This is a genomic window from Amycolatopsis thermoflava N1165 (assembly GCF_000473265.1).
GTDB classification, from domain to species: Bacteria; Actinomycetota; Actinomycetes; order Mycobacteriales; family Pseudonocardiaceae; genus Amycolatopsis_E; species Amycolatopsis_E thermoflava.
The window spans coordinates 1,292,264-1,512,589 of the sequence record NZ_KI421511.1 but is presented as its reverse complement, the minus strand read 5'-3'; the positions used below and the strand labels follow the sequence as shown (position 1 = coordinate 1,512,589).

The window sequence follows — 220,326 nt, the reverse complement described above, 5'->3', positions numbered from 1 at the left end:
GAGGTGGCGCAGCGTCTGGGTCAGCATCTTCTGGCTCACCCCGGCGATCCGCGCGGACAGCTCGGAGTACCGCATCCGGCCGGTCAGCCCGAGCGCCACGATCACCAGACTCGCCCACTTGTCGCCGATCGTGTCCAGCAGCCGCCGGCTGGGGCAGTTCGCGGCGAACGCGTCGAACCGCGCGGGCCGCTCGGTGACCTCCATGGCCCACCTCCGGGTGCCTACCCGACTTCACAGTGCCTACTTCCCAACGGAGAGTAGGTCCCCGATGGTGGTGCTGTCCACACCAGGGAAGGAACACCATGACTCTCGCACTCGTGTCCCGGCCCGGCACCACCGCGCCGGCCGCCGAAGAGGTCACGCTGCCCGCGCTCGCGCCCGGCGAGCTGCGGGTCCGGGTCACCGCCGCCTCGGTCGACCCCGTCGACGTCCTCCTCGCCGCCGGGCCGGCCCGCGCGATCTTCGGGTTGACCGGCACCGTCGGGCTCGGTATGTCGCTGACCGGCGTGGTCACCGAGACCACGGACACGGCCTTCGCGGCTGGAGACCCGGTCGCCGCGCTGCATCCCGACTTCGCCGCGCCGGTCCGCGCGCACGCCGCGGAGACTGTCCTGCCCGCGTCCGCCGCCGCGCGGCTGCCCGACGGCCTCGATCCGGTCGCCGCCGCCTCCCTGCCGGTCAACGCCCTGACGGCCGCGGAGCTGGTGGACAGCCTGGGGCCCGCCGACGGGCGGAGCCTGCTGGTGACCGGCGCCGCCGGGGGCGTCGGCGGGTATGCCGTCGCGCTGGCCGCCCACGCCGGCTGGACCGTGACCGGCCTCGCCCGCGAAACCGACCGGGCCTTCGTGCTGCGGGCCGGGGCGCGCGAGCTGGTCACGCAGGTGCCGGGCCCGTCGTTCGACGCCGTGGTCGACGCCGCCGTGCTGCACCGGGCGGCGTTGCCCGCGCTCCGCGACGGCGGGGCGTTCGCCGGCGTGCCCTCGGCGTCTCCGGCGAGCCCCGAACGGGACATCTCGATATCGATCTCGAGCGTCCAGCCCGACGGCGCCCGGCTCGCTCGTGTGCTCGACCTGGCGGCGTCCGGGGTGCTGGAGTTGCGGGTCGCCGGCCGCGTGCCGCTGACCGACGCCGCCGTCGCCTACGACAAGGTGGCCGGCGGCGGCCGGCGCGGCCGATGGCTGCTCGTGCCGTGACGGGTCAGGCCATGTCCCACTTCGCGCCGAACGCCAACAGCTCGTCGCGGTGCTCCAGCCGCGCGACCCACTCCGGCGGCCAGGCTCCGGCGCCGTGGTGGGCGCCCGCGAACGCGCCGGCCAGCGCGGCGATCGAGTCCGAGTCGCCGGACGTGCAGGCGGCGCGGCGCAGCGCGAGCACCGGGTCGCCGGGGAACAGCAGGAAGCACAGCAGGCCGGTGGCCAGCGCCTCCTCGGCGACCCAGCCCTCGCCGGTAGCCAGGCACGGGTCGGTGTCCCGGTCGGCGTCGCGCACCGCCGCATCCAGGCGGTCCAGGGCGGCCAGGCACTCGTCCCAGCCGCGGGCGATGAACTGCTCCGGCGAGGAGTCACCGGCGCGCGTCCACAGGTCGCCCAGCCACCGCTCGTGGTAGGTGTCGCGGTGCCGGGCGGCGTAGTCGCGCAACGCCCCGGGCAGCCCGGCCGGTTCGGCGCCCTCGGCCAGCAGGTGGACGGTGTGCGCGGTGAGATCGGCGGCGGCGAGCCCGGTGGGGTGCCCGTGCGTGAGGCCCGCCTGCAACTGGGCGGCGCCCGCGCGCTGTTCGCCGTCGATCCCGGGCAGCAGGCCCAGCGGCGTGACCCGCATGTTCGCCCCGCAGCCCTTCGAGGTGATCTGGCTGGCCGCCGGCCACGGATGACCGGCCTCCAGCAGGCGGCAGGCCCGCAGGCAGGTGGCGCCGGGGGCGCGGTTGTTCTCGGGCGAGCGCAGCCAGGCGACGAACTCCGCCCGCAACGGCGGCTCGAACCGCTCCGGCTCCAGCTCGCCCAGGATGGCCGCGCGGGCGACGGCCAGCGCCATCTGCGTGTCGTCGGTGATCAACGCGACCGGGCCGGGCAGGTCCATCTCCCGCCACGGCCCGTGCGCGGCGAGGATCGCCGGCACACCCTGGAACTCGGTCGGCGCGCCGAGCGCGTCGCCCAGCGCGAGGCCCAGCAGCGAGCCGGTGGCCGGTTGCCTGGTCATGAACGTCGTCCTTCCGTCGGTCGGAGCAGCGGCGGGTGCAGCGTGGCGGCGCCACCGGCCCGGTACAGCGCGGCGGGTTTGCCGCGCCCGCCGGTCAGCCGGGACGCGCCTGCCACGGGTGTGACGAACCCCGGGGTGGCAAGCACCTTGCGCCGGAAGTTCGCCGGGTCCAGACCGGTCCCCCACACCGCCTCGTAGACCCGCCGCAGCTCGCCGAGCGTGAACTCGGGCTCGCAGAACTCCGTCGCCAGGCCGGTGCGTTCGAGTTCCCCGCCGATCCGGTCGTGGGCGTCGGTGAGGATGCGGTCGTGGTCGAAGGCCAGCGGACCCTGCTCACCGAACGGCACCCAGACAGCGCGCGCCGCGTCCCCGCCGCCCGTGGGCTCCGGCGCACCCGGCACGAGCGCGGCGAAAGCCACCGACACGACGCGCATCCGCGGGTCCCGGTCCGGCTCGCTGTAGGTGCGCAGCTGTTCCAGATGGAGCCCCGCGACCTCGGCGAACCCGGTCTCCTCGGCGAGCTCCCGCCGGGCCGCGGCCTCCGCCGACTCGTCCGGCCTGAGAAACCCGCCCGGCAGCGCCCACCACCCCGCGAACGGCTCCGCACCCCGCTCCACGAGCAGGATCCACAGCCGCCCCGCGCGCACCGTGAACACCGCGAGATCGACAGTCACCGCGAAGGGCTCGTACGCGTGCTTGTCGTACATCCACCCCCCTTATTGGTCTCAGTGACTATAAACCATCCGCCGCCGCGGTGTGAGGCCGAGCGCGGTGACGGCACCGAGACCGGCCGCACCGGCGATGAACCACCACGCGCCCGCGAAACCCGTCGTCGCTCTGGGGTGCGGGGTGTCGAGCGTGCCCGAGCACCGCGACCAGGACCGCCACGCCGAGGACGTACCCCAGCTGGCGGCCGGTGTTGACCACGGCGCTGCCGGTCGCGGCCTGGGCGGGCGGCAGGCTCGCCGTCGCCGCGGCCATCAGGGTCGGCAGCGCCAGGCCGATGCCGACGCCGGTCACGATCCAACCGGGCAGGACGTCGGTGGCGAACCGGGCCTGCGCCGAGGCGTTCCAGGCCAGCATCACCGCGCCCAGGCAGAACACCAGGTTGCCCACGGCGACCAGCGCGCCGGCCGGCATCCGGCGCGCCAGCCGTTGGCCCACCATCGCGAAGAGCGGGACCATCAGCGGCACCGGCAGGATCGCGACACCGGTGGCGATCGCGCTGTAGCCGGCGACGTTCTCCAGCCACAGGACGACACTGGGGAACAACGCCCCGAACGCCGTGCAGAACACCAAGGCCGTGACGTTCGCCCACACAAAGGCCGGCACGCGGAACAGGGCCGGCTCCACGACGGGCGCCGGGTGCCGCAGCACCCGCACCACCAGCAGCGCGATGCCGGCGACCGCGACGCCGGCGACCGCGACGCCGAACGCACCCAGGGCCGCCGCGCCGGTCCAGCCCCGTTCGCCACCCTTCACCAGCCCGAGCGCGAGCGCGCCGATCGCGACCGCGAGCACGACGGCGCCGGGCACGTCGGGCAGCCGGGTGACCAACTCGTCCCGGGACTCCGGCACCAGGCGCATCGCCGCGGCGAACGCCACGACACCGACCGGCACGTTGATCAGGAACACCCAGTTCCAGGACAGCTCCACCAGCGCCCCGCCGACGACCGGGCCGAGTGCGGCGGCGAACGAGCTGGTGGTGGCCCACACCTTCACCGCGCCCGCGCGCCGCTCGGGCGGCAGGGCGGTCAGCAGCAGTCCCAGGCCGGCCGGGGTCAGCGCGGCGGCGCCGGCGGCCTGCAGCACCCGGAACGCGACCAGCCACCACAGCCCGGGCGCCACCGCGCAGCCCACACTGGCGAGGGTGATGACGGTCAGCCCGACGAGGAAGCCCGCCTTGCGGCCGTGCCGGTCCGCCAGCCGCCCGGCCGGGATCAGCAGCGCCGCGTAGACGATCGTGTAGGCGTTGAGCACCCAGCTCAAGTCCGCCAGCGACGACCCGGCGAAGCTCGCGCCGATGCCGGTGAACGCGACGTTGACCACGAAGACGTCGAGCGTGGCCATGAACGCGGCCAGGCACAGCACGACCACGATCGCGTTCTCCCGGCGCCGTGACCCATGCCCGCCGTGATGGAAGGTCCGCTCGCGGACCTCAGCTCGTGGAAGACCGATCACTGCTCCCTGGTCAAGGCCCTGGAGATCGTCGGCACGAAGTCGGCGCTGCTCATCCTGCGCGAGGCCTTCTACGGCACCACCCGGTTCAGCGCCTTCGCGGAGCGGATCGGCATCACCGAGACGGCCGCGGCCCGGCAGCTGCGGCACCTCACCGAGGCCGGCCTGCTCGAAAAGCCGCCCTACCGTGACGCGGGCGGCCGCACCCGCGACGAATACGTGCTCACCGAGATGGGCCGCGACCTGCTGCCGGTGGTCATCGGCCTGATGCAGTGGGCGGACAAGCACCTCCAGGACGGCGGACCGACCCTGCTGTACGTCGACCACGAAACCGGAGCCCCGGTCCGGGCCGGCCTCCGCACCGACGACGGGCATCCGGTCGAGCTGGAGGAACTGGGCGTCCGCCTCAACCCGGCGTGGCGCCGGCCGTGCTCCAGTAGCTGATCAACGGTGCTGCAGGGCACGCACTGTCGACTGAAGGCTCCCCGTTCGAACAGACCCTGAGCTGGTACCGCTAGCTGGTGGCAGCCGGGGCGGTGTCGGCCAGCAGGGTGCGCAACCGGGCGGGCAAGTCGGCTCCCGTATCAGCCAATGCGGCCAGCACGCCCTCCCGCAGGGCCGACAGCCGGGCCGCGGCGGCGTCGGCCGTGCGGGTGGCCGTCGTGGCGGCGGTGCGGGCTTCGGTGGCTGCTGTTTCGGCTCGGGCGGCCGCTGTGGCCAGCTCGGCGGCGCGTTCGCGGGCGGCGTTCAACGCTGCTTCGTGTTGTTCGCGTAGCGCCGCTACTCGCTGGTCGTGCTCGGTCTGCCAGCGCTCGCGGTCCTCGCGGTGCTTCGCGCGTTCCTCGGTCAGCGCTCGGTCGTGGCGGGCGCGGAGCTGTTCGAGGTCCTCGTGGTGCTGCGTCGCCAGGTCACGCAGGTCAGTCTCGAGTTGCCGGGCGCGCGCGTGGGCAGCTTCGGCTTCGCTGGCGCGGGCGGCCGCCGCGGCGGTGAGCTCCTCGATGCGGGCGGCCGCCGTTTCCGCGGCTTGGCGGTGCTCGGTTTCGAGCTGGTCCAGCCGTTCCCGCAACTGACGGATCTCGCCCTCGGCGGTCAGCCGGTCGGCGATCGCGCGCTGGGCCTGGCTCCGGTCGGCCGCGGCGCGCTGCTCGGCTTCCGCCGCGCGCTTGTCGGCGGCCTCCGCCCGGTCGGCTGCGGCCGCGGCCGCGGCCGCAGCCTCGGCGGACTGTTGCTCCGCGGCGTCCGCCCTGGCCTCGGCGTCCGTGCGGGCGGCTTCGGCTTCCGCGACCCGCTCACGGGCCTCGGCGATCTCGGCGTCGAGCCGCCCGTCCAGCGCGGCGAGGGTCTGCTGCAGCGGCGCGATCTCCGCCAGGGCCCGGCTCACGTCCCGGCCGACCGCGGCCACGTCCAGCCCCGGCATCGCCGGCCCATAGGCGGCGAACGCGATCTGGTCGGCCTCGTCCAGCCGCGCGCACGTCACCTCGCGGCCGCGCTCGTCGACCGCCCACACCGTCGTGCAGTACTCGCCCGGCCGCCCGCCGCGCGGCCCCGGCTGCTTGCGCGGATGCCGTCGGCAGTACCGGCACAGCGCCGGATCGGACACGGTCTCCCGGCTTCCCGTGGCGTCCCTGCGAGGCGGTGGCGGGGGTGTCTCCTGCATAACCGCAGGCTACCAGTTCAAGTTTGGTAACCAATACCTAGGGTTTAGCTAAGTAAACTATAACTGAAGGGTGCCCATGATAATCACGGTTATCGCGGAGGAAGGACAGGCGGAGGAAGGACATCGAAAAGCCGCGATCGTCACTGTGACGAAACGACCCCGGCTCGGGAGTAGGCCGCCTACCGCGACCCCGAAGCTTCCGGCCGGCGGTCCGATACCCCGCGAGCATCAGGAGAACCTGAGGCAGAATCCAGGACGTGACCGGCGACGACACCATCGAGCTGGCGCCGTTCGCGCCGCGCCCGCTGCCGGCCCGCGCGCCGGCTCCCGACGCGCTGCGCGCCTGGCTCGACGAGGCGGTCGCCGAACTGCCCGCGCTGCCCGGGAAACTGTCGGACCGGCACGGGCCGCGCGCGATCACCCACGCCTGGCTGCTGGCGATGAAGAGCCACCAGACCCGCCGTTCCTACTGGCGCGGCCTCGGGTTGTGGCTGTCCTACTGCGACTGGCACCGCGTCGACCCGCTGGCCGCCCGGCTCGCCGACGTGCGGGACTGGATAGCCCTGCTCGACCCCGGCAGCCCGGTCACCCACAATGCCCGCCTGGCCGCCGTCAGCTCGTGGTACACCGAGCTGATCGACAACCGCGTCCACGACGACAACCCGGCGCGGCTGGTCCCCCGCCACAAGCGCGACCAGGAGTCCCAGACTCGCGCCCTCACCTACGAGGAACTCCTCGCCCTCCTCGGCCACGCCCGGGACCGCGCCGCCCAGCTCGGCACCGAAGCCGCGCTGCGCAACCTCGCCATCCTGGAGATCATGGCCACCACCGCGGTGCGGTCCGGCGCGATCCTGCACGCCCGCTGCGGCCCGGACGGCGACCTCGGCGTCGACCACGGCCACCGGATCCTGCGCTACGTCAACAAGGGCGGGCACCGCAAGACCGCCGACATCCTCGGCCGCGCCGACGCCGCCCTCGGCGACTACCTGGCCGCCCGCGCCGCACGTGAAGGCAAGCCGGTCGCCGAGCTGTCCGGCTGGCTGTTCGCCACCCGCACCGGCACGCCCCTGACCTCACGCGACCTCGGCAACCTCCTGCGGGAGACCGCACGCGGCGCAGGTCTGGACCAGCCCGACGACGTCGTCCCGCACTCGCTGCGGCACACCGTGCTGACCCTCGGCTACGAGAAGGGTGTCTCGGTCGAGGACCTGGCCGACCTCGCCGGGCATGAAAGCGTTGCCACCACGCTGATCTACGTGCGCCGCAGCCGGCGCCGGCAAACCACGCAGATGCTCGCCGACCTCACCGGCGGAACCACGGCCGAGCCGTCGGAACCCGCCGAACAGCGCCACCTCCGGCTGGTGCGCGACGCCTGACTTGACACCGTGCCCGCGTCGTGACTGACTACCCCCCGTGCACACCTCAGTTCTGACCGGGTTCTCCTACCTCGAATGCCCGCGCTGGCACGAGGACCGCATCTGGTTCGCCGACTTCTACACCCACCTCGTGCAGTCCAGCCTCGAGGACGGCAGCGATCTGCGGGTCGAGGCCGAGGTGCCCGGTCAGCCCTCCGGGCTCGGCTGGCTGCCCGACGGCCGCCTGCTCGTCGTCTCGATGCGCGACGCCCGCCTGCTCCGCCGCGAGCCGGACGGCACCCTGGTCACGCACGCCGACCTGTCGGCCCACGTGACCGGGCACCCCAACGACATGGTCGTCGACGCCCAGGGACGCGCCTATGTCGGCAACTTCGGGTTCGACCTGATGAACGGCGCACCGGTGGCGCCGGCGAACCTGCTGCGCGTCGACCCCGACGGCAGCGTCACCGTCGTCGCCGAGGACCTGTGGTTCCCCAACGGCAGCGTCATCACCGACGACGGGGTGCTGCTGGTCGACGAGACCTTCGGCAACCGGGTGACCGCCTTCGACATCGCCGCCGACGGGTCCCTGACCAACCGCCGGGTGTGGGCGAAGTTCGGCGAGCCGCTCACCGAGCGCGAGTTGGAGAAAGCGCTTCCGCAGATCGCCGTCGCGCCGGACGGCTGCTGCCTGGACGCGGAAGGCGCCCTGTGGGTGGCCGACGGCATCGGCGGCAGGCTGCTGCGCGTCCGCGAGGGCGGCGAGATCGCCGACGAGATCCAGCCGGGCACCGGGGTGTTCGCCTGCATGCTCGGCGGCGCCGACGGCCGCACCCTGTTCGCGTGCGCGGCACCGGACTTCAACGAGCACGCCCGCAAGGACGCGCGGGAAGCGAGCCTGCTCGCCTTCCGCGTCGACGTCCCGCACGCCGGGCGCCCCTGAGGGCGTCGTGGTCCGGCGTCCGCACGGGGATCGCGGGCGCCGGACCGACCCGGCCACCCGCCGCCCCCACCGCGCGGCCAGCCTCATTCACGACGTCATCACCTGGACAAAGACCTCGCCAGACGCGCCCTAGCCCCAGACGGCCGTGACCTCGGCGACCGCCCGCGCGGCCTGGTCGAACCCGGCGCGCGCGGCCGCTTCGCGGACCGACGGATCCAGCAGGTTCGGCCCGATCGCCTCGGCCGCCGCCGCGTCCGGGGCGACCACCAGCACCGCAGCGCCGTCCCGCCGCAGCGCCGCCACCTGGTCGTCCAGGTCGGTGTTGCCGGGCACCTCGGTCACCCGCAGCACGAGCACCCGGTCGCAGCCGGCGGCGAGGTCGGCGTTCTCCATCGACCGCACCCCGCCGTCTATGTAGCGGCGGCCGTCGATCGTGACCGGCGGCCAGGTGCCCGGCACCGCGCAGCTGGCCGCGACCGCGTCCACCAGCGACACCCGGGACTCCGCGGTGAACACCCGGTCGTCGCCGGTCGCGGCGTCCACCGCCACGATGTGCAGGGCCGCCGCGGGCCAGTCGTGGACCGGCAGGCGCGCCTCGATCACCTTCAGCCGGTCGGCCTCCGCCACCGTGCGCGCAGCCAGGGCCAGCTCGCCGATCCGCCGCCGCGCGTCCTTCGCGTCGGTCGCGCCGCTCACGGCCGCGCCGAACATCTCCGCGATCGTCTCGGCGTCGACGTCGGCCGGGATCTCCGGTGACTGCAGCGCCGGATCCACCTGCCGCCGGAACAACTCCGCCAGCGCCGTGCCGCTGGTGATCTGCGCCGCCACCGTCGATCCGGCGGAGGTGCCGATGAACCGGTCCGCGCCGAGAACGTCCACTCCGGACTCCGACAAACCGTGCAAGAAACCGGTTTGCCACGCGATTCCGGCCACACCGCCACCACCGAGCACGAGCGCACGCGTCATGCGCCGATCCTAGGCCCCCGCGTGGCCCCGGCGAGAGCGCCGTTGACGAGGAGCAGCCAGCTCCCGCACACGCAACGGCGGTAGTCGAGGCGGCCGGCGGACACCGGGTGGCTCGACCCGGCGCGGAGGAGTTCGGACAGCGGCCACTGGCAGCGGGGGCAACGTTCGTCGGTCATGACCCCAGCGTGCTGTAATGGGTCAGTGCACTTCAACCCTTACGGCGGGCCGGCCGCGCAGGTCGCGGCGGGGCTGGTCAACATGCCCGACGCCACCGCGCCCGAGCTCCTGCGGATGATGCGCGAGGCGGGCATGTCGCTGACCCGGCTCACCGAAGCCGAAGCGGCCCAGGCTCGGGCGTGGGGACGCCGGATCCGCGCGGTGTTCGCCGAACCCGACCCGGACCGGCGGATCGACCTGGTCAACGAGCTGCTCGCGGAAACCGCGTGCCGTCCGTTCATCTCCCGCCACGACGGCCTGCCCGCGCATCTGCACTACGCGGGCGAGGACGACACCCTGGCCCGCCGGATTCGGGCCTTCACCGCGGGCGGCCTGGCCCACCTGCTGTGCGAGGACGCCGGGCGGATCGGCGCCTGCGCCCGCGAGGGCTGCGACTTCGTCTTCGTCGACACCTCCCGCAACGGCCGCCGCCGGTTCTGCTCCACTCGCTGCGCGACCCGGGTCCACGTCGCCGAACACCGGGCCCGCGCCACATAGGTGTCGCGCGTCATACCCCGCCATGTCACGAACGGGTCGGCACCTCCCATCTCGTGGTCGTCAACAGCCGATGAGGAGGCGACAACGATGACCACCCACAAGGTTCTGGTGCTGGGCGCGGGGTACGCGGGCACGGCCGCGGCAATCCAGCTCGCGGCACGCACGAAGGGCCGCGACGACGTCGAGGTGACCCTGGTGAACGCGCACGAGACGTTCACCGAGCGGCTGCGGCTGCACCTGACCGCCACCGGGCAGCAGGTCGCCGAGCTGAGCATCCCGGAACTCCTGGACGGCACGGGCGCGCGGTTCGTGCGGGGCTGGGTCACCGCGCTCGACCCGGGCACCAGGACCGTGCGCGTCGACGACGACCGGGTGCTGCACTACGACACGCTGGTGTACGCCCTCGGCGGCGTGGCCGACACCGTCACCGTGCCGGGCGTCGAGGAGCACGCGCACACCCTGAACAGCCCGGAGGACGCCGAAGTGCTGGCCGGCCGGCTGGCGCGCCTGGAGCAGGGCACGGTCGTGGTCGTGGTCGCGGGCAACGGGCTCACCGGTGTCGAGTCGGCCGCGGAGATCGCCGAGCAGCACCCGCGGCTGCGGGTCGTCCTGCTGGGCCGGGGCGAGCCGGGTGCGGCGATGAACCGCAAGGCCCGGGCCCACCTCCAGGCCGCGCTCGGGCGGCTGGGCGTCGAGGTGCGCACTGGCGCGGAGGTGACCAAGGTGCTCCCGGACGCTGTCGAACTGGCCGGCGGCGAGACGATCCCCGCCGACGTCGTCCTGTGGACCAGCGGCACCCGCGCCGCGCCGCTCGCGGCCGCCGCCGGGCTGGCCGTCGACGACCGCGGCCGCGTGATCACCGACGCGACCCTGCGGTCGGTCTCGCACCCGAACGTCCACGCGGTCGGTGACGCGGCCGCCATCAGCCAGGGCTACGGCGTCCTGCACGGCACCTGCCAGAGCGGGATGCCGACCGGCGTGCACGCCGCGGTGTCGATCCTGCGCGCCCTGGCGGGCAAGGAGCCCAAGCCGTTCCGCTTCGGCTACTACCACACCCCGGTCAGCCTGGGCCGCCACGACGCGGTCGTGCAGTTCACCCACCCCGACGACAGCCCGCGGCGGATCTGCCTGACCGGCGGGCCGGCCGCCCGGTACAAAGAAACGGTGACCGCCTCGCCCTGGCCGACGTACCTGCGCATGAAGAAGATGCCCGCCTCGGGTGCGTTCTGGCCCCGCGGCGGCCGCTTCACCCGGGGCGTGCGGTGACCGAGGCGTTCCACCAGCACCGCAACCTGCTGTTCGCGGTGGCCTACCGGGTCCTCGGCAGCGCCGCCGACGCCGAGGACGTCGTGCAGGACGCGTGGATCAAGTGGTCGGCCGCGGACCGCTCCCAGGTCGCCGACCCGAAGGCCTACCTGGCGCGCATCGTGGCCAACCTGGCGCTGGAACGGCTGCGTTCGGCCCGGCACCAGCGGGAGACCTACGTGGGCCCGTGGCTGCCGGAGCCGATCCTCACCACCGGTGACAGCGCGGACGCGGTCACCGGCGCGGACTCGGTGTCCACGGCGATGCTGGTGGTGCTGGAGACGCTGAGCCCGCTCGAACGCGCGGTGTTCGTGCTCAAGGACGTGTTCGGGTTCAGCCACGCCGAGATCGCCGAGGCGGTGGACCGGTCGGAAGGGGCGGTGCGGCAGGCCGCGCACCGGGCGCGCGAGCACGTGCGCGCCCGCCGCCCGCGGTTCCCGGCCGACCGCGCGAAGCAGCGCGCGGTCACCGAGCGGTTCCTCGCCGCCGCGACCGGCGGTGACGTCAACACCCTGATGGAATTGCTGTCCCCGGACGTCACGCTGTGGACCGACGGCGGCGGCAAGGTCCGCCAGGCCCTGCGCCCGGTCGTCGGCGCGGAGACGGTGGCAGGCTGGTTCGCCGCCATCGGCACCGTCACCTACCAGGGCGTCGCGCCCGCGGACGTGGTCACGGAACTGACCGAGATCAACGGCGGCCCCGGGCTCGTCTTCCGCGGCCCGGACCGCGTGCTGGCCACGGTCACCTTCGACTTCGACGCCGAGGGCCGCATCACCACGCTGCACAACGTGGCCAACCCGGACAAACTCGGCGCGGTCGCGGGCGGCGCGGTGCACGGTCTCGGGCCGTCCGGGACGGTCGCCTAAAGTGCTGAGCATGTACAAGCGTTTCGTGGCCCTCGGCGACTCCTTCACCGAGGGCGTCGGCGACGAAGACCCCGCGCGCCCGAACGGTGTGCGAGGCTGGGCCGACCGGGTCGCCGAGCAGCTGGCGGCAGCCGACCCCGGGTTCCGCTACGCCAACCTCGCGATCCGCGGACGGCTGCTCGACCAGGTGCTCGCCGGACAGCTCGAACCGGCACTGGCGCTGCAGCCGGACCTGGTGTCGATCTACGCGGGCGGCAACGACCTGCTGCGCCCCAAGGCCGACATCGACGCGCTCGCCGCACGGTTCGAGAACGCCGTCGAGCGGCTCGCCAAGACCGGCGCCACCGTGCTGCTGTTCACCGGCGTGGATGGCGCCGAGGACCCGGTGTTCCGGAAGCTGCGCGGCCGCACCGCGATCTACAACGAGCACACTCGCGTGATCGCCGCCCGGCACGGCGCGCTCGTGGTGGACATGTGGGGCATGCGGCAGCTGCGCGATCGGCGCCTGTGGTCGGCCGACCGGCTGCACCTCAACGCGCTGGGCCACAACGAGGTCGCGATCGCCGTGCTCGACGTGCTCGGCCGCCCGCACGGCCTCTCCCCCGCCGCGCTCGGGCCGCGTGAGCTGGTCGACCGGCGGCGGCAGCGCGCGGAGAACCTGCAGTGGGGACGGGAACACGTGCTGCCCTGGATCGGCCGCCGCCTGCGTGGTGAGTCCTCCGGCGACACCCTGTCCGCGAAACGACCGGTGCTGCTGCCGCTGGACTGATCAGCGGGGGCGCAGCCCGTCGAAGACGATCCCCAGCGTGCGGGCGCGCAGCCCGGCGTCGTCGCCGGCGTACTCCGCGGCGCGCGAGGCGCCGACCATCAACGCGATCAGCTCGGCGACCCCGACGTCCTCGCGCACCGCGCCCGCCTGCTGCGCCCGCGACAGCAACGCGCCCAGCGCGTCCCGCACCTTCGCACCGACCTCGGCGGCGAGCCGGGGCACCTCGGCGCCGGCGGCGGCCAGCGCGTCGGTGTAGGCGTTCTTGGCGGCGGACACGTCCGCCCAGCGCGCGAGGAACACGAAGAAAGCGCTCTCTGGGTCGTGCGCGGCCGCGAACGACTGCGCCTCCTCGGCGAACCGGCGCATCCGGTCGGCCAGCACCGCCTCCAGCAGCGCCTCCTTGGTCGGGAAGTGCCGGAACACGGTCCCGATGCCCACGCCCGCCTCCCGCGCGACCTCTTCGGTCGGCGCGCCGGTGCCCTTGGCGGCGAACACCGTCTCGGCGGCGGCCAGCACCCGCGCCCGGTTGCGGCGGGCGTCGGCGCGCAGCGGCTTCGGTTCCGTCATGCGGCGCATCGTAGAGCCCCGTGGAGCGCGGCCGGAACGCGGCGAAAGGTGGTGATTCCCGGCCTGCCCCTGGACATCGTCACTCCGGTGAGGGATCGTCTTCGGGAAGTGAAGCCGATCACAGGAGGCTCGGCGGCATGGTTCTCGGACGCGACGAAGCGGACACCGTTCTCCAGGCACAGACCAGCCAGAAGACCACTCAGGTGCGGCGCGCGGCTTTCGCCAGCGCCATCGGCACGACCATCGAGTGGTACGACTTCTTCCTCTACAACACGGCCGCGGCACTGATCTTCCCGCAGCTGTTCTTCCCCGCCTCCTCCAGCTACGCGGGGGCGATGCAGTCCTTCGCCACCTACGCCGTCGGGTTCGCCGCGCGGCCCGTGGGCGCGGCGATCTTCGGCTACTGGGGCGACCGGATCGGCCGCAAGACCACGCTCGTCGTCACGCTGCTGATGATGGGCATCGCCTCCGGCGTCGTCGGGGTGCTGCCCGGCGCGGCGACCATCGGGATCGCGGCGCCGCTGATCCTGGTGACGCTGCGGCTGATCCAGGGCATCGCGATCGGCGGCGAGTGGAGCGGCTCGGTGCTGCTCGCGATGGAGTGGGGCGACCAGCGCAAGCGAGGTCTGCTGGGCAGTTTCGCGCAGATCGGCGTGCCGGTCGGGCTCGTGCTCGGCACCGGCGGCATGACCCTGCTGTCCGCGTTGCTGCCCGAGGAGGCGTTCGACTCGTGGGGCTGGCGGCTGCCGTTCCTGGCCAGCCTGCTGCTCGTCGCCGTCGGCCTGGTGATCCGGCTGCGCATCCTGGAGACCCCGATGTTCGCGAAGGTCGTGGCGCAGCAGCGGACGTCGCGCAGCCCGGTGGCCGACGCGGTCAAGCACCACTGGCGGGAGATCCTGCTCTCGGCCGGGCTGCGGTTCAGCGAGCAGATGCCGTTCTACCTCTACACCAGCTACGTGCTGGTGTACGTGGTCGCCGAGCACGGCTACTCGAAGACGTTCGTGCTCAACGCCGTCCTGCTCGGCGCGGCGGTGGAGCTGGCGCTGATCCTGTGGTTCTCGCAGCTGTCGGACCGGATCGGGCGGAAACGGGTGTACCTGACCGGGGCGGTGCTGACCGGGCTGCTGGCGTTCCCGTACTTCGCGGTGCTGAAGAACGGCGGCGAGGTGCTCATCTTCGTCGCCGTCGTGGTGTCGATGATCCCGCACGCCATGCAGTACGGGCCGCAGGCCGCGCTGATCGGCGAGAGCTTCCCGACGCACCTGCGCTACGGCGGCGCCGGGCTCGGCTACCAGCTGGCGTCGGTGTTCGCGGGCGGCCCGGCGCCGCTGCTGGCGACCTGGCTGCTGCACACCACCGGGACGCCGTACTCCATCTCGGCCTACGTGGTGCTCTCGGCGGTGGTCACGATCGTCTGCGTGGCGCTGCTGAAGGACCGCTCGCGAGCCGACATCACCGACGACGCGGTCTACCGGCGCTGACCCACTGGTACCAGCCGAGCGCGGCGAGCACGGCGAGGGCGATCCCGTAGGGCAGCCAGTTCGACCGGGCGCCCAGCGCGCCGGCCAGTCCGGGCACGAGGATCGCCAGTGCCACCACGGTGGCCAGCACCGACCCCCACAACAGGCGCCGCCGCTGCGCGACGGGCGCGGGCTCTTCGCTCATGGTTCCAGGGTGTCATCCGTCCGCTTGGGGCGGACCTCGGCCCGCCAAGCGCCGGAGCTTGAACTCGGCGGTCGGCGGCAAGAGAAAGGGGGCCGCACCGGCTTCCAGTGCGGCCCCCGAGCGGGACTACTGCTGCGGCGGCGCGGGTGGCGGCTGCTGCGGCGGGTACTGGGGCCGCGGCGGGTTGCCGTAGTGCTGGCCCGGGCTGCGGGTCGGCAGCTGGCCCTGCTGTCCGCCCGCCGTGGGGAACTGCGGTTGCGGCGTGGTGGGCGGCGAGATCGGCTCGGGGGCCGGGGGCTCCACGGCCGGCGCCTCCTGCGCCTCCTCGGTCACCGGGTTGCCGCGCAGCGCACTGGTCGCCGGCGGGGCCGGCGGCTGCGGCTGGTGCGACAGCGGGCCGGGCACCTCCTGCCGCGCCACCGCCTCGGCCTCGCGCACCGCCTCGGCGATCCGCGGGTCGGTGGAGGTGTCGAACCAGCTGGCGACCTCTTCGTCGTCCAGGGTGGGCGGCTCGGCGCCGTCGGTCTCGGCGGGCTCGTACCGGAACACGCCGTCGGCGTCCTGCTTGGCGAACGCGCGGGCGAACTGCTGCAGCGCGTTGCCGTAGTCGCTGGGCACCAGCCACACCTTGTTCGCGTCGCCCTGCGCCATCTGCGGCAGCGTCTGCAGGTACTGGTAGGCCAGCACCTCCGGCGTCGGCTTGCCGGCCTTCACCGCGGCGAACACCTTCTCGATCGCCTTGGCCTGGCCCTGCGCCTGCAGGTAGCGGGCCGCGCGCTCACCCTGCGCCCGCAGGATCCGCGACTGCCGCTCCGCCTCGGCCGCCATGATGGTGGCCTGCTTGGCGCCCTCCGCGGCGAGGATCTGCGACTGCTTCTGCCCCTCCGCCGTCTTGATCTGCGCTTCCCGCTGACCTTCGGCGTTGAGGATCATCGCGCGCTTCTCCCGGTCGGCGCGCATCTGCTTCTCCATCGAGTCCTGGATGGAGGGCGGCGGGTCGATCGCCTTGAGCTCGACCCGCGCCACGCGGATGCCCCACCGGCCGGTGGCGTCGTCGAGCACGCCGCGCAGCTGGTTGTTGATCTGGTCGCGGGAGGTCAGCGCCTGCTCCAGCGTCATGCCGCCGACCACGTTGCGCAGCGTCGTGGTGGTCAGTTGCTCGACACCGACGATGTAGTTGGAGATCTCGTACACCGCGGCGCGCGCGTCGGTCACCTGGAAGTAGACGACCGTGTCGATGGACACCGTCAGGTTGTCCTCGGTGATCACCGGCTGCGGCGGGAACGACACGACCTGCTCGCGCAGGTCGATGCGGGCCCGCACCTTGTCCAGGAACGGCACCAGGAAGTTCAGGCCGGGCGAGGCGACCGACTTGAATCTGCCCAGCCGCTCGATCACCGCGGCCTGGGCCTGCGGGACCACCATGATCGCCTTCGCGATCGTCACGATCACGAACAGGGCGATGACCGCGACAACAATGATCGCTGCGGTTCCCAAGATCGCTCTCCCGATATGTGGGTTGTGGTTACGGCTCGGGCGCCACCACGGCCGTGGCGCCCGCTATCTCTACCACGGTCACGGTCGTGCCGGGTTCGATTCGCTGACCGTCGGCGATGGACCGTGCGGACCACACGTCGCCGGCCAACTTGACACGCCCGGAGTGGCCGTCCACAACGGACACGACCACGGCCCTGGCGCCGATCAGGGCCTCGGTGTTGGTGCGGTGACCCGTCCCGGTCAGGAACCGGCGCTTGAGCGCGGGCCGGGCCAGGAAGATCAACGCGCCGGACGCGATCGCGAACACGACCGCGTCGACGACGATGTTGCCGGTGATCAGCGCCGCGCCGGCCCCGAACAACGCGCCGAGGCCGAGCATCAGCAGGAAGAAGTCGCCGGACAGCACTTCGGCGGCCATCAGGACGATGGCGACGATCAGCCAGACGAGCGCCGGTGTCATGCGCCCATCGTGGCAGAAAGTGACCGCTCGCGACCAGCGGACAACCCGAAGTGATCTCCGTGTGACCTGCCGGATTCAGCCTTCCGGGTCGGTCACGAAGTCGATCAGCCGCTCGACGGCGCCGATCAGCGGCGTCTCCAGGTCGCGGAAGCTGCTCACCGAGTCCAGCACCCGCTGCCAGCCCTCGTAGGTCTCGCCCCAGCCCAGCGCCGCGCACACGCCCTCCTTCCACGGCGTGCCGCGCGGCACCGCCGGCCACGCCCGGATGCCGACCGCGGACGGTTTCACCGCCTGCCACACGTCGACGTAGGGGTGGCCGGTGACCAGCACGTGCTCGTCGCGGATCGCGTCCACCAGGCGGGATTCCTTGCTGCCCGGCACCAGGTGGTCGACCAGGACGCCCAGCCGCCTGCCGGGGCCGGTGCCGAACTCCTCGATCGCTTCGGCGAGCACGTCCACGCCGTCGAGCGGTTCCACGACGACGCCCTCGACGCGCAGGTCGTGCCCCCACACGCGTTCCACCAGTTCGGCGTCGTGCTTGCCCTCGACCCAGATGCGCGAGTCGCGCGCGGTGCGGGCCCGCAGCCCCTGCACCTTCACCGACCCGGACGCCGAACGCGCCGAAGCCGGTGACGGCGGCGCGGCCTTCGGCCGTACCAGCGTCACCGGCTTGCCCTCGAGCAGGAACCCGGCGGGCTCCAGCGGGAACACGCGGTGCCGGCCGTGGCGGTCCTCCAGCACGACGTTGCCGTGCTCGAACCGGACCACCGCGCCGCAGAAACCGCTTCCCGGTTCCTCGACCACCAGCCCGCGCTCCGCCACGACCTCGGGGATCTTGCGTCTGCGCGGGCCGGCGAGGATGTCGTCATAGCTGTGGGAGCGCACGATCCGGGACGGTAGCGCCGGGTTCACCCGTTCGTCGCGCCGCCACGCCGGGGCGCAGCATCAGCGCGGCCACAGCCAGGGCGGCGGCCACGAGACCGGTGCCGACCCAGAAGGCGAGGTGGTAGCCGGAGGTGAGCGCCACCTCCGGTCGCACCCCGGTCAGCGACCCGGTGCGGGTCGCGGCGAGCACCGCCAGCACCGACAGCCCCAGCGCGCCCGCCACCTGCTGCGTGGTGTTGAACAGCCCGGAGGCGAGACCGGTGTCCTCGGCGGCGGCGTCCCGCATGCCCAGCCCCATCAGCGCGGGCATGGCCAGGCCGAACCCGATTCCCATCGCCACGGTCGGCCCGAGCACGTCGCTCGCGTAGCCGCCGTCCGGGCGCACCTGAGCCAGCCAGGCGAGCCCGCCGCCGATCAGCACCAGCCCGGCCAGCAGCACCTGGTAGTCGCCGAAGCGGGTGGACAGCCGCGGCGAGATGACCAGCGACACCAGCGCGATCGTCGCGGCGATCGGCACCATCGCCAGCCCGGTCGCCTGCGCGCTGAGCCCCAGCACCTGCCGCAGGTAGAGCACGACGAGGAACTGGAACCCGAACATCGCCGACACCAGCAGCGCCATCGTCAGGTTCGCCCCGGTCAGGCCGCGCGAGGCGAAGATCCGCGGCGGCAGCAGCGGGTCGCGGGCCCGGGACTGGCGCAACCCGAACGCGGCCAGCAGCACCAGCGACAGCGCGCCGAAACCGATCGTGTGCGCCGAGGCCCACCCGTGGGACTCGACCTCGACGATGGTGTAGACGCCGAGCATCAGCGCGGCGGTCACCAGCGCCGCGCCGAGCCAGTCGGCACCGGCGCGCAGCCCGACGCCGCGGTCGTTCTCCAGCACCCGCAACGCGACCGCGCCGGCGAGCAGGCCGATCGGCAGGTTGATCAGGAAGATCCAATGCCAGCTCAGCGCCTGGGTCAGCACGCCACCGGCGATGCTGCCGATCGAGCCGCCCGCGGCCTGCACGAAGCTGAACGTGCCCAGCGCCTTGGCGCGTTCGGCCGGCTCCGGGAACAGCCGGACGACCATGCCGAGCGCGACCGCGGTCGAGGCGGCGCCGCCCGCGCCCTGCAGGAACCGCGCGGCCATCAGGGTTTCCGGGTTCCAGGCGAGCCCGGCGAGCAGCGAGGCCAGCGTGAACACGGCCATCCCGGCGAGGAAGACGTGCCGGCGGCCTGCCAGGTCGCCGAGGCGGCCGGCGAGCAGCAGCAGCCCGCCGAACGGGATCAGGTAGGCGTTGACGACCCAGGACAGGTTCGACGGCGTGAAGCCGAGGTCGTCGCGGATCGCGGGCAGGGCGACGTTCACGATCGTCTGGTCGAGCACGATCATGAGCGTCTGCGCGGACAGCACGGCGAGCGCGAGCCACCGCGAGCGTGCTGCCGGCTGATCGAGGGACATGGCCTTGACCTCCAAGAGGGCACGATTTGTAACTGGGGCAATGATGTGAGCCCGTAACCGTGCCGGGAAGAAGGCAGTTCCCTGTGCCAGAGGCACATCGATGTACCACTCCTGGTCCCGCCGGTGGCGCTGTGAGGCAGCTCACGCGCGCCACGGGACACGGGTGGTAACTGAGGGGCCGGCATGGAACCATCGAGGTATGGCTGCTGACACCGCTTCCCCGGTCACCGAGGCTTGCCCCATCGTCGAGGTGCTCGACCACGTCGCCGGCAAGTGGGCGATCGGCATCCTGGTCACCGCCGCGCACGGCCCGGTCCGCTTCACCGAGCTGGAGCGCGAGGTGGAGGGCATCAGCCGCCGCATGCTGACGCTGACGCTGCGCAAACTGGAGCGCGACGGCCTGCTGGTGCGGACCGTGTACCCGACGGTGCCGCCGCGCGTGGAGTACACGCTCACCGACATGGCGCGCGAGCTGCACCAGACGCTGGTCGGGCTGACGTCCTGGGCGGAGAAACACCGGGGCGCGATCGCCGCGGCCCGCCGCGCCTACGACGAGCAGCGGACCGCGGCGACGGTATAGGACTCGTCGGGGAAGCGGCTCGCGCGGCGGTGCCAGTCGACGGCCCACCGCGGGCGGCTCAGCCGCTGGCGGAACCTAGATCACCCGGACGGCCGCCTCCGCGGCGATGCGGAACTCGATCATCGACGGCAGCTCCGCCAGGTCCAGCGCCTGCTTCAGCCGGGCCACGCCGTCGTCGACGATGTGCTCGCGCAGGGCGGGCAGGTCCGTGCCCGGTTCGGCGGTCACCGTCACCAGCAGAGTCGGCCGGTCCTGCGGGCCGGACAGCGTCGCGTCCGCCGAGCGCACCTGCGGGTAGGCCGCAATCTCCGACTCGAACGGCGCGACCGCCGCGTCCGCGGACAGCTTCGTGACGCCCTTAGCCGGATCGTCCTCCAGCCGCCAGGTCCGCGTCTTCGGCCGCCGCATCGCCTGCGCGGCAAGCCACCGCAGGAACAGCAGCCCCAGCGCGACGGCCACCACCACGGTCACGTACAACACCCGCGTCGGCGGCCGGTCGTCCCCGGGCGCCAGCGGCGCGGTCCGCTCCAGGACGGCCAGCCAGCCGAGTGACGTGGCCAGCGCGAACCCGCCCGCGGCGAGCAGGGCGAGCCCGATCAGCGCGAGCAGCGTGCGGTTGAGCCGGGCAGGACGGTTCAGGCTGGTCATGGCGTCCTCCGCACGTGCACCTTCACCCGCGGCCGCCGCGCCGGGCCGATGCGGTCCAGCTGGTCCTCGACCGCCTGCCGCACCTGGCTCGCCACGTCGTCGGCGGCCAGCCGGCTGCCCCGCACCTTCGCGGTGACGCTGCGCCGCCGCAGCCGCACCTTCGCCGACTCCACCCCGTCGGCGGACTCGGCCGCCGACCGCAGGCTGCCGGTGATGCTGCGGCGGCTCGCCCCGGCCTTGACCGGCGCACTGCTTCCCCCCGACAGGGGCAGTACGAGCGCGCGGCCGGGCAGCACCGCCGCCAGCAGCACCAGCAGGCCCAGCGCGGCGAGCACGCCGCCGCCGATCGCCACGGGAAGCGCTTCCCAGCGCGTGGCGTGCAGCCGCGCCGCGACGGCGTCGTAGTCCAGCACCGGCCGCTCGCCCAGCAGAAGCTGCACCGCGCTGGTCGCCACCAGCGCGCACGCGACCACCCCGGCCAGCGCCACCACCGAGGCCAGGAGGCTGCGCCGGGACCGGCGGATCATGCCAGGCTCCTCTCCCGCGACCGGTCGCTGTGCAGCGCGGTCACCGTGATGTCCACCCGCTCCACCACCAGCCCGGTCAGCTCGCCGACCTCCCGCACCAATCGTTCCCGCGCCGCTCGCGTGGTGCGGGCGACCGGCGCCGGGTAGCCGACCGACAGCTCGACGGCCAGGCTGACCCGGCCGTTCCGCACGCGGGCGGTGACGTTGGCGGGCTGCTCCGGATCACCGCTGCCCACCGCGAGGCCGAGCACCCGGCGGGCCGCGCCCCCGACCCCGTCCAGCCCTGTGATCACCTGTTCCGCGATGCGCTCCACCGCCCGGTCGGCCACGACCGTGGTGCCGCGCCGCTCCGGCGCTTCGACGGTCACCGGCTCACCTCCGCTCGCGGTCGGTGAACTGGGACAGGTCGAGCTTGCCGTCGAGCACCCGGCCGGCCAGCAGGCCCAGCCCGCCTAGCACGGCGACGACCAGAAACGCGCCGAACCCGCCGAACGCGGCGGCCAGGCCGAGGACGAGCCCGGTCAGCAGACCGGCGATCGTGGCGTTCACGTCACTGCACCCGCGCGGGCGCGCCGCCCTGGGGCTCGTCGTCGTCGGGCAGGTGCACGTCGTTGACGGTGATGTTGACCTCGACGACCTCCAGCCCGGTCATCTGCTCGATCGCGCCGATCGCGTTGGCCCGCACCGCCTGCGCCAGGTCGGCGATGGACACCCCGTACTCGACGACGATCTGCAGGTCCACCGCGGCCTGCTTCTCCCCGACCTCGACCGACACGCCCTGGCCGACGCTGCCGCTGGCGCCCGGGATGCGCTCGCGCAGCGCGTTGAACGCCCGCGCCGCGCCGCCGCCCAGGTCGTACACGCCCGGGATCTCCCGCGCCGCCAGCCCGGCGATCTTCTGCACCACCGTGCTCGCGATCGTCGTGGTGCCCTGGCTGGTCACCAGCGAACTCGTCGCCGGCTTGCTCACCGCGGTGGCCTTCTCCTCGGTTCCGGTGCTCATCTTCTCTCCCCTTTCCGGTTGGTGTTCCCACTTCTTCGACACCGCCGGCGCGCGAACCTCACGCGCCGAACGCGGATCCGTCCACATCGGTCACCACGAGCCGGATGACCGCGTCCGCGTAAGCGCTTCCCACCAGCGCCTTCGCGACCGCGTCGCCGGCCAGCCGCAGCCGTGGTGGCAGCGGCAGCGCCGTGGCGACCAGGCGCACGCGCACCACCTCGGGTGTCAGGTCGACCGCGAGTGCGGCCGGGTTCCACGACGCCACCGGCCGCACCGTGGGCGCGGCCGGGCGCAAGCCGTCCACTTCGGACAAGGCGGTCAGGATCGCCTCGACGTGCTCGGCGCGGGCGGTCATCGGACGACGTCCAGCACGGTCACCGACACCCGGCCGGGTTCGACGCCGGTGTCCCGGACCAGCCGGGCGCGCACCTCGCGCTGCACGGCCCTGGCGACCGCGGCGGCCTGCGCGCCGGCGCGGGTGGCGATGCCGACCCACACCTCCACGTCGTCCCCGGCGCGCCGCACGCCGACACCGTCCGCGGGCGCCGGGGTGAGTCCCTTGACCTGCTGCCACCGGGACCGGCCCCAGCCGCGCACCAGTCCGGCCATCCCCGGTTCGAGCCGGGCCACACCCGGCACCGCCCTGGCGGCGTGCGCGGCCACCGACGCCACCACGGCGTCCTCGACGTGCCACTCGACGTGCACCGGTTCCCCCCTCAGCGGTCGTAGAGGTCGTCGACCGTCAGGTCCAGCCGCACCAGCCGGACCCCGATCGCGGACGAGCAAGCCGCCGTGAGGCGATCCCGCAGGCGCGCCAGCACGTCGGCGAGGTCGTCGCGGTAGGCGGCGGCCACCGACAGTTCGGCCTCGATCAGGGTCTGCCCGTCGGTGATGCCGCTGGTGAGCACCCGGCAGCGGCGGGCGCGGATGCCGTCCGTCTCGTCGGCGGTGAACCGCAGCACGGCGGCGACCGCCTGCTCGCTCACCTCGAGCGTGCCGGGCTCCGGCGCGGACAGCGGCACCATGCCGCGGTGGCGGCGCACGTCGGCGCGCACGGCGGCCATGATCTTGCCGGTCAGGTCCAGCGGCGGCCGGGTCTCGTCGGCCGCCAGCTCACGGGTCGCGTCCCGCAGCGCGAGGAGGCTGCCGCGCGCGGTCGAGCAGTGCGGGCAGGTCAGGTCGTGCTCGGTGACCGCGTCGAGGCGGTCCCACACGTCCTCCAGCGCCCGGCCGCAGGGCAGGTCGTGGGTGGTCTGGTCTAGCGCCATGGCCGCATCACCTCCGCCAGTTGCGCGCGGGCCCGCGCGATGCGCCCGCGGACCGCGGTGGGCGAGGCCGACACGGCCTCCGCGATCTCCTCGTAGGACCGGCCGTGCACCTCGCGCAGCAGCCAGCATGCCCGCTGCTCCGGGGTCAGCCCGGCCAGTGCCGTGGTCAGGGCCGCCATCTGGGCGCTCACCTCGGCGGCGCGCTCGGGCCGGGCGTCGCCGCGCGGGGTTTCGGTGTCGTCCGGGTCGACGTCGGTGACCGGGCGGCGGGCGCGGATCACGTTGAGGCAGCGGTTCGTGGTCGAGCGGTACAGCCAGCCGACGAAGGCGCCGTCGTCCTGGAGCTGCTCCAGGCGGCGCCACACGGTCAGGAACACCTCCTGGACCACGTCTTCGGCGTCACCGGCGGCGGCGAGCATGCGCAGCGCGAGCCGGTACATCGGGCCCTGGTAGCGGCGCACCAGCTGCTCGTAGGCGCGCACGTCGCCGTCCCTGGCCCGCGCGACCAGCGTCGCGTCGTCCAGGACCTCGCCGAGGCCGGTCCCGGCCGTCACCGCATCCCGCCCATGCGCAGCCTCCCCGTGTTCGCACCCGATTCACTAGGCCAGACACCGGGCACGGCGAAAGCTCACGCCCCGGTCCGTCACGAGTTCGGGTGAGGGCGGCCACCGGATTGGTGGATCAGTGCGGGAGTGCCTTCTCGGATGCGGCACCAAGGTTTTCGACGCGGCGACACGCCCGGAGAGCCACCGCGGCGCGGGCACGGCCGGCGGCCTCCGGCCGGCGCACGTCGACCCACCTCATGGGTCAGAACAGCGGCCAGGGGATGGCGCGCCAGTCGTCGCCGGGTTCGGGGAACACGCCGGTGGCCACGAGCATCTCCGCGCGCTCGGCGATGGCGCTGATCTCCAGCTTCGTCAGGTGCGGCGCGAGCTGCTCGCCCAGGTCGCCGCGGATCTTCTCCGGCAGCGCGCGCAGCTTCTCCAGCGTCTCGGCGGGCAGCGGGTCGCCCACCCAGCCCCACAGCACCGTGCGCAGCTTCGGCTCGGCGTGCAGGCAGATGCCGTGGTCGACGCCGTACACCGTGCCGTCGGTGCCGACCAGCACGTGCCCGCCCTTGCGGTCGGTGTTGTTGGCGATGATGTCCAGGACCGCGAGGTCCCGCATGCCCGGGTGGTCGGCGTGCGCGAGCACCGCGGGCTCACCGGCCCGGTCGTGGGCGTGCAGCACGATGCGCCAGTCGTCCGGCACGTCCTTCGGCGACCGGACGTCGATCAGCTCCTCGTCGCCGGTCTCCACCCACAGCTGCACCATGCCCTCGCCGAACGGGCCGTCGCGCAGCACCGTCGGCGGCACCCGGCCCAGGCCGGCGGCCTCGGACAGCAGGGCGGTGGCGACCTCGCGCCCGGCGAGCGTGCCGTCCGGGAAGTCCCACAGCGGCCGCTCGCCGGACACCGGCTTGTACACCGCCTGTGCGGAGAGCCCGTCCAGCTCGACCGAGCAGAACAGCGTGACGTTCGAGGCGTCGACCAGGCGGCCTTCGACGGTCAGGCGGCCGCGCGTGAGCAACTCCCTGGCGTGCGGATCGGCTGGACCGACCGGTGGGGCCACGTCTAGCTCTCGTCGGCCAGGTCGGTGTTGCGCCGGTAGCCGTTCTGCCGCGGGCAGATGTGGCCCTCCGGGTCGAGCGGCTCGCCGCACAGCGGACACGGCTTGCGCCCGGCGCGCACGACCCGGTCGGCGCGCTCGGCGAACGCCCGCGCCGCGGCGGGGCTGAGGAACACGCGCACCGCGTCCGGGCCCTCCTCGGTGTCGTCGAGCACGACGGTCTCGTCGACCTCGCCCTCGGTCATCGCGAGCAGCTCGATCACGACCGCGCTGGTCTCGGCGTCCCAGCCGAGGCCCATCGTGCCGACCCGGAACTCCTCCTCGACCGGGACCTCGAGCGGGTCCACGTCGACGAGGTCGTCGGGCACGGTTTCGGGCACCTCGGCGCCGAACCGCGCGACGATCTCCTCCAGCAGCGAGGACAGGCGCTCGGCGAGCACCTGCACCTGCTGCTTCTCGATCGTCACGCTCACCGTTCGGACGTCCTCGGTGGCCTGCAGGTAGAAAGTGCGGTCGCCCGGTTCCCCGACGGTCCCTGCGACGAACCGGTCGGGCTGGCGGAAGACGTGGATTACACGAGCCATGGCACCCCCGACCCTATGCCACCGTTTCATGATCGGCATCCGCCGCCCCCGCTTGCATCTTAGTTAGAGTGCGGCGGTGGCTGAAACCGCGCCGTACGGCACCTGGACCTCCCCCATCTCCGCCGCCGACGTCGCCGCCGCGGGCGGTGGCGCGCAGTGGCTCGACGTCGTGGGCGACGCCGTCTGGTGGGCCGAGGCCCGGCCCGTCGAAGGCGGCAGGCTGACGCTGGTCCGCGCTGGTCAGGACGGTGCGGAGGAGATGCTGCCGCCGCCGTGGAACGCCCGGAACCGGGTGCACGAGTACGGCGGACGGCCGTGGCTGGTGATCGGCCGGACCCTCTACTTCACCCACTGGGACGACCAGCGGGTGTACGGGCGCGACCTGGACAGCGGCGAGGTGGTTCCGGTCACACCGGAGCCGCACGTGCCGCAGGGCGTCCGGTACGGCGACCTCCGGCCAGGTCCGGACGGCGTGGTGTGGGCGGTGCGCGAGACGAGCACCGGGCCGCGGCGCACCGACATCCGCCGCGACCTGGTGTCGATCACCGGTGGCGAAGTGGTGCCGCTGGCGGCGACCCACCACTTCCTGACCGCGCCGCAACTGTCGCCGGACGGCCGGCATGCGGCGTGGCTGGGCTGGGAGCACCCGGACATGCCGTGGGATGCCACCGAGCTGTGCGTGGCCGAGGTGCGGCCCGGCGGGTTCGGCCCACACCGGGTGCTCGCCGGCGGGCCCGGCGTGTCGGTCTGCCAGGTGGAGTGGGCCGGCGACGGCACGCTGCTGGCGCTGATGGACCCGGACGGCTGGTGGAACCTGCACCGGATCGGGCTGGACGGCGCGGTCGTCAACCTCGCGCCGGTGCGGCGGGAGCTGGGCGGGCCGCTGTGGAAGATCGGGTCGAACTGGTTCGTGCCGCTGGGCGGCGGCAGGCACGCCGTGCTCGACTCCGGTCGCCTGGCCGTGCTCGACGAGAACAGCGGAACGGTCACGCCCGTCGCCGAGCACCTGACGAGCTGGGCGGCGACCCTGGCGCGGCACGGGACCGGGGTCGCGGGCATCGCCGCCGGACCGCGCCACGAGAGCGCCGTCGTGCACGTGGACCTCGGCAGCGGCGCGGTGACCGAGCTGACCCCGCCCGCGCACCCGCTGCCGCCCGCGGAGTACCTGCCGGTGCCGCAGGAGCGGATGTTCCCCGACCCGGACGGCGTCGAGATCCCGGCCTACGTCTACCCGCCGGCCAACCCCGGATTCACCGGGCCCGACGGCGAGCGCCCGCCCTACCTGGTGCACGTGCACGGCGGCCCCACCGGCCGCGTGTCCGGTGACCTCGACCTGGACTTCGCCTACTTCACCAGCCGCGGCATCGGGATCGTCGCGGTCAACTACGGCGGCTCGGTCGGCTACGGACGCGCCTACCGGGAACGGCTGCGGGAACAGTGGGGCGTGGTCGACGTGCGGGACTGCGCCTCCGTCGCCGAAGCGCTCGCGGCCGAGGGCACCGCCGACCCGGCGCGGCTCGCGATCCGCGGCGGCAGCGCGGGCGGCTACACCTCGGCGGCGTCCATGACGAGCGTGACCACCTACCGCGCGGCGACGATCAAGTACCCGATCCTCGACCTGGCCGAGTGGACCGGCGACGGCGGCGAGACCCACGACTTCGAGTCGCAGTACGTGCTCGGACTCGTCGGGCCGCTGCCGCAGACGCGGGAGCGCTACGTGGAGCGGTCGCCGCTGCGGCACGCCGCCCGGCTGGCCGGGCCGGTGCTGCTCCTGCAGGGGCTCGACGACCAGATCTGCCCGCCCGAGCAGGCCGACCGGTTCGTCGCCGCGCTCTCCGGCAGCGGCATCCCGCACGCCTACCTGACCTTCGAGGGCGAGCAGCACGGGTTCCGGCGCGCCGAGACCATGATCGCCGCGCTGGAGGCCGAGCTGTCGTTCTACGGGCAGGTGTTCGGCTTCGCCACGCCCGGGGTGCCGAAGCTGGAGCTGCGCTCGTGAAGACCGTCGCCCTGGTCGCGCCCGCCGGGCCGGTCGCCCCGGAGCGGCTGGAGCGGGCGCTGGCCGTGCTCGGCTCGTGGGGGCTGCGGGTGCGCAACCTCGTCAAGCCCGGTTCGCGGCACGCCTCCTACCTGGCCGACACCGACGCGGCGCGGGCGGAACTGTTCACCGAGGCGTGGCTGGACCCGGAAGTGGACGCGGTGCTCGCGGCGCGCGGCGGCTACGGCACACAGCGGATGCTGGACCTGCTCGACTGGCCCGCACTGCGCCGCGCCGGGGCGAAGGTGTTCGCCGGGTCAAGCGACGTGACGGCGCTGCACGCGGCGATCCACCAGCACCTGGGCCAGCCGACGTTGTTCTCGCCGATGCCCGCAGGTGACTACTGGGACGACGCCGGCGGTACGGGCTTGCGCCAAGCCCTGTTCGAGCCGGGACCGGTGACGCTGCCCGGCACCGAGGCGCTGGTCGCGGGCACCGCGCGGGGCAGGCTGACCGGCGGGAACCTGAGCCTGCTCGCCTCCAGCGTCGGCACACCCGAGCAGGGCGGCGCGCGGGGCGCGATCGTGGTGCTCGAGGACGTGACGGAGCCCGTGTACCGGCTGGACCGGATGCTCACGCAGCTGCTGCGCTCCGGCTGGTTCGACGGCGTGGCCGGGATCGTGCTGGGCACGTGGACCCGGTGCGGCGACCCGGTGCAGGTGCGGGAGCTGATGCTGGACCGCCTGGCGCCGCTGGGGGTGCCGGTGCTCGCCGGGGTGCGGTTCGGGCACGTCGAGGGGTCGCTGACGGTGCCGCTCGGGGTCGAGGCCGTGCTGGAGACCGAAGCGCTGCGGGTGGTGACCGGTGCGGCTTGATCCGGCGGAGGCGCGGGCGCGGTTCGTGGCGGCCCGGGTGGCGCGGCTGGCGACCGTGTCGGCGGACGGGCAGCCGCACCTGGTGCCGGTGACGTTCGCGGTGTCCGGGGACGAGATCGTGTTCGCGGTCGACCACAAGCCGAAGTCGACGCACGCGCTGCGGCGGCTGGCGAACATCGCGGCGAACCCCGCGGTGACCTTCCTGGCCGACGCCTACGACGAGGACTGGACCCGGTTGTGGTGGGCGCGGGCCGACGGCACCGCGACCGTCGTGGAGTCCGCCGCCGGCGCGGTGGACCTGCTGCAGGCGAAGTACGAGCAGTACGCGCGGCGGCCGCCGGAGGGCCCGGTGGTGATCACCCAGGTGACGCGCTGGAGCGGCTGGACCGGAACCGCCGAGTGAGGCTCGGCGGCTAGTCCTTCGCGACGAAGTCCGGCACCTCGGGCTGGCGCCGCCACGCGCCGACCAGGCCGAGGGGGTCCGGGCGCAGCAGGGACGCCGCCGCGTAGACCGACAGCGCCAGGACCACCACGACGAACCACCAGTCGTACAGCGCCTGCTCGCCCGTCGGGTAGTAGGCGAGCACCAGGAACGACGCCACGGCGACCACGATGGCCAGGTGCCTGCGCCGCCACGGGAACGCCGACGCGATCACGAAGCCCCAGGTCAGGTACCACGGCAGGGTCGGCGGGGCGAGGATCGCGGTGGCCAGCAGCGTCATGGCCATCCGGAAGATCGCCTCGTTGCCGCCGTTGCGGGCCTTCCACCACTGCCGCACGCCGAACGCGGCCAGCGTCAGCATCGCCAGCGCGCGGGCCACCGTCACGAACGGCGACTCCGGCACGGTGATCACCAGGTTCACCAGCGTGTGCGCCAGCTGCCCGATCCCGGTCGGGAAGTTCAGCCAGTTCGTCACCAGCGTCGGCGCCTGCAGGCCGGTCACCCAGCCCAGGTTGAACGAGCCGAGCGACACCCAGGTGCCGACCACGAACACGATCCCGAACAGGCCGACCGAGATCACGCCCGCCTGGAGGAAGTTGCGGACCCGGCTGGGGTGCGGCAGGTGGTTGGCCCACACCCACACCAGGAACGGCAGGGCGACCGCCGCGGTCGGCTTGATCAGCATGCCGATCGTGACCAGCACGATCGCGACCGCGTGCCGGCGTTCCAGCGCGGCGAGCACGCCGATGGTCAGGAAGCCCAGCATCAGCAGGTCGTTGTGCGGGCCGCCGACGAGGTGGATGACGGTCATCGGGCTGGCGACCGCCAGCCACACGGTGATCGGCAGCTTGCCGCCGAGGTGGCGCACCAGCCGCGGCAGCGCCCACAGCATCATCGCCAGGCCGATCAGCAGCACCAGGCGCGTCACGATGACACCGGCGATCACGTTGTCGCCGGTCAAGGCGACCACACCCTTGGCGATCAGCAGGAACAGCGGGCCGTAGGGCGCCGGGGTGGTCTGCCAGACCGGGTGCACGTTCTGCACCACGTCGCGCAGCACCTCGAGCTCGGCCGGACCATGCGCGTACGGGTCGAGCCCGTGCAGCAGCTGAGCGCCCTGGCCGAGGTAGGAGAACACGTCGCGGGTGAACAAAGGCGGCGAGACCAGCAGCGGCGCCATCCAGCACGCCGCGGCGACGAGGATCGGCCTGCTGCCGATGCGCCCGGCGAGCATGTAGCGGCCCAGCCGGACCCACGCCCACACCACGAGCGCGAACCCGCCGTAGAGCACCGCGTTGGCGAGCATCTGCCCGTGCCCGTAGCGGACCCAGGACAGCGGGCCGTGCCCGAGGACCGGGTCGCGGATCAGGATGCCACCGGCCCCGAGCGCGCCGATGAGGAGCAGGAGACTGCCGAGGGTGCCCATCGCGATCGTGCGGTACGGGAACCGCGAGGGCACGCGCACGCGCGCGGCCGGGGGCGCCTGCGCGGGCGCCCCGGGAGCGGGGTCAGTGGTGGTCGCCATTTCGTCCACGGAGATTACACACCGTTCCCGTGCCGGTTCGCGCCGGGAACGTCATTTCCTTGACTTGCGGGCATTCAGGACGGTAGTGAAGCTCGCGTCGTCCCTCCCGGAAGCGCCGCGAGCAGGGACCGCGTGTACTCGTGCTCCGGGTCGAGCAGGACCTCCTCGACGGTGCCGACCTCGACGAGCTCGCCCCGGTACATCACGGCCACCCGGTCGGCGATGTTCCACGCCAGCCCGAGGTCGTGGGTGATGACCAGGCCGGCCAGCCCGAGCTCGCGGCGCAGCCGCAGCAGCAGCCCGAGGATCTCGCCGCGCACCGAGGCGTCCAGCGACGCGACGGGCTCGTCGGCGACGAGCACCCCCGGCCGCAGTGCGAGCGCGCCGGCGATGACCACGCGCTGACGTTGCCCGCCGGAGAGCTCGTGCGGCAGCCGGTGCAGGAAGTGCTCGGCCGGGCGCAGTTCCGCGGCTTCCAGCGCCTCGGTCACGATCTGCCGCTCGTCGCCGGGCATCCGGTGGATGCGCGGTCCCTCGGCGACGGCCTCGTAGACCGTGTGCCGCGGGTTGAGCGCGCTGGCCGGGTCCTGCAGCACGAGCTGGACGTGCCGCCGGTAGGCCTTGAGCGCCGCGCCCGAGGCGGGCACCGGCTCCCCGTGGTACCGGACCACGCCGGAGGTCGGCTTCTGCAGACCGAGCAGGGTGCGGGCCAGGGTGGTCTTGCCCGACCCGGACTGGCCGACGAGCGCGACGATCTCGTTGCGCCGCACCTGCAGGTCCACGCCGGCGACGGCGTCGATGCGGGCGCCGCGGCGGTCGCGGAAGCTCACCCGCAGGTTCTCCGCGGCCAGCAGCACGTCCGGCGCGGGCGGGGTGTCCGGTTCCGGCGGCAGCGGCGTCGTGGTGGCGGGCGCGAACCGGGCGGCCGGGTCGCCGACCGTCGGGAACGCGGCGGCCAGCGCGCGGGTGTGCTCGTGCCGCGGCGAGCGCATCACCTCGGCGGACGGGCCTTCTTCGACGATCTCGCCGTGGTACATCACCGCGATGCGGGCGCAGGTCGCGGCGAGCACGGACAGGTCGTGGCTGATCATGATCAGCCCGAGGCCGTGCTCGGCGACCAGGCGGGTCAGCAGGTCGAGCACCTGGGCCTGCACGATGACGTCGAGCGCGGTGGTCGGCTCGTCGGCGATGATCAGCCGCGGCCGGCAGGCCAGTGCCATCGCGATCATCACGCGCTGCTTCTGCCCGCCGGAGAGCTCGTGCGGGTAGGCCCCGGCGCGCGAGGCGGGCAGGTCCACCGATTCGAGCAGTTCCGCGACCCGGCCGTCGACGTCGGTGGCCGACGGGTCGTGCAGCCGGATCGGCTCGGCGATCTGGTCGCCGATGGTGCGGACCGGGTTGAGCGCGTGCATGGCGCCCTGGAACACCACCGACGCCTCGGCCCACCGCACCGCGCGCAGCCGCCCCCAGCGCATGGTGGTGACGTCCTCGCCGTCGAGCCGGATCTCCCCGGTGACCTTCGCGGACTTGGGCAGCAGCCGCAGCACGCTCATCGCGACGGTGGACTTGCCCGACCCGGACTCCCCCGCCACGCCGAGGGTCTCCCCCGGCGCGAGCGTCAGGTCCACGCCGCGCACCGCCTCCACGTCCCGGTAGGCCACGCGCAGGTCCTTGATCTCCAGCAGGCTCACGCGTGCTCCCCCTTCAGCCGCGGGTTCAGCACCGTCTCCAGCGCGCGGCCGGCGAGGGTGAACGACAGCACGATCACCACGATCGCCAGGCCGGGCGGGATCAGGTACCACCACGCCCCGCCGGTGACCGCGCCGGAGGACAGCGCGCGCTGCAGCATCTGGCCCCAGGACGGCGCGGTCGGGTCGCCGAGGCCCAGGAAGGACAGCGTGGACTCGGCGATGATCGAATTGCCCACCACGAGGGTGGTGTTGGCCAGCACCAGCGGCAGCACGCCGGGCAGCACGTGCTTGCCGATGACGTGCAGGTGCCCGCCGCCCAGCGCGCGGGCCCGCTCGATGTAGGGCCGCGACTCGATGGTCAGGGTCTGCGCGCGCACCAGCCGCGCCGTGGTGGGCCACGAGGTGACGCCGACCGCGACGATGATCGTCGGCACGCCGTGCGGCAGCACGGTGGACAGCGCGATCGCCAGCACCAGCGAGGGCAGCACCAGGAAGAAGTCGGTGAACCGCATCAGCAGGCCGGAGATCCAGCCGCCGAAGTGCGCGGCGGCGATGCCGACGAGCGTGCCGATCAGCACGGACAGGATGGTCGCGGCGAACCCGACCAGCAGTGACACCCGCGCGCCCCACAGGGTGAGCAGCAGGACCGAACGGCCGTCGATGTCGGTGCCGAGCGGGAACTCGCCACTGGGCGGCTGCAAGGGCTTTCCGGGCGCGTTGACCACGTCCAGGCCGGCCGGGTCGGTGATCACCGGCGCGAGCACCGCCAGCAGCACCACCAGCACGAGGACGCCGAGCCCGGCCAGGCCGCCGCGGTCGGCGGCGAACTCGCGCCACACGGCGGCGGCCGCGGCGCGGCGGCGCTGCCAGGCGATCGCGGCGGGCGCGGTCACTGCGCACGCACCCGGGGGTCGAGCACGCGGTAGAGCACCTCGGCGATCAGGTTCATCACGATGACCGAGCCGGCCATGACCACGAAGACTCCTTGCAGCAGCGGCAGGTCCGGCACCCGCAGCGCTTCGTAGGTGAGCAGTCCCAGCCCGGGCCAGGAGAAGACGGTCTCGACGGTGACGGTGCCGGACACCACCAGGCCGAACTGCAGGAACACCAGCGTCACGGTGGGCAGCAGCGCGTTGGGCACCGCGTGGCGGCGGCGCACCAGGTCCTCGCGCAGGCCCTTGGCGCGGGCGGTGGTGAGGTACTCGGCGTTCATCTCGCCGAGCAGCGACGACCGCATGACCAGCATGTACTGGGCGTAGATCACCGCGAGCAGCGTGACGCACGGCAGCACCAGGTGGTGGGCGACGTCGAGCAGCTGCGGGAAGAACTCCGGCGGCGTGTCCGGGGAACGCATGCCGCCGCTGGGGAACACGCCCTGGGTGGCGATGAGTAGCAGCAGGCCCAGCCAGAACTGGGGCATCGACCACAGCGTGAGCGCGATGCCGGTGTGGGTGCGGTCGAACAGGCTGCCCCGCCGCCACGCCGCGCGCACGCCGAGCCACAGCCCGAGCGCCACGGCCAGCACGGTGGCGGTGCCGACGAGCAGCAGTGTGGGGCCGAGCCGCTCGCCGATGAGCGCGCTCACCGGCCGGTTGTAGCCGTAGGAGGTGCCCAGGTCGCCGCGCAGCAGCCCGCCGAGGTAGTCCAGGAACTGCTGGAACAGCGGCTGGTCCACGCCCAGCCGGGCGCGCAGCTGGGCCAGCTGCTCGGGGCTGGTGGGCCGGTCGCGGGTGAGGGTGGTGACCGGGTCGCCGGGGATCATCCGGAACAGCAGGAAGCCCAGCGCGACCACGAGCAGCAGGCTGCCGATCGCGCCGCCGAGCTTGCCGAGCAGGAACCGGGCGGTGCCGGTGCCGCGGCGGGGCTCGTCGAGCTCCGCCGCGGCGGTGGAGAGCGCGTTCGTCACGCCTACTCCTGGTCGTCGGCGGACTTGCGGCGCCGCCCGGCCGCCGTGCCCGCGATGACCAGCACGACCAGGACACCGGCGCCGACGGCGATCCAGGCGCCGCCGGACAGGCCGCCGCTCGCGGTGGAGCCGCCCTCGGCGGGCGTCGCGCCGTAGAAGCCCCAGTAGCCGCTCTGCTCCATGATCTGGCCGGTGCCCGCGGGCTGCTTGGTGAAGCTCGCGAAGTTGTCCGAGCGGTAGGCCTCGAGCACGTTGTCGTAGTCCAGCACGATGCTGGGCACCTGGCTGTAGTAGCGGGCCTGGGCCTGCTTGACGAAGTCGGCGCGCTTGGCCGGGTCGAACTCGGTGCTCTCGGCGGCGTAGAGGCGGTCGAACTCGGGGTCGCAGAAGAAGGCGGTGCTACTGCTGCTGCCCGCCACGGCGGGCAGGGCGGCGCAGGTCTGCTTCGACAGGATGTAGTCCGGGTCCGGGCTGGTGCCCCAGCCGGAGAACGCGAGGTCGTAGGTGCCGTTGTTGGTGCGCTCGTCGACTTCGTTGTCGGAGACCAGCTGTTTGATCGCCTTGATGCCGATGGCGCCGAGCCAGCTGATCACGTAGTCGGAGGCGCGCTGGGCGAAGTCCTCGCTGGCGCGGCCGAGCAGCCGCAGCTCGATGGGCTTGCCGTCCGGGCCGATGCGGGTGCCGTCGGCGCCGCGCGGGTAGCCGGCCTGGTCGAGCTGCGCGTTGGCGGCCGCCGGGTCGAAGGTGTAGCGCTCGTTCGCCGTGGGTTCCCAGTGGTAGGCCGGGAAGGAGGCGGGCACGATGCCGCCGCCGGTCTGGCCGTAGCCGCCGAGCACCTTGTCCACCAGGGTCTGCGGGTCCAGGGCGCGGGCGATGGCCTGCCGCACGCGGACGTCCTTGAGCACCGGGTTGCCGTCGCCGATCGGCTGGCGGGACTGGGTCTGGGCGCCGTGGTTGACGATGATCTCGCGGTAGCGGCGGCCGATCGCCTGGTTGGTGGTGACGCCCTCGGCGTTCTTCAGCGTGTCGAACTGGGTCGAGGTGAGCCGGTTGACGAAGTCGACCTCGTTGTTCTTCAGCGCGTTGACCGCGGCCTCGGAGTTCTTGTAGCTGATGAACTGCAGCTCGTCGATCTTGGCGCGGCCGCGCCAGTAGTCCGGGTTGGCCTTGAGCCGGACCAGTTCGTTCGGCCGGTATTCGGTGATCAGGAACGGGCCGTCGCCGACGCCGACGACGGGCACCGAGTCGGTGGCCGGGTCGGTCATGTTCGGCTGGTTCGCCCAGATGTGCTCGGGCACGATCGGCACGTCCAGCGCGGTCATGCTGGCCTGCGGGGTCTTGGTCTTGATGACCAGGGTGCGGTCGTCGGTGGCGGTGACCGACTCGAAGTTCTCGACGTAGGTGCCGTTGGCTTCCTGGGCGTTCTCGTCGGTCATGATCCGCGTGAACGTGTAGGCGGCGTCCTTCGCGGTGACCGGCTGCCCGTCGGACCACTTGACGCCGTCCCGGATCCGGTAGGTCCAGGTGAGCTTGTCGGGCGAGGTGGACCAGGACTCGGCCAGGCCTGGCGCGGGGGTGTTGTCCTCGGCCGAGGGCAGGGTGAGGAACTCCCAGGTCATGCGCCCGACCATGGTGCTGGAGGCGAACGAGGCGAGGAACGGGTTCAGGTGGTCGATCTCCTGCACCAGTGCCACGCGCAGCACCGTGCCGCCCTGCTGCTGCGCCTGGGCCGCGGGCACGAACGGGCCCGCCACCAGCGCCGCGGCGGCCACCGCCGCGCCCACGCGCGTTCGTCTCGGGAAACGCATCCCCACAGGTCCCACCTCTCTGGCTGATTCCGAAACCGGAAAGTAACCACTTCCAAGCACGTGGAGTCAACGACTCACGGGTGGTGTTGCCGAGCCGTGACGTAAGGTCTGGACCATGCGGATCTTGATCTCGGCGGACATGGAGGGCGCCACCGGTGTCACCTGGACCGACGACGTCGTCCCGGGCACCGAGCAATGGCAGCGCTTCCGGCGACTGTTCACCGGGGACGTCAACGCGGTGGTCCGCGGCCTGCACGCGGGCGGCGCGAGCGACGTGCTGGTCAACGAGGCGCATTCGTCGCAGCGCAACCTGCTGCTGGAGGACCTGGACGACCGGGCCCGCCTGCTCACCGGGCGGCACAAGCCGCTGTCGATGATGCAGGGCATCGACTCCGGGGTGGACGGGGTGGTGTTCCTGGGCTACCACGCCGGGGCGGGCGCGGACGGCGTGCTGTCGCACACCTACCTGGAGAACCAGATCACCGGGGTGTGGCTGGACGGGGTGCCGGCCAGCGAAGGCCGCCTGAACGCCGCGCTCGCCGCGGAGCACGGGGTGCCGGTGCTGCTGGTGTCCGGCGACGACCGGACGTGTGAGGACGCAGCGGACTACGCGCCGGGCGCGCAACTGGTCGCCGTCAAGGAGTGCGTGAGCCGCTACGCCGCGATCTGCCTTCCCCCGTCGAGGACCGCCGAGATGCTGAGCGCGGCCGCACGGGCGAGCATGGACCGTGCGGTGCGGGCGCCGGGTGCGGTGGCCGCGCACCGCATCGAGGTCGAGTTCGACGCGAGCCACCTGGCGCAGGCCGCCGCGGTGGTGCCGACCGTCGAGCAGACCGGTGTGCGCCGGGTCGGGTTCGACGCGGCATCGATGACCGAAGCGATGAAGGCGTTCAAGGTGGTCACGGCGATCGCCGCGGGCGCGGTGCAGGGGAAGTATGGCTAACGTCGAGAGTCTGTGCGCGCAGCTGCTGCGGTTCGACACCACCAACCGCGGCCACGGCGACGCCGAGGGTGAGCGGGACGCGGCGGAGTTCGTCGCGGGCGTGCTCGCCGGCGCCGGCCTCGAACCGGTGGTGCTGGAGTCCGCGCCGCGGCGCACCAACGTGGTCGCCCGGCTCCCGGGCGCCGACCCCACGCTGCCGGCGCTGCTCGTGCAGGGGCACCTGGACGTGGTGCCCGCCGACGCCGCGGACTGGACGGTGCCGCCGTTCGCCGGGGAGGTCCGGGACGGCTACCTGTGGGGCCGGGGCGCGGTGGACATGAAGGACTTCATCGCGATGGTGCTGACCGCGGTCGCGGACGGGCTGCGGCCGCGGCGTGACCTGGTGCTGGCGTTCGTGGCCGACGAGGAGGACCGCGGCGAGTACGGGGCGCACTGGCTGGCCGACGAGCACCGCGAGCTGTTCGACGGGTGCGTGGCCGCGATCAGCGAGTCCGGCGGTTACACCTACCACGTGCCCGCGGCCGACGGCTCGGTCAAGCGGCTCTACCCGGTGGGCACGGCCGAGCGCGGCACCGCGCACATGCGGTTGACCGCGCGGGGCCGGGCGGGACACGCCTCGCGGCCCAACCACGAGAACGCGGTGGTGCGGCTGATCGAGGCGCTGAACCGGATCGCCGCGCACGAGTGGCCGGTCACGCTGACCCCGACGGTGGAGGCGTTCCTGGTCCGCACCGGCGCGGCGCTCGGCGTCGAAGTGGATCTGTCCGATGTGGAGGGCACGGTGGCGCGGCTGGGCCCGGCGGCGAAGCTCGTCGAGCCGACCATCCGCAACAGCACCACCCCGACGATGCTGGACGCCGGGTACAAGGTGAACGTGATCCCGAGCCTGGCGCAGGCCCAGATCGACACCCGGACCCTGCCGGGCACCGAGAAGCAGCTGCTGGACGAGCTCGACGAGCTGCTCGGGCCGGACGTCACGCGCGAGTTCGTGGCGCACCAGCCTGCCGTGCAGGCGCCGGTGGACTCCCCGTGGTTCGCCGCGATGACCGACGCGCTGCGGTCGCAGGACCCGGAGGCGGTCGTGGTGCCGTACTGCATGGGCGGCGGCACGGACGCCAAGGCGTTCAGCCCACTGGGCATCGCCTGCTACGGCTTCGCGCCGCTGTGGCTGCCCGAGGGCTTCGAGTACCGGGCGATGGCCCACGGCGTCGACGAGCGGGTGCCGCTGGAGGGACTGCACTTCGGGAAGCGCGTCTTGGAGCACTTCCTCACCCACTGCTGACCGGGCATCAGTCCCCCAGCAGGGCCGTGGCGAGGAGGGCCACCGCGCGGTCGTCGTCGTGCGCCAGTTGCCGCAGGACGTCGTGTGCGAGGGGTGGCCGCATCTCGGCGAGCGCCTGGGTCAGGCGGAGCCGCACCGCGGAGTCCGTGGCGTGCGCGGCGAGTTCGCCGGTGAGCGCGCTCATCACCTGCTCCGCGTGCCCGGGGTCCAGTGCCAGCGCGCCCAGCGCCTCAGCCGCTTCCACGTCGCCGTCACCGTCCACCACCATGCGCACCAGTACCGGCACCGCCGCGGCGACGCCGGACCGGCCCAGGGCCAGCGCCGCGTGCCTGCGCACCGTCGGATCCGGGTCCGCGAGCGCTCCGGTCAGCGCCTCGGTCGCCTCGTCTCCCGGCATCTCCGCGATCGCCAGCACCGCGCGCCGCCGGACCTCGACGTCCTCGGCGCGCAGGCCGGCCGCCAGGCTGGCCACCCCGTCGCCGCCGGCGCGCGCGAGCGCCCACCGCAACGCGCCTGCCACGTTCGCGTCGGGTTCGGCCAGTACCGCCTCCGCCAGCACTTCGGCCGGCACCGGCACGGCCTCGGTCAGGGCGGCCTGCTGCCGCCGCGCCGCGTAGGGCGAGTTCAGCCCGTGCAGCAGCGCCACGATGCGCAGCACGTCCGGCCAGCCCGACGGCGCCGAGGCACCGACCGCCCGGAGCCGCTCCAGCAGCTCCTGCTCCCGCCGGATCCGGTCCTCGGTCCGCCGGATGAGGTCGGCGACCAGAGTGGACGGTGTGAAACCGGGATCGGCCAGCGCACGCCCGATCTGGCGCAGCGACAACCCGAGCGACCGCAGGCTCTCCACGTGGAAGATCCGGCGGATGTCCTCGTCCGAGTACTCCCGGTAGCCCCCGACCGTGCGGCCGGTCGGGCGCACCAGCCCGAGGGTGTCGTAATGCCGGAGCATCCGCGTGCTCACCCCCGAGCGGCGCGCCACTTCGCCGATCAGCACGACGTGCCCGCCGCGCGTTCCGGGCCGAGCGCGGCCACCCGTTTCGCCTCCTCGACGTCCGGGGCGAACCCGGCGTCCGGGTCCCGCAGGAGCCGCTGCGTGGCGCGGGCGTGCGCGCGCACCACCGGGTCCCCGCTCGCCAGGCCGGTCCGCAGGGCCGGCTCGGCCACGTCGCCGCCGAGCGCGACGAGCGCCCGGCTGAGGCTCAGCTGCACGGCCCGGTCGCCGCGGCCGAGCTGCGCGGCCAGGACCTCGGCCAGCGCGGCGCGCCCCTCGTCGGGCACGAGGACGACCGCGGCCCGCCACGCGCTGCGCGCGACCTCGTCGTCGGCGTCGTGCAGCAACGCGCGGGTGATCGCGGGCCAGGCACGCCGGTCGCCGATCTTGGACAGGGTGTGCAGCGCCTGGCTGCGCGCCTGAGCCCGCCCGGACGCGAGTTCGTCGAGCAGCCGGGGCACCGTGATCTCCGCCGGCAGCCGGGTCAGCGCCCAGGTGAGCATGTCGCGGACGAAGAAGTCCGGCTCGACCGCGCTGCGGGCCACGAGCTCACCGAGGAGACCGGGGTCGGGGTGCGTGCCTGCCGCCAGCGCGGCCTTGAGCCGCGTGGACGGGTTCCCGGCGTTCAGGGCGCCGAGCAGGTCGCGGTGTGTCGGGTTGATCGGAACCACCTCCGCGTCCCAGTGAAGACCTTGTCACAGTGTCAACGTCAAGCACGCCGGGCGCGGACGCCGGTCAGGACCGAATCCACCAGCCGGGCCAGGTAGCGCCGGTCCGCGCTGCCGCCGCAGAGCAGCAGGTGGAACCACAGCGCGCCGGCGAGCAGGTCCACGACCAGGTCCGCGTCGCTGTCCGCCGCCAGCTCGCCCCGGTCGACGGCCCGGGTGAAGACCGGGTGGTCGCGGGTGAGCCTGCCGGTGAAGAACGCGCTCGTGGCCTCGGCCAGGAGCGGGCGCCCGGGCACGGCGGCCAGCACCGCCGCGGTCGCCGGGCGGGTCAGCAGCCGGGAGAGGCGGGTGGCGACGGCGAGCAGGTCGCCGCGCAGGCTGCCGGTGTCGGCGACCGGGAACTCCAGCAGCGCCGAGCCGGTCACCGCGGCGGCGAGCAGTTCGTCCTTCGACGACCACCAGCGGTAGAGGGTCGTCTTGTGCACGCCCGCGCGCTGCGCGATCGCCTCGATGGTCAGCCCGTCGTAGCCGTGCTCGGTGAGCAGGTCGAGGGTCGCGGTGAAGATCTCCTGGACCCGGCGGGGGCCGGCACCGGTCGGCATGGTCCCAGCCTAACCGCAACGCAACGGTGCGTTGCATTGCGACGGTCCGTTGCGCTTCGCGGCGGCGCTGAGCAGGCTAAACCTCGGGCGGCCGAATGCGGTGTAGAGTTCACCCGTCCTTGTCCGGTTTGGGCCAGGTTTGGCGTGGCCGCTTGACGGTGCCCCGGCCTGCGCGTTTCGCTGCCTGCCATGGTCCGAACCATTCGCGCGCTGGCCGTCGCCCTGCTGATGACCGGTCTGGTCGCCGCGCCGCCCGCGGGAGCGGAGGCGCCGGTGCGGTTCGCGTCGTCGTTCGAACCCGGCCAGCCCGAGCCGGACTGGGTGGACACCGTGGAGACCGGGCCGGACGGCCGCCCGCTCACCGCCGGCGTGAACGGCGCGAACGGCTCGGCCATCCCCGGCGACGTGCGCGGCCGCGCCACCGGCGCCACCGCGAGCGCGGAGAACGCCGGCGCCGGCGAGGTCGCGGTCAACGTGCTCGACGGCAGGCCGGAGTCCAAGTGGCTCGCCTTCGCCCGCACCGGCTGGGTGCAGATCGAGTTCGCCGAGCCGGTCGCCATCACCCGCTACGGCCTGACCTCGGCCCACGACGCCCCGGAGCGCGACCCCCGGGACTGGACCCTGCAGGGCTCCGACGACGGCGCCACCTGGACCACAGTGGACAGCCAGAGCGGGCAGACGTTCGGCGACCGGTTCGAGTCCAGGGAGTTCCGCCTCGCCGCCACCGCCACGCACCGCTTCTACCGGCTGGACATCACCGCCAACGGCGGCGCGGACATCGTCCAGCTCGCCGAACTGCTGCTCGCCGACGACCAGCCGGCCCCGCCGCCGCTGCCCGCCATGCGGTCCTACCCGGACAGCGGCCCGCCCGTCGGCTACACCAACAAACCGCGCGCCGGGTTCACCGGGCTGCGTGCCTTCCACTACGGCGGCACCCAGACCGCGCCGCACGGCTACTCCTACAACAAGGTGTTCGACGTGCGGATCCCGGTGCGCGCCGACACCGAGCTGTCCTACACGGTGTTCCCCGAGCTGACCGGCGACGACCTGACGTACCCGAGCACGAACGTCTCGGTCGACCTGGCCTTCACCGACGGCACCTACCTGTCCACCCTCGGCGCGGTGGACCAGTACGGGTTCCCGCTCAGTCCCCGCGGGCAGGGCGCGGCGAAGTCGCTCTACGCGAACCAGTGGAACCTGGTGCGCTCGGCGATCGGCACGGTCGCCCGCGGCAAGACCGTCGCGCGGATCCTGATCGCCTACGACAACCCGAACGGCGCCGGCTCGTTCAACGGCTGGTTCGACGACATCGCGCTCGGGCCCGCCGCGCCGCAGGCCCGCGTCGCCCGCCTGTCCGACCACGTGCTCACCACCCGCGGCACGAACGCCAACGGCACGTTCTCCCGCGGCAACAACTTCCCGGCCACCGCGGTCCCGCACGGCTTCAACTTCTGGACCCCGGTCACCGACGCCGGGTCGGTGAACTGGCTCTACCGCTACCAGGAGGGCAACAACGCGCAGAACCGGCCCACGCTGCAGGCGCTGTCGCTGTCCCACGAGCCGAGCCCGTGGATGGGCGACCGGCAGACGTTCCAGGTGATGCCCTCGACCGCCGCCGGTGCGCCGGACGCGAACCGGGCCGCCCGCGCCCTGTCCTTCGACCACGCCAACGAGATCGCCAAACCGCACTACTACGGGGTGACGTTCGACAACGGCGTCAAGGCCGAGATCGCGCCCGCCGACCACGCGGCGGCGTTCCGGTTCACCTTCCCCGGCGGCGACGCGAACCTGATCTTCGACAACGTCAACGACGCCGGCGGCCTCACCCTCGATCCCGCCACGGGCACGCTGTCCGGGTTCACCGACGTGCGCAGCGGCAACTCCGCCGGCGCGGGCCGGATGTTCGTCTACGCGGCCTTCGACCGGCCGGTCACCGGCGGGGACATGCTGCCCGGCGAGGGACGGGACCACGTGCGCGGCTACCTGAAGTTCGACCCGGGCCGCGGCGGCGCCGTGGGCATGCGGATCGCGACCTCGCTGATCAGCGTCGACCAGGCCAAACGCAACCTGGAACAGGAGATCCCGGCGGGCACGGCGTTCGAGACGGTCCGCTCCGCCGCGCAGGCCGCGTGGGACCGCAAGCTCGGCGTGATCGAGGTCGAAGGCGCCAGCCGGGACCAGCTGACCACGCTCTACTCGAACCTGTACCGGCTGTTCCTCTACCCCAACTCCGGATTCGAAAACGTCGGCACCACGCGCAGCCCGCGCCCCGCCTACGCGAGCCCGGTCTCGCCCAAGGCCGGGCCGGACACGCCGACGCACACCGGGTCGAAGGTCGTCGACGGCGAGATCTACGTCAACAACGGATTCTGGGACACCTACCGCACCACCTGGCCCGCCTACGCGCTGCTCACGCCGGACGTGGCGGGCCGGATGATCGACGGGTTCCTGCAGCAGTACCGCGACGGCGGCTGGGTCGCGCGCTGGTCCTCCCCCGGCTACGCGAACCTGATGACCGGCACCAGCTCCGACGTGGCCTTCGCCGACGCCTACCTCAAGGGCGTGCGCGGTTTCGACGTGCAGGCGGCCTACGACGCGGCGATCCGCAACGCCACGGTCGCCCCGCCCAACGAGGACGTCGGCCGCAAGGGCCTGGAGCAGTCGATCTTCCTCGGCTACACGCCGACGTCGACCGGCGAGGGCATGTCGTGGGCGATTGAGGGTTACCTCAACGACTTCGGCATCGCGATGATGGCGCAGAAACTCGCCGACGAGGCCGCGCCGGACGACCCGCGCCGCCGCGAGTACGCCGAGAACGCCGAGTACTTCCGCGGCCGCGCGCAGAACTACGTGCACATGTTCGACCCGGCGGTCGGGTTCTTCCAGGGCCGCGGCGCCGACGGCGCGTTCCGCGTCCCGCCCGGCCGGTACGACCCGCGCGAGTGGGGGCACGACTACACCGAGACCAACGGCTGGAACATGGTCTTCACCGTGCCGCAGGACGGGCAGGGGCTGGCCAACCTCTACGGCGGCCGCGACGGGCTGGCGCGCAAGCTGGACCAGTTCTTCGCCACGCCGGAGACCGCCGGGTTCCCCGGCGCCTACGACGGGCAGATCCACGAGATGCGGGAGGCCAGGGACGTGCGGATGGGCCAGTACGGCCACTCCAACCAGCCCTCCCACCACATCGCCTACATGTACGACTTCGCCGGGCAGCCGTGGCAGACGCAGGCCAGGGTGCGGGAAGCGCTGTCCCGGCTGTACCTGGGCAGCGAGATCGGGCAGGGTTACCCCGGCGACGAGGACAACGGCGAGATGTCGGCCTGGTACGTGTTCAGCGCGCTCGGGTTCTACCCGCTGCGGATGGGCAGCCCGGAGTACGCGGTCGGTTCGCCGCTGTTCACCAAGGCGACGGTGCACCTGGCGGGCGGCCGGGACCTGGTGATCAACGCGCCGAAGAACAACGCCCGCAACGTCTACGTGCAGGGGCTGCGGGTCAACGGCCGGACGTGGAACTCCACGTCGCTGCCGCACGACGTGCTCGCGGGCGGCGGCACGCTCGACTTCGCGATGGGCCCGAGCCCGTCGCGCTGGGGCGCGGCCGAGGTGCCGCCCTCGCTCACCGAGGGCGACGAGCCGCCCCAGCCGCCGGCGGATCTGACCACGCCCGGCGGGCCGCTGTTCGACAACACCTCGGCCACCCAGGCCCGCCCGCTGGAGACGGTCGACTGCCCGGTGCCCGGCGCGGTGACCGCGACCTTCTACACGCTCACCTCGGCCAAGGACGCCGGGGACCCGAGCGCGTGGGTGCTGGAGGGCTCGGCCGACGGGCAGACCTGGACGCCGCTGGACATCCGCTCCGGGGAGACGTTCACGTGGCGGCAGCAGACGCGGGCGTTCAAGATCGCCACGCCGGGCGCCTACGCCCACTACCGGCTGCGGATCACGGGCAGCACGGGCGGCGCGGCGGGGTTGGCGGAGGTGGAACTGCTCGGCGGGACGTGACTGCCGCCTCCGCCCCACCGCCCGCGAGCATCACCACCGGTCGCCGGTACCCGGTTTGTCCAGCTTGGAACTGCTCGGCGGGAAGGGAGCGGGGCGGCCGGTTACGGTAGGCGACGTGACCCGGACCCACTTCTTCTCGTCGTTCGAGGACGGTGATCCGCGGCCCCGCTCCGGCCCGGTCGTGACCGTCGGCTCGGGGCCGGAGCGGGCGCCCGCGGCCAAGCCCGGCGCCGGGTTCACCGGGGTGCGCGCCGCCCGCTACACCACCCGCGAACCGGCCCGTCAGGTGCTGTTCGAAGTGGACTTCGTCATCGGCGCGGACACCCGACTGTCCTATGTGGTGTTCCCGGAGTCCGACGCCGGGCCGAGCTGGCGCAGCACCTTCGTGGCGCTGGCCGTCGAGCTGGACGACGGCACCCTGATCGGGGGGTCGGCGCTCGAAGCGGGTGAGTCCAAGACCCTCTACCTCGACCAGTGGAACCTGGTGCGCCACCCGCTCGGCGAGGCCGCGGGCCGTCGCGCGCGGGCGGTCGTGCTGCTCGCCGAACCGTCGCCGGGTGAGCCGGTGTCGGGCTGGGTCGACGACGTCGCGATCGCCGACGCGCCGCCCGAAGGCCCGCGGGACCCGGTCGACTGGGTGCGCACCACGCGCGGCACCCATTCCAGCAACGAGTTCTCCCGCGGCAACACCTTCCCGGCCACCGCGATGCCGCACGGCTTCAACTTCTGGACCCCGGTCACCGACGCCGGGTCACTCGACTGGCTGTACGAGTACCACCGGCGCAACAACGCCCAGAACCGGCCCGAGCTGCAGGCCTTCGCGGTCAGCCACCAGCCGAGTCCGTGGATGGGCGACCGGCACCCCTTCCAATTCCTGCCGGGAATCGGTCCGGTCACGGCGGACCGGAAGGCGCGGGCGCTGCCGTTCTCCCATGACAACGAGACCGACCGGCCGCACCACTACGGGGTGCGCTTCGACAACGGCATCACCGTCGACCTCGCGCCTGCCGACCACGCCGCGTTCATCCGGTTCGGCTTCCCCGGCGAGGGCGGATGGGTGCTGTTCGACAACGTCAACCGGCGCGGCGGCCTGCGCGTCGACCCCGCGCGCGGCGTGGTCACGGGGCACACGTGGGCGCGCAGCCGCCTGTCGGTCGGCGCGCGGCGGTTGTTCGTATACGGCACGTTCGACCGGCCCGCCACCGGTGGTCGCAGGCTGCGCCGGCCCAACACCGGCTACCTGTCCTTCGACACGCCCCAGGTCGAGCTGCGGATCGCGACCTCGCTGATCAGCCTGGAACAGGCGCGCCGCAACCTCGAGTTGGAGATCCCGGCCGGGACCACGTTCGAGCAGGTCCGCGAGCGGGCGCGGACCGCGTGGCAGGAGGTGCTGGGCCGGGTCGAGATCGACGGCGCCACCCCGGACGAGCTGACCACCTTCTTCTCCGGCCTGTACCGGCTGTTCCTGTACCCGAACTCGGCCCACGAGCAGACCCCGCGCGGAGTCCGGCACGCCAGCCCGGTGCGGCGCCGGTGGTGGCCGAGCACCCGCACCCGGACCGGGGCGAAGGTCGTGGACGGCCCGATGTCGGTCAACCACGGTTTCTGGGACACCTACCGCACGGTGTGGCCGGCGCTCGCGTTGCTGGCGCCGCGACGCTGCGGGGAGCTGATCGAGGGGTTCGTGCAGCAGTTCCGGGAGGGCGGCTGGATCGCGCGCTGGTCCTCCCCCGGCTACGCGAACCTGATGACCGGCACCAGCTCGGACGTGGCCTTTGCCGACGCCTACCGCAGAGGCGTGCGGAACTTCGACGTGCACGCCGCCTACGACGCGGCGCTGCGCAACGCGACCGTCACCCCGCCCGGCCGCAGCGTCGGACGACAGGGCCTGCGGGAGTCGATCTTCCTCGGGTTCACGCCGCTGACCACGCACGAGGGCCTGTCCTGGGCGCTGGAGGGCTGCCTCAACGACTTCGGCCTCGCCGCACTCGCCGAGGAGCTGGGCCACACCGACGACGCCCGGTACTTCCGGCAGCGCGCCGCGCAGTACGTCAACCACTTCGACCCGCACACCGGGTTCTTCCAGGGCCGCCACCGCGACGGCCGGTGGCGCTGGGCGCCGGAGCACCACGACCCGGCCCGGTGGGGCTTCGACCAGCCCGAGACCAACGCCTGGAACACCGTGTTCTCCGTGCCGCACGACGGCGCCGGCCTGGCCGCGCTGCTCGGCGGCCCCGCGGCGCTGGAGTCCAAAATGGACACGTTCTTCGCCACGCCGGAGACCGGGCGCGTCCCGGGGTCCTACGGCGGGATCATCCACGAGATGACCGAAGCCCGGGACGTGCGGCTGGGCCAGTACGGGCATTCGAACCAGCCCAGCCACCACATCCCGTGGATGTACTGCCACGCCGGGGCCGCGGCCAAGACGCAGGCCATCGTGCGGGAGGTGCTGACCCGCTGCTACCTGGGCAGCGAGATCGGGCAGGGTTACCCCGGCGACGAGGACAACGGCGAGATGTCCGCCTGGTACGTGCTCGCCGCGCTGGGCCTGTACCCGCTGGCGCCGGGCAACCCGGGTTACGTGCTGACCGCGCCGCTGTTCGAGCGGGCCCGGCTGCGCCTGGAGAACGGGCGGACGGTGACGATCAGCGCCCCTGGCCGCGGGACGTACGTGCGGGGCCTGACGATCGACGGGAAGCCGCACCACTCGACCTGGCTGCCGCACGCCGACCTGATCACCGCCGCTCACCTGGAGTTCGACGTCACGGACACCCCCACGAGCTGGGGTGATCCGCCACCGTCACTGGGCGCGCCGCCGCTGGCCGACGTGACCGGCGCCGGCACCTGTGACGACGGCACCGACGTGACCCAGCTGTTCGCCGACACCACCGCCACGCAGGTGACCTTCCGCTCGCGCACCCCGGTGATCGAGTGCGCGGTCCGGGAACCGGCGCGCGTGGAGATGTACACCCTGACCTCCGCCGCCCGCGGCGGGGACCCGCGCGACTGGGTGCTGGAGGGCAGCGCCGACGGGGAGTCGTGGGTGCGGCTGGACGAACGCCGTGGCGAGCGGTTCCGGTGGCGGCGGCAGACCCGCCCGTTCTCGATCGCCGAGCCGGGCACGTACCGTGCCTACCGGCTGCGGATCACCGCGGCGACCGGGCGGCGGACCGCGCTGACCGAATGGGAACTGCTCGGGGGCCGTGCATGAGGGTGTGGAAGGTGGCCCAGGACCGGCTGGTCGCCGCCGATCCGGGGCTGGTGCGGTTGCGGCTGGCCGGGATCGCGGTGGGCGGGATCGTGCTGTCGATCCTGGTGCTGCTCCTGCTCGGCCGTCCCATTCCGACGATCATGGTGGCCTGCATCGCGGCGATGAACTCGGCGTTCAGCGTCAACGACAAGACGCCGAAGGACCAGGCGATCACGCTCGTGCTGGTCATGCTGTGCGGGTCGGCCTCGCTCACCGTGGCCGCGTTCGGCGCCACCGCTCCCCCGCTGGACAGCGTGCTGTTCGTGTTGCTGATCTTCCTCGCGGTCTACGCGCAGCGGTTCGCGCCGCGCGGCACGGCGATGGGCGCGTTGTCGTTCTTCATGTTCTTCTTCGCGATGTTCCTCGCGATCCACCCGCGGCAGCTGCCCGAATACATCCTCGCCCTGGCGATCGGGCTCGCCGCGAACGCCGTGATGCGGTTCGCGGTGCTGCGCCGGCGCCCGGAGGGTGAGCTGCTGCGCGCCCGCCGCGCGTTCCGCGCCCGGATCAGCGCCGTCGTGCGCGCCGCGGCCGCGTGCCTGGCCAGCGGCGGCAGCGAGTGGCGGATCAACCAGCTGCGCAAGGCCGACACCCGCCTGCACGAGGCCGTCCTGATGATCGAGGACACCATCGGCGACCTGTTCGACGAGACCGGCACGCAGCTGCTGCGCCGCCGTCTGCTGGCCGTGGAGCTGGCCTGCCAGTGGCTCTCGATCACCGTGCGCCGCGCCGCCGAGGAGGGCGCGCTGCCGGAGGCGGTCCGCGACGACCTGATCGCGAGCCTGCTGCGGCTGGACTCCCTGATCGAACGCGATCCCCGCGACCTGTCGGTGATCAGCGACACCGAAGAGTTCAGCAAGATGCTCGTCGCGGGCAGCCGGCTCAAGGAACGCACCGAACCCGGCGACGAGGTGCGCCGCGCGATCGCGGAGCTGGCGCTGGCCGACGTCAACGCGCAGCGGGTCGCCGAGAAGGACTACTCGGCCGAGACCGAACTGCCCGAGGAGGAGACCGAGGAGGAAGCCAAGAAGGTCCTCGCCTACGACAACCGCACCCGCAGCGCGATCCAGGCGATGGTCGGCGGCGGGCTGGCCGTGCTCGGCGGCGAGCTGGTCTCCGACGCCCGCTGGTACTGGGCGGTGCTCACGGTGTTCGTGGTCTTCCTCAACACCAGCACCGCGGGGGCCACGTTCGTGAAGGGGTTCCGCCGCGTCACCGGCACCCTGGGCGGGATCTTCGGCGGAATGCTGCTGGCGCTGCTGGTCACCGGCAACACGACCGCCACGGTCGTGCTGATCCTGGTGTGCGTGTTCTGCCTGGTCTACGTGGCGCGGGTGTCGCAGCTGCTGATGGCCTTCTTCATCACCTGCATGCTGGGCCTGCTCTACAGCCTGCTCGGCACGTTCAGCGTCGAGGTGCTGTGGGTGCGGGTGGCGGAGACCGCGATCGGCGCGGCCGCGGGGCTGATCGCGGCGGTCCTGGTGGTGCCGGTGCGCACCCGCACCGTGATGGTGTCCGACATCGACGCGGCGCTGGTGGACCTGTGCGAGTTCCTGGCCGGGGCCGAGGCGCTGCTGTCCGGGCGGGAGAACGTGAACGTGATCGAACTCTCCCGCGAGCTGGACCGCTCGGTGGAGAAGGTGCGCACCACGATCGAGCCGCTGACCCACCCGATCAGCCTCGCCAGCCGCCGCGACTACGGCTGGTACGTGATGAGCACGCTGGAGCGGCTGGCGTTCCGGGCGCGGCAGATCGCGGCCCGCTCCGAACCGGGCCTGCTGCCCGCCGACGACCGGCTGACCGGGGTGATCGAGCGGATCAGCCGCAATGTCGACGTGCTGCGCGACGCCCTCGACGGCGACGAGCGGGGCAGGCTGGTGCGCAACACCGCCGCCCCGGAGACGCGTGAGACGGACAACGCCCAGGCACGCTCCGTGCTCACCAGCCTGGGCCGCCTGGATGCCGGGATCGTCGCGCTGGGCAGGGCGTTCGAGGTGCCGGTGGCCGATTCGACTCGATCGGTTCAGCAGAACGTGAGGCGACGCACCACGTCAGCGCAGGCAGAGGGCGATAGGGTCACCAGCACAAGCCAAGATTCCGTCCGCAGGAGTACGCAATGACCCAAGCCCCCGTCAACGTCACCGTAACCGGCGCCGCCGGCCAGATCGGCTACGCGCTGCTGTTCCGCATCGCGTCCGGTCAGCTGCTCGGCCCGGACACGCCGGTGAAGCTGCGGCTGCTGGAGATCCCGCAGGCGGTCAAGGCGGCCGAGGGCACGGCGCTCGAGCTGGAGGACGGCGCGTTCCCGCTGCTCGCGGGCATCGACATCTTCGACGACGCGAAGCAGGCTTTCGCCGGCGCCAACGTGGCGCTGCTGGTGGGCGCGCGCCCGCGCACCAAGGGCATGGAGCGCGCCGACCTGCTGGAGGCCAACGGCGGCATCTTCAAGCCGCAGGGTGAGGCGATCAACGCCGGCGCCGCCGACGACATCCGCGTGCTGGTGGTCGGCAACCCGGCCAACACCAACGCCCTCATCGCGCAGTCGCACGCGCCCGACGTCCCGGCCGAGCGGTTCACCGCCATGACCCGCCTGGACCACAACCGCGCCGTCGCCCAGCTGGCGAAGAAGCTGAACACCCCGGTCAGCGAGATCAAGAAGCTGACGATCTGGGGCAACCACTCCGCCAGCCAGTACCCGGACATCTTCCACGCCGAGGTCGCGGGCAAGAACGCCGCCGAGGCCGTCAACGACGAGAAGTGGCTGGCCGAGGAGTTCATCCCGCGCGTGGCCAAGCGCGGCGCGGAGATCATCGAGGCCCGTGGCGCGTCGTCGGCCGCGTCGGCCGCCAACGCCGCCATCGACCACATCTACAACTGGGTCAACGGCACCCCCGAGGGCGACTGGACCTCGATGGCCGTGCCGTCCGACGGCTCCTACGGTGTGCCGGAGGGCCTGATCTCCTCGTTCCCGGTCGTCTGCAAGGACGGCAAGTACGAGATCGTGCAGGGCCTGGAGATCAACGAGTTCTCCCGCGGCCGCATCGACGCGTCGGTCAACGAGCTGGCCGAGGAGCGCGAGGCCGTGAAGAAGCTCGGCCTCATCTGATTTTTCCCGGTGGTGCGCGGAGGGCCGGTTCCTGACAGGGGCCGGCCCTCCGGCGTCAGCGTGGTGATCATGACTGCGATCGATCCGCCGCGCGGGCTCGCCGAGCGGCTGCGCGACACCCGCGCCCGGCTGGAGGCCGACGTCGACCTGTGGGTGGCGAGTTCCGGGGATGCGGGCGTGCACCTGATCCCGCTGTCCTAGTGGGACGGCGCCGCGTTGCTCGTCGCCACCCCGCGCGACTCGCTCACCAGCCGGAACCTCCTGGCCGACGGCCGCGTGCGCCTGGGCCTTGGCCCGACGCGGGACGTCGTGCTCGTCGACGGGGTCGCCGAGCCGGTCGAGCCGGACGCGGCGGTGTGCGAGGCGTTCTCCGTGCGGACCGGGTTCGATCCGCGCGCGGAGTCCCAGCCGTACCAGTACTTCCGGATCCGGCCGACGCGCGTGCAGGCCTGGCGGGAGGCCAACGAGCTGCCGGGACGCACCCTCATGCGCGACGGGCATTGGCTCGGCTGACCGGACGGCGCTACCGTGCCCCGATGGGGAAGTTCATCACCATCGGCTACGGGGACAGCGCGGGCTACGAGCGGACCGCCGAGGAGGTGCGGGCGGCCGCCCACGAGCACGACTCCCGGTTGCGCGCCGGCGGGGCCGAGATGGGGATCGCGGGCGAGCCGGTGCAGGTGCGCAACCACGACGCGGCCGGGGCCCAGGTGACGCCGGGGCCGTTCCTGCGGTCGGACCTGCCGGTCGCCGGGTTCGCGATCATCGAGGCCGACACGCTGGAGGAGGCCACGCGGATGGTGGCCGGCACCCCGTGCGCGGTGGCGCACGGGGTGGTCGAGGTGTGGCCGCTGCAGAGCTGAACTCCGGCTGGCCCCCGGTCAGTCGATGCCTTCGACGATGCGGAAGTCGCGCTCGACCCCGTCGGCGAGGACGGCCAGCGCCTCCTGATAAGCCGCGCTCTCGCGCGCCGCGACAGCCTGCTCGAAGCTGTCGAACGAGACCAGGACGGTGCGCTCGGCGATCCCGCCGTCATGCGCGACGACCCGGCCGCCAAGGATGAGGGGCCGGCCGCCCGCGGCGCGGACGGCCGGACTGGCCAGTTTGTTGTAGGCAGCCAGTTTCTCCGGGTCGGAAATGGTGCGGTAGACGCTGACCCAGTAGCCCTTGGGCATGGAACCTCCGGTGTTGTGATGGGTGCTCTGACTTACGAGCGGCGGCGGGCGAGAGCGAGGCTGGTCAGCGTCGTGATCGCCATGGCGCCGATGCCGATCAGCGCCGCGGTGATGTAAGCGCTGTCGTCGGGGAAGAGAAAGCCGGGGCCGGTGCCCGCGGCGAGGACGAGGCCGACGTCGATCACGACGGCGCTGCCGGCCAGGAGCAGGGGTCGGCGATCCGCGTCCGGACCCGCGGCGGAACGCGCCACCGGGAACGCCTTCACCGCGACCCCGCCGGCCGGCTGCCGGTCACTGCTTCGGCCGTTCGCGGTCCTGGCTTTCGAGCTCTGTCAGGTGCTTCAGCGCCGGAACGGCCGCCACCAGCGCCTCGACCTCGTCGCCGGTGAGCTCGCCGATCAACCGCTCGAACGCGTGGACGCCCGCCTGGCGCCGCGTCCGGACGTAGGAGGCGCCGGCCTCGGTCAGGCACACCAGCGTGACCCGCCTGTCGGAGGTGTCGCCCCGCCGCTCGACCAGGCCGGACTCCTCCATCACCCGGACCAGGGCGGTCATCGCGGGCTGGGTGACGCCCTCGACCGCGGCCAGATCGGTGACGCGCCGCGGGCCGGTCCGGTCCAGGGTGGCCAGGGTGGCGGCGGCCGTCAGGCTCATGGCCCGGGGCAGGCGTCTCACGGCGCTGGTGGCGAGGCTGTAAAGGGCTGCCCCGATGGCGGCGGACGCGCCGCGAGCGGTGTCTTGACGGCTCACGCCAGAAGCATAGCGCTTTTATATACATCTTTTATGTAAGTGGTCGTCCAGCCCACTTTTTCGTTGTGGGAAGAGGAACTTTGTGCCCTCTCCGGCACGCCGATAGCGTCGGCTGCATGGAGTGGAGTGTGAAGCCGGCCGGGGAACTGGCGGCCGCGTTGCGTGCCGGCGGCGTGTCCTCAGTGGAACTGACCGAAGAGGCCATCGACCGCATCGAGCGCGAGGACAAGGTCGTGAACGCGATCTGCGTGTCGGACTTCGACCGCGCGCGGGCCGCCGCGCGGGCCGCGGACCAGGCTCGCGCCCGCGGCGAGGACCGGCCGCTGCTCGGGATTCCGGTGACGGTCAAGGAGTCTTACGACGTCGCCGGGTTGCCGACGACCTGGGGCATGCCGCAACACCGGGATTTCCTGCCCGCGGAGGACGCGGTGCAGGTGTCGCGGCTCAAGGCCGCGGGCGCGGTGGTGCTGGGCAAGACGAACGTGCCGCGCGGGTTGCAGGACATCCAGACCTTCAACGACGTCTACGGCACCACCAGCAACCCGTGGGACCACGAGCGCACGGCGGGCGGGTCCTCCGGCGGATCGGCGGCGGCCCTGGCCTGCGGGTTCGGCGCGCTGTCCATCGGCTCCGACCTCGCCGGTTCGCTGCGCACCCCCGCGCACTTCTGCGGCATCTACGCGCACAAGCCGACGCTCGGGCTGGCGGCGCCTCGCGGCATGGTCGCGCCGCCGGGGCCGGCCCTGCCGGTCGACCTCGACCTCGCCGTCGTCGGTCCGATGGCGCGCACCGCCCGCGACCTCACGCTCCTGCTCGACGTCATGGCCGGGCCCGACCCGCTGACGCTCGGCAAGGCGCACCAGTTGACCCTGCCGCCCGCGCGGCACCAGCGGCTGAGCGACTTCCGGGTCCTGGTCGTCGACGAGCATCCGTGCATCCCGACCGGGGCCGCTGTGCGGGCGGGCGTGCACCGGGTGGCCGCCGCGCTCGCCGACGGCGGCGCGCGCGTCGAACAGCACAGCCGGCTGCTGCCCGACCTGGCCGAAGCCGCCACCCTCTACATGAAGTTGCTGATTTCCGGCGCGGTCGCGCGTTTTCCCGTTGACGACGAGCAGTTGCGGGCCCGCGTTGCCGGGTTGAGCGCGGACGACCGGAGCCTCGACGCGGTGCGGTTGCGCGCCATGGTGTTCAGCCACCACGACTGGCTGGCGGCGAACAACCGCCGCGAACTCCACCGCCACGACTGGCGGCAGCTCTTCGCCGAGTTCGACGCCGTGGTGTGCCCGATCACGCCCACGCCCGCGTTTCCGCACGACCACAGCCCGAATCCGATGGAACGCCGCATCGACATCGACGGCGCCGAGTACCCGTACTTCGACCAGCTCGTCTGGGCCGGCGTGGCGACCATGCCCGGCCTGCCCGCCACCGCGATACCCGCGGGCCGCTCCCCCGAGGGCCTGCCGGTCGGGGTGCAGCTCATCGGCCCGATGTTCGAGGACCGCACCCCGCTGCGGCTGGCCGAACTGCTGGAGCAGGAAATCGGCGGCTTCCAGGCGCCGAGGTAGGGCATCCCGCCGGAGGCCCGCCGAGGACGAGGCTCCCGGTCGGCCGTCCGCTCGGAAACGCCGGGGGTGGACGAGCCGGTGTGCCGCGCCATACCGCACGCCTCGGTCGGCGGGGCCGGCGATGTCGGCCTCGAAGGTGTCCGGGGCACGGACTCGTGGTTCGTCGTCGAGTTGACGCAAAGCCAGGGAAGCGGCTGAAGCCCTCATTGCGGTCGAGCGCCTGCCACGTCAGCTGCACGAAACGGCCGGACGGCGCGCGCGATTTTGGCGAACGCCGATCCTGCTGGATTTCAGCTGCTTCGGCACACCCGCCCCGAAAACTCCGCTGCCGCCGTCCCAGGGGTGGAACTGATCTGTGCGCGACAACGACCGACAGCACTACCGGGGGTCCGGCACCGCGCGGACCGCGAGGAACCCTGTCGGCTCGCGGCTGAGGCGTTCGAACCGTTCCGGGTCGAGTGTCGCGGCCTCGTGTGACGGGCGGGGTTCGACCAGCCGCTCGACGAGGAACCCCGCCGCGCGCAGCTCTTCGCAGGTCCGCTCCAGCGGGGAGAGCCAGTAGCGGACCCGCCAGCCGCGGCTCCACACCTCCTCGACCACCCGCGGCTCGAAGTAGTTGCCGCCGTGCCGGAGCCAGTTGCCGAACGGGTGCTGCCGGGACAGCACCAGGGCCCCGTCCGGCCGGAGCACCCGGCGCAGCTCCCGCAGCAGCGCCACCCGGTCGTCGACGTACTCCACGGCCAGCGCGAACAGCACCCGGTCCACCGAGGCGTCCGGGAGCCAGTCGAGCGGCTCGGCGAGGTCGTGCACGCGGAACTCGCCGGCCGGAACGCGGCGCCGGGACAGCTCGACCATGCGCGGGCTGATGTCCACGCCGACCACGCCCGCGCCGCGCGTCACCAGCTCCTCCGCGTACAGGCCTGGACCGCACGCGGCGTCCAGCACCCGCAGACCGGCGACGTCCCCGAGCAGGTCGAGGCACGCCGGCCGGTCCAGGTGGGCGTTGTAGAAGCCGTCCCGCGCGTGGTCGAGGAACTCCTCGGCGAAGACGTCGTACTGCGCCTCCCGCCCGACCTCCATCAGGCGCCGGTCAGCCCACGCCGCGCCAGGAGCGGCGCGATCTCCGGGTCACGGCCACGGAAGGCGCGGAAGAAGCCCATCGGGTCACCGGCGCCGCCCCGGGAGAGCAGCGTGGCCCGGAAGTGGTCGCCGTTCTCGCGCTTGAGACCGCCGTTCTCCTTGAACCACTCCACGGTGTCGGCGTCGAGCACCTCGCTCCAGATGTAGGAGTAGTACCCGGCCGAGTAGCCGCCGCTGAACACGTGCGCGAAGTAGGTGCTGCGGTAGCGCGGCGGGATCGCCGGCACCGCCACCCCGGCCTTCTCCAGCGCCGCGGCCTCGAACGAGGCGACGTCGCCGACCGCGTCCTCGGTGCCCAGCCCGTGCCAGGCCTGGTCCAGCAGCGACGCGGCCAGGTACTCGGTGGTGGCGAAGGGCTGGCCGTACTGGGCCGACTCTTCCAGCCGCTCCACCAGGCGCTGCGGCAGCGGCTCCCCGGTCTCGTGGTGCTTGGCGTAGTTCGCCAGCACCTCCGGCCACAGCATCCACATCTCGTTGACCTGCGACGGGTACTCCACGAAGTCCCGGGGCACGTTGGTGCCGGAGAACTTCGGGTAGCGCACGTCCGACACCAGCGCGTGCAGCGCGTGCCCGAACTCGTGGAACAGGGTGGTGACCTCGTCGAAGGTGAGCAGCGTCGGCTCGCCGGCAGGCGGTTTGGCGATGTTGAGGTTGTTGACCACCACCGGCCGCTCGCCCAGCAGGTGCGACTGGTCGACGAAGGTGTTCATCCAGGCGCCGCCGCGCTTGGAGTCGCGCGTGTAGTAGTCGCCCAGGAACAGGCCCAGCGGGCTGCCGTCGGCGTCGAAAACCTCGAACACCCGCACGTCCGGGTGGTAGACGGGCAGGTCGTGGCGTTCGGTGAAGCTCAGCCCGTACAACTTGCTCGCCGCGAACAGGACGCCGTCGCGCACCACGCGGTCCAGCTCGAAGTAGGGCCGCAGCGTCGCGTCGTCGAGGTCGTACTTCGCCTTGCGGACGCGTTCGGCGTAGAAGGCCCAGTCCCACGGCTCGAGCGTGGCGCCGGGGTGGTCCTGTTCGAGGTAGGTCTGCAGCTCGGCGGCGTCGCGGCGCGCGTTGGCCACGGCGACGGGCGCGAGCCGTTCCAGCAGCCCGACGGCGGCCTCGGCGGTGCGGGCGGTCTCGTCGGAGATCACGTACGCCGCGTGGTTGGGGTGGCCGAGCAGGGCGGCCTTCTCGGCGCGCAGCTGCACGATCCGCGCCAGCACGGCCGAGTTGTCGTTGTCGTTGCCGCGGTTGCCGCGCGAGATCGACGCGGTGAACAGCCGTTCCCGCAGCGCCCGGTTCTCCAGGGCGGACAGCAGCGGCTGCGAGGTGGGCAGGTTCAGGGTGAGCAGGTACCCCTCGCCACCGCGGGACGCGGCGGCCTCACGCGCGGCGGCGATCGTGCCGTCGGACAGGCCGGCCAGCTCCGCCGGGTCCTCGACCAGCACGGCGAGGTCGTTGGTGTCGCGCAGCAGGTTCTCCTGGAACCGGGTGGACAACGTGGACAGTTCCTCGTTGAGCACCCGCAACTTGGCCTGCTGGCTCTCGTCGAGCCCGGCGCCGGCGCGCTGGAAGTCGGTGTAGGTGCGTTCCAGCAGCCACGCCGACTCCTCGTCCAGGCCCAGCTGGTCGCGCCGGTCGTACAGCTCCTTGACGCGGGCGAACAGCGCCGGGTTCAGGTGGATGGCGTCGGAATGGGCGGCCAGCTTCGGCGCGATCTCGGCCTGCAGCTCCTGCCGCGCCGGGTTGGTGTCGGAGGAGGTGAGGTTGAAGAACACCGACGAGACGCGCTGCAGCAGGCGCCCCGAGGTGTCCAGGGCCACGATCGTGTTCTCGAAGGTCGCCGGCTCCGGGTTGCCTGCGATGGCCTCGATCTCCGCGGCGTGCTCGGCCAAACCGGCCTCGAACGCCGGGCCGAAGTGCTCGTCGGCGATCCGGTCGAACGGGGGCAGACCGTAGGGCAGGTCGCTCGCCTGCGAGAACGGGGTGTCCGGTGTCATCCAGCGCGGCCCTTCTGTCCTGTCGACCCTCCGATCTCCGCGTCGGAGGACGTCTTCTTCTTCCTACCGCGCTTCGGCGTCGGCGGCACCACCCCGGCCAGATCCGCGCTGTGGTCGTTGACGCGCACCACGAACGGGCGCACCTCGGTGTAGCGGACCACGGAGATCGACGCCGGGTCGACCACGATCCGCTGGAACGCGTCCAGGTGCTGCCCCAGCGCGTCGGCCAGGATGGATTTGAGCACGTCGCCGTGGCTGCACAGCAGCCAGACGGCGTGGTCGCCGTGCTCGGCGGTGATCCGCGCGTCGTGCTCGCGCACCGCGGCGACCGCGCGGGCCTGCATGCCGGCCAGGCCCTCACCGCCGGGGAACACCGCGGCCGAGGGGTGGGCCTGCACGACCCGCCACAGCGGTTCCTTGACCAGGTCCTTCAGCTCGCGGCCGGTCCACTCGCCGTAGTCCACTTCGGACAGCCGCGGTTCGACGGTGCGGGTCAGGCCCCGCTCGGCGACGAGCGGGGCCACCGTGTTCTTGCAGCGCAGCATCGGCGAGCACACGACCTCGGCCAGCGGCACGCCGGCCAGCCGCTCGACGAGCGCCCGCGCCTGCGCGCGGCCGGTGTCGTCGAGCCCGACCTTGGGGGTCCGCCCGGCCAGCACGCCCGAACCGTTCGCGGTCGAGCGGCCGTGCCGGAGCAGGATCACGGTAGCCACGCCGCCAACCTACATGGCGGGACCGGCGTTCGGATCAAGGACGCCCGTGGCGACCAGCACGATGAGCAGGACACCGAGCGCGATCCGGTAGATCACGAACGGCACGTAGCTCTTGGTCTTGATGTAGTTCATCAGCCACGCGATCACCAGGTAGCCGACGCCGAAGGCGACCAAGGTGGCGAGGATGGTGGGACCCCACTCGGGGCTGTTCTCGCCGCCGATGTCGGTCAGCTTGTACAGGCCGGAGCCGAACACGGCGGGCAGGGCCAGCAGGAACGCGTACTCGGCGGCCTCAGCGCGGGTGTAGCCGAGGAACAGGCCGGCCGTGACCGTGCCACCGGAGCGCGACACGCCGGGGATCAGGGCCATCGCCTGGGCGAAGCCGTAGCCGATGCCGTGCGGGATCGTCAGCTGGTCCAGCGTCCGGTACTGGCGGCCGACGCGGTCGGCGATGAGCAGCAGGATGCCGAACACGATCAGCGTCGTCGCGGTGAGCCGCAGGTCGCGGAAGGCGCTGTCGATGGCGTCCTGGAACAGCAGGCCCAGCACCACGATCGGCAGCGACCCGACGATGATCAGCCAGCCGAGGCGGGCGTCCGGGTGGTGGCGCCACTCCGGCCGGTAGATCGAGCGCCACCAGGCGGCGAGGATGCGGCCGATCTTCTTCGAGAAGTACAGGATCACCGCCAGCTCGGTGCCGATCTGGGTGACCGCGGTGAACGCCGCGCCCGGGTCGTCCCAGCCGGCGAAGGCGGCCGTGATGCGCAGGTGGGCGCTCGAGGAGATCGGGAGGAACTCGGTCAGGCCCTGGACCAGGCCGAGGACGAGTGCTTCGAACCAGCCCATGCTCACCGGGCCTTCGGGGAAATCAGTCGCGTTCGCACGGTGGGAGAGGCTATCGGCGACGCGGATCACCCGATGAGCCGCCTTCGTCAAGTTCTTTACAGTACTTTCGTTACTCTTCGTGCATGCAGAAGCGACAGCTGGGCAGGTCGGGGTTGCGGGTCTCCCGGATGGCGCTCGGCACGATGTCCTGGGGCGCGGAGACCGACGCCGACGAGGCGGCCAGCCAGCTCGTCGCGTTCGTCGAGGCGGGCGGGACGCTCGTGGACACCGCCGACATCTACTCCGGCGGCGAGAGCGAGCGGATCCTCGGGGGCCTGCTGGGCGACCTGGTGCCGCGTGACGAGATCGTCGTGGCGACCAAGGCCGTCGCGCGGCGCACCGACGGGCCGTTCGGCGGTGGCGCCTCCCGCGGCGCGCTGTTGTCCGCGTTGGAGGGGTCGCTACGGCGGCTGGGCGTGGACCACCTGGACCTGTGGCAGCTGCACGCCTGGGACGACTCGGTGCCGCTGGAGGAGACGCTGTCGGCGCTGGACCACGCGGTGACCTCGGGCAAGGTCCGCTACACCGGGGTGTGCAACTACGCGGGCTGGCAGCTGGCGTCGGCCGCCGCGGCCGGGCCCGCCGGGCTGGTCGCCACCCAGGCCGAGTACTCGCTGGTGGAGCGCGGTGTGGAGCGCGAGCTGGTTCCGGCGGCCCGCTACCACGGGCTGGGGGTGCTGCCGTGGGCGCCGCTGGGCCGCGGGGTGCTGACCGGCAAGTACCGCCACGGCACGCCGGCCGACTCGCGGGGCGCGTCGGCCGAGTACGCCGGCTACGTCGAGCAGCACCGCACCGAGCGGGCGGCGCGGATCGTCAAGGCGGTCGCCACCGCGGCCGACGGGCTGGGGGTGTCGCCGCTGGTGGTGGCGCTGGCGTGGGTGCGGGACCGGCCGGGCGTGGTCGCGCCGGTGGTCGGGGCGCGCGACACCGGGCAGCTGACCGGGTCGCTGGCGGCGGAGGAGATCGCCCTGCCGGTCGCGATTTCCTCGGCGCTGGACGACGTCAGCGCGGTCGAGTTCGGTTACCCCGAGCGGGGCACGAAGTGACCGTGGGGTGGATGGCACGTGACGCGGCGGGGTTTTCAGGGGATGCTGGAGGCAACAGAGGAATGCGATCCGGAGGTCTTGTGCGCTCCTCCGCCACCGTCGGGACCGGTGTCGTGCTGGTCTGTGCCCTGGTGCTGAGCGGGTGCTCGTCGAAGTCCGGTGACTCCACCGACACGCTGCAGGTCGTGGCCGACCCGGTCGCGGCGACAGCGCCCGTGTCGCCCCAGCCTGCCGCCGCCCCGGCGGGCACCGTGATCGCCTCGCCCGAGGTCACGGCGCTGGCCGCCGACCCGGCCACCGGGACGCTGGCCGTCGCCGTGCCGGACGCCGTGCTGCTGTACCGGGCCGCGGACCTGGCGGCCGCGCCGCTGCGGGTGCCGGTCGCCGGGCGGGTGGCGCAGCTGCGCGTGTCCGGCGGGGTGTTGCTGGCCACGCTGCCCGCGGCCGGGCAGGTCGCCCGGATCACGCTGCCCGGCGGCGAGGTGAGCACCCTGACCGTGGCCGGCCAGGCCGCCGGCGCGGTGACCGAGGGCGACCGGACGCTGGTCGCGGTGCGGGACCGCAAGGCGGTGGACGTGTTCACCGGCGGACAGCTGACCAAGACGATCGAGGGCCAGCTCTACAGCGCCGACGACGTGCTGCAGGCCGGCGGGAACACCGTCGTGCTGGACGAGCTGCGCACCGCCGTGTTCTCGGTGGACGTGGACGGCGGCACCATGGCCGAGGGCCTGCGCGCCGGGGACGGCGCCACCAACGCGGTCGCGGACTCCTTCGGCCGGGTGCTCGTGGTCGACACCCGCGCCGGTGCCCTTCTGGCGTTCTCCACCGGCCCGCTGTTGCTGCGGCAGCGGTACCCGGTTCCCGGCGGGGCGTACGGCCTCGCCTACGACGCGCAGCGCGCGCTGGCGTGGGTGACTCTCACCGAGCGCAACGAGGTCGTCGGATTCGACGTGCGCGGCGGCGAACCGGTCGAGAAGTACCGTTTCCCGACGGTCCGGCAGCCGGATTCGGTTACCGTCGAGGAGCGGAGCGGGCGGGTGGTCGTCGGCTCCGCGGCGGGAGAAGGGGTCCAGGTGATCCAGCCATGAAGCACCAGGAGGCGGTGGTCGACGAGGACTGGGAGTACCGCCGGTTGCAGTTGCCACCCGGCGTCTCCCGGCGGGCCGCGGCCACGCAGCTGTCCATCAACGCCGAGTACGGCGGGTGGGAGCTCTCGACGGTCCGGCTCTACTCCGACGGCACCCGGCGGGTGTGGCTGCGCCGCAAGCGGCAGCCGGCCACCGCCCTGCCCGAAGTCCTGATCTGACCGGAGCGGCACCCGTCCCTGGGCCGCGCCGGAGTTGGTGTGCGCGGCGGAACGGGTACGGGAACCGACCCGTGCCGGCCGGCGCGGTGGGCGACCGGACCGATCCGGGCCGCCATCGCGGGCCTGGAAGCCGGGCCTCGGCAGGTCGGGACCTAGCCCGCGAGTGTGCGGCCCGTCTCCGCGAGCGCCTCGCGGAGGATTCGCACGGCTTTGGGGCCCATGCCGTGCAGGGCGAGCAGCTCGGCCTCCGTCATCGTGGCGACCTGGTCGAGCGTGGTGATCCCGGCGTTGCCCAGTGCGCGGGTGGCGGGACGGCCGATGGCCCGCGGCAGGTCGCCGCTCTCGCCCGCCACCGCGGCGGCGGACGTGCGCGCGAGGTGTTCCGGGGCGTGCGCCAGCCATGCGCGCCACACCCAGCGGTTGAGCTGCCGGCCGTCGATGTCGGCCAACGGCACCCGCGCCCCGTCCCCGGTCCGGGTGGCCGTCGGGTGCGCCGCCAGCATCTCGTCCACCTCGGCCGCGGGCAGCCGCAGCGTGACCTGCTTGTCCACCAGCGTGGCGAACACCGCGCCGCCCACGGTGAAAACGCCGCCGTCCGCGGTCTCCGGCAGGGACAGCGCCGATTTGCGGAGCTGCGCCGCGGTGGTCACGAGGCGCGGAAGAACCGGTCCAGCACCCGGGTGCCGAACTTGAGCGCGTCCACCGGCACCCGCTCGTCCACGCCGTGGAACAGCCCGGAGAAGTCCAGGTCGGCGGGCAGCTGGAGCGGCACGAACCCGAAGTTGCGGATGCCCAGTGTCTGGAAGGACTTGGCGTCGGTGCCGCCGGAGAGCATGTAGGGCAGCACCTTCGCGCCCGGGTCCTCGGCGGTGATCGAGGCGGTCATCGCGTCGACGAGCGCGCCGTCGAAGGTGGTCTCGACCGGGGGCAGCTCCATCCACTCCTTCTCGATGTCCGGGCCGAGGATCTCGTCGAGCTCGCGGTCGAAGGCCTCCATGCGGCCGGGCAGGATGCGGCAGTCCACGGCGGCCTCGGCGACCGAGGGGATGACGTTGGACTTGTAGCCCGCGGTGAGCATCGTCGGGTTGGCGGTGTCGCGCAGGGTCGCGCCGATCATGCGGGAGATGTTGCCGAGCTTGGCGACCGCGCCGTCGATGTCGTCCTCGGGGAAGTCCCAGCCGGTGATCTCGGTGACGCCGGCGAGGAACTCGCGCACGGAGTCGGTGAGCACGAGCGGGAACCGGTGCTGCCCGAGCCGCGCGACGGCGGCGGAGAGCTTGGTGACGGCGTTGTCGTGGTGGATCATCGACCCGTGTCCGGCGGTGCCGCGCACGCGCAGCTTCATCCAGCGGATGCCCTTCTCCGCGGTCTCCACGACGTAGGTGCGGACGTCGTCCTTGAGGCTGATGGAGAAGCCGCCGACCTCGCTGATCGCCTCGGTGGCGCCTTCGAACAGGTCGGGGCGGTTGTCCACCAGCCACTGGGCGCCGTACTTGCCGCCGGCCTCCTCGTCGGCGAGGAAGGCGAAGATGATGTCGCGCGGCGGGACGATGTTCTCGCGCTTGTAGTGGCGGGCCAGCGCCAGCATGATGCCGAGCATGTCCTTCATGTCCACGGCGCCGCGGCCCCACACGTAGCCGTCCTGGATGGCGCCGGAGAAGGGGTGCACCGACCACTCGGACGCGTCCGCGGGGACGACGTCGAGGTGGCCGTGGACGAGCAGCGCCCCGCGGCTGGGGTCGGCGCCGGCGAGCCGGGTGATGACGTTGTGCCGGTTGCGCCCGCCGGACTCCACGTACTCGATCTCGTAGCCGACCTCGGTGAGCTTCTCGGCGACGAACTCCGCTGCCGCCTTCTCCCCCACCAGCGTGTCCGGATCGCCGGTGTTGGTGGTGTCGATGCGGATCAGGTCGCTGGTCAGCGTGACGGCTTCATCGGCCGCGGTCTCGATGCTCACGCCGCCATTCCTATCATCAACGCGGTGGGGGGATCAGCGCCCGGCCAGCGACCTGGACCTCCTCGCCGTCACGCGGCGGAGCCTCCACCGGCCGGAGCGCCGCGCAGTGTGAGTCACGGCCGGTTGCCGATGCCGGTGCCCACCTCCTGGATGCGGGTCGGGGCGTTGTCCGGGGTCAGCGGCGGCGTCGCCATGCCCGCGCCGGCCCGCAGGCCGGCCAGGAACTCGCCGATCGCTTCCAGGCCGTCGTGGCGCGGGGTCCAGCCGAGCTCGTCGCGGGCGCGGGTGGTGTCCATGATCGGCAGCCGCAGGACGGTGTCGAGCAGGCCGGGTGAGGCCGGCAGCAGGTGGGCGTACCAGCCGGCCGCGACCGCGCCGCGGATCGCCCACGTGGGCACCGGGACCGTGCGGGCGCCGAGCAGGCGGGCCAGCGCCTTGGCGTCGACGACCGGGTCGGCGGCGATGTTGAACGCGCCGCGCACGTCGTTCAGCGCCGCCAGGCGGAACGCTTCGCCGATGTCGGCGGAGTGCACCGCCTGCACGCGCAGACCGGGGACGTCCGGGATGACCGGGATCAGCGACGGCCGGGCGAGGCTGCCGGGGAGGAACGGGCCCGCGAACAGCCGCCGCTGCGCCGAGGCGGCCTCCCATTTGAAGACGAACGCCGGGCGCAGCCGCACCACCCGTACCTCGGGGTTGGCCTTCTCGAACCCGTCGAGGTAGCGCTCCAGGTAGGCCTTCTCGCGCGGGTAGGCGGCCGCGGGCCAGCCGTGGGTGGGCCAGCTCTCGGTGACCGGGCTGTCCTTCGGGCCGGGCGAGTAGGCGCCGACCGACGAGGAGTACACCACGGCAGGGACGTTCTCCCTGGCCACGGCCTCGAACACGCGGATCGCGCCGAGCACGTTGGACCGCCAGGTCAGGGCGGGGTCATGGGTGGGCTGGAACAGCCACGCCAGGTGGATCACCACGTCGGCGCCGCGCACCAGGTGGGCGATCTGGTCCTCGGCCAGGTCGGCGGTGCGCCACTCCAGCTTCGGGACGCGCCACTCCGGTTCGCGGCGGACCACGCCGAGGATCGACGCCACGGCGGGGTCGCGGCTGAGCGCCTGGACGGTGCTGGTGCCCACGTTGCCGCTGGCGCCGGTGACGACGACGCGCAGACCCTTGCTCGCTGGCGAGTTCATGCGCACGCGGATACCCGGCGCGCGGGGGCGCGAACCGTCGCGTTTGGTGCCGCCGGGAGCGGGGACACCTCGGGGCAGATGCGGAAGGAGTGTGCGCATGGGACAGCCACGCCAGCAGCAGGAACCGCCGGGCGTGACGGGCGAGATGGAACCGCGGCCGCGGGACCGGATGGCGGACTACACCGGGCGCGGGTTGCTGCTCGACAAGCGGGCGCTGGTGACCGGTGGGGACTCCGGCATCGGGCGCGCGGTCGCGATCGCGTTCGCCAAGGAGGGCGCCGACGTGGCGATCGCCTACCTGGACGAGCACGCCGACGCGGAGGAGACCGCGGAACTGGTGCGCAAGGAGGGCCGCCGCTGCCTGCTGCTGCCCGGCGACCTGGGTTCGCGCGAGCAGTGCCGCAAGGTCGTGGACGAGACGGTGCGGGAGTTCGGCGGGCTGGAGGTCCTGGTGAACAACGTGGCCACGCAGCAGGAGCTGGACTCGCCCGAGGACCTGACCGACGAGCAGTGGACGCGCACGTTCGACGTGAACATCCACAGCTACTTCCGGGTGACGCACGCGGCGCTGCCGCACCTGGGCGAGGGGTCGTCCATCGTGAACACCGCGTCGGTGAACGGGTTGCGCGGCAACAAGTCCCTGATCGACTACTCGGCCACCAAGGGCGCGGTGATCGCGTGGACCTACGCGATGGCGCAGGCGCTGGCCGGCCGGGGTGTGCGGATCAACGCGGTCGCGCCGGGTCCGGTGTGGACACCGCTGATCCCGGCGACCATGTCACCGGAGCACGTGGAGAAGTTCGGGCAGCAGGTGCCGATGGGGCGGGCGGCGCAGCCGGACGAGCTGGCGCCGTCGTTCGTGTTCTTCGCGTCCAACCAGTTGTCGTCGTACTACACCGGTGAGGTGCTCGCCGCGCTCGGCGGCGAGACGATGCCGGGCTGAGGAGGGAACATGCCGCAGGAGCCAGCGTCGGAGCAGCAGGAGAACCTGGAGCTGGACGCCGAGCCGAAGCCGCTGGAGGACCCGGTGAGCTGGCGGGTGCGCGACCCGGACCGGGCGGCCGAGCCGGACTCGGAGGCCGCGGGCGAGCAGGTGTCGGCGCCGGACCGGTCCAACGAGCTGGTCGACGCCGAGGGCACCGAGATCGGCGAGGACCAGGGCCGCCAGCGGCCCGCCGGGGGCGCCGAGCAGCAGGCGATGCGGGTCGAGGACGGCGAAGTTTGACGTACGGCCGTACCGGGAAATCGTCGGGAAGGCACGAGAGGCGACAGGAGGTGCTCCGATGCCTGGACGTGAAGCCCTGCCCAGCACGCTGAAGCGGTCGTCGAAGAAGGCGCAGGACACGTGGGTGAAGACCCACGACTCGGCGGTGGAGACCTACGGCGAGGGGCGGCGCGCGCACCAGACGGCGTACGCGTCGCTGAAGCACTCGTTCGAGAAGGTCGGCGACCACTGGGAGGAGAAGGGCAGCAAGGGCCCGTCGGACAAGCAGGCCGCGCGGGGCGCGGGGCGCAAGCCGACGAAGACCGCCGGTGGCGTGGACGCCTCGGCCAGCAAGCAGCACCTGTACGACGTGGCCAAGCAGCTGGACATCAAGGGCCGCTCGTCGATGAACAAGAACGAGCTGGTCAAGGCGATCCAGAAGGCCAACAACAGGGAGACCGCGAAGGCTCGCCGGTAGCGGGTACTGGTTGGTGGAGGGCCCGGCGTGCGCCGGGCCCTTCGTCATACCCGGGGGGTGGCGCGCCTGGTGGGCGAACCTTGGTAGCTGCGCCGCGCGCGGCCGCCCTCCCACATTGCGGGGGTGTGGACGGCAGCCCGCCCCCCGGGCGGGCGCCCTTCGTCAGGTCGGCGGTGCGGCTCCCGCGTGGGCCTTCACGCCGGGGGCAGGGGCGGTCTGCCGAGGCGGTCGATGGTCTGGCGCGCGGGGCGTGGCACGCGCCAGTCGAGGCGGGTGCCTGCGCTGCGTTCGAGTTTGGCGAGCACCTGCCGCGCGGCGGCGAAGGCGGCTTCCTGCTCGGCGGGGGTGGCGGCGCCCTCGGCGAGTTCGAGCAGTTTGATGCCCTGGTTGATCAGCGCCCGCTCGTCGGTGGTGAACCGGGACGCGCGCAGCTTCTCGGCGGCCTCGCAGGCCGCTGTCCAGGCCTTTTCGGCGGTCTCGGTGGCCTCGACGTACTTGCGGGCCACGTCGGTGGGCGGATAGGTCTCGGTGTGCAGGGCCATGGCCTCGTGGAAGGCATCGATGAACCGGCTGGTCGAGGGCACGGCCGGGTCGGCCAGCGCGGGCCGGCGCAGCACCTGCTTGGGGTCGGACTCGTAGTCGCCGTACTCCCCCGCGATCCGGGCGTAGCGCTCGCGCGCGGCATCCCACAGCACGCGCAGCGAGGCGGCCGCGTCGGGGGCGTCGATGGGCCGCCCTGGTGGGCGGGTGGGCGCTGGGTGGGCGCGGGTCTGCCAGCGGTGGTGCATCGCGGCGCGCGAGTAGGAGGCGGCCAGCACCCAGATCAGCACCATGATGGGCCAGATGAACGCTCCCAGGTCTTGGTAGGGCATCGGCAGCTCCCTCACCACGGCGGCGCCCCGGCGCGAGCGCCCTCACTCCATGATGCGCCTGGTTTCGTGAGTGGTCCGTGTGGCGCGGTGGAATGCGCCACATCCGCTGCGCGTCCGCGCCTGGCACAATCCGGGGCACGTGCACGACGACGAGTGGGGAGCAGTGCCGATGGGGCCGCTGGCGGGGATCAAGGTGCTGGAACTGGCGGGCATCGGCCCGGGGCCGCACGCCGCGATGATCCTCGCCGACCTCGGGGCGGACGTGGTGCGCGTCGAGCGGCCCTCGGGTGGCCTGCAGGTGCTGCCGCCGGAGGCGCGGGACCACCTGCTGCGCGGCCGCCGCTCGATCGCGGCCGACCTGAAGACCCCCGAAGGCAAGCGGCTCGTGGAGCAGCTGGTCGAGAAGGCGGACGTACTGCTGGAGGGTTTCCGGCCGGGCGTGGCCGAGCGGCTCGGCGTCGGCCCGGAGGACTGCTTCGCCCGCAACCCGCGCCTGGTCTACGGCCGGATGACCGGCTGGGGCCAGGACGGCCCGATGGCCGAGCGGGCCGGGCACGACATCAACTACATCTCCCTGACCGGCGCGCTGCACGCGGTCCGCGACACCGGCGGCAAGCCGATCCCGGCGCTGAACCTGGTCGGTGACTTCGGCGGCGGCTCGATGTTCCTGGTCACCGGGGTGCTGGCGGCGCTGGTGGAGCGGGCGAGCTCCGGGCGGGGCCAGGTGGTGGACGCGGCCATGGTCGACGGCGCGAGCGTGCTGCTGCAGATGGTGTGGGCACTGCGGGCGCAGGGCGCGTGGGCCGACGAGCCGGGCACGAACCTGCTGGACACCGGCTGCCCGTTCTACGACACCTACCGGTGCGCCGACGGCGGGTACATCGCGGTGGGCGCGCTGGAGCCGCAGTTCTACGCCGAGCTGCTCAAGGGGCTCGGCCTGGATGGTGAGGACCTGCCCGCGCAGGGCGACCGCTCCGGCTGGCCGAAGCTGCGGGAGCGGTTCACCGAGGTCATCGCCTCCCGCACCCGCGACGAGTGGACGGCGGTGTTCGCCGGGACGGACGCGTGCGTCACGCCGGTGCTGTCGTTCGCCGAGGCGGCGGAGAACGAGCACCTGACCGCGCGCGGCTCGGTGCGGGACATCAACGGCGCGACCCAGGCCGCGCCCGCGCCGCGGTTCTCCCGGACGCCCAGCGCCGAGCCGTCGGCGCCGGCCACGCCGGGCGCGGACACCGAGGCCGTGATCCGCGATTGGGGCCTTCAGTCCTGAGCGGGCCGGGGCAGGCCGACCTGGTCCGGCACCACGCGGACCAGGTCGCGTAGCCAGGTCTCCACGTCGTCGGGCCACCACCGGCCCGACGGCAGCCGGGAGAGCGCTTCCCGCACGGCGGACGCCGTCGGCGCGGCCGGGACGACCCGGCTGGGCGCGGCGCCCGCGAGCACGCCCAGCCACCGGTGCTTGCCGGTGGGCGGCAGGGATTCCGGGTCGAGCACGACGTAGTAGTCGGGCAGCAGGGTGACGCCGCGGCGGAGGTCGGCGACCGCGCTTTCGATCGCGACCTCCAGCGCGCCGGAGGGTGCCTGCCGGTCGAAGAACCCGGCCCACGCCTGCGCGACCCCGGCGAGCGGGTCCCGGTCGTGCACCACGTACGCGGCGTGCGACACCAGGGCGGCCGCGTCCGCCGACCGCGCCACGTGCACGTTGGCCAGCCCGTCGAGACCGGCCATGACCTTGTCCGCGCCGGCCCCGGCGAGCACGACGACGGTGCTGTTCGGCCTTGCCATGTGACCCAACCTACCGACGGAAGTCGTAGGCCGAACAGAGGTCTGGACCTCTCCCGGACGTGTGGGCTAGGTTACAGCCGGGCGCTTAAGTTGCCCACGGCAACAAATCCGATGTGTCAAGGAGGACCACGGATGAGACCCCGATCTGTTCGCCGGAAAACCCTCTTCGCCGCGCTCGCCGCCACCGTCGCGCTCGTGTCCGGTGCGACCACGGTGTCGGCGGCGCCCGTCCAGCACCGCCCCGCCTACCTCGACGCGGGCAAGCCGGTCCCGGTGCGGGTGGCCGACCTGCTGTCCCGCATGAGCCTGGACGACAAGCTCGGCCAGATGACCCAGGCCGAGCGCGGCGCCATCACCGACCCCGCCGACATCGCGACCCACCGGCTCGGGTCGCTGCTGTCCGGCGGCGGCTCGGTGCCCACGCCGAACACGGCCCAGTCCTGGGCCGACATGTACGACGGGTTCCAGCGCGCCGCGCTGACCTCTCCCCTGCGCATCCCGATCATCTACGGCGTGGACGCCGTGCACGGCCACAACAACGTCCACGGCGCCACGATCTTCCCGCACAACATCGGCCTCGGCGCGACCCGCGACCCGAAGCTGGTGGGCCGCATCGGCGACGCCGTGGCCGACGAGGTGTCGGGCACCGGCGTGGACTGGGACTTCGCGCCGTGCCTGTGCGTGGCCCGCAACGACCGCTGGGGCCGCACCTACGAGTCCTTCGGCGAGACCCCGGAACTGGCCTCGTCGATGACCACGATCATCGACGGCCTGCAGGGCAGGTCGTTGTCCGACAAGGGATCGATACTGGCCACGGCCAAGCACTACGTCGGCGACGGCGGCACCACCGGTGGTGTGGACCAGGGCAACACCGAGCTCACCGAGCAGCAGTTGCGCGCCATCCACCTGCCGCCGTTCCGCGCCGCCGTCCAGCGCGGTGTCGGGTCGGTGATGATCTCCTACAGCAGCTGGAACGGCGTGAAGATGCACGCCAACCGCTACCTGATCACCGATGTGCTCAAGGGCGAGCTCGGTTTCTCCGGGTTCGTGGTGTCCGACTGGCAGGGCATCGACAAGATCGACGGCCAGGAGGGCTTCACCGCCGAAGAGGTCCGGACCTCGATCAACGCGGGCGTGGACATGGTGATGGTGCCCTACGACTACGTGAAGTTCATCGACACGTTGCGGGCCGAGGTGCAGGCGGGCCGGGTGCCGATGAGCCGCATCGACGACGCCAACCGCCGCATCCTGACCAAGAAGTTCCAGCTCGGGCTGTTCGAGCGGCCCTTCACCGACCGCCGCTACACCTCGACCGTGGGCAGCGCCGAACACCGGGCGCTGGCGCGGCAGGCGGTGCGCGAGTCGCAGGTGCTGCTCAAGAACGACGGCGGGGTGCTGCCGCTCGGCAAGAACGGGCAGAAGATCTTCGTGGCGGGCAAGAACGCCGACGACATCGGCAACCAGAGCGGCGGCTGGACGATCACCTGGCAGGGCTCGAGCGGGCCGATCACGCCGGGAACCACGATCCTGCAAGGGATCCGCGACACGGCGCGCTCCAGCGCGGTCACCTACGACCGGAACGGCGCGGGCATCGACGGCAGCTACGACGTCGCGGTCGCGGTGGTCGGCGAGACGCCGTACGCGGAGTTCATGGGCGACCGGCCGGCGGGTATGGGCCTGGACGCCGAGGACCTGGCGACCCTGCAGCGGCTCAAGGAGTCCGGGGTGCCGGTGGTGGTCGTGCTGGTGTCCGGCCGTCCACTGGACATCGCGGCGGAACTGCCCGGCTGGGACGCGCTGCTGGCGTCGTGGCTGCCGGGCACCGAAGGCGGCGGCGTGGCCGACGTGCTGTTCGGCGACTACAACCCGACCGGGAAGCTGCCGGTGACGTGGATGCGCAGCGCCGCGCAGCAGCCGATCAACGTCGGCGACGGGCAGGACCCGCTGTTCCCCTACGGGTACGGGCTGCGCTACCGCCGGGGCTGACCGGTTCCGCCACGATTCGTGAAACCTTTTTTCCGCTGCGGGAAACCCTTCCCTTGGCGAATGGCCGGTCCTAGGCTCCTGCCATTCGTCAAGGGAAGGACGAGCGCGAAATGGGCCGCACCGACCGGGGCCGCCCGGTCATCGCCGGGGAAGCGCGCTAGCCGCCGTGGACATCCCCCGACTACGGGCGAGCTGGGCCACCGTCGCCGAGCGCGGTGACGAGGTCCCGCTGTGGTTCTACGCGACGCTGTTCCTGCTCCGCCCGTCGCTGCGGGATCTGTTCCCGGTGTCGCTGGCGCCGCAGCGGAACCGGTTCGTCTCCGGGCTCGGGCAGATCGTCACCCACGTCGACGACCTCGACGCCGCGGTCCCCTACCTGCGCCGGCTGGGCCGCACCCACCGCGAGGCCGGAGTGCGCCCGGAGCACTACCCGGTGGTCGGGCAGGCGCTGCTGGCCACCCTCGAGCACTTCCTCGGCGAGCGGTGGACCCCGGAGCTGGCCGCGGACTGGACCAGCGCGTACGCGGTGGTCGCCGAGGTGATGACCAACGCCGAGGTGCGCGGCCGGGGACGGCAGAGCGTGCTGCTCCCGCCGCCGGACACCGGAACCGGGCCGCACAACGGGCTGACCGCGGAGCGCGTGCGGGCCCGCCCGTTCCGGCGCGCGCCCTGGCACCGGCGGGGTTTCGACCGCGGCGACGTGCACGACTTCCAGCGGCGGCTGGCCGACGAGCTGGCCACCCGCGACCGCGAGGCGGCGCGCCTGCGCGCGGAGGTCGCGCGACTGCGGGCCCGCGATTCCCGCGACGGCGTGCCGACCGTGGACGAGCAGGCGGTCGCGTTGCTGACGCGGGCGCAACTGCTGGCCGAGGAGATCCTGACCAGCGCCGAGACCCGGCGACGGCGGCTGGCCGCGCAGGCGCACCGCCAGGCCGAGGCCGCCGCGGACGCCGCCGGCGAGGCCTACCGGGCCGCGATGGGCTCGCGGTGCACGGTGCAGGGCGAGGAGATGGAACGGCGCCTGGCGTGGACGCGCACCTACAGCCACGCGCTCGGGATGCCGCTGCGGGTCGCCGAAGCCGCGTTCCGCATGTGGGAAACCGGCTGATCCTGGCGCGCTGCAACACCGAGCGCACTGCCCGGTGCAACGCGGTCGCAGCGCAACAGCGGAGTCCGTTGAGCGGCAGGGCCTGCGCGGAGAATTAGCGGCGACCCGCGCGGCTGCCCTGGTAGGCGGGCTCCCGCAGGCGGGACAGCCAGTCCGGGTAGAGCCGCGCGCCGGGCGGGCTGTGCAGCATCGGGTCGAAGCTCGGGCGCTCGCCGTCGCCGAGGGGCGGGTCCAGCTCGATCCGCGCGACCGGGGTCGCCGGGCCGGTGAGCTTCGCCGTCGAGCAGGTCACCGTCACCGCGCCGAGGTCGTCGAGCGCGGCGCCGTCCGGGCCGTCCACCTCGGCGAGGATCCACCGCAGCCCGGCGGCCACCCGGTAGGGCACCAGGCTGCTGAACACCGCACGCCGCCACCCCCTCGCCGGCCTCAGCAGCACCCGCGCGCTCGCGCTGGCCAGGGTCAGGTCCCACGGCCCGTCGTCGGTCGGGATGCGCAGCGCCAGCCCGAGGATGTCGGGCATCCCGCGCGGCAGACCGGCCCCTTTGGACAGTCGCGCCACCACCGGCCCGCTGGGCGGCAGCGGCAGCTCCCCGGGGGCCAGGGTCTCCAGCGTCCCGCGCAGCAGGACGCCACGCGGGTGGAACACGCGCGCGTGCCGCAGCCGGGCCAGCGCGCCGAAGACGGGTCGCACGACGGGAGGTGCCATACCGGGCGGCTACCCAGCCGCGGGCGAATCATCCGCCCCACCGTGGGTAGCCGTACCGGACACCGACCGGAAGGGCCGTTGATGTTCCCCGCCGACTCGCTCACCTTCATCGGCACCGCCACCACCCTGGTCCGGCTGGGGCCGTTCACAGTGCTCACCGATCCGAACTTCCTCCACCGCGGCCAGTGGTCCTACTTCGGGCAGGGCCTGGTGTCCCGGCGGCGCACCGAACCGGCCGCGCAGGTCGCCGACCTGCCCCCGCTGGACGGGGTCGTGCTGTCCCACCTGCACGGCGACCACTTCGACCGGGTCGCCCGCCGGGACCTGCCCGCCGACGTGCCGATCCTGACCACCGAGCACGCCGCCCGGCGGCTGGCCAACCGCGGTTTCCAGGCCACCGTCGCCCTGCCCACCTGGCGCGGCGACACCTTCCGCGACGGCGACGCCCAGCTCACCGTCACCGCCGTGCCCGCCCGCCACTCCCGCGGACCGCTGAACCGGATCCTGCCGCCGGTCATGGGCAGCATCTGGGAGTACAGCCCGCACCCGGGCGCGGCGACGCTGCGGATCTACGTCAGCGGCGACACGATCGTCCACGACGAACTGACCGGGATCCGGCGCCGCTACCCCGAGATCGACCTGGCCGTGCTGCACCTGGGCGGCAGCCGCGTGCTGGGCGTGCTGGTCACGATGGACGACCGGCAGGGCGGCCGGATGCTGGAGATGATGAACCCCACCCACGTGGTGCCGGTGCATTTCGACGACTACGGCAAGTTCACCTCGCCGGTGTCGAACTTCCTCGCCGAGGCCGCGCGCCGCCACCCGGCCACCGACGTGCGGCTGCTCGCCCGCGGCGAGTCCTTCTCGCTGGCGAACCTGCTCAGCGCCCGCTCGCCCGGTTGATCGCGTCCCGCTGCGGCACCACCACGTACCGCGGGTCCTTCGTGGACTCGACACCGGCCTCGAACACCCCGAACCGCTGCAACGCGCTGCCGGCCAGCAACGCCAGCCCGGACACCACCTGCACGGCCCGGCTGCGCCGCCCGGCCAGCGCACCCGCCGCGCCACCCAGCGTCAGGTACTCCGACCACTTCCGCAGCCGGTGCGCCTTGCCGGTCGTGTAGGCCTGCGACACCAGCCCCAGGCGCTGGTCGACCACCTTCGACGCCACCAGCTCCGCCGCCGCGCCCAGCACCGCCAACCGCCGCGCCGGCCCCGCCTCGGCGACCGGCGCCCACACCATCCCCCACCCGGCGCCGCTGGCCGCGGCCGATCCGGTGAACACGAACGGCAGCTGCCGGTGCGCCGACTGCCAGGCGGGCACCGCGGTCTGCGACAACAGCACCGCCGTGTACGAGGCGACCCCGGGCGCGAACGCCGCCGCCGACAACCCCGCCGGCCGCGCCAGCCTGCCCAGCAGACGGCCGGGCAGCGTGCCCCGCCACCGCCGCGGCACCAGCTCCGCCACGCCGGCCACCCCCGCGCCCGGCCCATAGGCGACCAGGATCCAGGTGCCCACGCTCATCGGCGAACTCGGCTTCGCGACCCGCAGCATGTGCAGGAACCGCTCCGGCCGCCCCAGGTCGGCCACCAGCAGGTACATGCTCGCCGCGAGCGCGCCCAGCGCCCCGGCGCGGCTCGCCCGCCGCAGCACCGGACGGCCGGTCAGGTCCGCCCCCGCGCCGAGCAGCGCCGACCCGGCCGACAACCCGCCGGTGAACAGGTAGGCCGGGATCTTCCACTCCCACACCGGCGGCTTGAGCACCGGCCGCCCGTAGTAGGACCGGAACTCGGCCTTGGGCACCGCGACCTGCTCCTTCATCCCCTGCCCCGTCCGAAGAACACCGACACCGCGGCGGCCGCCAGCGCGGACGCGGCCATGCCGGCGAACTTCCACATCGACCCCGCGTCCCGCGTCGGCACCACCGGATCCGGCGGCAGACCGTACACCTCGGGCTCGTCCAGCAGCAGGAAGAACGCGCCGTCGCCACCCACGCCGTCGTCCGGGCTCTCCCCGTACAGCCGCGCCTCGGTCACCCCGGCCTCGTGCAGCGCGTCCACCCGACGGGCCGCCCGCTCCCGCAGCTCGTCCAGCTGCCCGAACTGGATCGAATCGGTCGGGCACGCCTTCGCACACGCCGGCTCCAGCCCGTCCCGCAACCGGTCGTAGCACAGCGTGCACTTCCACGCCCTGCCGTCGTCCTCGCGCCGGTCGATCACCCCGTACGGGCAGCCGGACACGCAGTAGCCGCACCCGTTGCAGATGTCCGGCTGCACCACCACCGAACCGAACTCGGTGCGGAACAACGCCCCCGTCGGGCACACGTCCAGGCACCCCGCGTGCGTGCAGTGCTTGCACACGTCCGAGCTCATCAGCCACCGGAAGTCCGTCCGGGCCTCCGCGCCGCTGCCCGCCCCGGGCAGGTCGAACGAGGGCAACCCCAGGTCCACCGGCTCCGGCGACACCGCCCCCGGCCGCTCCTGCTCCACGAACGCCACGTGCCGCCACGAGTTCGCGCCCAGCATCCCGGTGTTGTCGAACGACATGCCCAGCAGGTCGAACCCGTCGTCGGGCACCCCGTTCCACTCCTTGCACGCCACCTCGCAGGCCTTGCAGCCGATGCACACCGAGGTGTCGGTGAAGAACCCCATCCGCGGCGGGTGCTCCGAGTATCCGGCGTCGCCCGCCACGTCCTCCAACGGGCCGTAGAAGCTGTTGCTCATGACCGCTCCTCCGTGTGGGCGCTGTCCGGATACGCCGTGGCGATCCGCGTTCCGGTCTCCACCGTGATCCCCGCCCGCGTGCGGTACTCCTCCAGGTAGGCCAGCAGCGCCGGGCCGCGCGGACGCCGCCCCGGCCGGATGTCGCACGTGGCCACCTTGCTCTCCTGGATGAACACGTTCGGATCCAGCACCACGCCCAGCAGGTCGTTGACCACGTCGCCGTCCACCAGCCCGGTGTGACCCCAGTGGTAGGGCATCCAGATCTGGTGCACCACCCGGTCCTCGATCCGCAGCGGCCGCATCCGCTCGGTCACGAACACCCGCGCGTCCACCGCCGCCCTGCTCGTCACCACGTGCGCCCAGCCCAGGTGCGCCAGCCCGCGCTCGGCCGCCAGCTCCGGCGAGACCTCCACGAACAACGCCGGCTGCAACTCCGCCAGGTAGGGCAGCTGACGGCTCATCCCGCCCGCGGTGTGGTGCTCGGTCAGCCGCGCCGCGGTGAACACGAACGGGAACACCTCACCGTGCGCCTCCGGCGGCGACGGATTCGACGGGTTGTCCACCCGCCCGTACACCTTGCGCGCCGGATTGCCCTGCTGCCCGTACAGCGGGTTGCGCACCGGCGACTCGTGCGGCTCGTAGTGCGTCGGCAGCGGCCCGTCCAGCACCCCGTTCGGCGCGAACAGCCACGCCTTGCCATCGGCCTGCATGATGAACGGGTCGTCCCCGTGCAGCGCGTCCGGACCCGACGCGCCCGGCTCCGGCCGGAAGTCCGGCGGCTTCGTCTTCTCGAAGTCCGGCACGTCGTGCCCGGTCCACTCGCCCTTGTCCGCGTCCCACCACACCAGCTTCTTGCGCTCACTCCACGGACGGCCCTGCGGATCCGCCGACGCCCGGTTGTAGAGCACCCGCCGGTTCAGCGGCCACGTCCAGCCCCACTCCGACTCGTACGGGCCCTGCTCGTCGTGCGGCTTGCGGCGCGCCGCCTGGTTCACCTCGTCGGCATACACGCCGCTGTAGATCCAGCACCCGCACGCCGTGCTGCCGTCGGCCTTGAGCTCCAGGTAGCCGTTCAGCGCGCGGTCGGCGGTCAGGTCGACCCCGTTGATCCGCCGCAGCACGTCCTCCCCGGAAGGCTCGTCACCGTCCTCCATCCGGTAGTCCCACCACAACTCCTGCAGCGGCCGGTCCCGCTCGTCGGCCGAGGCCGCCAGCTTCTCCTTCAGGATCCGGCCGAGGTGGTAGAAGAACCACAGCTCGCTGCGCTGGTCGCCCCTCGGCTCGACCGCCTTGTCCCGCCACTGCAGCATCCGCTGCGTCTGGGTGAACGTGCCGGACTTCTCCACGTGCGAGGCCGCCGGGAAGAAGAACACCTCGGTGCGGCACTGCTCCGGCACGATCTCCCCGGTCTCCACCTCCGGCGAGTCCTTCCAGAACGTGGCGCTCTCGATCATCGCCAGGTCCCGCACCACCAGCCAGTCCAGGTTCGCCATGCCCAGCCGCTGCAACCGCCCGTGCGCCGACCCCACCGCCGGGTTCTGCCCCAGCAGGAAGTACCCGAACACCTTCCCGTCGATCATGTCCATGACCGTGCGGTAGGTCCCGTGGTCGCCGTTGATCCGCGGCAGGTAGTCGAAACACCAGTCGTTGTCCGCCGTGGCGTGGTCGCCCCAGTACTCCTTCAGCAACGACACCAGGTACGCGTCGGCGTTGCGCCAGAACCCCTTCTGCCGGTCACCCCGCACCAGGTGCAGGTACTCGCCGATGCTCTCGTGCGAGGTGTCCGGCATCGGCAGGTACCCGGGCAGCAGGTTGAACAACGTCGGGATGTCCGTCGACCCCTGGATCGAGGCGTGCCCGCGCAACGCGAACACCCCGCCACCCGGACGGCCGATGTTGCCCAGCAGCAACTGGATGATCGACCCCGCCCGGATGTACTGCGCGCCCATCGAATGCTGCGTCCAGCCCACGCTGTACACCAGCGCCGCCGTCCGCTCCCGCCCCGAGTTCTCCGTCCACGCCCGGCACACCTCTTCGAACAGCTCCCGCGGCACCCCGCAGGTCCGCTCCACCATCTCCGGCGTGTACCGCGCGAAATGCCGCTTCAGCACCTGGAACACGCACCGCGGGTGCTCCAGCGTCGGATCCGCGGCGATGTCGTCCGCCCCGCCCTCCAGCGGCGGCCCACCCGAACCGTGCTGCTCCGGCGCCGACTGCTCCTTCGCCCGCGCACCCCGGCCCTCCCGCGGCCGCGCGCTCTCGTAGTGCCAGCTCACCGGATCGTAGGACCCCGTCTCCGGGTCGTACCCGCTGAACAGCCCGTCCAGGTCCTCGGTGTCCCGGAAGTCCTCCCGCACCAGGAACGACGCGTTCGTGTACGCCCGCACGTACTCCCGGAACTCCAGCCCGTTGGACAGGATGTGGTTGATCACCCCGCCCAGGAACGCGATGTCCGAGCCCGCCCGCAACGGCACGTGCCGGTCCGCCAGCGCGCTCGTCCGCGTGAACCGCGGGTCGATGTGGAACACCTTCGCGCCACGCGCCTTGGCCTCCACCACCCACTGGAACCCGACCGGATGGGCCTCGGCCATGTTCGAGCCCATGATGATCACGCAGTCGGAGTTGACGAGGTCCTGCTGGTAATCCGTCGCGCCACCGCGACCGAAGGAGGCTCCCAGACCGGGAACCGTGGCGGAGTGTCAAATACGGGCCTGGTTCTCGATCTGGATCGCACCCAGCGCCGTGAACAACTTCTTGATCAGGAAGTTCTCTTCGTTGTCCAGCGTCGCGCCACCCAGGCTCGCCAGCCCCATCGTGCGGCGCAACGGGTTGCCGTGCTCGTCGGCGTCCTGCCAGCCCCGCCGCCGCGCGTCCAGCACCCGCTCGGCCACCATCTCCATCGCCGACGGCAGGTCCAGCTCCTGCCACTCCGTCGCGTACGGCGCGCGGTAGAGCACCTTCTCCTGCCGCTGCGGGCCGGTCACCAGCTGCTTGCTCGCCGAACCCTTCGGGCACAACCGGCCACGCGAGATCGGCGAATCCGGGTTGCCCTCGATCTGCACGACGCGCTCGCCCGAGACGTACACCTTCTGCGCGCACCCCACCGCGCAGAACGGGCACACCGAATGCACCACGCGGTCCGCGGACGCGGTGCGCGGCATCAGGGAGTGCGACCGGGCGGACTGCGCCGCGGTGCCCCGGCCCAGCCGGTCGGCGCCGGTCAGCTGCCGGTAGACCGGCCACGACCGCAACCAGTCACCCACGCCCATCGCTCACCTCCCGGCACGTCCCGCTTTCCCGCCCGCGGGGCGGGGCAAACCCACGCGATCAATCTTCGTGCGTCGCGCGCCCCGCGTCCAGCCGGGAGTGGTACCGCTCGTGCGCCTCCCGCACCAGGTCCCCGGAGATCCACGCGATCGGCTCCACATCCACCAGCAACGGCTCGTTGTCCGGCCCGAAGTCGACCTCCTTGCCGGTCAGCACCCACGGCCGCGCCCCCTCCGCCTGCTGGTGCGCGTACTGCACGATCCGCCGCGCCAGCCAGTCCTCCACCGGCAACGACCACCAGCCCGGCGCGTTCAACGGGTTCACCGACACCCCGGGCATCTCCAGCCCGCTCTCGTGATCGGTGCTCGGGTGCTCCGCGTCGGACTCCGGACCGGGCGAGTACCGCACGTAGACGACCGCACCAGGGATCAGCAGCTCCGCCAGATCCGCCAGCCGGTGCAGGGTGGGCAACGAGTCTTCGACCGCCATGCCGCACAGATGCCCCGCCACGGCCACGGTTAACCGCGCACCGTGTAGCGCGTCACCACCTCGGCCGGGCGACGCCGCGTCGCCGGCCCCGCGAACCCGTACCCGAACCGCAGCACCACCTGCGGATTCCCGGGCGCCGACACCAGCCGCGCCACCGCCGGCCGCAACGCCGGGACCTCCACCGGCTGCGACAGGAACGACACGCTCACCCCCGCCGTCGTCGCCCGCAGCAGCACCCGCTGCATCGCCTGCCCCGCCCGCAACTGGGCCAGCCGCGTGTCGGTGTACGACGACAGCACCGCCACCAGCGGCTTGCGGTCGAACGGCCACTCCGGACCCGACCCGGCCACCGACGCCGGCACACCGTCGTCCCGCGCCCCGTCCGACGCCGTCCACTGCCGCAGCTCGTCCTGGAACGCCAGATCCTCCCGCTGCGACCGCTCGGCCTCCCGCAGCAGCACCCCCAGCTCGTCCAGCTGCCCGGCCCGCCCCACGACCGCCAGATGCGCGCCCTCCTCGGTCGCCGCCCGCACCAGCGCCTGCCGCACCCACACCGGCACCTCCCGCGCCGTGAACGCCCGCCGGTTGCTCCGCCGGTAGGCGATCGCCCGCGCCATCGCCACGTCGTCCGGCGTCGGGGTGACCCGCCCCCGCGCCCACACCGTCGCCAGATGGTCCGGCACGTCCCGCCGCGGCAGCAGGTGCACCACCGGGGTCCGGCCCGCGGCACGCAACGCCAGCCGCACGTTCAGGATCGCCGCGCCGCAGGCCAGCCGGGCCTCCCGGCCGTCGGGATCGGCCACCTTCAGGATCCGGTCCGGGTCCAGGAACACCCCGACCCGGTCACCGTCCACCTCGAACCGCCACGGCTGGCTGTTGTGCGGCGACGGCGCGCGGACCGCCGCGTCGAGTGCGACCCGCACCGGGTCCTGACCGGCGAACGACATCTGGGCTCCCTGCCGCGAAGGGTCCAGGATCGCTCCACTCTTCACCACCCCACGCTTCCCCCACGAGGGCACGGTGTCCTCACCGAAGAGGCCTTTGTGCCCTACCGGCGGTGAAACTCGCCCCGCGCCACCTCGCCTTTTGACTGGTGTTCTCCCAGGTGACATGCGAGTCTGGCGATATGCCCGGGACCGACGACCCCGACGAGGCCCAACCCGTCGCCGGGTTACGGGAAACCCTGTCCCAGTTGCGGTTGCGCGAACTGCTCCGCGAAGTGCAGGACCGCATCGAGCAGTTGGTGCAATCCCGCGACCAGATGGACGGACTGCTCGAAGCGATGCTCGCCGTCGCGGGCGGCCTCGAACTCGACGCCACCCTGCGCCGCATCGTGCACGCCGCCATCAACCTCGTCGACTGCCGCTACGGCGCCCTCGGCGTGCTCAACCAGGACCGCGAAGGCCTCGCCGAATTCGTCTACGAGGGCATCGGCGAGAAGACCCGCCGCGAGATCGGCGACCTGCCCACCGGGCACGGCCTGCTCGGACTGCTGATCCAGCAACCGAAACCCATCCGCCTCGACGACATCTCCCAGCACGCCGCGTCCTCCGGGTTCCCCGCGCACCACCCGCCCATGAAGACCTTCCTCGGCGTCCCGGTGCGCGTGCGCAACGAGGTGTTCGGCAACCTCTACCTCACCGAGAAGCGCAACGGCCAGCCCTTCACCGAGGACGACGAGGTCGTCGTGCAGGCACTGGCCGCCGCGGCCGGCATCGCCGTGGAGAACGCCCGCCTCTACGAAGAAGCCCAGCTGCGGCAACGCTGGCAGGAAGCCACCAGCGAGATCCGCGCCGAACTGCTCGCCGCCGCCGACCCCATCGACGTGCTCTACCTGATCGCCAACCGCGCGCTCGCCCTCGCCGGCGCCGACTACGCCTTCATCGCCCAGCCCGAAGACCCCGACGCGCCACCCGCCGACGTCACCCACCTGACGGTCACCGTGTCCGCGGGCCTGGACTCCGACCCGCTCGTCGGCCGCGAGATCCCCATCGAGGGCTCCAGCTGCGGCGCCGCGTACACCGACGCCCAGCCCCGCCGCGTGGAGAACCTCGCCTACGACCTCACCCACGAGTTCGGCCCCGCGCTGGTCCTGCCGCTGCGCGCGTCCCGCGACCACGTCTCCGGCGTGCTCGTCACCCTCCGCAAGGCAGGCCAGGACCCGTTCGACGGCACCCAGCTCCCGCTCGCCGCCGCGTTCGCCGACCAGGCCGCGCTCGCCCTGCAACTGGCCGAGGACCAGCGCTCCATCAACGAGCTCAAGGTGGTCTCCGACCGCGACCGCATCGCCCGGGACCTGCACGACCACGTGATCCAGCGCCTGTTCGCCCACGGGCTGGCCCTGCAGAGCACCCACATGCGGTCCCGCAACCCGGAGATCCAGCGACGGCTGGCCGACATGATCGACGACGTGCAGAGCATCGTCGCCGAGATCCGCACCGCGATCTTCGACCTGCACGGCGGCCTGCAGGGCACCACCCAGCTGCGTAAACGGCTCAACGAGATCATCGCCGAGGTCACCGGCGACACCGGGCTGCGCACCACGGTCCGCATGTCCGGGCCGATCGGCGTCGTCGGCAGCGACCTCGCCGAACACGCCGAGGCGGTGCTGCGGGAGGCGCTGTCCAACGCGGTCCGCCACGCCCGCGCGACCACCCTCACGATCACCGTCTCCGTCGACGACGACCTCGTCATCGACGTCGTCGACAACGGCACCGGCATCCCCGGCAAGGTCGCCCGCAGCGGCCTGCACAACCTCGCCGAACGCGCCGCCCAGGCAGGCGGAACGTGCTCGGTGACCGCGCTGGACGGCGGCGGCACCCGGCTGACCTGGTCCGCCCCGGTGACCTAACCGGCGAAGTAGTGCCCCTCCTCGAGATCCGCCATCAGGGTGGGGTGCACCGGCTCCCAGCCGAGCAGGCGGCGGGTGTCCAGGCTGGACAACGGGTTGTCGATGCTCATCAGCGGCGCGAACGGCCCGAACCGGCCAGCGGCCTGCCCGGCCGGGATGCTGCGCACCGGGACCCCCAGGCGGCGGCCGATCGCCCCGGCGATGTCCCGCACCCGCACGCCCTCCTCCGCCGCTGCGATCAGCTGCGCTCCCGCGGGCGCCTGCTCCACCGCCAGCCGGTAGAGGCGGGCCAGGTCCAGCGTGTGCACCGCGGGCCAGCGGTTCGCGCCGTCGCCCAGGTAGCACGAGACACCGCTCGCCCGCGCGAACCTGATCAGCGTCGGCACGAAACCGCTCCGGTCCCGCGTGCTGTGCACCACCTGTGGCACCGCCACGAGCACAGCGCGGACCCCCTGCCCGGCCAGCCCGGCGATCAGCCGCCCCGTCGCGAGCCGCGGGTTCGCCGCGAGAATCTCGTCCGCCACCCTCGGCATCCCGATCCCGACGAGGGCCTTGCCCGTGCCCGCCAGCGCCTCGCCGAACGCCCGCGCCGCGGCCAGGTCGGCGGCGGCCGCCGCGGACCAGTCCCCGGCCAACGCCGCGGCGTTGTCGAAGGCCAGGTGGACGACCGCGTCCGCGTCGGCCGCGGCCTTACGCAGCCCGTCGGTGTCCGCCAGATCGCCCAGGCGCACCTCGGCGCCCAGCGCCTTCACCGCGGCGGCCGAGGACTCCGAACGGGCCAGGCCCACGACCTCGTGCCCAGCCTGGAGCAGTTCGGTGACGACAGCGGAACCGATGTGACCGCCGGCGCCCGTGACGAAAACCCGCATGAGAAGCCTCCCACTGAAGTGATGTGACTGAGTACCGTCACTGTAGCGAAAGTGACGGTACTCAGTCACATCACCTAGGCTGTGCACATGGGCCGCTGGGAACCGAACGCGCGCATGCGCCTGGTGCGCGCCGCCATCGACCTGTTCGCCGAGCAGGGCTACGACAAGACCACCGTGGCGGAGATCGCCGAACGCGCCGGCCTCACCAAGACCACGTTCTTCCGCCACTTCCCCGACAAGCGCGAAGTGCTCTTCGCCGGACAAGAAGTGCACGCCCGGCTCCTCGCCGACGGCATCGCCGGCGCACCCGCCGACGCCACCCCGCTGCAAGCCGTCGCCGCCGCCCTCGACGCCGTCACCGCCACCTTCGTGCCGGAACAACGCGAGTTCGGCCCCCGCCTGCACGACGTCATCGCCGCCCACAAGGAACTGCGGGAACGCGAGGTGTTCAAACGCGCCGGTCTCGGCGCGGCGATGACGGAAGCGCTCACCGCGCGCGGCGTGCCGGACCCGGCCGCGAGCCTCGCCGCCGACCTCGGCGTCCGCGCCTTCACCCGCGCGTTCGACCGGTGGATCGAGCCCGCCAACGACCAGCCGTTCCCCGAGCTCGCCCGCCAGGCTCTCGACGAACTCCGCACCGCGGCCGCCACCCTCGCCTGAACCCGCATCCCCAGGCGTGCCAGGGTCCTTCGGCCCTTACCGGCCGCCCCCGGGCTCGACGAGGCTGGGATCATGCACGCCTGGCGAGTGTTCCGGCCCGGGCCTCCGGGCACCCGCAAGTTCGAACTCCGCAACGAACCCGTTCCGGACGTCGGTGACCGCGAACTGCTGCTGCGCGTGCTCGCCTGCGGGGTCTGCCGCACCGATCTGCACGTCGTCGAGGGGGACCTGCCGGTGCACCGCGCCGGAGTGGTGCCCGGACACGAGGTCGTCGGCGAGGTCGCGGCCCTCGGCCCGCACGTCACCGGCTTCGCGGTCGGCGACCGGGTGGGCGCGGCCTGGCTCCGCGCCACCTGCGGTGAATGCGCTTACTGCCGCCGCGGCGCGGAGAACCTCTGCCCGAACTCCCGCTACACCGGGTGGGACGCCGACGGCGGCTACGCCCGATTCACCACCGTCCCCGCCGCCTACGCCCACCCGCTCCCCGGCGGCTACTCGGTCACCGAGCTCGCCCCGCTGCTGTGCGCCGGCATCATCGGCTACCGCGCGCTGCGCCGGTCCGACCTGCCCCGCCGCGGGCGCCTCGGCGTGTACGGCTTCGGCGCCAGCGCCCACCTGGCGGCCCAGGTCGCCCTCGCCGAAGGCGCCACCGTGCATGTCCTCACCCGCAGCGCCCAGGCCCGGCAACTCGCGCTCGACCTGGGCGCGGCCTCCGCGCGCGACGCCACCGGCCCGCCGCCGGAACCGCTCGACGCGGCGATCCTCTTCGCCCCGGTCGGCGATCTCGTCCCGCCCGCGCTGGCGGCGCTCGACCGCGGCGGCACCCTCGCGATCGCCGGGATCCACCTGACGGACATTCCGCCCCTGAACTACCAGGACCACCTGTTCCAGGAACGCACCCTGCGCAGCGTCACCGCCAACACCCGCCGCGACGCCCGGGAGTTCCTGGACTTCGCCGGCGAGCACCACCTGCGGATCGTCACCACCGCCTACAGCCTCGACCAGGCCGACCAGGCGCTCGCCGACCTGGCGGCCGACCGGGTCACCGGCGCCGCGGTGCTGGTCCCTTGACGTCCGTTAGGTGACCTTGGTCCTCTGGGATCGGGGACCTAAGCCGTGTCGCGGCGGACCGGGCGCCCGTAGCCTGGTTGGGTTCCGTGTGGCGAAGGGATGGCGGAATGATCAAGGTCTTCCTCGTCGACGACCACGAGGTCGTGCGCCGTGGTGTCGCCGATCTGCTCGAGGCCGACCCGGCGCTGACGGTGGTCGGCGAAGCGTCCACCGCCGCGCAGGCGCTGTCCCGGATCCTGGCGCTGCGGCCGGACGTGGCGGTGCTGGACGTCCGGCTGCCCGACGGCAACGGCATCGAGCTGTGCCGCGAGCTGCGCTCCCGGCTGCCCGAGCTGAACGTGCTGATCCTGACCTCCTACACCGACGAGGAGGCCATGCTCAACGCGATCCTGGCCGGCGCCGGCGGGTACGTCATCAAGGACATCCAGGGGCTGCAGCTCGTCTCGGCGGTGCGCGAGGTCGGCAGTGGACGGTCGCTGCTGGACACCCGCGCGGCCGCGACCCTGATGGCGAAGCTGCGCGCGGACGCCGTCGAGAGCGGCCCGCTCGCCGGGTTGAGCGACCGCGAGCGCACACTGCTCGGCCTCATCGGCGAAGGTCTGACCAACCGCCAGATCGCCGAGCGGATGTTCCTCGCGGAGAAGACCGTGAAGAACTACGTCTCCCGCCTGCTCACCAAGCTCGGGCTGGAGCGGCGGACCCAGGCCGCCGTCCTCGCCACGAAGTTGCGGGAGGGCAGGCAGGCGACGGAGGAGAACTGAGGTCGCGAAAAAGCCGCGCCGTATAGGGCGTTATACACCCTTGTGGTGTTCCCGGCGCTCCCGCTCCTCGCGCTCCCGGTAGGCCTCCTCGGCGAAGTACCGCCGCATCGCCGATTCCGCCATCTCCTCTGTCGTGTGCCGGCCCGTCCGGGACGCCGCGGTCACCCGCGCCTCCCGCGCCGCCTTGCGGCTCTCCAGGTCGTCGTTCATCGTCCACTCCTTCCCTGGCTGAGCGTCTCCCATTCGCGCGCCCACGCCGCGGCCCGGACGCGGTCGAGCGCGAGATGCACCGCGAGCACGGCGAGCGTCAGCACCAGCACCACGCCGAGCCACCCGAGCAGGCCGACGCCGAGTGCGATGCTCAGCGCGCTGAACGCGGACAGCGGTGGCGGCACCGGCTCCCCCGCACCGTCGATCCAGATCGGCAGCCGCGTGCCCTGGTCCGTGCCCGCCGGGACGCTGACCGGGCCGGAGCGCTCGGTCCCGTCCGGCAGCCGCCACAGCGCGGGCACCTCCGTCACCTGCACCGCGGGCCCGCCCGCCACGAACGCCCCGGCGTCGGCCAGCACCACGGCCGTCACCTGGGTCCGGTCGGCCTGCTGTTCCCGCGCGAGCTCCGATTGGCGGGCGTAAACGCCCGACACGAGCACCCCCGCCAGCGGCACGGCGGCCACCGCCAGCAGGATCGCCACGACCAGCAGACGCGCCTCCCAGCGATCCCAGGGGCGCACCAGCGGACCGCCCGGGTGGATCAGGCGCCAGAACCGGACCGGCCACGACTCGGGTGCGGACGTCACCGGCCTGCCCCCGCCCGCACCACCCCGGTTCCGCCACGCATGTCCCGAGTCCTTCCACCACCCGGGTCAAGCGTGACGCCCCCGCCGCCGGAGGTGAAGGGCCGTTGGTCACCGGACCCGCAACCGGCGCCGCACGGGCAGACTGGGGTGGATGCGCGACACCGACACCACTCCCCTGCTGTCCCGCCGCGCGGCCGTCCTCGGCGCCGTCGCGGTGCTGGCCGCGGCCACCACACTGGCCAACCGGGTGCTGCCCGGCTGGGCCTACCCCCTGTGCGGGACGGTGACCGCGGGCGTCCTCATCGGACTCGCGCGGCTGAGCGGGCACGGGTTCGCCGAGCTCGGCCTGTCCAGGCGGCACTGGCGCCGGTCGGCGGCCACCGGGGGCGTCGCCTGCCTGGTCGTCGCGGCCGGGTTCGGCGTCGCCCTCGCCGTGCCCGCGCTGCGGCCGCTGTTCCAGGACGGCCGCGTCGGGCAGCACCCGCCCGGCGAGCTGGTGTGGCTCGCGCTGGTGCGCATCCCGCTCGGCACCGTGCTCGTCGAAGAGGTCGCCTTCCGCGGTGTGCTGCCCGCGTTGCTGGGCGGCGGTGAACGCTGGCGCTGGCGGCCCGTCCTCGGCGCTTCCGCATTGTTCGGGCTGTGGCACCTGCTGCCGTCACTGGCGCTGCGCCGCAACGCCGGCGTCGACGCGGCCGTCGGTGCCCTGCCCCTGCCGGTCCTGTCGGTGCTGGCGATGCTCGGCGCCGCGGTGGCCGGCGTGGCGCTCTGCGCGCTCCGCTACACCGGGCGCGGGGTGCTGGCCCCCGCCCTGGTGCACCTGGCGCTCAACTCGGGCGGGCTCGTGCTGGCGTGGGTCGCAGGGCGCGCCGGTTAGGGACTTCCGGCCCTTGGGCGGCGACCACGACGACGAGGACAGTGGGGCCAGTCGAACTAGGAGCGTTCATGCGGCAACCCGGCCAGTGGAAGATGGACATCGGACTGGACGAGATCGGGGGTGTGACGCGCGCGGAAGTCCGGCTCGGCGGCACCGACGGCACCCGCTTCACCGGCATCGGCCTCGTCGAGAACGGCCCCCGCGGTCTGCACCTGCCCGGCATCGCGGCCGAGCTGGCCCTCGCGCGGGCACTGAGCGACCTCACCGAGGAACTGCTCGAGGCGGTCGCCTCCGACATCGACACCCAGTTCACCTTCCCCGGGCCGCGCGTCAACTAGGTTCTGCGTTATCAGCGGCGGAGCCGCTTGCGGTGGGCAAGGAACTTGCACCGCCTCAGGTTCCGCTACCCGCACCGCCACGCGAGCCACTTCCGAAACACGCTTCAGCCGGGGACGTTGGCCTCCAGCTCGTCGAGCCAGGCGCGCGCGCTCGCGTCGCTCGGGGCGCGCCAGTCGCCGCGCGGGGACAGCGAACCACCGGAACCGACCTTGGGCGCGTTGGGCATCGCGGAGCGCTTGAACTGGCTGGTCTGGATGAACCGCCACAGGAACTCGCGCAGCCACTTCTTGATCGTCGGCAGGTCGTAGCTGTTGCGCTCCGACTCCGGCACCAGATCCGGCCACCGGCCCGCCTGCACGTCACCCCACGCGTGCTGCGCCAGGTACGCGATGCGACTGGGCCGGTAGCCGAACCGCAGCAGGTAGTACAGGTGGAAGTCCTGCAGCTCGTACGGCCCGACCTTCGCCTCGGAACTCTGCGACGGCCCCGAGTCCGGTCCGTCGCCGGGCACCAGCTCCGGCGAGATCTCGGTGGCCAGGATCGACCGCAGCACCTCGTCGGCACCCTCGCCCAGCTGCTCGGTCGCCACCTCCCACGCGATCAGGTACCGGATCAGCGTCTTGGGCACCGAGGCATTGACGTTGTAGTGCGACATCTGGTCGCCCACCCCGTAGGTCGCCCAGCCCAGGGCCTGCTCGCTCAGGTCACCGGTGCCGACCACGAGCGCGCCGTGGTGGTTGGCCAGCCGGAACAGGTGCGAGGTCCGCTCCCCCGCCTGCACGTTCTCGAACGTCACGTCGTACACCGGCGAGCCGTCGGCGGCCGGGTGCCCCAGGTCGGCCAGCATCTGCCGGGCCGAGGGCCGGATGTCGATCTCGTGCGCCGACGTGCCCAGCGCCTTCATCAGCTTGTGCGCGTTGGTCAGCGTGTGGTTGGTGGTGGCGAACCCGGGCATCGTGTAGGCCAGCACGTTCTCCCGCGGCAGCCCGAGCTTGTCCATGCTCTGCGCGGCGATGATCAGCGCCTGCGTCGAGTCGAGCCCGCCGGACACGCCGATCACGACCTTCTCGATCCCGGTCGCCGCGAGCCGCTGCGTCAGGCCCTGCACCTGGATGTGGTGCACCTCGCGGCAGCGCTCGTTGCGGTCCGCGGTGTTCGCCGGGACGTACGGGAACCGCTGGATCTCCCGGCGCAGCCGCACCGGCACCGGCGGCAGCTCCAGCTCGAAGTCCACGCGGCGGAACCGCTTGAGCCGCTCCCGGTGGTCGTGCGCGTTGTCGTTGAAGCTGGTCATGCGCAGCCGGTCGGCGGCCAGCCGCTCCAGGTCGACGTCGGCGGTCACCAGCTGGTTCGACTCGAACCGCTCGCCCTCGGCCAGCAGCGACCCGTTCTCCGCGATCACCGCCTGCCCGTCCCACGCCAGGTCCGTCGTGGACTCCCCCGGCCCGGCCGCCGAGTACAGGTACGCGGCGATGTAGCGGGCCGAGTGGTTGGTGCACAGGTTGCGCCGGTAGCCGGCCTTGCCGATCACGATGTTGCTGGCCGAGAGGTTGAGCAGCACCGTGGCGCCGGCCAGCGCGCCGAACCCGCTCGGCGTCACCGGCACCCAGCCGTCCTCGCAGATCTCGACGTGGAACACCAGGCCCGGCACGTTCGGCGCGGCGAACAGCAGGTCGCTGCCGAACGGCGCGTCCTGCCCCGCCACGAGCACCCGCTCGGACACCGCGTCCCTGGCCGCCACGAACTGGCGCTTCTCGTAGAACTCGCGGTAGCCCGGCAGGTAGCTCTTGGGCACCACGCCCAGGACCTGGCCGCGGTGCACCACGATGCCGCAGTTGAACAGCCGCCCTTCGAACCGCTGCGGCGCGCCGATCGCGAACACGCCCGGCAGGTCCGCCGACTCCTGCACGAACCGCGCCACGGCGTCGTCCACCGCGGCCTGCAGCGCGTTCTGGTGGAACAGGTCGTCGGCGGTGTAGGAGGAGAAGCCCAGCTCGGGGAACACCGTGATCGCGACCCCGTCCGCGGCCGCGCGGCGGGCCAGCGCCAGCGTGGCGTCGCAGTTGAACTCCGGATCCGCGACCCGGACCTCCGGGACCGCGGAGGCCACCCGCACGAACCCGTGCCGGTAGAGCGAGGTGAAGTCGTGGGCCTGCGCTGATGTCACACTGTCCCCGTTTCCGCGTGCGTGCCGTGCACCGTCGAGCCTAGATCTAGACTCCGACCGTGCCCGACCCCACCACCGCCGTGCGTGATCTCGCGGACTCCCACGTCGCGCAGGCGTGTGCCGCCGACCCCCAGCTGGGCACCATGCTCGGCGTCGCGCCCAGGGAGGACCGGCTCACCGACCTCTCCCCCGCCGGGCAGCGGGAACGGGACGAGCTGGCGGCCGCGACGCTGGCCCGGCTGCGCGGCCTGGAGCCCGACGGCGACGACGAGCGCCGCTGTGCGCGGCTGCTGCGGGAGCGGCTGGAGACCGGGCTGGCCGTCAGCGCGGCGGGCGAGCACCTGCGCATGATCCGCAACATCCTCGGCCCGCTGCAGGGCCTGCGGAACACCTTCCTGATGATGCCCACGGACTCCGCCGAGGACTGGGCGGTGATCGCCCGCCGCGTCGAGCGCGTGCCGGACGCGCTGGCCGGGTACGCCGAGTCGCTGCGCGAGGGCGTGCGGCGCGGCCTGTTCGCCGCGCCGCGGCAGGTGCGGACGGCGATCGCCCAGCTGGACGCGTGGGACGGCTGGTTCGCCGGGTTCACCGCCGGAGCCGGCGTGCCGCCCGCGTTGCGCGCCGACCTGGACCGGGCGTGCGCCGCCGCGCAGGACGCGCTGACCGGGTTGCGTGGCTTCCTGGCCGTGGAGTACCTGCCGCGCGCCGAGGGGACGCCCGACGGCGTCGGCGAGGAGCGCTACCTGCTGCACGCCCGCCACTGGACCGGCGCGCACCTCGACCTCGCCGCGACCACCGAGTGGGCCTGGGCGGAGTACCGCGCCCTGGCCGCGCAGATGCGCGCGGAAGCCGGCCGTGTGCTGCCCGGCGCGCCGGTGCTGGAGGCGATGGCGTACCTGGACCGGGAGGGCCCGGTCGTCGAGGGTGCGGAGGAGGTCCGCCGCTGGCTGGCCGACCTCACCGCCCGCGCGATGGACGACCTGGACGGCAGGCACTTCGACCTGGCGCCGCCGGTGCGGGTGCTGGAAACCCGGCTCGCCCCGCCCGGCAGCGCGGCCGCGCCGTACTACACGCGGCCCGCGCGGGACTTCTCCCGGCCCGGCCGCACCTGGCTGCCCACGCTCGGGCAGACCCGCTTTCCACTGTGGACGCTGATCAGCACGTGGTACCACGAATCCGTGCCGGGCCACCACCTGCAGTTCGGGCACTGGACCACGTTGTCCGGCCGGCTGTCGCTGTTCCAGACCAGCGCCGGTTCGGTCAGCGCCACCACCGAGGGCTGGGCGCTCTACGCCGAGCGCCTGATGGACGAGCTGGGCTATCTCGACGACCCGGCGGCCCGCCTCGGCTACCTCGACTCGCAGATGATGCGGATCATCCGCGTGATCGTCGACATCGGCATGCACCTGGGGCTGCCGGTGCCGGAGGAAGCGGGGCTCGGCCCCGGCCTGCGCTGGACCGCCGAGACCGGCCGCGCGTTCTTCGGCGCCCACACCACGCGCGAATCCGCCTTCCTGGACAGCGAGATCGTGCGGTACCTGGGCGTGCCGGGCCAGGCGATCAGCTACAAGCTCGGCGAGCGCGCCTGGCTGGCCGGCCGCGCGGCGGCCAGGGCCCGCAACCCGCGGTTCGAGCTGAAGACCTGGCACATGGCGGCGCTGTCGGTGGGCACGCTCGGCCTGGACGACCTGGAGCCGGAGCTGGCCGCGCTCTGACGGGCGGCGCTCACCCGAACACCGGCAACCCGCCCGCCACTGCCTCCACCCGCGAACAGGGCACGCCCCGCAGAACGGGTCAGCCGGCGAGCGGTCCCGAGTACCGGCGGCCGTGGCTGACCACGAGGCTCTTCATCTGGCTGTACTGGTCCAGCACCAGCCGGTGGGTCTCCCGGCCCACCCCGGTCGCCGGGGTGCAGGCGTAGGTCGCGGCCGCCGAGTACCGGTGGTAGCAGTTGGTCCAGACCCGGCTGGCCTTCACCGCGCGCCCGACGCGGTAGGCGCGGTCGCCGTCGCGGGTCCACACCCCGGCGCCGGGGCCGTTGCGCGAGTCGTTGGCGATCGCGATCGCCTGTTCCTCGTCGGTGAACGAGGTGACCGCCAGCACCGGTCCGAACAGGTCCTCCCGGAACACGCGCATCCGGTTGTGGCCCTGCAGCACGGTCGGCGCGTAGAAGTAGCCGTCGGTGAACTCGTCGCCCACGGTCACCCGGTGCCCGCCGATCAGGACGGTCGCGCCCTCGCTCCGCCCGGTGTCCACACAGGACTCCAGCCGGGCGAGCTGCTCGGGGCCGCCCCGCGGGCCGACGCGGGTGGCGGTGTCCAGCGGGTCGTCGACCACCAGCTCGGCGATCCGTTCCAGGGCCCGCCCGACGAACTCGTCGTACACCGGTTCCTGGACCAGCGCCCGTGACGGGCACGTGCACACCAGTCCCTCGTCGGAGGCGGACCGCACCATCGCGTCCACCGCGCGGTCGAGGAAACCGTCCTCGTCGGCCGGCACGTCGGCGAAGAACACGTTGGGCGAGCGGGCTCCCACGTCCAGCCACACCGGCACCAGGTTCGGCGCCGCGCAGGACAGGATCCGCCGCCCGGTGGCGGTTTCGCCGCTGAAGACGACCTTCGCGATCCGGCGGCTGCTCGCCAGGTCGCGGCCGACGCCTTCGCCCCGGCCGGTGACGATGTTGAACACGCCCGGCGGGATCACCTCGCCGATCACCTCGGCCAGCTTCAGCACCGACCACGACGCGTCCGACGCCGGCTTGACCACCGAGCAGTTGCCCGCGGCCAGCGCGGGCGCCAGGTTCCACGCCGCGACGAGCACCGGGAAATGCACGGGAAGGAACTGGGCGACCACGCCGAGCGGTTCCCGGAACTGATACGCCAGCACGTCGTCGTCGATTCCGGAGACGATCGCCTCGTCACCTCGCACGACCTCGGCGAAATAGCGGAAATGGTCGGCGGCGAGCGGAATGTCGACACCCAGGGCCTCACGAATCGGGCGCCCGGTCTCCCAGCTTTCACATACCGCCAGCATCTCGGCGTTGTCCTCGATCGCGTCCGCCGCGGCGGTGAGTATCTCGGCCCGGCGCAGGTGCGTGCACTCGCCCCAGGCGTCGCGCGCGACGTGCGCGGCGTCGAGCGCCAGCTCCAGGTCGGCGGCGCTGGAGTCGGCGGTTTCGCAGATCGTGCGCGCGGTCGCCGGGCTGATCACCGGCCGGTACCGGCCCTCGGTCGGAGCCAGCCATTTCCCCCCGATGAAATTGTCATAGCGCGGCAGCACCGGAACGGAACTGCCAGGCAACCCGGGAGGCGCGTATCTCATTTCCGAAACTCCTCACCGTGCACGACGGTCCCACCCAGCGAACGCGGTGCGCGACGCCGGGTGTAAGGGGCGAAGGTCCCTAATCCAGTGGCGAACGGGCGACGAGCACGGGACATTCGGAGTGGTGGATCAGCGCCTGCGCCGTGGAACCGAGCAACATGCCGCGGAATCCCCCGCGGCCCCGGCTGCCTGCCACGAGCAGCTGTGCCCGCGCGCTCCAGTCCAGCAGCCGCGTGCGGGGCTGGTCGCGCTCGGCCACGGCCCGCACGGACACCTCCGGGTACTTGACCCGCCACGGCGCGAGCGACCGGTCCAGCACCTCGCGCTCGGCGTCCTCGCGGGGCGCCGTGCCGAAGGGGTCGCGCACGAACCCGAACGCCTCGGCCAGGTCGAAGTCGTTCCACACGTGCACGGCCACCAGTTCCACGTTCCGCGCGGCGGCCTCCTCGAAGGCCAGCCCGATCCACGGCTCGGCCGGCGCGTACCCGTCGACGCCGACGACCACCGGCGCGTCGGACGCGGGTTCGCCGCCGCGGACCACGGTGATCGGCGAGTGCCCGTGCACGGCCAGCGCCAGCGCGGTCGACCCGATCAGCAGGTCGCGCAGCGCGCTCCGCCCGGCCGATCCCAGCACCAGCATCCGCGCGGTGTCGGATTTCTTGACCAGCAACGGGATCGGGCCGTCCAGGCTCGCCTCGACCGTCACCGGCAGGTCCGGGTCGATCCGCCAGGCCTGCCGTCGCGCGCCGGCCAGCAGCCGCTCCGCGTGCAGCTCGTGCGCGGACAGCCAGTCCCCCGGCGGGACGGCCTCGCCGGCGAAGGCGTCCGGGATGCCGAAGCCGTGCACCAGGATCAGGGGCAGGGCCATCCGGGACGCCTCCCGCGCGCCCCACCCGACGGCCCGCTGCGAACCGGGCGAGCCGTCCACGCCCACCACCACGCTGTTGCCGGCGCCTGCGAAATCCATGGTCTTCTCCTCGTCCCGGGCGGGCCGATCGCCGCACCCCCAAGCCTCCCTGGCCGCGGTCACCGGGCGAAGAGCACTTGGTCCCCGGTCGGCGAGGCCGAAGACCCCGCGAAAGTCCCTCAGGTGCTGGGCGCGACGGGCTGGCGCAGGACCGTCCGCAGCTTCTCCGGCGCGGCCCGGCGCGGGTCGCCGAGGTAGATCTCGTGGTGCAGACCGGAGTGCCGCAGCCCGTGCGCGGCGAGGTGGTCGCCGAGCCGCGCCAGCGCCGGGCCCTCGTCGTCGTAGGGCCCGATGTGCAGCAGCTGGGCGCAGCGCCCCTCGTGCAGCGTGTGGAAGCGAACTCCGCCGATCGCGGGCAGCCGCTTCTTGGCGAGCGCGGCCTGCCGCGACTGGCCGACCAGCTCCTCGTCCACCCACGGCGGCTGGCTGATCAGCATCGTCCAGTGCCAGGCGTCCTTCTCGCGCCGGGTGAAGACGCCGTAGTCCTCGGCCCACCACAGCCCTTCCAACGGCCCCACCACGAAGTCGTCCCCACCGGCGCGGCGGACGGCGAACTTGATCGTGTAGGCCACCGCGTAGAGCGCCTGGACCGCCCGCGCGTACTCCTGCGAGGTGTTCGGGTTGCCGCTGCCGTCGACGGCGATGAACCGCTGCTCGGGCACGTCCACGAACGCCCAGTCGGTGTTCTTCGGCGCGTACAGCGCCTTGAGCTCCCGTTTCGGGTCGTAGCCGGGCATCGTCAGGAGTCCCCTTCCAGTGTGGCGCGGTACTCGGTCAGCCACCGCTGCTCGGCGGCGAGCTGGTGGAGCGAGAAGTCGAAGATCGCGCGGACGAAACCGGGCACGTCGGGCTGGGCGTCGGCGGCGCGACGGAGGGCGCCGAGGCGTTCGTCCAGCGCGGCGGCGCGCGCGGCGAGCGCCGCCCGCAGGCGGTCCGGCGGGATGAGCGGCTGGCTGGCCAGGCCGACCAGGACCGGCGGGAACACCGGCCGCAGCTCGGCGACGGCCGCCTCCGCCTCGGCCGCGCACACCCGGCGGCCCTCCGGCGTCGGCCCGAACACCTTGCGCGCCTTGGCCCGTCCGGTGCCCGCACTCGCGACCTCGGTGATCAGCCCGCGGTCACGCAGACGCCCCAGCAGGTAGTAGATCGAGCTGAACCCGATCTCGGTCCACTCCCGCATGCCGCGGGCGGTGATGACCTCGTCCAGCTCGTAGCCGTGCCGGGGCCGCTCGACGAGCAGGCCGAGCAGCGTCAGCTCGGCGGGGGTCAGTTCGGGCACGCACTTACTCTAGCACTAGAACAACTACTCCACGGTGACGCTCTTGGCGAGGTTGCGCGGCTTGTCGATGTCCCGGCCGAGCTTGCGCGCGGTGTGGTAGGCCAGCAGCTGGAGCGGAATGGTCAGCAGGACCGGGTCCAGCTCCGGGCCCACGGACGGGATCCGGACCACCTCGTCGGCGCCCGGCACCGCCAGTCCGGTCGTGGTGACCGCGACGACCGGCCCGCCGCGCGCCTTCACCTGCTCGATCGTGCCGAGGTTCTTCGCGGCCAGCTCGTCGTCCGGGATCAGCACCACGCTCGGCATCGCGGGGTCCACCAGCGCCAGCGGACCGTGCTTGAGCTCCGAGGCCTGGTAGGCCTCCGCGTGCACGTACGAGATCTCCTTCAGCTTCTGCGCGCCCTCGCGCGCCACCGGCCAGCCACGCACCCGGCCCAGGAAGAACACGTGCTCGGCGTCGGCGAACCGGCCTGCCAGCGACGCGATCCGGTCGGACTCCGCGAGCACCTGCCCGATCCGCTCCGGCAGCTCCGCCAGCGCGCCCGCGATCCGCCTGCCCTCGGCCAGCGACAGGTCGCGGACCCGGCCGAGCGTGAGGGCGAGCAGCGCGAACGCCACCGCCATGTTCGTGAACGCCTTCGTCGACGCCACCGAGATCTCCGGGCCGGCGTGCAGGAACACGCCGCTGTCGCACTCGCGCGCGATCGCCGAGCCCACGACGTTGACCGCACCGACCACCCGGCCGCCCTTGCGCTGCAGCTCCTCCACCGTGGCGAGGGTGTCGGCGGTCTCGCCGGACTGGCTCACCGCGATGTAGAGGCAGTCCGGGTCCACCACCGGGTTGCGGTAGCGGAACTCGGCGGCCGGTTCCGCGTCGGCGGGCACCCGCGCCAGCTCCTCGACCAACCCGGCGCCGACCTGCCCGGCGTAGTAGGCCGATCCGCAGCCGAGGAACTTGACCCGCCGGATGCCGCGCAGCTCGCGGGCGGTGAACCGGAGACCGTCCAGGCGCGCGGTGCCCAGCCGCTCGTCGAGCCGCCCGCGCAGCACCCGCTGCGCGGCCTCGGGCTGCTCGGCGATCTCCTTCGCCATGTAGTCCGGGTACCCGCCCAGCTCGTAGTCCCCCGGCACCTCCTCCACGACCGTGGGCTGCCGGTCGGCGCCGCCGCTGGTCTCGAAGCCGTCCGCGCGGATCGTGGCCAGCTCGCCGTCCTCCAGGTAGACGACCTGCTGGGTGTGCCGGACCAGCGCGGCCAGGTCGGAGGCCACGAACATCTCGTGGTCGCCGAGCCCCAGCACGAGCGGGCTGCCGTGCCGGGCGGCGACCAGCACGTCCGGGCGCTCGGCGTCGAGCACGAGGAGCCCGTAGGTGCCCTCGACGTCGGCCAGCGCCGCGCGCACCGCCTCGGTGAGCGTGCCGCCGCGTTCCGCCGCGGCGGCGATCAGGTGGGCGAGGACCTCGCTGTCGGTGTCGGAGACCAGCCGCACGCCGGACGCGCTCAGCGCGGTGCGCAACGCGGTGGCGTTCTCGATGATGCCGTTGTGCACCACCGCGATCCGCCGTCCGGCGTCGGTGTGCGGATGGGCGTTGGTGGCGGTCGCGGGGCCGTGCGTGGCCCAGCGGGTGTGCGCGATTCCGGTGGTGCTGCCCGCCAGGTTCGCGGTGAGCCGGGTCAGCTCCGCGACGCGCACGGCGGCCTTGCGCACCAGCAGCCTGCCGTCCCTGGCGAGCGCGACGCCTGCCGAGTCGTAGCCGCGGTACTCCAGCCGCCGCAGGCCTTCCAGCAGGATCGGCAACGCGGGCCGACGGCCCAGGTACCCCACGATTCCGCACATGGCGCGCCTTCCCTTCCGCGGCGGGATGCTGTCGAAGTCGCCCGTCCGGCGACCGTCGTTACCGGAGTTCCCGCGGCGGGCGCGTCGTGCCCGGGTCCGTTTTCCGCTGCGGCAGGATGGCGGCATGAGCGACGGGGACTTGTTCGGCGCGGTCGGGCCGCGGCTGCGGGCGCTGCGCAAGCAGCGGCGCGTCACGCTGGCGCAGCTGGCCGAGGCGACCGGGATCTCGGTGAGCACGCTGTCGCGGCTGGAGTCCGGCGGGCGGCGGCCGACGCTGGAACTGCTGCTGCCGCTGGCCCGCGTCCACCAGGTCACCCTCGACGAGCTGGTCGGCGCGCCGGAGACCGGGGACCCGCGGGTGCACGCCAAACCGGTCGTGCGGTTCGGCGTGACGATCGTGCCGCTGACCCGGCGGCCGGGCGGGCTGCAGGCGTTCAAGATGATCTACCCGCCCGGGAAGCCCTCACGCGAGCCGGAGCAGAAGGTGCACGAGGGCTACGAATGGATGTACGTGCTCTCCGGGCGGCTGCGCCTCGTCCTCGGTGACCACGACGTGATCCTGACGCCCGGGGAGGCCGCGGAGTTCGACACCCGCACCCCGCACTGGTTCGGCAACCCCGGCCCGGAGCCGACCGAGATCCTCAGCCTGTTCGGACCGCAGGGCGAACGGCTGCATGTCCGGGCACGACCGAAAGGTGAGTCATGAGCGACTTCGACGCCGGTGCGATCCGGGTGATCGCGTGCGACATCTTCGGCACCACGGTGGACTGGTACAGCGGCGTGCGCGACCAGGTCGCGCCGGTCTTCGCCGCGGCCGGGATCGACGTGGACGCGGGCGAGTTCACCTCCGCGTGGCGGGACAGGTACCTGCCCTCGATGCGCCGAGTGCAGGACGGCTCGCGGGACTGGGCCGTCCTGGACACGCTGCACCGCGAGTCGCTGGACGCGCTGCTCGACGAGCACGGCGTGTCCCTCGGCGAGGACGACCGGCGCCGGCTGGTGCGCGCCTGGCACCGGCTGCCCGCGTGGCCGGACGCCACGGCGGGCCTGGCGCGGCTGCGCTCCCGGCACGTCGTGGCGGCGCTGTCGAACGGCGGGTTCGCGCTGCTCACCCACCTGGTGAAGGACGCCGCCCTGCCGTTCGACTGCATCCTGTCCGCCGAGCTGGCCCGCGACTACAAGCCGTCCGCGACGGTGTACCGGACCGCGGCCGGCCTGCTGGACGTAGCGCCCGGCGAGGTGCTGATGGTCGCCGCGCACGCCTGGGACCTGGCGGGGGCACGGTCGGCCGGCCTGCGCACCGCGTTCCTGGAGCGGCCCGCCGAGAAGGGCCCGCACCGCCAGGCCGACCGGCCCGGGGACTTCCCCGCCGATCTCGTCGCGGCGGACTTCCCGGAGCTGGCCGGCCTGCTGGGCTGCTGAACGCCGCGCCGTATAGGTCGTTATACGGCCTCAGCCGTCGACCTGGGACGGGTCCATCCAGATGATCTCCCAGTTGTGACCGTCCGGGTCCTCGAACACGCGCTGGTACATGAACCCCTGGTCCATCGGGTCGCGGGTCTCCCGCCCGCCCGCGGCGACCGCCTTGTCCACCAGGGTGTCCACGGCCTCCCGGCTCTCGGCGGACAGGGCCAGCAGCACCTCGGTGGACTTGGCGCTGTCGATGATCTGCTTGTCGGTGAAGGTCGTGAAGAAGTCGTGTCTCAGCAGCATCGCGTAGATCGTGTCGCTGAACACCAGGCAGGCCGCGTTCTCGTCGGTGAACTGCGCGTTGAACTCGTACCCCAGGTCGGACCAGAACTTCTTGGCCCGGTCCAGGTCGGCGACGGGCAGGTTCACGAAGATCATCTGATTCGTCATCCCCGTACCCTATGACCGTTTCACCGCCGCGCGCTTCTCCTATCTTGCGCTTCCACCGACTCGCACCGGCTTCGCGGGCACACCGGTCTCACGGCGGCGTCGAGGACGGCGAGTTCCCGCTGGAAGCGCTGCGCAAGGAGCTGCTCGAAGAGACCGGCTTCGTGCTCGACGGCGGCCTGCCGCCGCACGTGTGGCGTCGGGAAGCGCCCGCGCCGCCGGAGCTGACCAGCCACCACGCGGTCGCCGACGACGCCCGGGGGATCCACACGGCCGTGCCCGGCGGGGCGATCCTCATGCGGCACAACAGGATCCGGTCGTCGTCGTCCAGCATGACCGCCCGCATCCCGTGCCGCACCCGCATCGGGTCAGGATAGCGGGGCCGGTCACGCCTCCCGGTCCAGTTCGCCCGTCACGTCGAGCGGGATCAGCGGCGCCGGTCCGGCCAGCTCGCTCGCCGGCGCCGGATGGTAGGCGAAGTTCTTCGCCCTCGCGCCGCCGTCGACGACCAGGTCGCAGCCGGTGATCAGGCGCGCGTAGTCCGAGCACAGCCACGCCACCGCGTGCCCGATGTCGGTCGGGGTGCCGGTCGTGCCCATCGGCACCAGCGGCACCCGCTCCCCCGCCCACCGCGACGGGCGGCGCCACTCCTCGTCGCCGTCCGCGCCGCCGATCCCGGCCCGGCGCGGCCTGTCCAGCACGCCGCCCGACCCCTGCTCCGCGATCAGCGCCGGATTGTCCGGGGTCGGCGCGGTCGGGGTGAAACTGTTGACCCGGATCCCGTACGGCGCGAGGTCCATCGCCGCCGCCCGGACGAAGTTGTTGACCCCGCCCTTGTGGAAGGCGTACGCGATCACCCCGGCGCTGCCGGACCACCCGTTGGACGACGAGATCGCCACGATCGAGCCGCGGATCCCCCGCTCCGCCATGTGCCTGCCGACCAGCTGGGTGTTGAGGAAGTTGCCCATCGCGGCCACGTTCACCGCGCGCTGGAAGAAGGCCGGGCTCTCGTCCAGCACCCCGCGCCCGCCGAGCAGCGCCGCGTTGTTGACCAGGATGTCGACGTGCCCCCAGACGTCCACGACGGTCGCGAGGTACTCGCGGACCTGCTCGGGGTCGGTCACGTCGCCGGGGACGGCCATCGCCGTGCCGCCGTTGCGCTCGATCCGGTCGGCCGCGGCCTTCGCCGCCGCCGGGTCCAGGTCGTTGCAGGCCACCTTGGCGCCGTAGCGGGCCAGCGCGAGCGCGATGCCGCTGCCGATGTTCGGCCCGGCGCCGGTCACCAGCGCCACTTTGCCCTCGAGCGAGATCTCCATCAGACGTCCTCCTCCGGGAAGTGACAGGCGGCCTGGTGGCCGGGCGCGAGCTCGCGCAGCAGCGGCGTTTCCACCGCGCACCTGTCCCGCGCCCGCGGGCAGCGGGTGCGGAACCGGCAGCCGCTGGGCGGTGAGATCGGCGACGGCGGCTCGCCGCGGATGGTGACCGGACGGCGGTTCGCGGCCGCGTCGGCGTCCACGTGTGGGATGGACTCCAGCAGCGCGACCGTGTACGGGTGCCTCGGCGCGCGGTAGATCTCCTCCGCCGGGCCGATCTCGCACAGCTGCCCGAGGTGCATCACCCCGACCCGGTCGCTGACCTGCTTGACCAGCGCCAGGTCGTGCGAGATGAACAGGTAGGACAGTCCCAGCTCCGACCGCAGCCGCTCGAACAGGTTCAGCACCTGCGCCTGGATCAGCACGTCCAAAGAGGACACAGCCTCGTCGCACACGATCAGCGCCGGGTCGAGCGCCAGCGCGCGGGCGATCGCGACCCGCTGGCACTGCCCGCCGGACAACTCGTGCGGACGCCGCCGCCCGAACGTGTCCGGGTTCAGGCCGACGAGGTCCAGCAGGTCCCGCGCCCGGCGGCGCCGCTCGGCGGCGGGCGCGGTGCGGTAGCCGACCATCGGCTCCTCGACGATGTCGGTGACGCGCCACCGCGGGTTGAGGGAGCCGAACGGGTCCTGGAACACCATCTGCACGTGCCGGCGGGCGTCCGCGAGCCGGCGCCCCGTCACGGTCGCGAGGTCCACCCCGCGCAACCGCACCGAGCCCGCCTTGGGCCGCGGGGCCTGCAGGATCGAGCGGGCCAGGGTCGACTTGCCCGAGCCGGTCTCCCCCACCACGCCGAGCGTCTCACGCGGGCGGACGTCGAACGACACGTCGGACAACGCGTGCACCACCCCGCCCCGCGTGCCGCCCCGGCCCCGGACAGTGAACTCCTGGACCAGGTTGCGTGCCACCAGCAGCGGTTCCTCCACAGTGGTCATCGGTCCGCTCCGTCCAGAGTGGACCGGGCGCGCCCGCGCACCGTGCATCCCGTCACCGGTGTCATGCGTCCTCCTCGCAGGGGTGCCAGCACGCCCACGCGTGTCCCGGCTCGTGTTCGGTCAGCGGGGGCGCCTCGGCCACGCAGTCGGACGCGGCGCGGTCGCAGCGGGGCGCGAACGGGCACCCGGGCGGCAGGTTCGTCAGGTCCGGCGGCTGGCCGGGCGTGACCGGCAGCTCGGCGTGCGGCGGTCGCTCCACCCGCGGGATCGCACCCAGCAACGCCTTCGTGTACGGCATCCGCACCCGCGAGAACAGCGCCGGCGCCGCCGCGTACTCCACCGCCCGACCCGCGTACATCACGATCACGTCGTGTGCGTAGGTCGCCGCGAGGCCGAGGTCGTGGCTGATCAGGATGATCGCCGTGCCGAGCCGCTCCTGCAGTTCCAGCAGCAGCTCCATGATCTGCGCCTGCGTGGTCACGTCCAGCGCCGTGGTGGCCTCGTCGGCGATCAGCAGCTTCGGGTCCGCCGCCAGCGCGATCGCGATCATCACCCGCTGCCGCATGCCGCCGGAGAGCTGGTGCGGGTACTCGTGGAACCGCCGCTCCGGGGCAGGCAACCGCACCAGTTTCAACAGGTCCATCGCGCGGTCCCGCGCCGCGCGCCGGTCGTGGTCGCCGTGCGCGCGCACCGCCTCGGTGATCTGCACGCCGATCCGCATCGTCGGGTTCAGCGACCGCGCCGGGTCCTGGAACACCATCGCCAGGTCCGCGCCCCGGTGCCGCCGCATCCGCCGCTCCGGCAGGCCGAGCAGCTCGACGCCGCGGTAGCGCGCCGATCCGGTGATCCGCGCCGTGGGCGGCAGCAGGCCCATCAGCGCCCGCGAGCTGACCGACTTGCCCGACCCGGACTCGCCGATGATCGCCAGCGTCCGGCCCGCCTCCAGCCGGTAGGACAACCCGTTGACCGCCCGCACCGTGCGTCCCCGGGCCGCGAACGTCACGTGCAGGTCCTCGACCTCCAGCAGCGTCCCGGTCCGCACGGACGCCGGCGTGGTCAGTTCGTCGATGCTCATCGGCCGCTCCAGCGTCCCCGTAGCGTCTCGCCCAGCAGGTTGAATGCCAGGACGGTCACAAAGAGCGCCAGGGACGGCCAGACCACGAGCATCGGCGTCGCCGACAGGCTCGCCTGTCCCTGGGAGATCATGTTGCCCCAGCTCGGTGCGGGCGGCGGGATGCCGAGGCCGAGGAAGCTCAGCGCGCCTTCGATCACGATGACGATGCCCATGCCGAGCATCGAGAACGTCACCAGCTGCGGCGCGATGTTCGGCGCGAGGTGCCGGAACAGCATCCGCCACACCCGGGTGCCGGACAGGTGCGCGGCGACCATGAACGGCTGCTCCCGCAACCGCAGCGTCGCCGCACGGGAGATCCGCGCGAACGCCGGCACCGAGAAGAACGCCAGCGCCAGGATGGTGTTCACCTGGCTCGGCCCGAGGCTCTGCGCCACCGCCAGGGTCAGCACCAGCGACGGGAACGCGATCAGCACGTCCAGCACGCGCATGATCACCGCGTCCACCGCGCCGCCCAGGTAAGCGCTCACCGCGCCGAGCGTGCCGCCTGCCAGCAGGCCCAGCACGTTGACCGCGACACCGACGATCAGCGACGACTGCCCGCCGTGCAGGAGCCGGGACCACACGTCGTTGCCGTTGGGGTCGGTGCCCAGCAGGTGCCCCGGCGAGAACGCGGGCAGGTTCGACTCCAGCACGTCCCCGCCGATCGGCTCGGGCACGGAAGCGACCAGTGGCCAGAGGAAGCACGCGCCGAACACCAGCGCCAGCAGGGCCAGCGGGACGCCCAGTTCGACGTGCCGCAGCCAGCCCCGCACGCGTGACGGGCGCGCCGCGGGCAGCGCCGTGGGCAGATCAACCGTCGCCATAGCGGATCCTCGGGTCGAGTACGGCGTAGAGCAGGTCGGTCAGCAGGTTGGCGGCCACCGCGACCACGGCGAAGACCACCACGCAGGCCTGGACCACGACGAAGTCGCGGCTGTTGATGGCCGACAGCAGCATCTGCCCGATGCCGGGCAGGGCGAAGATCTGCTCGATGATCACGGTCGCGCCGATCATCGTGCCCAGGTTGAGCCCGACCACGGTGATCAGCCCGAACGCCGAGTTGCGGAAGGCGTGCCGCAGCAGCACCTGCCACGGCCCGATCCCCTTCGCCCGCGCCGTGGTGATGTAGTCCTCGCCGTGCAGCTGGTCCACCAGGTCGCCGCGCAGGAACCGGGTGTAGAAGCAGAACAGCGGGAACGCGATCGCCAGCGCGGGCAGGAACAGCGAGTGCAGGTTCGCGCCCAGCCCCTGCTCCAGCGGCACGAACCCGATGGCGGGGAACACCGCCAGCTGCACCGCGAACACCAGCACGAGCAGCAGCGCGAGCACGTAGTTCGCCAGGGACAGGCCGGTGATGCTGACCAGCATGCTCACCCGGTCGGTGAGCCGGTTGGGGCGGCGCGCCGCGATCAAGGCGACCGGGATCGCCAGCCCCAGTGACAGCACGAACGCCAGCCCCACCAGCTCGCCGCTGACCGCCAGCCGGGAACCGAGCTCGTCGGTCACCGGCTGCCCGCTGACCAGCGAGTTCCCAAGGTCGCCGGTGACCGCGCCGCCGAGCCAGTCCAGGTAGCGCACCACCGCGGGCCGGTCCAGCCCCATCTGCTGGTTGAGCGCGGCGATCTGCTCGGGCGTGGCCTCCGGGCCCAGCAGCAGCTGCGCCGTGTCGCCCGGGATCAGGCTCAGCACCGCGAAGGTGAGGACGCTGACGCCGAGCACGATGGGGACGGCGGTGAGCAGCCGCCGGGCCACCAGCCGCAGCGCCGGTGAGGCCAGTGGCCCCGGCAGCCGCCGCGGCGCGCCGATCGCCGTCACCGGCTCGTCCAGACCTGGTCCCACAGCACCCCGGTGTTGACCAGGACCGGCGGGATCTTCGTGGTCAGCCCGGGCCCGTGCACGCCGGCCGCGGTGACGTTGGCCGGGGCGAACGCCAGGATGTAGGGGGCGTAGGCGTTGTCGCTGATCCGCTTGCCCGCCTGCAGGTACAGCGTCTCCCGCGTGGCCGGATCGACGGTGGCCGCGGCCTGGTTGAGCAGGTCGTCCAGGGCCGGGTCGCTGACGCCGCTGAACGACGAGGTGGCGGCGAAGCGGAACCCGACGCCGACCCCGGCCGCGGGGTCCCACGCCCCGGCGGTCTGCAGCATGGCCTGCCACTTGTTCGAGTTGAAGTTGCCGATCAGGGCGTTGAGCTGGTCGGAGTGGATGGTGGTCTTGATGCCCACGGCCTCCCACTGGCTCTGCAGCGCGGTCATCACCTGCTCGGCGACGTAGCTCTTGAGGGTGCCGAGGTCGACGGTGAGCCCGCCCAGCTCGGCGACCAGGGCGCGGGCCTTGTCCGGGTCGTAGGTGCGGTACCCGTCGATGGTGTCGTGGTGGAATAGCCCGCCCGGGCCGGTGAAGGTCTGCGCGGCCGGGTACCAGTCCTTGAACAGTCCCTTGCGGATCGCGTCCACATTGGTCGCGTAGTAGACCGCCTCGCGCGCCTTCTGGTTGTCGAACGGCGCGGTCTTCGTGTTGAGCTGGATCAGGTACGGCGACGTGGGCGGCTGGATGGTGACGGTCAGCTGCTTGTTCGCCTGCGCCTGCTCGATCAGCGGGGTGGTGTTCATGCCCTCGTAGGCGTGCGCCTGCCCGGCCAGGATCGCCTGGTAGGCGGGCTGGTCGCCGCCGACCGACTTGAACGTCAGGTTGTCCAGGTAGGGCAGTCCGGGCTTGAAGTAGTTCTCGTTGCGGGTCAGCTTCAGCTCCGAGGACAGCTGGTTGGACACCACCTTGAACGGGCCCGCGCCGACCGGGGTGATCTTGAACTGCTCCGGGCCCATCCGCTGCAGCGCGGTGGGCGAGGCGATCCAGTTCACGTTGGACACCACCATCGAGTTGATCACCGCGCCGTACGGGCGGGTGAACCGCAGCACGACGGAATTGCCCTCGACGCTGATGCCGTTCTGCTCGGCCAGCGGCCAGCGCGGGGCGCAGGTGCAGGTCGAAGTGATGTTGCGGCGGAAGTTGAAGGCGACCGCCTCGGCGTCGAAGGGCGTGCCGTCGCTGAACTTCACGCCGTCGCGGATGGTGATGCGGATGGTGCGGTCGCCGTCGGCCAGCTCGTAGCCGCTGGCCAGTTCCGGGACGACGCGAGCGTTGCCGCCGTCCTCGTCGGCGGTCAGCGCGAACAGGCCGCCGAAGATCGCGTTCATCTGGGACAGGTTCGCGCCGCCGGTCGTGTTGGTCGCCGGGTCCAGTCCGCTGGGCCAGGCCCCGGCGAAGGAGTTCAGTTCCAGCACGGTGATGCTCCCGCCGCGTTGCGGGGGCCCGGCGGCCGCGCCGCCCTGACCGGCCTGGCCCCCGCCGCCACAGGCGGCGAGGAGGAGCAGCGCCGCGAAGGCGGCGAGGAAACGTGGGATGGGTGTGCGCATGTCGATCTCCCGCTTCGTTGCGGAGCCGCCATCGGGTGGGGGTGGGGAGGTGTGTCGCGCCAGTGCTCGTGGACTCAGTGCTCGTGCACGATGACGCCGCGGATGTTCTTGCCGTCCAGCATGTCCTGGTAGCCGTCGTTGACCTGGTCGAGCGTGTAGCGCCGGGTGATCAGCTCGTCCAGCTTCAGGTCGCCCGAGCGGTACAGGCCCAGCAGGCGGGGCACGTCGTAGAGCGGGTTGCTGTCGCCGAACAACGCGCCGCGCAGCTGCCGCTGGTAGCCGATCAGCATGCCGGCCGGGAAGTGCACCGCGCGCTCGTCGATCCGGCCGACGGCGGTGACGGTGACCTTGCCGCCCTTGCCGGTGACCTGCACGGCCGCGTTGACGATCTCCTCGGTGAGCACGCCGGGGGTGCAGATGGCGTGGTCGGCGAGCTGGCCCCAGGTGGTTTCGACGACGAAGTCGTGTGCTTCCTTGGCGGTGGCGAAGGTGTGGGTGGCGCCGAAGACCTTCGCCATGTCCCGCTTGAACTCCACCGGATCGACCACGACGACGTTCTTCGCCCCGGCGTAGCGCGCGCCCTGCACGGCGTTGCTGCCGACGCCGCCGGCGCCGTAGATCACGACGGTCTCCCCGGCGCGCACGCCCGCCGCGTGCACCGCGGATCCCCAGCCGGTCGGCACGCCACAGCCGACCAGCGCGCCGATCTCGAACGGGATGTCGTCAGGCAGGCGCAGGCAGGCCCACTCGGACACCACCGCGTACTGCGAGAACGTGCCGAGGGTGCAGAACCCGCCGAAGTCCTCGCCGCCGGCGTGGAAGCGGAACGTGCCGTCGGCGAACATGCCGGTGGAGGCGTTCTTGCCCTCGTCGCACATGTTCTGGTGCCCGGTCGAGCAGGGACGGCACTTGCCGCAGGCGGGGATGTAGGAGCAGACGATCCGGTCGCCGGGTTTGACCCGGGTGACGTGCGGGCCGACCGACTCGACGACGCCTGCGCCCTCGTGGCCGCCGACGATCGGCAGCCGCACCGGGGCGTCGCCCTTGGTGATGTGGTCGTCGGAGTGGCACAGCCCGGCCGCGTGGAACTTGACGCGCACCTCGTGCGCCTTCGGCTCGTCCAGCTGCAGCTCGGTGATCTCCCACGGGCGGTGGGGCGCGCGGGCGACGGCGGCGCGGGTGGTGATGCTCATGTCGCGATCCCCTTCAGTGCTCGTGGACGATGACGCCGCGGATGTTCTTGCCGTCGAGCATGTCCTGGTAGCCCTGGTTGACCTCGTCCAGCGCGTAGCGCCGCGTGATCAGCTCGTCCAGTTTCAGGTCGCCCGAGCGGTAAAGCCCCAGCAGCCGGGGCACGTCGTAGAGCGGGTTGCAGTTGCCGAACAACGCGCCCTGCGCCCGCCGCTGGTAACCGATGAACAGGCCGGCGTTGGCGTCGATCCAGCCGCCGCCGACGGCGGTGATGGTGACCTTGCCGCTCTTGCCGACGACGTCGAGCGCGCGGGCGATCACCTCGTCGTGCAGGACGCCGACGGTGATGATCGCGTGGTCGGCGAGCTGGCCCCAGGTGGTCTCGACCACGAAGTCATGCGCTTCCTTGGCATCGGCGAAGGTGTGGGTCGCGCCGAAGACCTTCGCCATGTCCCGCTTGAACTCCACCGGGTCCACCACGACCACGTGCTTGGCGCCGGCGTAGCGCGCGCCCTGCACGGCGTTGCTGCCGACGCCGCCCGCGCCGTAGACCACCACGGTCTCCCCCGCGCGCACGCCCGCCGCGTACACCGCCGAGCCCCATCCGGTCGGCACGCCGCAGCCGACCAGCGCGGCGATCTCGAACGGGATGTCCCGCGGGATCGGGATGCAGGAGAACTCCGACACCACGGCGTACTGCGAGAACGTGCCGAGCACGCACAGCCCGCCGAAGTCCTCGCCGCCCGCGTGGAAGCGGAACGTGCCGTCGGGGAACTCCCCGGTGGAGGCGTTCTTGCCTGCGTCGCACAGGTTCTGGTGCCCGGTGGAGCAGTAGCGGCACTGGCCGCACGCCGGGATGAAGGAGCAGACGACGTGGTCGCCGACCGCGACGCGGGTGACGTCCGCGCCGACGGCCTCGACGACCCCGGCGCCCTCGTGCCCGCCGACCACGGGGAAGCGCATCTGCGCGTCGCCCTTCTGGATGTGGTCGTCGGAGTGGCACAGGCCGGCCGCGTGGAAGCGGATCCGGACCTCGTGCGCCTTCGGCTCGTCCAGGTCGAGGTCGATGATCTCCCAGGGGCGCCGGGGTTCCCGGCACACCGCGGCTCGCGTGGTGATGGTCATGAAGGTCCCCGTTCGCTGACGTGGGGTGGCTCGACCCACCTTCGCTTCGGGCCACCGGCGGCACCAGCGCCCTTTCCACGTCACGAAAACCTTGCGCGCGGCCGGGCTCAGGCCGCCCTGATCACCTCCTCGGCCACCCACCCGGCGACGCCCGGCGGGTAGGGCGCGGCCAGACCGAGGACGAAGTGGGTGAAGCCGGCGTCGGCGGCCGCGCCGATCGCCTCGCGGGTGTCGCCGGGCCGCTCGTAGGAAACCGGCAGGTGGATCGACCGCGTGATCGCGGCCGGGTCGCGGCCGATCTCGCGGCAGTACCGGTCCAGCAGGGCGCTGCGCTCGACGGCGTCGTCGAGGTCGCCACCCGGGATGTTCCACAGGTCCGCGTGCTCGGCGACCACCCGCAGCGTCGCCTTCGCGCGGCCGCCGACGAGGATCGGCGGTCCGGGACGTTGCACCGGTTTCGGGTTGCCGAACGCTCCGGTGAGTTGGACGTGGTCGCCGTCGAAGTCGAACGGCTGCTCGTCGGTCCACAGGCGGCGGATGACGGTGAGCGCCTCGGCGAGGCTCGCGGTGGCGTCCGCGGCGTCGTGGAAGGGCAGGCCGTGTGCCTCGTACTCGCGGCGGGCGAGCGGGTGACCCGGCCGCGAGCCGACGCCGATGCCGAAGTCGAGACGGCCGCCCGCGACGACGTCCACGGTGGTGGCGATCTTGGCCAGCACCGCGGGCGGGCGGAACCGGTTGCTCGTCACGAGTAGTCCGAGGCGCAGGCGGCTGGTCTGCGCGGCCAGGGCGGACAGCAAAGTCCAGCCTTCGAGGACCGGGCCGTGCGGATCGCCCGCGATCGGCATGAGGTGGTCGAACAGCCAGGCGTGCTCGATCTCGGGGATGGCGTCGGCCTCGCGCCAGACGCGGCGGATGTCGTCGTAGCCGGCCTGCATGGGCGCGGTCATGATGCCGAAACTGGGCATGGGGTTCCTATCGGCGTCGCCGCAGCGACGGGTCGAGCAGCGCGGGCCGGGTGTCGACCTTCTCGCCGGGAGCGAGGTCGGTGCCGGGGGCGACGATCGAGTCGATGGCGTCGAGCACGTCGGCGGGCAGCACCACGTCGGCGGCCGCGAGCTGGGAGTGCAGGTGGTCCAGGGTGCGCGGGCCGATGAGCGCGGTGGTCACGGCCGGGTGCGCGAGCACGAAGCCGAGCGCGAGCTGGATCATCGTCAGGCCGGCCTCGTCGGCGACCTTCGCCAGCTGCTCGACGGCCTCGAGCTTGGCCCGGTTGACCGGCAGGGTGGTGTCGAAGCGCTCGGGCATGTTCGCGGAGCGGTTGGTGCGGAACTCGCGGTCGGCCCGGATGGCGCCGGAGAGCCAGCCCGACGCGAGCGGGCTCCACACCAGCACGCCCATCCCGTACTGCTCGGTGACCGGCAGGACGTCGGCCTCGACGGCCCGCTGCAGGATCGAGTAGCCGGGCTGCTCGGTGGCGAACCGGCCCAGGTGGTGCTCGCGGGCCGCCCACTGGGCCTGCACGATGCGGTACGCCGGGTACGTCGACGAGCCGAAGTAGCGGATCTTGCCCGCGCGCTGCAGGTCGGTCAGGGCCGAGAGGGTCTCCTCGTCGCTGGTCGCCGGGTCCCAGCGGTGGATCTGGTAGAGGTCGACGTGGTCGGTCCCGAGGCGGCGCAGACTGCGGTCCAGCTCGGTGACCAGCCAGCGGCGGGAGGCGCCGCGGTGGCTGTGGTCGTCGTCGACCGGCAGGCCCGCCTTGGTGGCGAGCACGAGGTCGTCGCGGCGGCTTGCGATGGCGCGGCCCACGATCTCCTCCGAGCCCGGGTAGAAGTCGGCGGTGTCGATCAGGTTGACGCCGGCGTCGAGCGCGGCGTCGACGATGGCGTTCGCCTCGTCCTGGGTGGTGCGGCCGATCGCGCCGAAGTTCATCGCGCCGAGCGACAGGGCGCTGACGCGTACGCCGGTGTGGCCCAGGGTGCGGTACTGCATGGCGGTGTCCCCTCTATGCTGGGAGCAAGCGGAACGTTGCTCCGCTACCACGATACGGAACCTTGTTCCGCTTAGCAAGGAGGTGTGCGTGGCCGACGAGGGGAAGCCAGCCCGGACCAAGCGGGCGGACGCCCGGCGGAACGAGAAGGCCCTGCTGGACGCGGCCGCCGCGGTGTTCGTGCGGGCGGGCGTGGACGCACCGGTGCGGGACATCGCCGCGGAGGCCGGGGTCGGGATGGGCACGATCTACCGCCACTTCCCCACCAGGGCGGACCTGATCATCGCCGTGTACCGGCACCAGGTCGACGCCTGCGCCGAGGCCGGTCCGGCGCTGCTGGCGAGCGAGGCGCCGTACGAGGCGCTGCGGAAGTGGGTGGACCTGTTCGTGGACTTCCTGGTGACGAAGCACGGCTTGGCGGGCGTACTGCAGTCCGACGAGGCGGGCTTCGCCGCGCTGCACGCCTACTTCCTGGAGCGGCTGGTCCCGGTGTGCGCGAACCTCCTCGAAGCCGCGCGCGCCGCGGGCGAGATCCGCCGGGAGGTCGAGGCGTACGCCCTGATGCGCGGCGTGGGAAACCTGTGTGTCGGCGCGGACTCGGACCCCCGCTACGACGCCCGCCGCCTGGTGGAACTGCTGATCGCCGGGCTGCGCTGAGTCAGCACCCCAGCGCCGCGCGCGCCGCGGGGAACCAGCTCGCCAGGAACGCCAGCAGCGCGTCCCGCGGTGGTGCGGCCTCCGACTGGACGAGACCCACGAACAACCGCGGCTGTCCGGCGTGCGTGCATTCGGCCGCTGCTTTGGCCCCGCGGTCCGCCACCGCGGTCACGTCGCCCGCGCCGTCGACGAGGACGGGGTTCCCGAGCCGCCGAAGGCCGTCGTCGTCCAGGGACACCGCGGCGGTGCCACGGTCGGTGATGTCGGCCGCGAGGTAGAGCACGGTCGACCCGTCCACGCTCAGCCGGCACGACACGCTGCCCTGCCCCTTGTCGGTGAAGCTCTCGGTGATCCCCTCACCGCCCGGCAGGAGCGACGCCAGCGCGGCGGCGTCCACCGGAACGCCGCACACGTGATCCGGCACGGCGTAGCCGCGATCGGCGGCGCACCCGCCGACGGCCAGCAGCCCCGCGAACGCCAGCACGCCACCGAAGTTGATCGACACACCCGGGACCCTAACCCGCGCGGCCGGACAGCCCCGCGCCCCTGCGCGCACGGTCCGCCGCCCAGCGCGCCCGCCACACCGCGTGCCGCAAGCCGCGCAACCGCGACCGGGCACAGGGGAACGAACAGAAATCCGCGGGCGCCGACGCAGCCAATACCCAGCAGCCCGGCGTCAGCGCCCCGCGGCCGCCGGCAACTCCAGCGCCTGCAGCGCCCCCACCAGCGGCGCCAGCTCCGGCAGCTCCTCCGCCGCCGCCAACGCCTCCGTCAGGGCCCGGTCATGGGTGGGCCGCGCGGCGGCCAACAACTCCCGCCCCGCCGCGGTCACCTCCGTGTAGATCCCGCGGCGGTCGGTCGGGCACAGGTAGCGCTGCAGCAGCCCCCGGTCCTCCAGTCTGCTGACCAGCCGCGTGGTCGCGGACTGGCTCAGCACGACGGCACTGGAGAGCTGGTTCATGCGCAGGTGGAAGCCGTCCTGGCGGGACAGCACCTCCAGCACCGTGTACTCGCTCACGGACAGCTCGTGGTCACGTTGCAGCGCGCGCTCCAGCCGGTCCTCGATCCGGGCGTGCAGCGCCGCCAGGGTTCGCCAGCCGTGTGCGCGGGCTTCGACCGCGTCGTCGGGCAGTGACACGCTTCACCTCTTCCTCGCAGGCCCCCAGTCTACTTGCCTGCTAGTCTAGCCGTCGTTGGCAATAACCCGCGTCTGCAACTATTGCGAGAGCGGGTAGTTGCTCAAGCTGATCCCCAAGCTCTGACGAGGAACCACATGCCTGTCGCCCTCATCGCGCTGGCCATCGCCGCCTTCGGCATCGGCACCACGGAGTTCGTGATCATGGGCCTGCTGCCCGAGGTCGCCACCGACCTCGGCGTCTCGGTGCCCACGGCCGGGCTCCTGATCTCCGGTTACGCCCTGGGCGTCGTGGTCGGCGCGCCCCTGCTCACCGCGCTCGGCTCGAAGGTGCCGCGCAAGACCGTCCTCACCGGCCTGATGGTGTTGTTCATCGCGGGCAACGTCGTCTCCGCGATCGCCCCCGGATACGGTCTGCTCATGACCGGCCGCGTGATCGCCGCCCTCTCGCACGGCGCGTTCTTCGGCGTCGGCTCGGTCGTCGCCGCCTCGCTCGTGCCGAAGTCCCGCCAGGCGAGCGCCATCGCGATCATGTTCACGGGCCTGACCGTCGCCAACGTGCTCGGCGTGCCCGGCGGCACCGCGCTGGGCCAGCACCTCGGCTGGCGCTCCACGTTCTGGGCGGTGGCCGTCCTCGGCGTGATCGCTCTGCTGGGCGTCGTCGCGCTCGTCCCCCGCCAGCCCGTCACCGAGGGCCAGAGCCTGCGCAGCGAGCTGGCCGTGTTCCGGCGGCCGCAGGTGTGGCTCGCGCTGGCCATGACCGCGCTCGGCTTCGGCGGGGTGTTCGCCTCCTTCACCTACATCGCCCCGATGATGACCGGCGTCGCCGGCTTCTCCCCCGGCGCGGTGACCTGGCTCCTCGTGTTGTTTGGCGGGGGCCTGGTGGTGGGCAACCTGCTCGGGGGCAAGGCCGCCGACCGCGCGCTGATGCCGAGCCTGTACGTCATCCTGGCCGCGCTGGCCGTGGTGCTCGTCGCGTTCGTCTTCACCGCGCACGCGCAGCTGCCCGCCGCCGTCACGATCGCGTTGTTCGGCGCCGCCGGGTTCGCGACCGTGCCGCCGCTGCAGGCCCGTGTCATGGCCAAGGCCGGGGACGCGCCGGCACTGGCGTCGGCCGCGAACATCGCGGCGTTCAACCTCGGCAACGCGGGCGGCGCCTGGCTGGGCGGGCTCGCGATCGGCCACGGCCTCGGCTACACCGCGCCGAGCTGGATAGGCGCGGTGCTGGCCGCCGCCGGGCTCGGCGTCGCGCTGGTCTCCGGCGCGCTCGACCGGCGCCCGGCCACCCGGACGCAGCCGGAGATCCCGGCCGTCCACCGATGAACGACAGCGAAAGGAACGACATGACCGCCATTCCCACGGTCGAACTGAACAACGGCGTGCACATGCCGCAGGTGGGCTACGGGGTCTTCCAGGTCCCCGCCGACGAGACCACCCAGGCCGTCACCGCGGCCCTGGAGGCCGGATACCGCAGCATCGACACCGCGACCGCCTACGCCAACGAGGCCGCGGTGGGCAAGGCGCTGGCCCAGTCCGGCATCGCGCGCGAGGAGCTGTTCGTCACCACCAAGCTGTGGAACTCCGACCAGGGCTACGACGAGACGCTGCGCGCGTTCGACAAGAGCATGGCCGATCTCGGCCTGGAGTACCTGGACCTGTACCTGATCCACTGGCCGGTCCCGGAGGCCGACCGCTACGCCGACAGCTGGCGCGCGTTCGAGCGCCTCTACTCCGACAGCCGCATCCGCGCGATCGGCGTGTCCAACTTCCAGCCGCACCACCTGGACCGGCTGGCGCAGGAGAGCCAGATCGTGCCCGCGGTCAACCAGATCGAGCTGCACCCCTACCTGCAGCAGACCGAGCTGCGGGAGTACCACGCCCGGCACGGCATCGTGACCGAGGCGTGGAGCCCGCTGGCCAAGGGGGGCGAGCTGCTCGGCGAGCAGGCGATCACCGCGCTCGCGGACAAGCACGGCCGCACCCCGGCGCAGATCGTGCTGCGCTGGCACCTGCAGCTGGGCAACGTCGTGATCCCGAAGTCGGTCACGCCGTCCCGGATCAAGGAGAACCTCGACGTGTTCGGCTTCGAACTCGACGACAGCGACCTCGCCGAGCTGGCGAAGCTGGAGAAGGGCCTGCGGACCGGGCCCGACCCGGACACCTTCAACGTCCGCTGACGCCGGAACACCAGCAGCCGGGCCGCCGCTACCGGCGGCCCGGCCGGTCCCGGCGCAGGCTCGTCGCCAGCACGGCCGCCTGCGTGCGCCGCTGCATCCCGAGCTTGTGCAGCAGTCGCGACACGTAGTTCTTCACGGTCTTCTCGGCCAGGAACATGCGTTCGGCGATCTCGCGGTTGGTCAGCCCCTCGCCGATCAGGTCGAGCAGCTTGCGTTCCTGCTCCGACAGCCGTGACACGGCACCGGCCGGCGCGGCCTCGTCCCGGATCCGGGACATCAGCGCGGAGGCCGCCCGGTTGTCCAGCAAGGACTTCCCGGCCCCGACCTGCCGCACCGCCGACACCAGTTCCATGCCGCGCACGTCCTTCACCACGTACCCGCCCGCGCCGGCCATGATCGCGTCGAGCATGGCCTGCTCGTCGGTGTAGGACGTGAGGATCAGGCAGTGCAGCTCCGGCATCCGGGACCGCAGCTCCCGGCACAGCTCGATGCCGCTGCCGTCGGGCAGCCGCAGGTCCAGCACCGCCACGTCCGGCCGCGCCGCCGGGATCCGCGTCAGCGCCTCGCCCATCGTCGAGGCCTCGCCCACCACGGTCAGCTCCGGATCGGCCTCCACCAGGTCCGCGACTCCGCGCCGCACCACCTCGTGATCGTCGACCAGGAAGACCGTGATCATCCCCTCACCTCATCGGTAGCGACGGCGGTCCCGCAACGGATCGGTCTCGAGCATCACGGCCTCGAACTTCTGCAGACTCACCGTGAAGACCAGGATGACGATTGGTACCAGCAACATCAGCCACAACATTCGCGCCCACCCCTGCCTAGCGTTCGTTGCTCACCGGCTACCCCGCCGGGTGGACCGCTAACCCGTGTCGTTACTCATCGGATACGCGACACGCGGCCGGCCCACGCCTGGTCGCGCAGCACGTATTTCTGGATCTTGCCGGTGGACGTCTTGGGCAGCGGCCCGAACACCACCCGCCTGGGTGCCTTGAACCGCGCGATCCTCCCCCGGACGAACTCGACGATCTCCTCGGCGGTCGCCGACGCCCCGTCGTGCAGGGTCACGTAGGCGGCGGGCACCTCGCCCCAGTGGTCGTCCGGCACCGCGATGACGGCGACCTCCAGCACCGCCGGGTGGTCGGCGATCGCCTGCTCCACCTCGACGCTGGCGATGTTCTCGCCGCCGGAGATGATCACGTCCTTGCTGCGGTCGCGCAGTTCGACGTAACCGTCCGGGTGCATCACGCCGAGGTCGCCGGTGCGGAACCAGCCGTCCGGCGCGGCCTCGGCGGTGGCGTCCGGGTCCCGGTAGTAGCCGAGCATGACGTTGTTGCCGCGCACCGCGATTTCGCCGGTGGTCGCGCCGTCGGCGGGCACGTCCGATCCGTCCTCGGCGACGACCCGGGCCCGGCAGGACACCAGGTTCCCCACGCCCTGCCGCGCCTTGAGCCGGGCCTGCGCGGCGGTGTCCAGCGCGTTCCACTCGGGACGCCAGTCGCAGATCATGATCGGCCCGAACGTTTCGGTGAGGCCGTAGAGGTGCGTGACGTCGAAGCCCAGTTCCCCCATGCGGCGCAGGATCGCCGGGGTCGGCGGGGCGCCCCCGGTGGCGACGCGGACCGGGTGCGCGACCGGCGCGGCCTCCGGGGCGTAGGCGAGCATCGACAGCACGGTCGGGGCGCCGTTGAGGTGCGTGACGCCCTCGTCGCGGATCAGCCGCCACACCAGCGCCGGCTCGACCTTCGGCAGGCAGACGTGCGTCGCCGCGGCCGCGGTCACCGCCCACGGGAAGCACCAGCCGTTGCAGTGGAACATGGGCAGCGTCCACAGGTGCACGGCCGACGGTGAGAGCCCGGTGTGCCCGACCATCGCCAGCGCCTGCAGGTACGCCCCGCGGTGGTGGTACATCACCCCTTTCGGACGGCCGGTCGTGCCCGAGGTGTAGTTGATCGACAACAGGCCGCGCTCGTCGCGCGGCGCCTCGGCCCGCGGGGTCGCGCCGGCGAGCAGCTCCTCGTACTCGTCCCCCGCGCGGATCACCTCGACCGGCCTGTCCAGCCTGGCCAGCACCTCGGCGACCAGCTCGTCGAACACCGGGTCGTGCACCAGCACCGCGGCCTGGCAGTGCTGCAGGATCCAGGCGATCTCGCCCGCGGACAGGCGGGTGTTGACCGCGACCAGCGGCACCCCGGCCCACGGCACCCCGAAGTTGGCTTCCAGCAGCACGTGCGTGTTCGGCGCGAGAACGGCGACCGGCCGGCCCCGCGCGAGCGGCGCGAGCGCGCCGGCCAGCCGGCGGCACCGGTCGGCCAGTTCGGCGTAGGTGAAGCGCCGCGCCCCGTCGACCACCCCGGTCCGGTCACCGTGGGCCGCCTCCGCCCGGTCCAGGAAGGACACCGGCGACAGCGGCTCGAAGGACAGCTCCGTCACGCGGTCGAGCGTAACCCGTGCGAGATCGTTTCCGCTCCGGCCGGAATCCGTGGTGGAGCCGGTCGATGAGCGAGTGCGGACGCAGCGTGCCCGCCCGCGCATCTCCCTGCTGTGCCCCTCCGGCCGGCGACCGACCTGGACGAGGCCACCGTCGCGGCCCTGACCGACCTGCTCGAGCGGCAACCGAACTGGAGGTTCCGGTTCCGGGCCCCCGCCCGCTAGATCCGATCTAGCGGCCGATCTAGCGCCTTCCGGTCGAGAACGGGAGGAGGCCGCCGTGGAGGACGTCCTGAGGGTCCTGGTCCTGATCGGGAGCACGCGGGAGGGCCGCGCCGGGCAGCGGGTCGGGCAGTGGTTCGCCCGCACCGCGGGCCAGCGCGACGACCTCGACCTGTCCGTGGTGGACCTCGCGGAGTTCGACTTCCCGGCCCGCTACCCCGCCCGCGCCACCCCGGCGATGACGGCCTTCACCTCCCGCATCGACCGCGCGGACGCGTTCGTCGTCGTCACCCCGGAGTACAACCGCAGCTTCCCGGCCTCCCTGAAGCAGGCGATCGACTTCGCCTACGACGAGTGGCAGGCCAAACCGGTGGCGTTCGTGTCCTACGGCTGCAGCTGCGCCGGGCTGTACGCGGTCGAGCAGCTCCGTGTGGTGTTCACCGAGCTGCACACCGTGACCCTGCGCAACACCGTGAGCTTCAACCTCTTCGACATGGGGCCCGACGGCGGCCCGCGTGACGAGGCCGTCCGCCACGCGGCCGGCCCGATGCTCGACCAGCTCGTCTGGTGGGGCCACGCGCTGCGCGCCGCCCGCCGGGCCCGCCCCTACGTGGCGTGAACAAGGAAGGAAGGACCATGAGCGACCTGGCGATCGAAACGTCCGGGCTGGTCAAGGTGTTCGGCAAGACCCGCGCCGTGGACGGCGTCGATCTGGCCGTGCCCGCCGGCACCGTGTACGGCGTGCTCGGACCGAACGGCGCGGGCAAGACCACCGCGGTGCGGGTGCTGGCCACCCTGCTCCGGCCCGACGGCGGGCAGGCCAGGGTGTTCGGCCACGACGTGCTGCGTGAACCGGACGCGGTGCGGCAGCGGGTGAGCCTCACCGGCCAGTACGCCTCGATCGACGAGGACCTGACCGGCGTCGAGAACCTCATGCTGCTGGGCCGCCTGCTGGGACACCGCAAACCGGCCGCGCGGCGCCGCGCCGACCAGCTGCTGGAGGCGTTCGGGCTGACCGACGCCGGCGGCAGGCAGGTGAAGAACTACTCCGGCGGCATGCGGCGGCGCATCGACATCGCGGCCAGCATCCTGCGCACCCCGGACGTGCTGTTCCTGGACGAGCCGACCACCGGCCTGGACCCGCGCAGCCGCAACCAGGTGTGGGACATAGTGCGGATCATCGTCGCCCAGGGCACCACCGTCCTGCTCACCACCCAGTACCTCGACGAGGCCGACCACCTCGCCGGCCGGATCGCGGTCATCGACCACGGCAAGGTGATCGCCGAGGGCACCCCCGGCGAGCTGAAGGCCTCCGTCGGCGCCGGCTCGATCCACGTCCGCCTGCGCGACGGCGCCCAGCGCGCCGAGGCGCAGCGGGTGATGGCCCGCGCGCTCGGGTCCACTGTGGAGCTGGGCGGCGACCCGGTGTCGCTGACCGCGCGCATCGGCGGCGGCGAGTCCGACCTCGGCGCGGCCGAGCACGCCGCCCGCGCGCTGTCCGACCTGGCGCAGGCCGGCATCACCGTCGACGACTTCGCCCTCGGCCAGCCCAGCCTCGACGAGGTGTTCCTGGCGCTGACCGACCACCCCGCGGAAGAGGAGGCAGCGGCATGACCGCGACCACGACCGACACGTCCCCGGCTTACACCCCGGCCGCCGAAAGCCTGCACGCCGTGCTCGACGCCGGCGAGCAGCCGCAGCGGCCCAGCGCGCTGTCGGCGTCGCTGACGTTCGGCTGGCGGGCCATGCTGAAGATCAAGCACGTGCCCGAGCAGCTGTTCGACGTCACCGCGTTCCCGATCATGATGACGCTGATGTTCACCTACCTGTTCGGCGGCGCGCTGGCCGGGTCGACCACCCAGTACCTGCAGTTCCTGCTGCCCGGGATCCTGGTGATGAGCGTCGTGATGATCACGATGTACACCGGGCTGGGCGTGAACATCGACATCGAGAAGGGCGTGTTCGACCGGTTCCGCACGCTGCCGATCTGGCGGCCTGCCGCGCTGGTGGGCGCGCTGCTGGGCGACGTGTTCCGCTACAGCACTGCCTCAGCTGTCATCCTCAGCGTCGGGCTGATCCTCGGCTTCCGGCCGGCCGGCGGCGTCGGCGGCGTGCTCGCCGGCATCGGCCTGCTGCTGGTGTTCTCGTTCGCGTTCTCCTGGATCTGGACGATGTTCGGGCTGCTGCTGCGCACCGAGAAGTCGGTGATGAGCGTCAGCATGATGGTGCTGTTCCCGCTGACGTTCCTGTCCAGCGTGTTCGTCGACCCGGCCACCATGCCCGGCTGGCTGCAGGCGTTCGTCAACGTCAACCCGGTGACGATCCTGTCCGACGCGGTCCGCGGCCTGATGATGGGCGCGCCGGACGGCAGCGACATCATGTGGACCTTCATCGCCAGCGGCGCGCTCCTCGCGGTGTTCGGCACGCTGACGATGCGGCTGTACAACCGCAAGTGAGGCGTCAGAGCCGCCAGGTGATGCCGGGGTCGCCCGGATCGTAGCGGCAGCTCGCGCCGGTCGAGACGGTCGCCCGCAGATGCTCGGCGAGCTGGGGGTGGCGACCGTCCAGCCGGCGCAGCGTGTCGCGGATCCGGGCGGTCACGGTCTTGCGGGCGCGCTCGGCCTCGTCCCCGAGACGCCGGGTGCGCCCGCCGAGACCGGCGGCCGCACGCAGTTCCGCCAGCAGGGCCGCCCGCTCGCTGTCGAGCCGGGCGGCCCCGTCGTCGTCGCCGCGGGCGGCCGCCGCGTCGATCTCGTCGTCCAGCACCGCGAGACGTCGCCGATAGGCCGCCTTCGCCGTGTCGTCGAGCACCTCGTCCCCGCCGAGGCGCCGGGCGGCCACCACCACCTCGCCGCCCGCCGGGTCCAGCAGCCGCACCGCGGGCACGTCGGTGCCCGGGTGGCTGAGCAGGAAGTGCAGGTCCCGCAGGCCTTTCGCGTCCGGCAGGTGCACCGTGCGCCCGGCCAGCGCGAGCGTCCACGTCGTGCCGGTGAACCGGAACTCCCCGGTGGCGGCCGGCTCGTCGCGCCGCGCGCGCAGGCGGCGGACGCGTTCCGGCACGTGCCGCAGGCCCAGCTCGGCCGCCTCGGCGGCGACCACGTCCAGCAGCGCCGCGGCTTCGCGCTCGTCACCCGGCGCCACCCGGTCCAGCAGCGCGGCGGCCCGCGCCAGCCGGGCTTCCACCACCCACGGCCGGGCCCGCATCGACTCGGCCGACCGCTCGGCCGCGCGGTACCGCTCCAGCGCCTCGTCCCAGCGCCGCGCCGCCGCGGCCAGCTTCCCCAGCCACAGGGTGACCGGGCCGCTGATCTCGAACCCGAACACCGACACCAGCCACTGCCCGTCGTAGGGCAGCAGCGCTTCCCTGGCCCGCTCGGCCAGCCGGGCGTCGCCGGTGCCCGCCGCGGTCTGCGCCTGCAGCCGGAGGAACATCGGCAGGTACGAGCGCGGGAACGCCGGCAGCTCCCCCAGCCCCGCCAGGTACCCGGCCGCCGCGGCCATGTCACCGCGCTGCGCCGCGGTGGTGGCCTCCAGCAGTCCGGGGTAGGGGTGGTCGCCGGGGCCGAGCGAGGCGTGGAACTCGGCGAGCTCGTCGAACCGGCCCTGCTGCAACAGCAGCGACCACCGGTGGTGGCGCAGCATCGGCAGGAAGTGGCTGTGGTGCACCTGTTCCGGCGTCGACAGGACACCGTCGAACAGGGCCTCCGCGTCGGCGAAGCGGCCCTGGAACCCGGCCAGGATGCTCTGGTCGATCTGCGCGCCGAACTGCATCCGGCGGGAATCGCCCCGCTCGGCGAGCGTCACGAACGCCCGCATCTGGTCGAAGTAACGCGGATCGCCCAGCTCCAGCAGCGCCACCCAGCGCAGCGACGTGGCGTACTGCTCGGTCTCGGTGTCCCCGCTGCGGTGCGCGACCTCCGCCAGCTCCGCCATCAACGCCTCGCGCTCGGCGGCCGTGCCCAGCCCCCAGATCGAGTCGTGCAGCGTGGACAGGCTGAAGCCGAGCGCCTCGTCGTCGCCGTCCTCGCGGGCGAGCCTGCCCAGCCGGACGATCACCTCCCTGGCCCGGTCCTCCAGCGGCCGCTCGGCCTCGCCCGGCCCGATCAGCGCCCGGTGCGCCTCGGCGATCAGCCCCGCCTTCAGGTCGGCGCGCTCCGCGTCGTCGCCCCAGCGGTAGGCGGTCAGCGCCACGCGGGCCAGCAGCTCCGCGTCGCCCAGCGCGCGGGCCTGGGCGCCGGCCTCCTCGAACACCGCCCAGCCCTCGGCGGTCTCGTCGAAGTGGTGCAGCTCGCCGCCCAGTTCGAGCAGGACGAGCACGCGCCGCCGCGGCTCGCCGGCGATCTCGGCGGCACGGCGGAAGTGCCCGATGGCTTCCTCGAACGCCATCCGGCCGGAGGCGGCCCGCCCCGCCGCGACCATCAGGTCCACCGCCCGCGACGGCGGCACCAGCGGACCGGCGAGGTAGGCGTGCCGCGCGGCTTCGGCGGGCAGGATCCGGTCCGCCAGCGCGGGGTTGCCCTCCAGCGCGGTGACCACCGCGGCGTGGCGCTCGCGGGCCTCGTCCTCGCCGAGCGAGTCGTAGAGCGTCTCGCGCACCAGGTCGTGGGCGAAGGCGAACCGGCCGCCGCCGCGCACGGTGACCAGCCGCGCGGCCACGGCCTGGTCGAGCAGCCGGTCGGCGGGCGCGGCGGGAATCGCGGCGACCGCGGCAAGCACCTGGCGGTGGAACTGCTGGCCGAGCACCGCGGCGGTGGTCAGCAGCCCGACGACCGGTTCCGGCAGCAGCGACAGCCGGCGGCGCACCGCGTCCCGCACCCCGGGCGCGATCGCGGTGACCGATCCGCCGCTGTGCCACAGGCGCGCGGCCTGCTCGACGAAGAACGGGTTGCCGCCGGTGCGCCGGTGCACCTCGGCCACGACCTCCTGGCCCGGGGTCTCGCCGACGGTGCGCGTGATGAGCCGGCCGACCTCGTCCGGTTCCAGGCCGGTGAGCGTGATCGTGCGCGCCTTGGCGACCAGCGAGGAGAGCAGCGGCCGCAGCGGGTGGTCGGCGACCTCGACCTCCGCGTCGCGGTACGTGCCGATCAGCAGCAGCCGCTCGAACCAGGTGTGCCCGGCGGCGAACTCGAGCAGCTTGAGGGAGGCGGTGTCGGCCCAGTGCAGGTCGTCCAGCGCGACCACGACCGGACGGCTGTGCGAGGCGGTGACCAGCGCGCTGGTGACGGCGTCGTAGAGGCGGAACCCGTCCGGCGTCTCCCGCGGGTCCGCCTCGCCCAGCAGCACCGCCAGCCCGCCCCCGGCGTCCCGCTCGATGGCGGCCCACTCGTCGGCGGTCGCGGCGCGCCGCAGCCCGCGCAGCACCTGCACCCAGGGCCAGTAGCCGGGCGCGCTGCCGGAGTCCCAGCACGCGCCGCCGAGGACGAGCGCCCCCAGCCGGCGCGCCTCGTCCGCCGCGCCGGTGACCAGGGTGGTCTTGCCGATCCCGGGCTCCCCGGTGACCAGCACGAGCCCGCCGTGGCTGTCCACCGCCCGCCCGATCTCGGCGCGCAGCAGGCCGGCCGGGTGGTCACGGCCGATCAGGGCGGGTTCGAGGTGGGTGTCCATCACCCCAGACGCTAGCGCGCCGATGTCCGGATTGTCCGCTGGATAACGGTGCCGCGTCACCGGGTGTCCGCCCGGTAGCGACCCGGGGTGGTGCCGACGACGGCGGCGAAGGCCTCGATGAAACTGCTGGGGTTCGACCAGCCGCAGGCGTGGGCGACGTGGGTGGCGTCGTGGCCCTCGGCCAGCAGGACGAGCGCGTGGTAGACGCGCAGCTGCGTCCGCCACTGGTAGAAGGTCATGCCGAGCTCGCCGCGGAAGAGCCGGCTGAGGGTGCGGGCGCTGGCCCCGGTCCGCCGCCCCAGCTCGGCCAGCGGCGTGTTGTCCGCGGGCTGCTCGTGCAGCATCCGCGCGACCGCCCGCAGCCGGTCGTCACGGGGTTCCGGGAGCTGCAGCGGCTGCTCGCCCGCTTCGCGGAGCTCGTCGAGGAGCACCCGGCGGAGCCGCGCGTTCGCGGCGTGGCCCCGGTCGCGGGGACCGGTCAAGGCGAGCAGGACCTCCCTGGCGAGCGCGCTGGCCAGGAACACGGCGGGGCGGGCGGGCGCCAGCCGGGCCAGCGACGGCGGCAGGAACACGATTCGCATGTCGGTGTGCCCGTGCGCGCGGTGGTGGTGCGGGCAGCCCGCCGGGATCCACGCGACGCGGTTGGCGGGAACGATCGACGTGCTGCCCTCGGTGTGCACGGACAGGACGCCCTGGGCCGCGTACACGAGGTGCCCTCGCGGGTGGGTGTGGTCGGCGCTCGTCCCGCCCGGCGGCCACAGGTGCGCGCCGCCGGACGGCCAGATCCGCGAGGAGGCAGGTTGGCGGCCGATCGGCATGCGTTGGCATCCTACCGGTGGCCCGCCACCCCCGGCGCCCGCGACAGTGGGTCGCATGAGGACGACGATGCGAGCGGCGGTGTGCACCCGGGCTGGTGGCCCGGAGGTGCTGGAGGTCCGGGAGCTTCCCGTGCCGGCGGTCCGGGAGGGCTGGAGCCTCGTGCGGGTGCGGGGCGCCGGGCTGAACCGGTCGGAGCTGCGCACGCGCCAGGGCCACTCCCCCTCCGTGGTGTTCCCGCGGGTGCTGGGAATCGAGTGCGTGGGCGAGCTGGCGGCGTCGACCGACCCGCGACTGGCGGAGGGCAGCACCGTCGCCGCGGTGATGGGCGAGATGGGCCGGGCGTTCGACGGTGGTTACGCGGAATTCGCGTTGCTGCCCAACGACTTGCTGATGCCGGTCAGGACGAGCCTGCCGTGGGAAACGCTCGCCGCGCTGCCTGAGACGTACCTGACGGCGCAGGGCGCGCTGGACGCGCTGGACGTCGCGCGCGGCGAGCGGTTGCTGATCCGCGGCGGCACCTCGTCGGTGGGGATGGCGGCGGCGTCGATCGCGGCCGCGCTCGGGGTCGAGACCGCCGCCACGACCCGGCGGCCGCACAAGGCCGCCGCGCTGGCCGCCGACCACGTCCTCGTCGACGACGGCGGGCCGCTGACGATCGCCGCGTGGCCGGACGGCCCGGACCATGTCCTCGACCTGGTCGGGACGAGCACGGCGCTGGACTCGCTGCGGCTGGTCCGCCCGGGCGGAACCGTGTGCGTGGCGGGCTCGCTCAGCGGCTGGCTGATCCCCGCCTTCGAGCCCATCGCGATGATCCCCACGGGCACCCGGCTGACCGCCTTCCACAGCGACACCCTGCGCGGCGCGGCGGGCGCGGCCGTGCTGCAGCGGGTCGTGGACCAGGTCGAGGCCGGGGTCCACCGCCCGCACGTCGACCGCGTCGTCAGCCTGGACGAGATCGCCGAAGCCCACCGCCACATGGAGGACGACCAGGCCACGGGGAAGGTGGTCCTCGTGCCCTGACCGGTTGCGGGATCGCCACCGGTGCGGCGCCGATAGCCTCACGACATGAACTGGCTCCGAGCGGCCGGAGCGCTGCTCGCCGCGGCACTGGCCATCGCGTCGTCCGGCTGCTCCGCGGCGGATGCCGGCACGTTCCAGCTCGTCTCCCCCAACGGGCAGACCAGCATCCGCTATCCGCCGCACGAGCGGCAGACGATCCCGGACCTGACCGGCCCGAGTGTGACCGACCCCGGCTCGACGCTGTCCGTCGCCGGCTACGCCGGCCGCGTGATGGTGCTCAACGTCTGGGGATCCTGGTGCCCGCCGTGCCGGACCGAAACCCACGTCCTGAAGCGGCTGTCCGAAGCGCATCCGGACGTCGCCGTGCTCGGGGTGAACGTGCGCGACGATCCCGACGCCGCCGCGGACTTCATGCGCGGCTTCGCGGTGAACTACCCGTCGATGTCCGACGAGTCCGGCCGGATATTGCTGAACCTGCGTGGCATCCCGTTGTCCGCGGTGCCCGTGACGCTCGTCGTGGACAAGCTGCAACGTGTTGCTTCGGTCCACCTGGGGGCGGTGCTCGACGCCGACCTCGAGCCCGTCCTGCGGGACGTGCTCGCCGAACCGGCGCACGCATAACGGTTACGGGCTGTTCATCCGGCCCCGCCTTTACACCGGGAGCCACCGCAACCACACTCCACGCAGTACTGTGCGGATCCGCTGGGGAGGCGAGGATGCGCTGGCGTGAGCTGCTGCCCAGGGCGGGCGAGGTCCCGGGGCGGAGCAGGGCGGCCTCGACCGCCGTCGCCGCTCTCCTGCTCGCCGCTCTCGGCACCGGGTTGTACCTGGCCTTCGCCACGGACACCGGGATCGTGGGACGTCAGCTCGGCGGCCGCGGCCAGCCGTTGCCGCTCCCGCCGGGCACCGCGGCCACCCTGTGGTGGGACTTCGCCCTGATCGCCGGCTACGGGCTCGCCGTGCTGCTGGGCACCACCGCCGCGCTGTGGGTCTGCCAGCCGGGCACCGCGATGCACGAGGTCGCCCGCTTCGGCCGCATCGCCGGGCTGGTCGCGGTCGTCTCGGACGTGCTGGAGAACGTGTTCCTGCTGGTCGCCACGCGTGATCCGGCCCCCGTCCTGCTCGAACTGGCCACCGCGGCCGCGGTCACCAAGTTCACCGGCCTGCTCCCGGCGCTCCTGCTCGCGCTCTACGGCATCGTGCTCGCCCTGCTCCGTTCGGCGCGGCCGGTGAAGCAGGACCCGCCCGACGGCGTCTGCTCCGCCGCGCTCAACCCGGACGATCCCGACGGCGCCTGCGAGGAAGGCGAAACCACGGCGGCCACCCGGTGGCGCAACGGCTACCGCCTGCCGCCGGGCGAACCGACCGGCGGCACCGGGTTCGCCCTGTCCGGCGGCGGGATCCGCTCGGCCAGCGTCGCGCTCGGCGCGCTCCAGCCGCTGCGGCAGCGGCTGCTCGGCGCCCAGTACCTGGTCTCGGTCTCCGGCGGCGGCTACACCGCGGGCGCGCTGGTGCAGGCCCTCACCGCGGCGGCCGACCCGAAGGAGGCGCCCGCCGGCCGTCCGGTCGCGACACCGGAAACCGCGTTCGGCCCCGGCAGCGTCGAGGAGGACCACGTCCGGCGGCACGTCAGCTACCTCGCCAACACGCGAACCGAACTGCTCATCGCCCTCGGCGTGATCGCCCGCGGCCTGGTGCTGTCGCTGTTCCTGGTGTTCGCCCCCGCGGTCGTGCTGGGCGTGGTGACCGGCTGGCTGTACCAGCAGGTGCCGCTCACCGCGTTCCCCACCGACGGCAGCTACCCCGCGCCACGGCTCGGCGCGCTGCTGTCACTGGGCCTGACGCTGCTGTTCGCCGCCGTGATGTCCCTGGTGGCCCGCTGGATCACGCCGGCGAAGCCGTTGCTGCGCCAGATCGCCCGGCGCCTGTCCAGCAGGCTCGCGCTGCTCGCCGCCCTGATCGTGCTGCTCACGCTCGGCCTGCCCGCCCTCGCCTGGCTGGCCGACCGGCTGCTCACCCTGACCCCGCCCTCGATCGCGCTCGGCAGCCCGCTCGTCGCGCTGCTGCTGACCTACGTGTCCGCCCTGGCGACGATGGGGTGGCGCAACCGCAAGGTGGTCACCAAGGCGCGGGACTCGCTCGACGCGCTCACCGCGGCGCTGCCGACCAGCCTTGCCCAGCGCCTCCTGGTGATCATCACGACCACCGTCCTCGCCCTGGCCTGGCTGCTGCTGTTCGCCTCGGTGATCACGCCGCTGGGCGAGCCGGACCTGCTGTGGTCCGCGCTGGGGCTGGTCGTCGTGCTGATCGTCGTCGGCGGGCTGATCGACGAGACCTCGCTCAGCCTGCACCCCTTCTACCGGGAACGGCTGGCGCGCACGTTCGCCGTGCGCCGGGTCCGCCGCGCCGACGGGCAGGTCGTCGCCGCGCCCTACCCGAGCACCGAGCGCAGCTCGCTCGCGACCTACGGCCACGCCGACGACTTCCCGCGGGTCGTGTTCGCGGCCGCCGCGAACCTCACCGGCGAGGGCCGCACCTCCCCCGGCCTCGGCGCCGTCTCCTACACGATGAGCAGCGGCTGGGTCGGCGGCCCGGACGTCGGCTGGATCGAGACCGCGCGGTTGCAGGAGACGGTGCCGGCCCGGTTCCGGCGGGACCTGACCGTCCAGGGCGCGGTCGCGATCAGCGGGGCGGCGTTCGCGTCGTCGATGGGCCGCGCCTCGCGCTGGTACCAGATCCTGCTCGCCCTGTCCGGCGCGCGGCTGGGCACCTGGCTGCCCAATCCGGACGTGCTGCTGCGCTGCCCGCCGCGCACCGACCGCGCCGCCTGGGCCTACCCCACGCTCCCGCACGCGCGCCGGCTGCCCTACCTGGTGCGTGAGGTGCTCGGCATCCACTCGCACGCCGACCGGCTGCTGCACGTCACCGACGGCGGGCACTACGACAACCTGGGCCTGGTCGAATTGTTCCGCCGCCGCTGCACGACGATCTACTGCATCGACGCGGGCGCGGACGCGCCACCGACGGCAGGCGGGCTGGCGTCGGCGCTCGCGCTGGCCGCGCAGGAGCTGGGCGTGCGGGTCACCCTCGACCATCCGTGGCGGGCCGAACCCGGCGGCGGCGAACCGCTCGAACCCGAGCACCCGCTCAGCAACCTGAACAGCAGGCTGTCGGAGAGCCCGGTGATCACCGGGACGATCCGCTACCCGGCCGAGAGCGGGCAGGCCGGGGTGGGACGGCTGATCGTGGCGAAGGCGCTGCTGTGGCGCGACCTGCCCTACGAGCTGCTGTCCTACGCCGCGCACCACCCGGAGTTCCCGCGGGACGGCACGAGCGACCAGTTCTTCGACGACGGCAAGTTCGGCGCCTACACCGAGCTCGGCAGGCGGCTGGGCGAGTACGTGGTGGCCAGGGAGCTGGCCGAAGCGGCCGGCCTGGGCGAGGTGACGGAGGGCACCGGCGCGCCCGACGGAGTCGCGCCCCAACCGGCCGGAAGCTAAGATCGCGGACACGACGAAACACCCGCATTCGCGTCGAATACGGGTGCTCGTCGTTGTTCTACCCGAAGAACACCGGGTGCGGACGGGAATTAGTACCAGTAATTCCCGTCCGCACCCGTTTTTTCCGTGACCCGGCCGGCTCTCACCCAGAAAACCGTCCCGGGGATCCGGAGTGCAGTCAGACCGCACCGGGACTCTCGGCCGGATCAGGGTCGGTCGACCCAGGACCCCGTGGGGCCCGGTCTCAGTTGTCGGCCTCGGCGATGCAGGTGTCCGGGGCGGAACCCGAGTCGGCCTCGGAGGCGCCGGTCAGGATCGGCACGGTCACGCCCACGCCGTTCAGGGCGTCGGCCACCTGGACGCCGAGCACGTTGACGTTGTTGTCGCAGACACCGACGTTGTTGTCGTTGAGAACGTCGTCGACGTTGATCAGACCCAGCTGACCGGTGTCGCCGCCGTCGTCCCATCCCCCGCCCTGCGTGGCGAAGGCCGGGGAACCGATCATCATGAAACCGGCCGCAGCAGCGGCAACAATTGCGGACTTCTTGAGCACCTTTTTATTCCCCATCAACTCGACTACAGTTCCGCCGCGACGAGACTTCCGTCGCGAGCACGGCAGACATTATCAGTCGGCAAGGTGCGCCGAAAGCAAATGCGCGGGCTTGTCGCCATCACCCGGACGAACGACGTTTCGCTGCCCGTGAACCAGTCTTCCGCACGCCCATACGCGATGCGCTGCGATTATCCGCCCGTTTCGCTCACAGTGGTTTTCACGCCGCGTGATCGACCGTGCAGGACACCGGTTGTACAGCGTCTAAACCCCTCGATCAGGTAGAGAAGTGAACACGTAACGTGAGAAGACGAGATCGGGCAATTAGCCCGGCCGTGTGACTTACCGGCATGTAATTCCCCTCCGACCCACTGTCCGGAGGCGCCGCGGCAGCGCGTCCGGGCGCACTGGTCCAGCCGCGAGCGCCACCCCGCGACCCCGTTCCGCGCACGAAAAAACACCCGCATCCGAATTCGAATGCGGGTGTTCACGTTTCCCCTACCCGAAGAAAAGGCGCGGACGGGAATCAGTACCAGTGATTCCCGTCCGCACCCGTGCACAGCACCCTGGCCGGCGGAGCCGGTTCAGGGTTGTTGCCGCGACCTCAGTTGTCGGCCTCGGCGACGCAGGTGTCCGGCGCGTCGCCGGACTGCGCGTCCGAAGCGCCCGACAGGATCGGCACGGTCGCGCCGACACCCTCCAGCGCGTCCGCCACCTGGACACCCAGGACGTTGACGTTGTTGTCGCAGACCCCGACGTTGTTGTCGTTGGCGACGTCGTCGACGTTGAGCAGGCCCAGCTGGCCGGTGTCGCCACCCTCGTCCCACGCGCCCTGCGTGGCGAAGGCCGGGGAACCGATCATCATGAAGCCGGCCGCGGCAGCGGCGACAATCGCAGACTTCTTCAGCACTCTCTCATCCGATCGCTCGGCTACAGTTCCGCCCGCTCCGGGTGACCCCGTCGCGAGCACGGCAGACGCTAGCAGCCGGTGATCGGGAAGTTCGGCGATCGCGCGAGCGGCCCGGGCTCACCCGGATGAACGACGTTTGGAACGCGTTCCAAAGCCCCTGGAACAGCCGCACCGCCATGCGCTGCGACAACGCGAGCGCCGGTCCTCACTCGCGGTGATCGGGTCGGACGCGATCCGGTCGTGCCGCGATTAAACCCCCTGATCAGGTGGAGTAACGGACACCGGGCGTCGCCGGATTCGACACGCAGATTAGACCACGCGGGTGACTTACAAGCGTGTCATTCGGTGCTGCGGCCGCCGCCGAACCGCATCCGGAAGTCCCGGGCGACCAGGCTGAGCAGCGGACGGCGCCCGGCCAGGAACGCCAGCGGGCCGCCCGCGCCGACCCGCCACACCGATCGGGCCACCCCGAGCCGGGCGGTCACCCGCACACCGCTGCGCTTGGGGCCGCGCTGCAGGACCGAGAACGCCAGCGGCAACCGCACCGGCAGCGCGCGGCGGCGCCGGAACTCCGCGCCCGCCAGCAGATCCCCATCCGCGCGGGCTTCCGCGGCGAAGTCCGGTTCGTCGGTGAGGGTGAACTCGGCGAGCTCCTTCGGGATGTGCCACAGGGCGCGCCCGCCGGCCAGGGAGGCCGGGCTGTCGACCCAGATGTGCGGGATGGTCACGACAACCCCGCCGCGGGCGACGACGGTCACCATCAGCTCCCGATAGGACAGCACACCGGGCGGCTGGTAGTCGACCCACGCGGCGAGCACGACCGCCCGCCCGGCCACGGTGAGCGGCCGGACGCCCGGCGGCAGTTCGGGCAGCTCCCCCACGGGCAGGCACCAGGCGGAGACGTGCATGTGACCACGCAGGTGCCATGGCTCGGGCGGGTACTCGGTCGGATCGGACATCAGCGAAACCTCGGCTCGGAGGGACAGGACAACCGCGGCAGGGCGGACGAGGTCAGGTGGCGGCATGGCCTGAGATGACGCCGCCCCGACGCGGCCGATGAGGCCTCACGGCTACCCGACCCGCAACAGCGGGACAGCCGCGACTCGCACTCGCCCGGGACGGCGGGCAAACCCGGGCAACCCCGCCCGGAGTGGCGGGACGAGCGCGCGGTGGAGACGGCGGAACCACCACCGCCGCCACCACCAACCCGGGCACCGGCCCTAGACCGGCGTGACCGGCAGGCGCAGCGCGCCCGGCGCGGCCTCGGGCACGACAGGGTTCTTCGGCGCCACCGGGGCCAGCCGGGTGTAGGGCGCGCCCAGTGGCGGCCGCTGGTCGGACTCGCCCTTGTTCGGCCACAGCGCGAGCGCCCGTTCGGCCTGGGCGGTGATCGTCAGCGACGGGTTCACCCCCAGGTTCGCCGAGATCGCCGAACCGTCCACGACGTGCAGGCCGGGATAGCCGTACAGCCGCTGGTAGGGGTCGACCACGCCGGTCTCCGGGGAGTCGCCGATCGCGCAGCCGCCGATGAAGTGCCCGGTCAGCGGGATGTTCGCCATGTCGGTCCAGGCGCCCTGCGGCACGCCGTCGATCTTCTCCGCGACCCGCCGCGCGACCTCGTGCCCGTGCGGGATCCACGTCGGGTTCGGCGCGCCGTCTCCCTGGCGCGTCGTCATCCGGCGGCCGAACAGGCCGCGCCGCGTGTAGGTGGTCACCGAGTTGTCCAGGCTCTGCATCACCAGCAGGCCCACCATCTGCTCCGACCACTTCCGCGGGTTCTGGATGCGCGGCAGCTCCCGCCAGTGCCGCGCCAGCTCACGCAGCCCCAGCACCCACCGCCGGTGCCCGTCCTTGCCGTCCACCAGCACGGTGGCGAGCAGGCTCATCAGGTTGCTGCCCTTGCCGTACCGCACCGGCTCGACGTGCGTGACCTCGTCCGGGTGGATCGACGACGTGATCGCCACCCCGTCGGTGTAGTCGGCGTTCTTGTCGCGTGAGCGCACCGCCAGGATCGCCTCGGAGTTGGTGCGCGACAGGTACCCGAGCCGCTTCGAGATCTTCGGCAGCGAACCGCGGTCACGCAGCCGGTGCAGCAGCCGTTGCGTGCCCAGCGCGGACGCGGCGAACACGACCTGCTCGCAGGTGAAGGTCCGGCGGCGCCTGCGCGACCCGGTGCGGACGGTGCTCACCTCGTACCCGCCGCCGGGACGCGGGCGGACGTCCACCACCGTCGTCAGCGGGTGCACCACCGCACCCGCCCGCTCGGCGAGGTGCAGGTAGTTCTTCACCAGCGTGTTCTTCGCGCCGTGGCGGCACCCGGTCATGCAGGACCCGCAGTTCAGGCAGGTGCGGCGGGACGGGCCGGCGCCGCCGAAGAACGGGTCCGGCACCTCCTGGCCGGGCTTCTGGTCACCGGTCGCGAACAGCACCCCGACCGGCGTCGGCCGGAACGTGTGGGCGATGCCCATGTCCTCGGCCACCTCGCGCAGCACCCGGTCGGCCCGCGTGGTGCCCGGGTACTGGGTGACGCCCAGCATCCGCTTCGCCTGGTCGTAGTAGGGCGCCAGCTCGTCGCGCCAGTCGGTGATGTGCGCCCACTGCGGGTCGGCGTAGAACCGCGCCGGCGGCTCGTACAGCGTGTTGGCGTAGACCAGCGACCCGCCGCCGACACCGCTGCCGCTCAGGATGAAGGTGTCGCGCAGCAACGTCAGCCGCTGGATGCCGAAGCAGCCCAGCAGCGGCGCCCACAGGTACTTCCGCAGCCGCCACGAGGTCTTGGCGAACTCGTCGTCGGCGAACCGGCGGCCCGCCTCCAGTACCCCGACCCGGTAGCCCTTCTCCGTCAGGCGCAGCGCGCTCACGCTGCCCCCGAAACCTGAGCCGATCACCACGACGTCGTAGTCCAGCTCGCCGGTCATGCGCCGTCCCCTCCCGCCGCGATCGCGCGGTAGTCGTTCAGATCCAGGGCCCGGGTCTTCAGCCGGTACTGCGTGACCGTGCCGGGCCAGTTGTTGACGATCCGACCCGCCTCGTTGCGGTACCAGCTGGCACAGCGGGTCCACACCGAGCGGCCGAGCTTGCGCTGCAGGACGGTGTCGAAGCGCGCGGCGACCTCGGGCTTGACGTCCAGCGCCACGCCGGGCCTGCTCGCCAGCGCGCGCACCGCCTGCACGATGTAGCGGGCCTGCGACTCGAGCATGTAGACGATCGAGTTGCCGCCCAGGTTCGTGTTGGGCCCGTAGACCAGGAACAGGTTCGGGAACTGCGGCACCGTGATGCCGAGGTAGGCCCACGCGCCGTCGCGCCAGGTGTCGGCCAGCTCCGCCCCGCCGCGCCCGCGCACCGTCATCGGGACCAGGAAGTCGGTGGCGCGGAACCCGGTGCCATACACCAGCACGTCGGCCTCGTGCACCACGCCGTCGGCGGTGCGCACGCCCTCCGGCACGATCTCGACGATCTTCTCGGTCTCGACGCTCACGTTGGGCCGGGTCAGCGCCGGGTAGTACTCGTTGGAGAACAGCGCCCGCTTGCACCCGGGCTCGTAGTCCGGCGTCAGCTTGGCGCGCAGCTCCGGGTCGGGCACCTGGCTCTCCAGGTGCCTGCTCGCCAGGCGTTCCAGGTACCGGCGCACGACCGGGAGGTCGACGAGCCCGAGCGAGAGGAACTCGCAGATCAGCCAGATCCGGAACCGCTCGATCTTCTGGGTGATCGGCAGGCGGCGGAACATCGCGCGGTGCCAGGGCTGGTAGGCGATGTCGTTCTTGGGCACGATCCACGGCGCCGACCGCTGGAACACCGTCACGTGGCCGGCGATCTGCTGAAGCTTCGGCACGAACTGGATCGCGCTGGCGCCGGTGCCGATCACCGCGACCCGCTTGCCGGTGAGGTCGGCGTCGTGGTCCCAGGCCGCGGAGTGGAAAGCCCGCCCGCGGAACGACTCGCGGCCCGGCAGGTCGGGCACCGCCGGGCGGGACAGCTGGCCCACGGCGGGCACCAGGACGTCGGCCTCGATGACCTCGCCGGCTTCGGTGCGGACCCGCCACCGGCCGGTGGCCTCGTCGAATTCCGCCCCGGCGACGCCGGTGCCGAACCGGATCCGGCCGGTCACCCCGTACTCGCGGGCGACGTCCTCGAGGTAGGCCTTGATGTCGGCCTGCAGGGAGAACCGCATCGGCCAGTCCGGGTTGGGCCGGTGGGAGAACGAGTACAGCGGCGACGGGATGTCGCACCCGGCGCCGGGGTAGGTGTTCTCCCGCCACACGCCGCCGATCTCATCCGCTCTCTCCAGGATGGTGAAGTCGCGGAAACCGGCGCGGACCAGTTCGGTCGCGACGGCCAGGCCGCCGAACCCGGCGCCGATGATGACGACGGACGGCGGTCGGTGGGCGGTGGTGCGTGCCATGCTGCTCCTCGGCGGTGAGTGGGGCTACTCCACAGTAAGTGCTCCGGCTCACTCCGCCACAGAGACCAGCGGCCAGGAAACCGAGATTTTCGGCCACCCCGGTCGCGGGCCGGTGACCGGCGGAATCCATACTTCCGGCCATGAGTCAGCAGCTGCCCGTCGCCGTCCGGGACTGGGACTTCCCCCGCGGCGTCGCGAGCGTCGCCCTGCTGGTGCGCTTCGGAGCCGAGCGCGGGGTGCCGCGGGACGCCCTGCTGCGCGGCACCGGGCTGCCCCCGTCGCGCCTGGACGACCCGGCGGCGCAGGTCGACGCGCACCAGGAGCTGACGGTCGCGCGCAACCTCGTGCGGGAGCTCGGCGACCCGCCCGGCCTCGGCCTGGACGCCGGCGTCCGCTACCGGGTCACCACCTTCGGCGTGTTCGGGTTCGCCTGCATCAGCAGCCCGACACTGCGCGACGCGATCACTTTCGCCCTGCGTTACCTCGACCTCAGCTTCATCTTCTGCCTGCCGGTGGTCGAGCTGGCCGCCGAGGAGCTGCGCTTCGAGCTGCGGGACGACGGGCTGCCGCACGACGTGCGCCGGTTCCTGCTGGAGCGCGACGTCAGCGCGATCCACACGGTGATGCACGACCTCCTGCCCGGCGGTCTGAACGTGCGGCGCCTGGAGTTCCGGTTCCCCGAGCCACCCGATCCGGGCCGGTACGAGGAGGTCTTCGGGTGCCGACCGGCGTTCGGCGCGCTCGCGCACCACGTTGCGATCGACGCGGCCGCACTGGGGCAGCCGCTGCCGCAGGCCAGTGAGCACACGGTCGCGTTGTGCGAGGCGCAGTGCCGTGAGCTGGTCAGCCGGCGCCGCGCCCGCTCCGGCATCGCGCACCAGGTTCGGGACAAGCTGATCCGCGTCGGCGGCACGCTCGCGATGGAGGACGTGGCGCGGGAGCTCAACGTCAGCACCCGGACGCTGCGGCGGCGGCTGGAGGACGCCGGCACCAGTTTCCGCGGCCTGCTCGACGAGGTCCGGCAGGCGCTCGCCGAGGAGATGCTCGCGACCGGCGCGCTGTCGGTGGAGGATGTGGCGCTGCGGCTGGGATACGCGGAGGCGTCGAGTTTCATCTACGCGTTCCGCCGGTGGACCGGCACGACCCCGGCGCGGTACCTGCGGTCCGGGAGACGGGACTGACTTCGCGTCCCCTTTCGACGGTGGGATAAGGCTCCAGGTGTCAACCACGCGGATCCTGGGTAGATCAATGGCCTCTTCAGTTGCGAGGAGGCCGCACATGATGACGCTGCTCCAGCCCGCGCGCGAAGCGGGCGAAACGATCCGCACCGCCGCGCGCGAGCACTTGTTGCTGGCTCTGCTGGACATCCCGCGACTACTGCGTCATCCGATCTGGCGGCCCGCGGACCCGGAGGAGGGCGCCGGGCTGGGTGTGCTGCTGGTGCCCGGTTTCGGGTTCGGCGATCGCAGCATGACCCTGGCGAGCGCGTGGCTGAAGGCGCGCGGGTACCGGCCCGCCGGGTCCCGGATCGGCTTCAACGTCGGGTGCACCACCGAACTGGTCGACCGCATCGAGGCCCGGCTGGAGCAGCACGCCGAGGAGACCGGCGGCCGCGTGGTGATCATCGGGCAGAGCCGCGGTGGCTGGCTGGCGCGGCTGGCCGCGATCCGCCGCCCGGATCTGGTGCGCGGACTGGTGATGCTCGGCAGCCCGGTGCTCGATCCGCTCGGCGCGCACCCGAAGGTGGTGCGGGTCGCCCGCGTCCTCGCCCGTCTGTCCACTTTGGGCATTCCTGGCCTGATGGACCTGGACTGCTTCACCGGGCCGTGCTACGACGAGAACGCCAAGGCGCTGGCCGCGCCCCTGCCGCCGGAGGTGCCCGCGCTGGCGGTGTACTCGCGCGAAGACGCGATCGCGCCGTGGCAGCTGTGCCTGGACCCGTACGCCGAGTGCGTCGAGATCCGCAGCACGCACACCGGCATGGGGCTGGACCCGGACTTCTACGTGGCCGCGGCGCCGCGCCTGGCCCGCTGGGCGCGGGACGAGGCCCGCGAGCAGACCGCCGAGCATGCCGGGGAGCTGTCGCAGGCGAGCTGAGCCCGGTCCGGCAGGATCGGGGTATGGCGGAATGGGCGCGCGCGATCGGCACCGGCTGGGTTCCCGGCGGGCCGGTGACCGGGCCGGACGTGGACGAGTTCGCCGACGCCGACGAGATCGCCGCGGCTCTGGCCGCGGCGCCGGGTGATTCGCTGCTGGCGGTGCAGCACCCGCACCGGCGGCCGGGTGCGGCGTCGCTGCGGGAAGCGCTGCCCGCGGCGCGCGCGATGCTGGACCGGTTGCGGGAACGGGACTACCGGCGCGTGCGCGAGGTGGTGGCGCCGTACCGGATCGCCGGGCGCGACGGGACCGCGGCGGGGGTGCTGTGCCTGGTCGATCCGACGGCGGTCGGCGCGCGGATCCGGCACAGCGAGGAGGTCTACGCCGGTGTCGTCGCCGAACGCGCGGCGGCGCTGCGGACGCTCGGATGCGCGACGAGCGCGGCGATGCTGGTGCCGGTCACCGGCGACGGGCTCACGCGCGCCGCGCTGGCGGCGATGCGCGGTGATCCCGCGGTGGACCTGACCGACGGCGCGGGCCGCTCGCACCGGTTGTGGCTCACCGGTCCCGGCCACGAGCAGGACCGGTTGCTCGCCGCGGTGCGCGCCGCTCCCCTGCTGGTGGCCGACGGCAACCACCGCGTCGCCGCCGCGGCCGAGGCGGGCACGCCGCTGCTGGCGCTGGTGACCGCGGGGCCGGACCTGCGCATCGGCGCGATCCACCGCACGATCAGCGGCACCGGCCTCGGCGCGCGCGAACTGGCCGCCGCCTGGCGCGCCGCCGGGCTGACGGTGCGCGAAGTGTCCGAAGTGGACGCCATTGAGCCCGGCTCGGTAGCCGTTTCCGCGCGCGGCGGCGAGCTGCTGGTGGCACTACCCGGTGATGGACCGGACCACGCCGTGGTGGAGAACCTGTTGCTGGACAGGGCACTCGGCCTCGACCCGGAGGGCCCGCACGTGCACGCGCTGCCCGAGGGGCACTCCCCCGGACCGGGGACGGACGCCGTGTTGCGCTTGGCGCCCGTCCCGCTGTCCGAAGTGCTCGCCGCGCACGCGCAGGGCCGCCGCATGCCGCGCAAGAGCACATACTTCACCCCGAAGCCACGCAGCGGGCTGCTGCTCGCCGCCCTGGAGGCGTGACTCAGACCGGCGCCGGCCCGTGGGCGCGCAGCCCTTCCGCGCCGTGCACGCAGCGGCCACCGACGAACGTCGCCAGCACACCGATCTCGCTGATCCGCTCGCCCGGCACCGTGGTCGGGTCGTCGTCGAACCGCACCACGTCCGCATGCAGACCCACCCCGAAGCCACGCAGCGGGCTGCTGCTCGCCGCCCTTTAGGCGTGAGTCAGACCGGCGCCGGCCCGTGGGCGCGCAGCCCTTCCGCGCCGTGCACGCAGCGGCCACCGACGAACGTCGCCAGCACGCCGATCTCGCTGATCCGCTCGCTCGGCACCGCGGTGGGGTCGTCGTCGAGCAGCACCATATCCGCCCGCAGGCCCGGGGCGAGCCGGCCGCGTTCGTGTTCCTGGTGCGAAGCCCACGCCGGGTGCGCGGTGTAGGCCCGCAGCGCCTCCTCCGCGCCGACCCGCTCGTCCGGGCTCAGCACCGCCCCGGCGCTGGTCGTCCGCTCGATCATCGACCGCAGACCGGCCAGCGGCGCGCCGACGCCGACGCACGGCCGGTCGGAGCTGCCCGGCACCCGCAGCCCGGCGTCCACGAAGGACTTCTGCCGGTACAGCCACGGCACCCGCGCCTCGCCCAGCGCCTCGGCCATCGTGTCGCCGATCTCGTACAGGAACCGGGCCTGCGGCACCGGCACCACCCCGAGCGCGACCAGCCGCGGCAGCTGGTCCGGCCGCACCATCGCGGCGTGCTCGATGCGGTGCCGCACGTCCGGGCGCGGCAGGACCCGCTGGGCCTCCTCGAACGCGTCCAGCGTCAGGTCGATGGCGCGGTCGCCGATCGCGTGCGCCGCCACCCGCCACCCGCTGCGGTGCGCGGCGACGATGGTGTCCCGCAGCACCTTCGGATCGTCCTGCAGCACGCCGAGCCCGCCGTGCGAACAGAACGGCTCCGTCAGAGCGGCGGTCCGGCTGCTCAGCGCGCCGTCGGTGAAGATCTTCATCGGCCCCAGCCGCAGGAACTCGTCGCCGAACCCGCTGCGCAACCCCAGGTCCACGCCGATCGTGCCGGTGTCGGCCGGGTTGCCGCCGAGCGGGTGCAGCACCTCGCTGGCCGGCATCAGCTCCACCCGCAGCGGCAGCTTTCCGCGTTCGCGTGCCAGGTGGTAGGCCGTCGCCTCGGCCGGGCTGTGGCCGATCCAGCCGCCGCCGATCCCGGCCTCGGTGACCGCGGTGAGCCCCTCGCTGACGTAGACCTTCCCGGCGCGCTCGATCGCCGCCGCCAGCTCCTCCACCGGGTAGGGCTTGACCAGCGCGTCCACCAGCTGCTGGGCCTGCTCGGCGAGCAGCCCGGTCGGCGCGCCGTCGTCGTCGCGGGCCACCACCCCGCCCTCGGGCACGCGCGCCGAGCCGTCGAGCACGCCGGCCTGGGCGAGGATCGCGGAGCTCACCGTGCACATGTGCGCCGACCGGTGCTTGAGCCACACCGCGCGCCCGCCGCCGGCGCGGTCCAGCGCGGCGCGGTCGGGGTGCCCGCCCAGCACGAAGTCGTCGTACTTCGAGCCGATCACCCACGCGTCGGACGGCAGTTCGGCGGCCCGCGCGGCGACCGTGTCGTACAACTCGTCCAGCGTGCGGCAGCCGGACAGGTCGATCTCGGCCAGCGACAGGCCGTACCAGACCATGTGGTTGTGCGCGTCGGCGAAACCGGGCGTGAGCACCGCGCCGCCGCCGTCCACCACGGTGCGGGCGGCCAGGCCCTCGACCTCCTCGTCGAGGCCGACGATCCGCCCGTGCAGCACGCCCACGGTGTGGGCGCGGGGACGCTCGTCGGACACGGTCAGCGCACGGACGTTGCGCACCAGCAGGTCGAGCACGTGGAATCCTCTCGGTCGGGGGCCCTTCCCCGCAGACTAGGGGTCCGGGCCGCCCGGCCGCACGCACCAGCGCCGCGCCGTATAGGTCGTTATACGCCCGGCCGGGACTCGCGGTAGGCGTTGACCGACTCGGTGAGCCCGCGCAACGTCGCCCGCAGCGCCTCCAGCTCGTCCAGCGGCAGGCCCATCGCGTCGCCGATCACGCCCGGCAGGGGCACGGCCTTCGACCGCAGCCCGTCGCCCTTGTCCGTCAGCCGGATGCACACCGAGCGCTCGTCGTCGGCGCGCCGCTCCCGGCGGACGAACTCCAGCTTCTCCAGTCTCTTGAGCAGCGGCGACAGCGTGCCCGAGTCCAGCGACAGCGCCTGCCCGAGGTCCTTGACGGACAGCTCGCCGTGCTCCCACAGCGCCAGCATCACCAGGTACTGCGGGTAGGTCAGGCCCAGCTCGTCGAGCAGCGGCCGGTAGAGCGACGTGACCGCGCGGGACGCGGCGTACAGCGCGAAGCAGACCTGATCGTCGAGCCGCGGTGCGGCCGGTTCGGCCATGACTCCTCCTTGGTCAGCACTCGATCATCCCCCATCGGCCGGTGGCGTGCCATCCAGGGGTGACACATGCCATAGTACGCAATTAAGTTGTGCACAAGATGGTTTGATGCAATACACCGATCGGGAGTGACCCGGTCCCCGAAGCCTCAGGGAGACAGCGATGACCGCCAACCCGCACAACCTGGCCCTGGAACCCGCAGCGCAGGCCTTCGCCGAGGCGACGGACAACCCGCCGTACCTGTTCCAGCTCCCGCCGGAGGAGGGCCGCAAGGCCGTCGACGAGGTCCAGTCCTCGGAGATCGCCAAGCCCGAGGCCGACCTCGAGGACCTCACCATCGAGGGCGGGCCGACCGGCCAGGTGAAGCTGCGCATCGTGCGCCCCGCCGGCGCCACCGGCACGCTGCCCGTCGTCCTCTACATCCACGGCGCGGGCTGGGTGTTCGGCAACGCGCACACCCACGACCGGCTCATCCGCGAGCTCGCCACCGGCACCGGCGCGGCCGTGGTCTTCCCGGACTACGACCGCTCCCCCGAGGCGCGCTACCCGGTCGCGCTCGAGCAGAGCTACGCCGCGGCGCGGTGGATCGTCGCCGAGGGCGCGAAGCACGGCCTCGACGCGAACCGGCTGGCGATCGCCGGCGACTCGGTCGGCGGGAACATGGCCGCGGCCGTGACGATCCTCGCCAAGCAGCGCGGCGACGTGACCTTCCGCCAGCAGGTGCTGTTCTACCCGGTCACCGACGCGAACTTCGACACCGGCTCCTACCGGCAGTTCGCCACCGGCTACTTCCTCGCCCTGGAGGGCATGAAGTGGTTCTGGGACCAGTACACCACCGACCCGGCGCAGCGCGCCGAGATCACCGCCTCGCCGCTGCGCGCGAGCCTGGACGAGCTGGCCGGGCTGCCGCCCGCGCTGGTGATCACCGCCGAGGCCGACGTGCTCCGCGACGAGGGCGAGGCCTACGCGAACAAGCTGCGCCAGGCCGGCGTCCCCGTCACCGCCGTGCGTTATCAGGGCGTCATCCACGACTTCGTGATGCTCAACGCGCTGCGCGAGACCAACGCCGCGGAAGCCGCCATCAACCAGGCGGTCGCGGTGCTGAAGAAGGCACTGCAGGACTGAATTCCCCGAAGGAAGGGACCGAAGTGATCCTCGACGAGGTGGCCGCCAAGACCGTCGCCACCGCACTCCAGCGGACGCTGACCGATCTGATCGACCTGGGCCTGCTGGCCAAGCAGGCGCACTGGAACGTCACCGGCCCGCACTTCCGCGCCGTCCACCTGCACCTGGACGAGCTGGCCGCCACCACCCGCGAGCACGCCGACAGCGTCGCCGAGCGCCTCGCCGCGCTCGGGGTCTCCCCCGACGGCCGCGCGAGCACCGTCGCCGCCGAGTCCACGCTGCCCGGCCTGCCAGCCGGACCGCTGGCCGACCGGGCCGCGGTCGAGGCCGTGACCGGCATCCTGGCCGCCGCGATCACCGGCCTGCGCGCCGGGATCGCGGCCACCGGCGAGCCCGACCCGGTCAGCCAGGACCTCCTCATCGGCATCGCCGCCGACCTGGAGAAGCAGCACTGGATGTTCCAGGCCCAAACCCGCTGAGCACGATCGGCGCCGGCCGGGTTCGCCCGGCCGGCGCCGGTCGCGTCAGTGACGCAGGTGCCGCGCCAGGAACCCGTCGTCGACGCCGGTCCAGCGGATCGTGCGGTGGTCGCCCGGGTTGGCGTGCAACGTCTTCTCCGGCGAGGCGAAGGCGCCGAGCACGCGAACGCGGAGTCCCGGCTCACGTGCTCGTCGTCCCACGGCAGCAGGAACTGGACCGGCGCCGTGACCCGGCGCGCCGCCGCGATCAGCGCGTCGCAGGCGAAGAACGCGCCGCCGAAGATCGCCGCGGTGATCCGGGGTGGGCCGCCGCACCGGGCACCTCGCCGGAGGTCTCCGCGGTGAACAGGACAGGATGCATAGGAGGACGCCTTTCGGGAGTGCTGCCGGAAAAACCGGCGCTCCCGGCGATCCCGGCGTCAACCGGTCCCGTCGCGCTCCGCACCGGCGTTTCCGGTCGCGGCGATGACGCGGGCCAGCGCGGCGTGCAACTGCTCCAGCTCGGCGACCTCCATGCCGAGCGTCTCCACCACCCGGTACGGGATCTTCTCCGCCTCCGCACGCAGGTCCCGGCCGGACTCCGTCAGGTCGACCATCAGCGCCCGCTCGTCGGAGCGGTTGCGTTCCCGCGTCAGGTAACCCAGCGCCTCCAGCCGCTTGAGCAGGGGCGACAGCGTGGCCGGCTCCTGGCGCAGGGTCTCGGCCAGATCCTTCACCGACCGGGGCGCGCGGTCCCACAGCGCGAGCAGCACCAGGTACTGCGGGTGGGTGAGGCCGTAGGGCTTGAGCAGCGGCCGGTAGATCCCGATGACGCTGCGGGAGGCCACGGACAGGGCGAAGCACACCTGCCGGTCCAGCGCCAGCGGGTTCTCGCCCAGGTCGATCGCGGTCATGTGGCCGAGCCTACTCCATCCGTGAGGGCACTGATAATTAATGCACTAACTTTTAGGGTACTGTGGGGCACGTGACCGAGCGCCGACGCCCCAATCCCCTCCAGTGGCTGTGGTACGCCCTCGGCGGCCGCCTGCCCGAGCAGCACCGCACCTGGGTCCTGCACGACGTGACCGCCAAGACCTGGCTGTGGCGGCACGCGGCGCGGGCCTCGGTGCTGCTCCTGCCGCTCATGCTGGTGTGGCTGCTGCTGCCCGGCCCGCTCACCCTGCGGCTGAGCCTGGTGCTCATGGCCGGCATCGTCGGGTTCTTCTACTCCCTCGTCTACGCCGAGGAGAGCGTCGAGAATCGGCTCCGCAAGCACGGCTACCCCTACGGCACCGCCCGCAAGGTGCGCGCCGAAGCCAAGGAGGAGGCCGAGCGGGAGGTCAAGGAGCGCTACATCGCGCGCTACCGCTCGCCGCAGTAGGCCACCAGCCAGTCGACCGTCCGGTCCAGCACCTGCCCGGCCGCCTCACGGAACCCGTGCCCGGCGCCGGAAATCGTGCACCAGGTGGTGTGGTTCCGGGCCAGCGCGGCATCCCGCGCCACCTCGTAGGGCACGTGCTCGTCCGCGTCGCCGTGCAGCACCAGCGCGGGCACCATGCTCGCCAGGAACGCCGCGCGCGGGTCGAGCCGGGCGAACTCCTCGAACAGCTCCGCGCCCAGCTCGAACCGGCCCTCGATGTCCAGGAAACCGTTCTCCCGCAACGAGGACCGGTCGCGGTAGAGCGCGCGGCCCCGCGGCAGCGACGGCTCCAGGAACGTCGCGCGCAGGTCGAGCACCGGCTGCCACAGCACCACCCCGGACAACCGGTCGCCCAGTTCCGGCAACGACAGCGTGGTGCTCACCGCGCCGAAGCTGGACGCCACCACCGCGACCCCGCGGCCCCGCCCGGCCGCCCAGTCCACCGCCGCCCGCAGGTCCAGCCGCTCCCCCGCGATCGTCATGTCCCGCGGCCGGCCCGCGCTCGCGCCGTGACCCCGGAACGAGAACCGCAGCACCTCGAAGCCGTGCCCGGTCAGCCTGTCCGTCAGCACGTCGAACAGCCCGTTCTCGGTGAGGTCGCCGGTGATCCCGTGCGCGAGCACCACCACCGGGCCGTCCCCGGGGTGCCGACGGGCGTCCAGCGTCAGCCCGTCGGCCGTCCACAGCTTCACGGCAGGTAGAGCACGGCGGTCAGGATCATCCCGCCCAGCGCGACCAACCACGTGTAGGGCAGGGTCGAGATCATCGCCCGCTCCGGCCGCACCCCGGCGTACTGCGCGCTCCACACCGTCTGCGTGCTCGTCGGGTCGGAGACGCTGAACACCTGGTTGTAGGAGGCCATCAGGCCGACCACGGCGGGCATCGGGTAGATCCCGCCGGACACCAGCACGCCGGCGACCCCGGCGCCGAGGCCGAACACGTTGAGCGGCCCGCGGAACAGGCACAGCGGCACCAGCACGGTGAACACCAGCACGAACGCGACCGCGCCCGCCGGGCTGATCGCCGACACGATCGGCGTCAGCGCGGACTTCGCGCCGGGCAGCTTGACCGCGGCCAGCAGCATGCCGATCGCGATGAACAACACGATCGGCGGCGCGGCCACGTCGAAGGCCTTGTAGAGCGAGCGCAGCGCCTGCCCGTTGAGGTTGCCCCACCGGGTCGTGGTCAGCAGCGCGAACAGCACGCCCGCCAGCAGCGACGGCACGATCGGCACCTTCAGCCCGAGCGCGAGCACGATCGGCACCAGCGGGGTGAGCAGCGCGTACCAGGGCGCGTCGCCGCGCCGGACCCGCGCGCTCGGCCGCGCGGCCTTGACCGACCAGGTGTGCCGGGCGCCGCGGCGGCGGGTCTCGACCAGCACGTAGGCGATGCCGGCGACCAGTGCCAGCGGGAACAGCTTGATCATGATCGAGCGCACGTCGGACACCGGGGCGCCGAGGGCGTCGGACAGGAACTGCCACACCGGCAGCTCCAGCGGCGAGCCCGCGGCGATGCCCATCAGCACGGTGCCGCCCGCCACCACCGGGGCGACGCCGACCGCGATCATCGCGGGGATGCCGACCACGCCGGCGAGCATCGCGGCCGGGGCGGACCCGGTGATGCTGCCGCACAGGATGGCCACGGCGAACACGCCGAGCGCCACCACCGAGGGCCGCTCGCCGCCGAACTCGACGATCTTGCGGACCAGCGTGGCGGCGATGCCGGTGTCGTCCATCAGCGCGCCCAGCCACGACCCGAGCAGCACCGCGATCATCGTCGCGGCCAGCGCGGGCGCGCCGTTCTGCAGGACGGTGGTGAGGATGCTGTTCTTGTCCCCGGTCAGGGGCGCACCGGACAGCACGGCGATGCCCAGTGCGAGCAGCACGAGCGCGAACGCGGTCGGCAGCACGCGGGTGAGCATCAGGACCACGCCGGCGGCCATCAGGGCCAGGATCGCGATTCCCATGGTCAGTCTCCAGCTCGCAGGGAGGCGGCGAGTGCCGCGGTGAGGAGCAGCGGGCTCTTGCCCAGGCCGCTGCGGCGGTGGGCGAAGCGGTGCGCGACGAGCTCGTCGGCCCCGGCGACGTGGCCGGGCACACGGAACGGGCCCAGCCGCGCGGCGGTGTGCCCGAGGCGCCGGTTCAGCTCGCGGCCGGCGCCGTGGTGCAGCCGGTGGTGGACCAGCTCGTGCGCCACGGCCGCGTCGCGCAGGGCCGGGGCCGGCACGTCGGCATCCCAGCCGTGGCGGACCGCGACCTGGCGCAGCAGGGCCAGCGAGTCGCGGTAGACGGTGACGACACCCCGGCGCGCGTGGTACTCCGCCAGCAGCACTTCGCCGTCGCGGCGGCCGCCGTCGGCTTCGGTCACGCGCACCGGCGGGTCCGGCTCGTCCCGGTCGGCCAGTTCGTCGCCGAAGGCCAGCGCCGTTTCGGCCCACCGGACCAGCTGCTCCGCGGGCCGGTTCTCGTGTGTGGGGGTCTCGCGCAGCAGCCGGACGGCGAGCTCCACATCGGACGGTTCGGTCACGGCCGGTCCGCCACGACGGCCACCACCGGCTCGTCCGGCGCGCGGGTCTTCAGCTCGGCGCCGATCAGGGCCACCAGCTGGTCGCGGTCGAGCACCCCGGACAGGTCGGCGATCTTCGGGCCGACCAGCAGCCACACCGCGGGCGCGCGGGACCCGCCGTCGCCGTAGCGAGTGTGCCGGTCGACCACCGTCGCCAGCCGGCCCGGCGCCTCCCCGACCGTCGTGCTCTCCACCAGCGCGCCCGCGCTGTGCAGTCGGATCACGCCTTCGCCGTCGACGACGCGGACGTGCTGCACCGGACGGCGGAACCGGCGGCGCGCCCGCGCGCCCCACACCCGGTGCTGCGGCGTGGCCGCGAGTTCGGTGACCTCGGCGGCCGGGACACCCATGCTGCGAGCCACCTCGGCGCGCACCGCGGCTTCGTCCACAGTGGCCGCCCGGTCCTTCGTGCGCAGCTCGGTGGCGCCGGTGGCCACGGCGCGGATCAGGTTGCGCCGCGGGTCGACCGTCACGTCCACTTCGACCCCGGCGGGGTCCGCGCCCTGCTCGATCACCGCGGCCTCGGCAGCGGCGCGGGTGGCGAGGATGTCGGCGTTGGACGGGCTGGGCACGATCCGCTCCACCGACTCGCGTACCAGCGCCAGCGCCGCGCCGAGCGGGCTGATCACCTCGCTGTGCGCGGCGAGCTTCCAGTCGTGGCCGGTGTCCTGCCCGAGGAACGGCGTCACCGCGGCCGCTCCCCCGCCCCCGCCGACGAGCGTGATGTGCTCCAGGCGGTAGGCGCGCACCAGTTCGTCGACCACGGTCCGGACCGGTTTGATCGCCTGCCGCAGCACGGCGCGGGCGGCCTCCTCCACCGTCGTGCCGAGCGCCTGGGCGAGTGGCAGCAGCGCGAGCCGGGCGGACTCGGCGTCGCTGCGGGCGTAGGACCCGGACGGGACCGCGCCGAGGGCGTTGGCCGCGCAGGTCAGGGTCAGTGCGTAGCGGGCCCCGGACGGGGTCTCCAGCGCGACGTAGTCGGCGGGGTCGTCCGGGCGCGGCGCGACCGTGACCAGCTTGGCACCGGCCAGGGCCGAGGCCGGCGCGAAGCAGGCGTAGGACAGGCCGGCGATGTGGGCGCTGCGCGGCCCGACGTCGGTGATCGCCCGGCCGGAGAACCGGACCAGCGAGCCGCCGCCGATGCCGACCGTGCGCACGTCCAGCGCGGGCAGGTAGGTCTCCCGGCCGCCGAGGTGCGCGTGCCCGACCTGGACCCGGCCGCGGCGCACCACGCTGATGTCGGTGGAGGTGCCGCCGGTCTCCAGGAAGATCCCCTCGGACAGCTTCTCCCCCATCAACGCGCCCGCGACACCGGCGGCCGGCCCGGACAACGCGGTCAGCAGCGGCCGGCGGCGCATCTCGGGCAGCGACATCACGCCGCCGTCGCCGCGCATCACCATCAGCGGCGCGGTGATGCCGGCGCGGGTGACGCTGCGCTCGACCAGGTCGGCGGTGGTGATCATGCGCGGCATGATGCCCGCGTTGAGCACCGCGGTGCGGGCGCGCTTGGCCAGCCCGTACAGCCCGGTGATCTCGTGCGTGGCGGTGCCCGGCAGGCCGTTCTCGTGCACGGCTGCCATCACCAGCCGCTCGCCCTCGGGATCGTCCACGCTGAACGGTTCGACCGCCACGACCACCTCGGCGCCGTCCGCGCGCAGGCTCGCGATGGCCTCCTTCACCGCGACCGGATCGCCCGGATCCCGCACGGCGGCGAACCGGACGGGCAGTTTGCGGCCCTGCGCGAGCTCCAGCTTGCCCAGTGACCGCAGGCGTTTCGTGGCGAAGCCGTCGAAGCCGGAGCCGATCCCGGCGATGCCCACGGTCGCCACGTCGCCTTCGAGCAGCGCGTTGGTGGCCTGCGTGGTGCCGTGCGCCAGGAACGACACGTCGCCGGCCCCGATCCCGGCACCGGCCTGCAGTTTCTCCAGCGCCTCCAGGATTCCGGCGGCGACGCCGTCGGCGTGGTCGTGGCTGGTGGGAACCTTGACCTGGGCGAGAAGTTCGAACGAGCGCGCGTCCACGGCGACGGCGTCGGTGAACGTGCCACCGACGTCGATGCCGATCCGGACACCGGCCCGGCGGGGATGTTGCGTCATTGCCACACCTCCAGGTGTGAGGGGTCAGTAGCCGCGAACCTCGGGCCAGTGGCGTTCCACTCCGGACTGGTCGAGCAGCCGCGCGAACTCGTCGAAGAGCTTCTCGTCGTCGCGGACCTGGTGCGGTTCCACGCCGCGGCGCAGGGCGAAACCGGCCAGGTGCCCGGCGACCTCGCCGACGTTCCACTCCACCGGGTGCAGCCGGTAGCAGCCGTTGGTGATGTGCGTCGTGCCGATGTTCTTCGCGGCCGGCACCAGGTTGCGCACCCGCCGCGGCAGCAGCGCGCCGAGCGGGATCTCGAACGGCACGCTGGCGACGTCGACGTAGTTGTCGCCGGAGGTCGAGGGGTGCAGGTCGATGCGGTAGCTGCCGATGCCGACCGAGTCGGCGTGCCGCTTGTGGCCGTGCGGGCCGAGGACGTCCAGCGAGACGTCCTGCTCGGTGACCGTGGTGACCGCCTTGATCCGCCGGGATTCCCGCACGTAGGCGGACTTCGCGAGGCCGTCCACGGTGCCGGTGACATCGTGCCGCAGCTTCAGCCCGGGGAAGCCGGTGCCGCCGTCCGCACGTGGCGCCTCGGTCTGCAACCAGTACAGCACCGACAACGACAGCTGCTTGGCCTCGTGGTGGGCGCGGGCGACGTCCTCCGGGCCGGTGTGACCGTCGATCTCCAGCGCGGGCCGCAGCCAGTAGTCGTTGAGCGGCCAGTTGACCAGGGTGATGTCGGAGTCGAACGCGCCGGCGTCGTGCAGGCCACGGGCCAGGATCCGGCGGAAACCCCACAGCTCCTTGTCACCGGCGTCGGCGCTCTGGTCGGCGGTGATCGCGAGCGGGTCACCGTCCGGATTGGGCACGAAGGTGCGCTCGACCGGTTCCAGCGTGCGCGGGTCGGGCGCGAGGAACCCCAGCAGCGGGCCGGGCCAGAACTCCGGGGTGTAGGCGCGCCAGAAGTCGTACATCTCCGGCCGGTCGATCACGTGGTCCTGCCCGGCGTGGTGCGACAACGCGAAGCAGTACGTGATGCCCTGCAGGTTGGCCGGATCGGCGTGCTCGGGGGCGTGCGGCTCGCCGTGCTCGTCGCGCGACTCGGCGCCCACGGCGAACTCGGTGCCGGTCATCGGCAGCAGGTCGCCGTTCTCGGTGGCGTCCAGGACGTATCCGGCGCGCACGGTGGTGCGGGTGCCGTCGCGGCCTTCCAGGGTGACCGCGTCCACCCGGTCACCGGTCGTCTGGGCCGCCACCGGGCGGTGTTCGAGCAGGACGGTGACGCGCCCGGCCGCGCGGTGCGGGGCGAGCATGGCCTCCAGCACCGCCAGCGCGACCCGCGGCTCGTGGCACAGCTTGCTGACCCGGCCGGCGCCGGGGTTGAGGTCGGTCAGGCGCGCGGCCTCCGCTCGCAGCGGGTAGTGGCGCCGGTAGTAGTCGCGGATGCCCTCGCGCAGGCGGCGGTAGGTCGCGGTCGAGCCGAACCGCTCGATCCACGGGTTCTCGTCCGGCGGCACCGCCTGCGCGGTGAGCTGGCCGCCGAGCCAGTCGGTCTCCTCGGTGAGCACGACCCGGTGCCCGCCGCCCGCCGCGGCCAGCGCGGCGGCCACGCCGCCGAGTCCGCCGCCGACGACGAGGATTTCGGTGTCGAGTTCAGGCATGGTCCCTCTCCGGTGCGGGGCCGGCGGTCGTGCCGGCCACGGGCGGGCACCGCAGCAGCTGCTGCGGTGTGGTCTCGGTTTCGGTGATCAGGTCGACGAGCAGGCGCACCGCGCGCCGGCCCATCTCGCGGCGCGGGATGTCGAAGCCGCTGACCGGCTCGTCCCCCGGCGGGCGGCCGAGCACCGCGAGCGACAGGTCGTCCGGTGTGGACAGTCCCGCCGCGTCGAGCGCCCGGCGCACCGCGCTGTAGGCGGCGCCGGTGTCGGTTTCCTCCACGACGATCGCCGTGACGCCGTCGGCGAGCCAGCCGCGGACCGTGTCCGTGGTCAGGGCGGGCCCGTCGAGGCGGACGATCCGCGCGTCCGGCGCCGCCTGGCGGAGGCCGCGTTCACGGTCGGCCGAGGACGGCGCTTCGTCGGCTTCCCGCACGTACAGCAGGTTCCGGTGCCCCAGGCCGGCGAGCCGCGTGGCGACCTCGGCCGAGGCCGCCACGTAATCCGCGCCCACGTACGGGATGCGGCCGCCGAGCTCCTCCCGCCGTCCGATGTAGACGAGCGGGAAGCCGGAGTCGACCAGTTTCGCGATCGGCTCCTCGGGCACGTGCCGGCCGAAGAACAGGCAGCCGTCGGCGACGCGGGTGCGCCGGATCGCGGCCTCCCCGGACGCCTCCGCGCCGCTCAGCCCGGTGAACAGGATCAGGTCCTGGCCGAGCGCCGCGGCCTCTTCCTCGACCCCGACCAGGATCGGGTAGTAGGAGTCGGCCACCTCCATCGGAAACGTGGCGCGGAACGTGTAGAGGCCGAGCATGTTCGAGCGCGCCGACGCCAGCCGGGTCGCAACCGGGTGCGGCACGTACCCCAGGTTCTCGGCCACTTCGAGCACCCGGCGGCGCGTCGACTCGGCCATCCGGACCCCGGACCGGCCGCCGAGCACGACCGACACCGTGGCCTGCGAGACGCCGGCGATGCGGGCGATGTCGGCCTGCCGGGGCATGTCACGCCTGGACGGCACGGCAACCTCCTGCTGTTGCTAATGCGGATTAGGCGAGGCTCTGGCACGAGCAGAGCGGTGTCAAGGAACTTGTCCGAAACCGGACAGGACGGGACTAATACGTATTAGCACCTTGACTCCACTCGGACGGGTCACGGACAGTCCCGTGTCGTCAACGCCGACGAAAGGGAGTCACCGAATGACCGAGCTCTCCCGCCGGGCGACGCTGAAGGTCGCCGCCGGGCTGGGCCTGGCGGCCTTCGCCGTCCCCGCCCTCCCCGCGCAGGCCGCCCCCGCGGGCTTCCCCGACTACCGGTTCCTGCGCACCGCTTTCGACAAGAGCGCGCTGAAGTACAACCCGACCGGCGAGCTGATCTTCCCGTGCATCCGCGGCACCGTCGGCCGGGTGCGCAACGCGCTGGGCCGCTACTACCTGTACTACGCGCCGCACGACGCGCCCGGCGGAATCTGCCTCGCCTACGCCGACTCGCTGGAAGGGCCGTTCACCGAGTACCCGGCCAACCCGATCGTGTCCAACGTGTGGGCGCCGCACTACTCGGTCAGCCACGTCTCGTCGCCGCACGTGATGTGGCACGCGCCGACACAGGAGATGTGGCTGTACTTCCACGGCGAGAACACCACGACGCGTCTGGCCCGGTCGAGCGACGGCATCGACTTCACCTACGACAAGGTCGTGCTGTCGGCGTCGATGCTGCCTGCCGGCACCAGCGAGACGTCCTACGCGCGGGTGTTCGAGCACAGCCTGCCCGCCCTGGGCGCGAAGTACGTGATGGTCTTCATGATCAACAACCAGACCAACCGGCGCACGATCGGCTGGGGCTGGTCGGCCGACGGGCGGAACTGGGAGTTCGCGCAGGAGCCGCTGATCCGCCCCGAGGAGGTCGGCGCGCGCGACATCAGCGGTCCGTCGGTGGTGAAGCGCAACGGCAGCACCTACGTCGTGTACCACTGCAACATCGAGGCCGGCGGGTCGATGCTGATCACCGAGGTGGGCAACGGCTTCAGCCTGCGCCGGCACCTCGGCGTGTTCCACGCGCCGCTGCCCGGAGCCCCCGACAACGGCCGGTGCGCATCGGCGTCGTTCGGCACCGAAAACGGCGTGGAGTACATGTTCTACGAGGCCGGCGCGCGATTGGAGGGTTCGATCGCGATCGCGCGAGCGGTCTAGGCCGCCATCGCCTGGTGGGCGCGGCGCAGCTGGAGGGCGAACCAGAGGGCGCCGGCGCCGCGCAGTACCAGGGCGATTCCGAGCCAGATCGCGAGCGTGAGGATGGTCAGGTCGGGCCACACCAGAGCTACCACCCCGATCAGCAGCGTCACCACGCCGAGGCCGAGCCACAGGCCCCACATCGGCAGGCGCCGCCGCCAGGCGAGTGACGCCGCGATCTGCCCGGCGCCCGCGACGACGAACCCGACGCCGACCACCACGGCGAGCGTGAGCAGGGTGATGCCCGGCCAGGCGAGCGCGATCACCCCGATCCCGATCCACACCACCCCGAGCAGGTAGGACGGCCACCGGGTGCGGTGCCGGTCCGCGGTGAGGATCTCGTCGAAGCCCTCGAACAGCAGGGCGATCGCGATGATCACGGCGAGCGTTCCCACCGCGACGGCCAGGTTCACCAGCAGCAGCACGCCCAGCACCGCGGTGGCGACTCCCAGCAGGGCGACCATCCACCACCGCCCGGTGACCCGCCGCAGTTCGCCGCCCGTCCCCTCGCCGAGCGTCACCCGGAACGCCCCGTAGGGCTGGTGCGCGGCCATGACGGTCCCCTTTCCGCAGCCGGAACAGCAACCGTAGGCCCGCGGCGCACACCCCGCCAGTCCGGTGGGATACCAACGGAATCCGGCTCGGTCCTTAGATCATTCGGCGGCTTGTGCAACCGTGCACCCCCTGATTGCGTCGTACCCCGGACGAGTCATGGGGGTGGCGCGTGTCGAATCCACTGGTGGCGCAGGCCCAGTCGCAGACGACGGGCGTGACGGGGATCGGCATCGCCGAGTCCGCGACCGACCTGGCCAACGGCATCAAGGACGGGTCCTGGGTCGAGGGCGGGCTGGGCGCGCTCGGCGTCGGCCTGGAAGTGCTGTCGATGGTGATCGACCCGCTCGGCACCCTCGCGCAGTACGGCGTGTCCTGGCTGATCGAGCACGTCCGGCCGCTCAAGGAAGCCCTCGACTGGCTGGCAGGCGACCCGCCGGTGATCCAGTCCTTCGCCGACACCTGGGCCAACGTCGCGACCGAGGTGAACACGATCGCGCAGGACCTGACCACCGAGGCGAACACCGGCACCGCCGGGTGGACGGGCGAGGGCGGCGACGCCTACCGCGCCAACGTCGCCGCCCAGACCGACGCGATCGCGGGCGCGGCCACCCTGGCCGACGGGATCTCCACCGGCGTCATGATCATGGGCCAGGTCGTGGCCATGGTGCGGGAGATCGTGCGCGACCTGGTCGCGGAACTGGTCGGCAAGCTGATCACGTGGGCGCTGGAAGCCGCGTGCACCCTGGGCTTCGCGACCCCGCTGATCGCCGCGCAGGCCACCACGGCGATCAGCAGCGCCATCACCCGCATTGCCGACCTGATCCGCAAACTGGTCAAGACCGTGGGGAACGCGGCGCCGCGGATCCGCCGGGTGATCGACAAACTGGGCGAGATCATCGACAAGCTCTCGGCGCTGGGCCGGAAGTTCGGGCGCCACGGCGACGGCCCGACCACCCCGTCGGCCGCGCGGAGCGGGGACGGGACCTCCACCCCGGACCTGGACGGCACACCGTCCACTCCGGACACCCCCGCGAGCCCCGACACACCGGGCACGCCGGGTTCGCTGCGCACGGCGGTGAGCAACGCCGGGAACAAGATCCGCGACCTGGCCGTCAGCGCGAAGGAGAAGATCGGCCGCGCGCTGGGCGACCCGGTGGACATGGTCAGCGGCGAGGTGCTGCTGACCCAGACCGACCTCGACCTCCCCGGGGTGTTCCCGCTGCGGCTGGAGCGCATCCACCTGTCGAACCACCGCTCGGGCCGGTGGTTCGGCCGGTCCTGGGCGTCCACACTGGACCAGCGGATCGAGGTCGACGCCGCCGGGGTGGTGTTCGCCGCCGCGGACGGGAAGCTGCTCGTGTACCCGCGGGCCGACGACGGCAGCCTCGCCACGGTGCCCTCGGCGGGGCCGCGGCACGTCCTGGCGGGCAGCCGGCGCGACGGGTACACGATCACCGACCCGGAAACCGGCCGGGTGCTCAGCTTCTCGGTGGTCGACCCGCGCTCGCCGGGGACCATGCCGGTCACCGGGATGTCCGACCGCAACGGCAACACCGTGGAGTTCCGGTACGACGAGACGGGCGCCCCGGTCGAGCTGCGGCACTCCGGCGGCTACCGGGTCGGTGTCACCACCGACTCCGGGCGGGTCGTCGCACTCACGATGCTCGGCGCCGGCGCGGGCGGCGCCGACGTCCCGGTGACGCGCTACGACCACGACGAGGACGGCAACCTGTCCGCGGTGGTCAACTCCTCCGGGCTGGCCATGCGCTTCGCCTACGACCGGCAGAGCCGGATGACCCGCTGGGAGGACCGGCGGGGAACCTGGTACGAGTTCACCTACGACGACGCCGGCCGCTGCGTGCGCGGCACCGGGGCCGACGGGATGCTGAACAGCACCTTCGCCTACGACAACGCGCACCGCGTCACCCGGCACACGAATTCGCTCGGCCACACGACGACCTTCCACTACGACGAGCGCGGACAGGTCGTCCGCCGCGTCGACCCCCTCGGCGGCACCACCACCAGCGAGTGGGACGACCGCGGGCGGCTGCTCGCCGAGACCGACCCGGCGGGCGCGACCACGCGGTACGTCACCGACGACGCCGGCGATCTGGTCGAGGTGGTCCAGCCCGGCGGAGGCCGCCTGCGCGCCGAGTACAACGCGCTGCACCAGCCGGTGGCCGTCACCGACGCCGCCGGCGCGGTCTGGCGCTGGACCTACGACGAGCGGGGCAACCCCCGCACCAGCACGAACCCCACCGGCGCCACCACCACCTACACGCACGACAGCCGCGGCCACCTGCTCGCCGTCACCGACGCGCTGGGGCACACCAAGCGGTTCGAGACCAACGCGGCCGGCCTCCCGGTCACCGTCACCGACGAGGTGGGCGCCACGACCCGGCACACCTACGACGGGTTCGGCCGGGTCGTCAGCACCACCGACCCGCTGGGCGGGGTGACGCGGTTCGGCTGGACCGTCGAAGGCCGGCCAGCGTGGCGGACCCTGCCCGACGGGTCGACCGAGCGGATGAGCTACGACGGCGAGGGCGACACGGTCGAGCACATCGACCTCACCGGCGCGGTGACGCGGATCGAGCACACGCACTTCGACCTGAAGTCGGCCGAAACGACCGCGGACGGCGCACGCGTGGAGATCCGCTACGACACCGAGCTGCGCCCCGTCGCGGTCGTGAACCAGCAGGGCCTCGAATGGCGCTACGAGTACGACGCGGCGGGCAACCTGGTCCGGGAGACCGACTTCAACGGCCGGGTCCTGACCTACCGGCACGACGCCGCCGGGCGCGTGGTGGAACGGGTCAACGCGGCGGGCGAGGCGATCCGCTACACCTACGACGCCAGGGGCGCGGTCGTCGAACAGGTTGCCGGCGGGGAGGTCACGACCTTCGAGCACGACCCGGCCGGGCGCATCGTGCGGGCCGTGAACTCCGCGGCCGAGGTGACCGTCTCCTACGACGCGGCGGGACGGGTGCTCGCGGAGACGTGCGACGGGCGGGTCGTGTCCTCGGCCTACGACGCGCTGGGCAGGCGGGTGCTCCGCACGACCCCGTCCGGCGGGCGGACCGCCTGGAGCTACGACCCGGCCGGCCGCCCCCGCGCGCTGGAGACCGCGGGCCGGGCGATCACGTTCGCCCACGACGCGGCGGGGCGGGAGACCGAGCGGCGGTTCGGCGCGGCGGCGCTCAGCCAGACCTGGACCGCCGGCCACCGCCCGCACACGCAGGTGGTCACCGCCACCGGCGGAGGCCGGGGGCCGCGGGTCACGCAGCGGCGCGCCTACACCTACCGCGCCGACGGCGGCATCACCGCGATCGTCGACCAGCTGGCCGGGCCACGCCAGTACTCGCTGGACGTGCTGGGCCGGGTCACCGAGGTGCGGGCCCCGGCCGGGACGGAGCGCTACTCCTACGACCCCGCGGGCAACATCACCTTCGCCACGTCCGCCGGGGCGGGCGAGGACGGGCCGCGCGCCTACCGTGGCACCCGGCTGGACCGGGCCGGCGGCCTGCACCTGGTCCACGACGCCGAGGGACGCGTCGTGCTGCGCAGGCGCCGCTCGCTGTCCGGGCGGGACCGGACGTGGCGCTACGAGTGGGACGCCGAAAGCAGGCTCGCCGCGGTCGTCACCCCGGACGGCGTCCGGTGGCGCTACTCCTACGACGCCTTCGGGCGGCGGGTCGCCAAGGAGCGCCTGGCCGCCGACGGCGAAGCCGTGGTCGAGCGCACCGTGTTCAGCTGGGACGGCACGCGCCTGGCCGAGCAGGTCACCTCCGGCGACGGCGGCGCCAGGGCGACGACGTGGGACTGGCACCCGGAGAGCTGGCGCCCGCTGACCCAGGTGGAGCGGACCTCCGCCGCGCACGCGCCCCAGGAGTGGGTGGACAGCCGCTTCTACGCCATCGTCACCGATCTGGTCGGCACGCCGACCGAGCTGGTCGACCCGGACGGGACGGTCGCGTGGCGCGCCACGACCGCGTTGTGGGGCGCCGCAGGCGATGACGGGGCGGCCACGCCACTGCGGTTCCCCGGGCAGTACCACGATCAGGAAACCGGCCTGCACTACAACCTGCACCGCTACTACGACCCGCTCACCGGCCGCTACCACAGCCCAGATCCGCTGCACCTGCTCGGCGGCCTCGGCATCCACTCCTATGTCCGCAACCCGCTGACCTGGCTGGACCCGCTCGGGCTGCACGGGTACGACGACTCGCACAAGACCATCGCCTTCACCGACCGCGTCAACACCCTCAGCGGCTGGGGCAGGCACGAGCCGCACTTCACCCGCCCCTCCTTCAACGACATGCGGCAGTTCCACCAGCAGATCGGCCACCCGCTGGTCGCCGAGCCGAACGGCCGGGACCTGGGCGTGTTCGGGCGCTACTTCGCGATGCACGCCGAGCGCCAGGCCGCCTACCTCGACCCGGACGCGCCGATCCGCGTGTCGTCCACGATGTGCGACGACTGCCAGGGGTTCTTCCTCGCCCTTGCGCAGCACCGCGGGATCCCCCAGCATGTCTCCGACCCGCACCACGATTTCACCTTCCACACCAACGGGACGATGAGTGCCACACCTCGACACTGACACCCTGGCCCGGCTCGCCGGCACGCTGCCGCCCGACGGCGCACTGCCCTACGCCGACCGGCGCGCCATCCACGCCGAACTGGGCGACGACGCGCTGTCCAGGCTGGAACTGCTGTGCGCGCAACGGGTCCGGCCGGTCTGGGACGCCGCCTTCCCCGGCGACGACGAGCCGATGCGCCTGCTCGCCGCCGCGCAGGCCGGCCCCGCCGCCGCGGGCCTGAAGCAGGCCGTCCGGGACGCGCACACGCATCTGGACAACCTTTCGCTGCGCGGCGGCACCGCGGTGTCCGCCGGGCTCGCGTACTGGGCCGTGGCGCGCAACCTGGTGTTCGGCAGACCCGAGGAACCCGGCGACGTCGACGGCGAGATGGACCTCGACCCCGACGACTGGTCGCCCTGCTTCTACGCGGCCAACGCGGCGGCGAACGGTCCTACGTGGCTGGACGGCAGCGACCCCGCCGCCCGGCGCGAGTTCTGGCGCTGGTACCTGCTCGAAGCCGTGCCCGCGGCCGCGGGGTCCTGACCCACGTCCGGTGACCGTCCGCACCGGCGGCTCCTCCGTCGGAGGCGGGTGGATCACCGGACCAGTGCCCCGCGGCTCCCCCGTCGTCACCGCAGCGGGCACGACCGGCGGCCCGAAGGGAGGAGATTAGTCCCTCCGCCACCCGGGTAACTCCTGCGCCGTGGACACGGCAGGCAAGATCACCAAGGCCCGCGAACCCGACCGACCGACCCGCCCGCGCCGGCGACCCAGGACCGTGAGAGCGTTGACCTGCCTGGGAATCCTGCTCTCCTCGGCGCTGCTCCCGGGTGCCGTGGCGCAGGCCGCGCCCGCCCCGCGGGTGCTGCTCGACGCGGACTTCCCGGACCCCGACGTGCTCAAGATCGGCACCGACTACCACGCGTTCGCCACCAGCGCCCCGTCCGGCCGGATCCCCGTCGCCGTCGCCAAGGACGCGGACGGGCCGTGGCGGGTCACCGGCGACGCGCTGACCGCCGATCCGTCCTGGGTGGACCCCAAGGGTGGCTACTGGGCGCCCGACGTGACCCGCCGCGCGGACGGCACCTTCCTCATGTACTACGCGGCGGTGTCCAAAACGGACCGGCACCGCTGCATCGGCACCGCCGTCGCGAACTCCGTGGCAGGCCCCTACCAGCCGGCCGGGGACGCGCCGCTGATCTGCGACCCAGGCGACAAGGGCGACATCGACCCGCAGACCTTCCAGACCCGTGACGGCACCCGCTACCTGCTCTACAAGGGCGAGCACCCCGGCGGCGGCGCGGCGGCGATCTTCGTGCAGAAGATGACCCAGGACGGCACCGCGCCCGCCGGCCCGCGCACCGAGATCCTGCGCGCGGACCGTCCCGAGGAGAAGGGCATCGTCGAAGCGCCGGTGATCACCCAGCGCGGCGGCCAGTACGTGCTGTTCTACTCCGCCGACGACTACCGCAACGCCGGCTACCAGACCCGCTACGCCACGGCGTCGTCGCTGACCGGCCCCTACACCAAGGCCGACCAGCCGCTGCTGACCACGGACTCGATCGGCCACGCCGCGGAAGGACCGGGCGGGGCGGACGTCGTCGGCGGGCGGATCTACTTCCACGGCTGGCTGGGCGGCCAGCGTGCCGCACGCGGCCTGTTCGGCATGAACCTGGAGTTCGTCAAGGGCGTGCCGCAGGTGTCCTAACCGGACTCCCCGGCGAACCGCGCCTCCAGATCGGACACCTCGGGCAGCCCGATGAGGTCGGTGAACTCGCCGAACGACGGCAGTCCGGGCAGCGCGGCCGCGGGCGTCCCGTCCCGGCGCACGGCGTCCAGCAGGGCGCGGACGCCCGCGGTCGCGGCGAGCAGCGTGCCGATCGGGTAGAGCACGAGCGAGAAGCCCAGCTCGCGGATCCGCTCCAGGGACAGCGGCGGGGTGCGGCCGCCCTCGGCCCAGTTGAACACCAGCGGGGCGACCCCGGACAGCTCCCGCGCGACGGTGGCGATGTCCTCCTCGCTGGTCGGGGCCTCCACGAAGAGCAGGTCGGCGCCGGCTTCGGCGTAGGCGCGGGCGCGGTCGACCGCGTCGGCGAGCCCGTGCACGGCGGCGGCGTCGGTGCGCGCGATCAGCACGAAGTCCGGATCCCGGCGAGCCGCGGCGGCCGCCTGGAGCTTGCCGGCCATCTCCTCGCGCGGGATGACCGCCTTGCCGCTCAGGTGCCCGCACTTCTTCGGGCTGACCTGGTCCTCCAGGTGGATGCCCGCCACCCCGGCCTGCTCGTAGGCCTGTACGGTGCGGACCACGTTGAGGGCGTTGCCGTATCCGGTGTCGGCGTCGGCGATCACCGGCACGTCGACGGCCGACACGATGCGCCGCGCGTTGTCGATCATCTCCGTGCCGGTCAGCAGGCCGACGTCGGGCCGCCCGATCAGCGAGGCGGTGGTGCCGAACCCGGTCATGTAGACCACGTCGAACCCGGCCTGCTCGACCAGCCGCGCCGTGAGCGCGTCGTAGGCGCCGGGCGCCACCAGCGGCCCCGGCGCCGCCAGCAGCTCCCGCAACCGCTTCCTCGGCGCGGGCCCGCGGCCCAGCAGGTCTCCCACCACGTCCTCCTCGTGCTCGGTCGGCCCGGCGTCCGTCACCTACGCTAGTCCGCAGGGCGGCAGGCTCACCGAGTGGACAACGGCGCAACGCTCGTGCAACGTTTTACCTGTCCGGGTTGTCGAGTGAGGGGTGGCTGGATGCGGACCGTGACGGGCCCGGCGGACCGGATCGTCGTGGTGGGGGCGGGGCTGTCCGGGCTGGCGGCGGCGCTGCACCTGGCCGGGCGGGGACGGCAGGTGACCGTCGTCGAGCGCGACCCGGTGCCCGGCGGCCGGGCCGGGCGCCTGGACCTGGACGGCTACCGCGTGGACACCGGGCCCACCGTGCTGACCATGCCCGATCTGGTCGACGAGACCCTCGCCGCGGTCGGCGACAGCCTGGCGAACCGGCTCGACCTCGTCCCGGTCACCCCCGCCTACCGCGCCCGCTTCGCCGACGGCAGCAGCCTCGACGTGCACAGCGACCCCGAGGCGATGACCGAGGCGGTGCGCGCGTTCGCCGGACCCTCCGAAGCGGACGGCTACCGCCGGCTGCGCGAGTGGCTCACCCGGCTGTACCGGACCGAGTTCGACCGGTTCATCGGCGCCAACTTCGACTCCCCGCTCGCCCTGGTCACCCCGCACCTGGCCCGGCTGGTCGCGATGGGCGCCTTCGGGCCGCTGGACCGCAAGATCGGCCGCTTCCTCCGCGACGAGCGGCTGCGCCGGGTGTTCTCGTTCCAATCCCTCTACGCCGGGCAGTCGCCCCAGCACGCGCTGGCCGTGTACGCGGTGATCGCCTACATGGACACCGTGGCCGGGGTGTTCTTCCCGCGCGGCGGCATGCGCGCGCTGCCCGACGCCCTGGCCGCGGCGGCCGCGGACGCCGGGGTGGAGTTCCGCTACGGCACCGAGGTCACGGCGCTGCGGCGGTCCGGCTCGCGGGTGACCGCGGTGGAGACCACCGGCGGCAGCCTGCCCGCCGACGCCGTCGTGCTCACCACCGAGCTGCCCGCGGCCTACGAGCTGCTCGGCCGGAGCCCGCGCCGGCCGGTGCCGCTGCGGCCCGCGCCGTCCGCGGTCGTCGTGCACCTCGGCACGCGGCAGCGGTGCGACACGGCGCACCACACCATCCTGTTCGGCGCGGCGTGGCGGCGGACGTTCCACGAGCTGATCCACGAAGGACGGCTGATGAGCGATCCCTCCCTGCTGGTGACCCGGCCGACGGCCACCGACCCCGCGCTCGCGCCGGACGGCCGCGACCTGCTCTACGTGCTGGCGCCCGCGCCGAACCTGCGGCGCGGCCCGGTGGACTGGGACCGCGTCGGGGACGCCTACGCCGACGAGGTCCTCGGCCACGTCGCCGAGCGGCTGCTGCCCGGGCTCGGCGACGGCATCGAGGCCAGGCACGTCGTCACCCCGGCCGACTGGGCGCGGCAGGGCATGCTGGCCGGCACCCCGTTCGCGCTGGCGCACACCGTCGCGCAGACCGGCCCGTTCCGGCCGCGCAACCTGGTGCGCGGCACCGACAACGTCGTGCTCGCCGGCGGCAGCACCGCGCCCGGGGTGGGCGTGCCGACGGCACTGGTGTCCGGGCGTCTCGCCGCCGACCGGATCACCGGCGCCCGCGTGACCCGTCCACTGGTGGCGGCGCGATGACCGGGGCCCTGGACGCCGCCGGGATCACCGAACCACGCCTGCGCGAGGCCTACGTCCGCTGCCGCCGCCTCAACGCCGAACACGGCCGCACCTACTACCTCGCGACGCGCCTGCTGACCAAGGCGCAGCGCCCGGCCGTGCACGCGCTCTACGGGTTCGCCCGCTTCGCCGACGACATCGTCGACTCCGCTCCCCCCGGCAGCGATCCGGCCCGACGGCTGGAAGCGCTTTCCGCGGAGCTGTTCGCCGGGCTGGACAGCGGCCGCAGCGACGACCCGGTCCTCGCGGCCGTGGTGGACACCGCGGGCCGCTACGGGATCCGCCGCGACCTGTTCGCCGCGTTCCTCGACTCGATGCGGATGGACCTCACCGTCACCAGCTACGCCGACCGCGCCGCCCTGGACCGCTACGTGCACGGCTCGGCGGAGGTGATCGGCCTGCAGATGCTGCCCGTGCTGGGCACGGTCGGCGAGCAGGCGGAGGCCGCGCCCTACGCGGCGGCGCTGGGCAAGGCCTTCCAGCTGACCAACTTCCTGCGCGACGTCGCCGAGGACCTCGACCGCGGCCGCGTCTACCTGCCCGCCGACGAGCTCGCCGCGTTCGGCGTCGACCGCGACCTGCTGCTGTGGTGCCATCGGCACGGCCGCACCGACCCCAGGGTGCGCGAGGCGCTGGCCGCCCAGCACGCCACCACCCGCGAGATCTACGCCTACGCGCGCGCCGGCATCGACCGGCTGCACCCGGTGTCCCGGCCGTGCATCGCGACCGCTCTGGTGCTGTACTCGGAGATCCTGGACCGGATCGAGGCGGCCGAGTTCGCGGTGTTCGCCCACCGGGCCCGGGTCGGCCGCGCCCGCCGGGTGCGGCTGGCGCTGTCCGGGCTGGCGCGGGCGATCTGGGCGCGGCGCGGCCGGCGCGCGGCGGACCTGACCGCGGCCGCGACGGAGAGGTGGGCGTGAATGGACCACTACCAGTACCTGCTCGTCCTGGCGGGGTGCCTGGCGATCACCCTGCCGCTGGAGTTCCTGGGCGCGCGCGTCTACCGGCGCCCGGTCGCGCTGGCGCGCGCGGTGCTGCCGGTCGCGCTGGTGTTCCTCGTGTGGGACGCGATCGCGATCGCCGCCGGAGTCTGGTGGTACAACCCCGAATACGTCACCGGGGTGCGGCTGCCGTTCGCCGTCCCGCTGGAGGAGCTGCTGTTCTTCCTGGTCATCCCGGTGTGCGGGGTGCTGACCTACGGGTGCGTGCAGGCGATGCTCGGCCGCCTGCGCGAGCTGCGGAAGGTGCGCCGGTGAACGGGCTGGGGTACACGCTGCCCGCGGTGCTCGCGGTGATCGCCGTGTGCGCGTGGGAGCTGGCCTGCCTGCGCACCGGGTTGTTCCGCAAGCCCGCGTACTGGATCTCGATGGCCATCGTGGTCGGCTTCCAGATCCCGGTGGACGGCTGGCTCACCAAGCTGAGCGCGCCGATCGTGCTGTACGCGCCCGAGCACACCAGCGGGCTGCGCTTCCCGTGGGACATCCCGGTCGAGGACTTCCTGTTCGGGTTCGCGCTGGTCACCGCCGTGCTGCTGCTGTGGGAACGGCGCACCGCCAAGGAGGAGGCATGACCGTGGACCGCACCGGCCTGGCCCGCCACGAGGTGCCCGGCGCGTTCGACACCGGCGCCGCCGCCTACGACCGGCTGGTCGGCGCCAACCCGGGCTACCACGAGCACCTGCGCCTGTCGGCCCGCCGGATGCGGCTGCCCGGCGGCGGCCGGGGCCTGCGCCTGCTCGACGCGGGCTGCGGCACCGGCGCCTCCACCGCGGCGTTGCTGGCGGCCGCGCCGCACGCCGAGATCGTCGCCTTCGACGCCTCCGCCGAGATGCTCGCCCAGGCGCGGCGGAAGTGCTGGCCCCCGACCGTCCACTTCGTCCACAGCCCGGTCGAGGAGCTGGCCGCGTCCGGGATTTCCGGGCCGTTCGACGGGATCTTCGCCGCGTACCTGATCCGCAACCTCGCCGATCCGGACGGGCAGCTGCGCGCGTTGCGGGCCCTGCTGAAGCCGGGCGGCACGTTCGCGGCGCACGAGTACTCGGTGCGCGACTCGCTCGCCGCCCGCCTGGTGTGGCACGCGGTGTGCTGGAGCATCATCATCCCGGCCGGCCGGGTGGCGACCGGCGACGCGACGCTCTACCGGCACCTGTGGCGCAGCGTCCTCGCCTTCGACGGCGTCGCGCGGTTCCGGCAACGGCTCGCAGGCGCGGGGTTCACCGCCGTGCACAGCGAAACGATGACCGGCTGGCAGCGCGGCGTCGTGCACACGTTCCTGGCCACCAACCCCGAGGAGCCCGCGTGACCGACCGCCGCGCCGTCCGGCACCGTGCCCCCGCCGGCGCGGCGGACGCCCGCACGCTGCCGCACCGGCCGGAGGTCGTGGTGGTGGGCGGCGGGATCGCCGGGCTCACGGCGGCCACCGGGCTGGCCGAACGCGGCGTCGCCGTCACGGTCGTCGAGCGGGAGGACGAGCTCGGCGGGCGCGTGTCGGCGTGGACCGACCGGCTCGCCGACGGCAGCACCGTGTCGATGAGCCGCGGCTTCCACGCGTTCTTCCGGCAGTACTACAACCTGCGCGCGCTGCTGCGCCGCGCCGACCCGGGCCTGTCGCGGCTGCGCCCGGTCGCCGACTACCCGCTCGTCGACGGCGAAGGCCGCCGCGACACCTTCCGCGGCCTGCCGAGCACGCCGCCGTGGAACGCGCTCGCCTTCGCGCTGCGCAGCCCCACCTTCCGCGTCCGGGACCTGCTGCGGCTCAACGCCCGTGCCGCCGCGCCGCTGGCCGCGGTGTCGGTGCCGGGCACCTACGACCGGCTCGACGACGTGGACGCGGCGACGTTCCTGGAGCGCATCAACTTCCCGCCGGCCGCCCGGCACCTGGCGTTCGAGGTGTTCTCCCGCAGCTTCTTCGCGCCGCCGTCGGAGATGTCGGCCGCGGAGCTGGCGACGATGTTCCACCTGTACTTCCTCGGCTCTTCCGAGGGGCTCGTGTTCGACGTGCCGGACTCGGCCTACGACACCGCGCTGTGGGAGCCGCTGCGGGCGTACCTGGCGGGTCTGGGCGTGCGGTTCCGCACCGGCACCGAGGCCGGATCCGTGGCGCGCGACGGCTCGCGCTGGGCCGTCGACGGTCTCGCCGCCGACGGTGTGGTGCTCGCCGCGGACGTGTCCGGGCTGCGGTCGATCGTGTCGGCGTCGCCGGATCTCGCCGACGAGGACTGGCGGTCGCGGGTGCTCGGGCTGCGGATCGCGCCGCCGTTCCTGGTGCACCGGCTGTGGCTGGACCGCCCGGTGGCGCCGGACCGGCCCGCGTTCCTCGCCACCGGCGGGCTCGATCCGCTGGACAACATCAGCGTGCTGGACCGGTACGAGCGGGAGGCCGCGACCTGGGCCGCCGAGCACGGCGGGTCCGTCGTCGAGCTGCACGCCTACGCCTGCGCCGACGAGGTCACCGTGCTGCGCAAGCAGCTGGTCGGCCGGCTGCACCAGCTGTACCCGGAGACCGCGGGCGCGCGGATCGTCGGCGAGCTGGTGCAGTGGCGGCGGGACTGCCCGCTGTTCGGCGTCGGCGACTTCGCCCGCCGCCCCCACGTCCGCACCCCGTTCGACGGGGTCGTGCTGGCCGGGGACGGGATCCGCATCGATCTTCCGGTCGCGTTGATGGAACGCGCGGCCGCGACCGGCTGGCACGCCGCGAACTGCCTGCTCGCGCGGTGGGGGCTGGCCGGGCACGAACTGACCACCGTGCCGGTCCGCGGGCGGTTCGCGCCGCTGCGGGCCCTGGCCGCGTTAGGAGGGTGAGATGTCACCGCGCTGGCCCCGGAACTGGCCGCTGCAACCGATCCCGCGCACGCCGTGGGCGCGTCAGGAGCCCACGTACCGGGACGCGAAGCCGTCGCTGATCGAGGCGGCGCTGAAGCGGGCCGAGGCGCGGCCGTCGGGGAACTGGTACGTGTTCGCGGCGAGCCGGGACGTGCGCGGCGACCGGCCCTACGGGTTCTCCGTGGCCGGGACCGAGCTGGTCGCGTGGCGGGACCGGGCCGGGAAGCTGCTGGTCGGGCCCGGGGCGTGCCCGCACCTGGGCGCGCCGATGGCGCTGGGCTCCGTCGACGACGGCGGCCTGCGCTGCCGGTGGCACGGCTTGCGGCTGGACGAGCGGTCGTGCCGTCCGGCGTTCGACGACGGGGTGCTGGCGTGGGTGCGGCTGGACCACGCCGGCGGCGAGGAGCCGTTGCCCGCGCCGGTCGTTCCCGCTCGTCCTGATGGTGGGGTGGACTCGGTGGCGCGCCTGGAGGGCGTGTGCGAGCCGCGGGACGTGATCGCCAACCGGCTCGACCCGTGGCACGGCTCGTGGTTCCACCCGTACTCGTTCACGCGCCTGAAGGTGCTGTCCGCGCCGGCCGAGGTCGACGTGGCCGAGGCGGACGACCGGTTCCTGGTCTCGGTGACCTTCCGCGTCACCCCGACGCTCGGCGTGCCGGTCCAGGCGGAGTTCACCTGCCCCGGGCCGCGGACGATCGTCATGCGCATCACCGACGGCGAGGGCGTCGGCAGTGTGGTCGAAACGCACGCCACACCGCTGGGCCCGGGCCGCGACGGCCGCCCCCGCACCGCGGTGATCGAGGCCGTGGTGGCGGCGTCGTCCCGGCCCGGCTTCCGCCTCGCGCGCACCGCCGCGCCCGCGCTGCGCCCACTGATGCGCCACGCGGCGGCCCGCTTGTGGAAGGACGACCTCGCCTACGCCGAGCGGCGCTACCAGCTACGCAGCGAGGGCTAACCCTCGCCCGACACCCGGGCGCGACCCCGGCGCAGGTGGCCTTGGCAACTGCCCCCTGCTCGAGCAACCTGGCGTGCGCCGCACGCACGATCACGACCGCGCCTCCCCCGCCGCCACCCGCCCGGCTGCCTCCGGCTGCGGCCCCGGCATCCGCGCCACCTGCGGGCGGCATTCGGACGGTCCCCCGTGCACCACCATCGCCCGCACCACCCCCATTTCGCCGCTTCCGGCAGCGACCGCAGCAGCCAAACCACCTACCCCTCACCGCAATCACGACCCCGCCGCCACCCAACCAGCTGCCGCCGGCAGCCGCCCAGCGGCCCGGCCCACCAGGCGGCAGTCGGACGGTCCGCCGTGGTCCACCGCCCCAACCCCCACCTCGCCGCCTCCGGCAGCGACCGCAGCAGCCAAACCACCTACCCCCCAACCGCAATCACGACCCCACCGCCACCCAACCACCCGCCGACAGCCGCCCCAGCAGCCCGGCCCACCTGCGGGCGGCAGTCGGACGGTCCGCCGTGGTCCACCGCCCCAACCTCCACCTCGCCGCCTCCGGCAAAAGCCAACCCCCGCAATCAAGCCCCCGCCTCCACCGCCGCCACCCGCAGGGCCTCCGCCACCCGCCCGGCTGCCTCCGGCTGCGGCCCCGGCATCCGGGCCAGCTGCAGGCGGCGCTGTTCCGACGGTCCGCCGCGCACCGGCAGCACCCGCACGCCCGCCGGCGCCACCGGGGCGAGTGAGGCGGGCGCCGTCGTGATGCCGCATCCCGCCGCGACCAGCTGCAGCTTCGCCAGCCAGTCGCGCGCGGTGTGGGCGATTTCGGGGCGCTCGTCCAGCCCCGGCCAGACCCCCATCACCCGATCGTCGCCCGTGCCCGCGATCCATCGCTGCCCGTGCAGGTCCGCGATGTCCACGAACTCCCCGCGCGCCAGCGGGTGCGCCGCGGGCACGGCGACGCACAGGCCGCGCTCGACGAGCGTCCGCACCACCAGCGCCGGGGTTTCGCTGTCCGGCGGGCGGAACGGCGGCGCGGCCGCGATCACCGCGAGGTCCAGCGTCCCGGCGCGCAGCGCCCGCACCAGCGCCGGTGTGCTGCCCTCCCTGGTCACCACGCTGATCGCCGGGTGCGTCTCCCGCAACGCGGCCAGCGCCCGCGGCACCAGTCCGGCCCCGGCGCTGGCGAACCACCCCAGCCGCACCACGGCGTGCTCGTCCGGCAGTCCGGCCAGCTCGCGTGCGGTGGCGTCGATCTGGTCGATGACGCTCGCCGCGCGGCGCACCACCACCCGCCCGGCCGGGGTGAGCCGCACGCCGTCGTGGCGGCGCTCCAGCAGCGGCGCCCCCGCGGCGCGTTCGAGTGCCGCGATCTGCCGGGACACCGCGGACTGGGTGTAGCCGAGCGCGGTCGCCGCGGCGGTGAGCGTCCCCCGCTCGGCCACCTCGCGGAAGACCCGCAGCGCGGTGAGCGAAGCATCGGTGAAGGCCATGACGAACAGGAATACCCGTAGTGAGTTTCTTTCGCTACCCGGATGGTCGCGGCGAGCCTAGCGTCGGGCCCATGAGCAGAGTCGCGGTAGTCACCGGAGCCACCCAGGGGCTCGGCCTCGCACTGGCCGAAGGCCTCGCCCAGCGTCTGTCCACAGCGGACACCGTGTACCTGACCGGTCGCGACGCCGACCGGGGCCGGCAGGCCGTGGACGCCATGCCGGCCGGCGGCGCACACGTCCGCGGCGAGATCTTCGATGTGGGCGAGCCGGATTCCGCCGCCCGCTTCGCCGGCCTGGTGCGGGAACGCCACGGCGGGGTCGACATCGTGTTCGGCAACGCCGTCATGCGCGTCGGGCCCGACGACGACCCGCGCGCGATCATCCGCCCCTACACCGAGGTGAACAACTTCGGCACGACGCGGCTGCTGCGGGCGTTCGCGCCGCTGGTGCGCGACCACGGCAGCCTCATCGTGGTCGCCAGTTCGCTGGGCACGCTGCACCACCTCGCCCCGGTGCTGCACCGCCGTTTCGACGGCCTGACCACGCTCGACGAGGTGGACGAGCAGGTCGCCGCGTGGCGGGACGCGGTCGAGGACGGCAGCGCCCGAGCCGGCGCGTGGCCGGGTTTCGTGAACATCCCGTCCAAGATCGCGCAGGTCGCGGCCGTGCGTGCCCTCGCCACACAACGCCGGGACACCGATCTCGCACGGGGGATCCTGCTGGCCGCGGTGTGCCCGGGGATGATCAACACCCCGACCTCCGCGCTGTGGTGGGACGTGCGCGACGCCCCGTCGCCCGCCCAGGCCGCGACGGCCCTGCTGGACCTCGTGCTGGAACCGGTGAAGCCCGAGCACTACGGCGAACTCGTGCGGTTCGGGCAGGTGGTGCCGTTCAAGCCGGAAAGTGTCGGTGGGCATCCCTAGAGTGCCCCGCATGAACGAGCACGTGCCGCTGGGCGGCTGACCACGGCCACGGCCCGGGACCGCGACGGGCGTGGCGAGCAGTACGCCGTCGCGTTCGCCGCGCCGGACGCGCAATGGCCGCAGGCGATGCTCGAAATCGCCTGGGCCCACCACTTCGCGCGGTTCTGGCGCTTCGACCAGACCAGCAGGCGGGACCGCGAGATCGAGTTCCGCCTCCTGCCTGACCGGCGGTTGTCCTGCCTGCGCTCCACCGCCTGGCACTACGCCGACCCGGACCAGGCCGAGTTCGACGACCGGCACGTCCACCACAGCACGTCCTCCTTCCGCCCGGACGGCACGGTCCGCACCACCACCCGCATCCCCGGCGGCAGCACGAGCGAGACCATCGAGCGGAAACCGGCCGACGGCCTGCACATACCCGCTCCCCCGTTCGGCGAGTGGGCGGACTTCCTCGGCCGGCCGGGACACGCGAGCACCACGGCCCGGACGAACCGGCCGACCCGCCGTGGCGTCCCGCGGTCCCGCCCCGGCCGCGCCACGCGGACCTGCTCTTCCGGCCAGGACGCTGGTCGCTGCCGGACCGGGAGGTCGAGACCGAAGTACGCCGCGCCGGCACCGTCCGGCTGACCAGCGGCCGGGTGGTCGCCGCGGACCCGGGGTGGCTGGACGGCCGGGTCGAACCGTGCACCGCCACCGTCGCGCCGGGCGAGTACCCCGTGGACCTGGCGGTGGTGCGGTTCGCCGGCGATCCCGGCCACGAGCGCGTGGCCGCGGCCCGGCCGGCCGTCTCCGCGGAGCCCGTCGTGTCGTCGGAACCGGCGCTCGAACCGGGGCAGGATCCGCTGCTGCTCGGGGACGGGCGGTTCTACGGGTTCAGTGTGGACGCCGGCCTGGGGTGCTTCGTCGACGCCGACGCCCTTGGCGCGATGGAGGGCATCCTCCGGGAGTCGGTCAAGGACACCTTCGCCGGGCTCAGCGGCGGCTCGGCGGCGCAGGTGGCCGATCCGGCGTCGGGCGCCACGCTCGTCGGGTTCCCCAGCGGCTGGGGCGACGGCTCGTACCCGACCTGGATCGGCCGCACCGCCGGGGGCGCGATCGCCTGCTTCGTCGCGGACTTCCTCGTCCTGCGCGACGCGGAACCGGCCCCGGCGGCCGCCGTTCAGTAGCGGTAGGCGGTCGCCTTGCCGGTGGCGAAGGAGAACACGATGTAGCCGCCCTGGAAGTCGCTCCGCCGTCCGCCCGCGACGCCGTACTCGTCGCTCGTCGGGTAGCCCAGCCAGGACGTCTCCCAGCCCAGCGAGGCCCAGTGCGAGCGGATCACGCCGTAGATCGCGTGCGCGCCGGTGCCGGGCGACCAGTAGACGGATCCGCCGCCGCTGCCGTTGAAGTGGTTGTACCGCCCCACTCCGTCGGGGGTCACCAGCTCGTTCGTCGTCGGGTAGCCGAGCGGGCCCGCTTCCCAGCCGAGCGCGCTCCACCGCGCCCGGATGGCGCCGTAGATCGCGCGGGCGCCGGTCCCCGGCGTCCAGTAGATCGAGCCGCCGCCGCTGCCGTTGAAGTGGTTGTACCGGCCCACTCCGTCCGGCGTGGCCCGCTCGTCGGTCGTCGGGTAGGCCAGCGGGCTGGTTTCCCACCCCAGCGCCGACCAGGTGTCGCGGATCGCGCCCTGGACCGCCTGCGCGCCGGTGTCCGCCGTCCAGTAGACCGACGAGTTCCCGGTGAAGTGGTTGTAGCGGCCCACGCCGTCGGGCGTCACCTTCTGGTCCGTGCGCGGATATCCGAGCCCGGTCTCCCAGCCGCGCGCGGCCCACTTGTCGCGGATCGGCCCGTGGATGCCGTGGGCGCCGGTGTCCGGGGTGAAGTAGATCGAGGCGTTCTCGCTGAAATGGTTGTACCGGCCCACCCCGTCGGGCGTGCCGCGCTCGTCCGTCGTCGGGTAGCCGAACAGCGACGGCCCGCCCAGCGCGGTGAACGTGCCGTGGATCGCGCCGCGCACCCAGTACGCACCCAGGTCCGAGCGCCACGCGATCGTCGAACCGCCGGCGCCGAAGGTCGTCGCCCGGCCGCCGCCCGGCCAGTCCGCCTCGACCGCGTACACCGGGCCCGCCGCGGCCGTGCCGACCGCGACCCACTTCTGGTGCACCGGGCTGGACCGCCAGTCCCCGGCCAGCTCCGTGGCGCGCGTGCGCAGCGCGGGCAGCTGGGCGTATCCGGCGTCGCCGGGGCACTCGGTGGCGCCGACGTCCCGGTGCCCGAACACGGTGGGCAGCGTCACCTCGGTGCCTGCCGGGTACTTGGACGTGCCGCCGCCCCGGCTGACCAGCGTCGTCGACCCGGACGGGTCGGTGTAGCCGTTGCCCAGCTTCCACGCGGTCAGGCGCGCCACCGCGTCCAGCGTCGCCTCGGTCGGTGCGACCGTGGTGTACGTGCCGAGCATCGAGATACCGAAGGTGGAGGTGTTGAACCCGCCCGCGTGCGCGCCGATCGTGGGCAGGTTCAGCCCGCCCGCGCGGCCCTCGAACACGGTGCCGCACTTGTCCACCAGGGCGTTGTAGCCGATGTCGCCCCAGCCGTTGGTGACCGCGTGGTAGTAGTAGATGCCGCGCACCAGCTCCGCCGACTGGTCGCAGGTGTAGTCGTTGCTGTTGTCGGTGTGGTGCAGCGTCACCGCCTTGACGGTGGGCGCGTACTCCGGGGTCCAGGTCATCAGCGATTCGTCGGCGCCCCACTGCGCCCTGGTCACGACGGCCGGCATCGACGGCACGCCCGTGGCCTGCGCGACCATCGCGTCCGCCGGGGACGTCCCCGGGTCGACCAGCACGGCGGACAGCTCGGCGGTCACCGGGGCGCCGCCGCGTTCGGCGCGCACCTGCAGCCGGTCCGCCGGACCGGTCCAGATCGGCTCGGTGGTGGACGGCGCCGGTGCGCCGTCACGGCCGGAGTCCTGCCGGTCGACCGCGCGCCAGTCGCTCCACCCGCCCGCCGCGGACCGCCACCGCACCGACACCGTGTCCGGCGCCGCGCCCCGCCAGGTGAGCCCGGCCAGCGAAAACTCCTCCTGCGCAGGCACTTCCCGCGCGCCCGGCGCCACCTCGGGCGCGTTCGCGAGCGCGACCGTCGACGCCTCCGGCGCGACCGGCCGGGCCGCGGGCTGCGCGGCGGCAGGCGCGGACAGCACGGCGACAGCCGCTGTCAGCACGCACAACAGGGATCCCCAGTGACGAGGGCGCACGCGAACTCCTTGGTGCAGGCCATCAACACAAACGCGAGGAGCCTACGCGACGAAACGGATCACCGGGACACAAAGATCGACGAATCTTTCACACCGGATCGCGCTGATCACGGTTGGGAAATCTCCGGCGTTTGTCCATAGTGGACCATTCCAGCCGGCCCGGGCGTCCCGCTCGCGACTCCCCCGCCCTGACCGGGCTGCAGCCTGCCTGGGGACGCGGTGAGTGGTATGAACAATCACCCGAAGGGGCGGGAATCATTTCCGGGCTCCCGTTCCCGCAATTTCCCTACCCGCGCCCACCTGCGGAAACCGTCGCGTCCAGGCTAGCCTCACCTAATTCCGCCGAATTGCCGCGCGCACCGCCCGGTGGCATCGTCCTGGGTACCGAACGATATCCCACCACCTGTCGTGAGGAGCGGTAATGACCACCAGCACCGAGATGCCCGCCGTGGCCGAGTGCACCGTCACCGGGTGCTCGTACAACCACGACGGATGCCACGCCTACGCGATCACCGTCAGCGGCGAGAACGGCTCGGCGGACTGCGGCACCTTCGTGCCGCTCAACACCAAGGGCGGCCTGGACCGGGTCGTCGCGCAGGTCGGCGCGTGCTCGCGCGCGGACTGCACCTACAACTCCTCGCTCGAGTGCACGGCCTCGGGTGTCCGGGTGGGGCCCGGTTCCGGCGGTCACGCCGCGAACTGCCTGACCTACACCCCGCGCTGATCGCCCGGGGCGACGAGGGCACGGCCGCACGACGCGGCCGTGCCCTCGTGCATTTTCGGCGCGGCAGGGCGAGAATCTCCCGGCGGGCTGTCGAGTCGCGGGCATCCCGTTCGTCATCCGGGAATGAGGACGACCGGGAGGACCGATGCGCTACCTGCTGATGATCTACAACTGCGAACGGCCGGAACCGTCGGATCCGGGGTTCGCGGAGGCTCTGGCCAGGGTGAACGCCTTCGCCGACGAGTTGCGGCGGCGAGCGGTCCTGGTCGCGGGCGATCCGGTGCAGGACGTGCACACCGCCACCACGGTCGCCGTGCGGGACGGGCGGACGCTCATCACCGACGGGCCGTTCGTGGAGACCCACGAACACCTCGGCGGGTACTACGTGCTGGACTGCCGCGACCTCGACGAGGCGCTGGAGCTCGCCGCGCTGTGCCCGCTGGCCGAGACCGGCACCATCGAGGTCCGGCCGCTGGCGCACGTGCCCGGCGTCGACCACAGCCCCGCCGGTGCCGTCTGACGTCGTCGGGCGCGTCTACCGGGAGCATCGCGCCCGGATGCTCGCCGCGCTCGTGCGGGTGCTCGGCGACTTCGAGCTGGCCGAGGACGCGCTGCAGGACGCGTGCGCGCTCGCGTTGCGCGCCTGGCGGGACACGATCCCCGACGATCCGGTCGCGTGGCTGCTCACCGCCGCCCGCAACCGCGCCGTCGACCGGCTGCGGCGCGACCAGGTGGGCCGGGAGAAGGAAGACCGGGCCGGCTCGGGGCGGCCGGCGGTGAGCGAGCTGGGCGAAGACCGGCTGCTCGCCGTCGGCGACGAGCGGCTGAGCCTGATCTTCACCTGCTGCCACCCGGCGCTCGCCCCCGAGGCCAGGGTGGCGCTCACGTTGCAGGCGGTCGCCGGGCTGACCGCGGCGCAGATCGCGCGGATGTTCCTGGTGCCGGAGGCGACGATGGCGCAGCGGCTGGTGCGGGTGAAGCGGAAGATCCGCGACGCCGGGATCAGGTTCGCCGTGCCCGCCGACCACCTGCTGCCGGAGCGGCTGTCCGGGGTGCTGTCGGTGGTGTACCTGATCTTCACGCAGGGCTACACGGCGGGGCAGGCAGGCACGTTGCGGGCCGAGGCCATCCGGCTCGCCAAACTGGTCGCGGCCCTGATGCCGGACGAGCCGGAAGCGCTGGGACTGGTGGCGCTGCTCCTGCTGCACGACTCGCGGGCGGCCGCGCGCCACTCCCCCGCCGGCGAGGTGGTGCTGCTGGCCGACCAGGACCGCGGGCGCTGGGACCGGGCCGCGATCGCCGAGGGGGTCGGGGTGCTGGACCGCGCGCTGCGGCTCGGGGCGCCCGGCCCGTACCAGCTGCAGGCGGCGATCGCGGCGCTGCACGCGCAGGCGCCGTCCGCCGAGGACACCGACTGGCCGCGGATCGCCGCGTTGTACGCGGAGCTGCTGCGGATCGCGCCGTCGCCGGTGGTGGCGCTCAACCACGCGGTGGCCGTCGCGATGACCGACGGTCCCGCCGCCGGGCTGGCGCTGCTGGACCGGATCGAGGGGCTCGACCACTACCACCTGCACCACGCCGCGCGAGCGGACCTGCTGCGGCGGCTCGACCGCCCCGCGGAGGCCGCCGCGGCGTACCGGCTGGCGTACGACCTGGCGGCGAACCCGGCCGACCGGGCGTTCCTGGCCGCGCGGCTGACCGAGCTCGGCACGCTTCGATCCACAGAGGACTGACGCCGCCTGGATTGTCCCGCCGGGGAGGCGCCGCTACTCTCGCGGCCATGCATCCGTTCCGGGAAGCCGTGGAAGCACGCGACGAGACCCGCATGGCGGCCCTGCTCGCCGACGATGTCGTGTTCACCAGTCCGGTGGCCTTCAAGCCGTACCACGGCAAGACCGTCACCGCCGCGATCCTGCGCGCCGTGATGCGGGTGTTCGAGGACTTCCGCTACGTGCGGGAGATCGCCGGCGGGCGTGACCACGCGCTCGTCTTCGAGGCGACGGTCGACGGCAAGCAGCTCACCGGCTGCGACTTCCTGCACCTCGACGAGCAGGGCCGGATCGACGACTTCATGGTGATGGTGCGGCCGCTGTCGGCGGCCACCGCGCTGGCCGCCCGGATGGGCGAGGAGTTCGAGCGGATCAACGCGGAGGTCGCCGCCGAGCTCGGCGCCGGGTGAGCCCACCGGGGTGATGCGGGTGGGCGGTGGGACCGCCCGTACCGCCCCCTGCGAGGTTCAGACCAAGTGCGGCAGCGTCAGCCGAGCCGGCGGGTCGTGATGTGCACGCCGTCGACGGGGCGACCACCGGCGGTCGCGGCCGCGGCGAGGCAGGACCCGCTACTCGTAGGGCGCGCCGTCGCTGGGCCGGATCACCTCCTCGGCCGGCGGCTCTTCGGCCGCCGCGCGCAGTTGCGTTTCTACCCGCTGGACAGCCTCGCGATCCACCGCGGCGGACCGGGCTGAGCCTGGTTGAACCGAGCCCAGCCGGGAAGCCCGCGTGGGAAACCCGATCGGAAGGCACCATGTCGCACACCCCCACCGCCGCCGGCACCGCCCGCACCGTCACCCAGACCGTCGCCGCGGTCGTCGCCGTCGTGTTCCTGCTCGCCGGGATCGCCGGGTTCATCCCGGGCCTGACCACGCACTACGACCAGCTCACCCTCGCCGGCCACCACTCGGGCGCGATGCTGCTCGGCGTGTTCGCCGTGTCGGTGCTGCACAACCTGGTGCACCTCGCGTTCGGCGTCGCGGGCCTGGCACTCGCCCGCACCGGGCGGGGCGCCCGCGCCTTCCTCGTCGGCGGCGGCGGCGTGTACCTGGTCCTGTGGCTGTACGGCCTGCTCGTCGACCACGGCTCGGGCGCCAACTTCGTGCCGGTCAACGACGCCGACAACTGGCTGCACCTCGGACTGGGGATCGGGATGATCGTGCTCGGGCTGCTCCCGCTGTCGGCGGGCCGCCCCCGCGCCGACACCCGCTGAGCCCCGGCCCGCGCCGCCGGCGGGTGGCAGGATGAACCCATGAGCAACGTCGAGGCGGACCCCGCCGAACTGGTGTGCGGCGACCTGCCCGCGCCCGCGCGCAGCGTGACCGTGCTGACGCCCCGGGACGTCCCGCTGGGCGGACCGCGCGCGATGCGGGTGCGCCGCACCCTGCCGCAGCGGCAGCGATCCCTCATCGGCGCGTGGTGCTTCGCCGACCACTACGGCCCGGAGGACGTCGCGGCCACCGACGGGATGGACGTCGCCCCGCACCCGCACACCGGGCTGCAGACCGCGAGCTGGCTGTTCACCGGCGAGGTCGAGCACCGGGACAGCCTCGGCACGCACGCCTTCGTCCGCCCCGGCGAGCTGAACCTGATGACCGGCGGGCACGGCATCGCGCATTCGGAGGTGTCCACACCGGACACCACCACGTTGCACGGTGTCCAGCTGTGGATCGCGCTGCCGGACGAGCACCGGCACACCGCGCGCGACTTCCGGCACTACGCGCCCCCAGTCGTCGAGGTGCCGGGCGCGACCGTCCGCGTCTTCCTGGGCAGCCTCGCCGGCAGCACCTCGCCGGTGCCGACCTTCACGCCCCTGCTCGGCGCCGAGCTGACCGTGGCGCCCGGCGCGCGCCTGGAACTGGACGTGGACCCCGCCTTCGAGCACGGCGTGCTGCAGGACACCGGCGGCGTGACCGTCGCGGGCACGAAGCTGACCAGCGGCGACCTCGCCTACCTCGCGCCCGGCGCGGCCGGCCTGGAACTGGTCAACGACGGCACCGGCCCGGCGCGGGTCCTCCTGCTCGGTGGCACGCCGTTCACCGAGGAGATCGTGATGTGGTGGAACTTCGTGGGCCGCACCCACGACGAGATCGCCGCCTACCGCGAGGCCTGGCAGGCCGGGTCCGACCAGTTCGGCCGCGTCGAGGGCTACCAGGGCGCGGTGTCCTGGCTGCCCGCGCCCGAGTTGCCGCACGCGCGCATCAAGCCGCGCCGGAACCCGACGGCGTAGCGCCGCTGCGGGTTTTCGGCGTGCCGCCGCAGGGTAGACAGCACCAGCCGCCTTGAGCACACAGGGCGGAGAGGGGTGGCGGCACGTGGACATGACGGATCCGGACCGCGCCGCGCTGGTGCTCGACTTCGAGCCCGACGCCGTGCCCCCGCTGGTCGCGGTGCGGCGCTGGGCGGCGTCGGCGCTGGCGGACCTGGGCGAAGACCACCTGACAGCGGTGCTCCTGGCCGCGACTGAGCTGGTCACCAACGCCTACGACCACGGCGGCGGTCCACGGCGGCTGCGGCTGCACCGGGACGAGGACCCCTGCCGGATCCACCTCGAGGTCGACGACGACTCCGCGCTGAAGCCGGTGCTGACGGACAGCACCCCGGGGGACCGGCGCGGGCGCGGCCTGCGCATCGTGAACGCGGTCGCCCACGACTGGGGCAGCAGGCACTCCCCGGACGGCGGGAAGACCGTGTGGGCGACCATCAACTGCGCCGTCTACGGCTGGGACCCCTGCCCCACCCCGCCGTCGCCCGAGGTGTGAGCAGCCCCGCTCGCGCCCGCCCGGATAACCTGGGTGCCATGACGGAAGCCGCGGTCACCCCGGACCCCGAGGTCGTCCGCGCGCTGCGGGCGCTGTCGAACCCGGTGCGCCTGCAGCTGCTGACCTGGCTGCGCGAGCCCGAGCGGCACTTCCCCGTCGACCAGGCGATCGCCGATCCGGCCGAGGTCGGCGTGTGCGTGAGCCACATCCAGGCCAAGGCCGGGCTGGCGCAGTCGACGGTGTCGGCGTACCTGGCCGAGCTGCAGCGCGCCGGCCTCGTGCGCGCCACCCGGGTCGGCAAGTGGACCCACTACAAGCGCGACGAGCAGCGCATCGCCGAGCTGGTCGCGGTGCTCGGCGAGACCCTGTAGCGCTCCCCTGCTCCCCCGTGCCGGAGCCCACACCCGATCATATCGAGAATCTGCGATACTTCGATCCATGGATGATCTGGGCACATTCGGCATCTACACCTTCGACTTCGAACACCAGCCCGCCGGACTGATGCGCGAGTCGGTGCGGGAACTGGAAGAGCAGGGCTGGCGCGCGGTCTGGTTCCCCGAGGTGGGCGGGCGCGAGGCCTTCACGCAGGCTGCCGTCCTGCTCGCGGCCACCGAGCGGCTGCGGGTCGTCAACGGCATCGCGCAGATCTGGTCGCACCCGGCCCACTCCGCGCGCGGCGCGGCCGCTCTGCTGGCCGACGCCTACCCCGGCCGGCACGTCCTCGGCCTCGGGTTCGGCGGCGAACCGCACCCCGGCGTCAAGCCCCTCACGGCCATGCGCGAGTACCTCGACGAGCTCGACGCGCGGAAGCCCGCGGCGCCGATCCGCCGCATCCTGGCCGCCTACGGCCCGAAGATGCTCGAACTCGCCCGGGACCGCACCGCGGGCGCGCAGACCTACCACGTCAACGTCGAGCACACCGCGCGTGCCCGTGAGACCCTCGGCCCGGACGCGTTCCTGGCCGTCGAGCACGCCGTGCTGTTCGAGACGGATCCCGCGATCGCCCGCGCCGTCGCGCGGGAACACCTGCACACCTACCTGACCACGCCGTACAACATCGCGAAGTTCCGTCGCCTCGGCTACACCGAGGACGACCTCGCCCGCGGCGGCAGCGACCGGATCGTCGACGACCTCGTGTTCTGGGGCGACCTGGAGACCGTCACGGGCAAGCTGCACCGGCACGTCGAGGCCGGCGCGGACCACGTCGCCGTGCAGGTCATCGGCATCGAACCGGGCGCGACCGCGCGGCCGTTCTGGCGCGAACTCGGCGAGGCGCTCCTCCGTTAGCGCGATTCCTGTGGACTCCCTCAGGATGGATAGCGTAGCTTCCCGTAGTGGATAGTAGAGCTATCCGACTGGGAGGAGACACGATGACAACCCTGCTCGGCCGGGTCTCGGCCTGGCACCGCCCGATGACGTGGACCGCCGGGATCATGGCCGGCATGACCGTCGTGTCGCTGGGCGGCCTCGCCCTCGACGACCGGGTCCTGCTCGGCGCGCCGATCTGGCTCAAGCCGCTCAAGTTCGCCGTCTCGATCGCCCTGTACTGCCTGACGTGGGCGTGGATGCTCACGCTCCTGCGGCGCGGGCAGCGGCTGGCCGCGCGCGTGTCGACGGCGATCGCCGTGATCGTGCTGGTCGAGTACGCGATCATCGTGCTGCAGGTGGTCCGCGGCCGGGCGAGCCACTTCAGCGCAGCCACCGCGTTCGACGCCACGCTGTTCACGGTCATGGGCATCTCGATCGCGGCGCTGTGGACGGGCACTCTCGTGCTCACGATCCTGTTGCTGCGCACCGAGATCACCGATGCGGCCGCGCGCTGGGCCATCCGGCTCGGCGCGGTCGTGTCGCTGGCCGGGCTCGGCCTCGGCGGGTTGATGATCGGCCCCACGGACGAGCAGGTGCGTTCGATGCGGGACGGCACGTTCGAAGGTCTCGTCGGCGCGCACAGCGTGGGCGTCGCCGACGGCGGGCCGGGCATGCCGCTCACCGGCTGGAGCACGACCGGCGGCGACCTGCGGATCCCGCACTTCGTCGGCATGCACGCGCTGCAGGTGCTGCCGCTGTTCGCGCTCCTGCTGGCCGTGCTGGCCCGCCGGGTGACGCGCCTGCGGTCCGGGGTCGTGCGGGCGCGGCTGGTGGCGGTGGCCGGGTTCGGCTACGCGGGCCTGGTCGCGCTCGTGACGTGGCAGGCCCTGCGGGGGCAGCCGCTGATCCACCCCGACGCCCGGACCCTGGCCGCGCTCGCCGGGATCGTGGTCGCCGTCGCGGCAGGCGCGGCCTGGTCGCTGGCCGCCGGTTCCCGTCGTCCGGAAGTGAGCGTGGCATGAGCACGACGACCCTGTTCCAGATCACGTTCTACCTGGCCGCGCCGTTCTGGGCGCTGATGATCCTCGCGCCGGGGTGGTCGTTGACGCGTCGGATCATCGCGTCTCCGTGGATCGTCCTCCCGCCGCTGGTGGTCTACACCGTGTTCGCGGTCGGCGATTTCGGCACGCTGTGGTCGGTGGTGAGCAGGCCGGACCTGGAGACGCTGCGGGCGTTCCTGGGCACGCCGGAAGGCGCGGCGGCGATCTGGGCGCACCTGATCGCCTTCGACCTGTTCGTCGGCCGGTGGATGTACTCCGACGCGCGGGAGCGCGGGGTGCACCACGCGTTCGTGGCGCCGATCCTGGTGCTGACGATCCTGTTGTCGCCCTTCGGGTTGCTGAGCTACCTGGTGGTTCGCGCGGTCGCCGCCCGGCGTGCCACGATCGGCTCGTGGCACGTGTCGTCGCCGTCGACTGGTCCGGGCGAGCCGGCCCCGCACAGCGGCGGGTGATCTGGGTCGCCGAGGTGGCTGGCGGTGAGCTGGTACGGCTGGAGAACGGGCGCAGCCGCGAGGAGGTCGTCGACTGGCTGATCGGGACCGCGACGCCCGATCTCGTGGTGGGGTTGGACTTCGCGTTCTCGCTGCCCGCCTGGTACCTGCGGGAACGCGGGCTGACCGCGCGCGGGTTGTGGGCCGCCCTCGCGGAGGAGTCGCTGACGCCCCTGATGCGGGAGCGCGGCCTGGCGCGGTGGCTGGCCGCACCGGAGCCGCCGTTCTGGACCGCCGGCAAGGCGGGACTGCTGCCGTCGCAGGAGTTCCGGCGCACCGAGCAAGCCGCGCGCGCCGCCGGGTTCCCGGCGAAGTCGGTGTTCCAGCTCGTCGGCGCGGGGCAGGTGGGTCGCGGGTCGCTGCACGGGATGCGGGCGCTGCACCGGCTGGCGGGCGCCGGGTTCCGGGTCTGGCCGTTCGACCCGCCGCGGCCGCCGTTCGTGGCCGAGGTGTACCCGCGGATGTTCACCGGCGGCGTCACCAAGAGCGACCCGGCGGCCCGCGCCCGCGCCGTCGCCGGGCTTCCCCCGGCGTTCCGGGAGATCGCAGCGTCCACAGAGGACGCGTTCGACGCGGCGATGACGGCGCTCGGCATGGCGGCGGGCCGTCCGGGCGGCGCCGGGGACGAGCTGGAAGGCGGCATCTGGGGCTGCTAGCTTCGCGGGAGTGGCCACCTTCGCGGAGATCACCCGGCACCACGACCCCGACCCGGACGAGAACCCGTGGGTGCACGGCCCGCCCGCGCCGGCCCCCGTGCGGATCGTGCCGTACGACCCGGACTGGCCGCGCCGCTACCGGGACCTGGCGGCGGGGATCCGCACGGCGCTGGGCCCGGCGGCGCTGGACCTGGAGCACGTCGGCTCGACCTCCGTGGCCGGCCTCGCCGCGAAGGACGTCATCGACATCGACCTGACCGTCGCCGACCCGCGGGCGGAGCACACGTACGTGCCACCGCTGGAGCGGCTGGGGTACGTGCTGACGATCCGGGAGCCGTCCTTCCACGAGCACCGGTGCCTGACACTGGCCGAGCCGCGGGTGAACCTGCACGTGTACGGGCCGGACTGCCCGGAGGCCATCCGGCACCGCCTCTTCCGCGACTGGCTGCGCACGCACCCGGACGACCGCGAGCGCTACCAGAAGGCGAAGCTGGCCGCGGTCCCCGGCGGCGGCACCGTGATGGACTACAACGCCCGCAAGCAGCAGACGATCCGCGACGTCTACGACCGGATGTTCCGCGCGGCCGGCATGCTCTAGGCGCGGGCCGTCCGCGGGAGCGGACAAGTGAGCCGGAGCAACCGCATTTCACCCGACCGGCGCGCCGCCGAAGCCGATCTCGTTGCCGTCCGCGTCGCGGTAGGTGATCTTGCGGACGCCGTTGTCGTAGGTCTCCCGCTGGGCCGGTTCCAGGCCCCGGTCGGCGATTCCGGCGACCACCGCGTCCAGGTCGTCCACGAAGATCGTGTGCTGGGCGTGGCCCGCGCGCGCGGGGCGGTGCTCGATGTACACGTACCGGTGCTCCGCCAGCTCCCACACCGCCTCGACGTCGTTCGGCTCGAAGGCGATGGGGCCGAACAACCGCTCATACCACTCGCGGGCGGCCGGGTAGTCGCTGACCGGGATGCCGGCGAAGAGATCCATCGGCCCAGCGTAAAACCGGGTGCGCGCCGCCGGCGCGGTGGTGTCTGATCGACGGTGTGGGGACCATGCTGGACGAGGCCGTGCGCGCGCTGCGGACCTGGCAGCACGACGCGGCGCCGGTGCAGCTGCATCCGGGCGACCTCGGCTGGTTCTGGCGCTTCGGCGCGGACGCGACAGCGGAGGCGGTCCGGACGTGGAGCCGGGACGGGCGGATCGTCGCGGTGGGGCTGCTGGACGAGCCCGGCCTGCTGCGCCTCACGGTCGCGCCGGACCTCCGCCAGGACGGGGAACTCGCGCGTCGGCTGGCCGACGACCTGACCCGACCCGAGCGCGGCGTCCTGCCCGCGGGCGAAGTGTTCCTGGAAACGCCGCCGGGCGCGCTGGTCCGGGACCTGCTGCGCCGCGACGGCTGGCACGACGGCGACGCCTGGACACCGCTGGTCCGCGACCTCGCCGAGCCGGTCGGCGACCCGGGCCTGCGGATCGAGGTGACCGGGCCGGAGCGGGCCCACGTGCGCGCCGCCGTGCAACGGGCCGCCTTCGACGGATCGGCGTTCACCACTGAGCAATGGCGCGACATGGCGTCCGCGCCGCCGTACGCCGACGCGCGGTGCCTCGTCGGCCACGACCAGGACACCCCGGTGGCGGCGGTGACCGTGTGGTCCGCCGGTCCCGGCAGGCCCGGCCTGCTGGAACCGATGGGCGTGCACCGGGACCACCGCGGCCGCGGTCACGGCAGAGCCATCACCCTCGCCGCGGCGGCCGCGTTGCGCGAACTCGGCTCTTCGTGTGCGTTCGTTTGCACCCCGAGCACCAACACCGCCGCCGTCGCCGCCTACCGCTCCGCCGGATTCCGGCCGCTCCCCGAGCGCCTCGACCTGCGCCGGGCCGCCTAGAGCCTGTTTCAATGGCGTAGCCACTCGTTGATCGCCGCGATGTGCACGGTCGCCTCGTAGCGAACCGCGAGTTTGTCGAACCGTGTGGCGACGCCTCGGTTGCGTTTGAGGCGGTTGATGCCGCACTCGACCGCGTGCCGTTGCTTGTAGATCTCTGGGTCGAATGCCGGTGACCGCCCACCGGCCCGGCCGCGGTTGCGGCGATGCCGGACCTGATCAGAGGGCTGGGGAATCGTGCACGCGATCCCGCGCCGCCGCAGATAGGCCCGGTTGGCGCGGGAACTGTAGGCCTTGTCCGCCAGGACACGATCCGGCCGGGTCCGGGCTCGCCCACCACCAATCCGGGCGACCCGGACCCTGGCCAGCACCGCCTCAAACTGCGGTGAATCACCACGTTGACCGGCGGTCACCAGCAACGACAACGGTTTCTGGCCTTGCTCGGTGGCCAGGTGCAGCTTGGTCGTCCAGCCTCCCCGCGACCGGCCCAGCGCGTGGTCGGCCGGTTCGGGCCCGCCGATACCGCCTGGCGGTTCCTTTTGCAGGTCGCCGTCGATGCGGGCGCCTGCGGCGTGCTGGTGCGCCCGGTTGATCGTGGAATCCACGCTCACCTCCCAGGTGATCAGCCCGGCGGCGTCGGCCCGGGTCTGCAACGCCGCCACGATCAGCGCCCACACACCAGCGCGCTGCCAGCGCCGGAACAAGCCATAGACGGTTTGCCAGCAGCCATACACAGGTGGGACGTCACGCCACGGCGAACCGACACGAACCCGCCAGCGGATGCCGTCCAGAAGTTGACGTTTACTCCACAGTGGCGGGCGGCCGGGCTTCTTGCCGACGGGCAGCAGCGGTTCCAGGATCGCCCACTGCGCGTCGGTCAGATCGGCTCGCCCCGTCGCCGCTAGGCTGGGCACGAGGTCTCCGGTGTTCTTGATCAGCTTGGTCGTTGATCGGTCTACCGGAGACCTCGACTATTTGATCCAAGACACGCCGCACCCACAACGCCGACCAGAAACTCCGCAGGTCAGTACATCGAAACAGGCGCTAGGCCCGGCGCAGCCCCCAGGCCACGAGGTCCGCCGCCAGCGACAGGAGTTCCGCCAGCCCCTCCTCGTCCTCACGCAGTTCGTCGGGGCGCCAGGCGAGGCTGATGACACCGTTCCAGCTCGCCCAGAGCACCTTCGCGGCCTTGCGCGCGTCGAGCGGCCGGATCAGCCCCGCCGCGATGCCCCGTTCGATCGCGTCGATCATGCGCGCGTTCTGCTCGTCCACCCGGTGCGCGAGCCGCGCGGCGGTCTCGGCCGCAGCGGAGTAGTTCCCCAGCGGCGCGGGGAAGGCGAGCATCCGGAAGAACTCCGGCTGCTCGAGGTAGAAGCGCAGGTACTGCTCGGCGGCGGCTTCGAGCTGCTCGACCGGCGAGCGGTCCGGCGTGTAGGCGCGGTCCATGTACTCGCGGTCCACGTCCAGCGCCCGCTCCACGACCGCGGCGTGCAGGCCGGCCTTGGACCCGAAGTTGTTGTAGATCGAGCCGACCGCGACCCCGGCCCGCTCGGCGATCTCCTCGACCGTCACCTCGTCGACCGGGCGGCGGGCGAAGACCTGTTCGGCAGCCGCGAGCAGGGCGTCGATCGTCCGCTGCTTCCGCGGATCGCGCGCCTTGACGTCCCCGGTGGTCATGCCGGACACCCTACGCGTTCCTGCATTCGTTGTAAGAACTCCCCGGGCCTGCTACCGTGAACCCGCTCTTGCAACGATTGCAAGAACAGGGAGGCAACCCATGTCCCAGCGCGCTGAGATGCGGTCAGTGCGGGTCGACGGCGCCCGGATCGCCTACGTGGATCTCGGTGACCCCGCCGCCGAGCCCGTCGTGCTGCTGCACGGCTATCCCGCGAACCACCGCGCCTGGCGCCACCAGATCCCGGCGCTCGCCGAGCACCACCGCGTCCTCGCCCTCGACTGGCTCGGCTGGGGCGTCTCGGAACGGCCGACCGATCTGCGGTTCGACTACGACACCGAGGTCGCCCGCCTCCGGCGCGTCCTGGACGCCCTCGGGATCGGCGACGGCAACCTGTTCGGCCACGACTACGGCGGCTTCCTCGCCCTCGGCTTCGCCCAGCGCCACCCCGAGCGCGTGCGGCGGCTCGCGATCCTCAACAGCCGCGCCCACCGCACCTTCGTGCCCGCCTGGTACGCCGTGTTCTCCCTGGTGGGCCTGCTCGGCCGCAGCCCGCTCGCGAACGCGTTCGCGAAAGTCCTGCCAGTGGCCGGAATCAACTACGCGGCCCTGCGGAAACCGGTGCGGGACGGCGTCTTCGACCGCGAGACCCTGGACGACTACCTCGGCTGGATGCGCGATCCCGAAGGCGCCCGCTGGGTGCTGCACTACTTCAGCCAGTACCGCGTGTCCGCCCGCGCCGACCTCGCCGCGGGGCTGGGCGGCATCCCGTGCCCCACGGCGATCGTGTGGGGCACCGGCGACGACTACCTGCGCACCACGATCGCCGAGGAGCTCGCCGCCGGGATCCCCCGCGCCGAACTCACCCTGATCCCGGGCGGCGGGCACTTCGTCATGGAGAAGGCGCCCGACGAGGTCCTCACCGCCCTGCGCCGGCTCCTGGCCCGCGAGCGCACCGGCGCCCAGGTCTCCGGAAGCGAGTGACCCAAGGGGCTCAGGGCAGCACCGCGACCACGTCGCCGACCGCGCGCTCCCCCGCCGCGTCCGATGGCTTGTTCACCACCGCTCCGGCGACGACCATCGCGCTGGAGCCGCCGCCGTCGAGGTTCAGCGCGTCCACCGCGCCGAGCGACCGCATCAGCCGCGCGCCCTCCACCAGCGTCACGCCCTCGCTCACCCCGGGCTGCCGCCCGTCGACGGTCACCAGGAGCAGACGGCCACGCGCGTCGATGCCGGCCATCGTGCGCGGCTGGCGCTGCTGCGACCACGCGTAGCCGAACGACAGGTCCCGCGGGTCGAGCACGCCTTCGGTCGCGGCGTCGACCGCGAGCCGGCCGTCGCGGAGCAGCAGCGGCGCGGCGCTGACCACCGAGCGCGGCGTCACCGTGGGAAAGCCCGAGGCCTCCCGCACCCGCGAGTCCACCAGCAGCCGCTGCCCCACCACGGCGTGCGCGGCCAGCCAGTCCGCCGACGCCCCGATGCCCTGCACCGCGGACTGCCCGGGCAGCAGCACGCCGCCCCGCGCCCCCGCCGAGACCACCACGCCCGAGGCGTCGAGCACGACCTGCGTGCCGGCCCCGGCAGGCAGCGCCGCGCCGAACGCGTCGGTGAACAGCACCAGCTCGTCCGCGCTGGTGCAGGTGAAGTCCTGGCGCGGCGCGGTCGTCGGCACCGCGCCGGGCCGCCCGCAGTTGCGCAGCACGCCGGGCTTGCGGTTGACGCCCTCCACGGCGTGCGCGGCCCCGCCGGACCGGACGGTGACCGTGGAGGTCAGGTTCGCGATCCGCGCCGGCCCCGGTCCCAGCACGAGCGCCGCCCGCGATCCCGCCGACAGTGACTCCAGCCGCCCGTCATAGGCCGCCAGCCCGGCAGGCACGCCCTGGTACCCGTCGGCGTCGGAGGTCACGAAGAACCCGCCGTTGACGGCCACCAGCGCACCGAGTTTCGAGGCCAGGGTGGAGGTCTTCTCCCGCGTCGCGACCGTTTCGCCGTGGGAGGCCGCGACCGAACCGCGGAACGCCCGCGGGTCGACGACGGCGACGTGCACCCGCTCGGCGTCCGGGGCCTGGTCCACGTCGTAACCGGTCCAGGCCGCCGTCGCGGTCGGGAAGCCCGCCGCCCGCAGCGCCGTCACCGTCGTCTGCGCCTCGGCCTGCGTGGCGAACTTCCCGGTCCGCACCCGCACGCCCGCGACCCCGCGGGGCGTGTCAGTGTAGGACGGCCAGCGCACGACCTCCTGCCGGGCCGGGAATCCCGCTGCCGCAAGGCGATCCGCCATCGCCGAGGCCCACTCCGCGCTGCCCACCTCGGCGACCGTCGCGGCGCCCGTGAGCACGTTCGTCGCGGGCGCGGCGACGGTGACAGTCCAGTACGGCGCGGTCGGCCGCTGCAGCACGCCCGAGCGCACCTCGACGCCCGGCGCGACCGCGGTCGTGGTCCAGGCCAGGCCGTCCCCGCCCCAGCCGGCTTCGGGCGCGGCCTGCGCCGGGGCGGGCAGGGTCGCGGCGACGAGCGCCAGGCAGGCGGCGGCCTTGATCTTCAACGCGAGCACGCGGGGCAGTCCAGCCGCGCCACCCGACCGGCAGCCGACCGCGAGCCGTAGCGCGGGTGAACGTCAGCGGAAGGATCAGCGCGCCGGAGTTGTCACACCCGTGATGGCCAGGATCGCGAAGTCTTGGCGCGACCGCACGAGGGAGCCGGAAAGCCCCTGTCCGGCGCCTTGACAAGCGTTTCGCGGATGCCGGACGATCGCTTACCTACTCGCCAGTAGATTACGGCACCCGCCAACGACGCCCGGGAGACCAAGCATGCCCCGCCGACTCGCCGCGACCCTCGCCGCGGCCACCGCGACCGCCACCCTCGCCGCCGCACCCGCCGCCCACGCCGACTCCCTCGACTACGTGGCGCTGGGCGACTCCTACAGCGCCGCCTCCGGCGTGCAACCGTCCGATCCGGACGCTTCCCCGCTGTGCCTGCGCTCCAGCCGCAACTACCCGCACGTCCTCGCGGACGAGATCGGCGCGAACCTCACCGACGTCACCTGCGGCGCCGCCGAGACCAGGCACTTCACCGCCGCCCAGTACCCGGGCGTGCCGCCGCAGCTGGACGCCGTCGACGCGGGCGCCGATCTGATCACGATGACCATCGGCGGCAACGACAGCGGCGTGTTCATCGGCGCGCTGCTGGCCTGTGGCTCGACCGGCATCCTGGCCGGCGGCAAGGGCAGCCCCTGCAAGGACACCTTCGGGACCAGCTTCGAGGACACCGTGCGGAACAAGACCTACCCGGCGCTCGTGGAGGCGCTGCGAGCCGTGCGGGACAAGGCTCCCGACGCCGAGGTCGCGATCCTCGGCTACCCGTGGATCCTGCCGGCGACCGGCGGCTGCTTCGACAAGATGCCCGTCGCGGAGGGCGATGTGGCGTACCTGCGCAGCCTCCAGGCCACGCTCAACGACGCGGTCGGCCGCGCCGCCGAAGAAACCGGCGTGACCTACGTGGACTTCTCCGTTGCCTCCGAAGGGCACGACGCGTGCCGGCCCGCGGGCGTCCGCTGGATCGAGCCGTTCCTGCAGGGCACCAACCCGGTGGTGGTGCACCCGAACGCCCTCGGCGAGGCCGAAATGGCCGCCGAGACGCTCGAGGCGCTCGGCCTCGACTGACCCGCGATCCGGCCACCCGGGCGCGGGCCCGGGTGGCCGTGGCGGATCAGGTCCGGCGGGCGCGCAGGCGGCGGCGCCTGCGCTCGTCGCCGGTGCGCTCCTCGTGGATCTCGGCCAGCGAGCGCAGCATCTCGCGTTCCCGGATCACCATCGGATCGCTGCGCAGGTCCCGGTACAGGGACACGCACAGCCCGATCATCACGACGACGAACGGCACCGCGACCAGGATGGTGAGGTTCTGCAGGCCGGTCAGCCCGTCCTCGCCGCCGACGAGCAGCATCACCGCCGCGACCGCACCGGTCAGGACACCCCAGAAGATCACCGCGTTGCGGTGCGGGTTGACCGATCCCTTCTGCGACAACGTGCCCATCACCACCGACGCGGCGTCCGCGCCGGAGACGAAGAAGATCGACACCAGGATCATCACCAGGATCGCCATCGGGACGAACCACGGCAGGTGCTCCAGCAGTGTGAAGGTGGCGGACTCGGAACTGCCCGCGCCCGCGATGTCCACACCGGACCGTTGCTTCTGGATCGCCGCGCCGCCGAAGATCGCGAACCAGACGAGGCTGACCACGCTCGGCACCGCGATGACGCCGAGGACGAACTGGCGGATGGTGCGGCCGCGGGAGATCCGGGCGATGAACATGCCGACGAACGGGGTCCAGGAGATCCACCAGGCCCAGTAGAAGACCGTCCAGCCGGACAGCCAGGTCTGCATCTCCGCGCCGCCGGTCACGCCGGAGCGACCGGACATCTCGGCCAGCTCGCGGAAGTAGTCGCCGATCGCGCTGGGCACCAGGTTCAGGATCAGCACCGTCGGGCCGACGACGAGCACGAACACCGCGAGCAGCGCGGCCAGCACCATGTTGATGTTGGACAGCCACTGGATGCCCTTGGCGATGCCGGACACCGCCGAGGCGATGAACGCGACGGTGAGGATCGCGATGATGCCGACGAGCAGGCCGGTGCCCGGGCTGTCGATCCAGCCGACCGACGCCATGCCGCCGCCGACCTGCAGCGCGCCGAGGCCCAGCGAGGCGGCCGAACCGAACAGCGTCGCGAAGATCGCCATCACGTCGATCGCCTTGCCCAGCGGGCCTTCGGTGCGGCGCTTGCCGAGCAGCGGCGCGAACACCGAGCTGATCAGCTGGCTGCGGCCGCGGCGGAACGTGCTGTAGGCGATGGCGAGGCCGACGACCGCGTAGATCGCCCACGGGTGGACGGTCCAGTGGAACAGGGTCGTGGCCATCGCGGTGTGCACGGCCTCGTCGGAACCGGCGGCCGCGGTGCCCGGCGGCGGGCTGGCCAGGTGCGACACCGGTTCGTACACACCGAAGAACATCAGGCCGATGCCCATGCCGGCGCTGAACATCATCGCGATCCACGACGCGGTGCGGAACTCGGGTTTCTCGTCGTCCCGGCCCAGCCGGATGCGCCCGTAGCGGCTGACCGCCAGCGCGACGACGAAGACCACGAAGCCGCTCGCGGCGAGGACGAACGCCCAGCCGCCGTACGGGATGACCGCGTCGTTGAGCACGGTGTCCGCGATGTTCGCCAGGCTGCTCGGCGAGGCGACCCCCCAAACGATGATCGCCAGCGCCAGTGCCGCGGCGACCCCGAACACCGTGCGGTCGGTGCGCGGCGGGCCCGCCGCGTCGCCGACCGGAGGCACGTGCTCGTCCGGGAGGTGCCCGGCGATACCGGTCTCCTCGGGAACTCTTGCGCGGGCCTCGGTTTCAGAGTCAGCAGACATACGCACGCGCCGTCGCGAGAGGCGCGGCCTCCTTTCGCAAGCGGTAACCCGAACGGGTCAAACCTAAATCATTGGTCGACCTACCGTTACCGATGGGGAGGAAATGGGCAACCTCAAGGCCCGGTTTCCGGGTGCTCGTTGGCGGCACTACCTGCGGAATGGCAGGTTCGACACAGTTCGGACACGACCGGGGCGGGAACGATGTTCAAGAGCGCGCGATTGTGATCAAGGTCGCATCGTGACGGTCGCTGCGCCGGACGGGTGACGGAAGCGTCGATCAGCGCCGTCCGGTGTTGCGCGCCGGGCCCTCCGCCCGACATCGTGAACAACCTGGGGGCCTCCAGGAGAGGAGGAGCCGTTGACGCGCGACAGTTCACCCGCCGCTGATCGAACCCGCAACGCCCTCTCCGGCACCGTGCACAACGCCCTGCAGTTCCGCGACGTCCAGGGCAGCGTCTACATCAACACCGACGCCGCCGCCACTCCGGAAGCGGCGTCACACGGCGGGTTGCACGTGATGGCCGTCGACGACGAACCGCACGGGCTCGACGAACTGGTGCACCTGCTCCAGGAGGACCACCGGATCGCCAAGGTCACACCCTTCACCGACACCGTGGACGCCGTGCGTTACCTGGGGCGCCCCGACGATGACGAGCCACTGGACGGCGTGTTCCTCGATGTGCGGATGCCCGGACTCGACGGCCTCCACCTGGCTCGCCTGGTCTCCCGGTTCGCCGTCCGGCCGGGCGTCGTCCTGGTCACGGCGTACGAAAGCCACGCGGTCGACGCGTTCGACTTCGAAGCCACGCACTACCTCCTGAAGCCGGTGGCGCGGGCGAAGGTGGCCCAGGCCGTCGACCGCCTGCTCAAGTGGCGGCCGTCCCGCTGACGGCGCGATCGGCCTTCAGGATCCCTCCGCCACCCGGTCGATCTCCGCCATGTGCGTCTCCGCCCAGTCGCGCACCACCGCGAGCGCCGACTCCAGTGACAGGCCCAGGTCGGTGAGCCGGTAGTGCACGCTGGGCGGCACTGTCGGCTCCACGCGCCGCTCCGCGAGGCCGTCCCGCACGAGGCTCTGCAGCGTCGCGGACAGCATCTTCTGCGACACCCCGGGCATGCGCCGCCGGAGTTCGGCGAAGCGCACCTCGCCCGGGGCGGCCTCGGCGAGGACCTTCACGGCCATCGACGTCCACTTCGTGCCGATCCGGTCCAGCAGCCTGCGCGTCGGGCAGGCCGGGTCGAACAGGTCACCCCTGCGCCCCCTGGTCACCTCGAACTCACCACCTGTGCGAGAAGTGCCGTCTTCCCGGCTCACCACCGGTTACCTACGTTGACGTGGTCACCAATGGTAACCAGCACGAGGAGCACCATGCCCGTCGCCCTGAGCAGGGTCCGCACCAACGGCATCGAGACCACCGTCGCCACCGCGGGCAGCGGCCCCGCCGTCCTGTTGCTGCACGGCTTCCCCCACACCTGGCAGCTGTGGCGCGAGGTGCTGCCGGCTCTCGCCCGCACCCACCGCGTCATCGCCCCGGATCAGCGCTGGACCGGCAGCGACGCCACCGGCGGCTACGACGCCGGCACGCTCGCCGCCGATGCGCTGGGCATCCTGGACGCCCTCGGCGAACCGTCGGCGACCGTCGTGGGCATCGACGCCGGCACCCCGCCCGCGGCCCTGCTCGCCCTGCGGCACCCCGGCCGGGTCCGCCGCCTGGTCGTGATGGAGTCGCTGCTGGGCACGCTGCCCGGCGGCGAGGACTTCCTCGCGGCCGGGCCGCCGTGGTGGTTCGGGTTCCACGCGGTGCCCGGCCTCGCCGAGGAGGTCCTCGCCGGTCACGAAGCCGCCTACCTGGACTTCTTCCTCGCCGCGGGCACCCGAGGGCGGGGCGTCCCGGCCGGCGTCCGGGACGCCTTCGTCTCCGCCTACACCGGCACCGCCGCCCTGCGCCGCGCCTTTTCCTTCTACCGGGAGCTGCCGCGCACCGCCGGGCAGCTCGAGGCGACGGTGCGCGAGCACCGCCTGACCGTCCCCACCCTGGCGGTCGGCGCGCACCCCGTCGGCGACGCGCTCGCCCGCCAGCTGCGGCCGGTCACCGACGACCTGACCAGCCGGCTCATCCCGGACTGCGGGCACATCATCCCGCTCGACCGGCCCGCCGAGCTGCTGTCAGTGCTGGAGCCCTTCCTGCGCGGGTGACGCCGGCGCCACCGCAGCCGCCTCGCGCTTGCCCGAGCCCAGCAGCAGGATCGCACACAGGCCGAGCGCCGCGACGACCGCGAAGAAGTAGAAGCCCCACGGGTAGGCCACGCCGGCGGTCACCAGCGCGCCGGTCACGAACGGGCCGAGGATCGACCCCAGCCGTCCGATCGCCGACGTCATCCCGAGCGCGGTGCCCCGCGCCTGCGCCGGGAAGGCGTGCGCGACGTAGCCGTAGATCAGCACCTGCGCGGAGAACACGAACACGCCGGTCAGCAGCACCAGCGCGTTGAGCACGAAGCTGTTGCCGATCTTCAGGCTCAGCAGCGCCAGCAGCACCGCGCCGGCGCCGAACCAGATCCGCGCGATCGGCCGGATCCCGAACCGGTCGGCGATCGTCCCGGCGAGCACCAGCCCGATGACCGCGCCGATGTTGAGCACCAGCAGCAGCGTGATCGACGTGGACAGCGGGTAGCCCGCGGTGCGCATCAGCTGCGGCAGCCAGGTGTTCAGGCCGTACACCAGCAGCAGGCCCATGAACGAGCCGGTCCACACGGCGATGCTGATGCGCCGGAACTTCGGCCCGATCAGGTCGCGGACGCTGAACTTCTGCGCGTCCTGCTTCGCCTCCAGGTAGGCGGCCGACTCGGGCAGCTTCCACCACATGATCGGCACCACGAGCAGGCCGGCGATGCCGCCGCCGTAGAACAGCACGTGCCAGTTCTCCACCGCGGCCAGCGCGAGCAGCGAGGTGAGCACCGCGCCGACGTGGTAGCCGGTCATCGTGAAGGTGGAGGCGCTGGCCCGGCGCCGCGCGGGCAGGTTCTCCGACATCACGGTCAGCGCGACCGGCATGCACGCGCCGAGGCCCAGCCCGGCGACGAAGCGGAACACGCCGAAGGTGGCCACGTTCGGCGCGAGCGGCAGCACCAGCGTGAACACCGAGAACAGCAGCACCGAGCCGATGAGCATGATGCGCCGTCCGAAGCGGTCGGTCAGCGGGCCGAGCGCGGCGGCGCCGACCGCGACACCGATCAGCGACACGGTGGCCACGGCGGTCGCGCCGGCCGCGGTGAACCCGAGGTGCCCGGTCTTGAGCAGGGTCGGGATCGTCGCGCCGAGCGCGACCAGGTCGTAACCCTCGAGCAGGACGGTCAGCCAGCACAGCACCGCCGTCCAGGCCGAGCGGGTGGGAGACGTCGTCATTGCCGTTCTCCTTGTGGGGTGTGGGGACTAGGGCGTGGTCAGTTCGGTGTCCACCTGGATCAGGCGGGGTCCGGCGGGCGTGGTCTTCAGCTGGGCGCGCAGGTCGTCCACATCGGACACCGTGGTGGCAGGCACGCCGTAGCCGGCGGCGATCGCGGCGAAGTCCAGGCCGGGGATCTCGGTGCCCGGCACGTCCGTGGTGCCCAGCAGGTCCGCGAACCAGCGCAGCGCGCCGTAGGTGCCGTTGCGCAGGATCACGAACGTCACCGGCACCCGGTACCTGGCCGCGGTCCACAGCGCGGTGATGCCGTAGTTCGCGGAGCCGTCGCCGATGACGCCGACCACCGGGCGGCCGGGCAGGCCCATGGCGACCCCGACCGCGGCGGGCATGCCGAACCCGAGGCCGCCTGCGGCGGGCCAGAAGTAGGAGCCGGGGCGGCGCAGGTCCATCTGCCGCCACCACGCCGAGTTGGTCGACGTGGACTCCACCACGTAGGCGGTGTCGGCGGGCTGGGTCTCGCGCAGCGCGGCGAACACCTGCTCCGGGTGCAGCGCCCGCTCCCCGGTGGCCGCCGCCGGGTTCGGCACGAACGCCGTCTCCCCCTGCTCCCGGGCGGGCAGCCGGGCGAGCAGGCCGTCCAGGACCGCGCCCGCGCTCGCGACGAGCGACTCCCCCATCGGCGCGCGGGCCGCCTCGCCCGGGTCGTCGGTGACCTGGACCAGCGTGGCCCCCTCGGGCAGGAACGGGCCGGGCACGTGCTGGTGGTAGCGGAACACCGGCGCGCCCAGCACGAGGACCAGGTCGTGGCCGTCGAGTTCGGCCGACACCGAGCCGATCCCGGCGGGCAGGACGCCGCGGAACAGCGGGTGCCGGTTGGGGAACGGCAGCCGGTGCGGCGACGGCGCCACCCACACCGGCAGGGCGCGGTGCTCGGCGAAGGCCACCGCGCGGTCGAAGAGCCCGAGTGCGTCGATGTCGCCGCCGAGCACCAGCACCGGGTTGCGTGCGGTGTCGAGCCGTCGCGCGAGGTCGTCGAGCTGGCCGTCGTCCGGCGACAGGCCGCGGCGGACCGTGCGGTCGAGGACCGGGTTGTCGTCGATCTCGGCGGCCCAGTCGTCGTAGGGCACCGACAGGTAGGTGGGGCGGCGCTGCAGTTCGGCCTCGAACACGGCATGCGCCAGCGAGCGCGGCACGTCGCCGGGGCAGCTGGGCTCACCGGACCAGCCGACCAGCGGGCGCATCAGCTGGGTGGCGTCGACGTTGGCGAGCATCGCCTCCAGCCCGATCGCCGAGCGGACCTGCTGGCCCGCGGTCAGGACCAGCGGCGATCGGGAGTAGACGGCGTTGGTGAGGGCGCCCATCGCGTTGCCGGAGCCGGCGGCGGCGTGCAGGTTGACCAGCACCGGGCGGCCGGTGGCCTGGGCGTACCCGTCGGCCATCCCGACCACGACGCCCTCGTGCAGGCCGAGGACGTAGGTGAAGCCGTCCGGCAGCCCGGCCAGGAACGGCAGCTCGTTCGAGCCGGGGTTGCCGAAGATCGTGGTGAGGCCACGGCGTTCCAGGAACTCGTGGGCGACCTTCCGGACTGTCGGCATGCGCGGTGTCCTCCTCGGCACTGGGGTTGCCCCGAGGGTGGCAGATCATCCGCCCGTGCTCCAATCAATGTTGCCGACGGCCCTCATAGACGGGATCGATGATGCGCGACTTCGACCTCAACCTCGTGCGGACGTTCGTGCTGCTCTACGAGACGCGCAGCGTCACCGCGACCGCGGAGTCGTTGCACGTCACACAGCCGACGGTGAGCTACAGCCTGCAGAAGCTGCGCCGTCGCTTCTCCGACGAGCTGTTCCGGCGCACCGGCGGCGGCCTGGCCCCGACGACGACCGCGCAGGCCCTGTACCCGTCGCTGCACCACGCGCTGGCCGAGATCGAGTCCACGCTCAGCGGCGCGCACACGTTCGACCCGGCGACGGCGCGCGCCCGGTTCACGCTGTGCCTGTCGGACCTCGGCGAGGTGTCGCTGCTCCCCCGGCTGATGGCGGCACTGCCGTCGCGGGCGCCCGGGGTCACGCTGACCGTGCGGCCGCTGGACGTGGACAGCGCGGTGGACCAGCTCGGCCGCGGCGAGATCGACGCGTTCGTGGCGTCCCCGCTGATCAGCTCGCAGCGGGTGGCGCGGATCCCGCTGTTCGCGGAGGGCTACGTCGGCATGGTGGCCGCCGGCCACCCCCGGCTGCGCGGCACCTCGGCGACGCTCGCCGACCTGACGCGGGAGCAGCACATCGCGGTGTTCGGTCCCACCGGGCACCACGGCCCGCGCCGGGCGCTGGAGGCGCGTGGCCTGCTGGACCGGGTGGTGCTGGAGGTGACGCGGTTTTCGACGCTGCCGTACCTGGTGCAGGACAGCGAACTGGTCGCGATGGTCCCGCGTCTGGTCGCGGACGTCTTCGCGGCCGACCACCGCGTGCGGCTGCTGGAGCTGCCGTTCGACATCGAGCCCGCACAGGTCTCGGTGTACGCGCGGCACGGCCACGCCCGCACCCCGGCGCAGCACTGGCTGACCGGGTTCATGCACGAGGTCCTGTCCGAACCGGCCATCCGGGAATCACTCCGGTCGTGACCGCGTTGCCCGCGGAAAGCGATCTTGACCGGAAGGACCCCGCGGATGCCGCTGACAGGTGAGTACGAGCCCGGCACGATGACGATGTCCCGCAACCAGGTCGAGCAGATCGAGAGCTCGGGCGGCACGCAGGGCGTCGCGATGCACGGGATGCGGGTGATCGTGCTGACGACGATCGGCCGGAAGTCCGGGAAGCTGCGCAAGGCGCCGCTGATGCGCGTCGAACACGACGGGGTCTACGCGGCCGTCGCGTCGCTGGGCGGGGCGCCGAAGAACCCGGTCTGGTACCTCAACGCCCTGGCCGACCCGCGGGTCGAGGTGCGCGACGGCGAGCAGGTGCTCGACATGATCGCGCGCGAGGCGGCGGGCGCGGAACGCGAAGTGTGGTGGCAGCGCGCGGTCGAGGTGTTCCCGCAGTACGCCAAGTACCAGGAGTCGACGGAACGGCGGATCCCGGTGCTGCTGCTGGAACCCGCGGCCGCGCCGCACTGACGACAACCGGCACCGGATCACGTGCCGAAGGCGGTCAGGAACCGGTCCCGGAACGCGCTCATCGGCCACACCGGCGCGTCCGGGCCCGGGCGGAGCCCGTCCTGCCAGCCCCATCCGGTGATGCGATCGAGCACAGCGGGATCGCGCGCCACCAGCGTCACCGGCACGTCGCGGCTCGCGCCCTCGCCGGTCACCGAGGTGTTCGGCTGGTGGTCGCCGAGGAACACCAGGACCAGGTTGTCGTCGCCGAAGGTCTCCACGTAGGAGATCAGCGCGGACAACGAATACTCGACGGCGTCGCCGTAGGCGGCCCGCACACGCGCCGGATCGGACCACACCTCGTCCACCGACGGACCGGTGTGCGTGAACGTCGAGCCGTCGCCGACGGCGCCCCAGTCCACCATCCTCGGCAGCGGCGCCCACGGCCAGTGGCTGGACACCAGGTCGAGCTCCGCCATCAACGGCGCGTGCCCGGGCGTCATCTCGTCGCGGTGGAACGCCGACAGCGTGAACTGGTCGGGCATCGCCGCGTAGGAGTAGTTCGGGCCGCGGTAACCGATGTTGCGCCCGTCGTAGAGCCGGCCGAACCGGTAGACCGCGCCCTCCGGCCAGTCCGCGCCGTTCTCCGGCTGCACGTTGACCGTGCGCCAGCCCGCCCGCGCGAACGCGCCGGACAGGGTCAGCCGGTCGCTGCCCACGAAGGTGCGGTAGCGCTGCTGGTTGTCCACCCACAGCCCGGACTCCATCGTGGAGTGCGCGAGCCAGCTGCCCCCGCCGCTGGTCGAGGACGTGAGGAACGCGCTACGTGCGCTGAACCCGGCGGCCCGCAACCGGTCGGAGCCGGAGTCGAGCAACGCGGCCACCCCGGGGTCGTCCAGCGCGACCCGGCCGTAGCTCTCCACGAAGGTGAGCAGGAAGTCCTTGCCCCGCAACGAGGTCAGCAACCGCTCCGGCGGCGTGTCGCGGAAGGCGTCGGTGGCCATCTCGGCCGCGAACTCCTGCTGGTCCGCCAGGTCCGAAGCGACCGCGCGCACCTCGCGGTAGGCCAGCGCGGCGGTCGTGCGGGACGCCAGCGGCAACCCGGTCAGCGCGGCCGCGATCCACACGACCGCCAGCACGGCGACCACCCGCGCCGACACCATGCGGTGGTCCGCGGCGAGCCGCGCCAGCCGCGTCGCCGCCCAGGTCGTCAGCAGCACCAGGGTGACGGCGGCCAGCACCGCGCCGGCCACTGCGGCGACTCGCGCGAAGCCGCCGAGCAGGCTCAGCGCCGGCCCGGCGAAGCTCCAGTCGAACACCAGGCTGAACGGGCGGTCGAACGCGCGGTGGAACCCGATGTCGGCGATCTTGAACAACACCAGCACCCCGAGAACGGCACCGGCCACCGAGGCCACGATCCGCCGTCCCCGCGGCGGCAGGACCAGCACCAGCGCGACGCCGGCCACCGCCTCCACCGGGATCCGCAGCAGCGTGGCGGGCCCGAACAGCGCCAGGTTGTTCGGCACGACCAGGGCAGCGACGACGAGCACGCACGCGAACACGTCCGCCGCCACCCGGCGCGCGGTCACCGGTTCCGCCACAGCGTCCCCACATCCCGGCCGAACGACCACACCAGCGCCGCCAGCGCGCCCCCGGCCACGACCACCGCCGCGGGCCGGGGCAGCACCCCGGCGACCACCACGACCAGGGCGATGCCCTGCGCCGCGGCGACCGCCTTGCGCGCCAGGTTCGGCGTCAGCGGCCCGCGCATCCACGGCGCGAGCCACCCGGCCACCACGAACGCGTAGCGCATCGCGCCGATGAGCAGCACCCACGGCCCCAGCGCGAGCGCGACCGGCACGCACAGCACGAGGATCAGGAACGCGTCCACCTCCATGTCGAACCGCGCGCCCAGCGGCGACACGGTCCCGGTGCGGCGGGCGACCCGGCCGTCGACCGCGTCCAGCGCGAGCGCGACCGCCGCCAGCACGACCAGCACCGGCCCGGACAGCCCGGCGGCGACCAGCGCGACGACGCCGCCGACGAGCGTCGCGCGGGCCAGCGTGACCCGGTCCGCGGGCCCCAGCACCAGCCGGCCGGACCGGCGCAGCGCGGCGCCGAGCAGGCCGAACAACGCCGCGCCGTAGGCGGCGCCGGCGAGCCAGCCCAGCACCCCCAGGCCGAGGGTCATCGCGAGCACGTTCAGCAGCACGATCAGGCCGCACGCCGCCAGGGCCTGTTCCTGGCCGGCGGCAACCGTGCCACGCTGGGTCTGGACGATCATGGTGATCGTGTCCCTTCGCCGGAGGTGTGCCCATGACACGTGCCGCACGGGCCTTCTGGTTCAACCCGCCGGGTCCGGGTGAGGTCCGGACGGTCCCGCTGCCCGCGCGCGGGCCGGACGAGGTCGAGGTCCGGACGCTGTTCTCGGGCGTGAGCCGGGGCACCGAGACGCTCGTCTTCCGCGGCGCGGTCCCGGCGAGCCAGCACGAGCTGATGCGCGCGCCGTTCCAGGAGGGCGGGTTCCCGGGACCGGTGAAGTACGGCTATCTCAACGTCGGCGTGGTCGAGGACGGGCCGCCGGAGCTGGCCGGCCGCACGGTGTTCACGCTCTACCCGCACCAGACCCGGTTCGTCGTCCCGGCGAGCGCGGTCACTCCGGTGCCGGACGCGGTGCCCGCGGGCCGGGCGATCCTGGCCGGCACGGTGGAGACGGCGGTGAACGCGCTGTGGGACGCCGCGCCGCTGCTCGGCGACCGGGTGGCCGTGGTCGGCGGCGGCATGGTCGGCTGCGCGGTCGCGGCGCTGCTGGCGCGGTTCCCGGCGGTGCGGGCGCAGCTGGTCGACGTGGATCCGGCGCGCGCCGCGGTGGCAGCCGCGCTGGGCGTGGAGTTCGCCCTGCCCGGCGACGCCGCCGACGGCTGCGACCTCGTGGTGCACACGAGCGGAACGGACGCGGGCCTGGCCAGGGCGCTGGAGCTGGTCGCGCCGGAGGGTGAGGTCGTCGAGCTGAGCTGGTACGGCGACCGGCGGGTCAGCGTGCCGCTCGGCGAGTTCTTCCACTCGCGGCGGCTGACGATCCGCGGCAGCCAGGTCGGCATGGTGTCCCCGGCCCGGCGGTCGCGCCGCGGCTTCGGCGACCGGCTCGCGCTCGCGCTGGAGCTGCTCGCCGATCCCGTCTTCGACACCCTGATCACCGGGGAGTGCGCCTTCGAGGACCTGCCTTCGGTCATGCCGGAGCTGGCCTCGGGCGCGATCCCCGCGCTGTGCCACCGCGTCGTCTACCCGTAGGAGGGCCCTTGTTCAGCGTCACCGTCCGCGACCACGTGATGGTCGCCCACAGCTTCCGCGGCGAGGTGTTCGGCCCCGCGCAGCGCCTGCACGGCGCGACGTTCGTGGTGGACGCGACGTTCCGCCGCGCCGAACTGGACGCGGACAACATCGTCGTCGACATCGGGCTGGCGACCCAGCAGCTGGGCGCCGTGCTGGCCGACCTCAACTACCGCAACCTGGACGAGGTGCCGGAGTTCGCCGGGACCAACACGTCCACGGAGTTCCTGGCGAAGGTGATCGCCGACCGGCTCGCCGACCGCGTGCACTCGGGCGCGCTCGGCGCGGGCGCGCACGGGCTGTCGGGGATTTCGGTGACACTGCGCGAATCGCACGTGGCGTGGGCGAGCTACGACCGTGATCTTCATCCTGCCGGGTGACGTCGACGATCCGGAGCTGCCCAGCGGCGGCAACGTCTACGACCGGCGGATCAGCCGCGAACTGACCGCGCTGGGCAGGCCGGTCCGGGAGGTCGCGATCGCCGGGTCGTGGCCGCACCCCTCCCCGGCGGCGCGCGCCGCGCTGGACCGCGCGCTCACGGCCGCCGATCCGGGGTCCCTGGTGGTGATCGACGGGCTGGTGGCGTGCGGCGTGCCGGACGTCGTGGTGCCGCACGCCGCGCGGCTGCGGCTGGTGGTGCTGGTGCACATGCCGCTGGCCGACGAGACCGGGGCGCACGCGGAGCTGGACGACCTGGAGCGGTCGACGTTGCGGGCGGCGTCGGCGGTGGTCACGCCCAGCGCGCGGACGGCCGCGCGGCTGGTGCGCCACCACGGGTTGCCGCGCGACCGGGTGCACGTGGTCACGCCCGGCACGGATCCCGCGCCGCTGTCCGCGGGCGAGGAACTGCTGTGCGTGGCGTCGCTGACCCCGCACAAGGGACAGGACGTGCTGGTCGAGGCCCTGGCCGCGGTGGCGGACCTGGACTGGGCATCCCGGCTGGTCGGGCCGGTGCACCGCTCCCCCGCGTTCGCCGCGCGGGTGCGGGACCTGGTGGCGCGGCACGGGCTGACGGCGCGCGTGACGATCACCGGGCCGCTGACCGGGACGGCGCTGGAGGACGCCTACGCGCGGGCCGGGCTGCTGGTGCTGCCGTCGCGGTCGGAGACCTACGGGATGGTGGTGACGGAGGCGCTGGCGCGCGGGATCCCGGTGCTGACGTCGGTGGAGACCGAGGCGCTCGGCCGGGCGGCGGACGGGTCGCCGCCCGGGATCGTGGTGCCGCCCGCTGACGTGGACGCCCTCGCCGGGGCCCTGCGCTCGTGGCTGACCTCGGCGGGAACGCGGTCGGCCCTGCGCCGGGCGGCGCGGTCCCGGCGCGACGGGTTGTTGCCTTGGGGAACCACCGCGCGGGTGATGGACCGGATCCTGTTTGAACCGGAACCGGGTGCGCGCCCGTGACAAGGGTGTGGCACACGACCGATGGGACGGCGCCGGACCCGGCGCACCCGGCAGCACGGACCCGACCCGCTGCGCACCGGACTGGCTGGCGCTGCGCGAACCCGCCGACGCGGCCGCGCGGGCGCCGGAACTGCTCACCCCGCTGCGGCGGTGGCTGACCGGCCGTCCCGCCCCGCTGGTCGTCCGGGACATCGGCTCCGGCACCGGGTCGATGGGCCGCTGGCTCGCGCCGCGGCTGGGCGTCCCGCAGCACTGGGTCCTGCACGACCGCGACCCCGCCCTGCTCGTGCGCGCCTCGGTCCGCGGGGCGACGTTCGAGACCCGCTGCGGGGAGCTCGCCGGCCTGGACCTGACCGGCACCTCGCTGCTCACCGCGTCCGCGCTGCTGGACCTGCTCACACCGTCCGATGTGGACACCATCGCCGACGCGTGCGCCGCGGCGGGCTGCGCGGCCCTGCTGACGTTGTCAGTCGCCGGGCGGGTCGAGCTGACGCCCGCGGACCCGCTCGACGCCGACCTCGCCGCGGCCTTCAACGCCCACCAGCGGCGCGGCGCGCTGCTCGGCCCGGACGCGGTCGCGGTGACGACCTCGGCGTTCGAGCGGCGCGGCGCGACGGTGCACCGCGCGCCCAGCCCGTGGCGGCTCGGGCCGGACCAGCGTGAGCTGACCGAGCAGTGGTTGCGGGGCTGGGTCGCCGCCGCCCGGCTGCAGGAACCGTGGCTGGACACCGAGGCCTACACCCGGCGGCGGCTGGCCGCCTGCGCCGCGGGCGAACTGGAGGTGGTCGTGCACCACACCGACCTGCTGGCGATCGGAGCCCGATGACGACCCGCACCCCCGGGATGGCGGCTGTGGCCGTCGATACGCCTGCCCACGCCGACGATCAGAGCCTGATGGCGACCCCCACCGCCGGGACGGTGGCCCGCCTGTGGCCGTGGCTCCGCCCGCTCACCGCGACCGCCACTCTCACCCGGAAGGTGGGCACCGGGGCGTTCCGCACCGGGCTGGAGCTCATCGACTCCCGATCGGACGGCCACGCCTCGCCGAAAGGAGCCAGATGACCACCCCCACCGCCGCCACGGCGACCCGCCTGTGGCCGTGGCTCCGCCCGCTCGCCGCGACCGCCACCCTCACCCGGGAGATGGGCACCCGGGCGTTCCGCACCGGGCTGGAGCTCATCGACTCCCGATCGGCCGGCCTCGCCTCGCCGAAAGGAGCCCGATGACCACCCCCACCACCGGGACGGCGACCCGCCTGTGGCCGTGGCTGCGCCTGCTCGCCGCGGCCGGCATCCTCGCCACCCTGATCTGGAAAGTCGGCACCGGCGCGTTCCTCGACGGGCTGCGGCTCATCAACGCGGAATCGGTCGTGCTCGCGCTGGCGATCGGGCTGCTGACCACCGTCACCGCCGCCGGGCGATGGGTCCTCGTCGCCCGCGGCCTCGGCCTGCCGCTGCGGCTGCCCGCCGCGGTCGCCGCCTACTACCGCTCCACCCTGCTCAACTCGGTGCTGCCCGCCGGGGTGCTCGGCGACGTCGACCGCGCGGTCAGCCACGGCCGCGACTCCGGCGACGTGGGCCGCGGCGTCCGCGCCGTGGTGCTCGAACGGTTCGCCGGGCAGGCCGTGCTGCTCGTCGCCGGCGTCACCGCGCTGACGCTCCATCCGGACCTGCTGCCGGGCCTGTCCACCGGCCCCGGGCTGCTGGTGCTGCTGGGCGCCGCGCTCGCGGTCGCCGGGCTGCTCGCCGCGAAACCGGCCTGGCGCGGCGCGGCCACCCGGACCCTCACCGATGCCCGCGGCCTGCTCGGCGGGCGCACCGCGGCGGGCATCGTGGCGCTGTCGGCGCTCACCATCGCCGGGCACGTCGCGATGTTCGTCCTCGCCGCCCGGCTGGCCGGGGTGACCGCGCCGGTGACCACCCTCGCCCCGCTGGTGGTGCTCGCGCTGGTCGTCATGGCGCTGCCGCTCAACATCGGCGGCTGGGGGCCGCGCGAGGGGTTCACCGCGGTCGCCTTCGGCGCCACCGGCCTCGGCGCGGGCGCGGGCATCACCACCGCCGTCGTCTACGGGGTGCTCTCACTCGTCGCGGCGCTGCCGGGCGTCCTGGCGCTCAGGAGCCGAGAACCGGCAGGTGCGCCCGGAACGCGCGGGCCAGCGCGTCCAGCACCGCCCGGCCTTTTTCCGGCGAAGCCAGTGACGGATGACCGGCCACGCCCGATTCCGTGTAGGGGGCCAGTCCCAGTGAAAGGAGGTGGCGCAGATCGCCGGGTGCCGAGTCCGCCGTCTCGTAGCCCGGTCTGACCACCTCCGGGGCGGTGCAGAGCAGGATCGAGGTCTCCAGTTCGCCGGCGTGCATGTCCTCGTCGTTGGAGGTGCGCACGCCCGCCGCCGCGCGCGCCTCCTGCCACTCGCCGTAGGTGGGGAACAGGACCATCGAGCCGCCGGCCTGCTGCACGACGTTGGCCAGGACGTGGTTGCCGCCGTGCCCGTTGACCAGCACGAGCCTGCCGACCCCGGACGCCCGCAGCGACGCGGCGATGTCCTCGACCACCGCGACCAGCGTGGTGACCGAAATGCTCACCGTGCCCGGCCACGCGGCGTGCTCGTGCGAGCAGGACACCGTGACCGGCGGCAGCAGCCAGAAGCCGTGGTCCTGCGCGATCCGCGACGCGACCGCGCAGGCGATCAGGGTGTCGGTGGTCAGCGGCAGGTGCGGGCCGTGCTGTTCCAGGCTCCCGACGGGCAGCACCGCCACGGCGGCCCCGCGCACGTCGTCGGTGGTGTCCGGCGGCAGCGGATTCATCAGATCAGGTATACCGGGTAGGGCAAGTTCCCGGTCGACGACGAGGGGAACCCATGGAGATCGCCGAATCGACGCTGGTCACCCGGCGCGGCAAGTTCCGCAGCGTGGCGTTCCGGGACGGCGCCGAGCACCTGGCGCTCGCCCACGGACGGCTGCGCCGCGACGACGTGCTGGTGCGGGTGCATTCGGAGTGCCTCACCGGCGACGTGTTCGGCGCGGTGCGCTGCGAGTGTGGTGAACAGCTGGACGCCGCGCTGGACGCGATCGTGCGCGAGGGCAGCGGGGTGCTGGTGTACCTGCGCGGGCACGAGGGCCGCGGGATCGGGCTGGTGGCGAAGGTGCGCACGCACGTGCTGCAGGACGAAGGGCTGGACACGGTCGACTCGGCCACCAGCCTCGGGCTGCCGGTCGACGTGCGCGACTACAGCCCCGCCGCGCGGGTGCTGCGTCACCTGGGCGTGCGGTCGGTGCGGCTGATGTCCAACAACCCGGACAAGATCGCGGCGCTGGAGTCGAACGGGATCCGCGTGTCGGCGCGGGTCCCGCTGCTGGCGCCGGCCAGCCCGGACAACATCCGGTACCTGACCGCAAAGCGCGACCGCCTCGGGCACGTCCTGCCGCAGGTGGACGCCTTCGACGTCGCGGAGCACTGACGTGGACCACCTGAGCCTGCTGCCCGTAGCCAGGGAGGCCGTCGCGATCGGGCGGCGCATCGTCACCTCCCGCGCGCCGCGGTCGGTGACCGCGAAGAGCGAGCGCGACCTGGTGACCGACATCGACCTGGCGGTCGAGGAGGCGGTGCGGGAGTTCCTCGCGCGGGAGACGCCGGACATCGGGCTCGTCGGCGAGGAGCACGGCGGCGAGCGGGGCGCGCTGTGGTGGGTGCTGGACCCGGTCGACGGGACGGCGAACTTCGCCCGCGGCATCCCGCTCACCGGGATCTCGCTGGCCCTGGTGTCCGGCGAGCGCAGCGTCGTGGCGGCGATCGACCTGCCGTTCCTGGACACGGTCTACACCGCGGTCGAGGACTACGGCGCCTTCGCCGGGGACACGCGGATCGGGGTGTCCGGGGCGTCGGCGCTGGCCGAGGCGATGGTGTCGCTGGGCGACTTCGCCGTGGGCGCGGACGCCGGGCCGAAGAACCGGCTGCGGCTGGCGTTGCTGGAGCAGCTGGGCGCGCGGGCGGAGCGGGTGCGGATGATCGGCACCGCCGCGGCCGACCTGGCGTGGGTCGCGCACGGCCGGCTCGACGCGACGATCATCCTGTCGAACCTGCCGTGGGACACGATGGCGGGCGTGCTGCTGGTCCGGGAGGCCGGCGGGCTGGTCCTGGACGCCGACGGCAGCGACCACACGGTGTCCTCGGCGTCGACGATCGCACTGGCGCCGGGGCTGCGGGACGTGGTTCTGGAACTGCTGTGCTGACGACGCGCCTGGACACCGACCGGATCCGGGCCGTCCGCCGGGTGATCGACCCGGTGTTCCTCGATTCGCCGCTGTACCGCTGCGACGCTCTGGAACCCGTCCTCGGGTGCGCGGTCAGCGTCAAGCTCGAAACGGCCAACCCGGTGCGCTGCTTCAAGGGCCGCGGGACCGAGGTGATCGCCGACGGGCTCGGCTCGGGTGCGGTGGTGTGCGCGAGCGCGGGCAACCTCGGGCAGGCGCTGGCCTGGTCCGGCGGCCGGCGGGGGCTCGACGTCACCGTGGTGGCCGCGCGGTCGGCGCCGGCGGCGAAGCTCGACCGGATCCGGGCGCTGGGTGGGCGGCTGGAGCTGGTGGACGGCGACTTCGAGCAGGCGCGGGAGCGGGCGGCGGACATCGCGCGGCACGACGGCATCCGGCTGGTGGAGGACAGCCTGGACCTCGAAACGTGCGAGGGCGCGGCGACGATCGGATTGGAACTGGTGGAGCAGGCGCCGTCGGCCGACGCCGTCCTGATCGCCCTGGGCGGCGGGGCGATGGCGACCGGGGTGGGGCACGTGCTGAAGTCGCTCGCGCCCGGGGTCGAGGTGATCTGCGTGCAGCCGCTGGGCGCGCCCGCGATGACCTTGTCCTGGCGGCAGCGGCGGGTCGTGACGACGGACTCGGCGGAGACGATCGCCGACGGGGTCGCCGGGCGCTTCCCGATCCCGGAGGTGCTGGACGACCTGCTGCAGGTGGCCGACGACGCGGTCCTGGTGCGCGAGGAGTCGATCACCACGGGGATGCGGCTGCTGCTCGACCACGCCGGCCTGGTGGCCGAGCCGTCGGCGGCACTCGGGGTGGCCGCGGTGCTGGAGGACCGCGAGCGCTTCGCCGGGCGGCACGTGGTCACGATCATCTGCGGGAGCAACGTGGACCCCGAGGCGTATCGGCGTTGGACCAGCCGCTAACCGCACCGCCGAGGGGCCCGGCCGCCGCATGAGCTGCCCACCGGCAGCCGGCCACGGGCACCCCTTCGCCGGGCGGCAGTGATCGCGACCTGCGGGAGCAACGTGGACCCGGACGCCCATCGGCGCTGGACCAGCCGCTAACCGCACCGCCAAGGGGCCCGGCCGCCGCATGAATTACCCACCGGCGGCTGGCACGGGCACCCTTCGCCGCGCGGCAGCGATCACCATCTGCGGGGAGCAACCTAGACCCGGACACGCACCCACGCCGGGCCAGGCGCCAACCACACCGGCGAGGGAGCCCTGGCCGCCGCACGAGCTGCCCACCGGCAGCCGGCCACGGGCACCCTTCGCCGGGCCGCAGTGATCACCACCTGCGCAAGCAACCTAGACCCGGACACCCACCCACGCCGGACCAGCCGACAACCGCACCGGCGAGCCTCCCTCCCCAGAGCGACGCCATGAGTCACCGGACTTCGGCGCACCCTCCTGATAGTCTCGCCAGGAATATTCTTCCGCGCGAGACGTTTTACCGGCCGAACACCAGATCAGCAGGAGGCTGTCATGCAGTTCGGGATCTTCTCCGTCAGCGACGTGACCACGGATCCGACGACCGGCGAAACTCCGGACGACACCCAGCGCGTGCGGTCGATGCTGACCATCGCCCAGCACGCCGACCAGGCCGGGCTCGACGTCTTCGCCACCGGCGAGCACCACAACCCGCCGTTCGTCGCGTCCTCGCCCACCACCATGCTCGGCTACCTGGCCGGCGTGACCAAGGACATCATCCTGTCCACCTCGACGACGCTCATCACCACCAACGACCCGGTGAAGATCGCCGAGGACTACGCCATGCTGCAGGTCATCTCGGGCGGCCGGATGGACCTGATGATGGGCCGCGGCAACACCGGCCCGGTCTACCCGTGGTTCGGCCAGGACATCCGCCAGGGCATCCCGCTGGCGATCGAGAACTACGCCCTGCTGCGCCGCCTCTGGGAGGAGGACGTGGTCGACTGGGAGGGCAACTTCCGCACCCCCCTGCGCGGCTTCACCGCCACCCCGCGCCCGCTCGACGGCGTCCCGCCGTTCGTCTGGCACGGCTCGATCCGCAGCCCGGAGATCGCCGAGCAGGCCGCCTACTACGGCGACGGCTTCTTCCACAACAACATCTTCTGGCCCATGTCGCACACCAAGCAGATGGTGCGCTTCTACCGCCAGCGCTTCGAGCACTACGGGCACGGCCCGGCCGACACCGCGATCGTCGGCCTCGGCGGGCAGGTCTTCATGCGCAAGAACTCGCAGGACGCGTGGAACGAGTTCCGCCCCTACTTCGACAACGCCCCGGTCTACGGCCACGGCCCGTCGATGGAGGACTTCACCGCGACGACCCCGCTGACGGTCGGCAGCCCGCAGCAGGTGATCGACCGGTACGCGAGCATGCGCGAGGACGTCGGCGACTACCAGCGCCAGCTGTTCCTCATCGACCACGCCGGCCTGCCCCTGAAGACGGTGCTGGAGCAGATCGACCTGCTCGCCGAGGAGGTCGTTCCGGTGCTGCGCAAGGAGATGGAGGCCAAGCGCCCCGAGCACGTGCCGGCGAACCCGCCCAGCCACGCCGAGCGGGTCGCCGCCGCGCGGGCCAAGGCCGCCGAGGACAAGACCGAGGCCCCGGCCGTCAACTGACCCGCCGGGCAACCGGCCCCGGCGCGAGGACGCCCGCCGGGGCCGGTCCGGTCCTCACGAACTCGGCTGCGCCCGGTGGCGGGCCACGGCGGGCACGGCGTCCCGGCGCCCGGCCGCCGGCTGGGCGGCCCACCGCCGCGCCGCCAGCTTGCCCAGCTCCCACAGCACCAGCAGCACCACCGGCGGCACCAGCGCCCAGCCGAACTGCAGCGCCGTCAGCTCGGTGGTGCCCAGCAGCCGCTGGAAGCCGTCCACCTGCGTGACCAGCACCGCGAGCACGAACTCGGCGAACACCGCCCAGTTCAGCTGCTTGCTGTCGAACGTCGAGGTGGTCAGCACCGACGCCGTCTCGTTGCGGCACTCCAGCCCGGCCACGATCAGGCACAACGCGAACGTGGTGAAGGCGATCGAGTTGGCCACCGCCGGGTCGAACCGGTCCGCACCCAGGTGCAGCACGGCCAGCAGCATCGCGCTGATCACCAGCCCGGACACCCCGACGGTGATCACCACGCCACGGCTGAGCACCGACGAGCCCCGCGGTCGTGGCGTGCGGTTCATCAGTCCCGGGCTCTCCCGGTCGAACCCCAGCGCGAAGCCGAACGCCGCGTTGACGAAGAAGTGGATCCACAGCACCTGCGCCGGGTTGAACGGCTCCCCGGCGGCGATGCCGAACAGCGCCGCGCCGAGGAAGGTCAGCACGAACACGACCAGCAGCACGAGCACGAACCGGATGTACTTGGTCAGGTTGTCGTAGATCTTGCGGCCCTGTTCGACCGCGAACACGATGGTGGCGAAGTTGTCGTCGGAGAGCACCATCCGGCCCGCGTTCTTCGCCACCTCGGTGCCGCTGCCCATCGCGATGCCGATGTCCGCGGCCTTGATGGCGGGCGCGTCGTTGACCCCGTCCCCGGTCATCGCCACCACGTCGCCCTTCTTCTTCAGGGTTTCGGCGAGCAGCACCTTGTGCTCGGGCGCGACCCGGCCCAGCACGCCGATGTCGTCGATGCGGCTCATCCGTTCCGCTTCGGGCAGCGCCGCGAAGTCCGCGCCCAGCATGGCCTGTCCGGGGATGCCGAGCCGCGCGGCGATCGCGGCGCCGGTGATCACGTCGTCACCGGTGACCATGCGCACCCGGATGTGGGCCGCCCGGGCGCTCGCGACCGCCTCCGCCGACGTGTCCCGCGGCGGGTCCACCATGCCGACCAGGCTCGTCACCTGCAGGCCGGTGACGTGGCCGAGCAGATCGCCGTGCGGGTCGAACCGGGCGGGGTCGATGTCCCGCGCCGCGGCGGCCATCACCCGCATGCCCTGGCCCTCCATCCGTTCCAGGTGCGCCTGCGCCCTCGCGGACAGGTCCGCGTCCCAGGCGAGCGGGCCCGAAGCGGACAGTGCGCTGCCGGCGCGGGACAGCACCGCGGGCGCGGCACCCTTGACGTAGCACCGGACCACCGGTTCGCCTGCCGCGTTGCGCGCCCGGTGGAAGGTCGCCATCAGCTTGTAGGCCGGGTCGAAGGGCAGCGTGGCCAGCCGGGGAAGCGCTTCCCGGGTGCCTGCCACGTCGATCCCCGCCTTGTGTCCCAGCACGAGCAGCGCGCCCTCGGTGGGATCGCCGACGACCTTGCCGTCGACCAGCCGCGCGTCGCTGGCGACCAGGTAGGGCAGGATGGCCTCGCCGATGCCGTCCGCGGCGCCCGCCACCCGGTGGATGCGGCCGTCCAGGTCGTACCCGCTGCCCGAGACGGTGTAGCGGTCGCCGGGGTCCACCACCTCCACCGCGGTCATCTGGTTCATCGTGAGCGTGCCGGTCTTGTCCGAGTTGATCGCCGAGGTGAAGCCCAGGGTCTCGACCGAGGGCAGGTCCTTGACGATCGCGTTGCGCTTGGCCAGGTCCACACCACCGAGCGACAGGATCGTCTGCGTCACCGTCGGCAGCGCCTCCGGGATCGCCGCGATCGCGAGCGACACCGCGCTGACGAACAACGCGTCCCACGCCTGCCCCCGGTTGTGCCCGAGCACGAACATCACGATCATGGTCAGCCCGGCGGCCCCGGCGATCCACAGCGTGAGCCGGTTCAGCTCCCTGGTCAGCGGCGACTGCTCCGGCGCGGTGGCCGACAGCATCCCGGAGATCCGGCCCAGCTCGGTGGCCGCGCCGGTCGCGGTCACCACCACGGTCCCGCTGCCGTGGGTCACCGGCGTGTGCATGAACGCCATGTTCGCCTGGTCCCCCGGTCCCAAGTGGTCACCGGCGAGCACCTCCGCGCTCTTCACCGCCGGCACGCTCTCCCCCGTCAGCGCGGACTCGTCGATCTGCAGCGCGGCGGCCCGCACGATCCGGCCGTCCGCGGGCACCTCGTCGCCCGCCGTGATCAGCACGACGTCGCCGACGACGAGTTCCTCGGCGGGCACGACCGCCTCCTGTCCGTCGCGGCGGACCCGCGCCGTCGCCTTCATCATCGACTTGAGCGCGTTCATCGCGCTGTCGGCCTTGCCCTGCTGCCGCAGCCCGACGACCGCGTTCAGCACGGTCAGGACCACCAGCAGGACCGCCGTCGTCCACTGCTGGATCGCCAGCGACACCGCCGCCGCGGCGACCAGGATCATCTGCATGTAGCTGCGGTACTCCGCGAGGAATCGCAGCCAACCCGGGCGGGGTTTCTCCTCGGGGAGCGCGTTGGGACCGTTCGCGCGCAGCAACTCCGCCGCGCGCGCGGCGCTCAGGCCGCGGTCCGGGTCGACGCCGAAGAACGCGGTGGTGTCCTCGGCCGTGCGGGTGTACCACGATCCGGCGGGCGCGGCCCGCGTGCCGGAGCTCTGCACCATGTCGCCACCTCCGTTCAGGCCCGGCCGGCCGCGGCACGCCCGTGCCGTGCCGGTGCCGGTTCGGTTTCGGCCACGAGTTTCGCCCGCGCGTCCCGCAGCTGGTCGCGGGCTTCGCTGCTCACCCGCGGGTACCGGGGGTCGAGCTCGATCAGCGTGTGCGCCAGCACCGCGCCCGCGCACAGCCGCGCGAACCACTTGCGGTCCGCCGGGACGACGTACCACGGCGCCCACGTCGTGCTCGTCGCCGACAGCATCTCGGAGAACGCGTGCTGGTAGTCGGTCCAGTACGCCCGCTCCCGGATGTCGGCCGCGGAGAACTTCCAGTTCCGCTCGGGCACGTCGATGCGCTTGAGGAACCGCGCCCGTTGTTCGGACCAGGACAGGTTGAGGAAGAGCTTCACCACGGCGAACCCGTTGTCGCTCAGGTACCGCTCCCAGTCGTTGATCTCGCGGTAGCGCCGGGCCCAGAGGTCCTTGCCCAGCGACCTGGCGAGCAGGCGCTGCCGGTCCAGGTGCTCCGGGTGCACCCGCACCACGAGGACCTCCTCGTAGTGCGAGCGGTTGAAGATCCCGATCTCGCCGCGCGCGGGCAGACGGCAGGCGTAGCGCCACAGGTAGTCGTGCCCCAGTTCGGCCGCGGACGGCACCTTGAAGCTGCTCACCGCCACGCCCTGCGGGTTCACCCCGCTCATCACGTGCCGGATCGTGCCGTCCTTGCCGCCGGCGTCGAGAGCCTGCAGGCACAGCAGGACACCGTGCGTGCCCTGGGCCGCGAGCCTCCGCTGGTACTCGGCCAGCAGTTCGACACCGGTCCGCAACAGCTCGCGCCCCTCCCGCTTCTTCGTGACCCCGGCCTTGAACGCCGGGTCGAAGTCCCTGTCCAGCTTCACCTTCGAGCCCGGCTCGACGCGGAAGGGCTCGATGAACTTCGCGATCCGCTTGGCCCGTACGTCGTTCATGTCGGTGGCTCCTGTTCCGTCAAGGGTCTTTCGTCTCCTCCGGTGAGGACCGAGGCCCCGGTTCGCCGAACCCGTGTCCGGTTACCATCGGCCGGGGAAGGATTTCCGTCATGTCCCACTGGGTTCCCGGCCTGCGGCAGATCAGGTCGTACGAACGCCGCTGGCTGGCGAAGGATCTCGTCGCCGGTGTCGTTCTCACGACCCTGCTGGTGCCGCAGGGCATGGCGTACGCCGAACTGGCCGGCCTGCCCGCCATCACCGGGCTGTACACGTCGATCCTGTGCCTGCTCGGGTACGCCGTGTTCGGGCCGTCGCGGATCCTCGTGCTGGGGCCGGATTCCTCGCTGGGGCCGATGATCGCCGCGACGATCCTGCCGCTCGTCGCGGCCGACGGCGACCCCGGGCGTGCCGTCGCGCTCGCCTCGATGCTCGCGATCCTGGTCGCCGCCATCATGATCGTCGCATCGGTGGCCAAGCTGGGGTTCATCGCGGACCTCATCTCCAAGCCGACGATGATCGGCTACCTCAACGGGCTCGCGCTCACCATCGTCGTGGGGCAGCTGCCGAAGCTGTGCGGGTTCAGCGTCGACGCCGACGGCCTCGTCGCCGAGATCGGCGCCGTGGTGCGGGGGATATCCGGCGGCGACGTCAACGGCGCCGCGGCCGCGGTCGGGATCTGCGGCGTCGCCGCGATCCTGGTGCTGCAACGCTGGCTGCCCAAGATCCCCGCCGTGCTGGTCGTGGTGGTGCTGGCGATCGCCGCGGTCCCGCTGTTCGACCTGGCCGCGCGCGGCGTGGACCTGGTCGGCGTGCTGCCGAAGGGATTCCCGCCGCTGTCCATTCCGGACGTCGGCCTGTCCGACCTCGCTCCGCTGTTCGCCGGGGCGCTGGGCATCGCGCTGGTCTCGCTGGCCGACACGATCTCCACGGCGTCGGCGTTCGCCGCCCGCACCGGGCAGGAGGTCCACGGCAACCGGGAGATGGCGGGCATCGGCGTGGCGAACCTGGCGGCCGGGCTGTTCCAGGGGTTCCCCGTCAGCACCAGCGGATCCCGCACCGCGGTCGCCCAGCAGGCCGGCGCGCGCACCCAGCTGACCGGCGTCGTCGGCGCCGTCCTGATCACGGTCATGATCCTGGTCGCGCCCGGCCTGTTCCGGAACCTGCCGCAGCCGGTGCTCGCCGCGATCGTGATCACCGCGGCGTTGTCGCTCGCCGACGTCCGGGGCACCGTGCGGCTCTGGCGGCAACGGCGGACCGAGTTCCTCCTGTCGGCCGCGGCCCTGCTCGGCGTCGCGCTGCTGGGCGTGCTGCCCGGCATCGCGGTCGCGGTGGTGCTGTCGATCCTCAACGTGTTCCGGCACGCGTGGCTGCCGTACCAGACGGAACTGGGCAAGGCCGACGGGGTGCCCGGCTACCACGACGTCCGGTCCTACCCGGACGCGCGGCGGCCCGCCGGCCTGGTCATCTTCCGGTTCGACGCGCCGCTGATCTTCGCCAACGCCAAGACCTTCCGGGAGGCGGTGCGCCGTCTCGCGGCTCGCGACCCGGCGCCGCACTGGATCGTCGTCGCCGCCGAGCCGGTGACCGATGTGGACACCACGGCGGCGGACATGCTGCGGGACCTCGACGACGAGCTCAACGCACTCGGCACGCACCTCGTGCTCGCCGAGCTGAAGGACCCGGTGCGGCGCAAGATCGACCGCTACGAGCTGACCCGCACGCTGGATCCGGACCATTTCTACCCCACCGTCTCCTCCGCCGTGGACGCGTTCCGCCGCCGCACCGGGAACGGCTGGGTCCCGGTCAGTGCAGGTGCAGCAGAACCAGGTTCTTCAGCACGATCATGACCACCCCGAGCAGTCCGGCCGCGCAGGTCGTCACCACGAGCGGAACCCCGCGCAGCCGCGCCGCCCGCGCCGCCGACCAGGCGTGGGCGACCAGGAGGACCACCGCGGTCACGAGCCCGACGTTCGCCGCCGTGAGCGGTGTGGCGCCGGCCAGCCGGGCCAGCAGGAGCGCGGCGAGCGGACCGTAGGAGGCGGTCACCATCGGCCAGGTGGCCCGCAGCTCCGCCCACACCTGGGCCCGGGTCGGCAGCCTCCCGCCGGAGGTCTGCTCCCCCAGGATCTCCGCGAACTCCTCGGCGGACCAGTAGACCAGGAGCGTGACCACGACGGCGACCGCCAGTGCCGCGGTGGGCAGCTGCTCGCCGACGGCGGTCAGGATCGCCGCGGTGACGATCGCCCCGTAGATGCCGGCCGCGCGCCGCCTGCCCGCCGTCCGGACGGTGGTCCGGTCAGCCGGTTCGCCGATCATCGTCCACCTCCGCCGGGTGTCCGAATCGGACGGACAGCAGCAGGTCTTCGGTGCGCCGGACCGCGGCCGCCCGCTCCTCGCCGTTGTCGGCCAGCGCGCGCACGACGGGATCGTCCGGGGCGCGGCGCGCCCGCAGTTCCAGCAGCCGCGTGCGGTAGGACACCGGCAGGCCGTCCGGACTGGTGGTCAGATCGCAGTACCACAGGGCGTCCCGGACCGGTCCGCGTTCGTCGGGGAACTCCGCGAGCCGCGGCCCGAGACCGACCAGCGCGGCCACCGCGTCCGCGCCGGAGTGGTGGGCCACGAGCGCGCACACGCGTGGCGGCACACCCAGACGGCGGAGGTAGCGCGCGCCGTCGAGCTGGTGGAACCCGACGCCCCCGACTGCCGCGGCGTACCCGATGTCGTGCAGCCAGGCCGCGGCGACCAGCACCGGACGGTCGGCGGGCGCCAGCGCGAGCGTCGTGCCTTCGGCCTTGCGCCCGACTCCCTGGCTGTGGGCCCACCGCCGCGGCTGTTCGTCGGCGAGCAGACGGCCTGCCGTGACCCGCGCCCACCGGTCCAGTGGGATGCCGTCGTGGTACCCGGCCACCACGCCGGATCCAGGCCCCATTGACACGCGCGCCATCGCTACTCCTTCCGTCCGGCTGCCGCGCGGTGCGGCCACCGCGAGAACAGCGCCTCCCGGCGCCGGGAATCCGGCGGCCTGCGCGGACCGGACCGCAGCAGCACGTCCGCCCAGCGGGCGCGCGGATCGAGGTCCACCAGCAGCGCCTTGGCCAGCAGGGTCATCGGGATCGCCAGGATCGCGCCGAGCGGCCCCAGCAGCCACGCCCAGAAGACCAGCGCCACGAACGTCACGGTCACCGACAACCCGACCGCGTCGCCGACGAACCGCGGCTGGATCAGCGACTGCAGCACGAAGTTGATGACGCCGTAGCAGACGATCACCAGCACCATCCGGTCGACGCCGCCGGTCAGCAGGCCGAGGATCGCGGGCGGGGCCAGCCCGATCAGGAACCCGACGTTCGGGATGTAGTTGGTGATGAACGACAGCAGCCCCCAGGTCAGGGCCAGCGGGATGCCGATCACCGCGAGCACCAGCGCGTCCAGGGCCGCCACGACCAGCCCGAACACCGTCGTGACCAGGAGGTAGCGCCGAGTGCCGCCGGTGAACCCGTGCAGCGCGGTGCTCACCGCCGGGCGGTCGGTGGCGATCGCGGCGAACCGCTGCCCCGCCCCGCCCGCTTCGACGCTCAGGAACAGCAGCAACGCGAGCAGGAACGCCAGGTTCGACACCAGGCCCGCGACGTCGGCGAGCAGGGCCGTCAGCAGGCCGCTGAGCTTGCCCAGGTCGAGGGATTCGGCGGCGGCGCGCAGCTGGTCCGGGCCGATGCCGAGCCGGGACAGCCCCGCCGAGGCGTCGCCGACGACCTCGGCGGCCTGTTCCGTGTACTGCGGCACCAGGCCGGCCAGCCGCCCGAGGGAGACGACGATGCCCAGCGTCAGCAGCGCGAGGACCCCGTAGACCAGGACGACGAGCACGGTCGTCGTCAGCCAGGCGGGCCACCCCCGGCGGCGGAGCCAGTCCTGCACCGGCGACACGGCGATCACGATCACCAGCGCCGTGAACACCGGGGCGACCAGCCAGCCCGCGGCGCGGACCCCGGCGACGACCACGACCACCGCGGCCGCGCCGAGCAGCACCACCAGCGCCCGCGGCAGCAGATCGCGGGACGGCGCGAGGCCGTCGGGCGACAGCCGCGGGTTCCGCTCCTCCATCCGCCGGAGGCTAGAGCGGCGGCACCGGGTGCTGCTCATCCCGGCCGGGCGATCCGGCTCCCGGCGGAGAGGCGAGCCCGCCGGCTCGCGTGACGCCGTCAGCGCCACCACTGTGCCCGCCCGGACCGCTGGGGCGGCTGTCCTCACCCGCGCCGGGTGACCCGCCCGGCTGTTCCTCCGGGATGCGGCGGGTGAAGAACACCGCGACGACCGCGGCGAGCGCGAGCACCGCGATCGCGGCGCGCAGGCCCTGGATGCGGGCGTCCCGGTTGGACTCCACGATGCCCTGCGCCGTCGGGGCCGGAACCCCCGCCGCGGCCAGGTTCGCCTCGAGCGCCGCGTCCGAGACGAACGGCGCGCCACCGGCCAGCTGCACCTCGGCCTGCGCGGTCACCTGGGGCGGCACGGCCGGGTTGTCGCGGATGCCGTCGAGGAACGACGACGTGAGGACCGCGATGAGGACCGATCCGGCCAGCGCGGTGCCCAGCGAGGCGCCGAGGTTGGTGAAGGTGTTCTGCAGCCCGCCGACCTCGCTGCTGCGCTCGTCGGCCACCGCCGACACCGTCACGCTGCCCAGCTGGGAGGCCAGTGCGCCGATGCCCAGCCCGGCGAGCAGCATCGGGACGGTGGTGACCTCCGGCCCGGCGCCCGCGTCCAGGGCGGCGAAGAAGGCCACGAGCGCCACGAACAACGTCACCAGCCCGGCCCGCACCACCCGGCGCGGCGAGATGTGCGGCCACAGCCTCGGGATCCCGGCCGCCGCGGCCAGCAAGGTGATCGACAGCGGCAGCAACCGCAATCCGGTCTCCACTGTGGACAGCCCGAGCGAGATGGACAGGAACAGCGGGACGACGAAGAACAACCCGGCCTGGATCAGGTACTGGCCGGAGAAGACCGTGAGGCCGGCGCGCAACCGCCGGTTGCCCAGCATCGCCGGGTCCACCAGCGGCTCCCGGCCGCGCGCGACCCGCCGGTGCTCCCACAGCAGGAACAACCACAGCACGACCCCGCCGGCCAGCACCAGCCACAGGACCAGGGACAGCCCGAGCAGCGCCGGGGCGCCCGGCCGGGGCAGGATCCAGCCCCACGTCCCCGACCGGAGCACGCCGAACACCACCAGGCCCAGTCCGAGAGCGGACAGGGCCGTCCCGGCGAAGTCGAGCGCGGGCCGTTCGCCGCGCTCGGGATCGGCCATCCGGCGCGCCAGCACCAGGATGACGAGCACGATCAGCACCTCGCCCGCGAACACCCAGCGCCAGGAGAAGTAGGTGGTCACCAGCCCGCCGACGAGCGGGCCGACGGCGACCGCGATCGCGCCGGCGGAGGCGACCAGCCCGTAGGCCCGCGGCCGTTGCGCCTGCTCGAAGTTCGACGCGACCAGGGCCACGATCGCGGGCATGATCAGCACGGCGCCGAGCCCCTCCAGCACCGACCAGCCCACGATGAGCACCCCCAGCCCGGGGGCGAGCGAGGTGGTCAGCGAGCCGCAGCCGTAGACCACGCACCCGATCGCGAACGCCCGGCGGCGCCCGATCAGCGCCCCGATCTTGCCGCCGGTGACCATCAGCATCGCCATCACCAGCGTGTACAGGGTGATCGCGGTCTGGATCCCGGTGACGGTCGTGCCCAGGTCGTTCGCGATGGTCGCGATCGACACGTTCATCACGGAGGTGTCCAGGGTCATCAGGAACTGCCCGGCCGCGAGGGTGAGCAGCACCGTGCCGCCGCGGCGCCGCGTCGCAGCCGTTGTCCGCATCCGGGGACGGTAACCGGGCCGCGGGCGGGTGCGCTCACCCGTCGCAGGCGAAGAGCGGCGTGACGCGAGGGCGCACTGTGGCCGGAGGTTCCCGCGGATCGGAGGCGGCCATGGCGGATCAGGCGTACCTGCGCGACCAGGCATACATGAGTTCCCAGCGGGCCACCGGGCTCGGCCGGGTGACGGAGGAACGCGGCAGCGGGTGGCTGCTGTTCGGCGCCGTGATGGTGGTCCTGGCCGGGCTGTTCACCACGGTGATGGGCATCGTCGCGCTCGCCGCGGACGACCACTACGTCGTCGGCCCCGAGGGCACCCTGGTCGTCGACCTCACCGGCTGGGGCTGGATCCACCTCGTGGTCGGCGTGCTCGCGGTCGCCACCGGGGTCGCCCTCGGGTTCGGGGCGATGTGGGCCCGCGTGGTCGCGGTGCTGCTGGCCGGGTTCAACGCCCTGTCGCACCTGGCGTTCCTCAACGTCGCACCGGTGCAGTCCACCATCGTCATCGCCATCGACGTGCTCGTGATCTGGGCGGTCGTCGCGCACGGCCGGGAGTGAGGACCACCGCCGCGCGTGAGGGGTTCGCCTCGGCGGCGGGCCGGTTCCCCGCGGTGCGGCTCACCGGCCGTCTGCTCCGGCGGGACCTGGAGATCGCCGGCCCGCTGCTGGCGGCCGCGCTGGCCTTCCGGCTCTTCGTGTGGCTGCTGCCGTGCGTCCTGATCCTCGTCGCGCTCCTCGGGTTCTGGTGGTCCGGGACGGCCCTGGGCGAGTTCGTGCGGACCACCGGGCTCAGCCCGCTCACCGCGAGCCTGCTGGAGAACGTGGGGCGGCAGGCGGAACAGAGCAGGCTGATCGCACTCGGGGTGGGCATCGGCTCGCTCGCGATCGCGTCGTTCACGCTCGGGCGGGCGCTGGACGGCGTCGCGAACCGTGTCCGCCCCGGCAGCTGCCCGCGCGACTTCACCGCACTGCCCCGGGCGGGCCGCTACACGGCCGTCCTGCTCGGGATCCTGGTGGCGTGCCTGGGCGGGCCACTGCTGGAAGCCGTCCTGCACATCCCCACGGCGGTGATGTCGGTCGTGATGATCGGCGTGTTCGTCCTGCTGGGGCTGCCGCTGCTGCGCGCGGGACAGCCCGGGCCCTACCGCGCGTACCTGCCCGGGGCCGTCCTGTTCGGGCTCGGGCTGGAAGGCCTGCGTGCCGTCGCCGTCCACTTCCTGCCGGGCAAGCTGTCCCGGGCCTCCGAACTGTACGGAACGCTCGGCGTGGCGGCGGCCGCGCTCGTCTGGCTCATGCTGATAGCACGGTTCGTCGTGCTGGCCCACCTGCTCAACCTCCTGCTGTCGGAGCAGGAGGACCGACTGCCGAGGAGTTCCGATGACAGCACGTCCTGACGGCGCCCCCAAGGCGGCGCCGGCCAAGCGGAAGGTCCCGGTCAAGCTGATCGCCGCGGCGGTGCTGGTGGCGCTCGGCGTGACGTTCGTCCTGCAGAACCGCCAGACCGTGGACATCCGCGTGTTCACCACGACCATCACCGGCCCGCTGTGGGCGGCGCTGGCGGGTGTCCTCGTGCTCGGCCTGCTCGCCGGGCTGCTGCTGGGCCGCGGCGCCCGCCGCGCTAAGCGAGCGCCCGGTCCAAGGTGAGGGCCGCGTCGATCAGCGCGAGGTGCGTGAAGGCCTGCGGGAAGTTGCCGATCTGCTCGCCGGTGAGCGCGATCTCCTCGGAGAACAGGCCGAGGTGGTTGGCGTAGGTGAGCATCTTCTCGAACGCGCCGCGGGCCTCCCGCACGCGCCCGGCCCGCGCCAGCGCGTCGGCCCACGTGAAGGTGCACAGCGAGAAGGTGCCCTCCGACCCCCGCAGCCCGTCGGGTGAGGCGGCCGGATCGTAGCGGTAGACCAGGCTGTCGGTGACCAGCTCGTCCGCCATGGCGTCCAGTGTGGACAGCCACTGTGGATCGCGCCCGGCGACGAACCCCAGCCGCGGCATGCGCAGCAGCGAGGAGTCGAGCACGTCGGTGTCGTAGTGCTGGACGAACGCGCGCCGCCCCGGGTGCCACCCGCGGTCGTGCACCTGCTCGTAGATGCGGTCCCGTTCCGCCGCCCACCGCCGCCAGTCGGCCGGCCTGCCGTGCTCGGCGGCCAGCCGGATGCCCCGGTCCAGCGCCACCCAGCACATCAGCCTGCCGTACGTGAACGGACGCCGCCCACCGCGCGTCTCCCAGATGCCCTCCTCGGGCTGGTCCCAGTTGGCGCACACCCAGTCGAGCACGTCGCGCACGGCCCGCCAGCCCTGGTGCGGGATCGGCAGCCCGGCCCGGTCGCCCGCGAACAGGCTGTCCATCGCCTCGCCGTAGATGTCGAGCTGCAGCTGTTCGGCGGCGCCGTTGCCGACCCGGACCGGACGCGAACCCCGGTAGCCCGACCAGTGGTCCAGCACGTCCTCCTTGAGATCGCTGGAACCGTCGACCCGGTACATGATGTTCAGCGGCCCGGACGACCCGCCCGCCCGCTCGCGCACGCGGTCGCCGAGCCAGCGGCCGAACCGCTCCGCCTCGCCGTCGAACCCCAGCCCCAGCAGCGCGGACACCGAGAACGACGCGTCGCGCACCCAGGTGTAGCGGTAGTCCCAGTTGCGCTCGCCACCCACCTGCTCGGGCAGCCCCGCGGTGGGCGCGGCGACGATCCCGCCGGTCGGCGCGTAGGTGAGCAGCTTCAGCGTGATCGCCGACCGCTCCACCGCCTCGCGCCACCGGCCGCGGTAGGACGAGCCGGCGAGCCAGTTCTGCCAGAACGCGGTCGTCTCCTCGAACAGCCGCCGGACCTCGGCCACCCGGATCTCCCGCGGCGGCCCGTCGGCGCCCGATTCGAGCACGACCCCGCGGACCTGCCCGGCGGACAGGTCGAGCGACATCTCCAGATCGGAACCCGCTGCCCGCACCTCGGCCAGCCGCTCGTCACCGGGTTCGCGCACCGGGTGGACGGTGAGCACCACCGGACCCCCGTCGAGGACGGCGCCCCCGCCGGCCAGTTCCGTCCGATGTGGACGACGGCCGTAGTCGAACCGGGGCGCCAGCTCGACCTCGAACCGCATCCGGCCGCGCACGCACCGGATCAGCCGCACGATCCGGTGGTTGCCGGTCGCGTGCTCCCCCGCGGGCGGCATGAAGTCGCCGACCTCGCCGACCCCCTCCGCGGTGAAGAACCGCGTGATCAGCACCGCGCTGTCCGGGTAGTACATCTGGCGGCTGGTGAAATCGCCCGCCGGGCGCACCCGGAACCGGCCGCCGCGCTCGTCGTCGAGCAGCGCGCCGAACACGCTCGGCGAGTCGAACCGCGGACAGCAGAACCAGTCGATCGACCCGTCCGTCGTCACCAGTGCGACCGTGTGCAGGTCACCGATCATCCCGTGCTCGGAGATCGCGGTCTCGGTCATCGTCTCCTCCGGTTTTCTCCGCCCGGTCGCGGCCGTGCCGCACGGCGGTGAGGATCACCCGCAGGCCGAGGCCCAGCAGGAGCAGATCACCGAGCATCTGCACGGTGACCAGGATCCGCGCCGGCTCCGCGACCGGGGTGATGTCGCCGAAGCCCACCGTGGCGAACACCGTCACCACGAAGTACAGGGCGTCGGTCTTGCTGAGCGCGCCGGTGAAACTGCCCGGCCGCACCAGCTCGATGCTGTGGTAGGCCCCGGCGAACAGGAGCAGGAACAACGGGACCACCAGGGCCAGTGCCTGCACACCCTGCAGGAGCGGGTACGGCGACCGCAGGATCGCGCGGACCTCCCACACGACCACCGCCGTCACCACCGCCAGCCCGGCGGCCAGGAACACCGCGCCGCCGCCGCGCACCCGGTCCCCCAGCGGGAGCACGTAGTACGCGGTGACCAGCAGCGCGACGGTCAGCGAGGGGCGGAGCACACCGAGGACGAGGAACCGTCCCCGGTGCGCCCGTACCCGCTCCCCCACACCGGGCGCCATCCCGGACCGCCCCGGTCATCCGGGCGCCGGTCTCACCGGGCCAGTGCCTTCGCCTTGAGGTCCTGGTACTCCTTGTCGTCGATGGCCCCGCTGTCCAGCAGCTTCTTGGCCTCGGCGATCTGGCTCGCCGCGCCGTTCCCGCCGCCGTTGTGGGCGACGTTGCGGACGTAGTCGTCGAACTGGTTCTGCGCGGCGACCGCTTCGGCCCGCCTGCGCTCGCCCATGTGCTTGCCCTGCGCGACGAGGTAGATCAGCACCCCGAGGAAGGGCAGCACCAGCACGAGCACGGTCCAGCCCGCCTTGCCCCACCCGGAGACGTCCGAGCGCCGGAAGAGATCGCCGAAGATGACGACGAGGAGCCAGAACCAGATCACCCAGCCGAAGAACACCAGCATGGTCCAGACCAGGTCCAGGAACGGGTACTCCGATTGTGCCAGTGTCATGACGCCTCCGTTGCTCGACACCCGCTGGGGATCACGCGCCGCGGACGGCGCATCCCGTGGGGCCGGCGTCCCGTCGGCTTCCCCGGGCGCGCCGCCCGCACGTGGTGCCCGCGCCTCGATGCGCACGTCCCGCGCGTGGTCACCCCGGCAGCGTC

General features: G+C 73.0%; 223 protein-coding genes and 1 pseudogene (1 of these 224 running past the window's edge). 107 read left to right on the top strand and 117 right to left on the bottom strand.

Going from position 1 to position 220,326, the window contains the following annotated elements; translation table 11 throughout:
- Nucleotides 1-204: the 5' portion of a winged helix-turn-helix transcriptional regulator gene (locus tag AMYTH_RS0107530; protein ID WP_017982396.1), read on the bottom strand. It extends 174 nt beyond the left edge of the window; the window shows 204 of its 378 coding nt (coding positions 1-204); the start codon lies at nucleotides 202-204; its stop codon lies off the left edge, out of view.
- Between the two features lie 98 nt (nucleotides 205-302).
- Between AMYTH_RS0107530 and AMYTH_RS0107525 the strand changes: the two genes are divergently transcribed.
- Nucleotides 303-1,193, top strand: a complete 891-nt coding sequence (locus AMYTH_RS0107525) for a zinc-binding dehydrogenase (RefSeq protein ID WP_027929790.1) — start codon at nucleotides 303-305, stop codon at nucleotides 1,191-1,193.
- Nucleotides 1,194-1,197: 4 nt separating this feature from the next.
- Here the strand turns inward: AMYTH_RS0107525 and AMYTH_RS0107520 are convergent, their stop codons facing one another.
- The 3 genes from AMYTH_RS0107520 to AMYTH_RS44230 are packed head-to-tail and all read right to left on the bottom strand — an operon-like array spanning nucleotide 1,198 to nucleotide 4,293.
- Nucleotides 1,198-2,196, bottom strand: coding sequence for an ADP-ribosylglycohydrolase family protein (locus tag AMYTH_RS0107520; protein WP_027929789.1), 999 nt, complete (start codon nucleotides 2,194-2,196; stop codon nucleotides 1,198-1,200).
- On the bottom strand, nucleotides 2,193-2,903 hold the full coding sequence (locus AMYTH_RS0107515) for an NUDIX hydrolase (RefSeq protein ID WP_027929788.1): 711 nt from the start codon (nucleotides 2,901-2,903) through the stop codon (nucleotides 2,193-2,195). The genes AMYTH_RS0107520 and AMYTH_RS0107515 overlap by 4 nt, the downstream gene beginning before the upstream one ends.
- Nucleotides 2,904-2,928: 25 nt before the next feature.
- Complete coding sequence (locus tag AMYTH_RS44230; protein WP_209440751.1) at nucleotides 2,929-4,293, bottom strand: DHA2 family efflux MFS transporter permease subunit; 1,365 nt, start codon at nucleotides 4,291-4,293, stop codon at nucleotides 2,929-2,931.
- A gap of 39 nt (nucleotides 4,294-4,332) precedes the next feature.
- Here AMYTH_RS44230 and AMYTH_RS0107505 point away from each other — a divergent pair, with 39 nt between their 5' ends.
- Nucleotides 4,333-4,818 carry a winged helix-turn-helix transcriptional regulator gene (locus AMYTH_RS0107505; protein WP_228684626.1) on the top strand — a complete coding sequence of 162 codons (486 nt, stop codon included), beginning with the start codon at nucleotides 4,333-4,335 and terminating at the stop codon, nucleotides 4,816-4,818.
- Between the two features lie 70 nt (nucleotides 4,819-4,888).
- On the opposite strand, the gene AMYTH_RS0107500 is transcribed toward AMYTH_RS0107505, so the two are convergent.
- Nucleotides 4,889-6,031, bottom strand: coding sequence for a coiled-coil domain-containing protein (locus AMYTH_RS0107500; RefSeq protein WP_228684624.1), 1,143 nt, complete (start codon nucleotides 6,029-6,031; stop codon nucleotides 4,889-4,891).
- A gap of 257 nt (nucleotides 6,032-6,288) precedes the next feature.
- Between AMYTH_RS0107500 and AMYTH_RS0107495 the strand changes: the two genes are divergently transcribed.
- Entirely contained in the window at nucleotides 6,289-7,407 is a 1,119-nt protein-coding gene (locus AMYTH_RS0107495; protein WP_027929786.1) for a tyrosine-type recombinase/integrase, read from the top strand.
- 37 nt (nucleotides 7,408-7,444) lie between these two features.
- Nucleotides 7,445-8,329 (top strand): SMP-30/gluconolactonase/LRE family protein, encoded by an 885-nt coding sequence (locus tag AMYTH_RS0107490; RefSeq protein WP_027929785.1) that lies wholly within the window; start codon nucleotides 7,445-7,447, stop codon nucleotides 8,327-8,329.
- Nucleotides 8,330-8,458: 129 nt separating this feature from the next.
- On the opposite strand, the gene AMYTH_RS0107485 is transcribed toward AMYTH_RS0107490, so the two are convergent.
- Both AMYTH_RS0107485 and AMYTH_RS47730 read right to left on the bottom strand, forming a co-directional pair.
- Nucleotides 8,459-9,295 (bottom strand): patatin-like phospholipase family protein, encoded by an 837-nt coding sequence (locus AMYTH_RS0107485; protein WP_027929784.1) that lies wholly within the window; start codon nucleotides 9,293-9,295, stop codon nucleotides 8,459-8,461.
- Nucleotides 9,292-9,471 carry a hypothetical protein gene (locus AMYTH_RS47730; protein ID WP_084022534.1) on the bottom strand — a complete coding sequence of 60 codons (180 nt, stop codon included), beginning with the start codon at nucleotides 9,469-9,471 and terminating at the stop codon, nucleotides 9,292-9,294. Before AMYTH_RS47730 ends, AMYTH_RS0107485 begins: the two co-directional genes overlap by 4 nt.
- A 25-nt stretch (nucleotides 9,472-9,496) precedes the next feature.
- Here AMYTH_RS47730 and AMYTH_RS0107480 point away from each other — a divergent pair, with 25 nt between their 5' ends.
- The 4 genes from AMYTH_RS0107480 (at nucleotide 9,497) to AMYTH_RS0107465 (ending at nucleotide 12,949) form a co-directional block, all read left to right on the top strand.
- On the top strand, nucleotides 9,497-10,009 hold the full coding sequence (locus AMYTH_RS0107480; RefSeq protein ID WP_027929783.1) for a CGNR zinc finger domain-containing protein: 513 nt from the start codon (nucleotides 9,497-9,499) through the stop codon (nucleotides 10,007-10,009).
- Nucleotides 10,010-10,096: 87 nt separating this feature from the next.
- Nucleotides 10,097-11,275, top strand: a complete 1,179-nt coding sequence (locus tag AMYTH_RS0107475; protein ID WP_027929782.1) for an NAD(P)/FAD-dependent oxidoreductase — start codon at nucleotides 10,097-10,099, stop codon at nucleotides 11,273-11,275.
- Nucleotides 11,272-12,180 (top strand): RNA polymerase sigma-70 factor, encoded by a 909-nt coding sequence (locus tag AMYTH_RS0107470; RefSeq protein ID WP_027929781.1) that lies wholly within the window; start codon nucleotides 11,272-11,274, stop codon nucleotides 12,178-12,180. The genes AMYTH_RS0107475 and AMYTH_RS0107470 overlap by 4 nt, the downstream gene beginning before the upstream one ends.
- Before the next feature lie 10 nt (nucleotides 12,181-12,190).
- Nucleotides 12,191-12,949, top strand: a complete 759-nt coding sequence (locus AMYTH_RS0107465; RefSeq protein ID WP_027929780.1) for an SGNH/GDSL hydrolase family protein — start codon at nucleotides 12,191-12,193, stop codon at nucleotides 12,947-12,949.
- Here the strand turns inward: AMYTH_RS0107465 and AMYTH_RS0107460 are convergent, their stop codons facing one another.
- A complete protein-coding gene (locus AMYTH_RS0107460; RefSeq protein ID WP_027929779.1) occupies nucleotides 12,950-13,516 on the bottom strand; it encodes a TetR/AcrR family transcriptional regulator in 567 nt (188 codons plus the stop codon).
- Between the two features lie 137 nt (nucleotides 13,517-13,653).
- Here AMYTH_RS0107460 and AMYTH_RS0107455 point away from each other — a divergent pair, with 137 nt between their 5' ends.
- A complete protein-coding gene (locus AMYTH_RS0107455; RefSeq protein ID WP_027929778.1) occupies nucleotides 13,654-14,997 on the top strand; it encodes an MFS transporter in 1,344 nt (447 codons plus the stop codon).
- Here AMYTH_RS0107455 and AMYTH_RS0107450 read toward each other — a convergent pair.
- The 5 genes from AMYTH_RS0107450 to AMYTH_RS0107430 all read right to left on the bottom strand — a co-directional run bounded on the left by AMYTH_RS0107450 (nucleotide 14,969) and on the right by AMYTH_RS0107430 (nucleotide 19,467).
- Nucleotides 14,969-15,181 (bottom strand): hypothetical protein, encoded by a 213-nt coding sequence (locus AMYTH_RS0107450; protein ID WP_027929777.1) that lies wholly within the window; start codon nucleotides 15,179-15,181, stop codon nucleotides 14,969-14,971. The genes AMYTH_RS0107455 and AMYTH_RS0107450 overlap by 29 nt on opposite strands.
- Nucleotides 15,182-15,307: 126 nt before the next feature.
- Entirely contained in the window at nucleotides 15,308-16,678 is a 1,371-nt protein-coding gene (locus tag AMYTH_RS0107445; RefSeq protein ID WP_027929776.1) for an SPFH domain-containing protein, read from the bottom strand.
- 28 nt (nucleotides 16,679-16,706) lie between these two features.
- Nucleotides 16,707-17,138 (bottom strand): NfeD family protein, encoded by a 432-nt coding sequence (locus AMYTH_RS0107440; RefSeq protein ID WP_017982381.1) that lies wholly within the window; start codon nucleotides 17,136-17,138, stop codon nucleotides 16,707-16,709.
- Nucleotides 17,139-17,213: 75 nt separating this feature from the next.
- Nucleotides 17,214-18,023 carry a DUF3097 domain-containing protein gene (locus AMYTH_RS0107435; protein WP_027929775.1) on the bottom strand — a complete coding sequence of 270 codons (810 nt, stop codon included), beginning with the start codon at nucleotides 18,021-18,023 and terminating at the stop codon, nucleotides 17,214-17,216.
- On the bottom strand, nucleotides 18,004-19,467 hold the full coding sequence (locus AMYTH_RS0107430) for a DHA2 family efflux MFS transporter permease subunit (RefSeq protein WP_027929774.1): 1,464 nt from the start codon (nucleotides 19,465-19,467) through the stop codon (nucleotides 18,004-18,006). Before AMYTH_RS0107430 ends, AMYTH_RS0107435 begins: the two co-directional genes overlap by 20 nt.
- Nucleotides 19,468-19,666: 199 nt before the next feature.
- Between AMYTH_RS0107430 and AMYTH_RS0107425 the strand changes: the two genes are divergently transcribed.
- A complete protein-coding gene (locus AMYTH_RS0107425; RefSeq protein WP_027929773.1) occupies nucleotides 19,667-20,047 on the top strand; it encodes a winged helix-turn-helix transcriptional regulator in 381 nt (126 codons plus the stop codon).
- 75 nt (nucleotides 20,048-20,122) lie between these two features.
- Here AMYTH_RS0107425 and AMYTH_RS0107420 read toward each other — a convergent pair whose 3' ends face one another.
- The 11 genes from AMYTH_RS0107420 to AMYTH_RS0107370 all read right to left on the bottom strand — a co-directional run bounded on the left by AMYTH_RS0107420 (nucleotide 20,123) and on the right by AMYTH_RS0107370 (nucleotide 25,685).
- A complete protein-coding gene (locus AMYTH_RS0107420) occupies nucleotides 20,123-20,695 on the bottom strand; it encodes a hypothetical protein (protein ID WP_027929772.1) in 573 nt (190 codons plus the stop codon).
- Nucleotides 20,692-21,222 (bottom strand): DUF6286 domain-containing protein, encoded by a 531-nt coding sequence (locus AMYTH_RS0107415; protein ID WP_027929771.1) that lies wholly within the window; start codon nucleotides 21,220-21,222, stop codon nucleotides 20,692-20,694. Before AMYTH_RS0107415 ends, AMYTH_RS0107420 begins: the two co-directional genes overlap by 4 nt.
- Entirely contained in the window at nucleotides 21,219-21,590 is a 372-nt protein-coding gene (locus AMYTH_RS0107410) for an Asp23/Gls24 family envelope stress response protein (RefSeq protein ID WP_027929770.1), read from the bottom strand. Before AMYTH_RS0107410 ends, AMYTH_RS0107415 begins: the two co-directional genes overlap by 4 nt.
- Before the next feature lie 4 nt (nucleotides 21,591-21,594).
- Nucleotides 21,595-21,771, bottom strand: coding sequence for a hypothetical protein (locus AMYTH_RS49465; RefSeq protein WP_027929769.1), 177 nt, complete (start codon nucleotides 21,769-21,771; stop codon nucleotides 21,595-21,597).
- A 1-nt stretch (nucleotide 21,772) separates the two neighbouring features.
- The gene (locus tag AMYTH_RS0107400; RefSeq protein ID WP_027929768.1) at nucleotides 21,773-22,225 is read right to left on the bottom strand and encodes an Asp23/Gls24 family envelope stress response protein; all 453 of its coding nucleotides are present in this window, start codon (nucleotides 22,223-22,225) and stop codon (nucleotides 21,773-21,775) included.
- Between the two features lie 58 nt (nucleotides 22,226-22,283).
- Nucleotides 22,284-22,580, bottom strand: a complete 297-nt coding sequence (locus AMYTH_RS0107395) for a hypothetical protein (RefSeq protein WP_027929767.1) — start codon at nucleotides 22,578-22,580, stop codon at nucleotides 22,284-22,286.
- Entirely contained in the window at nucleotides 22,577-22,930 is a 354-nt protein-coding gene (locus AMYTH_RS0107390; protein WP_027929766.1) for an Asp23/Gls24 family envelope stress response protein, read from the bottom strand. Before AMYTH_RS0107390 ends, AMYTH_RS0107395 begins: the two co-directional genes overlap by 4 nt.
- A gap of 11 nt (nucleotides 22,931-22,941) precedes the next feature.
- The gene (locus AMYTH_RS0107385) at nucleotides 22,942-23,493 is read right to left on the bottom strand and encodes an anti-sigma factor (RefSeq protein WP_027929765.1); all 552 of its coding nucleotides are present in this window, start codon (nucleotides 23,491-23,493) and stop codon (nucleotides 22,942-22,944) included.
- Nucleotides 23,484-24,047, bottom strand: coding sequence for an RNA polymerase sigma factor (locus tag AMYTH_RS0107380; RefSeq protein ID WP_020417935.1), 564 nt, complete (start codon nucleotides 24,045-24,047; stop codon nucleotides 23,484-23,486). The genes AMYTH_RS0107385 and AMYTH_RS0107380 overlap by 10 nt, the downstream gene beginning before the upstream one ends.
- A gap of 253 nt (nucleotides 24,048-24,300) precedes the next feature.
- Nucleotides 24,301-25,104, bottom strand: coding sequence for an SCO1664 family protein (locus AMYTH_RS0107375; RefSeq protein WP_027929764.1), 804 nt, complete (start codon nucleotides 25,102-25,104; stop codon nucleotides 24,301-24,303).
- Between the two features lie 2 nt (nucleotides 25,105-25,106).
- Complete coding sequence (locus AMYTH_RS0107370) at nucleotides 25,107-25,685, bottom strand: DUF3090 domain-containing protein (protein WP_020417938.1); 579 nt, start codon at nucleotides 25,683-25,685, stop codon at nucleotides 25,107-25,109.
- 76 nt (nucleotides 25,686-25,761) lie between these two features.
- Between AMYTH_RS0107370 and AMYTH_RS0107365 the strand changes: the two genes are divergently transcribed.
- From AMYTH_RS0107365 to AMYTH_RS0107355, 3 genes are read left to right on the top strand one after another with little or no spacing between them, the layout of a single operon-like run.
- On the top strand, nucleotides 25,762-27,684 hold the full coding sequence (locus tag AMYTH_RS0107365; RefSeq protein ID WP_027929763.1) for a S9 family peptidase: 1,923 nt from the start codon (nucleotides 25,762-25,764) through the stop codon (nucleotides 27,682-27,684).
- Nucleotides 27,681-28,538, top strand: coding sequence for a S66 peptidase family protein (locus tag AMYTH_RS0107360; RefSeq protein WP_027929762.1), 858 nt, complete (start codon nucleotides 27,681-27,683; stop codon nucleotides 28,536-28,538). Before AMYTH_RS0107365 ends, AMYTH_RS0107360 begins: the two co-directional genes overlap by 4 nt.
- Entirely contained in the window at nucleotides 28,528-28,941 is a 414-nt protein-coding gene (locus AMYTH_RS0107355; protein WP_027929761.1) for a TIGR03668 family PPOX class F420-dependent oxidoreductase, read from the top strand. Before AMYTH_RS0107360 ends, AMYTH_RS0107355 begins: the two co-directional genes overlap by 11 nt.
- A 10-nt stretch (nucleotides 28,942-28,951) precedes the next feature.
- Here the strand turns inward: AMYTH_RS0107355 and mptB are convergent, their stop codons facing one another.
- From mptB to AMYTH_RS0107330, 5 genes are all read right to left on the bottom strand, one after another.
- Nucleotides 28,952-30,505, bottom strand: coding sequence for a polyprenol phosphomannose-dependent alpha 1,6 mannosyltransferase MptB (mptB, locus tag AMYTH_RS0107350; RefSeq protein ID WP_027929760.1), 1,554 nt, complete (start codon nucleotides 30,503-30,505; stop codon nucleotides 28,952-28,954).
- A gap of 74 nt (nucleotides 30,506-30,579) precedes the next feature.
- Nucleotides 30,580-32,196: a nickel ABC transporter ATP-binding protein NikE gene (gene nikE / locus AMYTH_RS0107345; RefSeq protein WP_027929759.1), complete on the bottom strand. Its 1,617-nt coding sequence runs from the start codon at nucleotides 32,194-32,196 to the stop codon at nucleotides 30,580-30,582.
- A complete protein-coding gene (locus AMYTH_RS0107340; protein ID WP_027929758.1) occupies nucleotides 32,193-33,089 on the bottom strand; it encodes an ABC transporter permease in 897 nt (298 codons plus the stop codon). Before AMYTH_RS0107340 ends, nikE begins: the two co-directional genes overlap by 4 nt.
- Nucleotides 33,086-34,102 (bottom strand): ABC transporter permease, encoded by a 1,017-nt coding sequence (locus tag AMYTH_RS0107335; protein WP_027929757.1) that lies wholly within the window; start codon nucleotides 34,100-34,102, stop codon nucleotides 33,086-33,088. The genes AMYTH_RS0107340 and AMYTH_RS0107335 overlap by 4 nt, the downstream gene beginning before the upstream one ends.
- Before the next feature lie 2 nt (nucleotides 34,103-34,104).
- Entirely contained in the window at nucleotides 34,105-35,886 is a 1,782-nt protein-coding gene (locus AMYTH_RS0107330) for an ABC transporter substrate-binding protein (protein WP_027929756.1), read from the bottom strand.
- A gap of 139 nt (nucleotides 35,887-36,025) precedes the next feature.
- Between AMYTH_RS0107330 and AMYTH_RS0107325 the strand changes: the two genes are divergently transcribed.
- Together AMYTH_RS0107325 and AMYTH_RS0107320 are read left to right on the top strand one after the other, a co-directional pair.
- A complete protein-coding gene (locus AMYTH_RS0107325; protein ID WP_027929755.1) occupies nucleotides 36,026-36,853 on the top strand; it encodes a M55 family metallopeptidase in 828 nt (275 codons plus the stop codon).
- The gene (locus tag AMYTH_RS0107320; RefSeq protein WP_027929754.1) at nucleotides 36,846-38,135 is read left to right on the top strand and encodes a M20/M25/M40 family metallo-hydrolase; all 1,290 of its coding nucleotides are present in this window, start codon (nucleotides 36,846-36,848) and stop codon (nucleotides 38,133-38,135) included. The genes AMYTH_RS0107325 and AMYTH_RS0107320 overlap by 8 nt, the downstream gene beginning before the upstream one ends.
- 7 nt (nucleotides 38,136-38,142) lie before the next feature.
- Here the strand turns inward: AMYTH_RS0107320 and AMYTH_RS0107315 are convergent, their stop codons facing one another.
- Genes AMYTH_RS0107315 through AMYTH_RS0107305 form a run of 3 tightly spaced genes read right to left on the bottom strand, consistent with a single transcriptional unit; the run spans nucleotide 38,143 to nucleotide 40,396 of the window.
- Complete coding sequence (locus tag AMYTH_RS0107315) at nucleotides 38,143-39,129, bottom strand: HEAT repeat domain-containing protein (RefSeq protein WP_027929753.1); 987 nt, start codon at nucleotides 39,127-39,129, stop codon at nucleotides 38,143-38,145.
- Entirely contained in the window at nucleotides 39,123-39,797 is a 675-nt protein-coding gene (locus tag AMYTH_RS0107310; RefSeq protein ID WP_027929752.1) for a HEAT repeat domain-containing protein, read from the bottom strand. Before AMYTH_RS0107310 ends, AMYTH_RS0107315 begins: the two co-directional genes overlap by 7 nt.
- Nucleotides 39,798-39,835: 38 nt before the next feature.
- Nucleotides 39,836-40,396 carry a TetR/AcrR family transcriptional regulator gene (locus AMYTH_RS0107305; protein ID WP_027929751.1) on the bottom strand — a complete coding sequence of 187 codons (561 nt, stop codon included), beginning with the start codon at nucleotides 40,394-40,396 and terminating at the stop codon, nucleotides 39,836-39,838.
- A 189-nt stretch (nucleotides 40,397-40,585) separates the two neighbouring features.
- Between AMYTH_RS0107305 and AMYTH_RS0107300 the strand changes: the two genes are divergently transcribed.
- The 7 genes from AMYTH_RS0107300 (at nucleotide 40,586) to AMYTH_RS0107275 (ending at nucleotide 51,620) form a co-directional block, all read left to right on the top strand.
- Nucleotides 40,586-44,401 (top strand): GH92 family glycosyl hydrolase, encoded by a 3,816-nt coding sequence (locus AMYTH_RS0107300; RefSeq protein WP_027929750.1) that lies wholly within the window; start codon nucleotides 40,586-40,588, stop codon nucleotides 44,399-44,401.
- A gap of 115 nt (nucleotides 44,402-44,516) precedes the next feature.
- Nucleotides 44,517-47,612, top strand: coding sequence for a GH92 family glycosyl hydrolase (locus AMYTH_RS0107295; protein WP_027929749.1), 3,096 nt, complete (start codon nucleotides 44,517-44,519; stop codon nucleotides 47,610-47,612).
- Nucleotides 47,609-49,771: an FUSC family protein gene (locus AMYTH_RS0107290; protein WP_027929748.1), complete on the top strand. Its 2,163-nt coding sequence runs from the start codon at nucleotides 47,609-47,611 to the stop codon at nucleotides 49,769-49,771. Before AMYTH_RS0107295 ends, AMYTH_RS0107290 begins: the two co-directional genes overlap by 4 nt.
- Nucleotides 49,768-50,757: a malate dehydrogenase gene (locus AMYTH_RS0107285; protein ID WP_027929747.1), complete on the top strand. Its 990-nt coding sequence runs from the start codon at nucleotides 49,768-49,770 to the stop codon at nucleotides 50,755-50,757. The genes AMYTH_RS0107290 and AMYTH_RS0107285 overlap by 4 nt, the downstream gene beginning before the upstream one ends.
- Nucleotides 50,758-50,826: 69 nt before the next feature.
- Entirely contained in the window at nucleotides 50,827-50,958 is a 132-nt protein-coding gene (locus AMYTH_RS50830; protein ID WP_267283884.1) for a hypothetical protein, read from the top strand.
- 15 nt (nucleotides 50,959-50,973) lie between these two features.
- Nucleotides 50,974-51,270 (top strand): hypothetical protein, encoded by a 297-nt coding sequence (locus tag AMYTH_RS44225; RefSeq protein ID WP_228684621.1) that lies wholly within the window; start codon nucleotides 50,974-50,976, stop codon nucleotides 51,268-51,270.
- 23 nt (nucleotides 51,271-51,293) lie between these two features.
- Nucleotides 51,294-51,620, top strand: a complete 327-nt coding sequence (locus AMYTH_RS0107275; protein WP_027929746.1) for a YciI family protein — start codon at nucleotides 51,294-51,296, stop codon at nucleotides 51,618-51,620.
- Nucleotides 51,621-51,638: 18 nt separating this feature from the next.
- On the opposite strand, the gene AMYTH_RS0107270 is transcribed toward AMYTH_RS0107275, so the two are convergent.
- Genes AMYTH_RS0107270 through AMYTH_RS0107260 form a run of 3 tightly spaced genes read right to left on the bottom strand, consistent with a single transcriptional unit; the run spans nucleotide 51,639 to nucleotide 52,682 of the window.
- Nucleotides 51,639-51,932 carry a DUF1330 domain-containing protein gene (locus tag AMYTH_RS0107270; RefSeq protein ID WP_027929745.1) on the bottom strand — a complete coding sequence of 98 codons (294 nt, stop codon included), beginning with the start codon at nucleotides 51,930-51,932 and terminating at the stop codon, nucleotides 51,639-51,641.
- Between the two features lie 32 nt (nucleotides 51,933-51,964).
- Nucleotides 51,965-52,183: a hypothetical protein gene (locus tag AMYTH_RS0107265; RefSeq protein ID WP_157360553.1), complete on the bottom strand. Its 219-nt coding sequence runs from the start codon at nucleotides 52,181-52,183 to the stop codon at nucleotides 51,965-51,967.
- Between the two features lie 40 nt (nucleotides 52,184-52,223).
- Entirely contained in the window at nucleotides 52,224-52,682 is a 459-nt protein-coding gene (locus AMYTH_RS0107260; protein WP_228684619.1) for a MarR family winged helix-turn-helix transcriptional regulator, read from the bottom strand.
- Between the two features lie 116 nt (nucleotides 52,683-52,798).
- On the opposite strand from AMYTH_RS0107260, the gene AMYTH_RS0107255 reads away from it, so the two are divergent.
- The gene (locus AMYTH_RS0107255) at nucleotides 52,799-54,247 is read left to right on the top strand and encodes an amidase (RefSeq protein WP_027929742.1); all 1,449 of its coding nucleotides are present in this window, start codon (nucleotides 52,799-52,801) and stop codon (nucleotides 54,245-54,247) included.
- A gap of 378 nt (nucleotides 54,248-54,625) precedes the next feature.
- On the opposite strand, the gene AMYTH_RS0107245 is transcribed toward AMYTH_RS0107255, so the two are convergent.
- The 4 genes from AMYTH_RS0107245 to AMYTH_RS0107230 are packed head-to-tail and all read right to left on the bottom strand — an operon-like array spanning nucleotide 54,626 to nucleotide 58,931.
- Nucleotides 54,626-55,327 carry a class I SAM-dependent methyltransferase gene (locus AMYTH_RS0107245; RefSeq protein WP_037322371.1) on the bottom strand — a complete coding sequence of 234 codons (702 nt, stop codon included), beginning with the start codon at nucleotides 55,325-55,327 and terminating at the stop codon, nucleotides 54,626-54,628.
- The gene (locus AMYTH_RS0107240) at nucleotides 55,327-57,372 is read right to left on the bottom strand and encodes a M3 family metallopeptidase (protein WP_027929740.1); all 2,046 of its coding nucleotides are present in this window, start codon (nucleotides 57,370-57,372) and stop codon (nucleotides 55,327-55,329) included. Before AMYTH_RS0107240 ends, AMYTH_RS0107245 begins: the two co-directional genes overlap by 1 nt.
- Entirely contained in the window at nucleotides 57,369-58,085 is a 717-nt protein-coding gene (locus tag AMYTH_RS0107235) for a histidine phosphatase family protein (protein ID WP_027929739.1), read from the bottom strand. Before AMYTH_RS0107235 ends, AMYTH_RS0107240 begins: the two co-directional genes overlap by 4 nt.
- Nucleotides 58,086-58,094: 9 nt before the next feature.
- The gene (locus AMYTH_RS0107230; protein WP_027929738.1) at nucleotides 58,095-58,931 is read right to left on the bottom strand and encodes an undecaprenyl-diphosphate phosphatase; all 837 of its coding nucleotides are present in this window, start codon (nucleotides 58,929-58,931) and stop codon (nucleotides 58,095-58,097) included.
- A 122-nt stretch (nucleotides 58,932-59,053) separates the two neighbouring features.
- Between AMYTH_RS0107230 and AMYTH_RS0107225 the strand changes: the two genes are divergently transcribed.
- The 3 genes from AMYTH_RS0107225 to AMYTH_RS0107215 all read left to right on the top strand — a co-directional run bounded on the left by AMYTH_RS0107225 (nucleotide 59,054) and on the right by AMYTH_RS0107215 (nucleotide 61,322).
- Nucleotides 59,054-60,016 carry an aldo/keto reductase gene (locus AMYTH_RS0107225; protein WP_027929737.1) on the top strand — a complete coding sequence of 321 codons (963 nt, stop codon included), beginning with the start codon at nucleotides 59,054-59,056 and terminating at the stop codon, nucleotides 60,014-60,016.
- Nucleotides 60,017-60,096: 80 nt separating this feature from the next.
- Complete coding sequence (locus tag AMYTH_RS0107220) at nucleotides 60,097-61,104, top strand: YncE family protein (RefSeq protein WP_027929736.1); 1,008 nt, start codon at nucleotides 60,097-60,099, stop codon at nucleotides 61,102-61,104.
- A complete protein-coding gene (locus AMYTH_RS0107215) occupies nucleotides 61,101-61,322 on the top strand; it encodes a DUF5703 family protein (RefSeq protein WP_017982338.1) in 222 nt (73 codons plus the stop codon). The genes AMYTH_RS0107220 and AMYTH_RS0107215 overlap by 4 nt, the downstream gene beginning before the upstream one ends.
- 152 nt (nucleotides 61,323-61,474) lie before the next feature.
- On the opposite strand, the gene AMYTH_RS0107210 is transcribed toward AMYTH_RS0107215, so the two are convergent.
- From AMYTH_RS0107210 to AMYTH_RS0107200, 3 genes are all read right to left on the bottom strand, one after another.
- Nucleotides 61,475-61,972, bottom strand: a complete 498-nt coding sequence (locus AMYTH_RS0107210) for a helix-hairpin-helix domain-containing protein (RefSeq protein WP_027929735.1) — start codon at nucleotides 61,970-61,972, stop codon at nucleotides 61,475-61,477.
- Nucleotides 61,969-63,279, bottom strand: coding sequence for a M20/M25/M40 family metallo-hydrolase (locus tag AMYTH_RS0107205; protein ID WP_027929734.1), 1,311 nt, complete (start codon nucleotides 63,277-63,279; stop codon nucleotides 61,969-61,971). The genes AMYTH_RS0107210 and AMYTH_RS0107205 overlap by 4 nt, the downstream gene beginning before the upstream one ends.
- A gap of 113 nt (nucleotides 63,280-63,392) precedes the next feature.
- Entirely contained in the window at nucleotides 63,393-64,463 is a 1,071-nt protein-coding gene (locus AMYTH_RS0107200) for an NAD-dependent epimerase/dehydratase family protein (protein ID WP_027929733.1), read from the bottom strand.
- 97 nt (nucleotides 64,464-64,560) lie between these two features.
- Between AMYTH_RS0107200 and AMYTH_RS0107195 the strand changes: the two genes are divergently transcribed.
- The 3 genes from AMYTH_RS0107195 to AMYTH_RS0107185 are packed head-to-tail and all read left to right on the top strand — an operon-like array spanning nucleotide 64,561 to nucleotide 66,145.
- A complete protein-coding gene (locus AMYTH_RS0107195; protein ID WP_027929732.1) occupies nucleotides 64,561-65,406 on the top strand; it encodes an SDR family oxidoreductase in 846 nt (281 codons plus the stop codon).
- A 9-nt stretch (nucleotides 65,407-65,415) separates the two neighbouring features.
- Nucleotides 65,416-65,688: a hypothetical protein gene (locus AMYTH_RS0107190; protein ID WP_027929731.1), complete on the top strand. Its 273-nt coding sequence runs from the start codon at nucleotides 65,416-65,418 to the stop codon at nucleotides 65,686-65,688.
- 58 nt (nucleotides 65,689-65,746) lie between these two features.
- Nucleotides 65,747-66,145, top strand: a complete 399-nt coding sequence (locus AMYTH_RS0107185) for a ChaB family protein (protein ID WP_017982331.1) — start codon at nucleotides 65,747-65,749, stop codon at nucleotides 66,143-66,145.
- Between the two features lie 194 nt (nucleotides 66,146-66,339).
- Here the strand turns inward: AMYTH_RS0107185 and AMYTH_RS46940 are convergent, their stop codons facing one another.
- On the bottom strand, nucleotides 66,340-67,017 hold the full coding sequence (locus tag AMYTH_RS46940; RefSeq protein WP_148085765.1) for a hypothetical protein: 678 nt from the start codon (nucleotides 67,015-67,017) through the stop codon (nucleotides 66,340-66,342).
- A gap of 169 nt (nucleotides 67,018-67,186) precedes the next feature.
- Between AMYTH_RS46940 and AMYTH_RS0107175 the strand changes: the two genes are divergently transcribed.
- Nucleotides 67,187-68,287 (top strand): CaiB/BaiF CoA transferase family protein, encoded by a 1,101-nt coding sequence (locus AMYTH_RS0107175; RefSeq protein ID WP_027929729.1) that lies wholly within the window; start codon nucleotides 67,187-67,189, stop codon nucleotides 68,285-68,287.
- On the opposite strand, the gene AMYTH_RS0107170 is transcribed toward AMYTH_RS0107175, so the two are convergent.
- Nucleotides 68,278-68,802: a hypothetical protein gene (locus tag AMYTH_RS0107170; protein WP_027929728.1), complete on the bottom strand. Its 525-nt coding sequence runs from the start codon at nucleotides 68,800-68,802 to the stop codon at nucleotides 68,278-68,280. The two genes, AMYTH_RS0107175 and AMYTH_RS0107170, sit on opposite strands and share 10 nt — an antisense overlap.
- A 132-nt stretch (nucleotides 68,803-68,934) precedes the next feature.
- Between AMYTH_RS0107170 and AMYTH_RS0107165 the strand changes: the two genes are divergently transcribed.
- Together AMYTH_RS0107165 and AMYTH_RS48700 are read left to right on the top strand one after the other, a co-directional pair.
- Entirely contained in the window at nucleotides 68,935-70,788 is a 1,854-nt protein-coding gene (locus AMYTH_RS0107165) for a glycoside hydrolase family 3 protein (protein WP_027929727.1), read from the top strand.
- Nucleotides 70,789-70,954: 166 nt separating this feature from the next.
- Nucleotides 70,955-71,896 (top strand): globin domain-containing protein, encoded by a 942-nt coding sequence (locus tag AMYTH_RS48700; protein WP_027929726.1) that lies wholly within the window; start codon nucleotides 70,955-70,957, stop codon nucleotides 71,894-71,896.
- Nucleotides 71,897-71,990: 94 nt separating this feature from the next.
- Here the strand turns inward: AMYTH_RS48700 and AMYTH_RS0107155 are convergent, their stop codons facing one another.
- Nucleotides 71,991-72,602: a hypothetical protein gene (locus AMYTH_RS0107155; protein ID WP_051362585.1), complete on the bottom strand. Its 612-nt coding sequence runs from the start codon at nucleotides 72,600-72,602 to the stop codon at nucleotides 71,991-71,993.
- A gap of 81 nt (nucleotides 72,603-72,683) precedes the next feature.
- Between AMYTH_RS0107155 and AMYTH_RS0107150 the strand changes: the two genes are divergently transcribed.
- Nucleotides 72,684-73,505 carry an MBL fold metallo-hydrolase gene (locus AMYTH_RS0107150; protein WP_027929724.1) on the top strand — a complete coding sequence of 274 codons (822 nt, stop codon included), beginning with the start codon at nucleotides 72,684-72,686 and terminating at the stop codon, nucleotides 73,503-73,505.
- Here the strand turns inward: AMYTH_RS0107150 and nrfD are convergent.
- The 5 genes from nrfD to AMYTH_RS0107120 are packed head-to-tail and all read right to left on the bottom strand — an operon-like array spanning nucleotide 73,483 to nucleotide 80,029.
- Nucleotides 73,483-74,424, bottom strand: a complete 942-nt coding sequence (gene nrfD, locus AMYTH_RS0107145) for an NrfD/PsrC family molybdoenzyme membrane anchor subunit (protein WP_027929723.1) — start codon at nucleotides 74,422-74,424, stop codon at nucleotides 73,483-73,485. The two genes, AMYTH_RS0107150 and nrfD, sit on opposite strands and share 23 nt — an antisense overlap.
- A complete protein-coding gene (locus AMYTH_RS0107140) occupies nucleotides 74,421-75,326 on the bottom strand; it encodes a 4Fe-4S dicluster domain-containing protein (protein WP_027929722.1) in 906 nt (301 codons plus the stop codon). The genes nrfD and AMYTH_RS0107140 overlap by 4 nt, the downstream gene beginning before the upstream one ends.
- Entirely contained in the window at nucleotides 75,323-78,595 is a 3,273-nt protein-coding gene (gene fdh, locus AMYTH_RS0107135) for a formate dehydrogenase (protein WP_228684618.1), read from the bottom strand. Before fdh ends, AMYTH_RS0107140 begins: the two co-directional genes overlap by 4 nt.
- A 58-nt stretch (nucleotides 78,596-78,653) precedes the next feature.
- Complete coding sequence (locus tag AMYTH_RS0107125; RefSeq protein ID WP_027929719.1) at nucleotides 78,654-79,082, bottom strand: DUF6098 family protein; 429 nt, start codon at nucleotides 79,080-79,082, stop codon at nucleotides 78,654-78,656.
- Nucleotides 79,083-79,111: 29 nt separating this feature from the next.
- Nucleotides 79,112-80,029 (bottom strand): Acg family FMN-binding oxidoreductase, encoded by a 918-nt coding sequence (locus AMYTH_RS0107120; protein ID WP_027929718.1) that lies wholly within the window; start codon nucleotides 80,027-80,029, stop codon nucleotides 79,112-79,114.
- Nucleotides 80,030-80,208: 179 nt separating this feature from the next.
- Between AMYTH_RS0107120 and AMYTH_RS0107115 the strand changes: the two genes are divergently transcribed.
- Nucleotides 80,209-81,933, top strand: coding sequence for a GAF domain-containing sensor histidine kinase (locus AMYTH_RS0107115; RefSeq protein WP_027929717.1), 1,725 nt, complete (start codon nucleotides 80,209-80,211; stop codon nucleotides 81,931-81,933).
- Here the strand turns inward: AMYTH_RS0107115 and AMYTH_RS0107110 are convergent.
- Nucleotides 81,930-82,802: an NAD-dependent epimerase/dehydratase family protein gene (locus AMYTH_RS0107110; protein WP_027929716.1), complete on the bottom strand. Its 873-nt coding sequence runs from the start codon at nucleotides 82,800-82,802 to the stop codon at nucleotides 81,930-81,932. The genes AMYTH_RS0107115 and AMYTH_RS0107110 overlap by 4 nt on opposite strands.
- Nucleotides 82,803-82,889: 87 nt before the next feature.
- Between AMYTH_RS0107110 and AMYTH_RS0107105 the strand changes: the two genes are divergently transcribed.
- The 3 genes from AMYTH_RS0107105 (at nucleotide 82,890) to AMYTH_RS0107095 (ending at nucleotide 85,294) form a co-directional block, all read left to right on the top strand.
- Nucleotides 82,890-83,462 carry a TetR/AcrR family transcriptional regulator gene (locus AMYTH_RS0107105; protein ID WP_027929715.1) on the top strand — a complete coding sequence of 191 codons (573 nt, stop codon included), beginning with the start codon at nucleotides 82,890-82,892 and terminating at the stop codon, nucleotides 83,460-83,462.
- Nucleotides 83,463-83,534: 72 nt separating this feature from the next.
- Nucleotides 83,535-84,533, top strand: a complete 999-nt coding sequence (locus AMYTH_RS0107100) for a zinc-binding alcohol dehydrogenase family protein (RefSeq protein ID WP_027929714.1) — start codon at nucleotides 83,535-83,537, stop codon at nucleotides 84,531-84,533.
- Nucleotides 84,534-84,640: 107 nt separating this feature from the next.
- Complete coding sequence (locus tag AMYTH_RS0107095; protein ID WP_027929713.1) at nucleotides 84,641-85,294, top strand: response regulator; 654 nt, start codon at nucleotides 84,641-84,643, stop codon at nucleotides 85,292-85,294.
- 30 nt (nucleotides 85,295-85,324) lie between these two features.
- On the opposite strand, the gene AMYTH_RS0107090 is transcribed toward AMYTH_RS0107095, so the two are convergent.
- The gene (locus tag AMYTH_RS0107090) at nucleotides 85,325-85,504 is read right to left on the bottom strand and encodes a hypothetical protein (protein WP_027929712.1); all 180 of its coding nucleotides are present in this window, start codon (nucleotides 85,502-85,504) and stop codon (nucleotides 85,325-85,327) included.
- Entirely contained in the window at nucleotides 85,501-86,091 is a 591-nt protein-coding gene (locus AMYTH_RS0107085; RefSeq protein ID WP_027929711.1) for an Rv1733c family protein, read from the bottom strand. The genes AMYTH_RS0107090 and AMYTH_RS0107085 overlap by 4 nt, the downstream gene beginning before the upstream one ends.
- Nucleotides 86,092-86,242: 151 nt before the next feature.
- On the opposite strand from AMYTH_RS0107085, the gene AMYTH_RS0107080 reads away from it, so the two are divergent.
- On the top strand, nucleotides 86,243-86,965 hold the full coding sequence (locus AMYTH_RS0107080) for a CPBP family intramembrane glutamic endopeptidase (protein WP_027929710.1): 723 nt from the start codon (nucleotides 86,243-86,245) through the stop codon (nucleotides 86,963-86,965).
- Between the two features lie 68 nt (nucleotides 86,966-87,033).
- Complete coding sequence (locus AMYTH_RS0107075) at nucleotides 87,034-87,303, top strand: dsRBD fold-containing protein (RefSeq protein WP_027929709.1); 270 nt, start codon at nucleotides 87,034-87,036, stop codon at nucleotides 87,301-87,303.
- Between the two features lie 104 nt (nucleotides 87,304-87,407).
- On the opposite strand, the gene AMYTH_RS0107070 is transcribed toward AMYTH_RS0107075, so the two are convergent.
- Nucleotides 87,408-89,471 (bottom strand): NAD(+) synthase, encoded by a 2,064-nt coding sequence (locus tag AMYTH_RS0107070; RefSeq protein ID WP_027929708.1) that lies wholly within the window; start codon nucleotides 89,469-89,471, stop codon nucleotides 87,408-87,410.
- 59 nt (nucleotides 89,472-89,530) lie between these two features.
- On the opposite strand from AMYTH_RS0107070, the gene AMYTH_RS0107065 reads away from it, so the two are divergent.
- A complete protein-coding gene (locus AMYTH_RS0107065; protein WP_027929707.1) occupies nucleotides 89,531-91,186 on the top strand; it encodes a DUF885 domain-containing protein in 1,656 nt (551 codons plus the stop codon).
- A gap of 79 nt (nucleotides 91,187-91,265) precedes the next feature.
- Here AMYTH_RS0107065 and AMYTH_RS0107060 read toward each other — a convergent pair whose 3' ends face one another.
- The 5 genes from AMYTH_RS0107060 to glmS form a co-directional block, all read right to left on the bottom strand.
- The gene (locus AMYTH_RS0107060) at nucleotides 91,266-92,792 is read right to left on the bottom strand and encodes an aldehyde dehydrogenase family protein (RefSeq protein ID WP_051362584.1); all 1,527 of its coding nucleotides are present in this window, start codon (nucleotides 92,790-92,792) and stop codon (nucleotides 91,266-91,268) included.
- Nucleotides 92,793-92,871: 79 nt separating this feature from the next.
- A complete protein-coding gene (locus tag AMYTH_RS0107055; protein ID WP_027929705.1) occupies nucleotides 92,872-93,759 on the bottom strand; it encodes a universal stress protein in 888 nt (295 codons plus the stop codon).
- A 119-nt stretch (nucleotides 93,760-93,878) separates the two neighbouring features.
- Nucleotides 93,879-94,496, bottom strand: coding sequence for a GyrI-like domain-containing protein (locus AMYTH_RS0107050; protein ID WP_027929704.1), 618 nt, complete (start codon nucleotides 94,494-94,496; stop codon nucleotides 93,879-93,881).
- Between the two features lie 2 nt (nucleotides 94,497-94,498).
- A complete protein-coding gene (locus tag AMYTH_RS0107045) occupies nucleotides 94,499-95,038 on the bottom strand; it encodes a PadR family transcriptional regulator (protein ID WP_027929703.1) in 540 nt (179 codons plus the stop codon).
- Between the two features lie 24 nt (nucleotides 95,039-95,062).
- Nucleotides 95,063-96,874 (bottom strand): glutamine--fructose-6-phosphate transaminase (isomerizing), encoded by a 1,812-nt coding sequence (gene glmS / locus AMYTH_RS0107040; protein WP_027929702.1) that lies wholly within the window; start codon nucleotides 96,872-96,874, stop codon nucleotides 95,063-95,065.
- A 124-nt stretch (nucleotides 96,875-96,998) separates the two neighbouring features.
- On the opposite strand from glmS, the gene AMYTH_RS0107035 reads away from it, so the two are divergent.
- Complete coding sequence (locus AMYTH_RS0107035; protein WP_027929701.1) at nucleotides 96,999-97,580, top strand: helix-turn-helix domain-containing protein; 582 nt, start codon at nucleotides 96,999-97,001, stop codon at nucleotides 97,578-97,580.
- Nucleotides 97,577-98,296: a haloacid dehalogenase type II gene (locus tag AMYTH_RS0107030; protein WP_027929700.1), complete on the top strand. Its 720-nt coding sequence runs from the start codon at nucleotides 97,577-97,579 to the stop codon at nucleotides 98,294-98,296. Before AMYTH_RS0107035 ends, AMYTH_RS0107030 begins: the two co-directional genes overlap by 4 nt.
- Before the next feature lie 30 nt (nucleotides 98,297-98,326).
- Here AMYTH_RS0107030 and AMYTH_RS0107025 read toward each other — a convergent pair whose 3' ends face one another.
- Nucleotides 98,327-98,734 carry a VOC family protein gene (locus tag AMYTH_RS0107025; protein WP_037322367.1) on the bottom strand — a complete coding sequence of 136 codons (408 nt, stop codon included), beginning with the start codon at nucleotides 98,732-98,734 and terminating at the stop codon, nucleotides 98,327-98,329.
- A 44-nt stretch (nucleotides 98,735-98,778) separates the two neighbouring features.
- Between AMYTH_RS0107025 and AMYTH_RS50195 the strand changes: the two genes are divergently transcribed.
- Nucleotides 98,779-99,108: an NUDIX domain-containing protein gene (locus tag AMYTH_RS50195; RefSeq protein WP_051362583.1), complete on the top strand. Its 330-nt coding sequence runs from the start codon at nucleotides 98,779-98,781 to the stop codon at nucleotides 99,106-99,108.
- Nucleotides 99,109-99,117: 9 nt separating this feature from the next.
- Here the strand turns inward: AMYTH_RS50195 and AMYTH_RS0107015 are convergent, their stop codons facing one another.
- The 10 genes from AMYTH_RS0107015 to AMYTH_RS0106970 form a co-directional block, all read right to left on the bottom strand.
- Nucleotides 99,118-100,047, bottom strand: a complete 930-nt coding sequence (locus tag AMYTH_RS0107015) for an SDR family NAD(P)-dependent oxidoreductase (RefSeq protein ID WP_027929698.1) — start codon at nucleotides 100,045-100,047, stop codon at nucleotides 99,118-99,120.
- Complete coding sequence (locus AMYTH_RS0107010) at nucleotides 100,047-101,039, bottom strand: ABC transporter ATP-binding protein (RefSeq protein ID WP_027929697.1); 993 nt, start codon at nucleotides 101,037-101,039, stop codon at nucleotides 100,047-100,049. Before AMYTH_RS0107010 ends, AMYTH_RS0107015 begins: the two co-directional genes overlap by 1 nt.
- A 61-nt stretch (nucleotides 101,040-101,100) precedes the next feature.
- A complete protein-coding gene (locus AMYTH_RS0107005; protein ID WP_027929696.1) occupies nucleotides 101,101-102,114 on the bottom strand; it encodes an ABC transporter ATP-binding protein in 1,014 nt (337 codons plus the stop codon).
- A complete protein-coding gene (locus AMYTH_RS0107000) occupies nucleotides 102,111-102,977 on the bottom strand; it encodes an ABC transporter permease (RefSeq protein ID WP_027929695.1) in 867 nt (288 codons plus the stop codon). The genes AMYTH_RS0107005 and AMYTH_RS0107000 overlap by 4 nt, the downstream gene beginning before the upstream one ends.
- Nucleotides 102,964-103,992: an ABC transporter permease gene (locus AMYTH_RS0106995; RefSeq protein ID WP_027929694.1), complete on the bottom strand. Its 1,029-nt coding sequence runs from the start codon at nucleotides 103,990-103,992 to the stop codon at nucleotides 102,964-102,966. The genes AMYTH_RS0107000 and AMYTH_RS0106995 overlap by 14 nt, the downstream gene beginning before the upstream one ends.
- Complete coding sequence (locus AMYTH_RS0106990) at nucleotides 103,965-105,566, bottom strand: ABC transporter substrate-binding protein (protein ID WP_027929693.1); 1,602 nt, start codon at nucleotides 105,564-105,566, stop codon at nucleotides 103,965-103,967. The genes AMYTH_RS0106995 and AMYTH_RS0106990 overlap by 28 nt, the downstream gene beginning before the upstream one ends.
- Nucleotides 105,567-105,640: 74 nt before the next feature.
- Nucleotides 105,641-106,759 (bottom strand): NDMA-dependent alcohol dehydrogenase, encoded by a 1,119-nt coding sequence (locus tag AMYTH_RS0106985; RefSeq protein ID WP_027929692.1) that lies wholly within the window; start codon nucleotides 106,757-106,759, stop codon nucleotides 105,641-105,643.
- A 13-nt stretch (nucleotides 106,760-106,772) separates the two neighbouring features.
- Nucleotides 106,773-107,882, bottom strand: a complete 1,110-nt coding sequence (locus AMYTH_RS0106980) for an NDMA-dependent alcohol dehydrogenase (protein ID WP_027929691.1) — start codon at nucleotides 107,880-107,882, stop codon at nucleotides 106,773-106,775.
- Between the two features lie 107 nt (nucleotides 107,883-107,989).
- Nucleotides 107,990-108,847, bottom strand: coding sequence for an LLM class flavin-dependent oxidoreductase (locus AMYTH_RS0106975; RefSeq protein WP_027929690.1), 858 nt, complete (start codon nucleotides 108,845-108,847; stop codon nucleotides 107,990-107,992).
- A 7-nt stretch (nucleotides 108,848-108,854) separates the two neighbouring features.
- On the bottom strand, nucleotides 108,855-109,871 hold the full coding sequence (locus AMYTH_RS0106970) for an aldo/keto reductase (RefSeq protein WP_027929689.1): 1,017 nt from the start codon (nucleotides 109,869-109,871) through the stop codon (nucleotides 108,855-108,857).
- Between the two features lie 88 nt (nucleotides 109,872-109,959).
- Between AMYTH_RS0106970 and AMYTH_RS0106965 the strand changes: the two genes are divergently transcribed.
- Entirely contained in the window at nucleotides 109,960-110,526 is a 567-nt protein-coding gene (locus AMYTH_RS0106965) for a TetR/AcrR family transcriptional regulator (RefSeq protein ID WP_027929688.1), read from the top strand.
- Nucleotide 110,527: 1 nt separating this feature from the next.
- Here the strand turns inward: AMYTH_RS0106965 and AMYTH_RS44205 are convergent, their stop codons facing one another.
- On the bottom strand, nucleotides 110,528-111,031 hold the full coding sequence (locus AMYTH_RS44205) for a hypothetical protein (protein ID WP_051362582.1): 504 nt from the start codon (nucleotides 111,029-111,031) through the stop codon (nucleotides 110,528-110,530).
- Nucleotides 111,032-111,202: 171 nt separating this feature from the next.
- Nucleotides 111,203-111,664, bottom strand: coding sequence for a MarR family winged helix-turn-helix transcriptional regulator (locus AMYTH_RS0106955; protein ID WP_027929687.1), 462 nt, complete (start codon nucleotides 111,662-111,664; stop codon nucleotides 111,203-111,205).
- A 135-nt stretch (nucleotides 111,665-111,799) separates the two neighbouring features.
- Here AMYTH_RS0106955 and AMYTH_RS0106950 point away from each other — a divergent pair, with 135 nt between their 5' ends.
- Together AMYTH_RS0106950 and AMYTH_RS0106945 are read left to right on the top strand one after the other, a co-directional pair.
- Nucleotides 111,800-112,984 carry an MFS transporter gene (locus AMYTH_RS0106950; RefSeq protein ID WP_027929686.1) on the top strand — a complete coding sequence of 395 codons (1,185 nt, stop codon included), beginning with the start codon at nucleotides 111,800-111,802 and terminating at the stop codon, nucleotides 112,982-112,984.
- Between the two features lie 20 nt (nucleotides 112,985-113,004).
- Nucleotides 113,005-113,838: an aldo/keto reductase gene (locus AMYTH_RS0106945; RefSeq protein ID WP_027929685.1), complete on the top strand. Its 834-nt coding sequence runs from the start codon at nucleotides 113,005-113,007 to the stop codon at nucleotides 113,836-113,838.
- A 28-nt stretch (nucleotides 113,839-113,866) separates the two neighbouring features.
- Here the strand turns inward: AMYTH_RS0106945 and AMYTH_RS0106940 are convergent, their stop codons facing one another.
- Together AMYTH_RS0106940 and AMYTH_RS0106930 are read right to left on the bottom strand one after the other, a co-directional pair.
- Nucleotides 113,867-114,514: a response regulator gene (locus tag AMYTH_RS0106940; protein WP_027929684.1), complete on the bottom strand. Its 648-nt coding sequence runs from the start codon at nucleotides 114,512-114,514 to the stop codon at nucleotides 113,867-113,869.
- 203 nt (nucleotides 114,515-114,717) lie between these two features.
- On the bottom strand, nucleotides 114,718-116,271 hold the full coding sequence (locus AMYTH_RS0106930; RefSeq protein ID WP_027929683.1) for an acyl--CoA ligase family protein: 1,554 nt from the start codon (nucleotides 116,269-116,271) through the stop codon (nucleotides 114,718-114,720).
- Between the two features lie 277 nt (nucleotides 116,272-116,548).
- On the opposite strand from AMYTH_RS0106930, the gene AMYTH_RS0106920 reads away from it, so the two are divergent.
- From AMYTH_RS0106920 to AMYTH_RS0106910, 3 genes are read left to right on the top strand one after another with little or no spacing between them, the layout of a single operon-like run.
- A complete protein-coding gene (locus tag AMYTH_RS0106920; protein WP_027929682.1) occupies nucleotides 116,549-117,109 on the top strand; it encodes an NADPH-dependent FMN reductase in 561 nt (186 codons plus the stop codon).
- A gap of 17 nt (nucleotides 117,110-117,126) precedes the next feature.
- Nucleotides 117,127-118,104 (top strand): daunorubicin resistance protein DrrA family ABC transporter ATP-binding protein, encoded by a 978-nt coding sequence (locus tag AMYTH_RS0106915; RefSeq protein ID WP_027929681.1) that lies wholly within the window; start codon nucleotides 117,127-117,129, stop codon nucleotides 118,102-118,104.
- Nucleotides 118,101-118,946 (top strand): ABC transporter permease, encoded by an 846-nt coding sequence (locus AMYTH_RS0106910; RefSeq protein ID WP_027929680.1) that lies wholly within the window; start codon nucleotides 118,101-118,103, stop codon nucleotides 118,944-118,946. The genes AMYTH_RS0106915 and AMYTH_RS0106910 overlap by 4 nt, the downstream gene beginning before the upstream one ends.
- Before the next feature lie 4 nt (nucleotides 118,947-118,950).
- On the opposite strand, the gene AMYTH_RS0106905 is transcribed toward AMYTH_RS0106910, so the two are convergent.
- Both AMYTH_RS0106905 and AMYTH_RS0106900 read right to left on the bottom strand, forming a co-directional pair.
- Complete coding sequence (locus AMYTH_RS0106905) at nucleotides 118,951-122,094, bottom strand: ATP-binding protein (RefSeq protein ID WP_027929679.1); 3,144 nt, start codon at nucleotides 122,092-122,094, stop codon at nucleotides 118,951-118,953.
- Between the two features lie 56 nt (nucleotides 122,095-122,150).
- Entirely contained in the window at nucleotides 122,151-122,912 is a 762-nt protein-coding gene (locus AMYTH_RS0106900) for an AraC family transcriptional regulator (RefSeq protein WP_027929678.1), read from the bottom strand.
- A gap of 55 nt (nucleotides 122,913-122,967) precedes the next feature.
- Here AMYTH_RS0106900 and AMYTH_RS0106895 point away from each other — a divergent pair, with 55 nt between their 5' ends.
- From AMYTH_RS0106895 to AMYTH_RS0106885, 3 genes are all read left to right on the top strand, one after another.
- Entirely contained in the window at nucleotides 122,968-123,933 is a 966-nt protein-coding gene (locus AMYTH_RS0106895; RefSeq protein WP_037322363.1) for a zinc-binding dehydrogenase, read from the top strand.
- A 45-nt stretch (nucleotides 123,934-123,978) separates the two neighbouring features.
- Nucleotides 123,979-124,554, top strand: a complete 576-nt coding sequence (locus AMYTH_RS0106890; protein WP_037322361.1) for a TlpA family protein disulfide reductase — start codon at nucleotides 123,979-123,981, stop codon at nucleotides 124,552-124,554.
- Between the two features lie 95 nt (nucleotides 124,555-124,649).
- Nucleotides 124,650-127,433, top strand: a complete 2,784-nt coding sequence (locus tag AMYTH_RS0106885) for a hypothetical protein (protein ID WP_027929675.1) — start codon at nucleotides 124,650-124,652, stop codon at nucleotides 127,431-127,433.
- Between the two features lie 244 nt (nucleotides 127,434-127,677).
- Here AMYTH_RS0106885 and AMYTH_RS0106880 read toward each other — a convergent pair whose 3' ends face one another.
- From AMYTH_RS0106880 to AMYTH_RS0106860, 5 genes are all read right to left on the bottom strand, one after another.
- Nucleotides 127,678-127,986 carry a hypothetical protein gene (locus AMYTH_RS0106880; protein ID WP_026153109.1) on the bottom strand — a complete coding sequence of 103 codons (309 nt, stop codon included), beginning with the start codon at nucleotides 127,984-127,986 and terminating at the stop codon, nucleotides 127,678-127,680.
- A gap of 601 nt (nucleotides 127,987-128,587) precedes the next feature.
- Nucleotides 128,588-128,893 carry a hypothetical protein gene (locus tag AMYTH_RS0106875; RefSeq protein WP_017982273.1) on the bottom strand — a complete coding sequence of 102 codons (306 nt, stop codon included), beginning with the start codon at nucleotides 128,891-128,893 and terminating at the stop codon, nucleotides 128,588-128,590.
- Nucleotides 128,894-129,231: 338 nt separating this feature from the next.
- Nucleotides 129,232-129,852: an acetoacetate decarboxylase family protein gene (locus AMYTH_RS0106870; RefSeq protein ID WP_027929674.1), complete on the bottom strand. Its 621-nt coding sequence runs from the start codon at nucleotides 129,850-129,852 to the stop codon at nucleotides 129,232-129,234.
- 261 nt (nucleotides 129,853-130,113) lie between these two features.
- The gene (locus tag AMYTH_RS0106865) at nucleotides 130,114-131,811 is read right to left on the bottom strand and encodes an FAD-dependent oxidoreductase (protein WP_027929673.1); all 1,698 of its coding nucleotides are present in this window, start codon (nucleotides 131,809-131,811) and stop codon (nucleotides 130,114-130,116) included.
- Nucleotides 131,808-133,295 carry a flavin-containing monooxygenase gene (locus AMYTH_RS0106860; RefSeq protein ID WP_027929672.1) on the bottom strand — a complete coding sequence of 496 codons (1,488 nt, stop codon included), beginning with the start codon at nucleotides 133,293-133,295 and terminating at the stop codon, nucleotides 131,808-131,810. Before AMYTH_RS0106860 ends, AMYTH_RS0106865 begins: the two co-directional genes overlap by 4 nt.
- A gap of 140 nt (nucleotides 133,296-133,435) precedes the next feature.
- Here AMYTH_RS0106860 and AMYTH_RS0106855 point away from each other — a divergent pair, with 140 nt between their 5' ends.
- The 3 genes from AMYTH_RS0106855 to AMYTH_RS0106845 all read left to right on the top strand — a co-directional run bounded on the left by AMYTH_RS0106855 (nucleotide 133,436) and on the right by AMYTH_RS0106845 (nucleotide 136,531).
- Nucleotides 133,436-134,476 (top strand): AraC family transcriptional regulator, encoded by a 1,041-nt coding sequence (locus AMYTH_RS0106855; RefSeq protein WP_027929671.1) that lies wholly within the window; start codon nucleotides 133,436-133,438, stop codon nucleotides 134,474-134,476.
- Nucleotides 134,477-134,573: 97 nt separating this feature from the next.
- Nucleotides 134,574-135,392, top strand: a complete 819-nt coding sequence (locus AMYTH_RS0106850) for an alpha/beta fold hydrolase (RefSeq protein ID WP_027929670.1) — start codon at nucleotides 134,574-134,576, stop codon at nucleotides 135,390-135,392.
- A 23-nt stretch (nucleotides 135,393-135,415) separates the two neighbouring features.
- Complete coding sequence (locus AMYTH_RS0106845; RefSeq protein ID WP_027929669.1) at nucleotides 135,416-136,531, top strand: DUF1015 family protein; 1,116 nt, start codon at nucleotides 135,416-135,418, stop codon at nucleotides 136,529-136,531.
- 1 nt (nucleotide 136,532) lies between these two features.
- Here AMYTH_RS0106845 and AMYTH_RS48695 read toward each other — a convergent pair whose 3' ends face one another.
- From AMYTH_RS48695 to AMYTH_RS0106830, 3 genes are all read right to left on the bottom strand, one after another.
- Complete coding sequence (locus tag AMYTH_RS48695; RefSeq protein ID WP_157360552.1) at nucleotides 136,533-136,688, bottom strand: hypothetical protein; 156 nt, start codon at nucleotides 136,686-136,688, stop codon at nucleotides 136,533-136,535.
- Between the two features lie 47 nt (nucleotides 136,689-136,735).
- Complete coding sequence (locus AMYTH_RS0106835) at nucleotides 136,736-138,388, bottom strand: amidohydrolase (RefSeq protein ID WP_027929668.1); 1,653 nt, start codon at nucleotides 138,386-138,388, stop codon at nucleotides 136,736-136,738.
- Between the two features lie 89 nt (nucleotides 138,389-138,477).
- Nucleotides 138,478-138,936 carry a MarR family winged helix-turn-helix transcriptional regulator gene (locus AMYTH_RS0106830; RefSeq protein ID WP_027929667.1) on the bottom strand — a complete coding sequence of 153 codons (459 nt, stop codon included), beginning with the start codon at nucleotides 138,934-138,936 and terminating at the stop codon, nucleotides 138,478-138,480.
- Nucleotides 138,937-139,096: 160 nt separating this feature from the next.
- Between AMYTH_RS0106830 and AMYTH_RS0106825 the strand changes: the two genes are divergently transcribed.
- Nucleotides 139,097-140,059, top strand: coding sequence for an alpha/beta hydrolase (locus AMYTH_RS0106825; RefSeq protein WP_027929666.1), 963 nt, complete (start codon nucleotides 139,097-139,099; stop codon nucleotides 140,057-140,059).
- Nucleotides 140,060-140,082: 23 nt separating this feature from the next.
- Nucleotides 140,083-140,538, top strand: coding sequence for a Dps family protein (locus AMYTH_RS0106820; RefSeq protein ID WP_037322357.1), 456 nt, complete (start codon nucleotides 140,083-140,085; stop codon nucleotides 140,536-140,538).
- A 45-nt stretch (nucleotides 140,539-140,583) separates the two neighbouring features.
- Here AMYTH_RS0106820 and AMYTH_RS49860 read toward each other — a convergent pair whose 3' ends face one another.
- Both AMYTH_RS49860 and AMYTH_RS0106810 read right to left on the bottom strand, forming a co-directional pair.
- Nucleotides 140,584-140,739 (bottom strand): hypothetical protein, encoded by a 156-nt coding sequence (locus tag AMYTH_RS49860; protein WP_208722487.1) that lies wholly within the window; start codon nucleotides 140,737-140,739, stop codon nucleotides 140,584-140,586.
- A gap of 218 nt (nucleotides 140,740-140,957) precedes the next feature.
- On the bottom strand, nucleotides 140,958-141,431 hold the full coding sequence (locus AMYTH_RS0106810; RefSeq protein ID WP_027929664.1) for a MarR family winged helix-turn-helix transcriptional regulator: 474 nt from the start codon (nucleotides 141,429-141,431) through the stop codon (nucleotides 140,958-140,960).
- Nucleotides 141,432-141,502: 71 nt separating this feature from the next.
- Between AMYTH_RS0106810 and AMYTH_RS0106805 the strand changes: the two genes are divergently transcribed.
- Nucleotides 141,503-141,898 (top strand): DUF5313 family protein, encoded by a 396-nt coding sequence (locus tag AMYTH_RS0106805; protein WP_017982262.1) that lies wholly within the window; start codon nucleotides 141,503-141,505, stop codon nucleotides 141,896-141,898.
- On the opposite strand, the gene AMYTH_RS0106800 is transcribed toward AMYTH_RS0106805, so the two are convergent.
- The 6 genes from AMYTH_RS0106800 to AMYTH_RS0106775 are packed head-to-tail and all read right to left on the bottom strand — an operon-like array spanning nucleotide 141,880 to nucleotide 149,239.
- Complete coding sequence (locus tag AMYTH_RS0106800; protein WP_027929663.1) at nucleotides 141,880-142,629, bottom strand: alpha/beta hydrolase family protein; 750 nt, start codon at nucleotides 142,627-142,629, stop codon at nucleotides 141,880-141,882. The genes AMYTH_RS0106805 and AMYTH_RS0106800 overlap by 19 nt on opposite strands.
- Entirely contained in the window at nucleotides 142,626-143,903 is a 1,278-nt protein-coding gene (locus tag AMYTH_RS0106795) for a TRAP transporter large permease (RefSeq protein ID WP_027929662.1), read from the bottom strand. The genes AMYTH_RS0106800 and AMYTH_RS0106795 overlap by 4 nt, the downstream gene beginning before the upstream one ends.
- 2 nt (nucleotides 143,904-143,905) lie before the next feature.
- Complete coding sequence (locus tag AMYTH_RS0106790; RefSeq protein WP_027929661.1) at nucleotides 143,906-144,463, bottom strand: hypothetical protein; 558 nt, start codon at nucleotides 144,461-144,463, stop codon at nucleotides 143,906-143,908.
- Complete coding sequence (locus AMYTH_RS0106785; protein WP_027929660.1) at nucleotides 144,460-146,598, bottom strand: hydantoinase/oxoprolinase family protein; 2,139 nt, start codon at nucleotides 146,596-146,598, stop codon at nucleotides 144,460-144,462. Before AMYTH_RS0106785 ends, AMYTH_RS0106790 begins: the two co-directional genes overlap by 4 nt.
- Before the next feature lie 24 nt (nucleotides 146,599-146,622).
- Nucleotides 146,623-148,245: an FAD-dependent oxidoreductase gene (locus tag AMYTH_RS0106780; protein WP_027929659.1), complete on the bottom strand. Its 1,623-nt coding sequence runs from the start codon at nucleotides 148,243-148,245 to the stop codon at nucleotides 146,623-146,625.
- Nucleotides 148,238-149,239, bottom strand: a complete 1,002-nt coding sequence (locus tag AMYTH_RS0106775; protein ID WP_027929658.1) for a LacI family DNA-binding transcriptional regulator — start codon at nucleotides 149,237-149,239, stop codon at nucleotides 148,238-148,240. The genes AMYTH_RS0106780 and AMYTH_RS0106775 overlap by 8 nt, the downstream gene beginning before the upstream one ends.
- Before the next feature lie 196 nt (nucleotides 149,240-149,435).
- On the opposite strand from AMYTH_RS0106775, the gene AMYTH_RS0106770 reads away from it, so the two are divergent.
- Nucleotides 149,436-150,425 carry a glycoside hydrolase family protein gene (locus AMYTH_RS0106770; RefSeq protein WP_027929657.1) on the top strand — a complete coding sequence of 330 codons (990 nt, stop codon included), beginning with the start codon at nucleotides 149,436-149,438 and terminating at the stop codon, nucleotides 150,423-150,425.
- On the opposite strand, the gene AMYTH_RS0106765 is transcribed toward AMYTH_RS0106770, so the two are convergent.
- A complete protein-coding gene (locus AMYTH_RS0106765) occupies nucleotides 150,422-151,018 on the bottom strand; it encodes an HdeD family acid-resistance protein (RefSeq protein ID WP_027929656.1) in 597 nt (198 codons plus the stop codon). The genes AMYTH_RS0106770 and AMYTH_RS0106765 overlap by 4 nt on opposite strands.
- A 170-nt stretch (nucleotides 151,019-151,188) precedes the next feature.
- On the opposite strand from AMYTH_RS0106765, the gene AMYTH_RS44200 reads away from it, so the two are divergent.
- From AMYTH_RS44200 to AMYTH_RS0106750, 3 genes are all read left to right on the top strand, one after another.
- Complete coding sequence (locus tag AMYTH_RS44200; protein ID WP_157360551.1) at nucleotides 151,189-155,619, top strand: DUF6531 domain-containing protein; 4,431 nt, start codon at nucleotides 151,189-151,191, stop codon at nucleotides 155,617-155,619.
- Complete coding sequence (locus tag AMYTH_RS0106755; RefSeq protein ID WP_027929655.1) at nucleotides 155,600-156,142, top strand: Imm5 family immunity protein; 543 nt, start codon at nucleotides 155,600-155,602, stop codon at nucleotides 156,140-156,142. The genes AMYTH_RS44200 and AMYTH_RS0106755 overlap by 20 nt, the downstream gene beginning before the upstream one ends.
- Before the next feature lie 235 nt (nucleotides 156,143-156,377).
- A complete protein-coding gene (locus tag AMYTH_RS0106750; protein WP_228684614.1) occupies nucleotides 156,378-157,307 on the top strand; it encodes a glycoside hydrolase family 43 protein in 930 nt (309 codons plus the stop codon).
- Here AMYTH_RS0106750 and AMYTH_RS0106745 read toward each other — a convergent pair.
- Entirely contained in the window at nucleotides 157,304-158,245 is a 942-nt protein-coding gene (locus AMYTH_RS0106745; RefSeq protein ID WP_037322355.1) for an isocitrate lyase/PEP mutase family protein, read from the bottom strand. The two genes, AMYTH_RS0106750 and AMYTH_RS0106745, sit on opposite strands and share 4 nt — an antisense overlap.
- A gap of 99 nt (nucleotides 158,246-158,344) precedes the next feature.
- On the opposite strand from AMYTH_RS0106745, the gene crtI reads away from it, so the two are divergent.
- The 7 genes from crtI to AMYTH_RS0106710 are packed head-to-tail and all read left to right on the top strand — an operon-like array spanning nucleotide 158,345 to nucleotide 164,659.
- A complete protein-coding gene (gene crtI / locus AMYTH_RS0106740; RefSeq protein WP_027929652.1) occupies nucleotides 158,345-159,844 on the top strand; it encodes a phytoene desaturase family protein in 1,500 nt (499 codons plus the stop codon).
- Complete coding sequence (locus AMYTH_RS0106735; RefSeq protein ID WP_027929651.1) at nucleotides 159,841-160,803, top strand: phytoene/squalene synthase family protein; 963 nt, start codon at nucleotides 159,841-159,843, stop codon at nucleotides 160,801-160,803. The genes crtI and AMYTH_RS0106735 overlap by 4 nt, the downstream gene beginning before the upstream one ends.
- Entirely contained in the window at nucleotides 160,804-161,139 is a 336-nt protein-coding gene (locus AMYTH_RS0106730; protein WP_027929650.1) for a lycopene cyclase domain-containing protein, read from the top strand.
- A complete protein-coding gene (locus AMYTH_RS0106725; RefSeq protein WP_027929649.1) occupies nucleotides 161,136-161,453 on the top strand; it encodes a lycopene cyclase domain-containing protein in 318 nt (105 codons plus the stop codon). The genes AMYTH_RS0106730 and AMYTH_RS0106725 overlap by 4 nt, the downstream gene beginning before the upstream one ends.
- A complete protein-coding gene (locus AMYTH_RS0106720; RefSeq protein WP_027929648.1) occupies nucleotides 161,450-162,184 on the top strand; it encodes a class I SAM-dependent methyltransferase in 735 nt (244 codons plus the stop codon). Before AMYTH_RS0106725 ends, AMYTH_RS0106720 begins: the two co-directional genes overlap by 4 nt.
- On the top strand, nucleotides 162,181-163,683 hold the full coding sequence (locus tag AMYTH_RS0106715) for an NAD(P)/FAD-dependent oxidoreductase (RefSeq protein ID WP_027929647.1): 1,503 nt from the start codon (nucleotides 162,181-162,183) through the stop codon (nucleotides 163,681-163,683). Before AMYTH_RS0106720 ends, AMYTH_RS0106715 begins: the two co-directional genes overlap by 4 nt.
- Before the next feature lies 1 nt (nucleotide 163,684).
- Nucleotides 163,685-164,659, top strand: coding sequence for a DUF5914 domain-containing protein (locus AMYTH_RS0106710; protein ID WP_027929646.1), 975 nt, complete (start codon nucleotides 163,685-163,687; stop codon nucleotides 164,657-164,659).
- Nucleotides 164,660-164,749: 90 nt separating this feature from the next.
- Here AMYTH_RS0106710 and AMYTH_RS50825 read toward each other — a convergent pair whose 3' ends face one another.
- Together AMYTH_RS50825 and AMYTH_RS0106700 are read right to left on the bottom strand one after the other, a co-directional pair.
- On the bottom strand, nucleotides 164,750-164,875 hold the full coding sequence (locus AMYTH_RS50825) for a hypothetical protein (RefSeq protein ID WP_267283882.1): 126 nt from the start codon (nucleotides 164,873-164,875) through the stop codon (nucleotides 164,750-164,752).
- Nucleotides 164,876-165,234: 359 nt separating this feature from the next.
- On the bottom strand, nucleotides 165,235-166,146 hold the full coding sequence (locus tag AMYTH_RS0106700; protein WP_027929645.1) for a LysR family transcriptional regulator: 912 nt from the start codon (nucleotides 166,144-166,146) through the stop codon (nucleotides 165,235-165,237).
- 71 nt (nucleotides 166,147-166,217) lie between these two features.
- On the opposite strand from AMYTH_RS0106700, the gene AMYTH_RS0106695 reads away from it, so the two are divergent.
- The 3 genes from AMYTH_RS0106695 (at nucleotide 166,218) to AMYTH_RS49455 (ending at nucleotide 168,235) form a co-directional block, all read left to right on the top strand.
- Nucleotides 166,218-167,069, top strand: coding sequence for an SDR family NAD(P)-dependent oxidoreductase (locus AMYTH_RS0106695; RefSeq protein ID WP_027929644.1), 852 nt, complete (start codon nucleotides 166,218-166,220; stop codon nucleotides 167,067-167,069).
- 126 nt (nucleotides 167,070-167,195) lie between these two features.
- On the top strand, nucleotides 167,196-167,696 hold the full coding sequence (locus AMYTH_RS49460) for a hypothetical protein (RefSeq protein ID WP_051362580.1): 501 nt from the start codon (nucleotides 167,196-167,198) through the stop codon (nucleotides 167,694-167,696).
- An 11-nt stretch (nucleotides 167,697-167,707) separates the two neighbouring features.
- The gene (locus AMYTH_RS49455; protein ID WP_051362579.1) at nucleotides 167,708-168,235 is read left to right on the top strand and encodes a DUF4241 domain-containing protein; all 528 of its coding nucleotides are present in this window, start codon (nucleotides 167,708-167,710) and stop codon (nucleotides 168,233-168,235) included.
- Here AMYTH_RS49455 and AMYTH_RS0106680 read toward each other — a convergent pair.
- On the bottom strand, nucleotides 168,229-170,301 hold the full coding sequence (locus tag AMYTH_RS0106680; RefSeq protein WP_027929642.1) for an N-acetylmuramoyl-L-alanine amidase: 2,073 nt from the start codon (nucleotides 170,299-170,301) through the stop codon (nucleotides 168,229-168,231). The genes AMYTH_RS49455 and AMYTH_RS0106680 overlap by 7 nt on opposite strands.
- 421 nt (nucleotides 170,302-170,722) lie before the next feature.
- On the opposite strand from AMYTH_RS0106680, the gene AMYTH_RS0106675 reads away from it, so the two are divergent.
- From AMYTH_RS0106675 to AMYTH_RS0106610, 13 genes are all read left to right on the top strand, one after another.
- Nucleotides 170,723-171,025, top strand: a complete 303-nt coding sequence (locus tag AMYTH_RS0106675) for a DUF1540 domain-containing protein (RefSeq protein ID WP_020419862.1) — start codon at nucleotides 170,723-170,725, stop codon at nucleotides 171,023-171,025.
- A gap of 145 nt (nucleotides 171,026-171,170) precedes the next feature.
- Nucleotides 171,171-171,545 carry a YciI family protein gene (locus AMYTH_RS0106670; protein WP_027929641.1) on the top strand — a complete coding sequence of 125 codons (375 nt, stop codon included), beginning with the start codon at nucleotides 171,171-171,173 and terminating at the stop codon, nucleotides 171,543-171,545.
- Nucleotides 171,535-172,758: an RNA polymerase sigma factor gene (locus tag AMYTH_RS0106665; protein WP_027929640.1), complete on the top strand. Its 1,224-nt coding sequence runs from the start codon at nucleotides 171,535-171,537 to the stop codon at nucleotides 172,756-172,758. Before AMYTH_RS0106670 ends, AMYTH_RS0106665 begins: the two co-directional genes overlap by 11 nt.
- A gap of 47 nt (nucleotides 172,759-172,805) precedes the next feature.
- Nucleotides 172,806-173,204, top strand: coding sequence for a nuclear transport factor 2 family protein (locus tag AMYTH_RS0106660; protein ID WP_027929639.1), 399 nt, complete (start codon nucleotides 172,806-172,808; stop codon nucleotides 173,202-173,204).
- 344 nt (nucleotides 173,205-173,548) lie between these two features.
- The gene (locus tag AMYTH_RS0106650; RefSeq protein ID WP_027929637.1) at nucleotides 173,549-174,007 is read left to right on the top strand and encodes a DUF4383 domain-containing protein; all 459 of its coding nucleotides are present in this window, start codon (nucleotides 173,549-173,551) and stop codon (nucleotides 174,005-174,007) included.
- 39 nt (nucleotides 174,008-174,046) lie between these two features.
- A complete protein-coding gene (locus AMYTH_RS0106645) occupies nucleotides 174,047-175,024 on the top strand; it encodes a pirin family protein (RefSeq protein ID WP_027929636.1) in 978 nt (325 codons plus the stop codon).
- A 91-nt stretch (nucleotides 175,025-175,115) separates the two neighbouring features.
- Nucleotides 175,116-175,556, top strand: a complete 441-nt coding sequence (locus tag AMYTH_RS0106640) for an ATP-binding protein (RefSeq protein ID WP_037323465.1) — start codon at nucleotides 175,116-175,118, stop codon at nucleotides 175,554-175,556.
- A gap of 38 nt (nucleotides 175,557-175,594) precedes the next feature.
- Nucleotides 175,595-175,927, top strand: a complete 333-nt coding sequence (locus AMYTH_RS0106635; RefSeq protein ID WP_027929634.1) for an ArsR/SmtB family transcription factor — start codon at nucleotides 175,595-175,597, stop codon at nucleotides 175,925-175,927.
- Between the two features lie 67 nt (nucleotides 175,928-175,994).
- Entirely contained in the window at nucleotides 175,995-176,843 is an 849-nt protein-coding gene (locus tag AMYTH_RS0106630) for a TIGR03620 family F420-dependent LLM class oxidoreductase (protein ID WP_027929633.1), read from the top strand.
- A gap of 83 nt (nucleotides 176,844-176,926) precedes the next feature.
- The gene (locus AMYTH_RS0106625; protein WP_027929632.1) at nucleotides 176,927-177,886 is read left to right on the top strand and encodes a hypothetical protein; all 960 of its coding nucleotides are present in this window, start codon (nucleotides 176,927-176,929) and stop codon (nucleotides 177,884-177,886) included.
- Nucleotides 177,883-178,377: an ABA4-like family protein gene (locus tag AMYTH_RS0106620; RefSeq protein WP_027929631.1), complete on the top strand. Its 495-nt coding sequence runs from the start codon at nucleotides 177,883-177,885 to the stop codon at nucleotides 178,375-178,377. The genes AMYTH_RS0106625 and AMYTH_RS0106620 overlap by 4 nt, the downstream gene beginning before the upstream one ends.
- The gene (locus AMYTH_RS0106615; protein ID WP_027929630.1) at nucleotides 178,317-179,072 is read left to right on the top strand and encodes a hypothetical protein; all 756 of its coding nucleotides are present in this window, start codon (nucleotides 178,317-178,319) and stop codon (nucleotides 179,070-179,072) included. The genes AMYTH_RS0106620 and AMYTH_RS0106615 overlap by 61 nt, the downstream gene beginning before the upstream one ends.
- A gap of 10 nt (nucleotides 179,073-179,082) precedes the next feature.
- A complete protein-coding gene (locus AMYTH_RS0106610; RefSeq protein ID WP_027929629.1) occupies nucleotides 179,083-179,670 on the top strand; it encodes a GrpB family protein in 588 nt (195 codons plus the stop codon).
- 48 nt (nucleotides 179,671-179,718) lie between these two features.
- On the opposite strand, the gene AMYTH_RS0106605 is transcribed toward AMYTH_RS0106610, so the two are convergent.
- Nucleotides 179,719-180,054 (bottom strand): VOC family protein, encoded by a 336-nt coding sequence (locus tag AMYTH_RS0106605; RefSeq protein ID WP_027929628.1) that lies wholly within the window; start codon nucleotides 180,052-180,054, stop codon nucleotides 179,719-179,721.
- Nucleotides 180,055-180,119: 65 nt separating this feature from the next.
- Between AMYTH_RS0106605 and AMYTH_RS0106600 the strand changes: the two genes are divergently transcribed.
- Nucleotides 180,120-180,950 (top strand): GNAT family N-acetyltransferase, encoded by an 831-nt coding sequence (locus AMYTH_RS0106600; protein WP_037322349.1) that lies wholly within the window; start codon nucleotides 180,120-180,122, stop codon nucleotides 180,948-180,950.
- A gap of 8 nt (nucleotides 180,951-180,958) precedes the next feature.
- Here the strand turns inward: AMYTH_RS0106600 and AMYTH_RS0106595 are convergent, their stop codons facing one another.
- Together AMYTH_RS0106595 and AMYTH_RS0106590 are read right to left on the bottom strand one after the other, a co-directional pair.
- On the bottom strand, nucleotides 180,959-181,861 hold the full coding sequence (locus AMYTH_RS0106595; protein ID WP_027929626.1) for an IS5 family transposase: 903 nt from the start codon (nucleotides 181,859-181,861) through the stop codon (nucleotides 180,959-180,961).
- 130 nt (nucleotides 181,862-181,991) lie between these two features.
- On the bottom strand, nucleotides 181,992-182,624 hold the full coding sequence (locus AMYTH_RS0106590) for a TetR/AcrR family transcriptional regulator (RefSeq protein ID WP_027929625.1): 633 nt from the start codon (nucleotides 182,622-182,624) through the stop codon (nucleotides 181,992-181,994).
- Between the two features lie 100 nt (nucleotides 182,625-182,724).
- Here AMYTH_RS0106590 and AMYTH_RS0106585 point away from each other — a divergent pair, with 100 nt between their 5' ends.
- Complete coding sequence (locus tag AMYTH_RS0106585) at nucleotides 182,725-183,606, top strand: alpha/beta fold hydrolase (RefSeq protein ID WP_051362578.1); 882 nt, start codon at nucleotides 182,725-182,727, stop codon at nucleotides 183,604-183,606.
- Between the two features lie 10 nt (nucleotides 183,607-183,616).
- On the opposite strand, the gene AMYTH_RS50820 is transcribed toward AMYTH_RS0106585, so the two are convergent.
- A complete protein-coding gene (locus AMYTH_RS50820) occupies nucleotides 183,617-185,173 on the bottom strand; it encodes a phosphodiester glycosidase family protein (RefSeq protein ID WP_027929623.1) in 1,557 nt (518 codons plus the stop codon).
- Between the two features lie 256 nt (nucleotides 185,174-185,429).
- On the opposite strand from AMYTH_RS50820, the gene AMYTH_RS0106575 reads away from it, so the two are divergent.
- Nucleotides 185,430-186,281, top strand: a complete 852-nt coding sequence (locus AMYTH_RS0106575; RefSeq protein WP_027929622.1) for an SGNH/GDSL hydrolase family protein — start codon at nucleotides 185,430-185,432, stop codon at nucleotides 186,279-186,281.
- A gap of 46 nt (nucleotides 186,282-186,327) precedes the next feature.
- On the opposite strand, the gene AMYTH_RS0106570 is transcribed toward AMYTH_RS0106575, so the two are convergent.
- Nucleotides 186,328-188,037, bottom strand: a complete 1,710-nt coding sequence (locus AMYTH_RS0106570) for a BCCT family transporter (protein WP_027929621.1) — start codon at nucleotides 188,035-188,037, stop codon at nucleotides 186,328-186,330.
- Between the two features lie 358 nt (nucleotides 188,038-188,395).
- On the opposite strand from AMYTH_RS0106570, the gene AMYTH_RS44195 reads away from it, so the two are divergent.
- Nucleotides 188,396-188,926 carry a LytR/AlgR family response regulator transcription factor gene (locus AMYTH_RS44195; RefSeq protein ID WP_157360549.1) on the top strand — a complete coding sequence of 177 codons (531 nt, stop codon included), beginning with the start codon at nucleotides 188,396-188,398 and terminating at the stop codon, nucleotides 188,924-188,926.
- Nucleotides 188,927-188,941: 15 nt separating this feature from the next.
- Here the strand turns inward: AMYTH_RS44195 and AMYTH_RS0106560 are convergent, their stop codons facing one another.
- Complete coding sequence (locus AMYTH_RS0106560; RefSeq protein ID WP_027929620.1) at nucleotides 188,942-189,307, bottom strand: winged helix-turn-helix transcriptional regulator; 366 nt, start codon at nucleotides 189,305-189,307, stop codon at nucleotides 188,942-188,944.
- 99 nt (nucleotides 189,308-189,406) lie between these two features.
- Here AMYTH_RS0106560 and AMYTH_RS0106555 point away from each other — a divergent pair, with 99 nt between their 5' ends.
- Nucleotides 189,407-190,234 carry an alpha/beta fold hydrolase gene (locus AMYTH_RS0106555; protein WP_027929619.1) on the top strand — a complete coding sequence of 276 codons (828 nt, stop codon included), beginning with the start codon at nucleotides 189,407-189,409 and terminating at the stop codon, nucleotides 190,232-190,234.
- On the opposite strand, the gene AMYTH_RS0106550 is transcribed toward AMYTH_RS0106555, so the two are convergent.
- Together AMYTH_RS0106550 and mdlC are read right to left on the bottom strand one after the other, a co-directional pair.
- Nucleotides 190,205-191,440 (bottom strand): MFS transporter, encoded by a 1,236-nt coding sequence (locus AMYTH_RS0106550; RefSeq protein WP_027929618.1) that lies wholly within the window; start codon nucleotides 191,438-191,440, stop codon nucleotides 190,205-190,207. The two genes, AMYTH_RS0106555 and AMYTH_RS0106550, sit on opposite strands and share 30 nt — an antisense overlap.
- A 27-nt stretch (nucleotides 191,441-191,467) precedes the next feature.
- Complete coding sequence (mdlC, locus tag AMYTH_RS0106545) at nucleotides 191,468-193,036, bottom strand: benzoylformate decarboxylase (protein WP_027929617.1); 1,569 nt, start codon at nucleotides 193,034-193,036, stop codon at nucleotides 191,468-191,470.
- A gap of 98 nt (nucleotides 193,037-193,134) precedes the next feature.
- Here mdlC and AMYTH_RS0106540 point away from each other — a divergent pair, with 98 nt between their 5' ends.
- Both AMYTH_RS0106540 and AMYTH_RS0106535 read left to right on the top strand, forming a co-directional pair.
- Nucleotides 193,135-194,061 (top strand): LysR family transcriptional regulator, encoded by a 927-nt coding sequence (locus tag AMYTH_RS0106540; RefSeq protein ID WP_228684612.1) that lies wholly within the window; start codon nucleotides 193,135-193,137, stop codon nucleotides 194,059-194,061.
- A gap of 45 nt (nucleotides 194,062-194,106) precedes the next feature.
- On the top strand, nucleotides 194,107-194,553 hold the full coding sequence (locus AMYTH_RS0106535) for a nitroreductase family deazaflavin-dependent oxidoreductase (protein WP_027929615.1): 447 nt from the start codon (nucleotides 194,107-194,109) through the stop codon (nucleotides 194,551-194,553).
- A 17-nt stretch (nucleotides 194,554-194,570) separates the two neighbouring features.
- On the opposite strand, the gene AMYTH_RS0106530 is transcribed toward AMYTH_RS0106535, so the two are convergent.
- On the bottom strand, nucleotides 194,571-196,133 hold the full coding sequence (locus AMYTH_RS0106530; RefSeq protein ID WP_027929614.1) for an alkaline phosphatase family protein: 1,563 nt from the start codon (nucleotides 196,131-196,133) through the stop codon (nucleotides 194,571-194,573).
- Nucleotides 196,118-196,816 carry a CDP-alcohol phosphatidyltransferase family protein gene (locus AMYTH_RS0106525; protein WP_027929613.1) on the bottom strand — a complete coding sequence of 233 codons (699 nt, stop codon included), beginning with the start codon at nucleotides 196,814-196,816 and terminating at the stop codon, nucleotides 196,118-196,120. Before AMYTH_RS0106525 ends, AMYTH_RS0106530 begins: the two co-directional genes overlap by 16 nt.
- A 32-nt stretch (nucleotides 196,817-196,848) precedes the next feature.
- On the opposite strand from AMYTH_RS0106525, the gene AMYTH_RS0106520 reads away from it, so the two are divergent.
- From AMYTH_RS0106520 to AMYTH_RS44190, 7 genes and pseudogenes are all read left to right on the top strand, one after another.
- Nucleotides 196,849-197,823 carry a zinc-dependent alcohol dehydrogenase gene (locus tag AMYTH_RS0106520; protein ID WP_027929612.1) on the top strand — a complete coding sequence of 325 codons (975 nt, stop codon included), beginning with the start codon at nucleotides 196,849-196,851 and terminating at the stop codon, nucleotides 197,821-197,823.
- Nucleotides 197,824-197,831: 8 nt separating this feature from the next.
- Entirely contained in the window at nucleotides 197,832-198,242 is a 411-nt protein-coding gene (locus AMYTH_RS0106515) for a 6-pyruvoyl trahydropterin synthase family protein (protein WP_027929611.1), read from the top strand.
- Nucleotides 198,220-199,263 (top strand): glycosyltransferase family 4 protein, encoded by a 1,044-nt coding sequence (locus tag AMYTH_RS0106510; RefSeq protein WP_027929610.1) that lies wholly within the window; start codon nucleotides 198,220-198,222, stop codon nucleotides 199,261-199,263. Before AMYTH_RS0106515 ends, AMYTH_RS0106510 begins: the two co-directional genes overlap by 23 nt.
- Nucleotides 199,264-199,270: 7 nt before the next feature.
- Nucleotides 199,271-200,089 (top strand): SAM-dependent methyltransferase, encoded by an 819-nt coding sequence (locus AMYTH_RS0106505; protein ID WP_228684610.1) that lies wholly within the window; start codon nucleotides 199,271-199,273, stop codon nucleotides 200,087-200,089.
- Nucleotides 200,086-200,325 (top strand): hypothetical protein, encoded by a 240-nt coding sequence (locus tag AMYTH_RS49855; protein WP_027929608.1) that lies wholly within the window; start codon nucleotides 200,086-200,088, stop codon nucleotides 200,323-200,325. Before AMYTH_RS0106505 ends, AMYTH_RS49855 begins: the two co-directional genes overlap by 4 nt.
- Nucleotides 200,322-200,489, top strand: coding sequence for a hypothetical protein (locus AMYTH_RS48685; protein WP_157360548.1), 168 nt, complete (start codon nucleotides 200,322-200,324; stop codon nucleotides 200,487-200,489). The genes AMYTH_RS49855 and AMYTH_RS48685 overlap by 4 nt, the downstream gene beginning before the upstream one ends.
- Nucleotides 200,486-201,304 (top strand): annotated as a pseudogene (locus AMYTH_RS44190) (lysylphosphatidylglycerol synthase transmembrane domain-containing protein); the annotation flags it as partial. The gene AMYTH_RS48685 and the pseudogene AMYTH_RS44190, both read left to right, overlap by 4 nt.
- Nucleotides 201,305-201,374: 70 nt before the next feature.
- Here the strand turns inward: AMYTH_RS44190 and AMYTH_RS0106485 are convergent.
- On the bottom strand, nucleotides 201,375-202,067 hold the full coding sequence (locus AMYTH_RS0106485) for a creatininase family protein (RefSeq protein WP_027929607.1): 693 nt from the start codon (nucleotides 202,065-202,067) through the stop codon (nucleotides 201,375-201,377).
- A gap of 53 nt (nucleotides 202,068-202,120) precedes the next feature.
- Here AMYTH_RS0106485 and AMYTH_RS0106480 point away from each other — a divergent pair, with 53 nt between their 5' ends.
- From AMYTH_RS0106480 to AMYTH_RS0106465, 4 genes are all read left to right on the top strand, one after another.
- A complete protein-coding gene (locus AMYTH_RS0106480) occupies nucleotides 202,121-202,720 on the top strand; it encodes a GTP cyclohydrolase II (RefSeq protein WP_027929606.1) in 600 nt (199 codons plus the stop codon).
- Between the two features lies 1 nt (nucleotide 202,721).
- Nucleotides 202,722-203,492: an inositol monophosphatase family protein gene (locus tag AMYTH_RS0106475; RefSeq protein WP_027929605.1), complete on the top strand. Its 771-nt coding sequence runs from the start codon at nucleotides 202,722-202,724 to the stop codon at nucleotides 203,490-203,492.
- Nucleotides 203,486-204,439 (top strand): threonine ammonia-lyase, encoded by a 954-nt coding sequence (locus AMYTH_RS0106470; protein ID WP_027929604.1) that lies wholly within the window; start codon nucleotides 203,486-203,488, stop codon nucleotides 204,437-204,439. Before AMYTH_RS0106475 ends, AMYTH_RS0106470 begins: the two co-directional genes overlap by 7 nt.
- 561 nt (nucleotides 204,440-205,000) lie before the next feature.
- A complete protein-coding gene (locus AMYTH_RS0106465) occupies nucleotides 205,001-206,119 on the top strand; it encodes an LLM class flavin-dependent oxidoreductase (protein WP_027929603.1) in 1,119 nt (372 codons plus the stop codon).
- Nucleotides 206,120-206,173: 54 nt separating this feature from the next.
- Here AMYTH_RS0106465 and AMYTH_RS0106460 read toward each other — a convergent pair whose 3' ends face one another.
- Both AMYTH_RS0106460 and AMYTH_RS44185 read right to left on the bottom strand, forming a co-directional pair.
- Nucleotides 206,174-208,942: a cation-translocating P-type ATPase gene (locus tag AMYTH_RS0106460; protein WP_027929602.1), complete on the bottom strand. Its 2,769-nt coding sequence runs from the start codon at nucleotides 208,940-208,942 to the stop codon at nucleotides 206,174-206,176.
- A 14-nt stretch (nucleotides 208,943-208,956) separates the two neighbouring features.
- A complete protein-coding gene (locus AMYTH_RS44185) occupies nucleotides 208,957-209,901 on the bottom strand; it encodes a polyphosphate kinase 2 family protein (protein ID WP_037322344.1) in 945 nt (314 codons plus the stop codon).
- A 110-nt stretch (nucleotides 209,902-210,011) separates the two neighbouring features.
- Between AMYTH_RS44185 and AMYTH_RS0106450 the strand changes: the two genes are divergently transcribed.
- Nucleotides 210,012-211,748, top strand: coding sequence for a SulP family inorganic anion transporter (locus AMYTH_RS0106450; protein WP_027929601.1), 1,737 nt, complete (start codon nucleotides 210,012-210,014; stop codon nucleotides 211,746-211,748).
- On the opposite strand, the gene AMYTH_RS0106445 is transcribed toward AMYTH_RS0106450, so the two are convergent.
- Genes AMYTH_RS0106445 through AMYTH_RS44180 form a run of 4 tightly spaced genes read right to left on the bottom strand, consistent with a single transcriptional unit; the run spans nucleotide 211,705 to nucleotide 215,755 of the window.
- The gene (locus AMYTH_RS0106445; RefSeq protein WP_027929600.1) at nucleotides 211,705-212,217 is read right to left on the bottom strand and encodes a hypothetical protein; all 513 of its coding nucleotides are present in this window, start codon (nucleotides 212,215-212,217) and stop codon (nucleotides 211,705-211,707) included. The two genes, AMYTH_RS0106450 and AMYTH_RS0106445, sit on opposite strands and share 44 nt — an antisense overlap.
- A complete protein-coding gene (locus AMYTH_RS0106440) occupies nucleotides 212,198-212,845 on the bottom strand; it encodes an HD domain-containing protein (RefSeq protein WP_228684608.1) in 648 nt (215 codons plus the stop codon). The genes AMYTH_RS0106445 and AMYTH_RS0106440 overlap by 20 nt, the downstream gene beginning before the upstream one ends.
- A gap of 2 nt (nucleotides 212,846-212,847) precedes the next feature.
- Complete coding sequence (locus tag AMYTH_RS0106435) at nucleotides 212,848-213,999, bottom strand: AI-2E family transporter (RefSeq protein ID WP_037322342.1); 1,152 nt, start codon at nucleotides 213,997-213,999, stop codon at nucleotides 212,848-212,850.
- A 10-nt stretch (nucleotides 214,000-214,009) separates the two neighbouring features.
- A complete protein-coding gene (locus AMYTH_RS44180) occupies nucleotides 214,010-215,755 on the bottom strand; it encodes an MFS transporter (RefSeq protein ID WP_037322341.1) in 1,746 nt (581 codons plus the stop codon).
- A gap of 110 nt (nucleotides 215,756-215,865) precedes the next feature.
- On the opposite strand from AMYTH_RS44180, the gene AMYTH_RS0106425 reads away from it, so the two are divergent.
- The 3 genes from AMYTH_RS0106425 to AMYTH_RS0106415 are packed head-to-tail and all read left to right on the top strand — an operon-like array spanning nucleotide 215,866 to nucleotide 217,395.
- Nucleotides 215,866-216,309: a DUF7144 family membrane protein gene (locus tag AMYTH_RS0106425; protein ID WP_027929597.1), complete on the top strand. Its 444-nt coding sequence runs from the start codon at nucleotides 215,866-215,868 to the stop codon at nucleotides 216,307-216,309.
- Complete coding sequence (locus tag AMYTH_RS0106420; protein ID WP_027929596.1) at nucleotides 216,306-217,145, top strand: YhjD/YihY/BrkB family envelope integrity protein; 840 nt, start codon at nucleotides 216,306-216,308, stop codon at nucleotides 217,143-217,145. The genes AMYTH_RS0106425 and AMYTH_RS0106420 overlap by 4 nt, the downstream gene beginning before the upstream one ends.
- Complete coding sequence (locus tag AMYTH_RS0106415; RefSeq protein WP_027929595.1) at nucleotides 217,129-217,395, top strand: LapA family protein; 267 nt, start codon at nucleotides 217,129-217,131, stop codon at nucleotides 217,393-217,395. Before AMYTH_RS0106420 ends, AMYTH_RS0106415 begins: the two co-directional genes overlap by 17 nt.
- On the opposite strand, the gene AMYTH_RS0106410 is transcribed toward AMYTH_RS0106415, so the two are convergent.
- Genes AMYTH_RS0106410 through AMYTH_RS0106400 form a run of 3 tightly spaced genes read right to left on the bottom strand, consistent with a single transcriptional unit; the run spans nucleotide 217,370 to nucleotide 220,171 of the window.
- Entirely contained in the window at nucleotides 217,370-219,184 is a 1,815-nt protein-coding gene (locus tag AMYTH_RS0106410) for a glycoside hydrolase family 15 protein (RefSeq protein WP_027929594.1), read from the bottom strand. The two genes, AMYTH_RS0106415 and AMYTH_RS0106410, sit on opposite strands and share 26 nt — an antisense overlap.
- On the bottom strand, nucleotides 219,144-219,716 hold the full coding sequence (locus AMYTH_RS44175) for a potassium channel family protein (protein WP_228684606.1): 573 nt from the start codon (nucleotides 219,714-219,716) through the stop codon (nucleotides 219,144-219,146). The genes AMYTH_RS0106410 and AMYTH_RS44175 overlap by 41 nt, the downstream gene beginning before the upstream one ends.
- A 44-nt stretch (nucleotides 219,717-219,760) precedes the next feature.
- Nucleotides 219,761-220,171, bottom strand: coding sequence for an SHOCT domain-containing protein (locus AMYTH_RS0106400; RefSeq protein WP_017982193.1), 411 nt, complete (start codon nucleotides 220,169-220,171; stop codon nucleotides 219,761-219,763).
- Nucleotides 220,172-220,326: the final 155 nt, after the last annotated feature.

Excerpts from the sequence above, each read along its gene's own strand:
- AMYTH_RS0107525 (WP_027929790.1), top strand. The coding sequence starts at position 303 with ATGACTCTCGCACTCGTGTCCCGGCCCGGCACCACCGCGCCGGCCGCC.
- AMYTH_RS0107520 (WP_027929789.1), bottom strand. The coding sequence starts at position 2,196 with ATGACCAGGCAACCGGCCACCGGCTCGCTGCTGGGCCTCGCGCTGGGC.
- AMYTH_RS0107515 (WP_027929788.1), bottom strand. The coding sequence starts at position 2,903 with ATGTACGACAAGCACGCGTACGAGCCCTTCGCGGTGACTGTCGATCTC.
- AMYTH_RS0107505 (WP_228684626.1), top strand. The coding sequence starts at position 4,333 with ATGGAAGGTCCGCTCGCGGACCTCAGCTCGTGGAAGACCGATCACTGC.
- AMYTH_RS0107500 (WP_228684624.1), bottom strand. The coding sequence starts at position 6,031 with ATGCAGGAGACACCCCCGCCACCGCCTCGCAGGGACGCCACGGGAAGC.
- AMYTH_RS0107485 (WP_027929784.1), bottom strand. The coding sequence starts at position 9,295 with ATGACGCGTGCGCTCGTGCTCGGTGGTGGCGGTGTGGCCGGAATCGCG.
- AMYTH_RS47730 (WP_084022534.1), bottom strand. The coding sequence starts at position 9,471 with ATGACCGACGAACGTTGCCCCCGCTGCCAGTGGCCGCTGTCCGAACTC.
- AMYTH_RS0107475 (WP_027929782.1), top strand. The coding sequence starts at position 10,097 with ATGACCACCCACAAGGTTCTGGTGCTGGGCGCGGGGTACGCGGGCACG.
- AMYTH_RS0107465 (WP_027929780.1), top strand. The coding sequence starts at position 12,191 with ATGTACAAGCGTTTCGTGGCCCTCGGCGACTCCTTCACCGAGGGCGTC.
- AMYTH_RS0107460 (WP_027929779.1), bottom strand. The coding sequence starts at position 13,516 with ATGACGGAACCGAAGCCGCTGCGCGCCGACGCCCGCCGCAACCGGGCG.
- AMYTH_RS0107455 (WP_027929778.1), top strand. The coding sequence starts at position 13,654 with ATGGTTCTCGGACGCGACGAAGCGGACACCGTTCTCCAGGCACAGACC.
- AMYTH_RS0107450 (WP_027929777.1), bottom strand. The coding sequence starts at position 15,181 with ATGAGCGAAGAGCCCGCGCCCGTCGCGCAGCGGCGGCGCCTGTTGTGG.
- AMYTH_RS0107440 (WP_017982381.1), bottom strand. The coding sequence starts at position 17,138 with ATGACACCGGCGCTCGTCTGGCTGATCGTCGCCATCGTCCTGATGGCC.
- AMYTH_RS0107430 (WP_027929774.1), bottom strand. The coding sequence starts at position 19,467 with ATGTCCCTCGATCAGCCGGCAGCACGCTCGCGGTGGCTCGCGCTCGCC.
- AMYTH_RS0107425 (WP_027929773.1), top strand. The coding sequence starts at position 19,667 with ATGGCTGCTGACACCGCTTCCCCGGTCACCGAGGCTTGCCCCATCGTC.
- AMYTH_RS0107420 (WP_027929772.1), bottom strand. The coding sequence starts at position 20,695 with ATGACCAGCCTGAACCGTCCTGCCCGGCTCAACCGCACGCTGCTCGCG.
- AMYTH_RS0107415 (WP_027929771.1), bottom strand. The coding sequence starts at position 21,222 with ATGATCCGCCGGTCCCGGCGCAGCCTCCTGGCCTCGGTGGTGGCGCTG.
- AMYTH_RS0107400 (WP_027929768.1), bottom strand. The coding sequence starts at position 22,225 with ATGAGCACCGGAACCGAGGAGAAGGCCACCGCGGTGAGCAAGCCGGCG.
- AMYTH_RS0107395 (WP_027929767.1), bottom strand. The coding sequence starts at position 22,580 with ATGACCGCCCGCGCCGAGCACGTCGAGGCGATCCTGACCGCCTTGTCC.
- AMYTH_RS0107385 (WP_027929765.1), bottom strand. The coding sequence starts at position 23,493 with ATGGCGCTAGACCAGACCACCCACGACCTGCCCTGCGGCCGGGCGCTG.
- AMYTH_RS0107370 (WP_020417938.1), bottom strand. The coding sequence starts at position 25,685 with ATGGCTCGTGTAATCCACGTCTTCCGCCAGCCCGACCGGTTCGTCGCA.
- mptB (WP_027929760.1), bottom strand. The coding sequence starts at position 30,505 with ATGGCGACCACCACTGACCCCGCTCCCGGGGCGCCCGCGCAGGCGCCC.
- AMYTH_RS0107325 (WP_027929755.1), top strand. The coding sequence starts at position 36,026 with ATGCGGATCTTGATCTCGGCGGACATGGAGGGCGCCACCGGTGTCACC.
- AMYTH_RS0107320 (WP_027929754.1), top strand. The coding sequence starts at position 36,846 with ATGGCTAACGTCGAGAGTCTGTGCGCGCAGCTGCTGCGGTTCGACACC.
- AMYTH_RS0107305 (WP_027929751.1), bottom strand. The coding sequence starts at position 40,396 with ATGCCGACCGGTGCCGGCCCCCGCCGGGTCCAGGAGATCTTCACCGCG.
- AMYTH_RS0107300 (WP_027929750.1), top strand. The coding sequence starts at position 40,586 with ATGGTCCGAACCATTCGCGCGCTGGCCGTCGCCCTGCTGATGACCGGT.
- AMYTH_RS0107290 (WP_027929748.1), top strand. The coding sequence starts at position 47,609 with ATGAGGGTGTGGAAGGTGGCCCAGGACCGGCTGGTCGCCGCCGATCCG.
- AMYTH_RS0107285 (WP_027929747.1), top strand. The coding sequence starts at position 49,768 with ATGACCCAAGCCCCCGTCAACGTCACCGTAACCGGCGCCGCCGGCCAG.
- AMYTH_RS50830 (WP_267283884.1), top strand. The coding sequence starts at position 50,827 with ATGACTGCGATCGATCCGCCGCGCGGGCTCGCCGAGCGGCTGCGCGAC.
- AMYTH_RS0107275 (WP_027929746.1), top strand. The coding sequence starts at position 51,294 with ATGGGGAAGTTCATCACCATCGGCTACGGGGACAGCGCGGGCTACGAG.
- AMYTH_RS0107270 (WP_027929745.1), bottom strand. The coding sequence starts at position 51,932 with ATGCCCAAGGGCTACTGGGTCAGCGTCTACCGCACCATTTCCGACCCG.
- AMYTH_RS0107255 (WP_027929742.1), top strand. The coding sequence starts at position 52,799 with ATGGAGTGGAGTGTGAAGCCGGCCGGGGAACTGGCGGCCGCGTTGCGT.
- AMYTH_RS0107245 (WP_037322371.1), bottom strand. The coding sequence starts at position 55,327 with ATGGAGGTCGGGCGGGAGGCGCAGTACGACGTCTTCGCCGAGGAGTTC.
- AMYTH_RS0107240 (WP_027929740.1), bottom strand. The coding sequence starts at position 57,372 with ATGACACCGGACACCCCGTTCTCGCAGGCGAGCGACCTGCCCTACGGT.
- AMYTH_RS0107230 (WP_027929738.1), bottom strand. The coding sequence starts at position 58,931 with ATGGGCTGGTTCGAAGCACTCGTCCTCGGCCTGGTCCAGGGCCTGACC.
- AMYTH_RS0107225 (WP_027929737.1), top strand. The coding sequence starts at position 59,054 with ATGCAGAAGCGACAGCTGGGCAGGTCGGGGTTGCGGGTCTCCCGGATG.
- AMYTH_RS0107215 (WP_017982338.1), top strand. The coding sequence starts at position 61,101 with ATGAAGCACCAGGAGGCGGTGGTCGACGAGGACTGGGAGTACCGCCGG.
- AMYTH_RS0107200 (WP_027929733.1), bottom strand. The coding sequence starts at position 64,463 with ATGAACTCGCCAGCGAGCAAGGGTCTGCGCGTCGTCGTCACCGGCGCC.
- AMYTH_RS0107195 (WP_027929732.1), top strand. The coding sequence starts at position 64,561 with ATGGGACAGCCACGCCAGCAGCAGGAACCGCCGGGCGTGACGGGCGAG.
- AMYTH_RS0107190 (WP_027929731.1), top strand. The coding sequence starts at position 65,416 with ATGCCGCAGGAGCCAGCGTCGGAGCAGCAGGAGAACCTGGAGCTGGAC.
- AMYTH_RS0107185 (WP_017982331.1), top strand. The coding sequence starts at position 65,747 with ATGCCTGGACGTGAAGCCCTGCCCAGCACGCTGAAGCGGTCGTCGAAG.
- AMYTH_RS46940 (WP_148085765.1), bottom strand. The coding sequence starts at position 67,017 with ATGCCCTACCAAGACCTGGGAGCGTTCATCTGGCCCATCATGGTGCTG.
- AMYTH_RS0107175 (WP_027929729.1), top strand. The coding sequence starts at position 67,187 with ATGGGGCCGCTGGCGGGGATCAAGGTGCTGGAACTGGCGGGCATCGGC.
- AMYTH_RS0107170 (WP_027929728.1), bottom strand. The coding sequence starts at position 68,802 with ATGGCAAGGCCGAACAGCACCGTCGTCGTGCTCGCCGGGGCCGGCGCG.
- AMYTH_RS0107165 (WP_027929727.1), top strand. The coding sequence starts at position 68,935 with ATGAGACCCCGATCTGTTCGCCGGAAAACCCTCTTCGCCGCGCTCGCC.
- AMYTH_RS0107155 (WP_051362585.1), bottom strand. The coding sequence starts at position 72,602 with ATGGCACCTCCCGTCGTGCGACCCGTCTTCGGCGCGCTGGCCCGGCTG.
- AMYTH_RS0107150 (WP_027929724.1), top strand. The coding sequence starts at position 72,684 with ATGTTCCCCGCCGACTCGCTCACCTTCATCGGCACCGCCACCACCCTG.
- nrfD (WP_027929723.1), bottom strand. The coding sequence starts at position 74,424 with ATGAAGGAGCAGGTCGCGGTGCCCAAGGCCGAGTTCCGGTCCTACTAC.
- AMYTH_RS0107140 (WP_027929722.1), bottom strand. The coding sequence starts at position 75,326 with ATGAGCAACAGCTTCTACGGCCCGTTGGAGGACGTGGCGGGCGACGCC.
- AMYTH_RS0107125 (WP_027929719.1), bottom strand. The coding sequence starts at position 79,082 with ATGGCGGTCGAAGACTCGTTGCCCACCCTGCACCGGCTGGCGGATCTG.
- AMYTH_RS0107120 (WP_027929718.1), bottom strand. The coding sequence starts at position 80,029 with ATGTCGTTCGCCGGTCAGGACCCGGTGCGGGTCGCACTCGACGCGGCG.
- AMYTH_RS0107115 (WP_027929717.1), top strand. The coding sequence starts at position 80,209 with ATGCCCGGGACCGACGACCCCGACGAGGCCCAACCCGTCGCCGGGTTA.
- AMYTH_RS0107110 (WP_027929716.1), bottom strand. The coding sequence starts at position 82,802 with ATGCGGGTTTTCGTCACGGGCGCCGGCGGTCACATCGGTTCCGCTGTC.
- AMYTH_RS0107105 (WP_027929715.1), top strand. The coding sequence starts at position 82,890 with ATGGGCCGCTGGGAACCGAACGCGCGCATGCGCCTGGTGCGCGCCGCC.
- AMYTH_RS0107100 (WP_027929714.1), top strand. The coding sequence starts at position 83,535 with ATGCACGCCTGGCGAGTGTTCCGGCCCGGGCCTCCGGGCACCCGCAAG.
- AMYTH_RS0107095 (WP_027929713.1), top strand. The coding sequence starts at position 84,641 with ATGATCAAGGTCTTCCTCGTCGACGACCACGAGGTCGTGCGCCGTGGT.
- AMYTH_RS0107090 (WP_027929712.1), bottom strand. The coding sequence starts at position 85,504 with ATGAACGACGACCTGGAGAGCCGCAAGGCGGCGCGGGAGGCGCGGGTG.
- AMYTH_RS0107080 (WP_027929710.1), top strand. The coding sequence starts at position 86,243 with ATGCGCGACACCGACACCACTCCCCTGCTGTCCCGCCGCGCGGCCGTC.
- AMYTH_RS0107075 (WP_027929709.1), top strand. The coding sequence starts at position 87,034 with ATGCGGCAACCCGGCCAGTGGAAGATGGACATCGGACTGGACGAGATC.
- AMYTH_RS0107060 (WP_051362584.1), bottom strand. The coding sequence starts at position 92,792 with ATGAGATACGCGCCTCCCGGGTTGCCTGGCAGTTCCGTTCCGGTGCTG.
- AMYTH_RS0107055 (WP_027929705.1), bottom strand. The coding sequence starts at position 93,759 with ATGGATTTCGCAGGCGCCGGCAACAGCGTGGTGGTGGGCGTGGACGGC.
- AMYTH_RS0107050 (WP_027929704.1), bottom strand. The coding sequence starts at position 94,496 with ATGCCCGGCTACGACCCGAAACGGGAGCTCAAGGCGCTGTACGCGCCG.
- glmS (WP_027929702.1), bottom strand. The coding sequence starts at position 96,874 with ATGTGCGGAATCGTGGGGTACCTGGGCCGTCGGCCCGCGTTGCCGATC.
- AMYTH_RS0107035 (WP_027929701.1), top strand. The coding sequence starts at position 96,999 with ATGAGCGACGGGGACTTGTTCGGCGCGGTCGGGCCGCGGCTGCGGGCG.
- AMYTH_RS0107030 (WP_027929700.1), top strand. The coding sequence starts at position 97,577 with ATGAGCGACTTCGACGCCGGTGCGATCCGGGTGATCGCGTGCGACATC.
- AMYTH_RS0107025 (WP_037322367.1), bottom strand. The coding sequence starts at position 98,734 with ATGACGAATCAGATGATCTTCGTGAACCTGCCCGTCGCCGACCTGGAC.
- AMYTH_RS0107015 (WP_027929698.1), bottom strand. The coding sequence starts at position 100,047 with ATGGAGATCTCGCTCGAGGGCAAAGTGGCGCTGGTGACCGGCGCCGGG.
- AMYTH_RS0107010 (WP_027929697.1), bottom strand. The coding sequence starts at position 101,039 with ATGACCACTGTGGAGGAACCGCTGCTGGTGGCACGCAACCTGGTCCAG.
- AMYTH_RS0107005 (WP_027929696.1), bottom strand. The coding sequence starts at position 102,114 with ATGAGCATCGACGAACTGACCACGCCGGCGTCCGTGCGGACCGGGACG.
- AMYTH_RS0107000 (WP_027929695.1), bottom strand. The coding sequence starts at position 102,977 with ATGGCGACGGTTGATCTGCCCACGGCGCTGCCCGCGGCGCGCCCGTCA.
- AMYTH_RS0106990 (WP_027929693.1), bottom strand. The coding sequence starts at position 105,566 with ATGCGCACACCCATCCCACGTTTCCTCGCCGCCTTCGCGGCGCTGCTC.
- AMYTH_RS0106985 (WP_027929692.1), bottom strand. The coding sequence starts at position 106,759 with ATGAGCATCACCACCCGCGCCGCCGTCGCCCGCGCGCCCCACCGCCCG.
- AMYTH_RS0106980 (WP_027929691.1), bottom strand. The coding sequence starts at position 107,882 with ATGACCATCACCACGCGAGCCGCGGTGTGCCGGGAACCCCGGCGCCCC.
- AMYTH_RS0106975 (WP_027929690.1), bottom strand. The coding sequence starts at position 108,847 with ATGCCCAGTTTCGGCATCATGACCGCGCCCATGCAGGCCGGCTACGAC.
- AMYTH_RS0106970 (WP_027929689.1), bottom strand. The coding sequence starts at position 109,871 with ATGCAGTACCGCACCCTGGGCCACACCGGCGTACGCGTCAGCGCCCTG.
- AMYTH_RS0106950 (WP_027929686.1), top strand. The coding sequence starts at position 111,800 with ATGCCTGTCGCCCTCATCGCGCTGGCCATCGCCGCCTTCGGCATCGGC.
- AMYTH_RS0106945 (WP_027929685.1), top strand. The coding sequence starts at position 113,005 with ATGACCGCCATTCCCACGGTCGAACTGAACAACGGCGTGCACATGCCG.
- AMYTH_RS0106940 (WP_027929684.1), bottom strand. The coding sequence starts at position 114,514 with ATGATCACGGTCTTCCTGGTCGACGATCACGAGGTGGTGCGGCGCGGA.
- AMYTH_RS0106915 (WP_027929681.1), top strand. The coding sequence starts at position 117,127 with ATGAGCGACCTGGCGATCGAAACGTCCGGGCTGGTCAAGGTGTTCGGC.
- AMYTH_RS0106910 (WP_027929680.1), top strand. The coding sequence starts at position 118,101 with ATGACCGCGACCACGACCGACACGTCCCCGGCTTACACCCCGGCCGCC.
- AMYTH_RS0106905 (WP_027929679.1), bottom strand. The coding sequence starts at position 122,094 with ATGGACACCCACCTCGAACCCGCCCTGATCGGCCGTGACCACCCGGCC.
- AMYTH_RS0106900 (WP_027929678.1), bottom strand. The coding sequence starts at position 122,912 with ATGCCGATCGGCCGCCAACCTGCCTCCTCGCGGATCTGGCCGTCCGGC.
- AMYTH_RS0106895 (WP_037322363.1), top strand. The coding sequence starts at position 122,968 with ATGAGGACGACGATGCGAGCGGCGGTGTGCACCCGGGCTGGTGGCCCG.
- AMYTH_RS0106890 (WP_037322361.1), top strand. The coding sequence starts at position 123,979 with ATGAACTGGCTCCGAGCGGCCGGAGCGCTGCTCGCCGCGGCACTGGCC.
- AMYTH_RS0106885 (WP_027929675.1), top strand. The coding sequence starts at position 124,650 with ATGCGCTGGCGTGAGCTGCTGCCCAGGGCGGGCGAGGTCCCGGGGCGG.
- AMYTH_RS0106870 (WP_027929674.1), bottom strand. The coding sequence starts at position 129,852 with ATGTCCGATCCGACCGAGTACCCGCCCGAGCCATGGCACCTGCGTGGT.
- AMYTH_RS0106865 (WP_027929673.1), bottom strand. The coding sequence starts at position 131,811 with ATGACCGGCGAGCTGGACTACGACGTCGTGGTGATCGGCTCAGGTTTC.
- AMYTH_RS0106860 (WP_027929672.1), bottom strand. The coding sequence starts at position 133,295 with ATGGCACGCACCACCGCCCACCGACCGCCGTCCGTCGTCATCATCGGC.
- AMYTH_RS0106855 (WP_027929671.1), top strand. The coding sequence starts at position 133,436 with ATGAGTCAGCAGCTGCCCGTCGCCGTCCGGGACTGGGACTTCCCCCGC.
- AMYTH_RS0106850 (WP_027929670.1), top strand. The coding sequence starts at position 134,574 with ATGATGACGCTGCTCCAGCCCGCGCGCGAAGCGGGCGAAACGATCCGC.
- AMYTH_RS0106845 (WP_027929669.1), top strand. The coding sequence starts at position 135,416 with ATGGCGGAATGGGCGCGCGCGATCGGCACCGGCTGGGTTCCCGGCGGG.
- AMYTH_RS0106830 (WP_027929667.1), bottom strand. The coding sequence starts at position 138,936 with ATGGCCGAACCGGCCGCACCGCGGCTCGACGATCAGGTCTGCTTCGCG.
- AMYTH_RS0106825 (WP_027929666.1), top strand. The coding sequence starts at position 139,097 with ATGACCGCCAACCCGCACAACCTGGCCCTGGAACCCGCAGCGCAGGCC.
- AMYTH_RS0106810 (WP_027929664.1), bottom strand. The coding sequence starts at position 141,431 with ATGACCGCGATCGACCTGGGCGAGAACCCGCTGGCGCTGGACCGGCAG.
- AMYTH_RS0106795 (WP_027929662.1), bottom strand. The coding sequence starts at position 143,903 with ATGGGAATCGCGATCCTGGCCCTGATGGCCGCCGGCGTGGTCCTGATG.
- AMYTH_RS0106785 (WP_027929660.1), bottom strand. The coding sequence starts at position 146,598 with ATGACGCAACATCCCCGCCGGGCCGGTGTCCGGATCGGCATCGACGTC.
- AMYTH_RS0106780 (WP_027929659.1), bottom strand. The coding sequence starts at position 148,245 with ATGCCTGAACTCGACACCGAAATCCTCGTCGTCGGCGGCGGACTCGGC.
- AMYTH_RS0106775 (WP_027929658.1), bottom strand. The coding sequence starts at position 149,239 with ATGCCCCGGCAGGCCGACATCGCCCGCATCGCCGGCGTCTCGCAGGCC.
- AMYTH_RS0106770 (WP_027929657.1), top strand. The coding sequence starts at position 149,436 with ATGACCGAGCTCTCCCGCCGGGCGACGCTGAAGGTCGCCGCCGGGCTG.
- AMYTH_RS0106765 (WP_027929656.1), bottom strand. The coding sequence starts at position 151,018 with ATGGCCGCGCACCAGCCCTACGGGGCGTTCCGGGTGACGCTCGGCGAG.
- crtI (WP_027929652.1), top strand. The coding sequence starts at position 158,345 with ATGCGGACCGTGACGGGCCCGGCGGACCGGATCGTCGTGGTGGGGGCG.
- AMYTH_RS0106735 (WP_027929651.1), top strand. The coding sequence starts at position 159,841 with ATGACCGGGGCCCTGGACGCCGCCGGGATCACCGAACCACGCCTGCGC.
- AMYTH_RS0106730 (WP_027929650.1), top strand. The coding sequence starts at position 160,804 with ATGGACCACTACCAGTACCTGCTCGTCCTGGCGGGGTGCCTGGCGATC.
- AMYTH_RS0106720 (WP_027929648.1), top strand. The coding sequence starts at position 161,450 with ATGACCGTGGACCGCACCGGCCTGGCCCGCCACGAGGTGCCCGGCGCG.
- AMYTH_RS0106710 (WP_027929646.1), top strand. The coding sequence starts at position 163,685 with ATGTCACCGCGCTGGCCCCGGAACTGGCCGCTGCAACCGATCCCGCGC.
- AMYTH_RS50825 (WP_267283882.1), bottom strand. The coding sequence starts at position 164,875 with ATGGGGGTGGTGCGGGCGATGGTGGTGCACGGGGGACCGTCCGAATGC.
- AMYTH_RS0106700 (WP_027929645.1), bottom strand. The coding sequence starts at position 166,146 with ATGGCCTTCACCGATGCTTCGCTCACCGCGCTGCGGGTCTTCCGCGAG.
- AMYTH_RS0106695 (WP_027929644.1), top strand. The coding sequence starts at position 166,218 with ATGAGCAGAGTCGCGGTAGTCACCGGAGCCACCCAGGGGCTCGGCCTC.
- AMYTH_RS49460 (WP_051362580.1), top strand. The coding sequence starts at position 167,196 with ATGCTCGAAATCGCCTGGGCCCACCACTTCGCGCGGTTCTGGCGCTTC.
- AMYTH_RS0106675 (WP_020419862.1), top strand. The coding sequence starts at position 170,723 with ATGACCACCAGCACCGAGATGCCCGCCGTGGCCGAGTGCACCGTCACC.
- AMYTH_RS0106670 (WP_027929641.1), top strand. The coding sequence starts at position 171,171 with ATGCGCTACCTGCTGATGATCTACAACTGCGAACGGCCGGAACCGTCG.
- AMYTH_RS0106660 (WP_027929639.1), top strand. The coding sequence starts at position 172,806 with ATGCATCCGTTCCGGGAAGCCGTGGAAGCACGCGACGAGACCCGCATG.
- AMYTH_RS0106650 (WP_027929637.1), top strand. The coding sequence starts at position 173,549 with ATGTCGCACACCCCCACCGCCGCCGGCACCGCCCGCACCGTCACCCAG.
- AMYTH_RS0106645 (WP_027929636.1), top strand. The coding sequence starts at position 174,047 with ATGAGCAACGTCGAGGCGGACCCCGCCGAACTGGTGTGCGGCGACCTG.
- AMYTH_RS0106640 (WP_037323465.1), top strand. The coding sequence starts at position 175,116 with ATGACGGATCCGGACCGCGCCGCGCTGGTGCTCGACTTCGAGCCCGAC.
- AMYTH_RS0106635 (WP_027929634.1), top strand. The coding sequence starts at position 175,595 with ATGACGGAAGCCGCGGTCACCCCGGACCCCGAGGTCGTCCGCGCGCTG.
- AMYTH_RS0106630 (WP_027929633.1), top strand. The coding sequence starts at position 175,995 with ATGGATGATCTGGGCACATTCGGCATCTACACCTTCGACTTCGAACAC.
- AMYTH_RS0106625 (WP_027929632.1), top strand. The coding sequence starts at position 176,927 with ATGACAACCCTGCTCGGCCGGGTCTCGGCCTGGCACCGCCCGATGACG.
- AMYTH_RS0106620 (WP_027929631.1), top strand. The coding sequence starts at position 177,883 with ATGAGCACGACGACCCTGTTCCAGATCACGTTCTACCTGGCCGCGCCG.
- AMYTH_RS0106605 (WP_027929628.1), bottom strand. The coding sequence starts at position 180,054 with ATGGATCTCTTCGCCGGCATCCCGGTCAGCGACTACCCGGCCGCCCGC.
- AMYTH_RS0106600 (WP_037322349.1), top strand. The coding sequence starts at position 180,120 with ATGCTGGACGAGGCCGTGCGCGCGCTGCGGACCTGGCAGCACGACGCG.
- AMYTH_RS0106590 (WP_027929625.1), bottom strand. The coding sequence starts at position 182,624 with ATGACCACCGGGGACGTCAAGGCGCGCGATCCGCGGAAGCAGCGGACG.
- AMYTH_RS0106585 (WP_051362578.1), top strand. The coding sequence starts at position 182,725 with ATGTCCCAGCGCGCTGAGATGCGGTCAGTGCGGGTCGACGGCGCCCGG.
- AMYTH_RS0106575 (WP_027929622.1), top strand. The coding sequence starts at position 185,430 with ATGCCCCGCCGACTCGCCGCGACCCTCGCCGCGGCCACCGCGACCGCC.
- AMYTH_RS0106570 (WP_027929621.1), bottom strand. The coding sequence starts at position 188,037 with ATGTCTGCTGACTCTGAAACCGAGGCCCGCGCAAGAGTTCCCGAGGAG.
- AMYTH_RS0106555 (WP_027929619.1), top strand. The coding sequence starts at position 189,407 with ATGCCCGTCGCCCTGAGCAGGGTCCGCACCAACGGCATCGAGACCACC.
- AMYTH_RS0106550 (WP_027929618.1), bottom strand. The coding sequence starts at position 191,440 with ATGACGACGTCTCCCACCCGCTCGGCCTGGACGGCGGTGCTGTGCTGG.
- mdlC (WP_027929617.1), bottom strand. The coding sequence starts at position 193,036 with ATGCCGACAGTCCGGAAGGTCGCCCACGAGTTCCTGGAACGCCGTGGC.
- AMYTH_RS0106540 (WP_228684612.1), top strand. The coding sequence starts at position 193,135 with ATGATGCGCGACTTCGACCTCAACCTCGTGCGGACGTTCGTGCTGCTC.
- AMYTH_RS0106535 (WP_027929615.1), top strand. The coding sequence starts at position 194,107 with ATGCCGCTGACAGGTGAGTACGAGCCCGGCACGATGACGATGTCCCGC.
- AMYTH_RS0106525 (WP_027929613.1), bottom strand. The coding sequence starts at position 196,816 with ATGATCGTCCAGACCCAGCGTGGCACGGTTGCCGCCGGCCAGGAACAG.
- AMYTH_RS0106520 (WP_027929612.1), top strand. The coding sequence starts at position 196,849 with ATGACACGTGCCGCACGGGCCTTCTGGTTCAACCCGCCGGGTCCGGGT.
- AMYTH_RS49855 (WP_027929608.1), top strand. The coding sequence starts at position 200,086 with ATGACGACCCGCACCCCCGGGATGGCGGCTGTGGCCGTCGATACGCCT.
- AMYTH_RS48685 (WP_157360548.1), top strand. The coding sequence starts at position 200,322 with ATGACCACCCCCACCGCCGCCACGGCGACCCGCCTGTGGCCGTGGCTC.
- AMYTH_RS0106485 (WP_027929607.1), bottom strand. The coding sequence starts at position 202,067 with ATGAATCCGCTGCCGCCGGACACCACCGACGACGTGCGCGGGGCCGCC.
- AMYTH_RS0106480 (WP_027929606.1), top strand. The coding sequence starts at position 202,121 with ATGGAGATCGCCGAATCGACGCTGGTCACCCGGCGCGGCAAGTTCCGC.
- AMYTH_RS0106465 (WP_027929603.1), top strand. The coding sequence starts at position 205,001 with ATGCAGTTCGGGATCTTCTCCGTCAGCGACGTGACCACGGATCCGACG.
- AMYTH_RS0106460 (WP_027929602.1), bottom strand. The coding sequence starts at position 208,942 with ATGGTGCAGAGCTCCGGCACGCGGGCCGCGCCCGCCGGATCGTGGTAC.
- AMYTH_RS44185 (WP_037322344.1), bottom strand. The coding sequence starts at position 209,901 with ATGAACGACGTACGGGCCAAGCGGATCGCGAAGTTCATCGAGCCCTTC.
- AMYTH_RS0106450 (WP_027929601.1), top strand. The coding sequence starts at position 210,012 with ATGTCCCACTGGGTTCCCGGCCTGCGGCAGATCAGGTCGTACGAACGC.
- AMYTH_RS0106445 (WP_027929600.1), bottom strand. The coding sequence starts at position 212,217 with ATGATCGGCGAACCGGCTGACCGGACCACCGTCCGGACGGCGGGCAGG.
- AMYTH_RS0106440 (WP_228684608.1), bottom strand. The coding sequence starts at position 212,845 with ATGGCGCGCGTGTCAATGGGGCCTGGATCCGGCGTGGTGGCCGGGTAC.
- AMYTH_RS0106435 (WP_037322342.1), bottom strand. The coding sequence starts at position 213,999 with ATGGAGGAGCGGAACCCGCGGCTGTCGCCCGACGGCCTCGCGCCGTCC.
- AMYTH_RS44180 (WP_037322341.1), bottom strand. The coding sequence starts at position 215,755 with ATGCGGACAACGGCTGCGACGCGGCGCCGCGGCGGCACGGTGCTGCTC.
- AMYTH_RS0106425 (WP_027929597.1), top strand. The coding sequence starts at position 215,866 with ATGGCGGATCAGGCGTACCTGCGCGACCAGGCATACATGAGTTCCCAG.
- AMYTH_RS0106415 (WP_027929595.1), top strand. The coding sequence starts at position 217,129 with ATGACAGCACGTCCTGACGGCGCCCCCAAGGCGGCGCCGGCCAAGCGG.
- AMYTH_RS0106410 (WP_027929594.1), bottom strand. The coding sequence starts at position 219,184 with ATGACCGAGACCGCGATCTCCGAGCACGGGATGATCGGTGACCTGCAC.
- AMYTH_RS0106400 (WP_017982193.1), bottom strand. The coding sequence starts at position 220,171 with ATGACACTGGCACAATCGGAGTACCCGTTCCTGGACCTGGTCTGGACC.